This window comes from Spiroplasma endosymbiont of Polydrusus formosus, assembly GCF_964263245.1.
Taxonomy (GTDB): domain Bacteria; phylum Bacillota_I; class Bacilli_A; order Mycoplasmatales; family Mycoplasmataceae; genus Spiroplasma.
The window spans coordinates 346,029-576,714 of record NZ_OZ181656.1 but is presented as its reverse complement, the minus strand read 5'-3'; the positions used below and the strand labels follow the sequence as shown (position 1 = coordinate 576,714).

General features: G+C 25.0%; 246 protein-coding genes, 4 tRNA genes, 11 pseudogenes and 1 riboswitch (2 of these 262 only partly in view). Of the genes and pseudogenes, 161 read left to right on the top strand and 100 right to left on the bottom strand.

Translation table 4 applies throughout. The annotated features are described in order from the left end of the window. The 3 genes and pseudogenes from rplQ to ACE38S_RS03050 form a co-directional block, all read left to right on the top strand. Positions 1–77: the 3' end of a 50S ribosomal protein L17 gene (gene rplQ / locus ACE38S_RS03060; protein WP_374696338.1), read on the top strand. It extends 283 nt beyond the left edge of the window; the window shows 77 of its 360 coding nt (coding positions 284–360); its start codon lies beyond the left edge, outside the window; its stop codon occupies positions 75–77. Between the two features lie 74 nt (positions 78–151). Continuing rightward, positions 152–895 (top strand): type I methionyl aminopeptidase, encoded by a 744-nt coding sequence (map, locus tag ACE38S_RS03055; protein WP_374696337.1) that lies wholly within the window; start codon positions 152–154, stop codon positions 893–895. Positions 896–1,004: 109 nt separating this feature from the next. Beyond that, positions 1,005–1,208, top strand: a pseudogene (locus ACE38S_RS03050) (elongation factor 4); the annotation flags it as partial. Positions 1,209–1,257: 49 nt separating this feature from the next. On the opposite strand, the gene ACE38S_RS03045 reads toward ACE38S_RS03050, so the two are convergent. After that, positions 1,258–1,497 carry a hypothetical protein gene (locus tag ACE38S_RS03045; RefSeq protein ID WP_374696336.1) on the bottom strand — a complete coding sequence of 80 codons (240 nt, stop codon included), beginning with the start codon at positions 1,495–1,497 and terminating at the stop codon, positions 1,258–1,260. A gap of 854 nt (positions 1,498–2,351) precedes the next feature. Here ACE38S_RS03045 and ACE38S_RS03040 point away from each other — a divergent pair. The 5 genes from ACE38S_RS03040 (at position 2,352) to tsaD (ending at position 8,712) form a co-directional block, all read left to right on the top strand. Next, positions 2,352–3,323: a glycosyltransferase family 2 protein gene (locus tag ACE38S_RS03040; protein WP_374696335.1), complete on the top strand. Its 972-nt coding sequence runs from the start codon at positions 2,352–2,354 to the stop codon at positions 3,321–3,323. A 66-nt stretch (positions 3,324–3,389) separates the two neighbouring features. Then, positions 3,390–4,088, top strand: coding sequence for an RDD family protein (locus tag ACE38S_RS03035; protein WP_374696334.1), 699 nt, complete (start codon positions 3,390–3,392; stop codon positions 4,086–4,088). Positions 4,089–4,135: 47 nt separating this feature from the next. After that, positions 4,136–6,325: an ATP-dependent helicase gene (locus ACE38S_RS03030; protein WP_374696333.1), complete on the top strand. Its 2,190-nt coding sequence runs from the start codon at positions 4,136–4,138 to the stop codon at positions 6,323–6,325. Between the two features lie 1,026 nt (positions 6,326–7,351). Beyond that, positions 7,352–7,615, top strand: coding sequence for an HPr family phosphocarrier protein (locus tag ACE38S_RS03025; RefSeq protein ID WP_374696332.1), 264 nt, complete (start codon positions 7,352–7,354; stop codon positions 7,613–7,615). Between the two features lie 137 nt (positions 7,616–7,752). Next, entirely contained in the window at positions 7,753–8,712 is a 960-nt protein-coding gene (tsaD, locus tag ACE38S_RS03020; protein ID WP_374696331.1) for a tRNA (adenosine(37)-N6)-threonylcarbamoyltransferase complex transferase subunit TsaD, read from the top strand. Positions 8,713–9,468: 756 nt separating this feature from the next. On the opposite strand, the gene ACE38S_RS03015 is transcribed toward tsaD, so the two are convergent. Continuing rightward, on the bottom strand, positions 9,469–9,834 hold the full coding sequence (locus tag ACE38S_RS03015; RefSeq protein ID WP_374697119.1) for an IS3 family transposase: 366 nt from the start codon (positions 9,832–9,834) through the stop codon (positions 9,469–9,471). A 126-nt stretch (positions 9,835–9,960) separates the two neighbouring features. Further along, positions 9,961–10,128 (bottom strand): hypothetical protein, encoded by a 168-nt coding sequence (locus ACE38S_RS03010; RefSeq protein WP_374696330.1) that lies wholly within the window; start codon positions 10,126–10,128, stop codon positions 9,961–9,963. Positions 10,129–12,352: 2,224 nt separating this feature from the next. Between ACE38S_RS03010 and ACE38S_RS03005 the strand changes: the two genes are divergently transcribed. The 3 genes from ACE38S_RS03005 to asnS all read left to right on the top strand — a co-directional run bounded on the left by ACE38S_RS03005 (position 12,353) and on the right by asnS (position 15,245). Then, positions 12,353–12,625 (top strand): hypothetical protein, encoded by a 273-nt coding sequence (locus ACE38S_RS03005; protein WP_374696329.1) that lies wholly within the window; start codon positions 12,353–12,355, stop codon positions 12,623–12,625. A gap of 522 nt (positions 12,626–13,147) precedes the next feature. Continuing rightward, on the top strand, positions 13,148–13,858 hold the full coding sequence (deoD, locus tag ACE38S_RS03000) for a purine-nucleoside phosphorylase (RefSeq protein WP_374696328.1): 711 nt from the start codon (positions 13,148–13,150) through the stop codon (positions 13,856–13,858). Between the two features lie 19 nt (positions 13,859–13,877). Beyond that, complete coding sequence (gene asnS / locus ACE38S_RS02995) at positions 13,878–15,245, top strand: asparagine--tRNA ligase (RefSeq protein WP_374696327.1); 1,368 nt, start codon at positions 13,878–13,880, stop codon at positions 15,243–15,245. A 441-nt stretch (positions 15,246–15,686) separates the two neighbouring features. On the opposite strand, the gene ACE38S_RS02990 is transcribed toward asnS, so the two are convergent. The 5 genes from ACE38S_RS02990 to ACE38S_RS02970 all read right to left on the bottom strand — a co-directional run bounded on the left by ACE38S_RS02990 (position 15,687) and on the right by ACE38S_RS02970 (position 17,672). Beyond that, positions 15,687–15,821 (bottom strand): hypothetical protein, encoded by a 135-nt coding sequence (locus tag ACE38S_RS02990; RefSeq protein ID WP_374696326.1) that lies wholly within the window; start codon positions 15,819–15,821, stop codon positions 15,687–15,689. Positions 15,822–16,117: 296 nt separating this feature from the next. Further along, positions 16,118–16,453 carry a hypothetical protein gene (locus tag ACE38S_RS02985; RefSeq protein ID WP_374696325.1) on the bottom strand — a complete coding sequence of 112 codons (336 nt, stop codon included), beginning with the start codon at positions 16,451–16,453 and terminating at the stop codon, positions 16,118–16,120. Then, complete coding sequence (locus ACE38S_RS02980) at positions 16,454–17,122, bottom strand: IS30 family transposase (protein WP_374697118.1); 669 nt, start codon at positions 17,120–17,122, stop codon at positions 16,454–16,456. 12 nt (positions 17,123–17,134) lie between these two features. Then, a complete protein-coding gene (locus ACE38S_RS02975) occupies positions 17,135–17,404 on the bottom strand; it encodes a helix-turn-helix domain-containing protein (protein ID WP_374695867.1) in 270 nt (89 codons plus the stop codon). Between the two features lie 103 nt (positions 17,405–17,507). Next, entirely contained in the window at positions 17,508–17,672 is a 165-nt protein-coding gene (locus ACE38S_RS02970; protein WP_374696324.1) for a hypothetical protein, read from the bottom strand. A gap of 1,015 nt (positions 17,673–18,687) precedes the next feature. Between ACE38S_RS02970 and ACE38S_RS02965 the strand changes: the two genes are divergently transcribed. The 4 genes from ACE38S_RS02965 (at position 18,688) to ACE38S_RS02950 (ending at position 19,249) form a co-directional block, all read left to right on the top strand. Beyond that, positions 18,688–18,763: transfer RNA gene (locus ACE38S_RS02965), tRNA-Asn, on the top strand. Between the two features lie 30 nt (positions 18,764–18,793). Further along, positions 18,794–18,869 (top strand) — tRNA-Glu (locus ACE38S_RS02960). 4 nt (positions 18,870–18,873) lie between these two features. Further along, positions 18,874–18,949, top strand: a tRNA-Val gene (locus tag ACE38S_RS02955). A 215-nt stretch (positions 18,950–19,164) separates the two neighbouring features. Beyond that, positions 19,165–19,249, top strand: a tRNA-Leu gene (locus ACE38S_RS02950). Positions 19,250–20,301: 1,052 nt separating this feature from the next. Here the strand turns inward: ACE38S_RS02950 and ACE38S_RS02945 are convergent. Then, the gene (locus ACE38S_RS02945) at positions 20,302–20,472 is read right to left on the bottom strand and encodes a hypothetical protein (protein ID WP_374696323.1); all 171 of its coding nucleotides are present in this window, start codon (positions 20,470–20,472) and stop codon (positions 20,302–20,304) included. 982 nt (positions 20,473–21,454) lie between these two features. After that, the gene (gene rpsD / locus ACE38S_RS02940) at positions 21,455–22,069 is read right to left on the bottom strand and encodes a 30S ribosomal protein S4 (RefSeq protein ID WP_374696322.1); all 615 of its coding nucleotides are present in this window, start codon (positions 22,067–22,069) and stop codon (positions 21,455–21,457) included. Between the two features lie 308 nt (positions 22,070–22,377). Between rpsD and ACE38S_RS02935 the strand changes: the two genes are divergently transcribed. The 8 genes and pseudogenes from ACE38S_RS02935 to ACE38S_RS02900 all read left to right on the top strand — a co-directional run bounded on the left by ACE38S_RS02935 (position 22,378) and on the right by ACE38S_RS02900 (position 31,268). After that, the gene (locus ACE38S_RS02935) at positions 22,378–24,108 is read left to right on the top strand and encodes a septation ring formation regulator EzrA (protein WP_374696321.1); all 1,731 of its coding nucleotides are present in this window, start codon (positions 22,378–22,380) and stop codon (positions 24,106–24,108) included. Positions 24,109–24,111: 3 nt separating this feature from the next. Then, complete coding sequence (gene thiI, locus ACE38S_RS02930; RefSeq protein WP_374696320.1) at positions 24,112–25,335, top strand: tRNA uracil 4-sulfurtransferase ThiI; 1,224 nt, start codon at positions 24,112–24,114, stop codon at positions 25,333–25,335. A 352-nt stretch (positions 25,336–25,687) separates the two neighbouring features. Beyond that, a complete protein-coding gene (locus tag ACE38S_RS02925) occupies positions 25,688–28,729 on the top strand; it encodes a DNA polymerase III subunit alpha (protein WP_374696319.1) in 3,042 nt (1,013 codons plus the stop codon). An 882-nt stretch (positions 28,730–29,611) separates the two neighbouring features. Next, positions 29,612–29,770, top strand: a complete 159-nt coding sequence (locus ACE38S_RS02920; RefSeq protein ID WP_374696318.1) for a hypothetical protein — start codon at positions 29,612–29,614, stop codon at positions 29,768–29,770. Between the two features lie 186 nt (positions 29,771–29,956). Continuing rightward, positions 29,957–30,046 (top strand): annotated as a pseudogene (locus ACE38S_RS02915) (phosphate acyltransferase); the annotation flags it as partial. 148 nt (positions 30,047–30,194) lie between these two features. After that, entirely contained in the window at positions 30,195–30,362 is a 168-nt protein-coding gene (locus ACE38S_RS02910) for a phosphate acyltransferase (protein WP_374696317.1), read from the top strand. A gap of 410 nt (positions 30,363–30,772) precedes the next feature. Then, entirely contained in the window at positions 30,773–31,000 is a 228-nt protein-coding gene (locus ACE38S_RS02905) for a hypothetical protein (RefSeq protein WP_374696316.1), read from the top strand. 7 nt (positions 31,001–31,007) lie between these two features. Beyond that, positions 31,008–31,268 (top strand): hypothetical protein, encoded by a 261-nt coding sequence (locus ACE38S_RS02900; protein ID WP_374696315.1) that lies wholly within the window; start codon positions 31,008–31,010, stop codon positions 31,266–31,268. Positions 31,269–31,819: 551 nt separating this feature from the next. Here ACE38S_RS02900 and ACE38S_RS02895 read toward each other — a convergent pair. Next, on the bottom strand, positions 31,820–31,954 hold the full coding sequence (locus ACE38S_RS02895) for a hypothetical protein (RefSeq protein ID WP_374696314.1): 135 nt from the start codon (positions 31,952–31,954) through the stop codon (positions 31,820–31,822). A gap of 754 nt (positions 31,955–32,708) precedes the next feature. Here ACE38S_RS02895 and ACE38S_RS02890 point away from each other — a divergent pair. From ACE38S_RS02890 to ACE38S_RS02840, 11 genes are all read left to right on the top strand, one after another. After that, complete coding sequence (locus ACE38S_RS02890) at positions 32,709–33,149, top strand: hypothetical protein (protein ID WP_374696313.1); 441 nt, start codon at positions 32,709–32,711, stop codon at positions 33,147–33,149. 21 nt (positions 33,150–33,170) lie between these two features. Beyond that, positions 33,171–33,308: a hypothetical protein gene (locus ACE38S_RS02885; protein WP_374696312.1), complete on the top strand. Its 138-nt coding sequence runs from the start codon at positions 33,171–33,173 to the stop codon at positions 33,306–33,308. An 83-nt stretch (positions 33,309–33,391) separates the two neighbouring features. Further along, positions 33,392–33,652 (top strand): hypothetical protein, encoded by a 261-nt coding sequence (locus ACE38S_RS02880; protein WP_374696311.1) that lies wholly within the window; start codon positions 33,392–33,394, stop codon positions 33,650–33,652. Positions 33,653–33,732: 80 nt separating this feature from the next. After that, positions 33,733–34,683: an IS30 family transposase gene (locus ACE38S_RS02875; protein WP_374696310.1), complete on the top strand. Its 951-nt coding sequence runs from the start codon at positions 33,733–33,735 to the stop codon at positions 34,681–34,683. Positions 34,684–34,818: 135 nt separating this feature from the next. Next, positions 34,819–34,971, top strand: coding sequence for a hypothetical protein (locus tag ACE38S_RS02870; protein ID WP_374696309.1), 153 nt, complete (start codon positions 34,819–34,821; stop codon positions 34,969–34,971). A 106-nt stretch (positions 34,972–35,077) separates the two neighbouring features. Beyond that, positions 35,078–35,233 carry a hypothetical protein gene (locus tag ACE38S_RS02865; RefSeq protein ID WP_374696280.1) on the top strand — a complete coding sequence of 52 codons (156 nt, stop codon included), beginning with the start codon at positions 35,078–35,080 and terminating at the stop codon, positions 35,231–35,233. Between the two features lie 274 nt (positions 35,234–35,507). Next, positions 35,508–35,639, top strand: coding sequence for a hypothetical protein (locus ACE38S_RS02860; protein ID WP_374696308.1), 132 nt, complete (start codon positions 35,508–35,510; stop codon positions 35,637–35,639). Positions 35,640–35,786: 147 nt separating this feature from the next. Next, positions 35,787–35,912 carry a hypothetical protein gene (locus tag ACE38S_RS02855; protein WP_374696307.1) on the top strand — a complete coding sequence of 42 codons (126 nt, stop codon included), beginning with the start codon at positions 35,787–35,789 and terminating at the stop codon, positions 35,910–35,912. Between the two features lie 118 nt (positions 35,913–36,030). Further along, on the top strand, positions 36,031–36,552 hold the full coding sequence (locus tag ACE38S_RS02850) for a hypothetical protein (protein ID WP_374696306.1): 522 nt from the start codon (positions 36,031–36,033) through the stop codon (positions 36,550–36,552). A 472-nt stretch (positions 36,553–37,024) separates the two neighbouring features. Continuing rightward, positions 37,025–37,264 (top strand): hypothetical protein, encoded by a 240-nt coding sequence (locus tag ACE38S_RS02845; protein WP_374696305.1) that lies wholly within the window; start codon positions 37,025–37,027, stop codon positions 37,262–37,264. 653 nt (positions 37,265–37,917) lie between these two features. After that, positions 37,918–38,079 carry a hypothetical protein gene (locus ACE38S_RS02840; protein WP_374696304.1) on the top strand — a complete coding sequence of 54 codons (162 nt, stop codon included), beginning with the start codon at positions 37,918–37,920 and terminating at the stop codon, positions 38,077–38,079. Positions 38,080–39,157: 1,078 nt separating this feature from the next. On the opposite strand, the gene ACE38S_RS02835 is transcribed toward ACE38S_RS02840, so the two are convergent. Both ACE38S_RS02835 and ACE38S_RS02830 read right to left on the bottom strand, forming a co-directional pair. Then, entirely contained in the window at positions 39,158–39,532 is a 375-nt protein-coding gene (locus tag ACE38S_RS02835) for a hypothetical protein (RefSeq protein ID WP_374696303.1), read from the bottom strand. A gap of 106 nt (positions 39,533–39,638) precedes the next feature. After that, positions 39,639–40,511, bottom strand: coding sequence for a hypothetical protein (locus ACE38S_RS02830; protein ID WP_374696302.1), 873 nt, complete (start codon positions 40,509–40,511; stop codon positions 39,639–39,641). Between ACE38S_RS02830 and ACE38S_RS02825 the strand changes: the two genes are divergently transcribed. The 15 genes from ACE38S_RS02825 to ACE38S_RS02755 all read left to right on the top strand — a co-directional run bounded on the left by ACE38S_RS02825 (position 40,496) and on the right by ACE38S_RS02755 (position 50,013). Continuing rightward, positions 40,496–40,678: a hypothetical protein gene (locus ACE38S_RS02825; protein ID WP_374696301.1), complete on the top strand. Its 183-nt coding sequence runs from the start codon at positions 40,496–40,498 to the stop codon at positions 40,676–40,678. The genes ACE38S_RS02830 and ACE38S_RS02825 overlap by 16 nt on opposite strands. Positions 40,679–41,243: 565 nt before the next feature. Further along, entirely contained in the window at positions 41,244–41,399 is a 156-nt protein-coding gene (locus ACE38S_RS02820) for a hypothetical protein (RefSeq protein WP_374696300.1), read from the top strand. 1,424 nt (positions 41,400–42,823) lie between these two features. Further along, positions 42,824–42,976 carry a hypothetical protein gene (locus ACE38S_RS02815; protein WP_374696299.1) on the top strand — a complete coding sequence of 51 codons (153 nt, stop codon included), beginning with the start codon at positions 42,824–42,826 and terminating at the stop codon, positions 42,974–42,976. Between the two features lie 291 nt (positions 42,977–43,267). Further along, a complete protein-coding gene (locus tag ACE38S_RS02810) occupies positions 43,268–43,426 on the top strand; it encodes a hypothetical protein (protein ID WP_374696298.1) in 159 nt (52 codons plus the stop codon). A gap of 82 nt (positions 43,427–43,508) precedes the next feature. Continuing rightward, a complete protein-coding gene (locus ACE38S_RS02805; protein WP_374696297.1) occupies positions 43,509–43,673 on the top strand; it encodes a hypothetical protein in 165 nt (54 codons plus the stop codon). Positions 43,674–44,271: 598 nt separating this feature from the next. Continuing rightward, positions 44,272–45,582 carry a hypothetical protein gene (locus tag ACE38S_RS02800; protein WP_374696296.1) on the top strand — a complete coding sequence of 437 codons (1,311 nt, stop codon included), beginning with the start codon at positions 44,272–44,274 and terminating at the stop codon, positions 45,580–45,582. Between the two features lie 2 nt (positions 45,583–45,584). After that, positions 45,585–46,109 carry a hypothetical protein gene (locus ACE38S_RS02795; RefSeq protein ID WP_374696295.1) on the top strand — a complete coding sequence of 175 codons (525 nt, stop codon included), beginning with the start codon at positions 45,585–45,587 and terminating at the stop codon, positions 46,107–46,109. 838 nt (positions 46,110–46,947) lie between these two features. After that, entirely contained in the window at positions 46,948–47,088 is a 141-nt protein-coding gene (locus tag ACE38S_RS02790) for a hypothetical protein (protein ID WP_374696294.1), read from the top strand. After that, entirely contained in the window at positions 47,075–47,359 is a 285-nt protein-coding gene (locus ACE38S_RS02785; protein ID WP_374696293.1) for a hypothetical protein, read from the top strand. Before ACE38S_RS02790 ends, ACE38S_RS02785 begins: the two co-directional genes overlap by 14 nt. Then, a complete protein-coding gene (locus ACE38S_RS02780) occupies positions 47,314–47,628 on the top strand; it encodes a hypothetical protein (RefSeq protein ID WP_374696292.1) in 315 nt (104 codons plus the stop codon). Before ACE38S_RS02785 ends, ACE38S_RS02780 begins: the two co-directional genes overlap by 46 nt. 238 nt (positions 47,629–47,866) lie before the next feature. Then, positions 47,867–48,196: a hypothetical protein gene (locus ACE38S_RS02775; protein WP_374696291.1), complete on the top strand. Its 330-nt coding sequence runs from the start codon at positions 47,867–47,869 to the stop codon at positions 48,194–48,196. Further along, positions 48,196–48,594 carry a hypothetical protein gene (locus tag ACE38S_RS02770; RefSeq protein ID WP_374696290.1) on the top strand — a complete coding sequence of 133 codons (399 nt, stop codon included), beginning with the start codon at positions 48,196–48,198 and terminating at the stop codon, positions 48,592–48,594. Before ACE38S_RS02775 ends, ACE38S_RS02770 begins: the two co-directional genes overlap by 1 nt. Before the next feature lie 12 nt (positions 48,595–48,606). Next, positions 48,607–49,062: a hypothetical protein gene (locus ACE38S_RS02765; RefSeq protein ID WP_374696289.1), complete on the top strand. Its 456-nt coding sequence runs from the start codon at positions 48,607–48,609 to the stop codon at positions 49,060–49,062. A gap of 17 nt (positions 49,063–49,079) precedes the next feature. Continuing rightward, entirely contained in the window at positions 49,080–49,484 is a 405-nt protein-coding gene (locus ACE38S_RS02760; RefSeq protein ID WP_374696288.1) for a hypothetical protein, read from the top strand. Then, positions 49,429–50,013, top strand: coding sequence for a hypothetical protein (locus ACE38S_RS02755; protein WP_374696287.1), 585 nt, complete (start codon positions 49,429–49,431; stop codon positions 50,011–50,013). Before ACE38S_RS02760 ends, ACE38S_RS02755 begins: the two co-directional genes overlap by 56 nt. Positions 50,014–50,019: 6 nt before the next feature. On the opposite strand, the gene ACE38S_RS02750 is transcribed toward ACE38S_RS02755, so the two are convergent. After that, the gene (locus ACE38S_RS02750; RefSeq protein ID WP_374696286.1) at positions 50,020–50,142 is read right to left on the bottom strand and encodes a hypothetical protein; all 123 of its coding nucleotides are present in this window, start codon (positions 50,140–50,142) and stop codon (positions 50,020–50,022) included. Between the two features lie 143 nt (positions 50,143–50,285). Here ACE38S_RS02750 and ACE38S_RS02745 point away from each other — a divergent pair, with 143 nt between their 5' ends. From ACE38S_RS02745 to ACE38S_RS02705, 9 genes are all read left to right on the top strand, one after another. Further along, a complete protein-coding gene (locus ACE38S_RS02745) occupies positions 50,286–51,341 on the top strand; it encodes a hypothetical protein (RefSeq protein ID WP_374696285.1) in 1,056 nt (351 codons plus the stop codon). A gap of 568 nt (positions 51,342–51,909) precedes the next feature. Beyond that, positions 51,910–52,053 (top strand): hypothetical protein, encoded by a 144-nt coding sequence (locus ACE38S_RS02740; protein ID WP_374696284.1) that lies wholly within the window; start codon positions 51,910–51,912, stop codon positions 52,051–52,053. Between the two features lie 165 nt (positions 52,054–52,218). Continuing rightward, on the top strand, positions 52,219–52,515 hold the full coding sequence (locus ACE38S_RS02735; protein ID WP_374696283.1) for a hypothetical protein: 297 nt from the start codon (positions 52,219–52,221) through the stop codon (positions 52,513–52,515). A gap of 251 nt (positions 52,516–52,766) precedes the next feature. Next, complete coding sequence (locus tag ACE38S_RS02730) at positions 52,767–53,075, top strand: hypothetical protein (protein ID WP_374696282.1); 309 nt, start codon at positions 52,767–52,769, stop codon at positions 53,073–53,075. A 15-nt stretch (positions 53,076–53,090) separates the two neighbouring features. After that, positions 53,091–53,324, top strand: coding sequence for a hypothetical protein (locus ACE38S_RS02725; protein ID WP_374696281.1), 234 nt, complete (start codon positions 53,091–53,093; stop codon positions 53,322–53,324). Between the two features lie 53 nt (positions 53,325–53,377). Then, positions 53,378–53,533 (top strand): hypothetical protein, encoded by a 156-nt coding sequence (locus tag ACE38S_RS02720; protein WP_374696280.1) that lies wholly within the window; start codon positions 53,378–53,380, stop codon positions 53,531–53,533. A gap of 84 nt (positions 53,534–53,617) precedes the next feature. After that, complete coding sequence (locus ACE38S_RS02715) at positions 53,618–54,697, top strand: hypothetical protein (RefSeq protein ID WP_374696279.1); 1,080 nt, start codon at positions 53,618–53,620, stop codon at positions 54,695–54,697. Then, the gene (locus ACE38S_RS02710; RefSeq protein ID WP_374696278.1) at positions 54,624–54,836 is read left to right on the top strand and encodes a hypothetical protein; all 213 of its coding nucleotides are present in this window, start codon (positions 54,624–54,626) and stop codon (positions 54,834–54,836) included. Before ACE38S_RS02715 ends, ACE38S_RS02710 begins: the two co-directional genes overlap by 74 nt. Before the next feature lie 143 nt (positions 54,837–54,979). Next, complete coding sequence (locus tag ACE38S_RS02705) at positions 54,980–55,576, top strand: hypothetical protein (protein ID WP_374696277.1); 597 nt, start codon at positions 54,980–54,982, stop codon at positions 55,574–55,576. A gap of 431 nt (positions 55,577–56,007) precedes the next feature. On the opposite strand, the gene ACE38S_RS02700 is transcribed toward ACE38S_RS02705, so the two are convergent. From ACE38S_RS02700 to ACE38S_RS02675, 6 genes are all read right to left on the bottom strand, one after another. Then, positions 56,008–56,190 (bottom strand): lipoprotein, encoded by a 183-nt coding sequence (locus ACE38S_RS02700; RefSeq protein ID WP_374696276.1) that lies wholly within the window; start codon positions 56,188–56,190, stop codon positions 56,008–56,010. Between the two features lie 2 nt (positions 56,191–56,192). Next, entirely contained in the window at positions 56,193–56,963 is a 771-nt protein-coding gene (locus tag ACE38S_RS02695) for a hypothetical protein (RefSeq protein WP_374696275.1), read from the bottom strand. A 286-nt stretch (positions 56,964–57,249) separates the two neighbouring features. Next, positions 57,250–57,501, bottom strand: coding sequence for a hypothetical protein (locus ACE38S_RS02690; protein WP_374696274.1), 252 nt, complete (start codon positions 57,499–57,501; stop codon positions 57,250–57,252). 367 nt (positions 57,502–57,868) lie between these two features. After that, positions 57,869–58,657, bottom strand: coding sequence for a hypothetical protein (locus tag ACE38S_RS02685; RefSeq protein ID WP_374696273.1), 789 nt, complete (start codon positions 58,655–58,657; stop codon positions 57,869–57,871). Between the two features lie 24 nt (positions 58,658–58,681). Next, positions 58,682–59,227 carry a hypothetical protein gene (locus ACE38S_RS02680; RefSeq protein ID WP_374696272.1) on the bottom strand — a complete coding sequence of 182 codons (546 nt, stop codon included), beginning with the start codon at positions 59,225–59,227 and terminating at the stop codon, positions 58,682–58,684. 69 nt (positions 59,228–59,296) lie between these two features. Next, positions 59,297–59,548 carry a hypothetical protein gene (locus tag ACE38S_RS02675; protein WP_374696271.1) on the bottom strand — a complete coding sequence of 84 codons (252 nt, stop codon included), beginning with the start codon at positions 59,546–59,548 and terminating at the stop codon, positions 59,297–59,299. Between the two features lie 166 nt (positions 59,549–59,714). On the opposite strand from ACE38S_RS02675, the gene ACE38S_RS02670 reads away from it, so the two are divergent. The 3 genes from ACE38S_RS02670 to ACE38S_RS02660 all read left to right on the top strand — a co-directional run bounded on the left by ACE38S_RS02670 (position 59,715) and on the right by ACE38S_RS02660 (position 62,251). Beyond that, the gene (locus ACE38S_RS02670) at positions 59,715–60,695 is read left to right on the top strand and encodes a hypothetical protein (RefSeq protein ID WP_374696270.1); all 981 of its coding nucleotides are present in this window, start codon (positions 59,715–59,717) and stop codon (positions 60,693–60,695) included. 226 nt (positions 60,696–60,921) lie between these two features. Continuing rightward, positions 60,922–61,047, top strand: coding sequence for a hypothetical protein (locus tag ACE38S_RS02665; protein ID WP_374696269.1), 126 nt, complete (start codon positions 60,922–60,924; stop codon positions 61,045–61,047). A gap of 1,018 nt (positions 61,048–62,065) precedes the next feature. Then, positions 62,066–62,251, top strand: a complete 186-nt coding sequence (locus tag ACE38S_RS02660; RefSeq protein ID WP_374696268.1) for a hypothetical protein — start codon at positions 62,066–62,068, stop codon at positions 62,249–62,251. Positions 62,252–62,938: 687 nt separating this feature from the next. Here ACE38S_RS02660 and ACE38S_RS02655 read toward each other — a convergent pair. From ACE38S_RS02655 to ACE38S_RS02645, 3 genes are all read right to left on the bottom strand, one after another. Then, entirely contained in the window at positions 62,939–63,136 is a 198-nt protein-coding gene (locus ACE38S_RS02655) for a hypothetical protein (RefSeq protein ID WP_374696267.1), read from the bottom strand. Positions 63,137–63,635: 499 nt separating this feature from the next. Next, entirely contained in the window at positions 63,636–63,809 is a 174-nt protein-coding gene (locus tag ACE38S_RS02650; RefSeq protein ID WP_374696266.1) for a hypothetical protein, read from the bottom strand. A gap of 251 nt (positions 63,810–64,060) precedes the next feature. Next, positions 64,061–64,213: a hypothetical protein gene (locus ACE38S_RS02645; protein WP_374696186.1), complete on the bottom strand. Its 153-nt coding sequence runs from the start codon at positions 64,211–64,213 to the stop codon at positions 64,061–64,063. Positions 64,214–64,668: 455 nt separating this feature from the next. Between ACE38S_RS02645 and ACE38S_RS02640 the strand changes: the two genes are divergently transcribed. Then, on the top strand, positions 64,669–64,917 hold the full coding sequence (locus ACE38S_RS02640) for a hypothetical protein (protein ID WP_374696265.1): 249 nt from the start codon (positions 64,669–64,671) through the stop codon (positions 64,915–64,917). An 816-nt stretch (positions 64,918–65,733) separates the two neighbouring features. Here ACE38S_RS02640 and ACE38S_RS02635 read toward each other — a convergent pair. After that, complete coding sequence (locus tag ACE38S_RS02635; RefSeq protein WP_374696264.1) at positions 65,734–65,865, bottom strand: hypothetical protein; 132 nt, start codon at positions 65,863–65,865, stop codon at positions 65,734–65,736. A 155-nt stretch (positions 65,866–66,020) separates the two neighbouring features. Next, positions 66,021–66,431, bottom strand: a complete 411-nt coding sequence (locus ACE38S_RS02630) for a hypothetical protein (RefSeq protein WP_374696263.1) — start codon at positions 66,429–66,431, stop codon at positions 66,021–66,023. Between the two features lie 1,534 nt (positions 66,432–67,965). On the opposite strand from ACE38S_RS02630, the gene ACE38S_RS02625 reads away from it, so the two are divergent. Beyond that, positions 67,966–68,277, top strand: a complete 312-nt coding sequence (locus ACE38S_RS02625; protein ID WP_374696262.1) for a hypothetical protein — start codon at positions 67,966–67,968, stop codon at positions 68,275–68,277. A gap of 494 nt (positions 68,278–68,771) precedes the next feature. Here ACE38S_RS02625 and ACE38S_RS02620 read toward each other — a convergent pair whose 3' ends face one another. The 3 genes from ACE38S_RS02620 to ACE38S_RS02610 all read right to left on the bottom strand — a co-directional run bounded on the left by ACE38S_RS02620 (position 68,772) and on the right by ACE38S_RS02610 (position 71,128). Beyond that, positions 68,772–69,923, bottom strand: coding sequence for a Vmc-like lipoprotein signal peptide domain-containing protein (locus tag ACE38S_RS02620; protein WP_374696261.1), 1,152 nt, complete (start codon positions 69,921–69,923; stop codon positions 68,772–68,774). A 679-nt stretch (positions 69,924–70,602) separates the two neighbouring features. Then, positions 70,603–70,869, bottom strand: coding sequence for a hypothetical protein (locus ACE38S_RS02615; RefSeq protein ID WP_374696260.1), 267 nt, complete (start codon positions 70,867–70,869; stop codon positions 70,603–70,605). Positions 70,870–70,942: 73 nt separating this feature from the next. Beyond that, on the bottom strand, positions 70,943–71,128 hold the full coding sequence (locus ACE38S_RS02610) for a hypothetical protein (RefSeq protein WP_374696259.1): 186 nt from the start codon (positions 71,126–71,128) through the stop codon (positions 70,943–70,945). Between the two features lie 986 nt (positions 71,129–72,114). On the opposite strand from ACE38S_RS02610, the gene ACE38S_RS02605 reads away from it, so the two are divergent. The 5 genes from ACE38S_RS02605 (at position 72,115) to ACE38S_RS02585 (ending at position 79,299) form a co-directional block, all read left to right on the top strand. Beyond that, positions 72,115–72,420: a hypothetical protein gene (locus tag ACE38S_RS02605; protein WP_374696258.1), complete on the top strand. Its 306-nt coding sequence runs from the start codon at positions 72,115–72,117 to the stop codon at positions 72,418–72,420. Between the two features lie 152 nt (positions 72,421–72,572). Beyond that, positions 72,573–73,319 carry a hypothetical protein gene (locus ACE38S_RS02600; protein WP_374696257.1) on the top strand — a complete coding sequence of 249 codons (747 nt, stop codon included), beginning with the start codon at positions 72,573–72,575 and terminating at the stop codon, positions 73,317–73,319. 42 nt (positions 73,320–73,361) lie between these two features. Further along, positions 73,362–77,459, top strand: a complete 4,098-nt coding sequence (locus ACE38S_RS02595; protein WP_374696256.1) for an FtsX-like permease family protein — start codon at positions 73,362–73,364, stop codon at positions 77,457–77,459. 12 nt (positions 77,460–77,471) lie between these two features. Next, complete coding sequence (locus tag ACE38S_RS02590; RefSeq protein ID WP_374696255.1) at positions 77,472–78,431, top strand: hypothetical protein; 960 nt, start codon at positions 77,472–77,474, stop codon at positions 78,429–78,431. A 658-nt stretch (positions 78,432–79,089) separates the two neighbouring features. After that, complete coding sequence (locus tag ACE38S_RS02585) at positions 79,090–79,299, top strand: hypothetical protein (RefSeq protein ID WP_374696254.1); 210 nt, start codon at positions 79,090–79,092, stop codon at positions 79,297–79,299. A gap of 390 nt (positions 79,300–79,689) precedes the next feature. Here ACE38S_RS02585 and ACE38S_RS02580 read toward each other — a convergent pair whose 3' ends face one another. Further along, positions 79,690–79,878, bottom strand: coding sequence for a hypothetical protein (locus ACE38S_RS02580; protein WP_374696253.1), 189 nt, complete (start codon positions 79,876–79,878; stop codon positions 79,690–79,692). Positions 79,879–80,011: 133 nt separating this feature from the next. Here ACE38S_RS02580 and ACE38S_RS02575 point away from each other — a divergent pair, with 133 nt between their 5' ends. The 14 genes from ACE38S_RS02575 (at position 80,012) to ACE38S_RS02510 (ending at position 93,804) form a co-directional block, all read left to right on the top strand. Further along, the gene (locus ACE38S_RS02575; protein WP_374696252.1) at positions 80,012–80,182 is read left to right on the top strand and encodes a hypothetical protein; all 171 of its coding nucleotides are present in this window, start codon (positions 80,012–80,014) and stop codon (positions 80,180–80,182) included. After that, the gene (rpmF, locus tag ACE38S_RS02570) at positions 80,182–80,358 is read left to right on the top strand and encodes a 50S ribosomal protein L32 (protein ID WP_374696251.1); all 177 of its coding nucleotides are present in this window, start codon (positions 80,182–80,184) and stop codon (positions 80,356–80,358) included. Before ACE38S_RS02575 ends, rpmF begins: the two co-directional genes overlap by 1 nt. Positions 80,359–80,532: 174 nt before the next feature. Beyond that, positions 80,533–80,994: a division/cell wall cluster transcriptional repressor MraZ gene (mraZ, locus tag ACE38S_RS02565; RefSeq protein WP_374696250.1), complete on the top strand. Its 462-nt coding sequence runs from the start codon at positions 80,533–80,535 to the stop codon at positions 80,992–80,994. A gap of 3 nt (positions 80,995–80,997) precedes the next feature. Next, entirely contained in the window at positions 80,998–81,939 is a 942-nt protein-coding gene (gene rsmH, locus ACE38S_RS02560) for a 16S rRNA (cytosine(1402)-N(4))-methyltransferase RsmH (RefSeq protein WP_374696249.1), read from the top strand. 36 nt (positions 81,940–81,975) lie between these two features. Further along, complete coding sequence (locus tag ACE38S_RS02555; protein WP_374696248.1) at positions 81,976–83,244, top strand: cell division protein FtsA; 1,269 nt, start codon at positions 81,976–81,978, stop codon at positions 83,242–83,244. Positions 83,245–83,368: 124 nt separating this feature from the next. After that, the gene (gene ftsZ / locus ACE38S_RS02550; RefSeq protein WP_374696247.1) at positions 83,369–84,613 is read left to right on the top strand and encodes a cell division protein FtsZ; all 1,245 of its coding nucleotides are present in this window, start codon (positions 83,369–83,371) and stop codon (positions 84,611–84,613) included. 2 nt (positions 84,614–84,615) lie between these two features. After that, a complete protein-coding gene (locus ACE38S_RS02545) occupies positions 84,616–85,044 on the top strand; it encodes a cell division protein SepF (protein WP_374696246.1) in 429 nt (142 codons plus the stop codon). Positions 85,045–85,523: 479 nt separating this feature from the next. Continuing rightward, entirely contained in the window at positions 85,524–85,796 is a 273-nt protein-coding gene (locus tag ACE38S_RS02540; protein ID WP_374696245.1) for a S4 domain-containing protein, read from the top strand. A gap of 119 nt (positions 85,797–85,915) precedes the next feature. Further along, positions 85,916–86,128 (top strand): hypothetical protein, encoded by a 213-nt coding sequence (locus ACE38S_RS02535; protein ID WP_374696244.1) that lies wholly within the window; start codon positions 85,916–85,918, stop codon positions 86,126–86,128. Between the two features lie 1,541 nt (positions 86,129–87,669). Next, entirely contained in the window at positions 87,670–90,396 is a 2,727-nt protein-coding gene (gene ileS / locus ACE38S_RS02530) for an isoleucine--tRNA ligase (RefSeq protein ID WP_374696243.1), read from the top strand. Positions 90,397–90,429: 33 nt separating this feature from the next. Continuing rightward, a complete protein-coding gene (lspA, locus tag ACE38S_RS02525) occupies positions 90,430–91,008 on the top strand; it encodes a signal peptidase II (RefSeq protein WP_374696242.1) in 579 nt (192 codons plus the stop codon). 1 nt (position 91,009) lies between these two features. After that, positions 91,010–91,930 carry an RluA family pseudouridine synthase gene (locus ACE38S_RS02520; RefSeq protein ID WP_374696241.1) on the top strand — a complete coding sequence of 307 codons (921 nt, stop codon included), beginning with the start codon at positions 91,010–91,012 and terminating at the stop codon, positions 91,928–91,930. 6 nt (positions 91,931–91,936) lie between these two features. Next, positions 91,937–93,316 (top strand): rhomboid family intramembrane serine protease, encoded by a 1,380-nt coding sequence (locus ACE38S_RS02515; RefSeq protein ID WP_374696240.1) that lies wholly within the window; start codon positions 91,937–91,939, stop codon positions 93,314–93,316. Beyond that, complete coding sequence (locus ACE38S_RS02510) at positions 93,304–93,804, top strand: deoxycytidylate deaminase (protein ID WP_374696239.1); 501 nt, start codon at positions 93,304–93,306, stop codon at positions 93,802–93,804. Before ACE38S_RS02515 ends, ACE38S_RS02510 begins: the two co-directional genes overlap by 13 nt. A 33-nt stretch (positions 93,805–93,837) precedes the next feature. Here the strand turns inward: ACE38S_RS02510 and ACE38S_RS02505 are convergent. From ACE38S_RS02505 to ACE38S_RS02495, 3 genes and pseudogenes are all read right to left on the bottom strand, one after another. Beyond that, positions 93,838–94,077: pseudogene (locus ACE38S_RS02505) on the bottom strand (IS30 family transposase); the annotation flags it as partial. A 285-nt stretch (positions 94,078–94,362) separates the two neighbouring features. Continuing rightward, entirely contained in the window at positions 94,363–94,566 is a 204-nt protein-coding gene (locus ACE38S_RS02500) for a hypothetical protein (RefSeq protein WP_374696238.1), read from the bottom strand. A 376-nt stretch (positions 94,567–94,942) separates the two neighbouring features. After that, positions 94,943–95,089 (bottom strand): hypothetical protein, encoded by a 147-nt coding sequence (locus tag ACE38S_RS02495; RefSeq protein ID WP_374696237.1) that lies wholly within the window; start codon positions 95,087–95,089, stop codon positions 94,943–94,945. Between the two features lie 1,070 nt (positions 95,090–96,159). On the opposite strand from ACE38S_RS02495, the gene ACE38S_RS02490 reads away from it, so the two are divergent. The 6 genes and pseudogenes from ACE38S_RS02490 (at position 96,160) to ACE38S_RS02465 (ending at position 100,290) form a co-directional block, all read left to right on the top strand. Then, entirely contained in the window at positions 96,160–96,294 is a 135-nt protein-coding gene (locus ACE38S_RS02490) for a hypothetical protein (RefSeq protein ID WP_374696236.1), read from the top strand. Positions 96,295–98,155: 1,861 nt separating this feature from the next. Next, positions 98,156–98,302, top strand: a complete 147-nt coding sequence (locus tag ACE38S_RS02485) for a DNA cytosine methyltransferase (RefSeq protein ID WP_374696235.1) — start codon at positions 98,156–98,158, stop codon at positions 98,300–98,302. Then, positions 98,296–98,667: pseudogene (locus tag ACE38S_RS02480) on the top strand (DNA cytosine methyltransferase). Before ACE38S_RS02485 ends, ACE38S_RS02480 begins: the two are co-directional and overlap by 7 nt. 506 nt (positions 98,668–99,173) lie before the next feature. Then, positions 99,174–99,320, top strand: a complete 147-nt coding sequence (locus ACE38S_RS02475) for a hypothetical protein (RefSeq protein ID WP_374696234.1) — start codon at positions 99,174–99,176, stop codon at positions 99,318–99,320. A 315-nt stretch (positions 99,321–99,635) separates the two neighbouring features. Further along, entirely contained in the window at positions 99,636–99,860 is a 225-nt protein-coding gene (locus tag ACE38S_RS02470; protein WP_374696233.1) for a hypothetical protein, read from the top strand. 253 nt (positions 99,861–100,113) lie between these two features. Further along, positions 100,114–100,290 carry a hypothetical protein gene (locus ACE38S_RS02465; RefSeq protein ID WP_374696232.1) on the top strand — a complete coding sequence of 59 codons (177 nt, stop codon included), beginning with the start codon at positions 100,114–100,116 and terminating at the stop codon, positions 100,288–100,290. A gap of 1,197 nt (positions 100,291–101,487) precedes the next feature. Here ACE38S_RS02465 and ACE38S_RS02460 read toward each other — a convergent pair. The 4 genes and pseudogenes from ACE38S_RS02460 to ACE38S_RS02445 form a co-directional block, all read right to left on the bottom strand. Beyond that, the gene (locus tag ACE38S_RS02460) at positions 101,488–101,616 is read right to left on the bottom strand and encodes a hypothetical protein (RefSeq protein ID WP_374696231.1); all 129 of its coding nucleotides are present in this window, start codon (positions 101,614–101,616) and stop codon (positions 101,488–101,490) included. Positions 101,617–103,149: 1,533 nt separating this feature from the next. Further along, on the bottom strand, positions 103,150–103,332 hold the full coding sequence (locus ACE38S_RS02455) for a hypothetical protein (protein WP_374696230.1): 183 nt from the start codon (positions 103,330–103,332) through the stop codon (positions 103,150–103,152). Between the two features lie 600 nt (positions 103,333–103,932). After that, positions 103,933–105,267: a DEAD/DEAH box helicase gene (locus tag ACE38S_RS02450; RefSeq protein WP_374696229.1), complete on the bottom strand. Its 1,335-nt coding sequence runs from the start codon at positions 105,265–105,267 to the stop codon at positions 103,933–103,935. Positions 105,268–105,760: 493 nt separating this feature from the next. Next, positions 105,761–106,694, bottom strand: a pseudogene (locus ACE38S_RS02445) (IS30 family transposase). A gap of 118 nt (positions 106,695–106,812) precedes the next feature. Here ACE38S_RS02445 and ACE38S_RS02440 point away from each other — a divergent pair. The 4 genes from ACE38S_RS02440 (at position 106,813) to ACE38S_RS02425 (ending at position 109,466) form a co-directional block, all read left to right on the top strand. Further along, the gene (locus ACE38S_RS02440) at positions 106,813–107,793 is read left to right on the top strand and encodes a hypothetical protein (RefSeq protein WP_374696228.1); all 981 of its coding nucleotides are present in this window, start codon (positions 106,813–106,815) and stop codon (positions 107,791–107,793) included. Between the two features lie 136 nt (positions 107,794–107,929). After that, entirely contained in the window at positions 107,930–108,610 is a 681-nt protein-coding gene (locus tag ACE38S_RS02435; RefSeq protein ID WP_374696227.1) for a hypothetical protein, read from the top strand. Between the two features lie 280 nt (positions 108,611–108,890). Then, entirely contained in the window at positions 108,891–109,052 is a 162-nt protein-coding gene (locus ACE38S_RS02430) for a hypothetical protein (protein WP_374696226.1), read from the top strand. 30 nt (positions 109,053–109,082) lie between these two features. Then, entirely contained in the window at positions 109,083–109,466 is a 384-nt protein-coding gene (locus ACE38S_RS02425) for a hypothetical protein (RefSeq protein ID WP_374696225.1), read from the top strand. Positions 109,467–110,947: 1,481 nt separating this feature from the next. Here the strand turns inward: ACE38S_RS02425 and ACE38S_RS02420 are convergent. Next, positions 110,948–111,238, bottom strand: a pseudogene (locus tag ACE38S_RS02420) (DUF3627 domain-containing protein); the annotation flags it as partial. A gap of 1,326 nt (positions 111,239–112,564) precedes the next feature. Next, complete coding sequence (gene trpS / locus ACE38S_RS02415; RefSeq protein ID WP_374696224.1) at positions 112,565–113,587, bottom strand: tryptophan--tRNA ligase; 1,023 nt, start codon at positions 113,585–113,587, stop codon at positions 112,565–112,567. A 182-nt stretch (positions 113,588–113,769) separates the two neighbouring features. Between trpS and eno the strand changes: the two genes are divergently transcribed. After that, the gene (eno, locus tag ACE38S_RS02410; RefSeq protein ID WP_374696223.1) at positions 113,770–115,146 is read left to right on the top strand and encodes a phosphopyruvate hydratase; all 1,377 of its coding nucleotides are present in this window, start codon (positions 113,770–113,772) and stop codon (positions 115,144–115,146) included. Positions 115,147–115,196: 50 nt separating this feature from the next. Here eno and ACE38S_RS02405 read toward each other — a convergent pair whose 3' ends face one another. Together ACE38S_RS02405 and ACE38S_RS02400 are read right to left on the bottom strand one after the other, a co-directional pair. Next, positions 115,197–115,454, bottom strand: coding sequence for a hypothetical protein (locus ACE38S_RS02405; protein WP_374696222.1), 258 nt, complete (start codon positions 115,452–115,454; stop codon positions 115,197–115,199). 662 nt (positions 115,455–116,116) lie between these two features. Further along, on the bottom strand, positions 116,117–116,239 hold the full coding sequence (locus tag ACE38S_RS02400) for a hypothetical protein (protein ID WP_374697117.1): 123 nt from the start codon (positions 116,237–116,239) through the stop codon (positions 116,117–116,119). A 1,339-nt stretch (positions 116,240–117,578) separates the two neighbouring features. Here ACE38S_RS02400 and ACE38S_RS02395 point away from each other — a divergent pair. Continuing rightward, on the top strand, positions 117,579–118,529 hold the full coding sequence (locus ACE38S_RS02395) for an IS30 family transposase (protein WP_374696221.1): 951 nt from the start codon (positions 117,579–117,581) through the stop codon (positions 118,527–118,529). A 159-nt stretch (positions 118,530–118,688) separates the two neighbouring features. Here ACE38S_RS02395 and ACE38S_RS02390 read toward each other — a convergent pair whose 3' ends face one another. The 6 genes from ACE38S_RS02390 to plsY form a co-directional block, all read right to left on the bottom strand. After that, a complete protein-coding gene (locus ACE38S_RS02390) occupies positions 118,689–119,438 on the bottom strand; it encodes an MIP/aquaporin family protein (RefSeq protein ID WP_374696220.1) in 750 nt (249 codons plus the stop codon). A gap of 761 nt (positions 119,439–120,199) precedes the next feature. Beyond that, the gene (rpsR, locus tag ACE38S_RS02385; protein WP_374696219.1) at positions 120,200–120,424 is read right to left on the bottom strand and encodes a 30S ribosomal protein S18; all 225 of its coding nucleotides are present in this window, start codon (positions 120,422–120,424) and stop codon (positions 120,200–120,202) included. Between the two features lie 18 nt (positions 120,425–120,442). Beyond that, positions 120,443–120,895 (bottom strand): single-stranded DNA-binding protein, encoded by a 453-nt coding sequence (locus ACE38S_RS02380; protein WP_374696218.1) that lies wholly within the window; start codon positions 120,893–120,895, stop codon positions 120,443–120,445. Positions 120,896–120,958: 63 nt separating this feature from the next. Then, positions 120,959–121,360 carry a 30S ribosomal protein S6 gene (gene rpsF / locus ACE38S_RS02375; protein WP_374696217.1) on the bottom strand — a complete coding sequence of 134 codons (402 nt, stop codon included), beginning with the start codon at positions 121,358–121,360 and terminating at the stop codon, positions 120,959–120,961. A gap of 267 nt (positions 121,361–121,627) precedes the next feature. Beyond that, positions 121,628–122,578 carry an IS30 family transposase gene (locus ACE38S_RS02370; protein WP_374696216.1) on the bottom strand — a complete coding sequence of 317 codons (951 nt, stop codon included), beginning with the start codon at positions 122,576–122,578 and terminating at the stop codon, positions 121,628–121,630. 253 nt (positions 122,579–122,831) lie between these two features. Next, positions 122,832–123,620 carry a glycerol-3-phosphate 1-O-acyltransferase PlsY gene (plsY, locus tag ACE38S_RS02365; RefSeq protein WP_374696215.1) on the bottom strand — a complete coding sequence of 263 codons (789 nt, stop codon included), beginning with the start codon at positions 123,618–123,620 and terminating at the stop codon, positions 122,832–122,834. Between the two features lie 137 nt (positions 123,621–123,757). Here plsY and parE point away from each other — a divergent pair, with 137 nt between their 5' ends. The 3 genes from parE (at position 123,758) to parC (ending at position 129,164) form a co-directional block, all read left to right on the top strand. Further along, positions 123,758–125,695 carry a DNA topoisomerase IV subunit B gene (gene parE, locus ACE38S_RS02360; protein WP_374696214.1) on the top strand — a complete coding sequence of 646 codons (1,938 nt, stop codon included), beginning with the start codon at positions 123,758–123,760 and terminating at the stop codon, positions 125,693–125,695. Between the two features lie 514 nt (positions 125,696–126,209). Continuing rightward, complete coding sequence (locus ACE38S_RS02355; protein ID WP_374696213.1) at positions 126,210–126,356, top strand: hypothetical protein; 147 nt, start codon at positions 126,210–126,212, stop codon at positions 126,354–126,356. A 321-nt stretch (positions 126,357–126,677) separates the two neighbouring features. Next, a complete protein-coding gene (gene parC / locus ACE38S_RS02350) occupies positions 126,678–129,164 on the top strand; it encodes a DNA topoisomerase IV subunit A (RefSeq protein ID WP_374696212.1) in 2,487 nt (828 codons plus the stop codon). A gap of 2,118 nt (positions 129,165–131,282) precedes the next feature. Here the strand turns inward: parC and ACE38S_RS02345 are convergent. The 6 genes from ACE38S_RS02345 to def form a co-directional block, all read right to left on the bottom strand. Beyond that, positions 131,283–131,429: a hypothetical protein gene (locus ACE38S_RS02345; protein WP_374696211.1), complete on the bottom strand. Its 147-nt coding sequence runs from the start codon at positions 131,427–131,429 to the stop codon at positions 131,283–131,285. Between the two features lie 36 nt (positions 131,430–131,465). After that, on the bottom strand, positions 131,466–131,657 hold the full coding sequence (locus tag ACE38S_RS02340; RefSeq protein ID WP_374696210.1) for a hypothetical protein: 192 nt from the start codon (positions 131,655–131,657) through the stop codon (positions 131,466–131,468). Positions 131,658–132,231: 574 nt separating this feature from the next. Next, positions 132,232–132,450, bottom strand: coding sequence for a hypothetical protein (locus ACE38S_RS02335; protein WP_374696209.1), 219 nt, complete (start codon positions 132,448–132,450; stop codon positions 132,232–132,234). A 112-nt stretch (positions 132,451–132,562) separates the two neighbouring features. Then, on the bottom strand, positions 132,563–132,925 hold the full coding sequence (locus ACE38S_RS02330) for a hypothetical protein (protein WP_374696208.1): 363 nt from the start codon (positions 132,923–132,925) through the stop codon (positions 132,563–132,565). A gap of 323 nt (positions 132,926–133,248) precedes the next feature. Further along, positions 133,249–134,952, bottom strand: a complete 1,704-nt coding sequence (locus ACE38S_RS02325) for a ribonuclease J (RefSeq protein WP_374697116.1) — start codon at positions 134,950–134,952, stop codon at positions 133,249–133,251. A gap of 240 nt (positions 134,953–135,192) precedes the next feature. Then, complete coding sequence (gene def / locus ACE38S_RS02320; RefSeq protein WP_374696207.1) at positions 135,193–135,774, bottom strand: peptide deformylase; 582 nt, start codon at positions 135,772–135,774, stop codon at positions 135,193–135,195. Between the two features lie 125 nt (positions 135,775–135,899). On the opposite strand from def, the pseudogene rsmD reads away from it, so the two are divergent. From rsmD to ACE38S_RS02255, 13 genes and pseudogenes are all read left to right on the top strand, one after another. Next, positions 135,900–136,466, top strand: a pseudogene (gene rsmD / locus ACE38S_RS02315) (16S rRNA (guanine(966)-N(2))-methyltransferase RsmD); the annotation flags it as partial. Positions 136,467–136,487: 21 nt separating this feature from the next. Further along, positions 136,488–137,045 (top strand): guanylate kinase, encoded by a 558-nt coding sequence (gene gmk, locus ACE38S_RS02310; protein ID WP_374697115.1) that lies wholly within the window; start codon positions 136,488–136,490, stop codon positions 137,043–137,045. Positions 137,046–137,066: 21 nt separating this feature from the next. After that, entirely contained in the window at positions 137,067–137,537 is a 471-nt protein-coding gene (locus ACE38S_RS02305) for a transcription antitermination factor NusB (protein WP_374696206.1), read from the top strand. Between the two features lie 31 nt (positions 137,538–137,568). After that, on the top strand, positions 137,569–137,757 hold the full coding sequence (locus ACE38S_RS02300; RefSeq protein WP_374696205.1) for a hypothetical protein: 189 nt from the start codon (positions 137,569–137,571) through the stop codon (positions 137,755–137,757). 209 nt (positions 137,758–137,966) lie between these two features. Beyond that, positions 137,967–138,140, top strand: a complete 174-nt coding sequence (locus ACE38S_RS02295) for a hypothetical protein (protein ID WP_374696204.1) — start codon at positions 137,967–137,969, stop codon at positions 138,138–138,140. 55 nt (positions 138,141–138,195) lie between these two features. Next, positions 138,196–138,357: a hypothetical protein gene (locus ACE38S_RS02290; protein WP_374696203.1), complete on the top strand. Its 162-nt coding sequence runs from the start codon at positions 138,196–138,198 to the stop codon at positions 138,355–138,357. Between the two features lie 275 nt (positions 138,358–138,632). Then, positions 138,633–138,860, top strand: a complete 228-nt coding sequence (locus ACE38S_RS02285; protein WP_374696202.1) for a hypothetical protein — start codon at positions 138,633–138,635, stop codon at positions 138,858–138,860. Positions 138,861–139,679: 819 nt separating this feature from the next. After that, positions 139,680–141,353: an arginine--tRNA ligase gene (argS, locus tag ACE38S_RS02280; RefSeq protein WP_374696201.1), complete on the top strand. Its 1,674-nt coding sequence runs from the start codon at positions 139,680–139,682 to the stop codon at positions 141,351–141,353. Between the two features lie 47 nt (positions 141,354–141,400). Further along, positions 141,401–142,924: a hypothetical protein gene (locus ACE38S_RS02275; protein WP_374696200.1), complete on the top strand. Its 1,524-nt coding sequence runs from the start codon at positions 141,401–141,403 to the stop codon at positions 142,922–142,924. A gap of 45 nt (positions 142,925–142,969) precedes the next feature. Further along, positions 142,970–144,334, top strand: coding sequence for a BMP family ABC transporter substrate-binding protein (locus tag ACE38S_RS02270; protein ID WP_374696199.1), 1,365 nt, complete (start codon positions 142,970–142,972; stop codon positions 144,332–144,334). A gap of 68 nt (positions 144,335–144,402) precedes the next feature. Then, on the top strand, positions 144,403–144,663 hold the full coding sequence (locus ACE38S_RS02265) for a hypothetical protein (RefSeq protein WP_374696198.1): 261 nt from the start codon (positions 144,403–144,405) through the stop codon (positions 144,661–144,663). Between the two features lie 83 nt (positions 144,664–144,746). Next, positions 144,747–146,438 carry an MSC_0882 family membrane protein gene (locus ACE38S_RS02260; protein ID WP_374696197.1) on the top strand — a complete coding sequence of 564 codons (1,692 nt, stop codon included), beginning with the start codon at positions 144,747–144,749 and terminating at the stop codon, positions 146,436–146,438. A gap of 162 nt (positions 146,439–146,600) precedes the next feature. Then, entirely contained in the window at positions 146,601–146,780 is a 180-nt protein-coding gene (locus ACE38S_RS02255) for a hypothetical protein (RefSeq protein ID WP_374696196.1), read from the top strand. A 367-nt stretch (positions 146,781–147,147) separates the two neighbouring features. Here the strand turns inward: ACE38S_RS02255 and ACE38S_RS02250 are convergent, their stop codons facing one another. Beyond that, positions 147,148–147,294 carry a hypothetical protein gene (locus tag ACE38S_RS02250; protein ID WP_374696195.1) on the bottom strand — a complete coding sequence of 49 codons (147 nt, stop codon included), beginning with the start codon at positions 147,292–147,294 and terminating at the stop codon, positions 147,148–147,150. Between the two features lie 880 nt (positions 147,295–148,174). Here ACE38S_RS02250 and ACE38S_RS02245 point away from each other — a divergent pair. From ACE38S_RS02245 to rpsO, 5 genes and pseudogenes are all read left to right on the top strand, one after another. Beyond that, positions 148,175–149,138, top strand: a pseudogene (locus ACE38S_RS02245) (IS30 family transposase). A 138-nt stretch (positions 149,139–149,276) separates the two neighbouring features. Further along, entirely contained in the window at positions 149,277–149,429 is a 153-nt protein-coding gene (locus tag ACE38S_RS02240) for a hypothetical protein (protein ID WP_374696194.1), read from the top strand. A 1,295-nt stretch (positions 149,430–150,724) separates the two neighbouring features. Beyond that, entirely contained in the window at positions 150,725–151,594 is an 870-nt protein-coding gene (truB, locus tag ACE38S_RS02235; RefSeq protein ID WP_374696193.1) for a tRNA pseudouridine(55) synthase TruB, read from the top strand. 41 nt (positions 151,595–151,635) lie between these two features. Next, positions 151,636–152,523, top strand: coding sequence for a riboflavin kinase (locus tag ACE38S_RS02230; protein ID WP_374696192.1), 888 nt, complete (start codon positions 151,636–151,638; stop codon positions 152,521–152,523). A 97-nt stretch (positions 152,524–152,620) separates the two neighbouring features. Further along, positions 152,621–152,887, top strand: coding sequence for a 30S ribosomal protein S15 (gene rpsO / locus ACE38S_RS02225; protein WP_374696191.1), 267 nt, complete (start codon positions 152,621–152,623; stop codon positions 152,885–152,887). 229 nt (positions 152,888–153,116) lie between these two features. Here the strand turns inward: rpsO and ACE38S_RS02220 are convergent. After that, a pseudogene (locus ACE38S_RS02220) lies at positions 153,117–153,674 on the bottom strand (IS30 family transposase); the annotation flags it as partial. Between the two features lie 822 nt (positions 153,675–154,496). Here ACE38S_RS02220 and ACE38S_RS02215 point away from each other — a divergent pair. Continuing rightward, positions 154,497–155,048 (top strand): hypothetical protein, encoded by a 552-nt coding sequence (locus tag ACE38S_RS02215; RefSeq protein WP_374696190.1) that lies wholly within the window; start codon positions 154,497–154,499, stop codon positions 155,046–155,048. Positions 155,049–155,081: 33 nt separating this feature from the next. Continuing rightward, positions 155,082–155,549, top strand: a complete 468-nt coding sequence (locus tag ACE38S_RS02210) for a hypothetical protein (protein ID WP_374696189.1) — start codon at positions 155,082–155,084, stop codon at positions 155,547–155,549. Positions 155,550–155,978: 429 nt separating this feature from the next. On the opposite strand, the gene ACE38S_RS02205 is transcribed toward ACE38S_RS02210, so the two are convergent. From ACE38S_RS02205 to ACE38S_RS02185, 5 genes are all read right to left on the bottom strand, one after another. Further along, the gene (locus ACE38S_RS02205; RefSeq protein WP_374696188.1) at positions 155,979–156,149 is read right to left on the bottom strand and encodes a hypothetical protein; all 171 of its coding nucleotides are present in this window, start codon (positions 156,147–156,149) and stop codon (positions 155,979–155,981) included. 1,092 nt (positions 156,150–157,241) lie between these two features. Next, positions 157,242–157,424 (bottom strand): hypothetical protein, encoded by a 183-nt coding sequence (locus ACE38S_RS02200; RefSeq protein WP_374696187.1) that lies wholly within the window; start codon positions 157,422–157,424, stop codon positions 157,242–157,244. Positions 157,425–157,819: 395 nt separating this feature from the next. Beyond that, the gene (locus ACE38S_RS02195; protein WP_374696186.1) at positions 157,820–157,972 is read right to left on the bottom strand and encodes a hypothetical protein; all 153 of its coding nucleotides are present in this window, start codon (positions 157,970–157,972) and stop codon (positions 157,820–157,822) included. A 687-nt stretch (positions 157,973–158,659) separates the two neighbouring features. Further along, the gene (locus ACE38S_RS02190) at positions 158,660–158,821 is read right to left on the bottom strand and encodes a hypothetical protein (protein ID WP_374696185.1); all 162 of its coding nucleotides are present in this window, start codon (positions 158,819–158,821) and stop codon (positions 158,660–158,662) included. 117 nt (positions 158,822–158,938) lie between these two features. Further along, positions 158,939–159,079, bottom strand: coding sequence for a hypothetical protein (locus ACE38S_RS02185; protein WP_374696184.1), 141 nt, complete (start codon positions 159,077–159,079; stop codon positions 158,939–158,941). A gap of 1,558 nt (positions 159,080–160,637) precedes the next feature. Between ACE38S_RS02185 and gap the strand changes: the two genes are divergently transcribed. The 5 genes from gap (at position 160,638) to cysS (ending at position 167,270) form a co-directional block, all read left to right on the top strand. After that, the gene (gene gap, locus ACE38S_RS02180; RefSeq protein WP_374696183.1) at positions 160,638–161,636 is read left to right on the top strand and encodes a type I glyceraldehyde-3-phosphate dehydrogenase; all 999 of its coding nucleotides are present in this window, start codon (positions 160,638–160,640) and stop codon (positions 161,634–161,636) included. Positions 161,637–161,960: 324 nt separating this feature from the next. Beyond that, a complete protein-coding gene (locus tag ACE38S_RS02175) occupies positions 161,961–162,149 on the top strand; it encodes a hypothetical protein (protein ID WP_374696182.1) in 189 nt (62 codons plus the stop codon). Positions 162,150–162,436: 287 nt separating this feature from the next. Then, complete coding sequence (gene metG / locus ACE38S_RS02170; RefSeq protein ID WP_374696181.1) at positions 162,437–164,020, top strand: methionine--tRNA ligase; 1,584 nt, start codon at positions 162,437–162,439, stop codon at positions 164,018–164,020. A 20-nt stretch (positions 164,021–164,040) separates the two neighbouring features. Beyond that, complete coding sequence (mnmG, locus tag ACE38S_RS02165) at positions 164,041–165,921, top strand: tRNA uridine-5-carboxymethylaminomethyl(34) synthesis enzyme MnmG (protein ID WP_374697114.1); 1,881 nt, start codon at positions 164,041–164,043, stop codon at positions 165,919–165,921. Between the two features lie 11 nt (positions 165,922–165,932). Continuing rightward, positions 165,933–167,270 carry a cysteine--tRNA ligase gene (gene cysS / locus ACE38S_RS02160; protein ID WP_374696180.1) on the top strand — a complete coding sequence of 446 codons (1,338 nt, stop codon included), beginning with the start codon at positions 165,933–165,935 and terminating at the stop codon, positions 167,268–167,270. Positions 167,271–168,594: 1,324 nt separating this feature from the next. Here the strand turns inward: cysS and ACE38S_RS02155 are convergent. Further along, the gene (locus tag ACE38S_RS02155; RefSeq protein WP_374696179.1) at positions 168,595–168,747 is read right to left on the bottom strand and encodes a hypothetical protein; all 153 of its coding nucleotides are present in this window, start codon (positions 168,745–168,747) and stop codon (positions 168,595–168,597) included. A gap of 644 nt (positions 168,748–169,391) precedes the next feature. On the opposite strand from ACE38S_RS02155, the gene ACE38S_RS02150 reads away from it, so the two are divergent. From ACE38S_RS02150 to ACE38S_RS02125, 6 genes are all read left to right on the top strand, one after another. Continuing rightward, positions 169,392–169,652 carry a hypothetical protein gene (locus ACE38S_RS02150; protein WP_374696178.1) on the top strand — a complete coding sequence of 87 codons (261 nt, stop codon included), beginning with the start codon at positions 169,392–169,394 and terminating at the stop codon, positions 169,650–169,652. 69 nt (positions 169,653–169,721) lie between these two features. After that, positions 169,722–170,249 (top strand): TrmH family RNA methyltransferase, encoded by a 528-nt coding sequence (locus ACE38S_RS02145; RefSeq protein ID WP_374696177.1) that lies wholly within the window; start codon positions 169,722–169,724, stop codon positions 170,247–170,249. Then, positions 170,207–170,455: a TrmH family RNA methyltransferase gene (locus tag ACE38S_RS02140; protein ID WP_374697113.1), complete on the top strand. Its 249-nt coding sequence runs from the start codon at positions 170,207–170,209 to the stop codon at positions 170,453–170,455. The genes ACE38S_RS02145 and ACE38S_RS02140 overlap by 43 nt, the downstream gene beginning before the upstream one ends. A gap of 182 nt (positions 170,456–170,637) precedes the next feature. Then, the gene (locus tag ACE38S_RS02135; protein ID WP_374696176.1) at positions 170,638–170,847 is read left to right on the top strand and encodes a hypothetical protein; all 210 of its coding nucleotides are present in this window, start codon (positions 170,638–170,640) and stop codon (positions 170,845–170,847) included. Beyond that, a complete protein-coding gene (locus tag ACE38S_RS02130) occupies positions 170,829–171,122 on the top strand; it encodes a hypothetical protein (protein ID WP_374696175.1) in 294 nt (97 codons plus the stop codon). The genes ACE38S_RS02135 and ACE38S_RS02130 overlap by 19 nt, the downstream gene beginning before the upstream one ends. Positions 171,123–171,339: 217 nt before the next feature. Continuing rightward, the gene (locus ACE38S_RS02125; protein ID WP_374696174.1) at positions 171,340–171,552 is read left to right on the top strand and encodes a hypothetical protein; all 213 of its coding nucleotides are present in this window, start codon (positions 171,340–171,342) and stop codon (positions 171,550–171,552) included. Between the two features lie 1,277 nt (positions 171,553–172,829). Here the strand turns inward: ACE38S_RS02125 and ACE38S_RS02120 are convergent. The 10 genes from ACE38S_RS02120 to tpiA all read right to left on the bottom strand — a co-directional run bounded on the left by ACE38S_RS02120 (position 172,830) and on the right by tpiA (position 183,879). Further along, positions 172,830–173,729 (bottom strand): ATP-binding protein, encoded by a 900-nt coding sequence (locus ACE38S_RS02120; RefSeq protein WP_374696173.1) that lies wholly within the window; start codon positions 173,727–173,729, stop codon positions 172,830–172,832. A 27-nt stretch (positions 173,730–173,756) separates the two neighbouring features. After that, positions 173,757–175,007, bottom strand: coding sequence for a DnaD domain protein (locus tag ACE38S_RS02115; protein ID WP_374696172.1), 1,251 nt, complete (start codon positions 175,005–175,007; stop codon positions 173,757–173,759). Between the two features lie 161 nt (positions 175,008–175,168). Next, positions 175,169–175,864, bottom strand: a complete 696-nt coding sequence (locus ACE38S_RS02110; RefSeq protein WP_374696171.1) for a folate family ECF transporter S component — start codon at positions 175,862–175,864, stop codon at positions 175,169–175,171. A 3-nt stretch (positions 175,865–175,867) separates the two neighbouring features. Beyond that, complete coding sequence (locus tag ACE38S_RS02105) at positions 175,868–176,992, bottom strand: bifunctional folylpolyglutamate synthase/dihydrofolate synthase (RefSeq protein ID WP_374696170.1); 1,125 nt, start codon at positions 176,990–176,992, stop codon at positions 175,868–175,870. A 9-nt stretch (positions 176,993–177,001) separates the two neighbouring features. After that, a complete protein-coding gene (uvrA, locus tag ACE38S_RS02100) occupies positions 177,002–179,839 on the bottom strand; it encodes an excinuclease ABC subunit UvrA (RefSeq protein WP_374696169.1) in 2,838 nt (945 codons plus the stop codon). A gap of 236 nt (positions 179,840–180,075) precedes the next feature. Beyond that, entirely contained in the window at positions 180,076–180,399 is a 324-nt protein-coding gene (locus ACE38S_RS02095) for a hypothetical protein (protein ID WP_374696168.1), read from the bottom strand. A gap of 1,288 nt (positions 180,400–181,687) precedes the next feature. Continuing rightward, positions 181,688–181,939 (bottom strand): hypothetical protein, encoded by a 252-nt coding sequence (locus tag ACE38S_RS02090; RefSeq protein WP_374696167.1) that lies wholly within the window; start codon positions 181,937–181,939, stop codon positions 181,688–181,690. Between the two features lie 349 nt (positions 181,940–182,288). Next, positions 182,289–182,444, bottom strand: a complete 156-nt coding sequence (locus tag ACE38S_RS02085) for a hypothetical protein (protein WP_374696166.1) — start codon at positions 182,442–182,444, stop codon at positions 182,289–182,291. Continuing rightward, entirely contained in the window at positions 182,374–182,673 is a 300-nt protein-coding gene (locus tag ACE38S_RS02080; protein ID WP_374697112.1) for an ATP-binding cassette domain-containing protein, read from the bottom strand. Before ACE38S_RS02080 ends, ACE38S_RS02085 begins: the two co-directional genes overlap by 71 nt. A 468-nt stretch (positions 182,674–183,141) precedes the next feature. After that, the gene (gene tpiA, locus ACE38S_RS02075) at positions 183,142–183,879 is read right to left on the bottom strand and encodes a triose-phosphate isomerase (protein ID WP_374696165.1); all 738 of its coding nucleotides are present in this window, start codon (positions 183,877–183,879) and stop codon (positions 183,142–183,144) included. Positions 183,880–184,159: 280 nt separating this feature from the next. On the opposite strand from tpiA, the gene ACE38S_RS02070 reads away from it, so the two are divergent. Further along, complete coding sequence (locus tag ACE38S_RS02070) at positions 184,160–184,360, top strand: hypothetical protein (RefSeq protein WP_374696164.1); 201 nt, start codon at positions 184,160–184,162, stop codon at positions 184,358–184,360. A 324-nt stretch (positions 184,361–184,684) separates the two neighbouring features. Here ACE38S_RS02070 and ACE38S_RS02065 read toward each other — a convergent pair whose 3' ends face one another. Next, positions 184,685–184,858, bottom strand: a complete 174-nt coding sequence (locus tag ACE38S_RS02065) for a hypothetical protein (protein WP_374696163.1) — start codon at positions 184,856–184,858, stop codon at positions 184,685–184,687. Between the two features lie 272 nt (positions 184,859–185,130). Between ACE38S_RS02065 and ACE38S_RS02060 the strand changes: the two genes are divergently transcribed. The 4 genes from ACE38S_RS02060 to ACE38S_RS02045 all read left to right on the top strand — a co-directional run bounded on the left by ACE38S_RS02060 (position 185,131) and on the right by ACE38S_RS02045 (position 186,600). Continuing rightward, complete coding sequence (locus ACE38S_RS02060) at positions 185,131–185,403, top strand: hypothetical protein (protein WP_374696162.1); 273 nt, start codon at positions 185,131–185,133, stop codon at positions 185,401–185,403. 143 nt (positions 185,404–185,546) lie between these two features. Continuing rightward, complete coding sequence (locus tag ACE38S_RS02055; protein WP_374696161.1) at positions 185,547–185,762, top strand: transketolase-like TK C-terminal-containing protein; 216 nt, start codon at positions 185,547–185,549, stop codon at positions 185,760–185,762. 185 nt (positions 185,763–185,947) lie between these two features. After that, positions 185,948–186,079, top strand: a complete 132-nt coding sequence (locus tag ACE38S_RS02050) for a hypothetical protein (protein ID WP_374697111.1) — start codon at positions 185,948–185,950, stop codon at positions 186,077–186,079. Between the two features lie 353 nt (positions 186,080–186,432). Further along, positions 186,433–186,600, top strand: coding sequence for a hypothetical protein (locus tag ACE38S_RS02045; RefSeq protein WP_374696160.1), 168 nt, complete (start codon positions 186,433–186,435; stop codon positions 186,598–186,600). Between the two features lie 646 nt (positions 186,601–187,246). Here the strand turns inward: ACE38S_RS02045 and ACE38S_RS02040 are convergent. From ACE38S_RS02040 to pyrH, 14 genes are all read right to left on the bottom strand, one after another. Continuing rightward, entirely contained in the window at positions 187,247–187,405 is a 159-nt protein-coding gene (locus ACE38S_RS02040; RefSeq protein ID WP_374696159.1) for a hypothetical protein, read from the bottom strand. Between the two features lie 874 nt (positions 187,406–188,279). Beyond that, positions 188,280–188,585, bottom strand: coding sequence for an MMB_0454 family protein (locus tag ACE38S_RS02035; RefSeq protein ID WP_374696158.1), 306 nt, complete (start codon positions 188,583–188,585; stop codon positions 188,280–188,282). A gap of 33 nt (positions 188,586–188,618) precedes the next feature. Then, positions 188,619–189,176 carry an elongation factor P gene (gene efp / locus ACE38S_RS02030; RefSeq protein WP_374696157.1) on the bottom strand — a complete coding sequence of 186 codons (558 nt, stop codon included), beginning with the start codon at positions 189,174–189,176 and terminating at the stop codon, positions 188,619–188,621. Positions 189,177–189,441: 265 nt separating this feature from the next. Beyond that, positions 189,442–189,654 carry a hypothetical protein gene (locus tag ACE38S_RS02025; RefSeq protein ID WP_374696156.1) on the bottom strand — a complete coding sequence of 71 codons (213 nt, stop codon included), beginning with the start codon at positions 189,652–189,654 and terminating at the stop codon, positions 189,442–189,444. 251 nt (positions 189,655–189,905) lie between these two features. Then, positions 189,906–190,322 (bottom strand): hypothetical protein, encoded by a 417-nt coding sequence (locus ACE38S_RS02020; protein ID WP_374696155.1) that lies wholly within the window; start codon positions 190,320–190,322, stop codon positions 189,906–189,908. A gap of 641 nt (positions 190,323–190,963) precedes the next feature. Next, positions 190,964–191,161 carry a hypothetical protein gene (locus tag ACE38S_RS02015; protein WP_374696154.1) on the bottom strand — a complete coding sequence of 66 codons (198 nt, stop codon included), beginning with the start codon at positions 191,159–191,161 and terminating at the stop codon, positions 190,964–190,966. Positions 191,162–191,330: 169 nt separating this feature from the next. Next, a complete protein-coding gene (locus ACE38S_RS02010; RefSeq protein WP_374696153.1) occupies positions 191,331–191,519 on the bottom strand; it encodes a hypothetical protein in 189 nt (62 codons plus the stop codon). 516 nt (positions 191,520–192,035) lie between these two features. Further along, positions 192,036–192,182, bottom strand: a complete 147-nt coding sequence (locus tag ACE38S_RS02005) for a hypothetical protein (RefSeq protein ID WP_374696152.1) — start codon at positions 192,180–192,182, stop codon at positions 192,036–192,038. A gap of 306 nt (positions 192,183–192,488) precedes the next feature. Beyond that, positions 192,489–192,656, bottom strand: coding sequence for a hypothetical protein (locus ACE38S_RS02000; protein ID WP_374696151.1), 168 nt, complete (start codon positions 192,654–192,656; stop codon positions 192,489–192,491). A 9-nt stretch (positions 192,657–192,665) separates the two neighbouring features. Then, entirely contained in the window at positions 192,666–192,950 is a 285-nt protein-coding gene (locus ACE38S_RS01995; RefSeq protein WP_374696150.1) for a hypothetical protein, read from the bottom strand. Positions 192,951–194,136: 1,186 nt separating this feature from the next. Continuing rightward, positions 194,137–194,319: a hypothetical protein gene (locus ACE38S_RS01990; RefSeq protein WP_374696149.1), complete on the bottom strand. Its 183-nt coding sequence runs from the start codon at positions 194,317–194,319 to the stop codon at positions 194,137–194,139. Between the two features lie 51 nt (positions 194,320–194,370). Continuing rightward, positions 194,371–194,547 carry a hypothetical protein gene (locus ACE38S_RS01985; RefSeq protein WP_374696148.1) on the bottom strand — a complete coding sequence of 59 codons (177 nt, stop codon included), beginning with the start codon at positions 194,545–194,547 and terminating at the stop codon, positions 194,371–194,373. Between the two features lie 615 nt (positions 194,548–195,162). Further along, entirely contained in the window at positions 195,163–195,711 is a 549-nt protein-coding gene (gene frr / locus ACE38S_RS01980; protein ID WP_374696147.1) for a ribosome recycling factor, read from the bottom strand. Beyond that, positions 195,712–196,437: a UMP kinase gene (pyrH, locus tag ACE38S_RS01975; protein ID WP_374696146.1), complete on the bottom strand. Its 726-nt coding sequence runs from the start codon at positions 196,435–196,437 to the stop codon at positions 195,712–195,714. It lies immediately after the preceding gene. A gap of 2,657 nt (positions 196,438–199,094) precedes the next feature. On the opposite strand from pyrH, the gene ACE38S_RS01970 reads away from it, so the two are divergent. From ACE38S_RS01970 to ACE38S_RS01955, 4 genes are all read left to right on the top strand, one after another. Then, positions 199,095–199,277 carry a hypothetical protein gene (locus ACE38S_RS01970; protein WP_374696145.1) on the top strand — a complete coding sequence of 61 codons (183 nt, stop codon included), beginning with the start codon at positions 199,095–199,097 and terminating at the stop codon, positions 199,275–199,277. Positions 199,278–199,978: 701 nt separating this feature from the next. Next, positions 199,979–200,152, top strand: coding sequence for a hypothetical protein (locus tag ACE38S_RS01965; protein WP_374696144.1), 174 nt, complete (start codon positions 199,979–199,981; stop codon positions 200,150–200,152). Positions 200,153–200,471: 319 nt separating this feature from the next. Next, a complete protein-coding gene (locus ACE38S_RS01960; RefSeq protein WP_374696143.1) occupies positions 200,472–200,798 on the top strand; it encodes a hypothetical protein in 327 nt (108 codons plus the stop codon). A gap of 50 nt (positions 200,799–200,848) precedes the next feature. Continuing rightward, positions 200,849–201,028 (top strand): hypothetical protein, encoded by a 180-nt coding sequence (locus ACE38S_RS01955; RefSeq protein WP_374696142.1) that lies wholly within the window; start codon positions 200,849–200,851, stop codon positions 201,026–201,028. Between the two features lie 410 nt (positions 201,029–201,438). Here ACE38S_RS01955 and ACE38S_RS01950 read toward each other — a convergent pair whose 3' ends face one another. Then, on the bottom strand, positions 201,439–201,810 hold the full coding sequence (locus ACE38S_RS01950; protein ID WP_374696141.1) for a hypothetical protein: 372 nt from the start codon (positions 201,808–201,810) through the stop codon (positions 201,439–201,441). A 204-nt stretch (positions 201,811–202,014) separates the two neighbouring features. Between ACE38S_RS01950 and ACE38S_RS01945 the strand changes: the two genes are divergently transcribed. The 4 genes from ACE38S_RS01945 to ACE38S_RS01930 all read left to right on the top strand — a co-directional run bounded on the left by ACE38S_RS01945 (position 202,015) and on the right by ACE38S_RS01930 (position 203,482). Then, positions 202,015–202,566 carry a hypothetical protein gene (locus tag ACE38S_RS01945; RefSeq protein ID WP_374696140.1) on the top strand — a complete coding sequence of 184 codons (552 nt, stop codon included), beginning with the start codon at positions 202,015–202,017 and terminating at the stop codon, positions 202,564–202,566. After that, complete coding sequence (locus ACE38S_RS01940) at positions 202,554–202,751, top strand: hypothetical protein (RefSeq protein ID WP_374696139.1); 198 nt, start codon at positions 202,554–202,556, stop codon at positions 202,749–202,751. The genes ACE38S_RS01945 and ACE38S_RS01940 overlap by 13 nt, the downstream gene beginning before the upstream one ends. 158 nt (positions 202,752–202,909) lie before the next feature. Then, a complete protein-coding gene (locus ACE38S_RS01935; RefSeq protein ID WP_374696138.1) occupies positions 202,910–203,164 on the top strand; it encodes a hypothetical protein in 255 nt (84 codons plus the stop codon). A 105-nt stretch (positions 203,165–203,269) separates the two neighbouring features. Beyond that, a complete protein-coding gene (locus tag ACE38S_RS01930; RefSeq protein WP_374696137.1) occupies positions 203,270–203,482 on the top strand; it encodes a hypothetical protein in 213 nt (70 codons plus the stop codon). Between the two features lie 8 nt (positions 203,483–203,490). Here ACE38S_RS01930 and ACE38S_RS01925 read toward each other — a convergent pair whose 3' ends face one another. From ACE38S_RS01925 to ACE38S_RS01900, 6 genes are all read right to left on the bottom strand, one after another. Beyond that, a complete protein-coding gene (locus ACE38S_RS01925; protein WP_374696136.1) occupies positions 203,491–204,021 on the bottom strand; it encodes a lipoprotein in 531 nt (176 codons plus the stop codon). A 1,185-nt stretch (positions 204,022–205,206) separates the two neighbouring features. Continuing rightward, on the bottom strand, positions 205,207–205,395 hold the full coding sequence (locus ACE38S_RS01920) for a hypothetical protein (protein WP_374696135.1): 189 nt from the start codon (positions 205,393–205,395) through the stop codon (positions 205,207–205,209). 301 nt (positions 205,396–205,696) lie between these two features. Next, the gene (locus ACE38S_RS01915) at positions 205,697–206,254 is read right to left on the bottom strand and encodes a hypothetical protein (protein WP_374696134.1); all 558 of its coding nucleotides are present in this window, start codon (positions 206,252–206,254) and stop codon (positions 205,697–205,699) included. Positions 206,255–206,738: 484 nt separating this feature from the next. Further along, positions 206,739–207,218, bottom strand: coding sequence for a hypothetical protein (locus tag ACE38S_RS01910; RefSeq protein WP_374696133.1), 480 nt, complete (start codon positions 207,216–207,218; stop codon positions 206,739–206,741). Between the two features lie 151 nt (positions 207,219–207,369). Then, positions 207,370–207,978: a hypothetical protein gene (locus ACE38S_RS01905; RefSeq protein ID WP_374696132.1), complete on the bottom strand. Its 609-nt coding sequence runs from the start codon at positions 207,976–207,978 to the stop codon at positions 207,370–207,372. After that, the gene (locus ACE38S_RS01900) at positions 207,944–208,225 is read right to left on the bottom strand and encodes a hypothetical protein (protein ID WP_374696131.1); all 282 of its coding nucleotides are present in this window, start codon (positions 208,223–208,225) and stop codon (positions 207,944–207,946) included. The genes ACE38S_RS01905 and ACE38S_RS01900 overlap by 35 nt, the downstream gene beginning before the upstream one ends. Positions 208,226–208,469: 244 nt before the next feature. Between ACE38S_RS01900 and ACE38S_RS01895 the strand changes: the two are divergent. Next, positions 208,470–209,341 (top strand): annotated as a pseudogene (locus tag ACE38S_RS01895) (IS30 family transposase). Between the two features lie 463 nt (positions 209,342–209,804). Here ACE38S_RS01895 and ffh read toward each other — a convergent pair. The 8 genes from ffh to ACE38S_RS01855 all read right to left on the bottom strand — a co-directional run bounded on the left by ffh (position 209,805) and on the right by ACE38S_RS01855 (position 216,867). Next, positions 209,805–211,163, bottom strand: a complete 1,359-nt coding sequence (gene ffh, locus ACE38S_RS01890; RefSeq protein ID WP_374696130.1) for a signal recognition particle protein — start codon at positions 211,161–211,163, stop codon at positions 209,805–209,807. An 84-nt stretch (positions 211,164–211,247) separates the two neighbouring features. Beyond that, the gene (gene rny / locus ACE38S_RS01885) at positions 211,248–212,777 is read right to left on the bottom strand and encodes a ribonuclease Y (protein ID WP_374696129.1); all 1,530 of its coding nucleotides are present in this window, start codon (positions 212,775–212,777) and stop codon (positions 211,248–211,250) included. 1,681 nt (positions 212,778–214,458) lie between these two features. After that, entirely contained in the window at positions 214,459–214,605 is a 147-nt protein-coding gene (locus ACE38S_RS01880; protein WP_374696128.1) for a hypothetical protein, read from the bottom strand. Positions 214,606–214,765: 160 nt separating this feature from the next. Continuing rightward, positions 214,766–214,837 carry a hypothetical protein gene (locus tag ACE38S_RS01875; RefSeq protein WP_374697110.1) on the bottom strand — a complete coding sequence of 24 codons (72 nt, stop codon included), beginning with the start codon at positions 214,835–214,837 and terminating at the stop codon, positions 214,766–214,768. Positions 214,838–215,021: 184 nt separating this feature from the next. Continuing rightward, entirely contained in the window at positions 215,022–215,201 is a 180-nt protein-coding gene (locus ACE38S_RS01870) for a hypothetical protein (RefSeq protein ID WP_374696127.1), read from the bottom strand. Between the two features lie 11 nt (positions 215,202–215,212). Continuing rightward, complete coding sequence (locus tag ACE38S_RS01865) at positions 215,213–215,491, bottom strand: hypothetical protein (RefSeq protein ID WP_374696126.1); 279 nt, start codon at positions 215,489–215,491, stop codon at positions 215,213–215,215. Between the two features lie 10 nt (positions 215,492–215,501). Continuing rightward, positions 215,502–216,125 (bottom strand): deoxynucleoside kinase, encoded by a 624-nt coding sequence (locus ACE38S_RS01860; protein WP_374696125.1) that lies wholly within the window; start codon positions 216,123–216,125, stop codon positions 215,502–215,504. A 601-nt stretch (positions 216,126–216,726) separates the two neighbouring features. After that, positions 216,727–216,867, bottom strand: coding sequence for a hypothetical protein (locus ACE38S_RS01855; RefSeq protein ID WP_374696124.1), 141 nt, complete (start codon positions 216,865–216,867; stop codon positions 216,727–216,729). A gap of 431 nt (positions 216,868–217,298) precedes the next feature. Next, positions 217,299–217,473: riboswitch (cobalamin riboswitch) on the bottom strand. A gap of 277 nt (positions 217,474–217,750) precedes the next feature. Here ACE38S_RS01855 and ACE38S_RS01850 point away from each other — a divergent pair. The 19 genes and pseudogenes from ACE38S_RS01850 to ACE38S_RS01760 all read left to right on the top strand — a co-directional run. Beyond that, positions 217,751–217,894, top strand: coding sequence for a hypothetical protein (locus tag ACE38S_RS01850; RefSeq protein ID WP_374696123.1), 144 nt, complete (start codon positions 217,751–217,753; stop codon positions 217,892–217,894). A gap of 480 nt (positions 217,895–218,374) precedes the next feature. Continuing rightward, positions 218,375–218,545, top strand: a complete 171-nt coding sequence (locus ACE38S_RS01845) for a hypothetical protein (RefSeq protein ID WP_374696112.1) — start codon at positions 218,375–218,377, stop codon at positions 218,543–218,545. Beyond that, on the top strand, positions 218,505–218,681 hold the full coding sequence (locus tag ACE38S_RS01840) for a hypothetical protein (protein ID WP_374696122.1): 177 nt from the start codon (positions 218,505–218,507) through the stop codon (positions 218,679–218,681). Before ACE38S_RS01845 ends, ACE38S_RS01840 begins: the two co-directional genes overlap by 41 nt. Continuing rightward, positions 218,675–218,821 carry a hypothetical protein gene (locus ACE38S_RS01835; protein ID WP_374696121.1) on the top strand — a complete coding sequence of 49 codons (147 nt, stop codon included), beginning with the start codon at positions 218,675–218,677 and terminating at the stop codon, positions 218,819–218,821. Before ACE38S_RS01840 ends, ACE38S_RS01835 begins: the two co-directional genes overlap by 7 nt. Before the next feature lie 164 nt (positions 218,822–218,985). Continuing rightward, on the top strand, positions 218,986–219,171 hold the full coding sequence (locus ACE38S_RS01830) for a hypothetical protein (RefSeq protein ID WP_374696120.1): 186 nt from the start codon (positions 218,986–218,988) through the stop codon (positions 219,169–219,171). 676 nt (positions 219,172–219,847) lie between these two features. Continuing rightward, positions 219,848–220,906, top strand: a complete 1,059-nt coding sequence (locus tag ACE38S_RS01825) for a rod shape-determining protein (protein ID WP_374696119.1) — start codon at positions 219,848–219,850, stop codon at positions 220,904–220,906. A 312-nt stretch (positions 220,907–221,218) separates the two neighbouring features. Beyond that, positions 221,219–222,997 (top strand): ABC transporter permease, encoded by a 1,779-nt coding sequence (locus tag ACE38S_RS01820; RefSeq protein ID WP_374696118.1) that lies wholly within the window; start codon positions 221,219–221,221, stop codon positions 222,995–222,997. A gap of 113 nt (positions 222,998–223,110) precedes the next feature. Further along, on the top strand, positions 223,111–224,244 hold the full coding sequence (mnmA, locus tag ACE38S_RS01815) for a tRNA 2-thiouridine(34) synthase MnmA (protein WP_374697109.1): 1,134 nt from the start codon (positions 223,111–223,113) through the stop codon (positions 224,242–224,244). 15 nt (positions 224,245–224,259) lie between these two features. Beyond that, positions 224,260–225,060, top strand: coding sequence for a YrrC family ATP-dependent DNA helicase (locus tag ACE38S_RS01810; RefSeq protein WP_374696117.1), 801 nt, complete (start codon positions 224,260–224,262; stop codon positions 225,058–225,060). Positions 225,061–225,122: 62 nt separating this feature from the next. Further along, positions 225,123–225,722: pseudogene (locus tag ACE38S_RS01805) on the top strand (AAA family ATPase). Further along, a complete protein-coding gene (locus tag ACE38S_RS01800; protein WP_374696116.1) occupies positions 225,674–226,312 on the top strand; it encodes an ATP-binding domain-containing protein in 639 nt (212 codons plus the stop codon). Before ACE38S_RS01805 ends, ACE38S_RS01800 begins: the two are co-directional and overlap by 49 nt. Continuing rightward, positions 226,299–226,433 (top strand): hypothetical protein, encoded by a 135-nt coding sequence (locus ACE38S_RS01795; protein WP_374696115.1) that lies wholly within the window; start codon positions 226,299–226,301, stop codon positions 226,431–226,433. Before ACE38S_RS01800 ends, ACE38S_RS01795 begins: the two co-directional genes overlap by 14 nt. A gap of 364 nt (positions 226,434–226,797) precedes the next feature. Further along, positions 226,798–227,022 (top strand): hypothetical protein, encoded by a 225-nt coding sequence (locus ACE38S_RS01790; protein ID WP_374696114.1) that lies wholly within the window; start codon positions 226,798–226,800, stop codon positions 227,020–227,022. Then, positions 227,009–227,251 (top strand): hypothetical protein, encoded by a 243-nt coding sequence (locus ACE38S_RS01785; RefSeq protein WP_374696113.1) that lies wholly within the window; start codon positions 227,009–227,011, stop codon positions 227,249–227,251. The genes ACE38S_RS01790 and ACE38S_RS01785 overlap by 14 nt, the downstream gene beginning before the upstream one ends. Positions 227,252–227,663: 412 nt before the next feature. Continuing rightward, entirely contained in the window at positions 227,664–227,834 is a 171-nt protein-coding gene (locus ACE38S_RS01780) for a hypothetical protein (RefSeq protein WP_374696112.1), read from the top strand. Further along, positions 227,794–227,970: a hypothetical protein gene (locus tag ACE38S_RS01775; protein WP_374696111.1), complete on the top strand. Its 177-nt coding sequence runs from the start codon at positions 227,794–227,796 to the stop codon at positions 227,968–227,970. Before ACE38S_RS01780 ends, ACE38S_RS01775 begins: the two co-directional genes overlap by 41 nt. Positions 227,971–228,276: 306 nt before the next feature. Next, positions 228,277–228,420 carry a hypothetical protein gene (locus ACE38S_RS01770; RefSeq protein WP_374696110.1) on the top strand — a complete coding sequence of 48 codons (144 nt, stop codon included), beginning with the start codon at positions 228,277–228,279 and terminating at the stop codon, positions 228,418–228,420. A 560-nt stretch (positions 228,421–228,980) separates the two neighbouring features. Beyond that, complete coding sequence (locus ACE38S_RS01765; RefSeq protein WP_374696109.1) at positions 228,981–229,532, top strand: DJ-1 family glyoxalase III; 552 nt, start codon at positions 228,981–228,983, stop codon at positions 229,530–229,532. 195 nt (positions 229,533–229,727) lie between these two features. Continuing rightward, positions 229,728–230,686: the 5' portion of a hypothetical protein gene (locus ACE38S_RS01760; protein ID WP_374696108.1), read on the top strand. Its footprint extends 688 nt past the window's final position; the window shows 959 of its 1,647 coding nt (coding positions 1–959); it begins with the start codon at positions 229,728–229,730; the stop codon falls past the right edge of the window.

The following is a 230,686-nucleotide window of genomic DNA, read 5'->3' as shown; positions in this document are numbered from 1 at the left end:
GTGGCTATACCCGCATTTTAAAACTAGATAATCGCAAAGGAGATAATGCTCCAATGGTGATTATTGAATTAGTTTAACAAAAAACTAACGGTAACAACTGTTAGTTTTTATTTTTTTATTTGATAAAATAAAAATTGAAAGGAAGTTAACGATGATTACAATTAAAACTGATCAGGAAATAAGTTATATGCGTAAAGCATGTGCAACATTGAAACAAATTCATCAGGAATTAAGAGCAATGATTAAACCAGGGATGACAGGGGAAATGTTAACTCAACGCGCGGAAGAAATTATTTTAGAAAATGATTGTCAACCTAATTTTAAGGGGTTGTATGGTTTTCCGGCTGCGATTTGTGTATCTTTAAACGAAGTGTTAGTGCACGGCATCCCGAATAATAAGCCGTTTGTGGCAGGGGATATTGTTTCTGTTGATGCAGGTTGTTCGTATCAAGGGTATCATAGCGATGGTGCTTTTACCGTCATTGTTGGTAAACCGCATAGTGCTGAACATCAGAAGTTATTAACAGTAACTGAAAAAGCCTTGACAAAAGCGATTGAAATTTTAAAACCAGGGGTTCGGATCGGGGATATTGGAGCGACAATTCAAACATATGTTGAAGGAGTTTTTTTTTTCTTACCAACCGAATTTACCGGTCACGGTATTGGTCTAGCCTTACATGAAGAACCAATGATTCCCAATGTGGGAACAGTGGGAATGGGTATGCGTTTACAAGCTGGAATGACAATTTGTATTGAACCAATGGTCCAAATCGGGACAAAAGATATTAAAATGTTAGCTGATAATTGAACCCCAGTTTCAGCGATTGGATTATGTAGTGCGCATTTTGAACACACGATTTTAATTACCCCAACTGGTTCGGAAGTTCTAACTTAAGCGAATTTTAAAACCAAATAATTTATTAATTTTCAATTTATTAAGAAATTATTGTGTATGATAAAACAATAGCGTTTGATATCCAAAATAAAAGGAGACATTATGCGATTTAAACAATGAAATCATTGATGCTTTATCAATTGTTGTTAACTGTGATTTTGCTTACGGGCGCGGAAAAGCACTATGTGTTAAATTAAAATAAATTATTCCACACCAAAATTTTGAAGTTCCAATTAAAGCATCAATTAATCATAATGTGATTGTTTGGGAAAATATTAAAGCAATGCGAAAAAATATTTTAGCAAAATATTATATGGTTGGCAATTTTTTATAAACCTAAATTGTAAATATATTTGGACACGTTATTGAATGTTTTGTATTAAATCCAATGAATTTTTATAATTTAATAATTTTCTTGGTATTAAATTTATTTTCAATGCTATTTTATTTAAATAATCTTGAGAAAATATTAATAAATCTATTCATTTTGGTAAACTTCGTATCAAAATTCCATTATTATTTTTGTTTAATTCTCTTTGGCCAGAACAATTAGCATCAGCAAAATAAACTTTTATTTTATAAATATTTTCAAGTTTTTTCACCTAATAAATTCTTTATCACGATCAAATGTAATTATTTTTATTGTGCCAGATGGTTTTTTTAAAATAAATTTTATTATACTTTCTATGACATCTTTGCTTTTGCTATTATTTAGTTACTAGCTATATTGATTTTTTAGATCATATATTAGTTAAGGTTATAATTGTTGTTTTATGGTTTTTACCAACTATAGTATTTCTTTCCAGATGACCAGAGACATTCATGCTTTAATATTTGAAAATTCAATATTACATTCAATAATTGTTTGACAATTATTAACTTTTCTGTGGTTTTCTGTTTTATTATGTGGTTTATGTTTACCTTTTCTTAATAAATTTTTTAATTAAAATTATAACGAGAAAAGTTAAAAATATTATATATAAGGTATTTGAACAGATAAAATTTTTGTCAATATTTCTTATTATATTTGTAATAATATCTGGTGAAGTAGTGTTAATAATTAACTAAATAATTAATAATTTCGAGGTAAATTTTATTTAATGTTTTTTGTTTGCAACCGGTTTTTTTGTTTTTATTACTATTTTCATAAATTTCAATTGGGTTTTAACCAGCAGCTAACATTTTATAAATTATATGGACAGTTTTTTTACTTTGATTTATTTCAATAAGCTGTTTTTCTAATTTAATAATTAAAATTTTGATATTATTGAATTGAAATTAATTTTTTATTGTGATTTTTTGATACACCGTGTTATTTATCCTTTTTTAAATTTGGATTTTAACACAATATTTTTATTTGTTTAACTGTCCCATTTAATTTTAGAATTCAGGTATTAAAAAAGAATTAAAATGTTATAATGATTATAAGTGCCCAATTAAGAGAAGGGGGATTACTATGTTTTTATCATTTCTGATCATAGCACAAAATAATCAAACAAAATTAATGAAGACTTTAATTTCAATCAATGAACAAACCGGTAATGATTATGAAATTATTATTGTTGAAGATAGTGGTTTTCAACAAAGATCACCACTCTTAGAATTTATTAATGAATTTTTCTATAAATTAGGGAAACAAATCCAAGTAATTACAAATTTGCGCAGTCAAGGTTTTTCATATGGCATTAATACCGCCATTGCTGCTGCCAAAGGGGAATTTTTCATGATTGTTAACGAAGGACAAACAATTAATAAAACAGCGAGTACTATTTTAAAAAAAAAGGTTGCAACATATCAAGTGAAACATAAAAAAATTGATATGGTTGAATTTCGTATTAATTATTCTAATTCAAAAGAAACAAGTGAAATTTTTAATAAATGTGATGTTTTATTATCTCCCAAAACAAACAAGGAAGTGTTAGCGTATACTGATTGTACTATTTTTAACAAGATTTTTCGGCGTAAACTTATTTTACAAAAAAATGTAAATTTACTGGATTATCGCCGTACTGATGCTTACTTTATTTATAAAGCCTTGGTTTATACGAGTGGTTTTTTAGCAATTAAAAATGTTTTGGTTGATTATGATTTATGCGTTGTTACCTATAGTGTTTTTGATTTAATTAAACAATGAATTTATATTTTTAATTTATATCGTGATTTAAACTTATACCGGGAATATAAAGATGAATTAGAATATGCCTTTCTTCGCTTTTGTTTAGTAACATTTTTAGGGATTGTTAGTTTACAAAAAAATAAAAGATTGTCAATTAAAGCTATTAATAGTGCCGAGAATAAGTTAAAGCGTCGTTATAAGAGTTTTTTAAAAAATAAATATATTAAAGATATCAAAGAGCCCCATTTTAAAAAAATTGTTGCGGATATTAAAGGATATATTAAAAATTGAAAATTGGAAAACACAAAATAAATTATGAAAACATTATAAAATAACAAAAATTGTTCATAAGTTGATAAGAAAGGTTTATCTGTGACGATGATAAAAAATAATAAGAAGGAAGACTATCAAATTCATCAATTAGTCCGGCCAATGTTGGTTATTTTTGTTCGTTTTTTAGATATTATTTTAGCGAGTTTAATTCCCTTAACGTTAACTTTGACCATGAAATATTGAGATCAAAAACAAACAATTTGAGCGTCAATAGTAATTATTATTATTACCTTTTTGTTTTTTTTCTTATATTTTGTTATTATTCCTTATTTTTGAGATGGAAAGACAATTGGTAAGTTTTTTTGTCAAATTAAATTAGTTACGAACGCCGCGAAATTAAAATTAGGCGTTATTTTCACCCGTGAATTATTTATTATTTTTTTGCCATGATTTGTTGTTTTACTGACAAATTTAACTTTAAATCTAATTTTTAAAGTTAGTTTAAGCAATCTGTTTGGAACAAGTAATAAAAATTCAATCGCATTAATTATTATTCGTATCGTTACAACCATTTATTTTTTATGATATTTGGGATTAATCTTTGGTTTAGTCTTAAATCCTAATCATCAAATTTTATTTGATCAACATTTTCATTTATTTAATGTGAAGAGAAAACCTGTTGTGAAAAAACACCCCAAAGCCATCAAAGAATTAATTACAAGAAAAACTAAACATGTTCATTTATCAGATAATCAACCAGGGAATATTATGGATGAAATTTTAAAAGAAATTAATGAATTATAAGGTAAAATATAATTGTTTTAGAGATAGGGAAAGAGAAGAGAAATATTATGACAAATGAATTTATTGAAAGTTTAAATTCGAATCAACGCGAAGCTGTTTTAGCAATTAATGGCCCAGTGCGGATTATTGCGGGAGCTGGTAGTGGTAAAACTCTGGTTATTATTAATAAAATTGCATATTTAATCCGCTATTCTAATTTAGAACCAAGACGGATTTGCGCTGTTACATTCACTAACAAAGCAACGAATGAAATGAAAAAAAGAATTGTTGATTTAATTGGCGATAGTGGACAACGTTGTATGATCGCAACTTATCATGCCTTATGTGTGCGGATTTTACGGGAAGATATTATTCATTTAAATTATGATCGCCAGTTTAATATTATTGACATGGCAGATCAAGAAAGTATTTTACGTAATATTTATAAAACATTTAATGTTAAGTATGATGCCCAAGAAGCAAAAAAAGTTAAAAACTTTATTTCTAATTGAAAAAATAATTTTATTAGTCCGCTGAATGTCAAAGTTATAGCTGTTGGTGATGAAAAACGATGAGCGGATGTTTGTCAACTTTATGAAAACCGTTTGCGGGAAATAAATAGTGTTGACTTTAATGATTTAATTTTATTAACGCATAAATTATTTAAAAATAATTTAGAAGTGTTACAAAAATGACAAAAGCGATTTGATTATTTTTTAGTTGATGAGTTTCAAGATACCAATGAATTACAATTTGATATTATTAAATGATTAGTTGGAGATAACCATAATATTACTGTTGTTGGGGATCCAGATCAAACAATTTATTCATGACGTGGAGCAAAAATTGATTTAATTTTAAATTTTGACAAGTATTTTAGTTCTACTCAAACTATTGTGTTAGACCAAAATTATCGTTCAACACAAAATATTCTATCTTTATCTAACAAATTGATTGAACATAGCAAAAAGCGGATTAAAAAGAATTTGTTTACTGTTCAAGCAACCGGGCAATTACCAATTTTATATCACGGGATTAATAGTAGTGATGAAAGTGATTTTATTGCGCGGAAAATTAAGGATTTAATTAAAACGGAAGATCATCATTATAATGATTTCTTAATTTTATATAGGTCTAATTATTTATCACGGGATTTAGAAATTTCTCTGGCGGACTACGGGATTTCATATCTTATTTTTGGATCTTTTAAGTTTTATGAACGAAAAGAAATAAAAGATGCCCTTGCTTTTTTAAAAATAATTATTAATAATGATCCGTTAGCAATCGAACGGGTTTTATCATTGACACCCCAAATTGGCCCAAAAGCAATTGAACAAATTATGCAAATTTTAAAAGAGCAGCAAATAACGTTTACAACCTTATTAACTGAAAAATTTGCTTTGTTATCAGTAATATTACAACATAGTTTAATTAAATTACAAGCAGCGTTTTTAACTGCTCTTGTTAAATTACCAACAGTCAAAACAGTGGAAAGTCTTTTAACCTTGCTCTTAGATAAAACAGGTTATTTAAAACGCTTACGGGATAATTTTGAAGAAGAACGCGAAGAAAATATTTTAGAATTAATTGCTTCAGTTACTAAATTTGATAATCAAAATAATAATTTAAACGGTGTTGAATTATTAAGCGAATTTTTGCATCTGATTTCATTGCAAACAGATAGTGATAGTGATAATTTAACGGATAATACTGTTTCCTTAATGACAATTCATAACGCCAAAGGATTAGAGAAAAAAGTTGTTTTTATTGTTGGATTAAATGAAGGAATTTTTCCAACCACACAAGCCATCAAAGGGGGGTATGAACTGATAGAAGAAGAACGCCGAGCCTTATATGTTGCGATTACAAGAACAAAAGAATTGTTGTTTTTAAGTTATGCTGATGGATATTCATTTGTCACCGGAAATGAAAGGTTTGAATCGCGTTTTATTAAAGAATTAAATGATGATTTTTATGAAAAAGTCAATAGTGAAAGGTTATTAATGAAAGAAAAACCAAGCAATATTTTTCATAACAACCACAATGATAAACAGGCCCGAACAATTTTTAATCTTAACAAAAATGTTGAAATATCTTTTAAACCTAACCCGTGAAAAGTAGATGATATAGTTAGTCATGAATTATTTGGGATTGGGGTTATTGTTAAAATTATTACTCAAAATGTTCAAATTGTTTTTTCAAGTCCGTTTAATGTCAAAATTATTTCAGCGGACAGTCAAGCGATTAAAAAGTTATAATAAATAACAACAGGAAAATTAATGAAAATTAAAAAATATAAATAATTAGAAAATATAGCAGGATGTGGAGTTGGAAAAATTTCACGTTATTTTAGTGGAGACTCAATTAGCACTGAAATGTAGTAAATAATTAAGACCATCTTAAACCAAAATGATTTTCTCTTAAAAAATAATTATTGTCGGGCTAATGTAAATTTATTAATTTTTGATAAAATAACAACATAAAATTTTAATATTATTCAATTTTTAACAAGCCAATTTACTAGTAATAATATTATAATAAAAACTTATTTTGGTTAATGATGATAGAAGCACTATTGGCAACTAAACTACAAATGTTAGCCCAACAATCAACCGCAAAAATAATTATTTTTAATAGTTATGATGAAGATGTTAAAAATTTGTTTGATTAATATGAAGTACAAGATAATATTATGCTTTTTAGCTACCAAAACCAAAAGCTGCCGTACTTATATTTTAATTTTGAAAAAATAATATGTATTAGTTAGTAATGAAAGTGGCCTAACATAGTAAAGATATTTTATATTTATCATTAGGGAATGAATTAAAATAATTATATCGTGGTTATTTTAAATAAAGCAATGTTTTAAATTTAACTTCCAATTATTTTTTTGTCTTAGTGGTGAATAATTTTGAAACTTATCTAACAAAATTAACAAATCTGATTATTGATAATAATCTTAAAACTATCATTTGTGTAAATAAAGATAGTTATTTTATAATTAAAAATTCAAAAAATATGTCAGCGGAAATTATTGATGTTAATTTTAATACAATCAATATTAATAGTTATTTAAATTTATAACTAGCAATTAATGTTAATTTTAAGTGATTTATTAATTAATTAACGCTTTTTAATAGCAGACCCTTTATTTACCCTACAACACAATAAGAGATTATGGTTGAAATTATTATTTAAAAATGTAAAAAATTGTTAAGATATAATATATTTATTTTTATTTTTTTTGATATAATGAATGAGTATATTTTAAAGGAGGAAAAATAATGGCATCATTTAAAGCTGTTATTGCTGATCCAGTTGGAATGCATGCGCGTCCAACAGCATTAATTGTCGGAGAAGCAGGCAAACATCAGTCAGATATTACTATTTCATCAGGAGGAAAGACTGGTAATTTAAAATCAATTATGACTATTATTGCATTAGGAATTCATCAAGGAGCAGAAGTAGAAATCGTTGCAACTGGTGAAGATGAAGACGCGGCAATTGTTGGAATTGAAAAAGCAATGAAGGACAACAATGTTATTTAGGTTATTTTATTAAATATACAAAAATTGAAAAATAATAGATATATCTATTATTTTTCAATTTTTGTATATTTTTGATATTGTTGGTTTCTTGTTATTTTAGGCAAAAATTATTATATAATATTCAAGAGGTGTATGAAATGGTAATTATTGCAATTGAAACAAGTTGTGATGAAACTAGTGTTGCTATTTTTAAAAATGGAAAAATTTTAGCAAATATTATTTCATCGCAAATTAAAGAACACACGAAATATGGGGGTGTTGTCCCTGAGCTTGCTTCGCGATTGCATTTAAAAAATTTTTCATATGTCTTATCGGAAGCTTTGGAAAAAGCTAATATTAAGATAATAGAATTGCAATACATCGCATACACAGCAAAACCAGGTTTAATTGGAGCTTTACATATTGGGAAAATAATAGCTGAAACTTTAGCTAATTATTTAAATATTCCAATTTTACCTTTAAACCATTTATATGGTCACATCTATGCTAGCGCAATCGATAACGATTTCTTATTCCCTCTTTTAGCAGCTCTAGTTAGTGGTGGCCATACACAGTTAATATTAATGAAAAAACATTTGGATTTTGAAATTTTAGGGTCAACATTGGATGATGCAATTGGTGAATGTTATGATAAGGTTGCTCGGATGCTAGATTTAGGATACCCCGGCGGTCCGATTATTGATAAGTTAGCATCAGCAGGTGAGTTAGGACAATATCACTTTCCGCTGCCATTAAATGACAATAGTTATAATTTCTCTTTTAGTGGATTAAAATCAGCAGTCGCTAATTTAATTGTAAAAGAACAACTTAATACTAAAATTAAACTGTCTAATTTTTGTGCAACATTTCAAAAAACGTGTGTTGATATTATTATGCGGAAAACAAAATTAGCAATTAAAAACTTTCAACCCCAAAAGGTTACGTTAGTTGGTGGGGTTTCAGCCAATAGCGCATTACGAACAGCAATTTTAAATTTGGCAACTACAAATTTAAAGGTAATTATTCCAGAATTAGAATATTGTACGGATAATGCTGCGATGATTGCTCGTTTAGCAGCACAAGAAATACTGGAAAATAACATAAAAGAAGGAGATTAGATAAAAATTACATTATTTTTATAAAAATTAGAAACATTCGATTTAAATAATTTTACTAAAAAATTAATATAAGGTCGTATAAATAATTATAGGGTAATTTATAAAATTTAAGAAATTAGAACGCTTTAAGAATTTCACTTATATTTTTGTTTTAAATCAAACTATTTTATTGTCAATATTTATCTCTTATATTTTTCATTTTTAGTATTTTTACACACTAAAAAATATCTTTTATTTAATTTACATTTTTAAAAGTAATAAATTAAAAACTAAATACTTAAAATTTGAACTTTAATAACTTCAACTAAATTATTTTTATTAATTACAATATTTTTCATTTTTTTATTATTTTTCATATTAGTTTCACCATTAGTTTTAATCATTGAAGCAGTTAATAAATTATTAAAAGTTCTTTTATTATATATTTTGCTTCATCTATCTTTAACACATTTTACTTTATGTGAAATATCACCCTCTATATGACAACCAATATTATTATAAATAATTTAATCACGAATACCTTTTTCATTATTTTTAATATATTTAATTGTTTTTAATAAATAGCTTCGTTTGTTTCCGATAATATATCGGTAAGAGATAATTTAATAAATCTAATATTTCATCATATTTGCCATTATAAAAATATTGTTTTGCTACATTATATTTTATTTATTGCATTTTATTTCTCTTTCGATATGATAATAAATGTTCAAATTTTTTAATTAAATGATACTTATCTAATCCTATTTTTTCAAATTAATTATTTTTTTCATTAATTTTTTTAATTTGTTTTTCACCATCACTTAATATTAATATTTTAGTATCTTCATTAATATCATAAGTATCAATTAATTTAGAAATTTTATCAATAAAATTAATAATATTATTTTTGTCATTTTTATTAGCAGTTTTATTTATCATTTCAAAACATCCTTTTTTATTTTTAATTACTGGATTAGCAACCATTTTTATGACACTTTTTATATGGACTGTTGTTTTTCTAAATTCAACAGGTATTAAATAATTTAAACTACCATGAATTCGAATATTGTTATATCAATGCACAAAGTTAAATAATTTGTATTTTAATTGGGTTAAATTTATAAATTTTTGCCTCTTGATAAATTATGTTTTAAAACTTTTGTAAGTTGTTTCAGACATAACATTATCATAAGGACAGCCTTTATTGCTTAATGATCGTTTGATGTTAAAAGTATTTAAGGTATTATCAATGATTTTATTTTTAAATTAATTACCCCAGTTAGTATGAAATAACGTAATTTGTTTTAATGGTCTTGTAATTGAATAAAAGGTTTCTTTCACTAGTTGTATTGTTTTATTTGTTCGAGAACTATAGCCAATTATTTCACGATTAAACAAGTCAATTAATAAACAAAAGATAATGTAATTTAGCACCACCTTGAACATATGTTAAATCACTAACAACAACTTCATTGGGTTGTGTGTTATTATTAATTATTAAATTAACAGTTTAAAACGTTGCTCATTTCGACGTTATTAACCACCAACTTATAATTACAATATTTTAATTTGGTGCATTTAGATACTAACTGATTTTTAATCATAATTTGGTGAATTTTTCTTCGCGATAAGATAATATCTTTCTGATTTAAAAAGCTTTAATTTTACAAGATCCATAAATTTTACGATTAACATTAAATGCGCTGATAACTTTTTGTTCATAATTATTAACATCAACCATAGCCACATTTATTAATTTGATAGTAATATGTTGATTTTACTATCTTTAATTTTGATCTATTTGACCAATTTTTCGCATGGAACATTTTTCTTTATTATTGTTAATAATTTCTATTTTTTTATTAATTATCAGCACTGCTTGCTTTAAAAGGTTGTTTTTCATTTATAATTATATTAATTATTTTCGCAAGGCAATCTCACAAAGTTCATTTTCTTCAACAGTGTGATTATTTTTCGCTTTAAAAAATCCAGAATTATGAAATTTTTCAATTAACTGATATATAGTTGATTTTGACACCTTATATTATTTAAAAATTTCAAGAATTGTTTTGCCATTTTGATAAAGTAAAACAATTTGTTTTTTAAATTCATATATCGATGAATTTCTTCCCTATTTTTATATTCCTACTTTCTTCATAATTATATTTTATTTGAAAGTCCACATAAATATGATCCAACTTATTGGAACCTATTTAATATTTATATTGTTTGTTTATGATAGAGATTGAAATAAATATATTATTAATACTTTTTACTTACTTTTACTTTAATTTATTTATTAACAAATATATTAATTTTGTTATTAACTAATTATTTATGAGAGAGAGTGAGAGAAATATTAATATTTTCTTTTTTATTTTTTTATATCTCTGTATTTTAAATAAATATATTAAATATATAGTAAAAATAAATTTTTGAACATTAAAAATATGCAAAATAATAAAAAAAATGGCACACTTAAAAATACTATTAAGTTTTCAAAGAACAGTTAGTTATTAAACAAAATATTAAATTAACTAAAATAATATAAAAAACTAGTGTGCCATTAAGTTTTTAAAATTGTTTTGAAATAGCGGAAGGATAATACCTTAATTTAATAAATATATTATTAAAATTAACTAAAACAAGGAAGTGAAAATGCTTAGATCTAATTAAAAATATATTGTCTTTTCACTATTTCAAATATTTTTTGTTAAAAACAAAAAATATTACTTTTATGTAAGTGGTGTTGCTTTTTCATTAATTAATTTCTAACTTTTATATTTTTTCCCTAATTTTATTTATACGACCAATTATAAATTATTAAATATATTAAAAAATATGAAAGAAGTAATAATAATTAACATTTAATTTTTAACATAAAAAGTCAATAATGATTATAGTGCAATTTATGGTTTGTTGCAAAAAATGCAAATTAATTGTTATTATAATTTTAGTTTTGATTGCTGTGGATATTGAAATTAAATCATTAGATTTTGAAAATATGGAAAGTATAATGAAAAAACTTATTTTGATATTATTAATCAAAAAGATACGGTGATTGATAACGAAATAATTAATCAAACAATTAAAATTCGATTAAAAAGGTGTGTTCGCATTTTTGTCATTGGGATGGGTTCAATAAATGCTTTATCGCAAACATTAGCGTTATAATTATATCGTTTTTGTTTTAATAATTTTAATCTAAATGAAAATGAAAATAATTTAATTATCGCTTATTCATTATTTGGCGATAATAAAGCGGTTAATAAAACATTGATAATTGTTAAAGAAAAGAGGTAACTATTGCAGTTATTTATTAAAAAGATATGTCAAAATCCGTTCAATTAGAAAATTGGTCACATATTATTTAAACCCAAATCCAACGGACGAATGATCATGAAAAGTATCTTAATAAGTTATTATCTTGAATGTATTTTACCAATGATTTAATTAATAAAATTTGGTCATCATTTATCTTTTGATAAAGATTTTGTAATGGTTCAACAATACAATCGCTGAGATTATTAATAAATGGATAATATTTCAATTTTATCAAAATTATTAATAGTTCAAGGAACTTATAAAAAAATAAATTAAAATTGCTAATTATATTCAGGAAAATGTTTGGATAATTATAAATCTTAAATTTTAAGATTTGTCAAAAGTAACGGGCGTTGGTTATTTACCAATTTATTATTTAATTAAGAAGTTGGACTTCAGTGGTTATTTTAATTTTATTATTGCTATTGTTTCAGAGCAAGATCGTTTAGAAATCAACAATTTGTGTTTAGATGCAACCGAAAATGTATTTTTATATAATCAAGATATGTTACAACGTAATCATCAAAAATTTGATGATGTTAAATTTTTTAAAAACAGTGCAATTTTTAAAAACAGCAAAAGGAATTTATCTGGTTGGTCTTGATAATTCATCTTTAGCAATTAAATAATTAGCTAACAGGTTATTTAATTTTGGCTTTCCTTGTAGTTTGTTAGTTGAAGATTAAAATAACATTGTTACTCGTACTAATTTAATGGGTACAGATTATTTATTAATTTGTATAATTTTAGAAGGTAAAACAATTGCAATGATTTGGTTGCGAAGGAAGCAAAAAGTAATGAGGAAAAATGTTGATGTTACAAACGAATTATAACTATGATTTATCGAAGTATACAGATATTACCTATAATGTTGTCTTGGTAACCATATATATAAAAAAAAAAAAAAACAATATTTTTATTTTGGATATCTTATTTTTCATATATTGAAATGATACTTTAATTAAAGTACTTTTATCAATTGATAAAGACCATAATTATTTAGAAAATAAGGTTAAAATTAATAAAATTTTAAAAAAATATTGTTAAAATTGAAATAACTAATGTTCCTTTTGTTTTTTATAGTACAATATATCTTAAATAAGATAGAAAATATTAAGAGGGAATTAAAATGACACCACATATTAATGCCAAAAAAAAAGATATTGCACCAACAGTTTTAATGCCAGGTGACCCGCTACGAGCAAAATTTATTGCGGAAACATTTTTAGAAAATGTAAAATTAGTAAATAAAATTCGTAATATGTATATGTATACAGGAACTTATAAGAATAAGACAATTACCATTGCTGGTAGTGGGATGGGGTGTCCTAGTATTGGAATTTATTCATATGAGTTATTTAAATTTTATAATGTTGATAATATTATTCGAATTGGTTCAGCTGGGAGTTATGATGTAACATTAAATATTTATGGTATTGTCAATGTGACAGGCGCTTATGGTGAAAATAATTATGCTAAAATTGTAGCTGGTATTGATGATAAAGTGTTAAATTCTTCATTGTATCTTTTTGAAACAATTGAAACAGCAGCAAAAGAACAACAAATTAAAACTTTACAAGGGATTGTTCATTCATCAGATGTTTTTTATCGGAAAGACGAGGATGATTGAAAAAAAATTAAAGATAAATATAATGCTATTTGTGTTGAAATGGAATCGTTTGCTTTATTTGCTAATGCTTTATTTTTAAAGAAACAGGCAGCAACATTATTAACAATTTCTGATTCATTTATTACTGGTAATGCTATAACTGCTGTGGAACGACAAAATAATTTTTTCCAAATGGTTGAGTTAGCATTAGAAAGTGCTTTTAAATTATAAAAGCAAAAGGAGAAAAAATATGACAACAGTTTTACAGTTATATCAAAATCAAGCTAAAGATCAAGATGAAGTTACAATTTTGGGATGAGTTCGCGCTAACCGTAGTAGTGGTAAACTGGGTTTTTTAGTTGTGAACGATGGAACTGTTTTTGACAATGTGCAAATTGTTTATAAAGCGAAACAACTTCTTAATTTTTTAGAAATTAGTAGTTTACGAGTTTCATCCTCCATTAAAGTGGTTGGTAAGTTTTGTTTAACACCATCAGCGAAACAAATCTTTGAGATTAAAGCAACAATGATTGAAATTCTTGATCAAGCAAGTGAAGATTACCCATTGCAAAAAAAAGAACATTCATATGAATATTTGCGCGGAATTGCCCATTTACGCGCAAAGACTAATACTTTTAATGTTATTTTTCGAATTCGTAGCAGTAGTGCTTTTGCCATTCATCAGTTTTTTAATAAAAATAATTTTATTAATGTTCATACACCAATTATTACAGGGGATGATGCTGAAGGAGCTGGTGAATCATTTGTTGTGACAACAAGAACGGATAATAATTATGCCGAAGATTTTTTTGGTAAAAAAGCTAGTTTAACTGTTTCTGGGCAATTGCATGCCGAGGGGTTTGCTCAAGCATTTCGCCAAGTTTATACTTTTGGGCCAACTTTTCGTGCGGAAAATTCGAATACAATAAGACATGCTGCCGAGTTTTGAATGATTGAACCAGAGGTTGCTTTTATTGACCTTGCGGAAAATATGACCTTAATTGAAACAATGATTAAATATATTATTAATTATTTATTTGCTAATAATTGGCGTGAGTTAGAATTTTTAAATAATAATGTTGATGATAAATTATTGGTAAGATTACAAAATGTCATCGATGAGAAATTTGTGCGGTTATCATATACAAAAGCAATTGAAATTTTACAAAAAGCGGTTGCAAAAAGACAACAATTTGAGAATCCTAATATTTTTTGAGGAATGGACTTACAAACTGAACACGAAAGATATTTATGTGAACAAGAAATCAAGAAACCAACCTTTCTATTTGATTACCCAAAAGAAATTAAAGCATTTTATATGAAGGCCCAAGATGATAATAAAACAGTAGCTGCTTGTGATTTATTAGTACCAGGAATTGGTGAATTAGTTGGAGGTAGTGTTCGGGAAAATGATTATAACAAAATTGTTAACCGTTGTCATGAACTAAAAATTCCTGTGGCAGACTTACAATGATATCTTGATTTACGAAAATATGGGTATTATAAAAGTGCTGGTTTTGGCCTAGGATTTGAACGCTTTGTAATGTATATTACCGGGTCAACTAATATTCGGGATGTGATTCCTTTCCCTCGCACACCACACAACTTACTATTTTAATTTGATGCATATAAAAATTTTATTGAATTGTAAATTGTAAATTAAAATACCAAACTTTATTTAATTTAATTGTAATTTATAACACAAAAAACAAGTATTTAATATAATTTTATTTTTAAAATTATTGTATTTTTATCTTAAATTTATTAATTTTGGCACACTAAAAATAGTTTAATAAATTATTTGATTAATTCAATAAAAAATTATTAAATATGTGATGATAAATTTAAAAATAATTGTTGTTAATTTAATCACTGTAAACAAAACCTTGATTTATTATTAATAATATTAATAACTCAATCTATTTTTTGTTTCGTAATATTATTAAAATCCTTGTTCCTTTAGGAAATCAATGTTTAATATTTATATTAATTCTTTAAACTAATGTTTTTTGTGATGCTGAAATACGAACACAAAAACCACTAGTACAGGTAATTTTTTCTATTTCTTTTCAGTTACTAAATTATTTCCGCGGTTTGTTATTATTCATTTCATTTTTCCAATTAAATTATTGTTTATAACAATATCTTTAAATCTTGTTACAATTTCGCTATCACTATGATTTTTTAATTTCACTGCAAAGTAATTATTACTTGACTGTTAAAATAATACCAAAAACAACTATAATGATGGCGCGTTTTCCTACAACTGTAGTATACCATTTTGTTATACACATACACATTTTGAATATTACAAGAAAAAATAATAAAATATATAATATAAAATATAAAAACATCATTAAAAATGATACATATATAAATAAAAATTATAAAATTAACACACTAAAAAATAGTTTAAATAAAACTTTTTAATTTTTAAATAATTTAACTAAATAATTTAAAAATTAAAATGGTGTCTGAAAATTTAAAGATTTATGCACTATTTAAAAAATTAAAAAAATAATAGTAATCATTTATTTTATTTTGTAAGTCAACTGCATCCAATATTTTTTTATCAAATATAAATAACTTAATATAATTTTGATGAAATCTTTCAATTTTACCGTTTGTCCAAGGAGAACGAACGTGTGTTGTTTGATGTAAAATATTTTTATCTGTTAAAAATTGAGTAAAAGTATTTTCTTTAACAATACTTTTTTGATTATTACGATGACTATTAATAAATTCAAAACCATTATCATTTCTAATTAGTGTTATTTTAATGCCAAATATTTTTTTAAAATAGCCTAATTGTAAAGTTAAGTGCAACTAAATTATTTTTCTAACCAAATATTCGATTGGTGAAAGATAATTTAGTATTTTTCTTGGTCTATGGTTTAAAGACAATATAAATTTATGAACTGCATTTTTCGTGGTATTTGAAAAATTAAATTTTTTAGGAAATTTTTCTCTAATTAACCCATTAGTATTTTCATTAGTACCTCTTTGTCAGGGTGAATATGCATTAGCAAAATAAATTTTCACATTTAAATTTTTTTCAAGTTGTTGTCAATTAGCAAATTCTTTACCTCTATCAAATGTTATAGTTTTAACAAGATTATTTGGAAGAATTGATAAATAATGGCTAATGTTTTCGTTAATAACTTTAGTAGTTCTATTTTCAACTAACATTGCTAAAGTAAATCTTGATGTTCTTTCAACTAAAGTTATTAAACATGATTTACTTTTACCTCGCGATGATACTATAGTATCATCCTCTCAATGGCCAACAGTTATGCGATTATTAACATTAACATTTCGTTCTTTAATTGATTTACCATTAAATTTACCGCGATTTTCTTGAGATTTTCGTTTCTTACCTTTTCTTCTTAAATTTTTATTAGTAACCTTTTCAAGTAATCCAGAATAAATTCAATTGTAAATTGTTTTAAAACTAATAATTCATTCTTTATGAAAATTTTTAATTCTTCCATAAATTTGTTCAGGCGATTAACATAATAATAATTTTTGTTGTACATATTTTACTAATTCTCTATTTTTAAACTTATGAAAATAAACATGTGATTGTTTTCTATTTTCTGCTTTATTTTGTGCAATTAATGAAAAATAATGATTATTATCTTTATTTCTATTAACTTCTCGAATAATAGTACTAATACTTCGATTAAGATTTTTAGCTATTTCACTAATTTTTAATTTAAATTTCAATTGATTCTCAATATAAATTCTTTCATCTATGCCAAGATGTTTATATCCCATATAAAAAACTCCTTGCTTTAATTTTTCTAAAATAAACTTAGCATCATGAAATTTTTATATGAAATTTTTTGCAATTTTATTTACTTGCACTTACAAGTATAATTTAGCAATATCTAATTGCTCTTTTAACATAATTAATATCATTCTTGGTGCTTAATTTATAATAAATATAATCCAATTCTTCTTTTATTATTTCTTCAATAAAATCACAAACATAATACTTTTTATCAACCGGAAATTTACTTGGCATAAAATATTTATCATCCATTTGTAATAATCCTAATTCTTTAACTTAATATCTTGGGCGTTGTCTTTTAATTTCTTTAATTTTATTTTTTATTTTTAATCAACGCTCATCTTTTTTAAGCCAACGAAAAATGTTTTTAAATTTTTAGGTTCTTTATTTTTATATTCCTACTTTCTTCATAATTATATTTTATTTGAAAGTCCACATAAATATGTTCTAACTTATTGTAACCTATCCAATTGAAAATTATAAATTAACTCTTGCGGGCGATGGAGCAACATGAACCTCAAAATTTGCTAATTAAATTGGTGTAATTTATATTTTGGATGAATTTCACTCAATAAAATAATTTAAAAAATATTTCCTTATCGAATAAAAAAAATTTATTAAAAATTTAACTGATAATGAAAAATGATAAAAGAAATTTATTGAGATATGAATAAATTATTTAAAAATGGCGACCCCAATGGAGCAATAAAATATTTAAAAAATTAATAAAAATAAAAAACATTAAATAACATTTATTTTTGGAAGATAAAAAATAAGATATAAAAAAATTTATTAATATAATTAATAAAAGAAAAAACGGAATTAAGGTTTATAAATAAAATTGATATATCTGGTCTTGTACTGAACCACAAATTTATCATAATGTCAAATGGTTAAAATGCTACGGCTCTAAATCGTATAGTGAAAAAGTTTTTAAAAATATGATTACAACGAAAATGGCGAAATAAAATGGTATTAATTTAATTTGATTCTATCTTGAAAAGTTAAATAAAAAACCACAAAAAAAACATAGTTATTATTTTAAAAATAATGATAATTACCAATTTTTAATAAATAATACTTTTTCTCAACAAGCACAAGCCTTTGTTTAAAATTTAAATAAAATATCACCCACCGAATAATTTATGCCATCTTTTTAAATTAAATCTTTTTTGTAATATCTTAGAAAAAATAAAAAAAGGATAAAAATATTTGCTTGTTTTTTAATTTTTAGTATATAATTAATAAGGTTAAAAAGAAATACCATGCCTAGTTAGCTCAGTCGGTAGAGCACTCGGCTGTTAACCGATCGGTCGCAGGTTCGAGTCCTGCACTAGGCGCCATTATTTTTTTGACAATTTTTAATATTTAACGGCCTGTTGGTGAAGCGGTTAACACACATGCCTTTCACGCATGCATTCACGGGTTCAAATCCCGTACAGGTCACCATTTTCGGGTGTTAGCTCAGTCGGTAGAGCGTCTGTCTTACAAGCAGGTGGTCAACGGTTCAAGTCCGTTACACCCGACCATTTTTTTATATTAATGAGCTGGTTTAGCTCAATAGGTAGGGCACAGCCGATTTGTAATCAGTAGGTTGTTTTGGGAGTTCGATTCTTCTAGCCAACACTAATTGACTGTTGTATCCCGTTAGCTCAGCAGGGTAGAGCATTTGTTTTTAACCATTGGGTTAAAGCTTCAAATATACTTTACAGGAGATCATTTTTAAAAATAGAGTATATACACCCCGGGTGTGGCGGAACTGGCAGACGCACCAGACTTAGGATCTGGCGGGGTAACTCGTGGGGGTTCAAGTCCCTTTACCCGGACCATAAATAAACAACAAATTAACACTTTCAAAGTGTTTTTGGAAAAAATATTAATATTTTTTTATAAAAAAAATAACTACTTAAAAAGTAGTTATTTTAGGCCTTTTTTGCTTTAAAATCAATTTTTAATCCGTTTTCATCTGGACCATGTTAAATATGGATCTTGGATTGGCAACTCTTTTATGACATTTTTTATATGGTCTGTTTTTTATAAATTCAACAACAGGTATTAAATAATTTAAACTACTGTGAATTCGAATATTGTTATATCAATGCACAAAGTCAAATAATTTGTATTTTAATTGGGTTAAATTTATAAATTTTTGTTACTTGACAAATTATTTTTTAAAACTTTTGTAAATTGTTTCAGCCCCAGCATTATCATAAAGACAGCCTTTATTGCTTAATGATCGTTTGGTGTTAAAAGTACTTAAGATATTATCAATGATTTTATTTTTAAATTCATTACTCCAGTCAGTATGAAATAACGTAATTTGTTTTAATGGTCTTTTGTGTAATTGAATAAAAGGTTTATTGCTCTAATTGTACTATTTTGTTTGTCTCGACACACTATAGCCAATTATTTCACGATTAAACAAGTCAATTAACAAACAAAAATAATGTCATTTAGCACCACATTAAACATATGTTAAATCATTAACAACAACTTCATTGGGTTGTTTATTAATTAAATTCACGGTTTAAAACGTTGCTAATTTCGTTGTTATTAACCACCAACTTATGATTAAAGATTAGTTAGTATCTCTAAATGCACCAAATTAAAATATCGTAATCATAAGTTGGTGAATTTTTCTTCTCGATAAGATAATATCTTTCTGATTTAAAAATCTTTAACTTTACAATCTCTATAAATTTTACGATTAACATTAAATGCGCTGATAACTTTTTGTTCATAATTATTAACATCAACCATAGCCACATTTATTAATTTGATAGTAATATGTTGATTTTACTATCTTTAATTTTGATCTATTTGACCAATTTTTCGCATGGAACATTTTTCTTTATTATTGTTAATAATTTCTATTTTTTTATTAATTATCAGCACTGCTTGCTTTAAAAGGTTGTTTTTCATTTATAATTATATTAATTATTTTCGCAAGGCAATCAAGTTCATTTTCTTCAACAGTGCGATTATTTTTCGCTTTAAAAAATCCAGAATTATTAATTTTTTCAATTAACTGATATATAGTTGATTTTGACACCTTATATTATTTAAAAATTTCAATAATAGTTTTGCCATTTTGATAAAGTAAAACAATTTGTTTTTTAAATTCATCGGTATATGAATTTCTTCCTATTTTTATATTCTTACTTTCTTCATAATTATATTTTATTTGAAAGTCCACATAAATATGATTAAACTTATTGTAACCTATTAATAAAAAATCATTTTGTTAATTAATATTTTGATATTTAGTAAATAATGTATTGTATTTTAGTATTTATTTACTACGCAGTCTGCTTCCTTGGTGGCGAGTGGGGGTGGTAAAGGTTATTTAGACATAGTTTATCCCCCACCAAGGAAGCAAAAAAAGTTTACTGAGGTATAAAAAAGTATTAATTACGCTTCATCAATCCCAGACAACTTTATATAAATAAAATAACCTTTTGGAGTTACAACCATCTTGTTTTTTTAGTGTCCGATGTTGTTTTTTGATTTAACAGCACTATTTTAATGAAAACAAGATAAAAACCCCGCGCTATGACATTTCGCGAGGGATTAATCTTGCTGAAAATTAAAGAAATAAATAGGAGTAAAATCTATTCGCTTTCACAATTTTTTAAAGCTTCGTTTCACAGATGAGTTCTTCATATTTCAGTATCAAAATATTAAATTTTAAGAGTTTCATTATTGATTGAATAATACCTTTATTTGAAAAGAAATTTATAAAAATATCCTTTATTTTGTGTAGGTAAAACAGTAAAAAATCTGTTTTTATAATAAAAGTTCTAAATTTAAAATAATTATCCGATCAATAATGCAAATAAATTTATGTTTTTTAATATAAAAATAAAAAAAAAAAATAACCTAACAATAATTTGTTTTTTGCCGGTTCATCTCACAGGATGCCATTCTTTTTTTAAATCTTTTTGTAAATTAAAAGGTTTTGGTAAAGTAATTAAAAACAACAAAATAATATGTAAAATTTTAAAAAACAAAAAACATCTCATTTGAGATGTTTTTTATACTAACCGGTTGTATCATTCAACAATTAAAGCTTCATTAATATTACTATTTAGTTCTTCACGAAGAGGGAAACGAATATATGTTCCAGTCATTTTAGTTTTATCAAATTTAACAAATTCTAATGTGCTAAATTTACTATCTAAACTTTCTAAAATTTTAACATTTTTTTTTGAACTTTCTTTAACACTAATAACATCACCCGGTTTACAATTGTATGATGGAATATCAACTTTTTTACCATTAACAAGAATATGAGTATGGTTAACTAATTGACGAGCTCCGGCTCTTGTTTGTGATAGATCCATACGGTGAACAATGTTATCTAATCGTGATTCTAACATAATTAAGAAGTTTGTTCCTGTAATTCCTTTCATTTTTTTTGATTTACTGTAAGTATTACGAAATTGACGTTCTGTTAATCCATACATATAACAAACTTTTTGTTTTTCATGTAATTGTAACCTATAGTTTGATAATTTTGTACGACGTTGTACACGTTGACCAGTAGCCGTTGTTCTTTTCTTCCCTTTTGAAAACTCTTTATTGTTTTCTAAGATACTAAAACCGTATCTTCTTGCTTTTTTAAATATACTTCCACGATAACGTGCCATTTTAAAAACCTCCTATATATTATATTATGACATACAAATATGACATACAAAAAGATTCATTGAATTGCTCTAATAAAGGAAGTTTTTTGATTCACCTTAACAGCTAAGGTTACTTTAACATTAAATAGTAATCAATAAAAAACTAATAACATTACTATGCAACTCTGCTGCTTCTCTGTATTGTCTACGAATTATTGTATAATAAAATCTAAGATAATTCAATATTTTTTGGTAATTTTTAATGTAATATCTTTTGCAAGTGCTATAATTCAATTAATATATATTAATGATTAAGGAGGCAAAGTAAAATGGGTATTATTATTAATAATATTATTAATAATAATCCAATTAAATTAATATTATTTATTTTGTTTTTTATTTTCATTTTATTATTAATTATAACGCTAGTGTTGTGAGGACAAAAGCGTCATTTAAAAACAATTGAAATTAAAGTTTTACAAAAGTTTGATATTTTAAAGCGGTTACCGTTAAAACATAAGCTTTTTCGGATTTCAGAAATTGCCCGTTATAATAATTGTTATGCAAATAATCTTATTATATGACGAACAAAGTATGAAATTATTTATGAGAAAAAGTTGATAAGTTGTTTAGAAGTATTTATAAAGTTATATCAAACTAATAAAGCAACAACAAAGAAATTGCCAAAAGTAACAGCACAAAAATTTATTCTGTTATTAAGAGAATTAACGTTATTAGAAGCAGAAGCTCGTTGCTTATTAGATGAAATTAATAGTCAATTACAAATTGAATTATTACAACGAGATTATATTTTAGCGCATAAAAAAATGTTTAATTCATTATTAGAATATGCGGTTAAATTGCAAATGAATGTTTCGCTAGATACAAAAAAGATTAATGATTTTGAACGAAATATTGAAAGAATGTTTGATGAATTTGAGAATCATTTAACGGCAGGAGATTTTGCTAAAACAGAACAAATTTTATCAAATATTATTATTTCATTAACTATTTTTGTTGAGATTTTAGATAACATTCCGCAAATTAAAACATTATTAACAAAAGTGGTTTCGAATAAACTTTCGTTATTAAAAGATAAATATGTTCTTTTTAATAAAGATGAAAGTAATCGAGATTTGTTAAAGTATGATTTTGATGAATTATCACAGAATATCGATGTAACTAAAATTTTAATTTCAAAGTATATTGATAACTTGCAATATAAAAAAGCAACAAAAAAGACCATTGAGATTATTAATAAAATTAGTTATTTTGATCAAGTTATTGAACAACAAAAAGCAATTATTTCGTGTTTTAAAAAATACCACCAAGTTGTAATGGATTATATAAATAAAATTGAACGAAGTTTTAATGCAATTTCGCGTCAAATTGAATCGTTGCGAAGTTCATCAACATTAATGGCACAAGAAGAAAGTATTTATCGTGAAGCAACAGTTAAAACAAAAAACTTAACCCACGATACTAACCGGTTAGTTTTAGAAATTAACCGAAATAAGCATGATTATGTTACATTTAACCAAGAATTAGTTCGCTTATTAGAAAATGCGGTTGTTACACAAGAAGCGTTAGAAAATGTTGTTAAAATTATTGAAAAACGGAATTTTGCTGAAACAGAAATTCGTCGAACAATTCATTTGTTAGAAGTGATTCTATTACAAGCGGAAGTGCGGTTAAATCAATTACAATATAAAAAATTATTAGCAAAATATGAAAAACTAATTTCGGATTATCGGCAATCCCTGGAAAAAATTAAAAGAATATCATTTGATGTTAATAATCACAGTGAAGCGAATGAAGTAATAGGGAAATTAAACCGTTTAAAAACCGAAATTTTAAAATTATTTGAAAAAATCAAAAACAATATTTTATTAGATTTATTATCACAAGAAACATTAGTTTATGCGCAGAAATTTATTTTAATAAATGAAGATGTTGATGATCATTTACGGAATGCGCAAATTGCTTATCATTATGGTGATTATGATGGTTCATTATTTTTATCATTAAAAATTATTAATGGTGAGAAAGCAAAAAAATAGGAAATGGAGTATAAAATAAATTTTGATGTAATATTAATTCGTTACGGAGAGTTAACAACAAAAGGAAAAAATCGGAATGATTTTATTAATGTTTTAGTTAACAATATTAAAACAAAGTTAATTGGGTATGAGAAACAATACCAAATTAAAAAAGAATTTGATCGTTTATTTATTGAGTTATTAGATCCAAATGTTAGTGTGGGGATTGTTGAAATTGTGAAAAATGTTTTTGGTTCATCGTCATTATCATTAGCCAAAAAAGTAAGTTGTGATTTACCAACAATTGCTAATTGTGCGATTGAATTAGTAAAGTATTATCAACCAACTACTTTTAAATTAGAAGTACGTCGAAATGATAAAACTTTCCCTCTTACTTCAACAGAAATTAAACAGCAATTAGCCCCAAAAATTTTGCAACAAACAAACGTTAAAGTTGATGTACATCAGCCAATGTTGCAAATTGATGTTGAAGTTCGATATCAATTTACTTATGTTTTTGTCAACAAAATTAAAACAATTGGGGGTTTACCAGTTGCAATATCTAGTCGTGGAGTTGTAATGTTATCAGGTGGAATTGATTCGCCAGTTGCGGCATTCTTAACGATGAAACGAGGAATGAATGTTGAATATTTACATTTTACAACGCCACCTCATACGAGCGAAGAAGCATTACAAAAAGTTAAAACTATCGTGCAAAAGTTAAACTGTTATGCTGGTCAACAACAACAACGTCTGCATATTGTTAATTTTTCAATGTTGCAACATGAACTAATGCATATTCCTGATGCTAGTTATCGAATTACAATTATGCGACGAATGTTCTATCGTATTGCTAATTTATTAGCAAAGGAATGAAAATGCCAAGCAATTATTACTGGCGAATCATTAGGACAAGTAGCTTCGCAAACAATTGAAAGTATTAATGTTATTAATAATGTTTCTATTTTACCAATTTTACGTCCAGTATTATGTTTTGATAAAAATGAAATTATTGATTTGGCAAAGCAAATTAATACCTACCAAACATCAATTTTACCATTTGAAGACTGCTGTAGTTTATTTGTTCCTAAGAATCCGATTACAAAACCAAAAATAAGTCAAGCAGAATTTCAGGAAAAGAATCTAATGTGAGCAGAAATAATTGATTTTATAATTAAGAAAAATATCAAGACATATTTGATTGATAATGATGATATTTTTGAAAAAAATAATAAGGAAATAAAATAATTAGTTAATGAATGTGAATTACAAAAACTGAACAATCAAAGGCAACATTTATTATAAGAAGCAATTTTAATTTATGAAGAATTTTCAATTAATTATTAGATATGTAAAAGCGGAAGATATTAAAGTTATTAATATGAAAAAGGAACCAAATTTATTTAATAATGTAAATTTATAGATTAAATTTGAAAATGATTATCAATTATAAAAAACTGCATATGATGTTATTTGGTTTTTGGTATTTTATCTCCGTTAATTATTATTATGATTATTGCAATTAAATTATAAAAATTAACCACAATTGTGGTTTTTATTTTATTTTTCGTTAAAATGTAAGGAGAGCGAGGCAACAACGATGACAATTCCCCACTTAAATGTTCGAACAAGTTATAGTTTATTATCATCTTTAATTACATTTGATAAATATTTTAATCATGCTATTACAACAGGTTTAACATCGTTAGCAATTTGTGATAGTAATATGTTTGGTATTTATGAGTTTCATCAACTTTGTCAAAAAAATAAAATTAAACCAATCATTGGCTTAAATGTTACTATTTTATTTAATGATGTTAATTATAACATGAATTTATTCGCGCGTAATCAACGGGGTTATTTTAATTTAGTTGAAATTTCATCCATCACGATGATTAATGCCGAACATAAAAAACTTTTAACATTAGATGAAATTAAAAAATTTTTAACAGCTGATGTTAAGATTATTATTAATTATACAAAGGATAATTATCAACCATCCCTGTATAAAATGCTACAAAGTATTTTTAAACAAGAGACGGATCTATATGTAGGGATTAATAACGATAATTTATCGTTATTAGCTTCTTTTAAAACATTACTAGCAGAAGAACAAATTATTTGAAATAATAAAGTGCAATATTTTACTAGTGAAGATTTTACTGCGTACAAAGTTATTGATACTATTAAAAAACATATTTTATTTAAAGAGAGTAAATTGCAAGATTTATATGGTTGAATGGTGCCGTTAAACCCTTATCACCAATATTTTGATAATATTAATTTTTTTATTGCAACAATTGATGTTTTTCCGTTGAATAAAGGTACTATTTTTGATAATTTATTACATTATCCAACTCAGTATAATCAAACATCACAACAATTTTTGCGAGAAATCTGTGAGACATCCTTTGCACAAAAAAATATTACAAAATTAAAAGCAACATATCTTGAACGATTAAATTATGAATTAACAGTTATTAATAAGATGGGTTTTAATGATTATTTTTTAATTGTCTGAGATTATGTTCGGTATGCTAAAGAACAAAACATTTTTGTTGGTCCGGGGCGAGGAAGTGCCGCAGGTAGTTTAGTTAGTTATTTATTAGATATTACAATAATTGACCCAATTACTTATAATTTACTTTTTGAGCGTTTTTTAAATTCTGAACGAAAAAGTTTACCTGATATTGATATTGATTTTGAAGACGATAAGCGAGAAATGGTGATTGAATATTTATTTGAAAAATATGGTAGTGAACATATTGCTCATATTATAACTTTTCAAACAATTGGGATGAAAAGGGCTATTCGGGATATTTGTCGTATTTTTGATATCGCAATTGAAGAAGCGGACAAAATGAGCAAAGCAGTTCCATTAGAATTTAATTATCATTATGAGCAAGCAATTAGTGCTAATCCTGTTTTTGAAATTTATCAAAAAAAATACCCCCAAGTATTTTTGTATTTAAAAAAAATTATTGGTTTACCACGGCAAACAGGAATCCATGCAGCAGGAATTGTTTTAACCCAACAACGATTACAAACAATTATTCCGGTTAAAGAGGGATATAGTGGCATTTATCAAACCCAATATTCAATGAATTGCTTAGAAGAATTGGGAATTTTAAAAATGGATTTATTAGGATTACGGAATTTAACTATTTTACATGATGTTGTTAATAACATTTATCGAGAAACAAAAGTAAAATTAGATGTTAACACCTTGCTGTTAAATGATCAAAAAACGTATCAATTGTTAGCGCAAGGCGATACAAAAGGAGTTTTTCAGTTAGAATCACCTGGTATGACAAAGGTTTTAGTTGATATGGTCCCGAACCAATTAGAAGATATTGTTGCAACTTCATCATTGTATCGTCCGGGACCGCAAGATAATATTCCTTTGTTTATTAAACGAAAAAAACATTTAGCGAAAGTTACTTATATTGACGAACGTTTAGCGGAAATTTTAGCCCCAACATATGGGATTATTGTTTACCAAGAACAAGTCATGTTAATTGCCCAGAAAGTTGCTAATTTTTCACTAACGAAAGCGGATGTTCTTCGTAGTGCGACAGGGAAAAAAGATGCCACAATTATGAGCCAAATGAAAACAGAATTTATTAAAGGGGCAGTGAAAAATCATTATGTTGAGAAAATCGCTCAAGAGATATGAGAATTAATTTATAAATTTGCGGCGTACGGTTTTAACCGTAGTCATGCGGTTGCTTATTCATTGTTGGGTTATCAAATGGCGTATTTAAAAGCAAACTATCCTTCGCAATTTTTGACCAGTTTGTTAACAAATGTTATTGGTGATGAACATAAGACTAATGATTATATTAATTTAGCAAAGAAAAACCATTTAACAATTATCCCACCAAATATTAATACTCCATACCACAAATATCATACGGTTGATAATCAAATTTGTGTGCCATTATTAATTATTAAACAAATTGGTTTTGTTTTTTTTAATAAGATTGCTCAAGAATATCAGACGAATGGTTTATTTACCGATTTATATGATTTATTTATTCGTTTGTATAAAAAAGGTTTAAATCATAAAACTTATGAAGCATTATGTTTTTCGGGGGCGTTAGATGTTTTTAAATTAAATCGAATTACATTATTTAATAATTATCAACGGATTATTACTTATATTGAACTAATTAAAATTAAAGAAGAAAATGAAAATTTAGTTATTGACTTTTTATTAGCGGAAAAACCAGAATTAGTAATTGAACCAGATGATGAAGTTGTTTGTCTTAAAAAAGAGTATGAATTTTTAAGATTTTATTTATCGAACCATCCTTTGAAATATCTTCGTGAAAAAGAAGGATACAAATATAAAATAACTTTAATTAGTAATTTACGATTAACATTGGTTTCAACAAATGTTTTAGTTTTAGTTAAACGGGTAAAAACAATTATGGATAAAAATAATAATAAAATGGCTTTATTATGTTGTTGCGATGAAAGTAGCGAAATTAGTATTACTGCTTTTGCCGGAATATATAATAATTATGCAAATTTATTAAAAGTTAATAATGTTTTATTATTAAATATTCGTTTAGAGACATATAACAATAAGATTAATGGTATTATTAATCGCATTAAGTTTATTAGTAGGGAGCAATAGTAAAAATTTATTGAATTTATTGCAACAAATTATCAGTATTTCCAAATTATTGAAAAAGTCGGAAATATTATTCGGGTTTAATTATGTGCCGACTTAGCTAACAAGGGTTTTACTCCGTCTTATGCAATTAATTAAATAGTGCACGTAACAAATTAAAGTTCCAATTAGTGTGATTATTCGTAATCGCGATGCTGATTTTTATTATACTACGGATGAATATACGCAAATTTAAAGGATATTGCTTATATTAAAACAACAAAAACAGCGGGGATTGTTATTGATATTTTAACACCAGATCATTAAATTGATTTAATTCTAATGCAAGAATTAATTGCTTTGGATCATCCTTTATAAGTTATTTTCCACCAGTCTTTTGATTTGATTGATGATTATAAAGTTACTGTTGTGTGCAGTAACTAGCTCAGTTAGGAGTTAAAACTGTTTTAATATAATGTGAGGTAAACGACCAATTATGGAAAATTTAGCAACATTAAAAAACTACGAAATTACGGCGCTCAAATTAAAACCTGGAGAGGCCGTTAATTTAAATAATTATCAATAAATTAGTCGTTATTGTTATGCAAATCATATTGGCAGTGTTGTTGTTCATTATGAAGGAACATAAGACGCGTAAATTTATTTAGCGAAATTATAACAATTAGGAATGGTAAAAATTTTTTAATCAGAATAAATTAATTTGATAGTTTTTCTAAAAAATAAAAAAGAGAATATAATTATTTGGTAATGATTACAAGTAAAAAAGTAATAAAAATTAACATATCATAAAACATACTTAAAAAAATAAATACTTTTTCTCAAAAAATAAAAATTATTTTTCCTGAGGAGAATTATGAACGAATTAAAGAAGTTGCTAAACAATTAATGTGAACAAATATTACCCAAATTATTGTTTTTACAACACAGGCCGAAATTATAGCAACAATTTATGAGTTAGAAGCTAAAGTGCTTGTAGCGGAGGAACAAAATGAAATTGAATTAGTAGAATATTTAGCGGAATTACGCAAAAGGAAAATTCTTTAGCGATAATGCTAAACAGTTAGTCTGTGAATGTAATTATTTGACTATTTTATGAGTTAAGAAAGGTCTTTCTAATGGAATTGATGGGGAATTACTTATTAAACCAAATAAACCAAAGATATTATTTGGCCATTTTTACGAATTATTAATGCAAAACCAATTGTAAAATTTATTTCATAATTTTTATTAATGGTTCGCAACAATGAACGTTATGTTTTTATTGATTGTGCCTTAAATATTGATCCAACCGCTGAGGAATTAGTATATATTGCTTATTTAGGATATGAAATTAGTAAAGTTTTTGCTTTCCAAAAGTCAAAGATGGCTTTGTTTTGGTTTTTAATAAAAGTATTTGGACAGTGTGCCGCACATCCGTTGATAAAGTACGTGTCGATTGTTAAATTGTTAAATATAAAAAATTATAAAATTGCTTTTTTATGGTGAATTACAATTTGATGTAGAATGAGATGATGCGAATCACCACAAAAAAGCACCAGCATCACCCCTAAAAACACTAACGGATATTTTTGTTTTTCCAAATTTAGATGTAGGAAACATTGGTTATAAAAGTTCCCAACGATTAGGAGGGTTTTAAGCAATTGGCCCAATTGAAATTGGTTTCGATTGCCCAGTTAATTATTTATCATAGGTAGGAACTATTGGTGATATTTATAATATTGTTTTAGCAATCTCATATTTGTGTATTTATAAATAAGATGGTTAGGAAGAAAAAAATAATAATGATTTTAGTAATAAATAGGGGTAGTAGCTCGATGAAATTTCAATTATATCAAGTTGATTAGAAAAAATTATGTTGTAGTTTGTAAAGGATTAGCGAAAATAATTAATATTGATGGTATTTTTATGATTAAATTTAATGATCGGGAGTTCCAAACTACAAAATCTTTCCAAAACCATATGGCAACACATCAAAGATGTTAATCGTTAAATTAAAAGAACGCCATATTATTCAAGATTTTGTCGATATTCAAAAAGAATTGGTCATTGGATTTTTCATGGTGAGGAAAAGTTTATCAATCAATAATTATTAATGATGAAGTATTTGCTGAAATTAAACGAATTGCAACATTATCGCCATTACAACAATCCCCAGCCATTTTTGCGATTGAAACTTTTCGTAAGATTGTTACTACCCCTAATGTTGTATTGTTTGATACTTCATTTTATACAACAATTCCTGAAGAAAATTATTTATATTATGTTCCACATTAGTGGTACAGTGACTATCAATTTTGTTGTTATGGTTTTCATGGCATTTCATATCGTTCGTTATATTACTAAACGATTAGTGGAAGTTTATCAAAAACCAGCAACTGTTTTGAATGCAATTATTTGTAATTTAGGGAATGGTTCTTCAATTTGTGTGGTTAAAAATGGTCAAAGTTTTAATACTTCAATGGGTTTAACTTTTTTTATAAGGACTAATTATAGGAAGGCGAAGTGATGATATTCATCTCTCGATTCATCAAATTATTGTTAACCAAACTGGAATCACATTAGATGAAACAACTTTGGTAGTTTTGCAAGGATACGGGTTTTAGTTAAAAATAAGATATAATCTTGTTTTTTCTTTTATATATAGAAATTATTAATATTAAAGTTATTGTTTTTAAAAATTTTAAGGAGTTGAAATTATGCAAAAAAAGCGATATTTTATTTTTCGGTCGTTATTGAAAAAGTATGGTAAAGATATTGTTATTAATACTGTCAATAATATTGAAAATGATATTGAAATTAAAAAGTAAAATAATAAATTATTCGCTAATAAATTATTTCGCGTAATTTATTAGCGGATAATTTATTCAATAATGTTTTTTTTAAAAGGAGAAAAACGACAACGAGCAGAGCAAATATGCAAATTTAAATTTTTTAATTTATTGAAAGGAATTATATCACACTAGTATGATTAACATGAATATTTAGTATTTTGATTTTGTTAGGAATTTTTGCATGAATTGGTTTATCAATTTATCAAAAAGTTAGACAAATTCAAGGTAAGAAAAAATAAAAAAATAACTTGAAAAAAAGATATTATAAAATAATTAATTTATTAACTGAAACAGTTACAAAAATCGGATTTGGTGATGGGATGAATTCCATTTGAACCGGTTTAGGTAATGCAATTAGTAAAGTAAAGATGCCATGCCGTATATGGTATTTTACCACAATTAATCACCTTTTTAGGTGATGCTTGAATTATTTTAATTCTATTTGGATTATTTATTATTATTAAGATATTAAACTTTTTCCGTAATATGGTTTTAAAGGATTTTAATAGAATATAACACTATATTCTAAATTATTTTTAAACAAAAAATAAGGCACACAGTTTATTTATTTTTATTAATTTATTTTATATAACTATTATTTTAAAATTTAACACTATTTTTAGTGTGCCAATTTTTGTTATTTTATATTTTTACCATTGTTAATATATTGTTTATTTAATGTTTAATAAATAATATATTAACTGGATAGGTTCCAATAAGTTGGACCATATTTATGTGGACTTTCAAATAAAATATAATTATGAAGAAAGTAGAAATATAAAAATGATAATAAATTAATATACCGATGAATTTTAAAAACAAGTTTGTTTAACTTAGTTTATTTTGCTCCACTTATTTATCAACAAGTAATAAAAGATAGTTTTAAAATATATCGGACAATTGTTAAAGTATTAAAGTTGTAAGAACAATTTAAAAATAACTTTACTAATAAAGATAAAATAGTACAAACACTATAAGATAGCATATTTACTAGTTTATTAGGTAATGTAATACCATTTCAAACATACAAGCAACTAAGAACAAAACAAGATTTAAACAAAACAATTAAAACAAAAACAATATTAAGTAGTAAAAAGTTTATCTTAAATAAGATTAAATCAAAAAGAAAACAACGATAAGGAGATGATTAAATGTTAAATGAATTATGACAAAATGTTACTTTGGAAAATTATAATAATTTTAATCCAATGACAGGTAAAATTACACAAGTTCCAGTTCGTTATAATAAGTTCTTTAAAGGTGATGTAGAATTATGATTTAAAACATTTGCTTTAAGAGCCCAAAACATGATTAATTCCTATTTAAATTATCCATTTTCAAAATTAAAATTTGAAACATTTAAAGACCCATTATTAAAGAAAATTTGTATTAATATGGTTTTTATTACGATTGAACACTGAACATTTAACCGCATTCCAATTGAATTCTTTACTTCAGCAAATATGAGTGTTGGTAATATTAATTATTCTTCACAAAATTACCTGATGGCAACACGACAAGGTTTATTGCCTACCTATGTAAAATCGTTGGATAATCTAACAATTTTAAAGAAAATGTTTCATTCTTTTTAAGAAAAAGGCATTGATTTAACAATGATAGATTTAGAAGTACACTATATTCAGTTAGAAGTTGACCCTTTATTAGAAAAAGAAAAAAACGAAAGAATAGAAACTGATAACAAATTAGATAAAAAATTGATAATTTATCAAACGAAACAGAAGAAAATTTAAATAAAAAACAAGATAAATTAACTCCAAATTCTAATTTATATATTGATTATATAACTTGTCAAAGATATGTTAGTTATAAAGATATGTATGTATATGGTGATGTAAGTTTTCAAAATGACCCAAAACCCGAAGAAATACCAAGATTTACAAAAATAGTAAGAGAAGTACAAAATAATATTCAAGTATCAATTACAAAAATTATTAATGATAAGTCAACAGATGAAGAAGTACCAACTGCAAAAGCAATATATAATGCCACTACATATGATAACAATTCTTTATGGAAAAAAATTGATAATAATACTTCATTAAATATGCTAAATTATACTTGTAAGTGCAAGTAAATAAAATTGCAAAAAATTTCATATAAAAATTTCATGATGCTAAGTTTATTTTAGAAAAATTAAAGCAAGGAGTTTTTTATATGGGATATAAACATCTTGGCATAGATGAAAGAATTTATATTGAGAATCAATTGAAATTTAAATTAAAAATTAGTGAAATAGCTAAAAATCTTAATCGAAGTATTAGTACTATTATTCGAGAAGTTAATAGAAATAAAGATAATAATCATTATTTTTCATTAATTGCACAAAATAAAGCAGAAAATAGAAAACAATCACATGTTTATTTTCATAAGTTTAAAAATAGAGAATTAGTAAAATATGTACAACAAAAATTATTATTAGGTTGATCGCCTGAACAAATTTATGGAAGAATTAAAAATTTTCATAAAGAATGAATTATTAGTTTTAAAACAATTTACAATTGAATTTATTCTGGATTACTTGAAAAGGTTACTAATAAAAATTTAAGAAGAAAAGGTAAGAAACGAAAATCTCAAGAAAATCGCGGTAAATTTAATGGTAAATCAATTAAAGAACGAAATGTTAATGTTAATAATCGCATAACTGTTGGCCATTGAGAGGATGATACTATAGTATCATCGCGAGGTAAAAGTAAATCATGTTTAATAACTTTAGTTGAAAGAACATCAAGATTTACTTTAGCAATGTTAGTTGAAAATAGAACTACTAAAGTTATTAACGAAAACATTAGCCATTATTTATCAATTCTTCCAAATAATCTTGTTAAAACTATAACATTTGATAGAGGTAAAGAATTTGCTAATTGACAACAACTTGAAAAAAATTTAAATGTGAAAATTTATTTTGCTAATGCATATTCACCCTGACAAAGAGGTACTAATGAAAATACTAATGGGTTAATTAGAGAAAAATTTCCTAAAAAATTTAATTTTTCAAATACCACGAAAAATGCAGTTCATAAATTTATATTGTCTTTAAACCATAGACCAAGAAAAATACTAAATTATCTTTCACCAATCGAATATTTGGTTAGAAAAATAATTTAGTTGCACTTAACTTTACAATTAGGCTAATATTAAAATTGATTTTGAAGGTAGTATTTATGAATATCAGGATGAAGGAACGCCCACATAGGAAGGAGATGTTATTATGCCAAAAGTAGAGAAGTTAAAAATGTAATTATGTTTTTGAAAATTTTTGGAGTTTCATCATTGTTTTTTATACCAGGAATTATTATTTGTTTTTTAGGACCAATTAAATTAGGGATTGCTTGACCTACATATGTAATTATTGGTGCAATGATTAGTGGTTTTGGTAATTGTTTCAATAAATAATTGAAACAATTAGTTTTATCAAAACACATAAAAAAAGAATAAAAACAAGATAGCATTGAAGATGTTATTAAAAAAATACAAAATAAGGGGTCTGATATAAACGGGATTGTTACCAGTTAAAAAGAAATTAAAGAAAAGCTATGATATTGATAGTTATTATCTTAATTTAGCATCAACGATTACTAATCGTAAAAATGTTACTGTTCAAAAACATAACGAGATTTTAGAAAAAATAATTTGTGAAGATAATGCTAATTTTTAAATCCGCGTGATTTAAAAATTAGCATTTATAATCTTATTACTAATCAAAAAAAATAGATACTAAATTAATTAATAACTTTTTTTAAAAAAAACAATACTTTACTAATAATAATTGATATAACGAATATAAAATTAATAAGAATGGTAAAAGTGCATATTTTATTTTTGCTAATAATTCAAAACTTAATTTTATTACCATTGATTTTTGCAATAACCAATATGATGAATTAGGTAATTTAGTTTCTTGTACTTTTGATTATGACCCTTATATTAAAATGATCAGAGTATTTTTATTACTGAAAAAATTTAAAATTGATTATATAACTAAACAAGTTAAAGTTATTAGGATATTAAAAATAAAAATGTATAGTATTATTACTGATTTATATATTGATGATGCTAAATAAAATAATTATACATCATTACAAAGAGAATAAATATTACCAATTGATTTTATTACAATTGAAATTATTCCTAATAATCCCAATTTTGAGCCTTCCGCTCGTTATGGCAAGCAATTTGCTAGTATTTTAGATATTATTGCGGAAAAGATAATGTTAGACCCATTATTAAATAGTGGTAAATTTACCATCAACACCAATGGGGTAACTGGAGTTATTGACCAAGAAATTAGTAAAATGTTGGCCTCATTTATTGAAAATGACTTGTTATTAGTTTAAGGTGACCCTGATAGTAATTTTCAACCAGTCGACTATATCGCGGGCATTTTTAAAGATGAACAATTAACTAAAATATATGATTGATTATTAACTAATTACTATAAAATAAATCGCCATCATGTACCATCTATTACAAAGGGAGTACAAAACAAACCCAAGCGGAAGTTGCGCGGGTGTAAATATTCAAACAAACGCCCCTTATGAGCAAATGATATATATTAGAGAAATTAAATTAACTGAATTTATTATTAAATTAATTAAATATGATAATGCAATTTTAAATAGCAGAACATTTAATATTAAAAATATTGATGAGTTAATTATTGATGTTCGCTTACCAGTAAACGCTACCTTAAACAGACAACTAAAAAACAATGAAACTGTTATCCCAACATGCCTAATGAAAAAGAAGAACAAAAATAATGTTAAAACCATCGGAAAAATATTAGCACAATTAGCAGAAAATGATGAATCAATTGATTATTCAATTGATAGTATCCCGTTGGATTTTGCTAATCAATCAAAATATAGCAAGTGTAACCATGATTTAGAACAATTATTTATTGAAAACCGTGTTAGAACCTTGTATATTTATAAAATTAATAATCCTTTGTTAAGACAAAGCAAAAACAAACCTTAAACTACTCTCAAAATAGTGTTAAAATCGGTTTTATTGATAAAGATGAATATATTAAAATAACTGGTTATGAAATTAGTGATTTTAATTTTAAATTACAAATTCAACAAAATACTACAGTTCAAGATAATAACACAAGTTGTATTGTGATTGATGAAAAAGATATTTTAATTAACAATATTTCAAAACAAGACAAAGAATTTCTAGAAAAATTATACTTAAAAATAGTATCTATTAATTAATCAATTAATGAAGATAACAAAAATGAATGTTATATCATTGAAGAATATAAACGCCCTTATTCACCTGATGGAGTAAATTTTATTAAAAGTACTAATTTAGTTAAGGTAATTGACTTTAAATGAAAAAACCAAAATAATATTCATTTAGTTTTACAAAAATAATTGCCCGAAGATACAGTATTTACTGGGATTGAAATTAAATATCATAAATCAATGTTATTTGGTAATATCAAATGTTGAAGGGGGGGGATATCAATGTTATTTATTCTTATCAACAATCTATTATTCAAAATGTTAGTTTGGTGCCTTTACTATCAATGCCAATTGAAACAAAACCGAATTTAAGGGTATTTCAGTATTGGTTAGGATATAGTTTTTTGTCATTTGAAATAGCTAGACATTTTTCTACTCCAAATGATTGTTTAATTTTAGTTAGTGTTGAAGACCGTGATGAAAAACCAAGAAACAAGTAATTAAAAATGGCAATAATTTTAGAAGGTAATATTTTTGCATATTATAAATCCTCATGGTAAATATTCGTATGATGTTAAAATACCTGGTAAAATACCAGAAACACTATATATTTGATTACTTCCACTAATATAACAAAATAATATTCCTAAATATAGTGATTTATTAATTGAAATACAATTCCCATTAGTAAATGGAAAATTAGAAGAATTATTAAGAAATATGTTAACATTTCGTTATAATTATGATAGAAAATTTCGTGGCGCTAAATATGATGAAAAGGAAACCCTTATAAATGAAAGCGCAAAAATAAAGCAATTATTTTAAGGACAAAAACCAGAAGATATCATTGGTGGTTTATTTGAGAACTGAAAATTTAAAAATTTTAATTATTTATCTGATATTGCAGTAAAAAGATTTAAACAAGTTGTATATATGTTGTCAAATTATGTATATATTAATATGGGCAATTAATAAATAATATAATAATGATATTAAATTAGTAACTCTCTATTATTTTGAGTTACTTTCTGAACCAAGAATTAAAGAAGGAAAAGATGATGAAGAAGCGTACTATGAATTTAAAGATTGTATAGTACAATTAAAGTCATCTTATTTTGATTTTTCTAATTTAAAAAATAAAAATTATTATAAAATGGAAACAAGTAGTATAAAAGTAATAAATAATGATATTTCAGAAAATCATATTTATCAATTAGAAGCAAATTATTTTAATTGATTATCTATAACAAATGAATTAGAAACAAACAATATTCCTTCTCTTATTCCTGCTGAAATTAGATTATCCGATGGATAATATGGCAAATACTTAACTAATTTAATTGTTTCTAACAATAAAGTACAAGAAATTTTAATTAAATTTAAATAAAATTGAAATAACAGGGATATAAGGATACGGAAATTATGATATTACAATTTTTACAGAAAAAGAACAGATTAATATTAATAATCTACAATTGTTTAATAAAAACAATGAAAAATTATCAAAATTTTTATATTATTCTTTAAAATTAGAAGTATCATATTTTTTATTTCATTATTTTGAATAATTTTCTATTTCATTAACCTAATTAATTCAGAAACTTTGTAAATTCATTATATTTTTGTAAGTTAAATAAAATAAAGAATAAACAGGACTATATACTTTATAATAACCCCCGAATTAATAGGCTTACTTGTACATCATAAAAATACAGCATATTTTTATTATTTTTAATTATATCATTGGAATTATTTTTATTATTTTCTGTTGTATAGTTAATTATTGCTTGACCTATTTTTTGATTTTTATCACAAAATATACGAATTCTATTTCTATCTAAATATTAATTTTCAAATTTTGCTTTATTATTATCAGCAGTAACAAATACAATAGGCAAAGAAATACATAATCCTAACAATAAAATTGTTATTAGTAATATTGCTATTTTATTTTTTGTTTTAGTTAGGGGAAAACACTTTATTGATAAAATTAAATATCTAATACTATCCTTCCTTTATTCAAATTTATTGTTTAATATTGATAGAATCTGAGTTCGCGGGATTTTTATAAGTTTTGCGAAAAATGCCTTAAAGTTTAAAAAAACTTTTGCGCCGCTTTTCAAAATACTTGGGAAAAATTCTAAGCGTTAAGCGAAGAATTTTATAAATGTTACCAAAATTTGTTTGAAAGAACCTCAAAACTTTTTAACTTGTAAGTCATTTATCACAAAAATTTAATAAAATCAACCGCTCGCCCAAAAACCAGAATAGTTATATTCCCATTTTAAAACGATATGTATAAAACCCCCGTAAAACAAGGCACCATATATATGGGTGTCTATCATGGTACATTTTACTATCGGGGTGTTTGTTTTGCTATCACTAAACCATAATTAACTTATACACTTATCTAAAAATGGGAAGTTATCTAACACGCCATATACTTTTCCTTGCACAAACATTTTTCTTATTCATGTTACACGATTGATTATCCCTGCTTCTTTATTAAGTGATGTTTGGTGTTTTTTGGCTTTAAACATTTTAATTTTATAACCTAAATAAGGGGCAATATCTTCTTGTAATTTTTGCATAAAGTCATGGGCATTGATATCATAATGAAATGTGGCAGCTTCAAAACCATCAAATTTATCAAAGGTATTAATTATTCATTGGCCATAATGTTCAACTATTTCATTTAAATTCATGGTGTTTTTGGGGGTAATAACGTTTTCGACAATTAAATAACTGATCATATTCATTATTTTCATTAATTTTATAACCACTAAATAAAAATACCGTATGATCAACACCAATTGCATAGCTATCAAATTGATAATGCTTTGTATTTGAATTATAAAAATCTTGCAAGTTATATTATTGGATATATTTACGATAATTTCGTAAAACATAAATGCTCGGGTCATTATCGTTATATTCAAAACCGTAATATTCAAGTTTAAATAAATCGGGTCGTTCTTCTTTATTTGCTAAAACAAGTTTTTGAAGAATATCCGGAATTTTGTTTCAAACAGCCCCCATTGTTAAGCGTAAATTAAAAATTTCCAAACCATTAAATGCTTGGTTATTTTCGGAATATACTTGATTGTGTTCTTTTAAAAGCGTTTTTATTCGTTCATTTAACGGTAAATACGGCGTTACAAATTTTTCATAAAAGACATGGTATTTATCAAAATGGTTAAAAGTAAATTGATTAGCATATGTTTTATGAAAATATGTTGTTACTGTTATGTATTGTTTTGCTATGTTGTTTCATTCTTGAAATGTCCAAGATAATTCTTTTACTGCAATATAATTATCTAAATTATATTGTTCGTTGCCATTTTCATCAGTATATTTTTCATAAGACACTTTTAAACTTTTACTCCGAAACATTGAAACTCTTAAATTATTATATCTTTTATCTAGTTCTTTATCCGTTAAGATTTCTTTTTCTTCGGCATGGATCATTTCATCAGTTCAGGCTGAGATAATACCACTGCCTTTCCCAACTTTCCCCATAATTTTATTGCCATTCGCATATCCCGCAAAAGTAATGCGAATACCACTAGGAAAAACAATTTCACCACCCTCTTTAACATTTTTCGGTCAAACAATGCCATTTTCATTGTCCGGTCCGATATCAATCCCATATTTATCATATAAGTAATTACAAACATTAATGGTATCACCAAAGGTGGTGTCTCTTCGTGGTATTGGTGTATCTTCGTAAAATGATCAACGAAGCATCAGTAAAATTACAAGCAAAAAATAACTTTTCTGCCAGATGATTTCATGTTTTATTAGCACCTCTTCCAGTGGAAACAAATTTTAAAAAACAGGGTGAAGTAAAATATCGAGCACAACTATCATCAACGAAATCTTTAAATATTTTTCAATCAAAACCAAAATTATAGTAACTAAAATTTAAATCATATTTTTTATTTAAATGTTTATAACTAGTAATTTGTTTTTGTTATTAATTTTAGCAACGTCTTGCATTTTTAAATATCCTTAATTTTTGATAAAATATAAATAATGTTTTTAAGAAGGGGTTTTATAAACTGGAATTAAAACAAAATTTATTAGGAAATTATAAAAAAAAATAAAATATTAGAAACAAAAATAGAACTTAAGATTTTTTTGTTTGAAAGAGATAATGAGATATTTAAATTATATCAACAAAGTTAATTAAATAGTGCTAAATTTTTTTAAAAATAATATAAAAATAAAAATATAAATTGTTCTTCTAAAGAAGAACAATTAGGTTTAAAAAAATATCAAAGAATGGAACAAAATTTAATAAGTAAAATTACGGTCGCATAAATAAAATAAAGGTTTTTAGACAAATAAAAAATACCTTTAATTTATTGAATTAAATAACATTTAAAAATAAAAACCCTTATTTTATTTATGCGACCAAAGTTACTTCATTTTTTGGTGATTTAAAAATATATAAAGATATTTTACATACTTTAGAAAATGCTAAAACTAACGAAAGAACGTTATCAAATATATTTAATAATGATTGATTTAGAAAAAGTTGATTATATTAGTAATAAAAATAATAATAAAATTAAAATCCCAAATAATGTTTTATATATCCAAATTGATGATGATTTTGAACCTATATGATAAAATAAAAAAGAGTTTAAGAAAATATTTTATTTTCAATTATTCATGTTGATATTGATGAAAAAAATCAATTAAAAAAATAAAAGTAATTAAAAATAAAAAGGGTGTTTTTGAAATTAATAATATTGCAAATATTAATCAAAAAAAATTACAAAGCAAGTATTACTAATTTTATAGATAAAATTTTTAAATTAATGGATACTTATGAAATTAACGAATATACTAAAATTTTAATATTAATTGATGGTGACTGTTGAATTAAAAAAATTATAAAAAAATAAAATAAAAATACAAAAACAATATTTTTTTATATAGTTTGGATAAATTTCATTTAATAAATAGATTTAAACAATTATTTCTTTATCTTAGAAAAAATAAAATTCACATATTAAAATATAATTAAGAAAAAAAATTTTTCTTTGATTGATATCATGAATAATTGTTAAATTTATTAAATTCTCATTTACATTATGTTTTTGGAAATAAAAAGAAATTTTTATTACAAACTATTAAATTAATTGAAAATAATGAAGCGGCTGTTAAAAACCAAGCATTATAATATAATATTGGTTGTCATATGGAAGGAGATACTTCACATTATATTAAGACCATTAAGAGGCGTTGGCAAAAATATACTGTAAAGAAACATTTAAAAAATAATTATATTATTAAATGTTAAGACTTAATGATAGAATTGATGAAAAAAGTTAATAAAACTAATGAAGAAAAAATTGAATTTAATATTTTTAATTTAAATCAATTTCAAAATTTAAATCATTTTCAAAACCAGTATTTATTTCTTTAATCAAAAACTTTAAAAAATTAATTAATGTAATTTTTAAAAGTGTTTTTTAGTTTGTCAAAATTCATAATTTTAGAAAATATTTTTTAACTAAAAATTATATTTATAAAAAATTCAACTTTTTTATAAATTTTGTTATCATTTAATATATAAGCGAAATTTAATTTGTTTCTAATTATTTATTTTTTTTATTAAAACCTCAAAATAATATATACTACCGAAAACCGAAAAATTTACAATAGAACCGCAACCATAATTAAAAAATTTAGCTGATGTTAAAAAATATATTGAAAATATTAAAAATAAAAAAATATTAAAAATATAATTTTACCCATTATAAATAAAACTGCTAAATTAGATAAAAAATTAATATCTTTGATTATTCTAAACAAGAATTACAACAAAGCAAATATTCGCACGTCATAGAATTTGATATTAATAAAAATACAAATATTTTAGATTTAAACAAAATAAAATTAGGCGATAAATTTATTTTATATTTTAATAGCAAAGAATATGAAACAATATTATTTGCAATTCAATATGAAAATAACAAAAATACCATTCATTTAGTATTCGGAAAAGCAAGAATTAATTTTATAACCACTGTATAGGTTCCAAGAAGTTGGACCATATTTATGTGGATTTTCAAATAAAATATAATTATGAAGAAAGTAGGAATATAAAAATAGGAATAAATTCATCGGTATATGAATTTAAAAAACAAATTGTTTTACTTTATCAAAATGGCAAAACCATTCTTGAAATTTTTAAATAATATAAGGTGTCAAAATCAACTATATATCAGTTAATTGAAAAATTTCATAATTCTGGATTTTTTAAAGCAAAAGATAATCACACTGTTGAAAAAAATTAACTGATTGCCTTGCGGAAAGAATTAATCTAATTACGAATGGAAAACAACCCTTTAAAGCAAGTAGTGCTGATAATTGGCAAAAAATAGAAATTATTAACAATAATAAAGAAAAATATTCTGTGCGAAAAATTGGTCAAATAGGATCAAAATTAAAGATAGCAAAATCAACATATTACTATCAAATTAATAAATGTGGCTATGGTTGATGTTAATAATTATGAACAAAAAGTTATCAGAGCATTTAAGCTAATCGCCAAAATTTATGAATCTTGTAAAATTAAAAAAGCTTTAATTTTACAAGATATTATCTTATCGCGAAGAAAAATTCACCAAATTATGATTAAAAATTAGTTAGTATCTAAATGCACCAAATTAAAATATCGTAATCATAAGTTGGTGGTTAATAACAACGAAATTAGCAACGTTTTAAACTGTGAATTTAATAATTAATAATAACCACAAAAACCAATGAAGTTTTGTTGTTAGTGATTTAACATATGTTCAAGGTGGTGCTAAATGACATTATCTTTGTTTGTTAATTAACTTGTTTAATCGTGAAATAATTGGCTATAATATCGAGACAAATAAAATAGTATAACTAGTGCAATAAGCCTTTTATTCAATTATAAGACCATTAAAAAAAATACGTTATTTTATAATAACTGGGGTAATGAATTTAAAAATAAAATCATTGACAATACCTTAAATACTTTTAACATCAAACGATCATTAAACAATAAAAGAAGGCTGTCCTTATGATAATGTTATGTCTGAAACAACTTACAAAAGTTTTAAAAAATAATTTGTCAAGAGGCAAAAATTTATATATTTAACCCAATTAAAATACAAATTATTTGACTTTGTGCATTGATTTAACAATATTCGAATTCACGGTAGTTTAAATTATTTAATACCTCTCTGTTGAATTTATAAAACAACAGTCCATATAAAAGTGTCATAAAAAAAGTTTATCCCCCCCAAAAAAAACTCACTTAATATAATTTATTGCTAATTTGCCCCTTAAAACGTGTAATAAGAGTTATTTAAAAGATAAAATTTTTAAATAATTAATAATTTTGCTTGTATATATATATATATATATATTATAATATGATAAATCTTGATAAATAAATAAATAATTTCAATAAATAATTTCAATAAATAATTTCAAGATTAAATAAAGGAGAAAAACAAGTATGAAAAAATTATTTAGTTTATTAAGTGTATTAACAATTAGTGGAACTGCTGTACCAACAACAATTGCTGCTAGTCCTTATCAAAAAGAAAAGAATAAATTAGAAAATATTGTTGATATTGAAGAATTTAATACAAATAATTTAGAAAAGTTAAATCGAGTTAAAAGAGGAAATAAAAATAATATTTTTGGAATAACAAAAATTATATTTAAAAAAAATTATTACGATATTTTTTCGCACGGTGTTGTATTAGATAATAAATTATATTTTGGTTCTCTTGATGGTAAAGTATACGAATATGAGCCACAAACAAATCAACAAAAAGTTGTTATTACAACAACCGAAGAATTCAATTCCTCTATTTCATTTGATAATAAGTTATATTTTTTTTCTCGTTATGGCAAGATATACGAATATGAGCCATTAAAATTAATTAAATCTGATGTTATTGATTTACAAAACTTATTAAATCAAGGGTTATTTATTTTTTATAAAAAACAAAATTTAAATTCTAAAATTAAAAACATATCAAATATAGATTTGAGTAATTTAAATTTTATAGAAACAAAAGCAATTAAAATATTTTCAAAACCAAATCAAAAAATATTATTGCCTTTTTATAATTATCATGAAGAAAAGCCAAATATTTCAGAAAAAGAAATAATCTATAATTCTCCAGACGATGAAATAAGTGAAGAAATTTCAAAATCAATTGAAATTCAAAAAGGATTAAGTACAACAAGTGGTAAAACAAAATCACAAACAACAACAAATTCTCATAATTTCAATATAGGATTAAGTGTAAGTGGGGAAGCTGAAACAAAAATATTTGGAATTGGCGCAAAAATTACTACAACTATTAATACAGAATATGGTTATTCAAATGAAAATTCTGAATCTATTGAGGTAACTTTAGAAAATAGTTTTAATTCTTCAAATACGAGAAAAGAAGAAAAAAAAGAAGTTAATAAAAAAACAATTAAATCTCAATCAATTATAATTCTCCCTAAGAAAAAACTTATTTATAATAGTAAAATTTATAAATATTCTTGTGAAGATTTTTGAAATTTAACAAAAAAATTTAATGGCTTAATTAGTGCATTAATAATTGATGAAAATAATAATTCTGAGATATTAAATGCTTCAATTAAAGATATTATGCAATCTTTAAAAGAAAACGATATCTTGCCAGAAGAATTTAAAATAAATCAACAAGACAATTCAATTACTTGAACAAGAAAAATGGCAACAAAATATACTTGTGGATTTGAGCAAGATTCTAGTAGTGAAACAAAATTAGTTGATGTATAAAAATGAAAAATATATTAAGTCTTTTAGGAACAATCACTTTAATTGGAACAAGTACAACAAATTTAGTTACTTGTAATGCACCACAATATACAAAAGAAGAATTAAAAAAAATAAAAGATAAAAACAAAATAAATACAACAAACGAAACTATTAAAAACAACCTAGAATGAATAGCACCACAAGAAAAACCATTTAATAAAGTTGATAATAAGTATTACTATATAGTATGAAAAGGTAAAAATTGAAACATTACCAAGTTTAAAAATAATGAAGAAATAATACCTCCAAATTATGAATATATATATAAAATTATAGAGGAAAAAGAAGAATACAAAATTCAATTACGCTATTACTCACATAATGATACTAAAATTGATTTAATTATTTTTAAATCAATTAATGAACCAACTTTAATTTGAGAAATAAATAATAATGATTTTATTAAATCTGTTTATCGTTGAAATGGCGAAGAACAAAATTTACCTGATTTAATTATTGATAAAGATTGTAATATACAAGTTAATTAGTAATTACAAAAAGAGATTTATTATATATTTTGTTTTTATATCGTTTTAATTGTTATTTTAACAGGGTTAGTACTACTATTTCTAATACCTAATACATTTTGAGGTAGTCGGAAAAAGTTTAGGTTTTATAAAAATTATAAATAAAGTAATTAAATACAAATTAAAGTAATCGCTTATCAGAGCGATTTTTTTTATTTGCATTATTCATCAGATAGTACCTTTATTAAAAATGATATTATTAGTTGTTAAACCGAAAAAATATAATAAATCACAGAAAGGAAATTATAAAAATTAACTAATTTGTAGGGTAAAATAGGTTAATTTTTAATTTTAAAGATATTATCTGATGAATAATGCAACTCTTAAACTTAATATTTTGATGATTAAAGATGGATAACTCATCTATGGCACGAAGCCTTAAAGAAAGTGTGAAAGTGATTGGATTTTACTTCTATTTATTTCTTTAATTTTCAGCAAGATTAATCCCTCGCGAAATGTCATAGCGCGGGGTTTTTATCTTGTTTTCATAAAGAGTGCTGCTAAACCGAAAAAACAATATCGGACACTAAAAAACAAGAGTGTTAGAACTCCAAAAAATTATTTTATTTATATAAAGTTGTGTAGGGGTTGATGAAGCGTAATTAATAACTGGGTAAACTGTTTCTTTGTTTATTTCCTTATGGGGGTAAACTCTATCAAAATATCCTACCGCCCCCGCTCACCTTCAAAGTGAAGCGGGCGGCGAAGTAATTAAATACTAAAATAAATTATTTACTAAATATCAAAATATTAACTAATAAAGGAATATTATGTTTTTTTACAGAAAGGAAAATATTTGATGAAAAAATGAAATAAAAAAATTGAAAATAAATTACAAGAATTAATGATGCGAGCTTATCCAGTAACTGCAAATGATATTAATGATGAAATTTGAGCAACAAATAAAAAAATAAGGAGTATATATAATGACAGAATATAAAAGTTTGTATATTAATAAAACTTGAAATGAAATAACAACTTCCTTTGATTGAGTTAATTGTCAACCTGTTAATTGTCGTATTTCACATCATAAAAAGCATTATGATGTGAAATGTTTAGAATGAGCAAAAATATACTTAAATTTATTTAAAAACAAGTGGGATGTTATTGCTTCTTATATGAAACATTACAAAATTAATGATATTTTAGATTTAGCAACAGAAGGTTGAAAAATATTACAAATTGACAAAAAAATAAACCAGATAAATTAAAATATATTATTGCAATTGACCCCGCTGGAATTGGTCAAACTGGTATTATTATTTATAATGTTTTACAAAATAAAATAATTAATAATATTACTTTTAATTCCAAAAATGAAGAAAACACAATAAATAATATGTATTTAATATTAAATCAATTTAAAAATAAAATTTGTTCTTATTTAAATAAAGTTATTGTAATAATTGAAGATTATCAACTTCATAAAGGTTTAAAAATAAAAACCCATTATCTACTCCTAAATTTATTGGTGGTTTAAAAGTTTTATGTAAATATCTATTTAATTTAAAATATGTTTTACAATCGCCAGTTATTAAGAAAAATTATATTTATAAAGGAAATATTAAAATGACAGAGCACGAACACGATGCTTGAAAACATTTACAATATTTTATAACAAAAGGAATATAGATAAAATGACAGAAAAATTTAAAGTAAATGGTTGGGAGATGAAATAATGGAAAAAACAGTTAAAGAAATAATAGAAGATGTTATTGATGCACCAAATAATAATGAATATTATATTTGCTAATATTGATGATTTAGATGATATTAAACGAGCATATGAAAAAGAAATTGCTGAAAAAGATAGAAAAATTGATTTACTTTTAACAGCGAATAAGCAAATTACCTATTCAACTAAAAACAGAGAATATAATAAACCAAAATTATATAAAGAATATTTTGAGGTATTTAAGTCTTGTTATGGTTGTTTCAGTAATAGGTTTGATAGTAAAGGCAAATGTTATATTTATCATGCTAACAAAGTAATTAGATTAAAAGATAATTCAAACTATGACAAATTACCTAGTAAGGATGTGAAATAATGTCCCAAACAAAAAGTAATTTACCAAAAAAATCAATAATTAATAAACCTAAAACAAAAAATAAAAGAATTAATAAATTAGAACTAACTGTTAGATTACATGAAAATCAGATTAAAACCAAAATTAAGGCGCCGGTTGCTGGTGGTGTTGAAGTTGATGCTTGTTCGGCGAAATGTCAGTGAGACGGATTAAATTATTCAACATTATCAATCTATAACCCATCTATTTTAACTAAGTTTTTGAAATTAAAAAAAGATGATGAGATAAAAATTAAAGGCTCAGTATTTAATCAATTAAATTTAAAAACAAAACGCTATTTTTTATCTTTTCGAGTTGATAGTTTTGAAATTATCCAAAAAGCTATTAGAAAAAGAACAAATACAAATATTAAAAAATAAGGAAGTGAAAAAATGATAAAAAATGTAAAATATGTTCTTATAAATGAAAATAATGAACCTATTAAAAATGAAGATGGTAGTTTTGATATTAAAATTGCTGAAATTATTTTAGAAAATACTACCGAAGTTGAAGAATTTAATGCAAGTAATTTAGAAAATAGTAATCAGCAAATCAACGAACTACAAACAAAAAATGCTGAGTTAACTTCACAAATTGAACAACAAAAAATTCAATTAAAACAAATTGAAATTAATAACTTCAATAATTTTTTAACTGATAATGAAGAATTTAAAAATGTCTTATTAAGATCTTATGATATTAATGATGATATTGAAATCATTAAAATACAATTGCGAAGTGTTTATGATGAATTAATTAAAGTCCAAACCGTTAATACTGGTGGCGTACCAAAAGTAGAAAACAAAGAAAACAATATTTTAGATACAGACAATGTATTTAATAAATAGAAAGAAGGAAATAAATTATGGCACAAAACCCACAAAGAATTTTTGGTGATATTGCTAATCAAGCAACAAAACGAGACCGAGAAACATTTGAACAATGATATTTACAAACTTATCAACAAAAATTTAGTTGAGAAGCTTTATTTGCATGAAAAGAAGCCAATAAATTTGGTTTAACATATAAAAGAAAGAAAAATATTCAATATAATGAAGGTCTAGGGGCGGACGGACAAATATTTAATACAGATGATAATTTATTGAAATATTCAACGGTGGAATTTGAAGATGGAATTGTTGAATTAGATACCATTTTAACTTTTGCTCGTAAATTAGACCCCGTAGAAAGTGATTTTAATCCCCTAATCTTTTTTGGGCTGCTGATATTGTGATATTGAGCAAGCAATAGATACTGAAGTTGCCTATAAACGCAATAAAATTTTAGAAATTATTAATAAAGGAACAGTTACAACTATTCAAGGTAAAAAAGCAGATGAGACAAATGCTTTACAAATACATGATGAAATGATGGATAAAATATATGAAAATGGTTTTACTCCATCAGAAGCAGTTGTATTAGGTTCGGCTGATTTTATTCGTGGCATTCGTAATAAATTACAGTTGCAACTTGGCGCAAACGACCAAATAAATAGCGTAATAACAAAAAGTGGGGCAATGAAAACTGTTGAAGGAACAACATATTATATGGTTCCAAAAAAATTACCAATTATCAATAAAGATGGTTCAGAAGGAACAATTAGTTTATTACCAGAAGGTGTTAATGCAATTGCCTTTAAATTTAGTAAAAAATATGATCCGCTTATTTTACGCAAAAAAGACCATACGCCGTTAAGAGTTGGTGCTGCGGCATTAGGGACTGGAATGAATAATACTTTAATTATGGAAAGAGTTTTTATATTTAGGTGGAGCGGTAGTTGAAGCAAAAGGAATTATTAAGCATTCTTATCAAATTACATCAGAAAAACCTAAATTATCCGATAAAATTACTATAAAAGCAGTTGGTAAATTAGCAAATGGCGAAAACTCAACAGTTTTAACTGCTGCTAAGTCAAAAAATTCTAACACCCCCGCAGATTTAAAAATTAATAGTAATGACAAAACTGGTAGTGCCGTTGTTTCAATTCCAACACATGATGGAACAATACCAATAACTTATACAATTTAAAAATTCTTAATAGTACTAAAAATAGTACTATTTGGTATTAAAAATGGCAATTGGAACATCTAAAACAGCTCTTATTTATCCTGTTAAAAAACCTCCAACTAGATTGTCACTTCAACAGCAAGAAAAAAGTTTTGGTTTACAATTATTAGCATTTTTAGGAATACAAGTTTTAGCCCTTGGTTTATCAGTTTTAACGGGCGGAGTTGCTTCGGCTGTTGGTCTTGGCGTTGGCTTATCTAATTTTGCCGCAGCATTTATCTCGTTTGGAGTAGAAACAGCAACCGATTTTGCTGTAAATCAAATATACGATAAATTAACCTCAGAAGTTACAGCAAAAAGTACGGCCTTAAATTTGTTGCCTGCAATTGGTGGGGTTGGAAAATTAACGCGGGCTGCTCGAACAACGAGAATTTTAAAATTAGCAAAAGAAACTAAATTACTTGAAAAATTAGGTGTAATAACTTCTAATAACTTAGAAGATTTTGTAAGACAAGTTACAGGTAAAAAGATTTTATCTGATAAATTAATTTTTGACTTTACAAAGCGGGCTAATAATGAAACTTTATTATATACAATTGGAAAATTAGCCTGCAATGATTTTTATAAAGGTTTTAAAGTTTCTAAAATAAACACAATTAATAATTTATTAAAAATTGAGAAAAATATTCAAAAAATAAGTCCTAAATTAGTTCAAAAAATACCACGCGTAAATGAAAAAAATGCTAATAAATGATTGTCTGAATATGGATTAAATATTGATAAAATAAGCAAAATTAATACTAATGAGTGATATAACATTATGACCAATCTTCATAAAAAAGGTGTTGGTAAAAACCTATTATTAAATGCTAATTTAATGCGTGGTAGCAAAATATATCATAATAAATTATTAAATATCTTGCATCAAACACCAATTAAATTAAATAAAATTTTAAATAATTTAAACCCAAATTTTTATCTTCAAAAAGTAACTAAAAAATTATTAGCCCCAATTGAAAAACAAATAATTGCTATTAAACAAAAAGTAATTAGTAAAATTACCGAACAAACTAAAAAAATATTTTCTAATTTTGAAACAAAAGCCATTCAAAAAAGATAATTATTATACCGTTTCCTTTTTATGGTTCTGATGTTTTTTTAGCTGTTAAAATAGCCCTTTATCTGTTGCAGGGAAGTTTTTTTGTGTGTTTTGCCTTAACAATATATTATAAAAACTTCAAATATGCCCCATTGTTATTATGACAACTTTATAATCAAGGCACAACAGTTTATTTTGGCTTCTGAACCATTCAAATTCTATATGAACAGTGAATGGTTTATTTGATGGGGATTTACAAAAACAAGTTTATTTAACTTAGTTTATTTTGCCTAAATCGCTTATCAACAAGTAGTAAAAGATAGTTTTAAAATATATCGAACAATTGCTAAGGTATTAAAAATGCAAGAACAATTTAAAAATAATTTTAATAAAGATAAATTGTTAAATACGATTGAAGAAAATGCTGTTACTAGTTTGTTGGGTGGGGTTTAGCATTTCAAACATATAAACAATTCAGAACAAAACAAGATTTAAACAAAACAATTAAATCAAAAACATTATTAAGTAGTAAAAAGTTTATCTTAAATAAAATCAAAACAAAAGAAAGAAATGATAAGGAGATGATTAAATGTTAAATGAATTATGAGAAAATGTTACTTTGGAAAATTATAATAATTTTAATTCAATTACAGGAAAAATTACGCAAGTTCCAGTTCGTTATAATAAGTTCTTTAAAAAGTGATGTAAATTATGATTAAAACTTTTGCATTAATGACTCAAAATATGATTAATTCATATTTAAACTATCCATTTTTAAAATTAAAGTTTTAAACATTTAAAGACCCATTATTAAAAAATTTGTATTAATATGATATTTATTACGGTTTAACATTGAACATTTAATCGTATTCCAATTGAATTCTTTACTTCAGCAAATATGAATATTGGTGATGTTAATTATTCTTCACAAAACGACCCTATGGCAACATGACAAGGTCTATTGCCTACTTATGCAAAATCATTGGCTAATTTAACAACTTCAAAGAAAATGTTTCGTACTTTTCAAGAAGAAGGTATTGATTTAACTATGATAGATTTAGAAGCCTATTATACACAATTAGAAGTTGATGCTTTAATAGAAAAAGAAAAAAACGAAAGAATTAAAGAAGATAATAATTTAGAAAACAAAATAAATACAAAACAAAACATTCTTAATAAAGATACAAATTTATAATTAAATAATTTAATTGTAAACAATACTATTGAAAGCAAAAATAAAATTCAATCTTTTAATATTACAACAAATGATTTAGAAATTAAAAATCCTAATGCAGAATTAGCACCAAATTTTACAAAAGCAGTCAGAGCAGTGCAATATAATATTCAAGTACCAATAACAAAAATCATTAATGATAAGTCAACAGATGAAGAAGTACCAACTGCAAAATCAGTATATAATTCTACTACATATGATAACAATTATTTATGGAAAAAATTGATAATAATACTTCATTAAATATATTAAAGTTTTATACAATTTATCTTACTTTTAAAATTACTGATTGGCAAATTTATACTGGACCTAAGTCTTTGTTTGAAATATCTAGTAGTCAAATTACTTTTAAAATTAATAATTTTCAATTTTATAATCCGAATTCTTCAAAATGATTTAATTACTGAGTTTATTTTAGTAATGGTGATAACAAAATATATTTTTGAGATGAAAATAATAATATGTCAGTTGATTTTGAAGATAGTATTTATGAATATCAGGGTGAAGGAACACCTATATAGGAAGGAGATGTTATTATGCCAAAAGTAGAAGTTAAAGATGTAATTATGTTTTTGAAAATCTTTGGAGTTTCATCGTTGTTTTTTATTGCAAGAATTATTATTTGTTTTATAGGAGAAAAAACATTAGGTATTTCTTGACCAGCATATGTTATTGTTTCAGCAATGCTTATCGGGGCTGGAATTATAGTTTTGATTATTGAAAAAATTAGATTTATCAAAACACATAAAAAAAGAATAAAAACAAGATAGCATTGAAGATGTTATTAAAAAAATACAAAATAAGGGGTCTGATATAAACGGGATTGTTACCAGTTAAAAAGAAATTAAAGAAAAGCTATGATATTGATAGTTATTATCTTAATTTAGCATCAACGATTACTAATCGTAAAAATGTTACTGTTCAAAAACATAACGAGATTTTAGAAAAAATAATTTGTGAAGATAATGCTAATTTCTAAATCGCGTGTATTTAAAAAATTAGCATTTATAATCCAATTAATAATCAGTATTTAGACACTAAATTAATTAGTAACTTTTTAAAAATGCAGGACTTTACTAATAATAATTTATATAACGAATATAAAATTAATAAAAATGGTAAAGGTGCGTATTTTATTTTTGCTAATAATTCAAAACTTAATTTTATTACTATTGATTTTTATAATGACCAGTATGATGAATTAGGTAATTTAGTATCGTGTACTTTTGATTATGACCCTTATATTAAAAATGAACAAAGTATTTTTATTACTGAAAAATTAGAAATTGATTATATAACTAAACAAGTAAAAGTTATTATAAAGTTAAAAACACGATTATACAGTACTATTACAGATTTATATATTGATGATGCTAAATGAAATAACTATACAGCATTACAAAGAGAAGAAATATTGCCACTTAATTTTATTCCAATTGAAATTATTCCGAATAATCCTAATTTTGAACCTTCTGCTCGTTATGGTAAACAATTCGCTAGTATTTTAGATATTATTGCGGAAAAGATAATGTTAGACCCATTATTAAATAGTGGTAAATTTACCATTAATACTAATGGCGTGACTGGAGTTATTGACCAAGAAATTAGTAAAATGTTGGCTTCATTTATTGAAAATGACTTGTTATTAGTTGAAGGAGACCCGGATAGTAATTTTCAACCAGTCGACTATATTGTTGGTAATTTTAAAGGTGAACAATTAACTAAAATATATGATTGATTATTAACTAATTATAAAATAAATTGTCATCATGTTCCCGCAATCGCTAAGGGAGCACAACAAACTCAGGCAGAAGTTGCTGGTGTAAATATTCAAACAAATGCATCATACGAACAAATGATATACATCAGAGAAATTAAATTAACTGAATTTATTATTAAGTTAATTAAATATGATAATGCGATTTTAAACAGTAGAACATTCAATATTAAAAATATTAATGAATTAATTGTTGATGTTCGCTTACCAGTAAATGCCACTTTAAACAGACAATTAAAAAACAACGAAACTATTATATCAATATGCCTAATGAAAAAGGAGAACAAGAATAATGTTAAAACCATCAGAAAAAATGTTAGCACAATTAGCAGAAAAAGATGAACCAATTGACCATTCAATTGATAGTATTCCGTTGGATTTTGCTAATCAATCGAAGTATAGCGACCCCGATTTAGAACAATTATTTAGTGAAGACCGCTCTAGAACCTTATATATTTATAAAATTAATAATTCTTTGTTAAGACAAATCAAAAACCAACCTTAAACTACTATCAAAATAGCGTTAAAATAGGTTTTATAGACAAAGATGAATATATTAAAATTATTGGTTATGAAATTAGTGACTTTAATTTTAAGTTACAAATTCAACAAAATACAACAGTCCAAGACAATAGCACAAGTTATGTAATGATTGATGAAAAAGATATTTTAATTAATAATATTTCAAAACAAAACAAAGAATTTTTAGAAACATTAGATTTAAAAATAGTATCTATTAATGAACCAATTACTGAAGACAACAAAAATGAATGCTATATCATTGAAGAATATAAACGCCCTTATTCACCTGATGGTGTTAATATTATTAAATCTACCCATTTAGTTAAAATAACTGATTTTAAGTGAAAAAATCAAAATAGTATTCATTTAGTATTACAAAAATCATTACCCGAAGATACACTATTTACTGGAATTGAAATTAAATATCCTAAATCAATGTTATTTGGAAATATTAAATGCTGAGGCAATGTTAATGGTGTTTATTCTTATCCATCATCAATAGTTGAAAATGCTAGTTTAGTACCCTTGTTATCAATGCCGATTGAAACAAATCCTAATTTAAGAATATTTCAATATTGATTTACTGATATTTTTTTACCCTGATTTATTGCAAAAATATATATTCAACCAGATAATATTTTAAGTTTAATAAAAAATAATGGTTTAGAAAAAGTTTTATTAAATTATTTAACTTACCGTTATAATTATGATAGAAAATTTTAGGGTGCAAAATATGATGAAAAAAACAATCCTACAAATAAAGCGGCTGAATTACGCCAAAAATTTGAAGGACAAAAAACCGAAGAGGTAATTGATGGATTATTTGAAAATTGAAAATTAGACAATCCAAGTGAATTACATAAAACATATGTAAAAAGATTTAAACAAGTGATATACATGTTATCAAATTATAACATATAGTAAATATGCAATTAATAAAGGTTATAATGATGATATTAAATTGTTTTCTCCTTATTATTTTGAATTAATATCTAATCCAAGAGAGGAAAAAACTGGATATTGAGAATTTGAACATTGCAAAGTTAAATTAAATTCATCATATTTTAATTTTAGTGGTGGTTCTAATCCACCAACTCCAATAAATTATTGAGAAGAGATTTATGCAAGTGATAAACCATTTATCATCTTTCTCATTAAATGGATTTTTCTTGTGGTGCTATTCATTCTAAAATACCATCTTTTGTATTTATGTTATGTTTTTCTTTTAAATCTGATAATTCTTTTTCAGTATATTTCAGTGTATTACAAGCAACTAAACTGATAGTGCTTGTTCCAATTAAAGTGATTGTTCCTAAAAGACTTAATATATTTTTCATTTTTATACATCAACTAATTTTGTTTCACTACTAGAATCTTGCTCAAATCCACAAGTATATTTTGTTGCCATTTTTCTTGTTCAAGTAATTGAATTGTCTTGTTGATTTATTTTAAATTCTTCTGGCAAGATATCGTTTTCTTTTAAAGATTGCATAATATCTTTAATTGAAGCATTTAATATCTCAGAATTATTATTTTCATCAATTATTAATGCACTAATTAAGCCATTAAATTTTTTTGTTAAATTTCAAAAATCTTCACAAGAATATTTATAAATTTTACTATTATAAATAAGTTTTTTCTTAGGGAGAATTATAATTGATTGAGATTTAATTGTTTTTTTATTAACTTCTTTTTTTTCTTCTTTTCTCGTATTTGAAGAATTAAAACTATTTTCTAAAGTTACCTCAATAGATTCAGAATTTTCATTTGAATAACCATATTCTGTATTAATAGTTGTAGTAATTTTTGCGCCAATTCCAAATATTTTTGTTTCAGCTTCCCCACTTACACTTAATCCTATATTGAAATTATGAGAATTTGTTGTTGTTTGTGATTTTGTTTTACCACTTGTTGTACTTAATCCTTTTTGAATTTCAATTGATTTTGAAATTTCTTCACTTATTTCATCGTCTGGAGAATTATAGATTATTTCTTTTTCTGAAATATTTGGCTTTTCTTCATGATAATTATAAAAAGGCAATAATATTTTTTTATTTGGTTTTGAAAATATTTTAATTGCTTTTGTTTCTATAAAATTTAAATTACTCAAATCTATATTTGATATGTTTTTAATTTTAGAATTTAAATTTTGTTTTTTATAAAAAATAAATAACCCTTGATTTAATAAGTTTTGTAAATCAATAACATCAGATTTAATTAATTTTAATGGCTCATATTCGTATATCTTGCCATAACGAGAAAAAAATATAACTTATTATCAAATGAAATAGAGGAATTGAATTCTTCGGTTGTTGTAATAACAACTTTTTGTTGATTTGTACCAAAATTATATTCATATACTTTATTGTCACTAGAACCAAAATATAATTTATTATCTAATACAACACCGTGCGAAAAAATATCGTAATAATTTTTTTAAATATAATTTTTGTTATTCCAAAAATATTATTTTTATTTCCTCTTTTAACTCGATTTAACTTTTCTAAATTATTTGTATTAAATTCTTCAATATCAACAATATTTTCTAATTTATTCTTTTCTTTTTGATAAGGACTAGCAGCAATTGTTGTTGGTACAGCAGTTCCACTAATTGTTAATACACTTAATAAACTTAAAAGTTTTTTCATTTTATATAATTTCCTTTCTTTTATCTTGAAACTTTTTATCAAGATCTATTGACATTATATATATATATATATAAGCAATTTTTAAGCATATTTGAGAAAGGAAGTTATTTAAATGATTATTATTTGTGATTATATTGTATTAAATCTGGGCTCGCGGGATTTTCTATAGTTTGTGAAAAATGCCTTAAAGTTTAAAAAACTTTTGCGCCGCTTTTCAAAATCCTTGGGAAAAATTCTAAGCGTTAAGCGAAGAATTTTATTAAAGGTTCCCAAATTTGTTTGAAATAATCTCAAAACTTTTTTAACCTGTGAGTCACTTTATCACAAAAATTTAATAAAATCAACCGCTCGCCCAAAAACAAAATAGTTATAATCCCATTTTAAAACGATATGGATAAGAACCATAAAACAAAGCATCATATGGGTCATGGTACATTTTAATGTCGGGTTTATTTATTTTGGTATCACTAAACCTTAATTCACTAATACACTTATCTAAAAATGGAAAATTATTTAAAATGCCATATATTTTGCCTTGGACAAACATTTTTCTTATTCATGTTACACGATTGATTATACCCGCTTCTTTATTCAACGAAGTTTGATGTTTTTTAGCTTTAAACATTTTAATTTTATAACCCAAATAAGGGTAAATATCTTCTTGCAATTTTTGCATAAAATCGTGGGCATTAATATCATAATGAAATGTAGCATATTCAAAACCATCAAATTTATCAAAAGTATTGATTATTCATTGGCTGTAATATTCGACTATTTCATTTAAATTCATGGCGTTTTTTGGGGTAACAACATTTTCTTCAATTAAATATTTATCATATTCATTATTTTCATTAATTTTATAGCCACTAAATAAAAATACTGTATGGTCTTCACTACCATTAGCATAATCGACACCAATTGAATAACTATCAAATTGATATTGTTTTGTATTGGTATTATAAAAATCTTGCAAGTTATATTCTTGGATATATTTACGATAATTTCGTAAAACATAAATGCTCGGGTCATTATCGTTATATTCAAAACCGTAATATTCAAGTTTAAATAAATCGGGTCGTTCTTCTTTATTTGCTAAAACAAGTTTTTGAAGAATATCCGGAATTTTGTTTCAAACAGCACCCATAGTTAAACGCAAATTAAAAACACCCAAACCTTTAAATTATTGTTTATTTTCTGAATATACTTGATTGTGTTCTTTTAAAATATTTTGCATTCTTTCATTTAAAGGTAAAAATGGCGTTACAAATTTTTCATAAAAGACATGGTATTTATCAAAATGGTTAAAAGTAAATTGATTAGCATATGTTTTATGAAAATATGTTGTTACTGTTATGTATTGTTTTGCTATGTTGTTTCATTCTTGAAATGTCCAAGATAATTCTTTTACTGCAATATAATTATCTAAATTATATTGTTCGTTGCCATTTTCATCAGTATATTTTTCATAAGACACTTTTAAACTTTTACTCCGAAACATTGAAACTCTTAAATTATTATATCTTTTATCTAGTTCTTTATCCGTTAAGATTTCTTTTTCTTCGGCATGGATCATTTCATCAGTTCAGGCTGAGATAATACCACTGCCTTTCCCAACTTTCCCCATAATTTTATTGCCATTCGCATATCCCGCAAAAGTAATGCGAATACCACTAGGAAAAACAATTTCACCACCCTCTTTAACATTTTTAAGGTCAAAACACCACACACACAATACCATTTTTCATTGTCGGGTCCTATATCAATCCCATATTTATCATATAAGTAATTACAAACATTAATGGTATCACCAAAGGTGGTGTCTCTTCGTGGTATTGGTGTATCTTCGTAAAATGATCAACGAAGCATCAGTAAAATTACAAGCAAAAAATAACTTTTCTGCCAGATGATTTCATGTTTTATTAGCACCTCTTCCAGTGGAAACAAATTTTAAAAAACAGGGTGAAGTAAAATATCGTGCATAACTATCGCCAACAAAGTCTTTAAATACCTCTCAATCAAAACCAAAATTATAGTCACTAAAATTCAAATCATATTTTTTATTTAAATGTTCATAACTAGTAATTCGGTTTTTTGGTGTTAATTTTTAGTAAAGTCTTGCATTTTTAATTAGCCTCCTTTTTTTGATAAGATTATATGAAGTATTAAATATCATAATTTAAAAAAATCGTTTAATTACGAAAGGAAATTATAAAATGGAATTAAAACAAAATTTATTAGGAAATTATAAAGAAAATAAAAGAATAGAAACAAAAAATGAAACTAAAAATTTTTTGATTGAAAGAGATAATGAGATATTTAAATTATATCAACAAGGACAAATATTACAAGGATATAAGGTGATATCAAAATTGCCAAAAACAATTAAAACAGAATATGGATATTTTCCTATTAAAAGAAGATTATATGTTAAATATGATGAAGAAAAAAAAGAAAATATAAATCGTTATCCTTTAGATGAAGAATTAGGTTTAAAAAAATACGAAAGAATCGAAATAAATTTAAAAGATAAATATATGTCTTTTATGGGTGATGGAAAAAGATATAAAGATATTTTACATACAACAGATAATGCAAATATTAGCGAAAGAACAATATCTAATATTTTTAAAAATACCTATTTAGAAGAAACCGATTACATTAGTAATAAAAATAACAATAAAATTAAAATTCCAAATAATGTTTTATATATTCAAATTGACGGAGCTTTTGAACCAATTCGAGAAAATAAAAAAAGAGTTAAAAATAAAATATTTCTTGCTACTATGCATGTTGGTGTTGATGAAGAAAAGTCAACAAAAACCAAAATAAAAATGAAAAAGAAAAAAGGCGTTTTCCAAATGATGAATAAAAATCATAAGAATAAAAATAATAAATCTAATATTGATAATTTTATTGATAAAATTTTTAAATTAATTGATACTTATGATATTAATGAAGATACTAAAATATTAATATTAAGTGATGGTGAAAAACAAATTAAAAAAATTTATAGAGCAGTAAAAGCAAAATATAAAAATAACAAGGTATCATATAGTTTAGATAAATTTCATCTTACAAGTATATTTAAAAAAATATATCCCTTTCAAAATAAAAATAGGGAAAATAGAGAAGCACATCATAAAGCTGTTGATTATTTTTTAATGGTAAATATGAAGAATTATTACGGTGTTTAGAAGATAGTAAATTTTTTATAAGCGATTCTAAATTAGATTTTTTGAATAAAGCTATTACATTAATTAAAAATAATAAAGAAGGCATTGAAAACCAAACATTATAATATAATATTGGTTGTCATGTTCATGTTGAGGGTGATGTATCGCATTATATTAAGGCCGTTAAAGGGCGTGGCGCAAAAATATATTGTAAAGAAAAACATTTATAAATATGTTAATTGCTTCAATGTTAAGACTTAATAATCAAATTAATGATGAGAAAGTTGATAAAACTAATAAAAATAATAAAGAAAAAATTGAATTTAATATTTTTAATTTAAATCAATCTCAAAATCAATTTTTATCTTTATAAAAAATAAAAAAACCTTTTAAAATTATTACTAATTTTAAAAGGTTTTTTTATTGTATCAAAATTCATAAATTTATAAATTATTTTTTCAACTAAAAATTATATTTTTAAAAAAAGTTGAATTTTTTATAAATTTTGTTATCATTTAGTCATAAGCGAAACTTAATTTGTTTCTAATTACTTAATTTTATTAAAAACCTAAGAATAATGAGTACTACCCATTTTGATCATAAATACTTATTTAATTTAAATGTTCCAAATTTATAATTATATTTTTTATACCACTTGTATCAATAATTAATTATCACTCAATTTAAATTTCTTTTTTTTCAATTATAAACTTATTCTAAAATAAAATCAACTTTTAAATTATTGAATTTGTTTAACTATTTTTTACCAATATTTTTAATATATACATTACAATAATATTCATTATAGTTATTATTATATGTAACACCATAAATTAATTTTTAATGATTAATAGTTAACAAGTTTATATTTTATTTTTTCAATAAAATTACGATATTTTTGATATTCGTTAAGTTTTATAAATAATAATTTTAAAGACAATTCATTTAATATTTTTTTTATTTGATTCTAAAATAAAGTTATTTTTAACATTTTAAAAAATAAAAACAATGCCAACATTATTAAAAAATGGTTAATATATTACTAGTGTTTTGTAAGTCAATAATTTCCATTATTATTTGTTTTTATTTAAATGTTTATAATTATCATAAAATGATAACTCCTATTTATTTTATTTCCTATTTGTCTAAGTATTTTATTTGTTGCTTCTTAAATATCCATGTTATTTTAAATATTAAAATTATTATTAAATGTATTATTATTATTATTTATATTTTTTTATTAAGAGTTGATTGTTATAATGTTGATTTTTTAATTTCTGGTAACGTTGGGATTTGAACATTTACTAATCCAACTGTTAAATATTTTAGCCTTGTTAATACTTTGTTTATTAGTCATATAATACTATTTAAAATTTTAATTAAAAAATTAAATGGAAGTATTAAAAAAAGTTATAATTGCTTTTCCAACCTTAGCAAAAATAGATGATAATCGATTAAAAAGTGTAAAAATTGGTTTTAAAATTGAAATTAATGCTTTAAATAAATTTTTAAGTAATTTAATAACTGAAATTAATAATTGTTTACAAATATTTCCTAATTATTTTAATAATTATTAAAAATCTTCATTTTAGGCTAATAAAGGTACTAATAAAGCACCAATAATATTTATTTATATTTTTTTTTCCCCTCCAATTTCCCCTATTGAAGATGATAGCCCTTAAAAAGGCTGTTTTTAATAAATTAATGGTGTTTTTTAATAAACCTCCAATATATATTAATTTTCCGAATATTAATACAAGTGGATGCCATAACTGTTAATATACCTAAAATTTTAAATATTAATTCTTTTTGGCTAACACTTAAAGGATTAAAAATATTAGTTTATAAACTAATATTTTTAGCAATAAATCTAAATTTTTGTAAATTATCAGTTGAAATATTAATTTTTTGTGCTTTTTTATTTAATTCTTCACCAAATAAAATCGTATCTTTGTTATATTTTTAAAATAGCTTTAATACCAGTTAATGGTATTTTAATATAAGCACTTAACTTTTTACATATATCTGATAATTTGTTTCCAAATTTAATAAATTTATCGCCATTTATTTTAGATAGTTGTTTGTTAGTTTATTTTAAATCGCCATTAAATTTAATTATATTACGATCAATCCTATCGATGGTTAAATTTGTAAATTCAATTTCCTTGGTAATTTATTAAATTTCTTTTGTAATTGAGATAATTCAATATTTAATTTTTTAATTTGTTTTTTATCTGTTGCATTTTTAAGTGTTATTTCAGTTTTTAATTTAATTTAAATATTATTTTTGAAAATCTAATTTTTAATTTTACATCATTAGTATAATATGACTGTAAATATGTTTCTTTAATTTTATCTTTATCATTATTAGATAATTTTGTTATTTGAAGTAAAAATTTAATATATCCACTAATTTTACCTTTTTCAGTTATATAACTATTATGATAATTTCCGTTTGGCAAACCATTGATATATGTAATAGGTTTAAATATTTTAATTTTATTAGTTATTTTTTTCGTATCTATTGTAAAAATATTTGGGAAATTAACTTTATCAGTTTTTGATAAACTCTATTTTTGTAAAATTATGTTAGATAACAAACCAAAATCAGCATAATAAGAACTACGACTATCAATTAATTTAATATTTCTATTAGGAATAAAATTATCTATATATATATAGTTTTTTATACATTCAATTTGTAAATTATTAAAATTACTTATTTCAATCGTTTTATAAGCATCTTGAATTTACTAACACTTTGAATTGTTGGTTCAATTTGTTTTAAATCAATTTCAGTTTCATAATAACCATTGTATTTGGATTTATCATCAAATAAATTAATATATGTATTATGCTCATTCCCCGCTTGTTTTTTTTTTGCATATTTTGTGATGGTGCTATAATTTTGTTGGTTAATAATGGCTAAATTGTATTAGTACCTCAAATATCTTTTGTATATTATGAATAATTATATGGCACTGGTGGTAATACATATTGTTGGTAATTAAATGTTGGTATTTCATAATCATGTGGTAATAGAAAAATAGTTTTATAATTAGTTGTCATATCACGTAAATAATTATTTAATACACCTTTTGTTTTACCACGAAAACTTCATACTGATAAACGCAAATAATCTTCTTTGTTATTTGTATGATGGTTATCAGCATAAAAGATAATTTCAAAATTACCTTTATATAATGCTTGAATTGAAAAATATCAATTATATAACTACAATTTGTACCATCTGGTGTTTGTAAGAATTCGCATTAATTATCTTTTTCACTATCACTAACTGGTATTTGAGTATCTACTTCTTTTGTACGTTCATTAATTTAATAAACTCGGTTAGTTTTTTTATTTAATTGTTTTAGATTATATGTTTAATAAACTATATTGTTTGTTGTTTTACCATCCTTAGTTAAAACAGTACTTACTAATTTATCAGTTAATAAAGTAGTAAAACCTAAGATAGTAGCATTTGCTCCAAAAATAGCATTAACTTTATTATTACTTTGTTCTATAAATATTTTCAAATGGTAAATAACCTTTATCTTTCACCTTATCATCTCAAAATGCATCATTATAAAAACTATAAACATTAGCACTCATAAAACCCCCCATTTAATCATTAAAAATTAGGTCAAGTTTTTTAATATTGATTAATAAATTAATAACTCAGCCTCACGGAATACCAAACGAAATAAAGTTTAATAATTTACCAACTTAACCCGGTATCGTAAAAGGATTAAATACTAACTTTTTCGTATAGTTTAAAGGTAAAACAGTAACTTAGCGATTAATAAAATTATTAATATTTAAAATATCATCAAAAACATTGTGTATTACATTTTTATTGCCTTTATTATAAGCAGTTATTAAATTATCATCTAATTGACCATATCAATGCATACGGTTTTATCATTTTTCTTTCAATTTAATATCAAAATTATCTTCTAAATTAAATTGTAATTTATAATAATTGGTCATAGTGGGTAAAATATTTAAAATAGTTAAAGTTGATAAAAACAAAGGATTAGGTTCATTTATCGTTTTTCAGAAAGGGACTATACTTAATTTATTTTTAAATTATCGAACTAAAACAGGTCTAATATTATCTTTAATTTGTGTTTTACTTTGTCCAACAACTACTTCATTATTTTTTGGTCAACCTTTAATAACTATTTTATCTTTGGTACAAATTAAATTTAAAATAAAACCACTATCTGATTGATGATAATTTAATCAAATATCAGCACCTTGTTCAATTTCATTTATTTTACTTACACGAGATATGAAGTTAAAAGGGTTGATTAATAAATCAATATTTCCATCACCAGTTTATAATAAACCAAAAATATTTTTACCAATTAAACTTGCTGTTAATTAATTTTTATCTAATTTTTCTTTTATTTTATAAGTTTCATATCATCAATTTAATTTTTCTAAAATGTCTTTACAATGTGATTTAAATAAAATATCTTTACCATTCATTAATCGTATTTGATGGCGAACAATAATATTTGTTAAATTAATTGTTCAATCATAATTATAAAATTTTAAAATACTATTAATATCATTTGAGTTTGGTAAACTAAGGAAAGTATTATTTACGGTTATTTTTCTCCTTTAATTTTAAGATAAGTGCATAATTGATAATATTTACTATTAATAAATTTGGCTTATTTGTTAAAACTTGCACACATACTTTAATTTTTTGATATTTTTTAATATATTCGTTATATAAATTTAATTTACATATTGCGATATTATCTTTTTTTAATTATTGACAAAGTCTTTTTTAACTTGTCCACAAACAAACATATATGGTCTTTTGCATTTATTACACTCTCATCATGTATTTACATGAATATTTTTTTTAATTAAGTTATTTAATCCCTTTGTTGTTATAATTTATAATCTGCTGAACTATTATGTTTAACCATTGATATTAATTCAAAATGTAAAGTATAAAAATCACTATCAAATTTATCACATCATATGAGTATAACATTCGTTCGTCTCTGGCATTTGGTTTATCTTCTCATTTAATTAATTAATATTGTGTTCTACTTACAGGACATTTTTCTCATAATCATTTTAATTGGTTTGTATTTATCAACATTGTAAATGTTTCAATACGATGTCTTATTTTAAATTTCTGTTTTTGTACTGGTTTAAATGTCATATATTGCCCAAAATAGTAATTATATTTTTCTATATTTAAACTTTGTAATGTTGAATAAGCACTATTATCAACATTAATTGATATTCCTTATTGTATTAAATTAAAGTATTGATTTAATTGATTGTTATAAAAAACTATAAAATATCTTTTACTTATTATAATTCAATTTTAAATTGCTGTGTAGCATTTGAATGCGTATATTCTGCTATTTTATATGCTTTTTTATAAAATTTAATTATATAATCAAAAACTAGTAGTAGTAGTAGTATGTACTTTTGATTAGTAGCATTAGTAATATCAACACCACCTAATAATTTCGTTGGTTGAATAATATCGGTTACTTTCATAATATAAATATGTCTTGCAAAGATTGATCAACTAGTGTTTGTCTCTGGCAATCCTCAACTCCATGCTTTTGCTCTTTCAATATCCAATTGTTGCGATCTTAATTGTTCATTAATTTTATTTTGTGGTAATTCATAATTAAGTCTTCAACTAGAATTATTAATAATAATTTTCATATTTCATTTTTTAATATATTTAATTTGTTCATATTTACTATGCATTATTTCTTCATTAAAAGTTAATAATTCATTACAATAGCCAACAATATATCGTTTTAAAATTTCAGGATTACATGTATTAATTGTTATTTTATTTTGATAATCACGAATAGCAAACTATAAATCACTTAAATCTTTTTGTTAAAATTGGTCACATTCTTTTCTTCAATCAATAACTAATTTATATTTATTCAAATCAACAAATGCTTTTAATTTTTATTTTCGACTTGGTGAATGCAAATTTTTACAATATATTTTGCTATCATTTGATAAAGTAAAAGTAAAATTTGATAAATTAATACTATAAGGTATATTATTTTCATCCAACATATTTCATATATTTTGAAATATACTATCTTTTAAAGATCTACTCTAATACACACTAGCAATTATACAAATTGGTTCTTTAATTAATAAATTAATTTTTAATAATTCAACCAAACATTTTAATATTTGATATAGTCTAACCACTACGTTGTGTACCAATTTGATTAATTTAATTAACTAATTCATATTTCTTGGTAAATGCGATATTTATTGCCAATACTACTATTTTGTAATAATCAATAAGGAATTTATAACAAATAAGTAAAATTATTAAGCATTATTATCATTTTCTTTTTTTAATATCTCTAATATTAGTTTGTAAATTAACTATTATTTACTGTTAATTATTTAAGTTTAATTATTTTTCAAATTCTTTTTCTTGCAGTGAATACTTACCATTAAATGCACGCTGTCAATATAATCTAGTACCTTCTGGTGTTTTAAACATTTTTTAAATAAGTTCACTTTCTATTTTATTAACTTGTTTTTCAAGTAAAGGAACTATTTTATCGCTCGCATAAGTATCATATCTTAACTTGCGAAAAAGGTTGAATTTATTGGTTAAATTATTTAAAGTATATAAAAAATATATTATATAAAAGTAATTTATCACGTCAAAACTGCTCTATTTTACGCTCAAATGTTCGTAAACTTGTTGTGTTTTTGGATTAAATTATTTCATTTTTACTCCTTTTTGCATATTAAAGTTACTATTATTTAATAAATATGATTAAATAAAAGAGTAAATAAAAATTATAAAAATGTAACAAAAGAACCAAGTTTGTTTTTTAATTATCTATATTTTACATCAAAATAAAAAAAGTAAATTACTTTACTTTTTTTATTTTAGTATACAAGCATAAAGAGATACAAATTTGATACTTGTTACATTATAATAATATATCTTTAAAGTTATTTGTTAATACCTTTTTAAAAAATTCGTTTATACACGAATTTAAATAAAAGAAATGGAGATATAAATATATGTAAAATTATAAACATTTAATATTTGATGAACAAGATTTTTTTTAATAATTTATTGTTATATGATACTTGTAAAAATAAAAATGGTTCGATTAATTTATCTAGAATAGCACGACAAACAATAAGAGATATTAATACTATTTAAAGATAAATTAAACAATTTAAAAATATACAAGATTTATAAAAGATCATAAACAAAAGCGTAAAAAATGTATTTAAAAAATACTTGAATTTACAAAAAAAAAAAAAACAATTAAATTTTATTAATAGAAGATCTAATGTTTATCGTGATTCTCCATCACAACTTATCCATTGTTATTTTATAAAGTTTGGTATTAAATTTCCTGCTTGTGTTAAAACATTATATAAATGAATCCGCTTAGGAAAAATATGGTTAATAAAAGAAAATTTGCCTCATCGTGGTAAAAAATATAAAACAAAACAAAAACCTGATAATAGTGGAAAATTAATTAATTTTAAATCAATTTGAGATTTTGAAAATAAAAATCTAATGTTGGTTAATTTCAAATGGATATAGTAGTTGGTAAATATCACCAATTTAACAAGAGATACAAATTTGGAGCTTATATCTATGACAATGCCAATCCTTTAAATAAAAATATTATCTGGTAAATAATTTAACAAGATATAAATTTGCCGTTTGTATACAAACGGCATTTTGAATTATTTTTAAATTAACTAATTAAAGTTAACAGTTTTCTTTTTTGTTATGAAAGTTTCATTTGTAAATCTACTCATTACTTTTATAATAATTCTTTTGATGCTTGAATATCTTTTTGTAATAATGTTCAATCATTATTTTAAATTGGTTTTTTTTACTATATTTTATTAAATAAATTATTAAAAAATAACTAAAATTACCCCTAATAAAACATATGAAATTGCTGTTATTGTTTTCCCTCTATATATTTTAATGTTATATTTTATTATGAAATAATTTTATTTATAAACTGTTAAAACAAAAAAAAAAAAAAATAAACTCATTAATCTTATGATTTTATTTTCATTTTATTAAAAAGTAACATTTAATTTGTAATTTGGAACGTATGTCATTTCAGATGCTAAAGCATTAGAGACAGCCAAAATTTTTGAACCTGGTTTAGCACTAACTATTGCTCCTGACCCGTTATTTGTAAAGGTTACTGAAATTTCATCATATCAAATTGCTTTATATTGATCAGCAAATTCTTTTCCTAATAATTTAGTAACAAGTTCATAACGAAGTTCATCTTCATTTTCTTTTGTATAAGTCTTATCTAATTTAACAGTAATTTCTTTCGTTCCTGTTGGATCCGCATTATCCTGATTTAAAAACTTTCGAGGTGTTGTATAAATTTTAAAATTAGCTGATAATGTCGATAAATTGATAATACCTTCAACTTCAGCTTTTATTTGTAATGTTCCTTCTCGTTTTTCATTAATTTCTAACTTAATTCCGTCTTTCAAAATTGCATTAAACATTGCTGTAAACATTGCTAATTTATATAAAACAATAAAACGATTTCGATCCCCAACAAATTCCATAATAGCTGCTATCATTGACGTTTTTTCATCTGTTGGTTTATTTTGATATTTTATTCAAAGTTTCTCAGTAATATAAATATCACCTATATTACTCAAAGGGAACGCCTTTGGAAATGTAACTGGTTCATCAACAATTTCAACTGCTGAGCCAGTAAAGTTACCGTCAATTTTCGGGGTAATTATTCATTGTTGAGTATTATCTTGATCAAATTTTACATCAACATCGTCAAAAGTAAAATTTGTTCCATTTAAATTATTAATAGCCATTAATACTTCTGATGCTTCTAATTTTACCTTAACGTTATTTTTTTGTTCACCATTCTCATATGGTAGTGAAGTAAAAGTAATAATTTTGCTAATATCATTTGTGGATCATTTTAAATTAATTTCTTTTGTTAAAAAAGGGCGGTTTGGTGCATCCGGCATAAAACGAATTATTGCTGTTTTCATACCTGGTGCTAAGTCAACATCCAAGTTATCAACATTATAACCTTGTTTCTTTAAATTTGCTTTAATAGTTGCTATAGTTGGAACCCCAGCACCTTCATCTCCTTTATCGATGTTATGACACGCTGTAATTGTGTTAGTAATCGGGGCTGTTATTGCAAAAGATGTTAAAATCATCATTAATTTTTTCATTATTTTATTCTCCTTTAATTTTATTTTAATAAATTTTTTCTAAATAAGAAGTAGCAAAATTGTTGATCGTTTAATTTTAAAAAGCTTTTTCCTTCTAATATTTTTCATAAATTATTGTGTTGCGGTAGTATTGTTTCCTTTTTAAAAAGTGGATTGGCAACCCCTTTATGACACTTTTTATGGACTGTTGTTTTATAAATTCAATAGGAAGAGTGCATCCATTTTAGTAAATAATAATAAAAAGTATTTACTATTTTTTTAATTATATCTTTTTCTTTACGATTTGAATACCATGTATTTCATTTTATAACATTTTTTATATATTCTTTTTGTTAATTATATATTTTATTATTGATTGTATCTTTCTTAAATAATGAATTAAAACCTTATATAACAATATTATCTGCACATCAGTATTTTTTCCTTATTGAAATTATAATACCATTAGATAAACATTTATCGTGATAAATAGCGGATGTGTATTGATATCCGTGATCTGAGTAAATGAATTAGCAACCCCTTTTAGGACATTCTTATATGGTCTGTTTTTTATAAATTCAACAACAGGTATTAAATAATTTAAACTACTGTGAATTCGAATATTGTTATATCAATGCACAAAGTCAAATAATTTGTATTTTAATTGGGTTAAATTTATAAATTTTTGCCTCTTGACAAATTATTTTTTAAAACTTTTGTAAATTTTTTCAGCCCCAGCATTATCATAAAGATAGCCTTTATTGCTTAATGATTGTTTGATTTTAAAAATATTTAAGGTATTGTCAATGATTTTATTTTTAAATTCATTGCCCCAGTCAGTATGAAATAACGTAATTTGTTTTAATGGTCTTGTAATTGAATAGAAGGTTTCTTGCGCTAATTGTACTATTTTGTTTGTCTCGACACTATAGCTAATTATTTCACAATTAAACAAATCAATTAACAAACAAAGATAATGTCATTTAGTACCACATTAAACATATGTTAAATCATTAACAACAACTTCATTGGGCTGTTTATTAATTAAATTCACGGTTTAAAACGTTGCTAATTTCGTCGTTATTAACCACCAAATTATGATTACGATATTTTAATTTGGTGTATTTAGATACTAACTGATTTTTAATCATAATTTGGTGAATTTTTCTTCGCGATAAGATAATATCTTTATGATTAAAAAGCTTTTTTAATTTTACAAGATCCATAAATTTTACGATTAACATTAAATGCGCTGATAACTTTTTGTTCATAATTATTAACATCAACCATAGCCACATTTATTAATTTGATAGTAATATGTTGATTTTACTATCTTTAATTTTGATCTATTTGACCAATTTTTCGCATGGAACATTTTTCTTTATTATTGTTAATAATTTCTATTTTTTCATCAACCATTAGCACCGTTCTCTTTAAAAAGTTGTTTTTCATTATAATTGGATTAATTATTTTCGCAAGGCAATCTCACAAAGTTCATTTTCTTCAACAGTGTGATTATTTTTTTGCTTTAAAAGATCCAAAATTATGAAATTTTTCAATTCACTGATATATAGTTGATTTTGACACCTTATATTATTTAAAAATTTCAAGAATGGTTTTGCCATTTTGATAAAGTAAAACAATTTGTTTTTTAAATTCATCGGTATATGAATTTATTATCATTTTTATATTCCTACTTTCTTCATAATTATATTTTGTTTGAAAGTTAATATAAATATGATCCAACTTATTGTAACCTATTCAAAAATAATAATCAAATATAACCTGAATATGTAAGAAAAATGAGAAGAAAAATGAAGTATAAACATAATAAATAAATAAAAATATAATTAAATATCTTGATTTAATTAATCGTAAATTAAATGATATAAAAACAAGGTTTTCATTAATGTTACTAATGTAACATTTTTAATTTAAAAAGAAGAAAGATATTATCAATCAACAATTATTGATGAATATACTAAAGAAATAGTTGATGTAAAGTTATCTAAATATAACAACACTAAATTAGTAATGGATAATTTAAATGATGCAATTAATAAAATAAAATTGATAAAAAAAGATTTGAATGGCATAATAATTATGGATATGTTACAATATTAATCAAACTGATTTAGATAAATTACTTGTAAAGGTTAATTAATTTAACCCAAATAATTCAGTAAATTCAATAATTTATTTAATTTTTAAAATGATTTTTAATTTTTTTAAGAATTTTACTGATACAACAATCTCCTTTAAAATAAAGTTTTATCAAATCAATGTTATAGATGTCAAAGTTATTGTTCCTAAATTTAAAATAAAAACAATAATTGATGATAAAAATATTACAATTAAATTATTTCGGAATCAGTATGCTAATGGTGAATATCCAGATTATTATGTAAATTTTACTTACAATAACTTTGGGTATAGTTTTTTTAAATTTGATAAGGAAGAAAATAATAATCCCGATGATGATTATTATCAATTTTTACAAACATTTGAATTAAAGTAAGTTAATTTTTTTATTAAACATTAGAAATTTAAAATTTTTTAGAGTTTTCTTATATAATTAATAGTTATTTTTGGATTACATATTTTATTTTTAACAATTTTACATTTTACATTAATTTAGGAATAATGTTATAATGATATGAGAAAAATATAATGAAAGATACGAGGTTTGTGGTAATGAAAATATCTGTTTTAAAAAAGTATCAAAAATTTATTAATATTTTCTTTATTGTTTTTATTGGTTATATTTTATTTTCATCATTTTTTTCAATTATTAATATTGCTGATAATTATAGTTTTGTAAATATTACATTAAATTTATTTTATTTTGTTTTAACTATTTTTATTTTTCTTTTTTTTATGGGAATTTTAGTTAATTTTAAGCAAATGAAAAAAACAACAACCTCAGCCTGAAAATTAATTTTATTTTTTAATTGAAAAATTATTGTTTTATGACTTTGTAATATTCTCTTAATTTTATATATCTTGTTTTTTAGTCATACTTCAATAATTTCTCAATTGCAAAATATTATTGTATATAAAGCAATGTATTATTTTTTAATTATTTTATGTTATGTTTTTTATGCAATTTTTACAATCGGTTTTATTACCATGTTAATATTATTTAGTTTATATATTGGTTATTTTAAAAAGATTAATGATGTCATTGCTTCTAGTTGTTATATGTTTGGTAAAAATACTTTAACTAATATTTTGTTTTGACAACACCATCAGTTAACAATCTCAATTTTAGCCATAATTTGTCAAAATTTTAAATTAAACCAATTATTTATTGAAATAACTAGTATTATAATTAGTATTATTGATAATTTTCGCAAAACAGAATTGTTAACACAATTTAAGAAACAAATAAACCCACCCAATTTTATTTTTAACTAAATTCAAATAATAATAAAAAAAGAAAAGAAAGAGGGTGGAAAAATGCCGGGGTTTAAGTTATTATTTAAAAACAATTTTAAAAACACGGTTAAAAATAAAATTCAATTTATTAGCTTAGTTATCTTAGTTTTTTTAACTAGTTTTATTTTTACAATTATAGAAGTTTCAAAACAACGAGTAGATAATAACTACAATAGTTTTATTTCTGATCAACAAAGTAATCAACATGATTTTGTTGTTAGTTTTAGTGAAACTACTTATATTAAAAATCAAAATATAAAACCTGACCAGTTTGAAAAAATTACCGATAATGCCTTACGCCAAAATGCAATGTTGAAATTTGTTAAACAAAAATTAAGTAATAAAAAAGAAAGCTTTGATTATAATCGCGTAGAGGCACGAACATTTACCTTAGGAAATAATAAAATTATTAAAGCAGTAACATTAAATTCTTCTCAAGAAATTGATAAGTTTATTGTAGAAAATGGAATGCCGTTGAGTTTTTATATGCAATATTTATCATCAATTAGGCGAGAAACAATGCATTGAATTTATTTAACTCCCGAGTTTGCACTAAAAAATAAGATTAAAATTAATGATATTGTGCGATTACAACCAGATCGACACGGAACTACCATTAAAGTTGTCGATAGTGAATTGGAAAATGTTGATTTAAGTTCATATCAAAAAAAAGATATTAATAAATGATTGCCACATTCCCCTTATACAAAAGAAAATTGATTTCGCGTAGTAGGTTTTGGTCAATCGGCGGATTATGTTACACCAATTATTGATTCATCTCATCCATTTCCAAATATGCGAGACGAAGGGATTGCTTATTTAGATCCACGGTTATTTGGTTTAGTTGAGGAAACAGTGGAAGACACAGATAGTAATCAATATCTGGTAACAAAGTTAGATTTAACAAAACAAGTTTTAATTACGAAAAGTCAATTAGAACGAGAAGTTTATTATGTTGGAAAATTCCAAAAAACAAAAGTTAATCAAACTCGCTGTGTCTATAGTAAAACAATAAATAATTATTTAAATAGTGATCAAGGTAAGGACATTGGTTTACAAGGTTATTATGTGAAAACATTAACAACAGGAGTTCCTATTGTTACTTTTCGAACCGATAATAGTTATGAGTTTGCGAAGCGAATCACATATTTTACTTCAACATTAAATGCTTTTATTAATGCTTCGTATATTTTAATTACCATTTTATTAATTATTTCATTTTTTGTCTTAATTTTAGTTGTTCGTCGGCAAATTGATGCAACAGGACCCCAAAATGGTTTATTACGAGCATTGGGGTATCGTTGTTGTGTTTTAACCCCTAGTTATATTTCCTATCCGTTAATGATTGTTTTGATTGGTGGAATCGTTGGTTATGGAACAGGAATTAGTGGTCAATTTACTGTTAAATATTTATTTGGTTCTTATTTTAATCTACCATATGGTAATTTTGTTTTTGCTCCGTTATCATTAATAACTTGTGTCTTATTTATTTTTGCCTTGTTAACTTGTGTAACAATGATTAGTGGCACAATTATGATGGTTTCACGAACACCATTACAATTAATTATAAAAGAAAAAACAGTGTCAAATGGCTGTTTTAAAAAAGTTGTTTATAAAATGTTTGCAATTCGAAAAACATTTGATGCTCGTTTTCAAGCAGTTCAATTATCTAATTCAATCGGAAAAATGATTGGAGTATCATTAACAATGATTATTAGTACCATAATGATTACGATGTCGACATCAATTCCAATTATTTTACATAATAATATTAGTTATTCATATAAAGGTGATAATTATCAAACATTAATTGAATACAATAGTCAAGTTTATAATTTACCAACAACTTTTTTAAAGACATATGATCCAACGCAAAAACCATGAGATATTAATAATAGTTTGCTATCTAATACAAATATGACTAAAGATAGTGACCAATATTTGTTTGATTTAGTAACAGGGCAAATTAACCCAGAAAATTTTGCCCCAACATATCAAGCAGAAGATATGCGTTCGTTATTATATCGTAATATTTCAAAAGAATTTTTGCAAAGTAATAAATTAACTTCAAGTCAGCCTAGCTTAGCAAAAGCAATTTGTACGACAACATGAAGTGATTATAATGATTTTGTTTTAAATATTTTAACAAAATCAACAATTGAAGAATATTTGCGAACAACAGAAACTGCTCGCGAGCATATTAATGCTTTAGAAAAATATCGTTTATTTTATTGAAAATATCGAGAAACAGTTGGTCTAAATATTAAACGAGAATCGTATTTTGATGCAAAGGGTAATTTAAATTTAGATGATAAAAACGCGCAGTTAAAAGATAATATTTTTACAAAAAGTGATTATCAAAGCTATTTTGGTCAAGGAGGACTATCAATTATATTAGCAAATAATCATTTTCGTCCTGCATTAGAGCAACCATTATCAGAATCTTTTTATGATGTCTTAGATTCATCAACCGGAAACGAGTTTAATGTGCGGTTTAAAAAACCAATGTATGATTTGTACAATTGAATTTACGCTTATTTTGTTGAAAATGTTAATCAATGTTTTATTCAAGGGGTGTATTCACGTTCACCACAAACAGTTCGCATAAAAATGCAAGAAGCCTTTAATCAACAGAACAGTAATTTCAATTTAGGCCTTGGTGTTGTTCCATTTAATCCCTTAACAGATGATCGAGGAACAATGATTCATGCCGAAACAAATGGGATTAAATTTGAAATTTATGGAATTAATAAAACTTTTAAAAATCAAGCATTAATTAATAAAGATCAAAAACGTTTAAGCGAAAAATTATTTGTTCCAAGTGACAATATTATTTTAAATGAAACTTTAGCGAATCGGTTAAATGTTACAGTTGGCGATCAAATTGATCCTAATCTGATTATGAAAGCCTTAGTTGCGGCGGACCAGAAAGTTACCGCAGATCAAATTTTACAAAGTTGAGATGCTAGTGATGTTACTGGCTATGATGTGAAAGCACAAGGCCGTGTTGGGAAATTAATGTTTAATGGTGATAATAAATATAAAAACAAGGTTTTAAAAACTGCAGATAGTGAAAATGTCTTAGAAAGTAACCTTGATGCGCTTTATCCTAATTTTACCAAACCAACAATTTTAAACGATAAAATTGTTAACGGTAATTATCGGGTAAGTAATCAAGAATATAATCAATCATTTACGATTGTTGGAATTACTAATAAATATGGTTCACCACGGGCTTGAATTAATGAAAATCGCGCGCAAGAATTATTAGGATATGATAAAATACGAAACTATTTATTACGATTATTTTTAAATGAATGAACAGATTCTTTTATCAAAAATAATTTATCTGAGGAAAATAAAAAAAGTTTAGCATTATTAGAGGATTTTATTAGAGTTCATCCCGCCAAACCAGATGAAAATGATTTATGAAAAAACTTTGTTGCTTATTGAACAACAAAACAAAGCGCAGTTGATTGAATTGCAGTGTTTGAAAATACATATCCAATTTTTAATTATAAAATTTCTAATAGTGCTAAAATTGATGATATTGAGACCGGATTAGGAACAAGTCAATTATTTGGTGACTACAGTTTTTATGGCTTAAATGGGGGTATTAAAAATGACACTACTTATCCATCATACGCAAATAGTCCTTTTAGTAGCTTAATATCAATTACACAAGCTAAAACAACTTTATATAATATTTCAAAAGCCATTAATGGTATTGTCTTCTTTATTATTGTAATTTCTTTTGTCCTAAGTTTTATGATTATTATTTTAACAAGTAATATTGTTATTGCAGAGAATCAGACAATTATTGCAACAATGAAAGTATTAGGGTATCGTAACAGGTATATTACAAAACTAGTTGTTGGAATGTATATTCCTATTATTGTAATAATGACCATTGTCGGATTTGGTTTTGGATGGTTATCTTTAATTATTTCAAACATGATTTTAATTCGGATTGGCATTGTTTTACCACTATTTATCAATATTATTATTCCAATTATTGCAATTGGTAGTGGTTTATTACTATACTTTATTGCATATTTAATTAGCTGATTTAATATGAACCGGATTAATCCATTAATTGCAATTATGAATGCTGATTAAGGAGAGAATAAAATGAAGAAATTATTAGCATTGATGGGAGTTGGTCTTGTAACATTTGGACCAACAATGGCATTAGTTAGTTGTAATAAAAATGATAATTGAAATAGTATTCCAATTGATTCGCCGATATTACCTGTTGAAGTAATTGGTTTTGCAGGAATTAATTTTAAAACAATTAATCCGCAGAATAATAAACAAACAATCCCAGACATATTAGATCAGTTAACACAATTGTTTATAGGAACACAATGAAAATTTGAACAATTAACAAAAAATTATAAATTTAATAATCAAACAAAACCAGTTGCACAAATTGATTTACATCGTAATGGGCAATATGAATTAAATTTTAATGATGGAACAAATGTCAATACCATTAAAATTAACAAAACAGTAATGACTTCAAATCATCTTACTGATAAAGTAAAAAGTACTAATTTAGGGCAAATTACTGATACTCGTCCCAAAACAATTTTAATTGCCATTATTTTTAACAATATGCAACTTATTTCAGAATTAGATAAGTTTGGTGAGTTTTTTATTGGAGAACAAGTGCCAGAGATTTGAAATAAACAGATTGAAACAGCCGCTAATATTGAAGTTAATGCTGATCAAACAGGGGCAACTTTAAATACAGGCAAAGATAATTGGTTAAAAGATGATAATCCATCAACAGATTATTATGGTTCAGTTAATATTCGTTTTTCAGTTGTAACTCTGCCACCTCCAGCAGCAAAAGAAGATTTGGGAAAAATGAAGTTAAAAACAAGTTTAGGAAAATTACCAAAAGTGACAATTTTACAAGTAATGATGATGTTCATTAGTGTTAACTTTGTTAGTCAGTTAAAGTGGTTAAGTGTTTTGTTAAATGATTTATATTTAGATATTAATATCGATCAAAAAGAGGGAATAATTACAACATATGTCAAATCAGATTATTATACCGGTAAAGTTAACATAACTTTTAGTTAATTTTTAAAATCACTTAAAGAAGACTGTACCTCAAAAAGTAAGTAAAATAAAAAAGATTTTACTAAATTTTTATAAAGGGTGAATTTTTATATGGCAAGAAAATAACAAAAATATAACAAATATACATCAGAATTTAGAACAAAAATCATTGAGGAAATTAAACAAAAAAGTTGTTGAATAGCAGCAAAACAATGTAATCTAAATGCAAATACATTATAATCTTGATGAGCAAATAATAAAAAAAAGAAAATAAACAATCATAAATGATCTAAAATATCTTTTACCAAAAGAGATTTTTAATATTATAAAACAAGGTATGAGTTACTAAAAAAGCTCCATGACTTTTACAATTAAGCAAACCAATAATTGTCTCTTTTATTAAACAAAATTGTCATTAATATTCAATAAAATTATTACTAGAAATAACAAGGTTAAAAAGTAGTTATTAAGATAAATATAAAAATTATGACATTAACAAAAAAAGCAATAAATGATATTGTAAAAGTCTATGAATAAAATTTAAAACAATTTGAATATCGAATAAGTACTAAATATTTTAAGAAAGATTATGATATAAAATATAATTCAAAAAAATTTTTTAAGGATTATGTGTAATAATCAAATACAACCTGAATATGTAAGAAAAATGAGAAGAAAAATGAAGTATAAACAGAATAAAGAAAAAAGTTTATTGCAATATCTTGATTTAATTAATAGTAAATTTAATAGTATTAAAGAAAAATTTAAAGTTTTATTTACTAATGTAATTTATTTAATACTTTGTTGAATTTATAAAACAACAGTTCATATAAAAAGTGTCATAAAAATGATTTCCAATCCAAATTACTTAATTTTATACAAAACCTAATAATAATGAAGATTATAATAATATTTTTAGATTTAATGTAAAACTTAATATGAATTTTAAATCACAAAATCCAATTAATTTTTATAATTTAATGATTTTCTTGGCATTGGATTTATTTTCAATACTATTTTATTTAAGTCATCTTGAGAAAATATTGATAAATATATTCCTTTTGGTAAATTTTTTTCAAAATTTAATTATTATTTTCGTTTAATTCTCTTTAGCCAGGACAACCGTTATCAGCAAAATAAACTTTTATTTTAAAAATATTTTTAAGTTTTTCACTTATTAAATTCTTTACCACGATCAAATGTAATTGTTTTTATTGTACCAGGTGGTTTGTTTAAAATAAATTTTATTATACTTTATATGACATCTTTGCTTTTGCTATTATTTAGTTACTAACGGGATTGATGTTTTAAATCATATATTGGCTAAAGTTATAATTGCTATTTTATGGTTTTCACCAACTATAGTATTTCTTTTTAGATTACCAGAGACATTTATTGCTTTAATATTTGAAAATTCAATATTACTTTGTAAATTATTGGTGAGATTGTGGTGAAGATGCCCATACATTGGAACATTTTTTATTCAGGTTAATTTATAGTGAAATGATAAATATAGTTTTTCAATTTTTTAAAAAAGCGATATTAATTACTTAAATGAGAAAAATTTTGATATAATTAAATGTGCGTGAGATGAAATAATTATGAATATTACTATTAACTTATTGAAAAATATTGATAAAATAATTAGTGGTGATTCAACCTGGCAAGGTTTTTCCGAACAAGAACTTGCAACGTATCAAGCAGCAGATCAAGCTAACTCATTACGAGAACAATTACACGAAAAATTAAAAACAATAGGGGAGGAAAAATAATGGCGGTACCATTTAGAAAAACATCCAAACAGGCAAAAAGAAAACGCCGAACACATTTTAAATTATTTGAAGCAACTTTGATAGCATGTAAAAATTGTGGAGCATCAATTAAACCACATAGAGTTTGTTGTGAGTGTGGATATTATAAGAATAAAGAAGTTGTTAGAGTTAATTAGGAATAATAGTTAATTTTTTTAAAAAAGAACCCTAAAGAGCGTGCTCTTTAGGGTTCTTTTTTAAAAATTTTTACAACAAATATATCATAACAAAATAATTTAATTTTGCCATATCTTTTTTTCATAAAAAATTTTAGGAAAAATGTTGCAATACGGGAAATAGTATAATAAAATATGTATGAAAGTGGGGGAGAATGGGGCAAAATGGCATTATTAGGAACTTACAATCATACATTAGATGATAAAGGACGATTAACAATTCCTTATAAAATGAGAGAACAATTTAAAGATGATAAAGCCTTTATTTCGCTTGGTTTTGATGGTTGTATTGATGTTCGTAATGAAGTCGAATGATTGAAGTGAGTGGAAAAAGTTGCTTCAACCGGACAAGCCACAGCCGAAGGACGGGCTTTGACAAGAAAAATTATGTCAATGTCTGATGAAACTACTTTTGATAATGCTGGACGAATTAAAATTTCGTCTATTTTACAAAATAAAGTAAAAATTAGTAAAGATGTTGTTGTTGTTGGAAACAACGATCATTTAGAATTATGAGATACAAAAGTTTGAGAAGTATATATTGATCAAACACCAGCAATGGAAGAAGCGGCAAAGAAATTTGAGGAAAAAATTTAACAAATGGAATTTAAACATCAAACAGTTTTATTACAAGAAGCAATTGCTGGGTTAAATATTATTAAAAATGGAGTTTATGTTGATTGCACGTTGGGGCGAGCAGGACATAGTATTGAAATTTTAAAGCATCTCTCAAATGGAAAGTTATATTGTTTTGAACAAGATGAAGCAGCAATTATTGATTCGGAACAAATTTTGAATCAAAATAAATATCGTAATTATGAAATTATTAAAAATAATTTTATTAATTTAGCTGATGAATTGCAATTACGACAAATTAAAGCAGTTAATGGTATTTTATATGATCTCGGAGTTTCATCGCCACAGTTAGATGATTATAAACGAGGTTTTAGTTATCGTTATGATGGTCCTTTGGATATGCGGATGAACCAAACAGCAAGTTTAACCGCGAGAATGATTGTTAATACTTATTATCAAGCAGCGTTAGTGAAACTTTTTCAAAATTATGGCGAAGAAACATTCGCTAAAGTGCTTGCTAAGAACATTGTTATTGCGCGGGATGAACAAGAAATTGCGACAACTTTCCAACTTGTTGAGATTATTAAAAATAGCTTACCACAAAAAATTTTAAAAAAAACGAAGCATCCGGCGAAACGAGTTTTTCAAGCCTTACGGATTGAAGTAAATCAAGAATTATTTGTTTTACAAGAGTCATTACGTCAAGCGACAACGTTATTGGCGGTCCACGGACGCTTAGTTGTAATTTCGTTTCATTCATTAGAAGATCGCATTGTTAAAAAATATTTTCAAAGTTTAACACAAGATCCTAATTATGAAACAAATCAGCAATTACCAGTAATATCATATTTTGAAAGTAATTATCGAATTATCACTAAAAAAGCACTCGTTCCCTCGATTGATGAGCAAACTGTTAATCATCGTAGTACTAGTGCTAAGTTACGAATATTAGAACGGGTGAAATAATAATATTAAAATACTTTTTAAAAAGGGGCGAACGAAGTGGAATATAAGTTAAAAGAAGTATATGCCGTGTTAGAAATCAAAAATTATAGTTTTAGTTTTATGGTTGGTGTTTATAGTGAATCACAAATTAAAGTGCTTTATAAAAGACATCTTGAATATCATTTTTGTGACAACGGCGTTATTATTGATGAAAAAAATGTTGCAAAAGAATTAGTTAATTTAATTAAAGATGCAAATCGTCAATTAGGAATTGTAATTGAACGTGTGGCAATTAGTATTCCAGCTAATAATATGACAATTAAAACTTTAGCCAAAATGCTAAATTTAACACATGATCGGCTAATTACCAAAAACGATATTGATTCATTGATTACGTTAGCGAAAGAAGTTCCTTTATTAGACGATGAAACTGCTTTTTTTATTCGACCATATCGTTACATTCTTAATGAACAAAAAGCATTATCAGCGCCACCAATTGGTAAGGCGGCACATAAAGTAAGTATTAAGGCAATAGTTTATGTAACAAAAAAACAAGTTATTCAAAGTATTTTTGCTACCTTTAAATATGCCAAAATTAAAGTTATGGGTATCCTTCCAGAAGGGTTTAGTCTTGCGTGAAATATTGCATCGCCGGTTGATTTACAAAACGGCATTATAATTATTAATTGAAATTATGATAATATTACCTCTTATGTTTTTGTGCGCGAGACATTGTGTGAACAAATTATTATTTCGGGTGGAATTAAAAAAATAATTATGCGTTTATGTAATGTCTTAAGCTTTGATAATAAGCAAGCAATAAAGTATTTATATAAAATTATTAATTTAAATAATAATAGTAAAGATAATTTAATTATTTATAGCAAATATGATCATCAACAACAAACGCAATTAAACTTTACCCATTATGATTTAAAACGAATTATTAATTCTGTTTTAAAAGAAGAAATGGAAATATTAAGTGAAAAGTTAGCCAATATCTTAGGGCACTATGACTATCCAGTGGTTGTTGTTGGTGAAATTTTACGAATTAGTGGTTTTAAAGAGAATCTACTTGCTTTAAATAAAAATAAAAATATTTCAGTTTACATCGCATCAACGTTAGGGGCTAAAGAAACATGATGCACTGGTTTGTTAGGGAATATTTATTATCAACATTTAGCAAATAAGGTCAGTGCCACAAATATTCAATCCGTTGATCATTGTTATATTAGTTATCTAAATAATAATGTGGATAAAAAAAACCAACGAATTAACCATTATCATTATTATGATGGACAACAAACAACCATGAATGGAAGATAATCCAACACCAAGGGCAATGATCATCAATAATCAACATTTAAAAGGTTTATAACAATATCAACAAAATTACTGACAAAATGTGAAAAAAATAGTATAATGTGTAAAAAATGGAGGAATTAAGGTTATGAACAATTTTGATAATTACGAACAAGTCGCGTCAATAAAAGTTATGGGTATTGGTGGAGCCGGGAATAATGCCGTTAATCGCATGATTGAAGCTGGCGTACAAGGTGTTGAATTTATTGTTGCCAATACTGACGCTCAAATTATTAGTGTTTCAAAATCAAAAAATAAAATTTTATTAGGAAAAGAAACATCAAAAGGACTGGGCGCTGGCGCTAATCCGGATGTTGGTCGTCAAGCAGCGATTGAATCAGCGGAAGAAATTAAGGAAGCTTTAAAAGGAGCAGATATGGTTTTTGTTGCCGCTGGAATGGGTGGCGGAACTGGAACTGGGGCCGCTCCTATTATTTCTAAACTTGCTCTTGAACAAGGTGCTTTAACTGTTGGTATTATTACAACACCATTTTCCTTTGAAGGTCGTGTGCGTAACAGTTATGCCATCCAAGGAACTGAAGAACTACGTAAACATGTTGATTCATTAATTATTATTTCAAACGATCGTTTATTAGAAGTAATTGGCGGTGTTCCATTAAAGGATTCTTTTAAAGAAGCAGATAATATTTTACGTCAAGGGGTCCAAACAATTACTGATTTAATTGCTGTTCCTTCTTTAATTAATTTAGATTTTGCTGATATTAAAACTGTTATGAAAAATAAAGGTAACGCTTTATTTGGGATTGGGATTGGTTCAGGGAAAGATAAAGCAATTGAAGCAGCTAATAAAGCAATAATTTCACCATTGTTAGAAGCATCAATCCGTGGTGCTCGTGATGCGATTATTAATGTTACCGGTGGAAATACTTTAACTTTAAACGATGCCAATGATGCGGTTGATATTGTTAAACAAGCGATTGGCGGCGAGGTTAATATTATTTTTGGAACAGCCGTTAACGAACATTTAGATGATGAAATGATTGTAACAGTTATTGCCACCGGCTTTGATGAGGAACAAAATTTTAGTTCTTCTGATAATATTTATCGTGCTGCCCCGGAAGAATACGAAGGTCTCGCGGCGAAACCAACACGCGAACGTGAACCAGGTGTAATTGATGATAATGATCAAGATATGGCGCGTAAGCGGCCAAGTTATTTTACTAATTTATCAGAAAATGAAAATGCTGAACGCGAAACGGCAAATGCCAACCGTCGTCGCATTAACGCGTGAAGAGAACGTGTTAATAATAGTCAAGTAATTGAACATGAAGAAGATGATGATTTACCACCGTTTGTTCGTCGTGGCTGATAATAATGAGTATTTTTAAGAAAAAACAACGAAATATTTACGATTCTCAGCCACGAATTGATTTTAATAATAGTCCAACTGAGCCAATTGTTCATGGTGATCATAATAATCCTAAGCCCCAACCTATTCCTATCATCACCGCCTTGTTGCAAAAGGCGAATTTTGATCGTGAAGCAATTAACGAGCAACAAACTGATGCTATTGCAAATAGCGTTATTACAACTGGTTTTGTTGCGGATAGTTATCGTGATGCTCCAAAAATGGCTGATTTATTATTGGCAAATGGACAATTAATTGTTCATTTAGAGAAACTGCCAAAAGCAGAACGAATCCGATTATTATATTTCATTAGTGGCGTGATGTATGCATTTGATGGTTATGTTCAAAAAATTGAATATCACACGTACCACTTTATTGTGCGAAAAAATGATTAAGAAGGTGCATTTATTACAAATATTATCAACAAGATTATTAGTTAATTAATAAAACCAAAGGATGGTGTGAGCAAGTGGAGCGGGGGTCGTTTTGTAAACACTGATTTTTTTGATTTACGTCAAATTGCTATTTTAGAAGCGATTTTATAATAAGAAAAGATTACTGATTATCAAATTCATCAGTATTTTGTCAATGATTTTCGGGCAATTGTTAGTTTTAATGAGCATTAATGATAATACTATTATGTTACATGCGAACCAACCAAAATAAGACTTATTACAACATAACAAAATTCTTGGTTTTATTTTAAAATCAAATGCAATTAGAAATGCGTATAATTAACGATTTATATTTAACAGCTAAGAACATATATTTAAGTGTCCTTAAGAAAAAAGGGTAGCACCAGTTTTTACAACAGGGCCAGTAATTGTCTAAAATAATATTTTAACATGAACAATAACATCATCACCAGTTGTGATTGAATACCAATTTACTGGTTTTTACTAAAATAGTTAAAAGTTTACGGTTAGATACCTTTGTTAGTATGATTTGTAATATTTCACGCCAACAAGTACAAACATATGTTGATCAAAATAATGTGTATGTTAATTTTTCTGTGGTAAATAATAAAACTTTTCAAGTTGCTTGTGATATGATAATATCAATCATACGGTATGGTTGTTTTAGAATTAATGCAATTTTACCATCAAAAAGTCAATATTATCGAATTACGATTGCAAAATTTGTATAAAAGTATGGGAAAATATGGTAGAACAAAAGAAAGATTCACGAACAGTTATTTATGGGCAAAATGAAATTATTGAAAAATTAACATATGATAATCAACAATTAATGCTTCGTTTACAATAATTGCAACATTTAGAACATGTTTCGTGTTATAATATTGAGAAATCACAAGAAGCCTTTGAAGTTGTCAGTCATAACGCGGTGCGCATTATTATGAAAGCCGTTGATTTTTCCTATGCTTTTAAAGAAGAGATTGTCGCTTTACTAAACGACATTGATTATAATCGTCATAATCCAAGCTGTTTTAAAATTCATTGATGATTTTTTATAACGTAACAAACAAATTTATGCTTTTTCTATTAATGATGGTGAGATAATTACTAAATTGATTAAGAAAGAAATTATTAACAAAATTAAATAAATAATATATTATTTATTATAATAAAACAAACCACAATTATTTAATGCAACTATTCCAGCAAGATTATATTGATGTGAAATAATCATAGCCAGAAAATAATTATTTCGTGTTTTTACAATTAGAAATTAACAAAAAAGTAAATATTATTGCAATATTTATAAAATAAGATGTTACCGAAAATCAAGAAGAGTGCACCCCAAAAAAATAAGTAAAATAATAAAAAAAGATTTTGCTAAATTTTTATAGGGGGCATTTTATATGGCAAGAAAAGGACAAAAATATAACAAATATACATCATAATTTATAACAAAAATCATTGAGGAAATTAAACAAAAAAATCGTTGAATATCAGCAAAACAATATAATCTAAATGCAAATACAGCAAGATCTTAATGAGTAAATCATAAAAAAAGGAAAATTAAACAACCCTAAAAGATATAAAATTTCTTTTGGCAAAAGAGTTTTTTAATTTTATAAAACATAGTATTAATTATTAAAAAGCTCCATGACTTTTACAATTAAGCAAACCAATAATTGTCTCTTTTATTAAACAAAATTGTCATTAATATTCAATAAAATTATTACTAGAAATAACAAGGTTAAAAAGTAGTTATTAAGATAAATATAAAAATTATGACATTAGCAAAAAAAGCAATAAATGATATTGTAAAAGTCTATGAATAAAATTTAAAACAATTTGGATATTGTTGGATAACTAAATATTTAAAAGAAGATTATGGAATTATTTATAATGCTAAAAAAGTATTACGAATAATAAATGAAAATAATATTAAAGCTGAATATGTAAAACGAATGCGTAGAAAAATATTGATAAAACAAACCAAGAATAAAAATATAATTAAATATCTTGATTTAATTAATCGTAAATTAAATGATATAAAAACAAGGTTTTCATTAATGTTACTAATGTAACATATTTAAATTTTAAAAAGAGAAAGATATTATCAATCAACAATTATTGATGAATATACTAAAGAAATAGTTGATGTAAAGTGATCTAAATATAATGACAATAATTTAGTAATGGATAATTTAAATGATGCAATTAAAAAATAAAATTAATAAAAAAAAAGATCTGAATGGCATAATAATTCACCTTAGATCACGGATATCAATACACATCCGCTATTTATCACGATAAATGTTTATCTAATGGTATTATAATTTCAACAAGGAAAAATTACCACTGTGCAGATAATATTGTTATATAAAGTTTTCATTCATTATTTAAGAAAGATACAATCAATAATAAAATATATAATTAACATGAAGAATATATAAAAGATGTTATAAAATGAAATACATGGTATTAAAATCGTAAATAAAAAGATATTATTAAAATAATAAATACTTTTTATTTTTATTTACTAAAATGGGTGCATTATTAAGCGCTCTTATAGTCTTACTTTTTTATGACAGAAAGGAAAAAACGCTGATGAATTATAAAGATACCTTATTAATTCCCAATACCTTATTTGAAATGAAAGCTAACTTAACGGAGAAAGAACCAAAAATCCAATTAGAATGACTACGAACAAATATTGTTGCTGGTCGTTATCAACATAATGTGACCCAACCACCTTTTATTTTACATGATGGACCTCCTTATGCAAATGGCGATTTGCATGTTGGCCATGCTTTAAATAAAATTTTAAAGGATTTTATTGTTCGCTATTATAATCAAAAAGGATACTATAGCCCTTTAATTTGTGGGTGAGATACCCATGGTTTACCAATTGAAACTGCTGTTGTTAAAAGTGGGGTCAATCGTAAAATAACTCCGCCCGTTCGCTTTCGCCAAATTTGTCGAAAATATGCTCTTGACCAAATTGATAACCAAATTAAGCAATTTAGTCAGTTAGGGTTATTTAGTGATTTTCAGCAGAAATATGTTACGTTAGATTTATCCTATGAACTAGAACAATTCCGGTTATTTCAAACAATGGTCAAAAAAAAATTAGTTTATCGGCAATTAAAACCAATTTATTGATCACCATCAAGTGAGTCGGCCTTAGCGGAAGCCGAAATTGAATATGACGAATTAACTTCCCCATCAATTTTTATTACCTTTCTAGTAATGACAGGTAATAAAATAATTAAACCCGGCACAAAATTTATTATTTGAACAACAACCCCATGAACAATTCCGATGAATCAAATGTTAGCGGTGGGGAAAGAAATTGTTTATGTTGAAGTTGTAGTTAATAGTGAAAAGTATTTATTTGCCAAAGCATTATTAGAGCAGTTACAATCTCTTTTTAACTGAGAAAAAGTTAAAATTATTCAAGAAGTTGCTGGGGCTAACTTAGTGGGAATTATTACAAAACACCCTTTATATGATCGTTATAGCCCTGTTGTTCTTGGTTATCATGTTACAATTGAAGCTGGAACAGGAGTTGTTCATATGGCTTCTGGTTTTGGTGAAGATGATTATTTGATTGCTAAAGCAAATAATGTCCCAATTTTTGCTCCCCTAGACGATTCCGGTAAATATACCATCGAAGTCGGAGACGACACTTTAACCGGAGTGTATTATGAAGATGCCAATAAAATGATTGGACAATGTTTAGAACAAAGGGGCACATTATTAAAATTAAAATTTATTAAGCACCGTTCACCAATTGATTGACGAACAAAGAAACCAGTTATTTATCGAGCAACAGCGCAATGATTTGTTTCAATTGAAAAAATAAAACCAGCCTTATTAGCGGAAATTAAACAAGTACAATGAAATACAGAATGAGCAGAGAAGCGAATGGCAATAATGATTGAAAACCGGCAAGATTGATGTATTTCGCGGCAAAGATTATGGGGTGTTCCAATTATTGCTTTTTATGATGAAAATAATCAACCGCAATTTAGCTCCGAATTAATTGAATATGTCATTAATTTATTTGCTAAAGCAAAAACAACCGATATTTGATTTGAATGAACAGCTGATCAATTATTACCACCATCGTACCAAAAGCGTAATTGACGCAAAGAACAAGATATTATGGACGTTTGATTTGATAGTGGGGTTAGTAATTTAGCGGTCACAAAATCTTACCAGTTGCCGCATCCTGTTAGTGTTTGTTTAGAGGGAATTGATCAATTCCGTGGTTGATTTAATTCTTCATTAATTACTTCGGTTGTTGCCACAGGACATGCGCCATATCAAATAGTTTTAGCGCATGGTTTTGCTAACGATGAAAAAGGTCGTAAAATGAGTAAATCATTAGGAAATGTAATTTCGCCTTTAGCGATTATTGACCAGTATGGTGCTGATATTTTACGAATGTGAGTTGCATCGGTTGATTATCGCGATGATGTTAAAATTGGTCCGGATATTTTAAAACAAATTGTCGAAGTTTATCGTAAAATTCGTAATACTTTACGGTTTTTATTAGCGAATTTAACTGATTTTAATCCAGCAACCGATTGTCAATCACAATTAACGGGAGTTGATTATTATATGTTACATTTAGCCCATGAATTTCAACAAAAAGTTAATAAAAGTTATGAGGAATTTAATTTTAATAATGTTTATATGTTAATTAATAATTTTGTGATTACAACTTTATCAAAATTTTATTTAGATTTTACCAAAGATATTTTATATATTGAACAAATGGCTGCTCCTCGTCGGCGTGTTGTGCAAACAATCCTATATTATTTATATCGTATTTTAGTTGATGCTTTAAAACCAATTATTCCGCATACGGTAGAAGAGAGTCACTGGTTTATTAAATATCCTCACCAACAAAGTTCGGTGCATTGCGAAGATAATTTTGTTTTACCAACCATAATTAATCAAGCATTAATAACAAAATGAGAACAAGTATTAAAATTACGTGATGATGTTAATAAAGAATTAGAACGCCGTCGTGAACAAAAAGAAATTAAGAAATCCTTAGAATGCCAAGTTACGATCGCTTTAAAAGAACCATATGCTGAATTAGCAACAATTAAGGATTTATATCAAATTTTTATTGTTAGTGAGATTATTTTTACAACTGATCATCATCATTTAACCGAATATGAAACAAGTTATTTAAAAGTGCAAGAAAAAGCCGGAGCAAAATGCAAACGTTGTTGAATGATTTATAACCATTTAAACGCTCAAAATAATGAAATCTGTGATCGTTGTTTTAATGTTTTATCAACAAAAAATGTGCGATAATATATATAAAAGAAACAAAGGAGTTAAAAACAAATGAAAGAACGAACAAAACAATTATGATATGATGTTCGAGATCATTTTAAAAATCGGAATTATATTTGAAAATACAAACTGCAAGTTTGTTTGTCGCTTTTTATTGGTTTATTAATTTTAGATATTATTACTAAACAATTAGTTTTTCATTTATTATCGCATAGTTCTGATGCGCCAGAAGTTAAATTTTTAGATGGATTTATTAACTTTAAATTTATGGTTAATACAGGGATTTCTTTTGGGATAAATGCGAATAATCTTATGGTTGTAATTATTGGTGCTGTCTTTATTACCTTGATCGCGTTTGGAATTTTTCTGTATGTTAATAGTAAACCGGCGGTTATTGGTTTAATTATGATTACAATTGGCGGCTTTGGCAATTTAATTGACCGAATGTGAAATCAAGGGGGCGTTGTTGACTTTCTGGCATGAATTTGATTCCCACCGTATAGTGTTTTTAATTTAGCTGATACTTGTGTAATAGCAGGGGTTATTGTCCTAATTATTGCCATTATAATTGAAATTATTCAATTTTATCTTGAACGCCATCGTAGTAATCACGAGGAAAATGTTGAGTAAAATGGCTAAAATTACTTTTACTGCTTCGACAACAAATCGTATTGATAAAATTTTAACTGATTATTTTAAGACGCAACAAACTCCTTTTTCTCGTACAAAAGTGCAAAAATTAATCATAGCCGGACAAGCGCAAGTTAATAACCAAGTGGTGCGAGCAAATTCGCTTGGTAAAATTGGTGATCAAATTATTATTGAATTACCTGAATCAAAGGCCAGCGCCTTAACTCCGATGGCAATGCTGTTAACAATTTTATATGAGGATGAGTATTTAATGGTGATTGATAAACCAAACAACTTGGTTGTTCACCCCGCGCCAGGGCATCAAGATGACACCCTAGTGAATGCGTTATTAGCACATGGTGTTGATTGATCAACAGCTAGCGGTGAACAACGTCCGGGTATTGTCCATCGAATTGATCGGCAAACAACAGGAGTCTTAATTATTGTTAAAAATGATTTTGTTCATCAGCAGTTGCAAGAACAAATTCAGACAAAACAGTTACAACGCCGGTATTTAGCGCTTGTTTATGGTAAAATTACTGAAAAACAGGCTAAAATATATGCTCCGATTGGTCGCGATCCAAATAACCGCAAAAAAATGACCATAACCGCAAAAAATTCTAAAAAAGCAGTGACTAATATTCTTGTAATTGAACGATTTAATGACTATACTTATATAGAGTGTGAATTAGAAACAGGACGAACGCATCAAATTCGCGTCCATCTAAAATACATTAATCATCCAATTGTAGGTGATCCGTTATATGGGACAAGTGCTGGTAAAAAAGAAAGTTTTGGCCAATATCTGCATGCTTATCAATTAACATTTGTTCATCCAGTTACGAAAAAATTTATGACAATAACAGCAAAATTACCACAAGAGTTTGAACGAAGATTAGCAATACTACGCACGAAAGGATAGAAAACAATGATTTTTGATAAAGATAAGTTATCCCTAATTGATTATTTTTTAAAACAAGAAAAATACAGTGTTTATAAAAGTAAGTCACGAAATAATAATAATGCTTATTTATATAAAGTTGATAGTAAAGAATTTCAGATTATTAAAATTATTGATAATTTTAGTGGTGAATTTAATGATTTCATCATTAATGATGAAATTGTGCAAATGTTAAAGACTTTTTTAAATAAAAAATTTCAACGCGCAAAACTTACTATTTTATCAATTGTTTTAATTGAAAATCGTTCGCAAATTTACAAAGATGATGGTGGCGATGTAACCTTATTTGTTAATCAAAATAATTATCTTGATAGGTTAAAAAATTATTATCCTAACATTACCATGTTAGAAAAAAATAGTGAAACTAAATCTTCAACGGCAAGGATGACAAAAGAAGAAATTTTAGATGGTATTAAAGAACCAAATAGTAAATTAACGAAAAATTTAAAGCAATTAAGTGATAAGTTAAGTGTCAACAATCTTGGCGTGACGTGAATTTTAATCGCCTTATTATTAGTTATTCCAATTGTTGGTATCTTTTTTGGATCTCAGATTTTTAATACGCAAGGACTAAGTGAAAAAGCAACAAAACTGGTTTATGGGGGAATTACCCGGGATTTATTAATTTGAAATAACCAATGATGACGATTATGAACATATGTCTTATTTTCAAGTAATTCATTATTAGTAGTTTTAAATTTATTTATGATTTTTACCGTTGCTCGTTATGCGGAAGCTTTGTTGGGGCGTTGACGATTATCGGCAATTTTATTGTTAGGGGTCCCATTGGTGGGTTTATTTTTAGGTGCCGTGTTACCGAATTGAATTTTTGGTGGTTCAACAATTTTATTAGCAATTCTATGGGGAAGTTTGTTTAGTTATAATTATGGGAAAGAAGATTTATTGGCTTTAATTGCCAATCAAAGAATTTTAATTATTATGTTATGGCTTTTAATAATGCCAATCTTTTTGGGTTATTCATATTATTTAATTAATTTTATTAGCTTTTTTGTTGGGAGTGCGATTGGTTATGGCTTAGAATTTAACCGTTCACATCGTGTGAATTGAACAATGTTATATCCGATCTTTATTATTGTCACAATAATAACAGTTAGTGTTGTCACCTTATTGTGAATGCGTTATGTGCCGCCATATAATGGGGCAGTAATTGAAGTCTTAGTAAGCTATTGACGTGTGGGCTTAATTAGTCAGAGTGCCATTGAAGACATGTTAAATAGTTATTATCTTTATCCAAAAACAGGTTGACCAATTTTTTTATTAAATAGTCAAACTAGTTTTGATAATATTTTTGTATTGGGCGGATTAGGTAATTTATGACAGCGTTAACAATCAAAAAAAGGGATGATTATTTATCGTGGGATGATTTTTTCTTAAGTGTTGCTCATGTTTGTGCAATGCGCAGTAAAGATCCCCATACGCAAGTTGGGAGTTGTGTTGTTAACCAAATTAATCAAATTATAGCTACAGGCTATAATGGTTTACCGCGTGGTTTGAATGATGATGATTTTTCATGAGCACACGAAGGTGCGTATTTAGAAACAAAATATCCGTATGTTGCCCACGCAGAGTTAAATGCCATTTTAAGTGCGCGAACAAACTTAGAGAATTTTCGAATTTATACAACTTTGTTTCCTTGTACTGAATGTACCAAAATTATTATTCAAGCGGGGATTAAAGAAGTTATTTATGATAATGACAAATATGAGGATAGTGAGGCTAATCAAGTAGCTAAACGAATGTTTGATCAAGCGCAAGTTATTTATCGTTGTTTACCTGTTGTTAATGTTATTGTCGAACTACAACCAAAAAAATAATTAATTGGCGTTGTGTAGATACAAACAGAAAATTTATTTAATATTTTGCAAAAACATTGTTTTTGCACTTATTCAAGTAAAACACGGTTGAAGTTTATCATTTATAACATTAACTAATCAATCTATTATTTTTTGACTAACATTATTAAAATCAGTTCCCTTTGGGAGACAATATCTAAATTCGTTGTTCATATGTTCAATTAATGTTTTTTGTTTTGTTTTACTGGGGTCACAAAAATAAACTTGTGTTTCAGCAAATATTTTCATTTTTTTTATTTACTAAATTATTTGCCTTGATATGTAATAATTCATTTCATTTTCCTGGTATTATTAATTATTCTTAGGTTTTGTATAAAATTAAGTAATTATAAACAAATTAGGATTCTTGGATTAGCAACCTTTTTAGACAATTTTTATATGGACTGTTGTTTTCTAAATTAAACAGGGTGTTAAATAATTTAAACTACCATGAATTCGAATATTGTTATATCAATGCATAAAGTTAAATAATTTGTATTTTAATTGGGTTAAATTTATAAATTTTTGCCTCTTGACAAATTATTTTTTAAAACTTTTGTAAATTTTTTCAGCCCCAGCATTATCATAAGGATAGCGCCCTCCTTTATTGCTTAATGATTGTTTGGTGTTAAAAATATTTAAGGTATTATCAATGATTTTATTTTTAAATTCATTACTCCAGTTATTATGAAATAACGTAATTTGTTTTAATGGTCTTGTAATTGAATAAAAGGTTTCTTGCACTAGTTATACTATTTTATTTGTCTCGATATTATAGCCAATTATTTCACGATTAAACAAGTTAATTAACAAACAAAGATAATGTCATTTAGCACCACATTAAACATATGTTAAATCACTAACAACAACTTCATTGGGTTGTTTATTATTAAATTCACGGTTTAAAAACGTTGCTAATTTCGTTGTTATTAACCACCAACTTATGATTATAATATTTTAATTTGGTGCATTTAGATACTAACTAATTTTTAATCATAATTTGGTGAATTTTTCTTCGCGATAAGATAATATCTTTTTAATTTAAAAAGCTTTAATTTTATAAGACCCATAAATTTTGGCGATTAGCTTAAATGCTCTGATAACTTTTTGTTCATAATTATTAACATCAACCATAGCCACATTTATTAATTTGATAGTAATATGTTGATTTTGCTATCTTTAATTTTGATCCTATTTGACCAATTTTTCGCATGGAATATTTTTCTTTATTATTGTTAATAATTTCTATTTTTTTATTAATTATCATTAACCTTGTTTATTTTCAGAAAATAACAGCAAAAACTAACCGAATAAAAATATCATACCTGGAATATCGTTTAACCAACAAGTAAGTGAGGATAAATAATATAGAGGGGGCCGGGTCGTAACTGCTATGACCAATAAAAGCAATATTTCAGGCAATATAAAATAGTTATCGTGGTTTTTTTGGGGGATAAATATTTAATCCACAATGGTTAAAGGGTGAGTGTTCAACAATAAAAAAATTTAGAAATCTTACTCTTTATAAGAAGGTTTTGAAAGTGTATTTTAAAGAACTCTGTTGAAAATAGTTAAAAATTAAATTATAAAATAAAACAATTTTGATTAATAAATGTCAGTGTTATATTAATGAATACTTTACAAAATTAATCAAAAACAGAAAGGGTGGTTGATATTATAAAAAATATGTTTGTAATTGTTTAGCGATTTTAGAATTTATTAATAAACAAAAAATAAATGCTAACTTTTGATTTTTAACTTTGCAATGCCAAAATAATCATCAAATTCTTAAAAAATTAGTTTTTTAAAAAAATAAATGAAAAATTATTAATATCAAAAATTAGGAAAAATAGATATATATTATATATAGATTTAAGAAATTTCACAAAGTGATCAAGCTGGAACACTAAAAAATAAACGAAGAGGGAGGAATATATGATAAGATTAATCAATTATAATTAAATTAGTACTGCACAAGGCATAATAGTAGTTTCAAGTGATTAATCAAATCAATGCCTAAGGGAAACTATACCTAAAAAAGAGGATGGACAATAAAGTTATTTAACAAATAACTAGTGAAAAATAAAAGAAAATAAAGATAGTAAGTAGTTATCATTAAACTTTCTTTCTATAACAAAAAATTAAATGAAGAAAGGAATATTATATGAAAAATTATTTTTGTTGAACATGTAAACAAAAATAATTATATTATTTATTCTTTACTACTAATTATATAAAAATTAGAAAAAACTTTTTAACAAACAAAATTGGTAAAGAAATTTGTTATGATTGTATTTTAAAAATAAGTTAAATATAACATATTAAGAAAAGATAATTATGGAAATAGAAATTATTGATTATGAAGCGATAAGAAAGATTGAAAATAAAATTAAAAATGTGATTAGAGATTTAATTAACGAAATTAAAAAAACAATAGATAACAATTTAAGCAATTTAGAACAAATTATGTAAGCTTTAATTGATAAAGTTAACAATATTGAAAATATCTTATTAAATAAAATACGATAAAATAAAATGTAGGTAATTAATTATTATAAAAATAATTTATTTAAATCAAAATTTAATTTTACAAGAAATAAATAATAATAATCCATATTTTAATAAAAAATCAAAAATATTATGTTGTTTGAGATAAAAATTATTTAAGTTTATCAAGTTATCAAAATTATTTTAGTTTAAAAATTGATGAAAATAAAAGTTACGTAATTCATAGTAGCGAAAATAAAAATGGTAATATTGTGGGAAAAAATTTAATTTTATTTTTTGAAAAATTAAAGCAATAAAAGAAAAAGCAGTTTAATTTACAAAACAAAAATGATGTTAATAATGATTTACTAAATGAATATAATAATAAATTTGAAAATAATATAATAAAACGAAAATTTTCCATAAAAAAAAAGAAAAAAATTATTAGAAGATTTAAAAAATATTTATAATCCCAATTATTGAGATAATGGTATTTATTTATGGCATTATAAAAATAAAAAATTACTTAGTTTATTACTAACATTTTCCTTTTCATTAGGAAGTAAAATTCTATTAATTGGTTGTGTAAATAGCGGTAATAATAAAATACGATTAACACCAACAAAATCCAAATAACTAAAAATAAAATAAATTTTTTATAGTAAAAAATTAAAACAAGAAATTACAGCAGAAATTAAAAAATATAATTAAGTAATTAAAGAAACCAAAAACAGTAAAAATGATTATTAAAATGAAGAATATTATTAAACATAATTAAAATAAACATAAGCAGAAAAATTTATTAAAATATTTTAACTAAATAATTGTGAATATTAAATTTTACTATGTAAAAAAGAAAATAAGTTTACATAATAACAAAAAGCTCAAGCAATTTTATTTTTATATAAAGAGTGATTTTTGTAATTTATATCATAATTTTTACATTCGTTTATAATCTTATTTTTCAATTAAACACACATATTTAGATGTTTAATGGTTATTATCTGACCTTTAAGCAAGATTCATATTTTATCAATAATTAATAAACCAAATCTACTTTTTATTATAAATTAACTGTCAACTGAAAATCAAGAAATCGTAAGTGGAATAATATATTCAGACAAATTTTTAAAATTAAGTAAAGTAAGGAATTTTAAAGCAATAATTAAACTAATTATTCCAATTAAACCAAATGATAACAAAAAAATTAATAAAAAAAAAGATACAAATTAAAGCAACACATAAAACATAATTTCATATTTTATTTTTAATTTTTTACCACCATATCAATTTTTTAAAATAAAAAACTAATTAAATTATATATAAATTTTTAAAGAAAGGAATGATTTAATGTGAAAAAATTTTTAAAATAAATTAATTTATTAAAATTATTTATTAGTTTTTCCTATCAATTATAATGTGTGTTTTAATTACTACATTTTTAATTTTATGTAGGGAATGAATAAATGATAGTTTTGGTTTTTTGTATATGTCATGGTTTGTATTTTTAACATTGTCATTGGTGGCGGAGTTATATTATGTATTTGTTTTGAAATTTTATAATTAATTGAAAATAAAAAACAAAACAAAAACAATATAAATAATAAAAATATATCAAAAGATAAAATTAAAAATAACATAAATAATTAAAATAACATAAAACAAGATAAATAATATTTTGTTTTTTAGAAAGAGGTGCAGAAAGGATTAATTGCCCATTTTATAAATATTATGGATATATTTATATTGAAAACAATATTCAGATATTATTTTTTTGTTCTTATAAGGTATCACAATCCATAAATAATTTTAGATAAAAGAAAAATTATAAGAACGATGGTTTATTATGGTTAAAGTAATTGAATTATTTGCCGGGATTGGAAGTCAAAGAAAATCATTAGAAAATATTGGAATTAATCATAAAATAGTTGTTTTTTGTGATAATGACAAATACGCAGAAAAATCATATCGAGCAATTTTTAACGATTATTAAACACCAAATTTAGGAGATATTACTTAAATTATAAAATTTACCCGCATGCTGATTTAATAACTTGATCATTTCCGTTCCAAGACATATCAAATGCCAATAATAATGGCGAAGGATTAAATGGTAAGCGAAGTGGTTTAGTATACAAAGTTTTTGATTTAATAAAAGCAATGGCAACAAAACCAAAATATCTTTTAATGGAAAATGTACCAAATTTATTAAGCAAAAAGTTTTTTGTCGGATTTTAAAATCTACAAAATCAACTTAATAAATTAGGATATCATAATCAATATTTTACAATGAATGCCAAGGATTATGGAATTCCCCAAAATAGAAAACGATTATTTATGATTTCAACATTAAAGTAAGATTTTAAATTTCAATATCCCAACATTGTAATTTTTAATTTGTGGTAAAAGATATTTTAGAAAACAATGTAAATGAAAAATATTTCATTAGACAATAATCAATGAAAAAGCAGTTGAAAACAATAAACTTAAAATAATTGAAAAATGTTCTTATACAATTCTAATAAAGTAGATGCGATGAGGAAACGTAGGAATTATTGCAATTCTCAATGATAATATTGGGTGTTAAAATGTTATCTCAAATATATTGCCAATTAATAATTATGGTAACTTTATTATTTTACTACAAGTAAAAGATGATTTGCTAATTAACGGTTTGTATAATCGGTTTTGAAAAACATAAAATAATTATATGAGAACAATCTCAGCAAGTAATATCTATAAAATTAGAGTTGATAAACATAAATTACAACAACAAGATAGTAGTAAGTAAAATACTATTTTTTTAATTGATGAAAAATAATATCTTTTGCGAGTTTTAACCCCCACGCGAATGTTGATTATTAATGTGATTTAGGAATAAAGATTTTAATAAAGCACGAAAAGTTGTTTCTGAAACCCAACTTTATAAACAAGCTGGCAATAATAGTATTGTTGTTGATGTGTTAGAAAAAATTTTTATAGCAATGTTTCAAATAAAAAGGAAAAATTAAAGATGTAAAATAAAAGAAAAGTTTGATGAAAATGGATTTTATATCATTTGACAATTATCATCGAAATTTTGGTGATAGTAATTCCCTTTTTTTAATTGCATAAAGGATTGATTGTGATCTGATATTAGGTTATTTATTATTGTATTTATTTTTCCTACCTTTCGAAAGGAAAGAAAAAAATGGCTAAGAAAAACAATATTAAAAATTACTTTAATAATCAACAACAATACTATCAAAAAAAGAAAAATATTTTTTATAAAAAAAGAAATAAATTTAACAAAAGCAAATTTTTAAACAACAAATGATTACGAAAATATGAAAGCAAAAACAGTAAATTTAAGTGTAGTAATTGATGTTGCCATAATGTTAACTAATATTGTTTCGGGAGTTATTTTAATATTGCAAGTTATATTTGCAGGTTGAAAATTAATTATTATTTTAATTTTAATAATTCGGAATTACGATAATCCCGAAGATAGAGTAAATGATCTAGGTGCTTTTAAATGACCAATTATCGGAGAATTATTTGTTCGTTGGTAGTAATTGTCATAATTAAGTTTATCTGCAAGTTTATAAAGGATATAATCCCCGTCGATATTTGCGGATAGTTTATATAAAAATGAAAGGAAATTGATAAAAAATGATAGTTAATGTATTTTATAAACTAATATGATTAATTTTTATACAAGGGCCACAAGTGACATTTCAATTAATCGTATCATTTAACACGGTACTAAATTATTTAACATAAAGGGACATTAAAGATATGTAACCAAAATTAAATATATCTAAGATGACAATCACAAACTTTAATAAAGAGGTTGATTATGCTAAATTATTTCAAGAGCATTTAAAAAAAACAAAGACAGAAAAAATCAATGCTAAAACACCATATTTGTATGCTGGAGTTGATGATTCTTTTAGTAATTTAACAAAATATAAAAAAATAGAAAAAACATGTTTAGAGTAGCATATTTTCACACTGGATATAATGAAATAAAAAGTACTAAAAATAAAAATGTTTTAAGAGATAAAAATATTTTTATCATAATGAAATCAGTGAAAAACAAATATTATTGTATTAAAAAATATAAAAATAATTTTTACATTTTTTATATCAAAATTATAATATTGAAAATTGTAAACTAACTCTTGCAGGTGACGGAGTAACATGAATTAAAAAGTTCGCTAATGAAATTGGTGCAATTTATATTTTAGATTAATTTCATTTAATGAAAAAATTGAAAAAATATTTCCTTATCGAATAAAAAATTTATTAAAAATTTAACTGATAATGAAAAAATGATAAAAGAAATTTATTGAGATATGAATAAATTATTTAAAAATGGTGACCCAAATGGAGCAATAAAATATTTAAAATATTTATAAAAATCAAAAACATTAAATAACATTTATTTTTTAAAGATAAAAAATAAGATATAAAAAAATTTATTAATTATATTAATAAAAGAAAAAACGGAATTAAGGTTTATAAAGAAAATTGATATATGGGGTCTTGTATTAAATTACAAATTTCTCATAATGTCAGACGGTTAAAAGGCTATGGATTTAAATTATATATTGAAAAAGTTTTTAAAAATATGATTACAACGAAATGGTGAAAGAGAATAGCGTGGATTTAATTGGATTATTATTTTTTGTTTGCAATTTTGTAATTTTATGCTATGATTAAAATTGTTAAAAAAGATAAATTTGTCTTTCTCTTGGTTATTTTTATTTTAATAGATAAATATTTATTTAAATAATACATCACCAACTGAATAATTTATGCCATAAATTATTCCCCATTTTTATATTCCTACTTTCTTAATAATTATATTTTATTTGAAAATCCACATAAATATGGTTCAACTTATTGGAACATATTCAAATTGTAGCTTTTTTAAGTAATGAATGAAAACTTTCTATAACAATATTATCTGCATAGTGGTATTTTTCCCTTATTGAAATTATAATACCGTTAGATAAACATTTATTGTGATAAATAGCGGATGTGTATTGATATCCGTGATCTGAGGTGAATTATTGTGCCATTCAGATCTTTTTTTATTAATTTTATTTTATTAATTTCATCATTTAAATTATCTATTACTAATTTATTGTCATTATATTTAGATCACTTTACATCAACTATTTATTTAGTATATTAATCAATAATTGTTGATTGATAATATCTTTCTCATTTTCAAATTAAATATGTTACATCAGTATATAGTACTAAAAACCTTGTTTTTATATCATTGAATTTACAATTAATTAAATCAAGATATTGCAATAAAATTTTTTATTTATTTATTATGTTTATACTTCATTTTCTTCTCATTTTTCTTACATATTCAGGTTATATTTGATTATTAATCATAATCCTTAAAAATTTTTTTTGAATTATATTTTATATCATAATCTTTCTTAAAATATTTAGTACTTATTCGATATCCAAATTGTTTTAAATTTTATTCATAGACTTTTACAATAGCATTTATTGCTTTTTTTGCTAATGTCATAATTTTTATATTTATCTCAATAACTACGTTTTAACTTTGTTACTTCTAATAATAATTTTATTGAGTATTCACAACAATTTTGTTTAATAAAAGAGACGATTATTAGTTTGTTTAATTGTAAAAGTCATGGAGCTTTTTTAGTAACTCATACCTTGTTTTATAAAATTAAAAAACTCTTTTGGTAAAAGATATTTTAGATCATTTATGGTTGTTTATTTTCTTTTTTTTATTATTTGCTCATCAAGATTATAATGTATTTGCATTTAGATTATATTGTTTTGCTACTATTAAACAACTTTTTTGTTTAATTTCCTCAATGATTTTTGTTATAAATTATGATGTGTATTTATTATATTTTTGTCCTTTTCTTGCTATATAAAAATGCCCCTTATAAAAATTTTGCTAAATTTTTTATTTTACTTATTTTTTTGGGGTGCAGTCTTATAATATTTTTTTATCTTTTTTCCTATTTATTAAGGAAAAGGGTTATTATATTACAAATATTATTAACAATATTATTTATCAATTTCGGTTTCATCAGCATCTTTAACTTGTACTTATGTTTTATTTAATTAATATTGTTGTTCATTTAATAAAATATTATTAACATCATTAAGTAATTATTTATACCTGTTTCCTTGTTCTTTATTAAGATATTCAATATTTCCTGAATTGTAAATATATTTGGGACACTTTATTAAATATTTTGTATTAAATCCAATTAATTTTTATAATTTAATGATTTTCTTAGCATTAAATTTATTTTCAATACTATTTTATTTAAGTCATCTTGAGAAAATATTGATAAATATATTCCTTTTGGTAAACTTTGTCTCAAAATTTCATTATTATTTTCCTTTAATCCTCTTTGGCCAAGACAACCATTATCAGTAAAATAAATTTTTATTTTATAAATATTTTCAAATTTTTTTCACTTGTTAAATTATTCCCCATGATCAAATGTAATTGTTTTTATTGTGCTAGGTTATTTTTTTAAAATAAATTTTATTATAATTTCTATGACATCTTTTTTTATAAAATTGTAAAAATTTTTATACTGTTAATTTCGTTGGATCATAACCCTCACAAACTCACTCCAAAACTGAATATTTTTTATCAAACACCGTTTTTAATGAAAGCAAATAATATAAATTAGAGGAAGCCCAAAGAAAATTAGTAAACAAAATATCCTTATCTCGTAATGCCCTTTCAATAACTGATAAAATTGTTTGTTGTGAATGTACGATATTAAAACTAATATTTAGTGGGGTAATAATTTGATATTTTTTTCACTAAAAATATTATTAATAAAGATAATAACATATCCTAGCAATTTCTCTTGGATATTTATTTATGGAATCAAAATCATTACTAATAACCAACAAACCCTCAACTTGTTCAAATGTTTGTGAGTGTTTAAATCTAATTTCATAATTAATATTAATTTCCAAGATTGTTCAAATTACTGCTTGTGGAGCATCATACACTAATTTTGCTATTTTATCACAAAATTAATTTTTTTAAGGTAAACTGATCACCGTTATCTCTTAACAGCAAGTGCATTTAATCACGATAATAATTGAAATATTGATTTTGTAAATATTAATTTAAATTATCAAACTATATTTTAAAACCACTAATCAACTAATTTTAAAAAATATAGTTCTTAATTTTCTCTTAACTTAATTTTAATTAATCTTTATTTTACCTTTGCAACTAATTATTTTAATGATGCTTATTGCTCAGGAAAATCATTAATATCAATCGTCGTTTTTCGTTGTCACCACGTTTTTAAATCTTCATTTATTTTATATTTAATATGATTAAAAATTGTAATATCTTAATTTGGATTACCCCCATCGTCATCACTAATAATATGTTTGATTTGTAACGAACAAATAGCAAGTTCAAAACAACTCCTCAAACCCAACATAAAAACACTAAAAAAGTTAGTAATTTTTTCATTAAATTGTCATCTTCTTTTTGTAATGTAAGCATAATTATAATAAAAAAAGCACCATGATGCTCATGGTGCTTTTAATAACTCAATTACTTACAAAGACATTTTATGGGAATTATTATTTGTTTTAAATTTGGTTAAATGTAAAATTATTTCTCCCAAATTTTTTCTTTTTTTCTTTTCAAGTTTTATTATCTTGCGAATTGAAACCTATCTTAATATTGAATTGCTTATTTTTATTGCTACGTTGTGAATTATCATATTTAAAATTACTATTATTTTGTTTAAAATTAGTTTGTTTATGATTAGCACCATTTTTTTTTGTTCCTTGTGGTTTTGGTTTTAAACCATATTCTGAAATATCTAATAATTCAATTCTTTTTTTCTGATATTCACCCAAGTGATGAATTTCTTTCAATTCATTATAATTTGAAACAATTGAGATTGCTACTCCAGTTGCGCCAGCTCGTGCTGTTCGACCAATGCGGTGAATATAACTTTCTCGTTCAGTTGGAATATCATAATTAATAATATAATCGATATTATTAATATCAATTCCTCGCGCAGCAACATCAGTTGCAACCATTACCGTTGCTTTACCATCGCGGAATAAACGCATTGCCTGTGTCCGTTCATAACGACTTTTATCACCATTAATAACACAACAATTAATACCATTGCTTACTAACATACCCGCAATTTTATTAGTAAAAGCTTTTGTATTAGAAAAAATAATACTGCGTTTTGGTTGTAAATATTGATATAAAGCAATTAAAACATCTTCCTTATGATAATTAATTGCATTAACATATTGTTGTGTTATATTATTTTGTTCAATGCTATTTTTTGTAACAACAATTTCAACTGGATTATTTTGATAAGTATTGGCAATTTCTAATACTTGTTTTGACATTGTTGCAGAAAACAATAATGTTTGATATTTTTCTGGGGCATTTTCAAAAACTTTATCAAGATCATTTTTAAAACCCATTTTTAACATTTCATCAGCTTCATCAAGGACAATTGTTTTAATTTTATCTAATCGTAATGTCTTACGATTAATATGATCAGCAATTCGCCCTGGTGTCCCAACAATAATATTGCTTTTTCGTAAAGCATAAATTTGGCGTTGCATATGCGAACCACCACAAATTAATGTTGCATTTACTCCTTCTAAATAAGTTGCAAATTTACGTACTTGACCAATAATTTGGTTTGCTAGTTCATGTGTTGGACATAAGATAATTGTTTGTGACCGTTTTAATTTTGTATCTAAGTTTTGCAAGATTGGTAAAATAAATGCTACAGTTTTACCGGTTCCGGTATGACTTTTACCAATAATATCTTGATTATTTAAGGCAACTGGAATCGCTTTTTCTTGGATTTCAGTTAGATTATTATAACCCATTTTAGCAATCATTCGCTGTAATGATGGGTATAAATTTAATTTATTAAAATTCATTTAGTCTCCTTTTATTTTCATATCATAGTTTAGTTGTTTTTTTTAACATTACAGCTGTTGAATTTACATATTTATGTTATTTTAGATAACAGAATAAATTAAAGTTTAACAACCTAATTATTATATCTCAAAATGACAAAAAAATAAAGTATTTTTTATAATAATTTATTAAATGTATATGGTATCTTATTAAATTTTATATAAAATGGCATCGGTGTGTATATAAAATACTATGAAGCTCCAAAAAACAACCATAATAATAGTTTTTTGGCGTCATATAAGATTAACCGGAAAAAAATAATTTTTGTGAGATTTTTTATGCGCTGTGTAGATACAAACGGCAAATTTATATATTGTTTAGTTAATAATTAAATATTTTTAATAAATTGCAAACATTTTTTCAAAAAAGAAAAAAATAAATTTTTGTAATTTCATCTTATTTTAAATATATTTAAGCACGCTAAAAATAATTTATTAGTTAAAATTAATAAATTTATTTAATATTTTGTAAAAACATTGCTTTTGCACTTATTCAAGTAAAACACGACCCAAGTTTATCATTTATAACATTAACTATTCAATCTATCATTTTTTGAATAACATTATTAAAATCAGTTTCCTAGGAAGTCAATATTTAAATTCGTTGTTCATATGTTCAATTAATGGTTTTGTTGTGATTTACCAGGATCACAAAAATAAACTTGTGTTTCAGCAAATATTTCCATTTCTCTTTATTTACTAAATTATTTGCCTTGATCTGTTATTATTAATTTTATTTTCCAAATTAAATTAATATTTATAACAATATCTTTAAATTTTATTACAATTTCGTTATCACTATGATTTTTTAATTTCACTGCAAATTAATTATTACTTGACTGTTCAATTAATACAAAACAAATATATTGATGGCGTTTTCCTACAATGGTGTTCATTTAAAATTAACCAATACTAGAAACTTTATTTAAATATCTTATATTGATATAAATCTTTCATCTAATTTACCACGATTATCAAATTTTCTTTTTGTTTTATATTTTTTACCACGATGAGGCAAATTTTCTTTATTAATTATAATTTTCCTAAGATAATTAATTTATATAAAATTTTAACACAAGCAGAAAATTTAACATCAAATTATATAAAATAACAATAAATAAATTGTTATGGTGTATCGTGGTTATTTATTAAATCTTGTTTTAATAAAATCTAGCTGCTCTTTTGTAAATTTAGGTATTTTTTAATAGATTTTTTCCGCTTTTGTTTATAATCTTTGTGAACATCTAATGGCTTATAATCTTCTATTTTTTTAAATTGCTTAATTTTTCTCTCTTTTAACAGTATTAATCTCGCGGGTCCATTTGTCTTGCTATTTCAGACAAATTAATCGTACCATTTTTCTTTTTACAAGCATCAGATAACAATAAATCCTTAAAAAATCTTCATTCATCAAATTTTACATGTGTATAATTTTTTCATTTTTATACAAATTATCTTCATTTTTTCTTATAATGTATTATATGTAAAATAAAGAGGTTAATTAATATGCAAGACGTCGCTAAAATTAACACCAAAAAACGAAGCACAGACTACGAACATTTAAACAAAAAATATGATTGCAATTTTAGTGACTATAATTTTGGTTTTGATTGAGAGGTATTTAAAGATTTTGTGGGTGATAGTTATGCTCGATATTTTACTTCACCCTGTTTTTTTAAATTTGTTTCAGCTGGACGCGGGACTAATAAAACGTGAAATCATCTAGCGGAAAAATTATTTTTTGCTTGTAATTTTACCGATGCTTCGTCGGTTATTTTACGAAGATATGCCAATACTCACGAAGACACTACCTTTGGTGATACCATTAATGTTTGTAATTACTTATATGATAAATATGGGATTGATATCGGACCGGACAATGAAAATGGCATTGTTTGACCGAAAAATGTTAAAGAGGGTGGTGAAATTGTTTTTCCTAGTGGTATTCGCATTACTTTTGCGGGATATGCGAATGGCAATAAAATTATGGGGAAAGTTGGTAAAGGCAGTGGTATTATCTCAGCTTGAACTGATGAAATGATCCATGCCGAAGAAAAAGAAATCTTAACGGATAAAGAACTAGATAAAAGATATAATAATTTAAGAGTTTCAATGTTTCGTTCAAAAAGTTTAAAAGTGTCTTATGAAAAATATACTGATGAAAATGGCAACGAACAATATAATTTAGATAATCCTATTCCTATCAAAGAATTATCTTGGACATTTCAAGAATGAAATAACACAGCAAAACAATATAAAATCGTAACAACATATTTTCATAAAACATATGCTAACCAATTTACTTTTAATCCTTTTGATAAATACCATGTCTTTTATGAAAAATTTGTAACACCATATTTACCGTTAAATGAAAGAATTAAAAATATTTTAAAAGAACATAAGAAAGTATATTGCGAAAATAAACAAGCATTTAATGGTTTGGGAATTTTTAATTTGCGTTTAACAATGGGGGGCTGTTTGAAATAAAATTCCGGATATTCTCCAAAAACTTGTTTTAGCAAATAAAGAAGAACGTCCCGATTTATTCGAACTTGAATATTACGGTTTTGAATACAACGATAATGACCCGAGCATTTATGTTTTACGAAATTATCGTAAATATATGCAAGAATATAACTTACAAGATTTTTATAATTCAAATACAAAGCAGTATCAATTTGATAGCTATGCAATTGGTGTTGATTATGCTAATGGTAGTGAAGACCATACGGTTTTTTTATTTAGTGGTTATAAAATTAATGAAAATAATGAATATGATAAATATTTAATTGAAGAAAATGTTGTTACCCCAAAAAACGCCATGAATTTAAATGAAATAGTTGAACATTACGGACAATGAATAATCAATACTTTTGATAAATTTGATGGCTTTGAAGCTGCCACATTTCATTATGATATTAATGCCCACGATTTTATGCAAAAATTGCAAGAAGATATTTACCCTTATTTGGGTTATAAAATTAAAATGTTTAAAGCTAAAAAACATCAAACTTCGTTGAATAAAGAAGCGGGTATAATCAATCGTGGAACATGAATAAGAAAAATGTTTGTCCAAGGCAAAATATATGGCATTTTAAATAATTTTCCATTTTTAGATAAGTGTATTAGTGAATTAAGGTTTAGCGATAGCAAAACAAACACACCTGATAGTAAAATGTACCATGATAGACACCCATATATGGTGCCTTGTTTTACGGGGGGTTTTATACATATCTTTTTAAAATGGGATTATAACTATTTTGTTTTTGGGCGAGCGGTTTATTTTATTAAATTTTTGTGATAAAACGATTTACAAGTTAAAAAAGTTTTGAGATTCTTTCAAACAAATTTTGGTAACCTTTATAAAATTCTTCGCTTAACGCTTAGAATTTTTCCCAAGTATTTTAAAAAGCGGCGCAAAAGTTTTTTTAAACTTTAAGAAATTTTTCGTAAAACTTATGAAAATTCTGCGAGCCCAGATTGGTATAATATAATCCTAATAATAATCATTAATAGATAAACTATTTTATTAAAATAAATACATATTTATAATATGTGAATACGTGCTTGCATATATATATGCAATGTTAATAGATCTTGATAAAAAGTTTCAAGATAAAGAAAGGAAATTATACAAAATTAAAAAACTTTTAAGTTTATTAATTGTATTAACAATTAGTGGGACAGCTGTACCAATAATAATTGATGCTAATACTATGCCAATCCCAACAGTTCGCAAAGATTAATTTTCTAAATTTATAACTGATATTAGAATTTTGGAAAAAGATAATTATAATCCAACTGTAAAAATTGGAATTGCTTTAATTGGAACTCAAAATGGTCTTTATTTTAAATATACTAATGATGTTAACCAAGGAAAAATCTACTCAGTTGGTGGTATTAATGAACAAGTAAATAATATTAGCGTTAATAATTATGGTGGAGAATATTTATTAACAATTTCTGGTAAATTATATTATTGTGATTTTGCTCCACAAGATTGATTTGATAATCATATTAATGTGGATAATAAATTTAAAATTAAAAATTTTATAATTTATAAATTTAACAATATATTTGTTTTAACAAAAAAAACAATGTATATTACAAAAAACCGAACAATAGTAAGCTTAATATTTTTGTTAAAAATGAGTAAATAAATCATATTTTATATATTAAAGAAGAAGGAATTATTTTTTTAATAAATAATTTAAATATAATAATTAATAATAATTAAATTGATGATTTAACAAAAAAATAGTAATTGTGAAACACAATACCCACGTATAAGAAAACCAAGAAGTAATAATGAAGATTATAATAATATTTTTAGATCTAATGTAAAACTTAATATGAATTTTAAATCACAAAATCCAATTAATTTTAGGAACAATATAGAGCAAATAAGACTACACCAATTTTAGTAAATAATAATAAAAAGTATTTACTATTTTTTTAGTATATCTTTTTCTTTATGGTTTGAATACCATGTATTTCATTTTATAACATCTTTTATATATTATTCGGTGTGAATTATATATTTTCTTATTGATTGTAGCTTTCTTAAGTAATGAATGAAAACTTTTTATAACAATATTATCTGCATAGTGGTAATTTTTCCTTATTGAAATTATAATACCGTTAGATAAACATTTATTTGTGATAAATAGCGAATTTATATTGATATCCGTGATCTGAGGTGAATTATTATGCCATTCAGATCTTTTTTTTATTAATTTTATTTTTTAATTGCATAATTTAAATTATCCATTACTAATTTATTGCCATTATATTTAGATCACTTTACATCAACTATTTCTTTAGTATATTCATCAATAATTGTTGATTGATAATATCTTTCTCCTTTTTAAATTAAATATGTTACATCAGTATATAGTACTAAAAACCTTGTTTTTATATCATTGAATTTACAATTAATTAAATCAAGATATTGTAATAAAATTTTTTATTTATTTATTATGTTTATACTTCATTTTTCTTCTCATTTTTCTTACATATTCAGATTGTATTTGATTATTACACATAATACTTAAAAAATTTTTTTGAATTATATTTTATATCATAATCTTCATTTATATATTTAGTACTTATTCGATATCCAAATTGTTTTAAATTTTATTCATAGACTTTTACAATAGCATTTATTGCTTTTTTTGCTAATGTCATAATTTTTATATTTATCTCAATAACTACGTTTTAACTTTGTTACTTCTAATAATAATTTTATTGAGTATTCACAACAATTTTGTTTAATAAAAGAGACGATTATTAGTTTGTTTAATTGTAAAAGTCATGGAGCTTTTTTAGTAACTCATACCTTGTTTTATAATATTAAAAATCTCTTTTGGTAAAAGATATTTTAGATCATTTATGGTTGTTTATTTTCTTTTTTTTATTATTTGCTCATCAAGATTATAATGTATTTGCATTTAGATTATATTGTTTTGCTACTATTAAACAACTTTTTTGTTTAATTTCCTCAATGATTTTTGTTATAAATTATGATGTGTATTTATTATATTTTTGTCCTTTTCTTGCTATATAAAAATGCACCTCCTATAAAAATTTAGCAAAATCTTTTTTATTGCTAAATTATACTTGTAAGTGCAAGTATAATTTAGCGATTATATAAATTTATTAATTCTGTTCCAGTTAAATATTTTCAATAGTATTGTTTTAAATTTTCATCATATTTCACAATACAGTAATAATTGTCGTAAATTAAACTGATTGTTATTTGTTCACAATGTTTTTGACTATGATAAATAAATTTATTACTTAACCAAAAACCAATATAGGCAATTATGATAAATAAATTTATAAAACAAGTTTTATATGTTTCAAAAAGGATAAGTTCCTTAAAAATAAAATAATTTGCTATATTATGATTTTTCTTATAAAAATTACTTAATTTTATCAACTTCTTTCTTTAATTTGTGTTTTAGTATAGAAATATGTTAACAATAAAGCATAATTACACCAATAAAAAGACAATTTTAAAAAATAAAAATTACATAAAACAAAATAATAGACACGATTTATATTTATAAAGATTGAATTTTAAAATTAATACTAGTTATCATATAAACAAAAGGGACCAACAAAACTAAAATTAAAATAATTAATAAAGGAAACACAAAAAATTTAAACAATTTATTTTTATATTTATTTCATTTCTTTTTTCCATAACTAACTCCTAACTAAATTTGTTTAATCAACAATGTTATATTTAATGTTTATATATTGCTTATTTATTGATAAAAACACTGATTATTAACAATGTTATACGTAATGCTAATATATTGTTTATTTAATGTTTAATAAATAATGTTATTAACATTGTTAAATATATAAAATAGTAAAAATTGTCACAATGAAAAATACTATTAAGTTTAAAGTAATAATTATATAAAATAAATTAATAAAATATAAATAAACTAATGCACATTAGTTTTTATTAAAATACTTTGAGTATTAGTGCAATATACTCTATTAAAATCCTTTAACCATATGACGGAAAAAGTTTAATATCTTAATAATAATAAATAATCCAAATAGAATTAAAATAATTCAAGCATCGCCTAAAAAGGCCATTAATTGCGGTAAAATACCATATACGGTATTTTTACTTTACTAATTGCATTACTTAAACCAGTTCAAATGTAATTCATCCCATCACCAAATCCGATTTTTGTAACTGTTTCAGTTAATAAATTAATTATTTTATAATATCCTTTTTTTCAAGTTATTTTTTTATTTTTTCTTACCTTGAATTTGTCTAACTTTTTGATAAATTGATAAACCAATTCACGCAAAATACCTAACAAAATCAAAACACTAAATATCCATGTTAATCATACTAGCATAATATATCTCCTTTCAATAAATTAAAAAATTGAAATTTTCAAACCAGCTCCGCTTGTTGTCGCTTCGCTCCACTTAAAAACATTATTGAATAAATTATCCGCTAATAAATTACGCGGGATAATTTATTCTTTTTACTTTTTAATTTCAATATCATTTTCAATCTTATTGACAGTATTAATAACAATATCTTTACCACACTTTTTCACTAACGACCGCAAAATTAAATATCGATTTGTTTGCATAAATTCCAACCCATTATTTAAAATATTAATAAAATTTATTTTGTAAAAATGTAAATACCAAAAATACAAAATGTTTGTGGTTTCTACACCTTTTAATAATAGGGAACTAGAAAAAGTAATGCAAGACATTACTTTTTCTTATAATTTAAACCAATGATATTTTTAACTTTTGTTATTTTTTTATTCGCAATTGCTTGTGCTTTTGTTGCCCCCGCTTCAATTAATTCATCAATTGTTTGATATTGCATTAATTTTTGATACTTTATTTGAAGTGGTTCTAAAGTGTCAATAATTGCTATTGCGACCTGCTCTTTTAATTGACCATAATCTTGTTGAACAAATTCTTTAACAGCGGTTTCAATTGAAACTTTTTTTAAAACAGCATATATTGTTAACAGGTTACTTACCCCCGGTTTTTTCTCTGGGTTATAAGTAATTTTGCTTTCTGAATCAGTTACTGCACTGCGAATTTTTTTTCGAATTACATCACAGGGATCTAATAAACTAATAAATGATTTAATATCTTTGGAAGATTTACTCATTTTTTTGGTCGGATTTTGTAAATCCATAATTTTACCACCAATTGGTGGAATAAAATCAGTTGGAATTTTAAAAAGATCTTGTTGGTAACGATTATTCATTCGTTTGGCAATATTTCGGGTTAATTCAATATGTTGTTTTTGATCTTTGCCAACCGGAACTAAGTCAGCATCATATAATAAAATATCGGCCGCCATTAAAGCTGGGTAAGTTAGTAAACCGGTTGGAATAAATTCTGTGCAATTTTCTGCTTTTATTTTGGTTGATTTGTCTTTAAATTGGGTCATTCGGGATAATTCTCCAACAGTTGCATTACATAATAAAATATGGGATAATAAAGTTACTTCTAAAATATCTGATTGTATAAAAATAATTGCTTTTTTAGGGTCCAGACCACATGCATAATATAATGCAATCATATTTTTAATATTATTTCGTAATTCTTCTTTGCTAATTGGAATTGTAATAGCATGTAAGTTTGCTACAAAAATAATCAAATTATTATCTTCTTGTAATTCAATAAAATTTTTTATTGCCCCAATATAATTCCCTAATGTTAATTGTCCGGTAGCGGTAATGCCTGAAACAATTGTTGGTTTTTTTTGTTCCATATGTTTTCCTTTTATGAATAAATTTAATAATATATTTAATAATATCATAACAAATATTTTGGTTATTATAAAAGAAAAGCAATAAAAGGGCATTTTTTATTGGATTTTCAGCAGATTTTGTTTACTATTTTCTGAACAAATAATATAATGATAATATACGCTTAGAAGGAGAATATAAAATTATGTCGAGAATAGAGAAAATTAATGCTCGTGAAGTAATTGATTCACGAGGAAATCCAACTGTTCAAGTTGAAGCTTGAACAGAATTTGGCGGATATGGTTCAGCGATGGTTCCATCAGGAGCTTCAAAAGGGAGTCGTGAAGCATTAGAATTAAGAGATGGTGATAAAGGCCGTTATCAAGGCAAAGGTGTTTTAAAAGCAGTTGGGAATGTTAATATAAAAATTGCTGAATTACTAGTTGGGATGGAAGTAACAAATCAAGTTGCAATTGACCATGCCATGATTTCTTTAGATGGAACTGAATTTAAGAAAAATTTAGGAGCTAACGCAATGTTAGGAGTATCAATGGCTGTTGCCAAAGCTGCTGCTTGCGAATTAAAAATGCCATTATATCGATACTTAGGTGGTACTAATGGAAAAAAACTACCAGTTCCAATGTTAAATATTATTAATGGAGGAGAACATGCCGATAGTGCAATTGATTTCCAAGAATTTATGATTATGCCTGTTGGAGCTGAAACATTTAAAGAAGCTTTAAGATGATCATCAGAAATTTTCCATACTTTAAAGAAAATCTTACATGATAAAGGAGATATTACTGCCGTTGGTGATGAAGGTGGATTTGCTCCGCATTTTAATTGAGCATATAAAAACCAAACTTTATTATCATTCCAAGCAAAAACTCCAGCCGAAGTTGCATTAAACTTAATTGTTGAAGCAATTAAAACAGCGGGATATAAAGCAGGAGAAGATGGAGTTATGATCGCAATGGATTGTGCTTCATCAGAATTATATTTTGAAGATAAAAAATATCACTTTAAGAAAATTGAAAAAGTTACGGGTAAATACTATGCAATGACAACAGAAGAATTAATTAAATATTTAGACAAATTAGTTGATAAATATCCAATTATTTCAATTGAAGATGGTTTAGCAGAAAGTGATTGAGCTGGTTTTGAATTACAAGTTAAAACAATGGGTCATAAAATTCAAATTGTTGGTGATGACTTATTTGTAACAAATCCAAAAATTACAGCAGAAGGAATTGCTCATAATGCAGCTAATTCAGTTTTAATTAAATTAAACCAAATTGGAACAGTTACCGAAACAATTGATACAATTCAATTAGCACAAAAAGCTGGTTGAACAGCTGTTGTTTCACACCGTTCAGGAGAAACAGAAGACTCAACAATCTCTGACTTATCTGTTGCTTTAAATACTGGTCAAATTAAAACGGGAAGTATATCAAGAAGTGATCGTATTGCCAAATATAATCGTTTATTATCAATTGAAGATGAGTTAGGAACAGCGGCTGGATATGATGGAATTAAAACATTCTATAATTTAAAAAAACATGTTTCAAATTTAAAAAAATAACCTTACGGTTATTTTTTTATTCAATCTTTTTTAATCAATTTAGAGTTCACTTAACAGCAATTTTTTAACTTTTTAATAATTTTGAAACAATTGCTTGTTCTAATTTTGCGTGGTATTGTTTGCCAACAGTGGAAATTTTTTTTAATTTTAGCTGGTGATGTTCAAAAACCAACGGTTAACCTAACTAAAAAAGCAGCGCACATTGCTGTTGTTTCAATGTTTTTTTGTGGACGAATTACCTCAACTTGGGCAATATCGATTTTAAATTGTATTAAGTATCAATTACTACTAGCCCCACCATATCACAACTTTAATCCGTTTAATTGGTTGTTGTAAATCTTCGTCCATCGCTGTAATAACGTTATAAGATTAATAAGTAAGAAATTTTAAGATCGGCCCCTAACTAAGTGTTATCATTTTGTTACTCGTTCTAAACCAAAAATTGCTCTCCTCCCTTGGGGGTTAGTAAAAAATAATATAATAATATCTCAGTAGTAGTGCGGTAAAACCCCTTTATTTAACTCGTAAAGTAAGGAAAAACATAAACACTTTGTTGATAGTATTGAACAAGGGGGTTAGTATATAAATCGGTTTCACTATCATGATAAACAATTTTAATTTGATTACGCAGCCATTGAATGGCGGATCCAGCAACAAATACCGAACCTTTTAAAGCATAAATATTTTTTTTGATAATCTAAACACAATGGTTGTTAATAAACCATTTTTTTGTTGCTGATTTTTCACCAGTATTAATTAAAATAAAACATCCAGTTCCATAAATATTTTTTACTTCTCCAGGTTATAAACATAATTTTCCAAATAAAGCTGCTTGTTTATAACCAATGGCACTGGCAATTATAATTTGAATATCAGTTTCCCTACTTAGTAAATCAAAAAAGAGTATGACCATAGATTTATGATGAATATTTTACCAACCGTAAAATACTTTTATGGATATCTAATGGGGTTAATTATTCATCATTTCATTGTTTTTAGTATGAATGTTGAATAACATTGTTCTAATGGCATTAGTTGCATCGGTGACATGAATTTTACCACCGGCCAAACAGTAAATTAACCATGTGTCAATTATCCCAAATAATAAGTTATCTTTTTTGACTGGTTGGTTGGCTTATTTAACATTATCTAAAATTAATTTTATTTTTATTGCCTAAAAACATGGATTAATTACTAACCCAGTTTTGGTTTGAATTAGTTCATTTTTTACTTTAATAATTAATTAATCATAATAGGTTGCTGTTTGGCAAGATTATAGAACAATTGCATTATAAATTGGTAACCATGATCGTTTGTTGCACATAACGACTGCCTTTCGCTGATTGGTAATATTGTGTCCCCAGATCCCAGCAATTTAATTTGGTCTTATTTTATCTTTATTTAATGATTGAACAAGGATTGTCTGTTGAGAGTTTAAAATTTTAACAGCATCATGTTCAATTCAGCTAACTTTGGGAAAAAATTAACTAAATTATAATGCATCACTGGCAATAATTTTTCCTTGTTGATTAATAACAATAGTACGACAACTTGTTGCTCCTTTATTAAGGCTAATAATATATTTTGACATTATATTAGTTTGCCCCCTTTTTAAATTGTTGGAATAATTTCTAATTTAATTGGATCAAAGTGCGTGGTTTATATTTAATTGATAATCAGCATCAGTTAGTAAATGCCAAACAATATAAAAAATATATTTGGCAATGGCTGGAGCATTACTTAAACCGGGTGATTTTGTACCAGTAACATTAATAAATTTTGGATTATTATGTGCTGCTTTTAAATAAAAATATTTTGAAAGTGGTTCAATTAAATATGACCAGCAAATATTTTACAAGTTTTTTTTAATTTTAAAAGGTTAGGAATAATTTTTGATTACAATTTGACCATTTTTTTATATATGACGGCGTTACTATAACCTTGTTTTTGCTTTTGACACATTATATTCTGCTGTTGCCCCGACTAAAAGATGACCATCTAACATCAAGGCAACAATAATCCCTTGCCATGAATGGTTGGTGCCATAAAAATAATATTATTAACTAAATTTCCTTAATTTTTTCTAACAATCGATATTCACCATGTCTTGTTTTACTAATTCAAAATCCGGATAGCCAGCTTGAGCAGCTAAAATATCACAGTATTGCCCAGCATCATTAATTAAATATTTTGCAAAATAAGTTATTGTTTGATTATGATGATAAGTTGTAATTTCAAAGCAATTTTGGTCACGGTGATATTTAATATTTGTAACAATATGTTACAATACTAATTATTGTTGATTATTGATATTATTTATAATAGCTAAATTATACTTGTAAGTGCAAGTAAATAAAATTGCAAAAAATTTCATATAAAAATTTCATGATGCTAAGTTTATTTTAGAAAAATTAAAGCAAGGAGTTTTTTATATGGGATATAAACATCTTGGCATAGATGAAAGAATTTATATTGAGAATCAATTGAAATTTAAATTAAAAATTAGTGAAATAGCTAAAAATCTTAATCGAAGTATTAGTACTATTATTCGAGAAGTTAATAGAAATAAAGATAATAATCATTATTTTTCATTAATTGCACAAAATAAAGCAGAAAATAGAAAACAATCACATGTTTATTTTCATAAGTTTAAAAATAGAGAATTAGTAAAATATGTACAACAAAAATTATTATTAGGTTGATCGCCTGAACAAATTTATGGAAGAATTAAAAATTTTCATAAAGAATGAATTATTAGTTTTAAAACAATTTACAATTGAATTTATTCTGGATTACTTGAAAAGGTTACTAATAAAAATTTAAGAAGAAAAGGTAAGAAACGAAAATCTCAAGAAAATCGCGGTAAATTTAATGGTAAATCAATTAAAGAACGAAATGTTAATGTTAATAATCGCATAACTGTTGGCCATTGAGAGGATGATACTATAGTATCATCGCGAGGTAAAAGTAAATCATGTTTAATAACTTTAGTTGAAAGAACATCAAGATTTACTTTAGCAATGTTAGTTGAAAATAGAACTACTAAAGTTATTAACGAAAACATTAGCCATTATTTATCAATTCTTCCAAATAATCTTGTTAAAACTATAACATTTGATAGAGGTAAAGAATTTGCTAATTGACAACAACTTGAAAAAAATTTAAATGTGAAAATTTATTTTGCTAATGCATATTCACCCTGACAAAGAGGTGCTAATGAAAATACTAATGGGTTAATTAGAGAAAAATTTCCTAAAAAATTTAATTTTTCAAATACCACGAAAAATGCAGTTCATAAATTTATATTATCTTTAAACCATAGACCAAGAAAAATACTAAATTATCTTTCACCAATCGAATATTTGGTTAGAAAAATAATTTAGTTGCACTTAACTTTACAATTAGGCATGGTAATAATTTTTAATTGATAGCGACTTATTTAGCGACTAATTGCAGCACCAATAATACCACCACAAATGATGCGCAAACAGAATAAGTTGGTTTATTTTTCATAATAAAAGGTATCTTTTCTGTTGATGGTATTAAAATAATAAAAATATACCACCAATTGCTAAACCTGCTATGATTGGTGCTGCAACTGGAATTCAGCTATAGTTTCAATCTGATGACCCTTTTTTTTTAAGTGGTAAAACAAAATGAACAACTCGTGGAATTAGATCTCGCACTGGATTAATTGCACAACCAGTTGTTCCCCCTAATGATATTCCGATTCCAAAAACTGTTAATCCAACAAAAAGTGGTGTTAACGCGCCTAAATTGCCGCTATTATATTTTCCGATTGCTAAAATTGCTGCAATCAAAACAAAAGTACCAATAAATTCGGAAAAAAAGTTAAAAAATGAATTGTGGTAGGTTGGTCTTGTGGCATGAATGGCAAGAATAAAGTCTGGATTATCAGCAACAGTATCTTTAATGTGTTTTCAATAGAAAATATCCACAATAATTTGGCCAATAATAGCACCAACAATTTGTCCTAATAATAAGGCTGGTAGTAAAAATCAACCATTGTTAACAAAAAAAGTCTGTTGGACAACCATTGCAATTGTAACGGCTGGGTTTAAATGGGCAACACCACGCAAGGCACTACTAACCATTGCCCCAATAAAAACAGCAAAACCTCAACCAGCCGTAATTGCAAAAAATCCTTGTCCATTTCCTTTTGTATTTTTTAACAAGATGTTAGCAACAACACTGTTTCCAAGAATAATTAATAACATTGTGCCAAAAAATTCTAAACTAAAATGTTGAAAAAATAATTGAGCATTTGTCATAATTAACCTACTTTCTACAATAATTTAATAAAAAGTTTAAATGAAAGTTTGCTAAAAATTTTTAGCAAATTACTAGAAAGAAATTAATTTTTGGTAATATTTGGTAAAGCAAGTATTAATTTCTTCAATAATTACAGTATATTTTTTTCATACATCATAATTTTCTAAGTTATATAAAATTGTTTCTAGAATATGAATTAAATCAATTTTAACACAGTTTTTATTTTTATTAGTATTTTTTGTGACGACTAAAAGATAACCTTAACGCGTAATAGCAAAAAAATATGTTACAAATTTTAATTGATTTAATTTTAAGAGCGTTCTAATATTTTCTAAATAATTAATAATGCTGTGATAAATTTCAGTTTTCATTTTTATTTTCTTATATAAGTTTAATATACAATCATTTTAATCAAATTTTTTTTAAAAAAGTTTTCGAAAATAAATAAATTTTTATATTCCTACTTTCCTCATAATTATATTTTATTTGAAATTCCACATAAATATGGGTCCAACTTATTGTAATTTATCTATCAAATTAAAAAGGCACAAAACAAATTATAATACATTTAATTATTTAAAACCCTTCTTTTTTCACGTGACTTCTTTGTTATCTTTTCCTTTGATTATGTTCAAAAAACATTAATAAATCTTGGTTTTTGTTTTATAATATGTCATCCCTTAATTTTTTATTTTCTGTTATACACAATTATTAATTTTATACCAAAAAAGAAAAAATACTTACTTTTGTAAGTATTTTTTTAATCAATAACAAATGGTAATAATGCCATTTGACGAGCTCTTTTAATTGCTGTTGCTAACATTCTTTGATTTTTAGCTGTTGTTCCTGTAAGTCGTTTTGGTGAAATTTGACTATTACCAGAAATGAATTTTTTTAATAACTCAGTATCTTTATAGTCAATATATGTTATTTTGTTTTTAGTAAAATAACATTGTTTTTTAAAACGTTTAAATTTTGGATTCATTCTTGCTTTCCTTTCCTTTTAATCTCATAAAATTGCATCATCACCATCAAAACTAATACTATTATTATTACTATCATCTTGTGGTTGCACTTGTTCATCAAAAGTTGTGTTATTAAAATCATTAGTATTTGGCATTGGCGCTCCCTCGCTGGCAGTACCAACCGTATTTACTTTTGAATCTAAGAATGAAACAATATTAGCGATTACTTGCATAATTGTTACCGTTTGGCCACCAGTATTATCCGTTCTAGTTTGCAAACGTCCATCCAAAGCGATTAATGATCCTTTTTTTAAATAACGAGCCATATTTTCAGCTGTTTTATTCCAAACAAAGCATGGAATAAATGAGGTTTGATTGTTAAAACTATTATTTACTGCTAATGTAAAAGCAACAAATGGTTTATTATTAACAGAATTTTTTAATTCTAAATCACGTGTTAGTCTTCCTACTAATGAAACTCGATTCAACATAACTTTTGTTCACCCCCTTTATTATTTTGTTTCAGTTGGTTTATCTGCTTTTGGTTTTTCACCTTATGAATGTTGTTCATGACGTTTGTAATTTGTTCTTTTATTTCCTGGTTTACTATCACGGTCTGGTTTATCATTTTTAACTTCTGTTTTTGCATAAACAGTTGATTGAATATAACCTTTTTCTTTTTCGGTATTAATTACTAAGATTCGTAAAACATTTTGTTCAATATGACTAATTCGAACAAATTCATCAACGCTATCTGATGTTGTATTAACAATTAATACTCCATAATATCCTTTTTTTTTCTTTTTAATAGGATATGATAAGTCCTTAATTCCTCATTTACCGTGTTCTTCAATTTTTCCTCCGTTAACTTCTAAAATTTGATGTAATTTATTTTCTAATTCATCTAAATTAGTTGCTTCAGGATTTAATATATACATAACTTCATATTTACGCACTTTATTTTTCCTTCTTTTGGTATGGGTCCTATGTGGACAAGTAGCTAATAATTATTCATTCAAGCATTATTAACTCGTCATTAATTATACCGTATATTAACAATAATTGTAATAATTATTTCACTAATTTTAATAAAATTGGCGCTGTGTAGATACAAAAGGCAAATTTACATATTGTTTAGATTAATAATAAAATATTTTTAATAAATTGCAAACATTTTTTTAAAAAAATGTTTTTTTGTTGCCTAATTGTAAAGTTAAGTGCAACTAAATTATTTTTCTAACCAAATATTCGATTGGTGAAAGATAATTTAGTATTTTTCTTGGTCTATGGTTTAAAGACAATATAAATTTATGAACTGCATTTTTCGTGGTATTTGAAAAATTAAATTTTTTAGGAAATTTTTCTCTAATTAACTCATTAGTATTTTCATTAGTACCTCTTTGTCAGGGTGAATATGCATTAGCAAAATAAATTTTCACATTTAAATTTTTTTCAAGTTGTTGTCAATTAGCAAATTCTTTACCTCTATCAAATGTTATAGTTTTAACAAGATTATTTGGAAGAATTGATAAATAATGGCTAATGTTTTCGTTAATAACTTTAGTAGTTCTATTTTCAACTAACATTGCTAAAGTAAATCTTGATGTTCTTTCAACTAAAGTTATTAAACATGATTTACTTTTACCTCGCGATGATACTATAGTATCATCCTCTCAATGGCCAACAGTTATGCGATTATTAACATTAACATTTCGTTCTTTAATTGATTTACCATTAAATTTACCGCGATTTTCTTGAGATTTTCGTTTCTTACCTTTTCTTCTTAAATTTTTATTAGTAACCTTTTCAAGTAATCCAGAATAAATTCAATTGTAAATTGTTTTAAAACTAATAATTCATTCTTTATGAAAATTTTTAATTCTTCCATAAATTTGTTCAGGCGATCAACCTAATAATAATTTTTGTTGTACATATTTTACTAATTCTCTATTTTTAAACTTATGAAAATAAACATGTGATTGTTTTCTATTTTCTGCTTTATTTTGTGCAATTAATGAAAAATAATGATTATTATCTTTATTTCTATTAACTTCTTGAATAATAGTACTAATACTTCGATTAAGATTTTTAGCTATTTCACTAATTTTTAATTTAAATTTCAATTGATTCTCAATATAAATTCTTTCATCTATGCCAAGATGTTTATATCCCATATAAAAAACTCCTTGCTTTAATTTTTCTAAAATAAACTTAGCATCATGAAATTTTTATATGAAATTTTTTGCAATTTTATTTACTTGCACTTACAAGTATAATTTAGCAATATTATTAATTTTACTTATAATCGTTTTTCCTATACTTTCTTTTTAAGACCTCAAAATAATGAAAAAACATTGATGATGGTACATATTAATTTTTACAAATAATATAATTTAAAGTTACTTAAATAAAAAATAAGCAATTTAATTATTGCTTATTTTTATTATTTGTTGAAATATTTCCAGTTGCTAAATCAGATTTGGCCTTAAAATCATAAGGTTTTTCGGTTTTTTTAAATAAACTAGTAATATTTTTATGATGTTTTATAATTAGAAATCACGCACTTAAAGTAACAATAATATTAATTAAAGCTAAACTATCATAGTAATTATCGTAATTAACATAATGCAAGTAATTAACTCAAACAATATGATAATCTTGTAGTAATTCACCATTGAAATTAATGACATCAATACCACTTAATTGAGGAATTCAACATAATGCTCCTGTTAACAACGCTGCTAAAATCGAAGAAACAGAGACTCGTTTTCAAATAAAAATTGTACTTCATCAAACAACTGTTGCAATTAAAAAGTAATATGGATTAGTAATCCATAAGAACCCTAAAAAAGAAGAAACTATTTTACCACCTTTAAATTTAAAATAAATTGGATAAGAATGACCAATTAAAACAAAAAAAGTTGGAATATAATAACTAGTTGAACCAAAATTAACACCATTAATATTAACACAACTAATACTGAATGCAATAAACATTGTAATTGTAACTTTAAACATATCTAAAAACATAATTGCAAAACCTCACTTTTTTCCTAAGATACGACTAGTATTTGTAGCACCAGCATTTTTCGAATGATAATCACGCACATCAATCTTATAAATAGTTTTACTAATAAAAATTGATCAACTAAAAGAACCAATTAAGTACCCGATTATTGCAGCAACAGCTGTTCCTAAATATCCATACAATATCATTGTTCTACCTCTCTTTTGTTATTATATAGTAATTAGTATATAGTAATTATAAATAATTTAGTAAATAATTGTAAATAAAACCGTTATAATATAAGATATTAATAGTGAAATTATAGGTAAAGGGGATTATAGATAATATGGTTATTGAAGATAAAACATTAAAGTATGATGAATCATCAATTCAAATTTTAGAAGGATTAGACGCTGTTAGAAAACGACCGGGGATGTATATTGGGTCAACTGATGTTCGTGGTTTACATCATTTGGTTTGAGAAATTATTGATAATTCAATTGATGAAGCATTGGCAGGCTATTGCGATGAAATTAATATTACAATTTATAAAAATAATGCCATTACCGTTGCTGATAATGGCCGTGGTGTTCCAACCGGAATTCATACTTCAGGAAAATCAACACCAGAAGTAATTTTTTCTGTTTTACATGCGGGGGGAAAATTTGGTGGTGATGGTTATAAAACATCAGGAGGATTACACGGGGTTGGTTCCTCGGTTGTTAATGCTTTATCATCAGTATTTGATGTGATAATTTATCGTGATCAAAAGGTTTGAAATATTAAATTTGCTAACGGGGGACAAGTAAAAAAACCATTAACTAAAATTGGAACAACAACTAAAATTGGAACAACAATTACTTTTTTACCTGACCATAAGATTTTTAAAGTAGTTGATTTTTCCTTTTCAACAATTGCTGAACGAATTCTTGAATCAGCCTTTTTAAATAGCGGTGTAAAACTTACGTTACATGATCAACGAACTGATAAAAAAGTATCATATTTATTTAATAATGGTTTAGAAGAATTTATTACATATATGAATGAAGGGAAAAAAAGTATTACCTCAATTGTGATGCTAAAAGGGATAGAAAAACAAATTGAAGTTGAAATCGCTTTGCAATATTCAACCGAATTTAATGAAAATTTACTTAGTTTTGCTAATAATGTTAAAACAAGCGAAGGTGGAAGCCATGTTGCTGGATTTCGAACAGGATTAACAAAAGTTATTAATGATTATGCCCGAAAAGAAGGATTATTAAAAGAAAAAGACAAGAACCTTGATTCAGTTAATACTCGCGAGGGATTAACAGCAATTATTTCCGTAAAAATTCCTGAAAATTTAATTCAATATGAAGGACAAACAAAAGGAAAATTAGGAACTTATGAAGCTCGTACAGCGGTTGAAAACATTGTTGCGAAACAATTTGGCTTTTGATTAACCGAAAATAAAACAAACGCTTATACTATTATTGAAAAAGCATTATTAGCTCGTAATGTTCGGGAAGAAGCCCGTAAAGCGCGGGAAGCGGCGCGGAATAATAAAAAACGAGGAAGTAGTGACCGTTTATTAACAGGGAAATTAACCCCCGCTCAAAGTCGCAATAAATTTGATAATGAGATTTTTCTTGTTGAAGGAGATTCAGCTGGTGGTAGTGCAAAGTTAGGGCGTGATCGTCGTTTTCAAGCAATCTTACCATTACGAGGAAAAGTAATTAATGCTGAAAAGGCAAAACTTCAGGATTTAATGAATAATGAAGAGATTAATATTATGATTAATGCTATTGGCGCTGGTGTTGGAAATGGGTTTGATATTAACGATGCAAATTATGGAAAAGTAATTATAATGACTGATGCTGATACTGATGGCGCACATATTCAAACGTTATTATTAACATTTTTTTACCGTTACATGCGGCCATTAATTGAAAATCATCGGGTGTTTATCGCCTTACCCCCTTTATTTAAAATTACTAGTACCAAAAATAAACATATTGAATATGCGTGAGATGAAAATGAATTAAAAAATAAATTAAGTCAATTTAATGGTAAATGTGAATTACAGCGCTATAAAGGGTTAGGAGAGATGAATGCCGAACAATTATGGGAAACCACGATGGATCCGCAAACTCGTCAGTTAATTTTGGTAACAATTGATGATGCTGTTATGGCTGAAAAACGGATTGTAACATTAATGGGAGATGATGCTAAAAAACGCAAAGATTGAATTGATGAAAATGTTAAATTCACTTTAGAAGACGATTTTCAAGCAATCATTAATTAACAAGGATTAGGATATTGCAACAATCAATTAAAAAAGTAATTGATAACCTAAATCAAATAAATATATTCTTTAGTCAATACCAAAATTTTTAGTTATGATGACTTATTAAAATAAAATAAACAAGTACGATTTTAACATTAGAAATATCAACAACTAGTGGTAGTGAAAATAGTGATAAAATATATCATTGTATAGCAATGATTGATTTGCTAATAATGTAATAATGGATGAAATATCGTTAAAATGATGTTAGGTTACTTAGGTTACGAAAGTTTATTATTATCGGAACAACAAACTGTTCAAAAAGAAGTTTTTTGAAAAAAAAAATAATACAACAGCCAGAACCACTTTATAAATTATAAAGTAGTAGTAAAGTATTATTATACGTTATATACGTTATACGTATTAATCAAAAGAGGCCTTTATTTTTTTAATGATAATGCTAATGCGCTTGAGTTAAATTACTATAATTATATTATTTTAATAATTTTGATTGCTTACCAAAAAAATTAATATGAGTGTAGACTTTGCAAAACTTGGATTAATTAATGTTCCGAATTTAGAGACAAAAATTAAACAACAATTAAATGCTTTAAATCAAACAATTTATAAATTATCCTTAATTGAATGAACATTATTTTATCAATATGAAGTTGATTAATTATCACAAAAAGTAATATATATAATTAAATTAGGAACAATAATTTATTATAAATAATAATTTGCAATAATAACAGATATTTTATTCCAACTTTTACGGTTAATTATGGTATGTAACACATTTAACAGTCAAATGTTATAATATTATCGAATATTGTTATTATTAACAACTCATGATCAACAACTTTTTGATTATGATAAAGAACATGATTATTGAATATTAACAAAATTAGGGCAAAAGTTATTTTGTCAAATTGATTATAAAAAATTCTATAATTAAGATAGAAATGATGAAAGTTCATTTATAGATAGGGATTTAAAAATGAGTAATAATGAAAAAGAAAATGAATTAATTTATACTTTAAATGATATTATGTCAGAACGATTTGGTCGTTATGCAAAATATATTATTCAAGATCGTGCCTTACCCGATGTTCGTGATGGATTAAAACCCGTTCAACGTAGAATTTTATTTGCGATGAATGAGTTACGGTTAACTTTTAATACTAGTTATAAGAAATCAGCGCGGATTGTTGGAGAAGTAATCGGGAAATATCATCCCCATGGTGATACTTCTATTTATGACGCAATGGTCAGATTATCGCAAGATTGAAAAGTTCGTTATCCTTTAATTGATATGCATGGAAACAATGGTTCAATTGATGGTGATCCAGCGGCAGCGATGCGTTATACTGAAACTCGTTTAAGTGAAATTTCATCATTTTTATTACAAGATCTTGATAAAAAAACAGTCGCTTTTGCTCCTAATTTTGATGATTCAGAACAAGAACCGGTTGTTTTACCAGCCTTATTTCCAAATTTATTAGTTAATGGTTCAACCGGAATTGCAGCTGGATATGCCACGAATATTCCTCCCCATAATTTACATGAAATTATTAATGCAACAATTCATTTTATTCAAAAACCAGACAGCACCGTTAAAGAATTGGTAAAATACGTTAAGGGTCCTGATTTTCCAACAGGGGGAATTATCCAAGGGAAAAGTGGGATTTTAGAAGCGTATGAAACAGGAAAAGGAAAAATTATTGTTCGTAGTAAGATTTCTTATGAGAATAACGCCTTAGTTATTACCGAAATCCCTTATGAAGTTGTTAAACAAGACTTAGTTAAAAAAATTGATGATATTAAATATAATGAACCGGGCTTAAATATTAAAGAAGTCCGCGATGAAACAGACCGAGAAGGGTTACGGATTGTCATTGAATTAGGGAAACAAGCAAATGTTGAAACTGTTCGGAAATTTTTATTAAAAAATACTAATTTGCAAATTTTTTATAATTTCAATATGGTTGCAATTGCCAAAAAACAGCCACATCAACTAGGTTTACAAGCAATTTTATCATACTATGTTGAACATCAACAAGAAGTTTTTATTAATCATTCACGTTTTGAATTAGCTAGTGCCCAAAAACGTTCTGAAATTGTAGCGGGATTAATTAAAACAATTAGTATTTTAGACGAAGTTATTGCTGTTATTCGCCATTCTAAAGATCGTAGTGATGCAATCCATAATTTAGTGAAAAAGTTTTATTTTACGCAAATTCAAGCAGAAGCGATTGTACAATTACGTTTATATCGTTTAACTTCAACTGATATTTTGCAATTAAAAGCTGAACAAAAAGAATTAATTACCACAATTACGGAATTAAAAGAAATTTTAAGAGATATCAACAAATTAAATCATGTTATTATTAATCAATTAGAATTAATTAAGAAAAAGTTTGTTTCTCGTCGTCGGGGTGTTATTGAAAATGAAATTGAAACAATTGAAATTCAAAAGACAGAAACAATTATTGAAAAAGATTTGAGTATTTGAATTTCTCGAGACGGGTATTTAAAAGCGTTAGAAAATAATCAATTAGTCCGCTTAACATCCGAAGAATTTAAACGAAAACCAAAGGATTTATGAATTGCCGATTTACAAGCAAGTACTTCTGATAAAATTTTATTAATTACTTCAAAAGGAAATTATGTTATTATTCCAGTCTATAAAATAAAAACCGTTCGTTTACGCGATATTGGTGAACATGTTAATACAATTTCCAAATTACCAGGAGAAGAAAAAATTATTAGTGCTTTTTTACTAAATGATTTTAATAAAAAAGAACAATATATTATGTTAGCAACTAAAAAAGGAATGATTAAAAAGACGGCAGTTAAGGATTTTGAAGCGTCGCGAATTAGTAAGGCAATTAAAGCAATAAATTTAAAAAATGATGATGAAGTTGTTGCCAGTCAGCTAGTTGGCCATTATCCTTATGTTGTCATAATAACAGCGAATGGTTTTATTGTTAAGTATCGGATAAAACAAATTCCAATTTTAGGATTACGCACAGCGGGGGTTAAATCAATCAATTTACGAGACGACGTTGTTATTAGTGCTGGTTATTGTGAAGAAGATGATTTATTTTTCATTACGAACTTTAATACCGGAAAAAAGATATCTTTAACCGAAATTCCAACATCGATTCGACCAGTTCGAGGGACTCGCTTGTATAAATTAAATAAAGATATGAACGAATTTGTACGCTGAGCTTTTTTAACAAAAAGGAAAGATACTTTACATATGTTAAATCAAAGTGATAAAATTGAGTTATTTAATACTGATAAAATAGTTGTTCACAGATTAATTATGGCTAATCATGTGTTAGGATTTGAAAACATTGTTGATATTGTGATTCCCCGATATTATGATTTAAAAGTAATTCCTTCTAAAAAAAGTTTGGAAAACAGTAATATTACTGGTAAGAAACACGTTAATTATCATGGACATGGGAATAACCAATAGTGTTAAACGCATAATTTAAGCAACAAGTACGCATAATAATTCTCTAGTTAATAAAACTTGTTTCAGATGAAAAAATATATGAACAAGGAACAAATCCATCAGATAGTAATAGTGATGAATAAAGTGATCTCACTGTAAAATTAGTTCTAATGATTCCAATGAATGAAAATTTATCAAGCGGAATAAGTTATTGTAACAGCAGAATTGATTTTAAAAACTTGAAAAGAATATTAAGAAGCAAAGCGCTTAAATAAAAACTGTGGTTAAACCACGATAAGAAAAAATTGGTAAAAAAATCAAAATATTAAAGTAATGAAAAAGAATGCGAGCGCGTAAAATATTTGTTTTTTGGGAATTTCCCAAAAAACAATAAAAAGACAGAAATAAAATTCTGTCTTTTTTAATTATGTTAAAATTATTGTTAACTTTGTTTAGTTTAATAAAATAACAACAGAATAAAACACAAAACTTTCCTACTTGTAATGTTGCAAAACCAAGTAACAAGTGAGGATAAATAATATAGAGGGGCCGTACTGCTATGACCAATAAGAGCAATTCTTTTAGACAATATAAAAGAGTTATCGTGGTTTTTTTTTGGATAAATATTTAATCCGCAATGGTTAAATAGTGAGTGTTCAACAATAAAAAAATTTTAGAAATATTCCTATTTATAAGGAGGTTTTACGAGTATTTTAAAAATTGTTTCCAATCCATTCCTTATTTAATTCAATAGAACTTTTTTCTTATTTAAAATAAAAATGTTGATTATTTTTATTGATAAATCTTTGCAGGTAAAAATTATCTAATTTAATTATTAATTTTACTATATTGTTAATTTTATTTTTTAAAGTTAAGATTAAAAATTTTTATTTTATTTTCATAAAATTGAGATAATTTTAAAATATCATTTAATCTCTTAATAATTTTAAGATTATCTTTACGTTTTTTTATTTTTTATAGTGTTTAAAATTTGTCTGTAGTCATAATACCTTCATTATTTATCATTATTAAAGGATTAATTTTATTATTTTTCATAAGTTCCTGTAAAATTTATTTAATTTTTTAAAATAATTTTCATCTAAAGTAATTTATTTTTCAATAAATTCGGAGGATAAAATTTCAATAATATCTGAATATTTTTGATTATGTGCTAATTTTAATGCTGTATTACCCTTATTATCTGTCACATTGTCATTACATCGTCATACGCCCTATATTCTAACAACAATTTTACAATTTCTTTATAACAATATTTTGCTGATCAAAGCAAAGAAGTATCACCAAGAATCTTGTCTTTTATATTAATATTAATGTTGGTTTGTTTTAACGATTATTTAACAATATCTATATCATTATTTATAGTTGCAATAAACAAGAGTGTTCAATTACAAAAATCTTCTTCCTTAATATGTGGCCCTTTTTTATAATAATGATTTAATTTTAGCCAAGTTTTTAATTTTTACTGTTAAATGTAAATCACTGAAAGCTTGTCTTTTTTGGCGATTTAATTTTTTTAAAATGTTTTTAATTTTTATTTTTATTGTTATTATTTTTATTGGCAACTAATGGCCCTGTTGTATTTTTGATTATCATAAAATTGTTCCTAATAACCCTAAAAGTTTTTTCATATTATTTATTTAACTTTCTTATATTGAAACTTTTTATCAAGATCTATTGATATATTTCTATTGATATTATATATATAAGTAAGTATTTTTAAATATATTATTTTTAGAAACGAGATTATTTAATATAATTCTAATAATAATTAGATTAAATAATCCGGCTCGTGGTGATTTTCATAAGTTTTGCAAAAAATTACTTAAAGTTTAAAAAACTTTTGCGCCGCTTTTCAAAATCCTTGGGAAAAATTCTAAGCGTTAAGCGAAGAATTTTATAAAGGTTTCCCAAATTTGTTTGAAAGAACCTCAAAATTTTTTTAACTTGTAAGTCATTTTATCACAAAAATTTAATAAAATCAACCGCTCGCCCAAAAACAAAACAGTTATAATCCCATTTTAAAATGATATGGATAAGAACCATAAAACAACGCATCATATGGATCGTGATACATTTTATTACTATCGGGGTGTTTGTTTTGCTATCACTAAACCCTAATTAACTTATACACTTATCTAAAAATGGGAAGTTATCTAACACGCCATATACTTTTCCTTGCACAAACATTTTTCTTATTCATGTTACCCGATTGATTATCCCAGCTTCTTTATTAAGTGATGTTTGGTGTTTTTTGGCTTTAAACATTTTAATTTTATAACCTAAATAAGGGGCAATATCTTCTTATAATTTTTGCATAAAGTCGTGGGCATTGATATCATAATGAAATGTGGCAGCTTCAAAACCATCAAATTTATCAAAGGTATTAATTATTCATTGGCCGTAATATTCGACTATTTCATTTAAATTCATGGTGTTTTTGGGGGTAATAACGTTTTCGACAATTAAATAACTGATCATATTCATTATTTTCATTAATTTTATAACCACTAAATAAAAATACCGTATGATCAACACCAATTGCATAGCTATCAAATTGATAATGCTTTGTATTTGAATTATAAAAATCTTGCAAGTTATATTATTGGATATATTTACGATAATTTCGTAAAACATAAATGCTGGGGTCATTATCGTTATATTCAAAACCGTAATATTCAAGTTAAAATAAATCAGGAAGTTATTCTTTATTTGCTAAAACAAGTTTTTGAAGAATATCCGGAATTTTATTTCAAACAACCCCATTGTTAATGTGTAAATTAAAGATTCCTAAACCATTAAATGCTTGGTTGTTTTATGAATATACTTGGTTGTGTTCTTTTAAAAGCGTTTTTATTCGTTCATTTAATGGTAAATAGGGCGTGACAAATTTTTCATAAAAGACATGGTATTTATCAAAAGGATTAAAAGTAAATTGGTTGGCATATGTTTTATGAAAATATGTTGTTATGGTTTTATATTGTTTTTATGTGTTATCTCATTCTTGAAATGTCCAAGATAATCCTTTAACTGAGATAGGATTATCTAAATTATATTGTTCGTTGCCATTTTAATCAGTATATTTTTCATAAGACACTTTTAAACTTTTTGAACGAAACATTGAAACTCTTAAATTATTATATTTTTTATCGAATTCTTTATCAGTTAAGATTTCTTTTTCTTCGGCATGGATTATTTCATAAGTTCAATCTGAGATAATACCGCTGCCTTTACCGAATTTTTCAATAATTTGGCAATACTGATAATTTGTTACATACAATAAATTCAATAAATTTTTTACTATTGCTCCCTACCAATAAACTTAATGCGATTAATAATACCATTAATCTTATTGTTATATGTCTCTAAACGAATATTTAATAATAAAACATTATTAACTTTTAATAAATTTGTATAATCCTTATATATTCCGACAAAAGTAATGCGAATACCACTAGGAAAAACAATTTCACCACCCTCTTTAACATTTTTCGGTCAAACAATGCCATTTTTTCATTGTCCGGTCCGATATCAATCCCATATTTATCATATAAGTAATTACAAACATTAATGGTATCACCAAAGGTAGTGTCTTCGTGAGTATTGGCATATCTTCGTAAAATAACCGACGAAGTATCGGTAAAATTACAAGCAAAAAATAATTTTTCCGCTAGATGATTCCACGTTTTATTAGTCCCGCGTCCAACTGAAACAAATTTAAAAAAACAGGGTGAAGTAAAATATCGAGCATAACTATCACCCACAAAATCTTTAAATACCTCTCAATCAAAACCAAAATTATAGTCACTAAAATTTAATTCATATTTTTTATTTAAATGTTGGTAAATAATAATTCGTTTTTTTGTTGTTAATATTGCTAAATTGACTCATAATAATTTTAATTTTACATTACTTATAAATTATAAGATAATTTAATGCAATTAAAAATGAAAGGAATCTATAAATATGAAATTAAAAATATTTCTTCATTTTACTTTTAAAGAAAGAGCAATGAATAGTGCACCAATTTTAGTAAGTATTAAAAAAGTACTTACTAAAATTGGTGCACTATTCATAAGTATTCTTTTTATTTTTTATTTAAAATTACTGGAATGATTAATGGATTACGACGTTTATAACGATAGATAAACGGCGATAATGATTGTTTAATAGCATTTTTAAGAGTTCCAAAAGTTGGTTTCTGTGTTTTTAAAACTTCATTAACTGCCTCAGTTGCCAAACGAATTGATTCATTAATAATATTCCCAGATTCTTTTACATAAAAACTTCCTCTTGAAATAATTCGTGGGGGAGTTAATAATTTGTTATTTTGCGAATCAATTGAAATAACAACAGCAATTAAGCCATCTTTTGATAAAATCTCACGATCACGAACAACAGCAGTTGTTTGACCTGATAAATCTTTTCCATCAACATAAATCGCTTCAGCTTCAATTCGTTTGCCAATTACCCCAGTTTCATTTAATAATTCAATCTGATCACCATTAGCACAAATAAAGACATTATCTTTTGAAACATTAACACTCATTGCTGTTTCACCATGTTGACGCAACATACGATAATCACCATGCATTGGCATAAAGTATTTTGGTTTTAAAAGGGTAAATAATAATTTTTGTTCTTCTTGTGAAGCATGACCAGAAGTATGAATTTGATTTAAAGGACTATTTTCTTGGACAATAGCACCAGCACGAACTAGTTTATTAATAACCCATTCAACGTCAGCTTGATTGCCTGGAATTGGTGATGATGAAAAAATAACCGTATCACCAGGAATAATTGAAATATGTTGGTGTTGATTATTTGCAATTCGTGATAATGCCGCCATTAGTTCACCTTGGCTCCCGGTACAAATAATTAATATTTCGTTATCCTTATAGTTTTTAGCATCATTAGCTTTTATAAATGCTTTATCAGAAATTTTTAAATGTCCCATTTGACGAATAATTCTAATAATACGGTCTAAACTACGACCAAAAACTAGAATTTTTCGCTTATATTTATTAGCAATTTCAACAATATGTTGAATACGGTGAACATTTGAAGCAAAGGTTGAAATTAAAATTCTTCCTTTCGCTTTACCAAATAATTCCCCAATGTTTTTAATAATTTTTGTTTCAGTTTGAGTATATCCTTCAACTTCAGCATTTGTACTGTCAGCCATCAATAACATTACGCCTTCTTGTCCCATATTTGCCATTCGTTCAATATCAGCACGATGTCCTAGGGGTGTTCAGTCAAATTTATAATCCCCAGTTGAAACAACTTTTCCATTTGGAGTCATTACTGAAATTCCAAATGCATCAGGAATACTATGATTAACAGCAAAAAAGTTAATTTTAAAGTTTTTTGTTTTAATAACGCTCATATTATCAACTTCTTTGATAATTGTGGTTTGTTCTAATTTCGCTTCTTTTAAGCGATCACGAATTAAAGCAGCAGCTAATCGGGGTGCATAAATAATTGGAACAGTTACTTCTTCTTTTAATAAATAAGGAATTCCACCAATATGGTCTTCATGCCCATGGGTAATAAATAACGCTTTTATTTTTCGTTGATTTTCTTTTAAATAATTATAATTTGGAATAACAGCATCAACACCAAGCATTGTTGAACTAGGAAACTTAACACCAGCATCAATCATAATTAATTCTTCATCATGTTCAATGCAATATGTATTTTTTCCAACTTCTTCCAATCCTCCAAGAGCAAAAACTTTTGTTGGTATTTTATTTTTCATAATATTTTGCGTTTGTTGTTTTGTTATCATATCAGTCTGTTTTATCGCTGTTGTTTTATTTTTACTTATTTCTTTATTTTCTTCATTCATTGAAATTATCACCTCATAATTCTAAAAATTAACGCATAGTTTTTTCTTTATTAAATTTATTATTATTACAAAGAAAAAATTAATTTACTATTATCTAAGAAATTGTAACATAAAGTTTAATAATATTACAAAAAAAATAAAAAAATACTTTTTCTAAAAAAAAATTAAATAATCTTAAATTTATAAAATAATTCAGTCACTTTTCTTGATTCAAGGCATTTTTTTATTAATTAAATCATAATATAGTTTACCTTCTAAATGCGCTTGTTCATGTTGAAAAACAATCGCTTCATAACTACGTACAGTAATTGTTACTTGCTGTTGTTTTAAATAATCATAACCTTCAACAATAATTCTAAAACTACGAGGAACTAATCCTTCCTTATCACCATTGACACTTAAACACCCTTCGCCTTCTTTAATACAAGCTAGTTGATTACTTTTTCCAATAATTTTAGGATTAATCATAGCATGTTCAGTTATTTTTTTGGTTTCAGTTTCTTCATCTGTATCTTCAATGCGAATATAATACATTTTAATATTATGTCCAATTTGTGGTGCTGCTAAACCAACAGCCGGTCTAATGGCATGGCCATTATTTTTTTGTGGATCTTGGGAATATTTAACAAAGTCAATTAACTTTTTCATCACAAGTTCATTATCAGATGCTAATGGAAAAGCGACTTCCTTTGATGATTGCCTAATTGACGATGTGTTATCAAATACTAATCAGTCTTTAGTTGGTATTTCATTTTGCAACAATAAAAATCACCTCTTTAAAAATTATAACATATTAAGCAATTATTAAATTAAGCAATTATTATTAAGCAATTTTTTAAAAAAATTATAAAGTTTTAGTATAATAAAAAAGAAAGAAAAAGGACAAGAAAATGCGTGTAATTATTGGAAAATATAAGGGTTATCAAATTAAAACATCGGAGGAAATGAATACACGACCAACGGCAGCGCGTGTTAAAGAAGATATGTTTAATATTTTAGATAATTATTTTGTTTATGAAAATAAGATTGGGTTAGATATTTTTGCAGGTAGTGGACAATTAGGAATCGAAGGATTATCACGGGGATTACAACTGTGTTATTTTAATGATTTTAATCAAGGTGCCTATAAAATTATTGAAACTAATTTAAATAAATTAAAAGTTGACAATGCAAAACTACTGAGTTATGATTATCAAGTTTTACTAAATTGAATTATTCAAAATAAAATACTAATTGATATTTTATTTTTAGACCCACCCTTTAAGCAAATTCAATATTATTATGATATTATTACTGTAATATTGAATAACAATATTATCAATAACTATGGAATAATAGTTTGTGAATCAAATCAAGCGTTATCATTTGATCAATTTAATTTAGTTATGTTACGTTGCAAAACATATCGTAAAAAGTATTTGTATATTTTAAGGTTAGAAAAAGGAGAAAGTTAATGTGCAAAAAAAAAAGGTTTTTTAATTATTTTTTCTGGACCATCAGGAGTCGGGAAAGGAACAATATGCCAAGAACTTTTTAAATATAAAGAATTAAATTTGGCTTATTCAGTTTCAATGACAACAAGAGAAAAAAGACAAGGTGAAGTTAATGGGGTAAATTATTTTTTTGTTGACCTACCAACATTTGAAGCAGTAATTAAAAATGATGAATTATTAGAATATGCTGATTTTGTTGGGAATTATTATGGAACGCCAAAATCATATTGTTTTGATAAAATTAATGTTGGAAAAAATGTTTTATTAGAAATTGAAGTACAAGGAGCAACGCAAGTATTAGAAAAAATCACAGATGCCGTTTCAATTTTTTTAATTCCACCGAGTTTAGAAGAATTAGAAAACCGTATACGTGGTCGAAAAAGTGAGTCAGAGGAAATTCTACAAGAACGTTTAGAAAAAGCAGCGGACGAACTTCCTTTACAAAATAATTACAATTATGTTGTTGTAAATAACACAGTTGAACAAGCAGTTACAGAAATTAAAGCAATTTTAAGACAAGAAATTGCTAAACGTTCATAATTTTGAATAAAGGAATAAGAAATGCAAGCAAGAGAATTAGCCTGGAATATTTTATGAAAAATCTTTACAAAAAATAAGTTTAGTAATCAATTATTATCAAACATAATTGAACAAAATGATAACTTTAGTGACCAAGATAAAACTTTAATTTATCGAATTGTGTATGGAGCATTAAAAAATAAATTATATTTAAAATATATTGCTAATCAATTTATTAATGTTAATAAAACAAATCAAAAATTACAAGTTTTGTTATGAATGAGTATTTATCAATTTCAGTTTTTAGATCGAATTCCTAATTACGCAATTGTTAATGAAGCGGTTAATATTGGTAAAATGGTTAATTTAAAATATGCTGGTTTTATTAATGCTATTTTAAAGAAAATTTTTGAAAGTGAAGATATTGTTTTTAAAATTAACGTTTCTGATGAAATGAAAAAATTAAATATTAAATATAGTTTCCCATCAGCATTATATTTAATTATTCGGTAATGAATATAACTAATATATTGCGCAACAATTAATGATTGATAGTTTGACAATTCCAAAAATTTCATTTTGCATTAATACGCTAAAAATTAGTCGGGATGAATTGCTAACAAAATATCCAAATTATAAATTAACAAAAAGTTTGATATCACGGTTGGTGTTATTGTTTGATAAACCATTTGTTAATTCAGAAATGTTTCAAAAAGGTTTAATTTTTGTCTAAGATGAAATGAGTATGCGAATCTCGCATAAGTAAGTGTTAGATCCGTACGAGGTTGATTGTGTGTTAGATATTTGTTTGGTGCAGTGTGCGCCTGGTGGTAAAAAACAACACATTTAAGTCAATTAATGAGCAATAAAAGGTTTTTTTGTTAATGCATATGATATTAGTAAGAAAAGAAAATTAATTTAATTAAAATTAATGCCCAGCGATTGGGGATTACTAATATTTATCTTCATTTATTAGATGCCAGAGAAATTAATACCGAAATTCAATATGATAAAATTCTGTGTGATGCTCCATGTAGTGGGTTGGGAGTAATTAAGCGTAAGCCGGAAATTAAATATCATACTTTTATTAACCAAAAATTATCCAATTTAATTTAAATTTAAAAACAATTATTAGAAAAAGCTTATGAATTATTAAAACCAAAAGGGAATCTTGGTTTATTCAACTTGTACTTTTGGTGGGTATGAGAATACGGTTCAGATCCGTAATTTTTTAGCAAATTATGGTGATTTAGAAATTGTTACCAACGAACAAATTTTTGGTTATGAAAATAACACTGATGGATTCTATTGTTGTGAAATTAGAAAAAGATAAGTAATTAAGATAAGTATGGATAGATTACAATAAGTTGAACCATATTTATGTTAATTTTCAAATAAAATATAATTATGAGAAGAAAGTAGGAATATAAAAATAGGGAAGAAATTCATCGATATATGAATTTAAAAAACAAATTGTTTTACTTTATCAAAATGGCAAAACAATTCTTGAAATTTTTAAATAATATAAGGTGTCAAAATCAACTATATATTAGTTAATTGAAAAATTTCATAATTCTGGATTTTTTAAAGCGAAAAATAATCGCACTGTTGAAGAAAATGAACTTTGATTGCCTTGCAAAAATAATTAATCTAATTACAAATGAAAAACAACCTTTTAAAGCAAGCGTCGCTGATAATTGGCAAAAAATAGAAATTATTAACAATAATAAAGAAAAATATTCCATGCGAAAAATTGGTCAAATAGGATCAAAATTAAAGATAGCAAAATCAACATATTACTATCAAATTAATAAATGTGGCTATAGTTGATGTTAATAATTATGAACAAAAAGTTATCAGCGCATTTAATGCTAATCGCCAAAATTTATGGATCTTGTAAAATTAAAGCTTTTTAAATCAGAAAGATATTATCTTATCGCGAAGAAAAATTCACCAAATTATGATTAAAAATCAGTTAGTATCTAAATACACCAAATTAAAATATCGTAATCATAATTTGGTGGTTAATAACGACGAAATTAGCAACGTTTTAAACCGTGAATTTAATTAATAAACAACCCAATGAAGTTGTTGTTAATGATTTAACATATGTTTAATGTGGTGCTAAATGACATTATCTTTGTTTGTTAATTAACTTGTTTAATCGTGAAATAATTGGCTATAGTGTCGAGACAAATAAAATAGTACAACTAGTGCAATAAACCTTTTATTCAATTACAAGACCATTAAAACAAATTACGTTATTTCATAATAACAGGAGTAATGAATTTAAAAATAAAATCATTGATAATATCTTAAGTACTTTTAACATCAAACAATCATTAAACAATAAAGAAGAGGGGTTATCCTTATGATAATGCTGGGGCTGAAAAAATTTACAAAAGTTTTAAAAAATAATTTGTCAAGAGGCAAAAATTTATAAATTTAACCCAATTAAAATACAAATTATTTGACTTTGTGCATTGATATAACAATATTCGAATTCACAGTAGTTTAAATTATTTAATACTTTGTTGAATTTAGAAAAAACAACAGTCCATATAAAAAGTGTCCTAAAAAGGGTTGCCAATCCAGTAATTATAAAAAATATGTAAAATATATATATAAATAAAAAAGAAGAAAGAAAGCATAATTATGAATACGAATATTAAATTAATTGAAAATCTTTTACAAGAATATCTAAAGGCCAGTAATTTAACAATCCCAGTGATGATTGAAAAGCCCCATCAAGAAGGATTTGGTCATTTATCATCCAATTTAGCCTTGTTATTAGCAAAATATTTAAAAAAGACTCCTAATAAAATTGCTGCAGGAATTATTGCTTTTATTGAAAAAGATAATAAATCATATTTTAAAAAAATTGAGATTGCTGGGGCCGGATTTATTAATTTTACCTTAGCTGACGAACAGTTACATCGAGTTATTAATGATGTTTTAAAACTGCAAGAAACATATGGGCATTCTGTTCCGAAAAAGGTTACTTATAATTTAGAAATCGTTTCAGCGAACCCAACTGGTTTCTTACATATTGGTCATGCTCGAAATGGGGCAATTGGGGATAGTGTTGCGCGTATTTTACGAGCAGCTGGTTATCATGTTCAAACTGAATATTATGTTAATGATGCTGGCAATCAAATCAATACTTTAGTTGTGACCATTTTTGTTAATTATTTAAATTTATTAGTAAAGAAAATTGAATTTCCTCCTGAAGTATATCGCGGTGAAATGTATAATGATGTTGCCAAATATTTTGTTGACCATTATCAAGATAAATTTGTTAATTTAACTTTTGATAAAGATTATAAAATTATTGATCCCGAAGTCCACCAAATATTTCGTCAAAAATCAATTGATTTATTTTTAGATATAATTAAAAACCAATTAAAACTATTTCGCGTTGATATTGAATATTATTCTTCAGAAGCGGCAATGTATGAAGGTGGTAAAATTGATGCAACGTTATTGCAGTATGATAAATTAGGAAAAACTTATGAACGAGATGGCGCATTATGACTAAAAACAACTGATTTTGGTGATGATAAAGATCGGGTTTTAGTTAAATCGAATGGTGATTTAACTTATATTACTCCAGATTTAGCAGCGCACAATGAACGTTTAATGCGCAGCAAAGCGGATAAATTAGTTAACTTTTGGGGTGGTGATCATCACGGTTATATTGCCCGTATGTTAGCTGGTTTACAGTTGTTAGGGTATCAAAAAGATGTTTTAGATATTGATATGATTCAAATGGTGCGGATAATTAAAGATGGAGCTGAATATAAAATGAGTAAACGGAAAGAAACAGTCGTTTGGTTAATTGATTTAATTGAAGAAATTGGTGTTGATCCAATTCGTTATATGTTAGCTTCAAAAAGTGCGCAAAGTCATATGGACTTAAATATTGAAATTTTAAAAGAGCATTCTTCGAAAAATCCGGTTTATTATGCACAATATGCCACCGCTCGTTGTAGTAGCGTTTTACAACAAGCGAAAAAAAACAAGATTAGTGTTAGTGGTGTGACGAGTTTTGAATTATTAACTTCGCAAAAAGAATTATATCTTTTAAATGAGATTGACTTATTTAATCGTTGCATTGAAGGAGCCGCAAAATTGCGTCAACCACATCTTATCTGTGATTATGTCCAAAGTATTGCACGTCAATTCCATTCATATTATAATGAATCAAAAATTATTAATTTAGATAACTTAGAATTAACAAAACAACGATTAGTATTTATCAAAGTAATTTATCAAGTTTTATCAAATGCCTTTAATTTATTAGGGATTAATGTTATTGAACAGATGTAATTATTTAAGTCATGTTATAATCTATAAGACAGAAAGATGGTGCCGAGGTGTTACAAGATAATTGAGATGTTTTTTTATTTAATACATTAATATTATTATTGTTATTTGTTCTTTACGTTTTAATTTTAATAAAAAACATTAAAATTAAACACACTAGTCAGAAAGCATTCTTTATTCAAACCTTTTTATATTGATTTGCATTATCATCCATTATTGGTGATAATTTTGAGTTTCGTGATTTATTCTTCTCGGCATCAATTAATAATATGGAAAGCATCGCTATTATTGCGGCAACTTCTCTTTCTTTGTATGCTTTTTTAGCAATGATTCCTTATGTCTTTATACATAAGGTTTTTTCATGAATCGGTTGGCGTTTTTTTCAATATACAATGTTTGGTGCCTCAATGATCGGTATTTTTATTTTAATTATTTATCCATCGTTACCAACGATAATTATTGCATCTATTTTCCTTGGGTTTGGAATTGTTGTCAAATCTAGTTATTTTTTATCGTATAATGAGGTTTATGGTCTTAAGTTTTTTTCATTTAAAACAATTAGTTTAATAGCGCCGTTAATGACTTTCGCTCTTGTTTTTGGCAGTGAATTTAATAATATTGTTATTACCACCACAACTAATTTATCTTATCATTTACAAATTGCAATTATTGGAATAGGGGCCATTGTAGCTTTGGTTGTGGCAACTACTTTATATGTGATGTTTTCCTATAAAGAGTTTATTTCAACACCATTTACCATTGAACAACAAAAAATGTTTGAAACTTTTAAATGAAAAAAAGTATTAATTATTTTCTTTATGGCAATTTTAATTATTTTTTTAAAAGAAGTGTCACAGTCAAATATTTATATTTGACTGTTAGGCCAACGAACATGGGAAAAATATCATAATACTTTAAAAGTTAACCAATTTGTTCGGTTAAATGAACAATTATTATTAATCCCGCAGTTTTTTGGTGCTTACTTAGCTTGTCATTTACTTTATAATAAAATTGGTGTTAAATATTGTTTTGGGTCAGGTTTATTGTTATGATTTATTTTTTTCAGTATCACGGCCTTTAACCATTCCCCGGAAGTTTACTTATCATTACAAGTTATTAATGGTTTAGCTTTTGCAATGTGTTTTAATATTTTATTTGCTATGACTTGTGAATGAAAGTATCGTTCGCCAACGAATAAACCAGTTGTTGCACAATTCCAATTAATATGGTTTGGCTTTGAATTTATCATCAAGTTTGTGGATGATGTGATGCGGAATAAAAAGGTAGGAATCTTTAAAAAATACATTTATGGCAAACAATATCTTCCGCAGGATAATTTTGCTGTTCAAATTGATAATATTACGACAATTATTTCAACAATTTGTGCCACAGTTGTTTTAGTTTTATTGTTAATATTTTATTACACTTCCGATTTAATTTTGGCCGAATATCGTAATCATTTACGATTATTAATTCCCAAGGTTAATTTATTACTACGAGAAAGTTTTATTGGTTGTGTTAAATCAAATATGACTTCTGAAACAAATAAACGGAAAAGGGTTAAGACAAAATAAAATTTTTTGTAATTAAAGAACTTTATTTTTTTAAAGGAGATTAAAATGAAAAAAATAATTAAAATTTTAATGATGGTACAAACACTAACAACATCGATGAGTTTTACCGTGTCTTGTGCGAAAAAATATCAGTATCTGTGTGATGTGTGAGTAATTAGTAGTGGTGGTCCTATTAATGATAAATCTTTTATTCAGTCAGCATGAGAAGGAGCAAGTAAATTTATTGTTTCACAAGCAGCAAGTACCCATGCTTTAGCTAATTGACAAGATAGTCCTTTGCGGGCCAGTTATTATGAACCAAGTGGGATTACCCCCAGTGAATTTCAAACGGCATATAAAGTGGCAACTATTGCTGGGGTAAAGACGCTAATTTTACCCGGATTTAGTCATGGTCTTGCGATTGGTTGAGCGGCCGCTTTAACGAATAACGTCATTTTTATTGATGGTAGTGGGCAAAATGTGCACGCTAAGATGGACATTAATGAACCAATAGTTGATAATATTATTGGAATTTTATTTCAAAAAGAAATTGCTGGGTTTTTAGCTGGTCTTGTGACGGCAATTTGACTTAATTTACACCAATCAGAATTTAAGCAAGAATTAAATATTGCAACTTACGGTGGGATGGATAATCCAATTGGAGTTTCAAATTATTTATGAGGATTTTTACTGTCGGCTGATATTTTTAATGAAATTATTAAGCCAAATGCTTCATATCCTAATTTACAACAATTAATGCCGGATATTTTAGCAGTAATTAATAAGATTGATCCAATCATTAAGTATTTATTACCAATTAATAAAGTTCAAGATGTTTTAAATGCTAATGAATCATGATTCTCACAGTCTTTTAACCAAGGGGGAGGAAAAATAATTTCTGATTATTTAATTAGTAAGAAGGCAAGTATTATTTTTCCAGTTGCCGGACCACAAACACAAGATACAATTGATCATATTAAATATAATCAAGTTAAAACCAAAGTTGTTGGTGTCGATACTACCCAATCGCAAATATATGGTGATGAACATATTATTACTAGTGGTTTACTAAATATTGTCCAAGCAACGGAGGATGCTTTAGCTAATATTTATTCATCAAAATGTAATTATAATATTGTAACTAAACAATGAGATGACAGTAAAACTACTCAAGAATGTTGAATTAATTCTGATCAATCTTCTAAAACAAACCCTAATTGATTAGGAGTCGAGAAAACAAAATGAATTGATGATAGCATTATTAATTATCTTAATAATAATGTAAAAATTGCTAAATTAATCACCGCAATTGGGACAATTTATGAACAAATCAAACAAGCTAATTTTGCTGATACGTTAAGATTAACTTATCAAACGCAAAACCAACTAAAAAAGGACTTATTAGTAAAGTTAGAAAATGGTTTAAAATAGAAATAATTTATTTTTTAACAAAATTTTAAAAAGTATAGTATAATTCTTATAGATAGTGTGGCGTTTATATGAAGGGCTTCTTGACGACGATTATAAAAATCTTAGATTTGGAAATATCAGTAATCGGATTAATTGTTTTTTTTATAGGATTTGCGGCGTTATTATTATTTGTTTATTTTATTATTACTTTTTCTTTATTTCGAAGTAAAAAAAGTAATAATAATTGAACTAATATTATAAAATTAAAACAAGAAACTAATTTTAAAGAAAACATTGAGTATTTTGAACAAGAAATTATGCTAGCCAAAAAAATGGATGAGAAAAACTAGCGCTCTCTTTTTTTATACAATGTTATTAACATTTAGGACAGGTGAAATAAAGAATGGGTTTTTTTAATACAATTAAGTCTTTTATGGTAAAAGATAAACAACATAAGCAACCACCAATACAATCAGAGCAACGTTTTGGTGATAATTTTAATGTTGAATTAAATAAACATAATAATTATGGATTTACAGAAAACCGCCCACATCCGCATAATATGTTACCAAATATGATACCAAATCAATATTTTCGTCCAAATGAAGTATATAAACAAAACCAATTAAATAATATGGAAATGTTATATCAAAATAATAATACAATTCATCCGTGCCGGATGAATTTAAGTAATAAATATAATTATTATGCTAATAATAATGAGCGACAATATCCACCAGAAGATCGGGATATTATGCATACAACCCCTCATCAAATGCGATGATCAGAGTATGTTGAACCATATTATAATCATGATGCTACGCAAAATCATTCACAACCAATGCTAATGCAGCAACAGATTTTGCCACGGCGAATTCAACAATATCAATCAAGTGCTAATTATTATCAACATTGGGCTGGGCCACAAAAACCAGGGCGTTATGATAATCCGGAATTTGTTGGATATCAAAATGACTATGATGAATGGTATAGAAATGATGATAATTACTCACATCAATATCGTCATCCTTATCAAGCTTGTATTACACAATCATATAATCAAACTCCTGTGAATTACCAATTTAATCGTTCGGAAGTGGGGTATGATCCGAAAAGAGATTATTGTGAAGCAAATGCCGGCCAATATTTTGATGATAATCAAATGACGGGTAATAGGATGTTAACGCCACATTCATTTTATCAAAAGAATAATTTTACTCCCTCAACACAATTCGAAGTACCAGCGTTAATAAATAGCATTGAAAATAAACGTTATGCTTATCAACCACAATTATTTAAGAAACAACGCCGCCACCGTCGTTTTAGTAAAGATTATGCTAATCGATTAATTCCGTTGGAAATTGCGCGGGAAATTCGTTCGGAAAAAGTGCGTACTTTAATTATGATTATTGTTGGTTTATTTGGCACAATGACAACAAGTTTATTTATTGCTTTATATTTTATTTCGCATCAGCAAGAGTTAGAAACAATTATAGGAATTAAAACCGGATATATTCCCCATCCTTTTTTAACAATTACTTTTTTATTAATATCTTTAGGTTTATTGTTTGCTGGTATTTTTGATTTATCACGCGTTAGGATTGAAACAAATAATTATCTTTCAAATTTAATGCATGGTAACCACACGATTCCTCACTTATTAATTGATAATTATAAAAAAATGACCGTTCGTAGCGTTGTTTTAAATTGATTGGTTTTTCCAACTTATTTATTTGGCGGTATTATTTTGGGAATTTTATATGGTTTTCAACAACATTCCGGGAAAGAATTCCGTTTTGGTTTCTGGAGTTGAGGTATTGTTGATGATTTAACAGCCGCCATCACCATTACCATTATTATTTTGATTGTAACGTTAGGGGTTCATATTACGAATATTGTTTTAACAAAAAAAAGAAAGGCAAATATTATTGGCTATTATGGTTATGAAATTGTTAGACCCAAAGAATTAGCAGCGTTAAAGAAAAAAACAAACCGGATTTGTTTATTTGTCTTTATTATTATCTTAATTATTTTAACTCTAGTAATTTCAACCCCATGATTAATTTCTCGTCGTTATAAACGAAGTGGGCAACCTTTCTTTGACCGTTGATTTAATCGTAATTAAAGAATTGTTGTTTAAAATGGTGCAGTCTTAAAAATTATTTTTTTATTTATTATTAGGATTAAGGATTAGAAAGTTAGAGTATATTTCAACACTAGCAAACTAAAGTTGCAATATTTTTTGATATTAATTTTTAGTTTTTCTAAGATATGATGGGACTATATTATGATTATTTTAAACAATAAAAGTGAAATTAAAATAAAAAAATTTTTAATTTTATTAAGTGTATTAGCAATTAGTACTTGATCAGTAACAACCTTAATTGTAACATTTACTAGTGTTAGTAAAGTTCTCTTACGTCGTTCAAGAAAAAAAGTTGATGGGATTATATGAGGAAAAAAATAAACTGTCAGGAAAATAAATAAGTATTTGATATGATGACAAGTTTAAATATGTTACAGAAAAGTATCGAAGGGAAATTGGTTTAGATCTTTAAAAATAGTTGTATAAATTATCTTGGGGTCTTAAATTAATATCTTAGAAATTGTGTAATAATATACCACTTACTTATTTAAGTTATATTAATTTTTAATTTTATTGTCAATATATTTTTCTATTTTTTTAAATTTTTCAACAACAAAAATGCATTTTTATTAAAATTATTAAATTTATTATATAAAACTAATAAAAATATAATCTTTGTTGCAAATTATTATTTACAAAATTATTAACTGAATGGCTTTCTGTAAGAAATAATAACATCTCATTTATTTTAAAATAAATTTAAATACATTTTTGCTCATTCTACACATTGCAAATCATAATGATTTTTATGATGGTAAATACGACAATTAACATGTTGACAATTAACTAAATTAAATGATGTTGTTATTTTATTTCAATTTTTATTAATATACAAACTTTTATATTATGTCATTATATTTCCTCCTATTTTTAATTAGCTGGCATTCACTCCCAAATTAAAGTACCAAAACGAATAATTAGTTATATAAAAGTATTTATATATTTATTTACTATACGCCATCAGCTTTACTGGAGGTGAGCGGTGGCGGTATATTATTTAATAATCGACAGTTGTTTTTATAAGGTAAAGTCAGAGAATTATCCCTCTTCTTCCACACCATTTCAGGTCAAAACGTTCAGTTTTTAAAATAAATTAACTTGCACCTTGAAGAGCCTAATGCTAGCTTTGTGATTTTTAAAACCGCTACCACTTTTAAAAAGTAATATCTATAACCAAATTTATTTATAAAGTTATCATCTCAATATTTATTGTGGTTTGATGTTGATCTTGCACTTATCACCACTATCGCTTAGTTCTAATAAACTAGCGTCGATTTACATATATTTTTTCCCCCCTCATATACTAATTTCAGTACTCGCCTCGGTTGGCTGTGGTAATGAGTTTAAACTCATGCTATGATAAAATCACTTAATTATTTAAAATAACCGTTCCACACTGCATTAAGTTGTTTTTTAAAATCAAAATTTTAAAAAACCAGTTTCTCAATCAAAGATAATTTTTGAATTTTCTAGTTTCTGATAAAATAGCTTTTGTTTTTTATCTTTTGTCTGATTTAATAAATCTTTATGTTTTTAACAAGTTCATAAAACTTTATTTGATAAAAATTCTTCAATAATGAATGATATTGCTTTACGACAATTATTAACATTACAAATTTGTTGTTGATTATTAATTTCCATTACTTATACTTACTCCTTTTTTGATGTTAAGTTTTTTTATTTAACAAGAGTTATTTTTTGCTGGTTCATCGTACATGATGCCTGATTTATTGTTATCTGATGCTTTTAAAAAGAAAAATGGTGCGATTAATTTATCAGAAATAGCTAGACAAATTGGTTGTGGAATTAACACTGTTAAAAGAGAAATTAAGCGATTTAAAAATATACAAGATTATAAACCATCAGATGCTCACAAAAATTATAAACAAAAGCGTAAAAAAATGTATTAAAAAAATACCTTAATTTACAAAAAAGCAGTTAGATTTTATTAAAACAAGATTTAATAAATACCACGATACATTCGAACAATTGATTTATCATTATTTTATAGAATTTGGTGTTAAATTTCCTGCTTTGTGTTAAAACGTTATATAAATGAATCCGATTAGGAAAAATATGGTTAATAAAAGAAAATTTGCCTCATCGTGGTAAAAAATATAAAACAAAACAAAAACCTGATAATAGTGGAAAATTAATTAATTTTAAATCAATTTGAGATTTTGAAAATAAAAATCTAATGTTGGTTTATTTGAAATGGATACTGTAGTTGATAAAGATCATCAATTTAGTAATTTAATTTTAGTTGAACAATTGAACACAATCAAGTAAAAATACTTTGTAATGAAATTTAAAAATCATACTGCTAATGAAGTTGTAGAAAAGTTTAAAGATATTGTTATAAGTAATAATTTAATTTGGAAAATTAAAGGAATAATAACCGATAGGGCAAATAATTTAGTAAATGAAGATAATTAGAAATATTTGTTGAAACACAAGTTTATTTTTGTGATTTACCAGGATCACAAAAACCACAACAAAAATCATTAATTGAACATATAAACAGCGAATTTAGATATTGACTCCCCAAAAAAGGGAACTGATTTTAATAATGTTAGTCAAAAAATGATAGATTGAATAGGTAATGTTATAAATGATAAACTTAGATTGTGTTTGAATTGAATAAGTGCAAAAGCAATATTTTTACAAAATATTAAGTAAATTTTTATTATTTAAAATTAATAAATTTATTTTTAGTGTGATTAAATGTATTTAAAATTAAATAAAATAACAATATATAAATTTGTCGTTTGTATATAAACAACGCCAAAAATTTAAAAGCGGATAGGTTACAACGAGTTGGACCGTATTTATGTGGACTTTCAAATAAAATATAATTATGAAGAAAGTAAGAATATAAAAATAGGAAGAAATTCATATACCGATGAATTTAAAAAACAAATTGTTTTACTTTATCAAAATGGCAAAACAATTCTTGAAATTTTTAAATAATATAAGGTGTCAAAATCAACTATATATTAGTTAATTGAAAAATTTCATAATTCTGGATTTTTTAAAGCAAAAGATAATCGCACTGTTGAAGAAAATTAACTGATTGCCTTGTGAAAATAATTAATATAATTATAAATGAAAAACAACCTTTTAAAGCAAGCAGTGCTGATAATTAATAAAAAATGCAATTATCGCAACAATGATAATTGTTTTTTAATTGTTTTTAACATAAAATTACTTATAAATAACATTTAATAATATCTGAATTGTAAAATTAAATATGACAGTTAAACAAATAAAAATATTGTGTTAAAATCCAAATTTAAAAAAAGATAAATAACACAATGTATCAAAAAATCACAACAAAAAAATTAATTTCAATTCAATAATATCAAAATTTTAATTATTAAATTAGAAAAACAGCTTATAAAATAAATCAAAGTAAAAAAACTGTCCATAGAATTTATAAAATGTTGATTGTTGTTTGAGACCCAATTTAAATTTATTAAAATAGTAATAAAGACAAAAAAAGCTGGTTGCAAATAAAAAACATTAAATAAAATTTACTATGAAATTATTAATTATTTAGTTAATTATGAACACTATTCACCAGATATTATTACAAATATAATAAGAAATATTGACAAAAATTTTATCTGTTCAAAGACTTTATTTATGTTTACCTTTTCTCGTTATAATTTTAATAAAAAAATTTATTAAGAAAAGGTAAACATAAACCACATAATAAAACAGAAAACCACAGAAAAGTTAATAATTGTTAGACAATTATTGAACGTAATATTGAATTTTCAAATATTAAAGCATGAATGTCTCTGGTCATCTAGAGGGAGATACTATAGTTGGTAAAAACCATAAAACAGCAATTATAACTTTAGCCAATATATGATTTGAAACATCAATCCCGTTAGTAACTAGTATCCCAAATATATTTTACAATTAAGGTAAAAATAAAAAAAATAATTGAAGAAAAATGAACAACCTATAATAAACTTCAATTAATTTTTAAAAACGTATGAAAAACAAACTTTAAGATTATTTTTGATTTAAATATTATCACAAAATACAAATTTTAACACAAAAGGAAAGGCTATAATAATTTAAGAAAGATATAAATGTAACAATATTTATTTTTCATACATGAATATCATAAACTATATTTTTGTAATAATCAATTATTTTTTCAAAAAATGCTAAAATATAAAAGTTATTTTTAATCAATGTTAGTAATGTAGTAAAAAATGATACAATAATTAAGGAAGTGGGCGGTTTCAATTATGCAGGATGGAATTTTTTTAATTAATAAACCAACAGGAAAAACGAGTCATCAAGTTATTCAAGAAATTAAACAAAAATTACAAATTAATAAAATTGGCCATGCCGGAACATTAGATCCATTAGCAACTGGCCTTTTAGTGGTTTTAGTGAATAATGCAACGAAAATGAGCGAATATTTGTTAACAGTTGATAAAGCTTATGATGTAGAAATGAAACTATTTATTGAAACAGATACTGGTGATATTACTGGTAATATTATCAATAAAACAACGCCATTTAAAATTCAAAAAAAAATATTAAAAAAAGTTTTTAATGAATTTAATGATTTCATGTATGAACAATATCCACCAAAATATTCAGCAATTAAAATTAATGGGAAGAAACTTTATGAATATGCTCGCAAAAATAAAGAAGTTGAAATTAAACCACGAACTGTCACAATTAAAGAAATTAAACTAAAAAAATATGATGCGCACAATCATACCATTAAACTCAGTGTATTGTGTACAAAAGGAACATATATTAGAAGTTTAGTTAATGATATTGCGGTAAAATTAAATATAATTGGGACCGTTCAAAACTTATGTCGTACGCAATCATGGAATTTTTTGTTATCAAAAGCAATTACTATTGAGGAAGTAAATTTTAATTCGTTAATATCAATGTATGATGCTTTATTTACGAATAATCAGCAATTGATGTTTCATCATAATGATGAAGAAATTCGACAAGGAAAGCCAATTGTTATTATTAACAATGCCGATCCAATTATTTTTATTATTGATAAAAATAAAAATGTTATAGCAATTTATAAACATATTGGGAAACATGTTTATGCTTGCCAGCGGGGATTATGATCAAATGTTTAGTCTTATAAACAAGAAGAAAATGAGAAAGGCGAACATTATTAATGAAAACTTTACTATGAAATAAGTCAGCTTATCAGGAACCAAAAATTGCTTGTTTAGGTTTGTTTGATGGTTTTCATCAATGCCATTTAAAATTAATTAATCGTTTAATGGAAATTAAAAACCAAGAACAGCTTGCAGCCTTATTTTTTACAATGTCCCAAAGTGTTACTGATTTTTTACATAAAACAGATACGAAAATAATCGATAATGTTTCAAAACAACAAATTGTCGCCAAATTAGGTTTTGACTATTATTTGGAAGCAACACTAACAACTGAATTTATGAATTTATCACCAAAACAATTTTTAACAATTTTAAAAAAACATTATAATGTCATAAAAGTTGTTATTGGTTCTGATTTTCGCTTTGGAAAAAATAGAGAAGGTGATTTTAATGATATTATTACTTTTTTTGGCAAAGAAAATGTTTATTTAATTCCACGAAAAGATAATTTATTTTCTTCAACAACAATTCGAAATTTATTATTGCATTATGATTTATCATCAGCAAACAAATTATTATATGAAGATTATCATTTACGTGGCGAAGTAAAACCGGGCAAAAAGTTAGGCAGAAAAATTAACTTTCCAACCGCTAATATTTATTTACCCCAAAAAGTAATTTTACCTTATGGTGTTTATGTAACAGAAACACTAACTCAAGGAAAACTTTATCCATCAATGACGTCTTATAGATTATTTGAGGGAAAAGAAGTTGTTGAAATATATTTACTTAATGTTAATATCGACTTATATGAGCAAGAAATTATCGTTTATTTTAAAAAATATTTGAGACAAAATGTTAAAATTAATAATTTAGAAGAATTAGTGGATCTTTTAGAACAAGATTTAGCTAATACCATTGCTTTTTTTACTAATAAAGCATAATATTAATAAGGTTGTTATTTTGTTGATTTAAGATAACCTTTTTTTAAACTTTTTGATTTAACATAATTAAGCCACTAAATGAAGGGAGAAAATTACAATGGTTTCAAAAGAAAAAAAAACAGAATTAGTGTTAAAATTTGGTAAAAACGTAAAAGATACTGGTGCAACAAAAGTTAAAATTGCAATTTTAACAGAAGATATTAGTAATTTAACAGCACACTTGAAAGTCCATCAAAAAGATATTGTTTCAAGAAGAAGTTTATTACAAAAAGTAGCGCAAAGAAAACATTTACTTGTTTACTTAACTAAAACTGACTTTAATGAATATAAAATTATCATTAAAGAATTAGGAATTAGAAAATAAATTTTAAGAATTTTAAACTTTATTTTTGTAAGTTATTAAGACAAGTGTAATAAAATTAGCATCGTGTAAATACAAGCTCCAAATTTGTATCTATTGTTAAATTGATAACAATATTATTTAAAATAAATTACAATCATTTTTTTAAAAAATATTTTATTGTTATTTTATTTAATTTTAAATACATTTAATCACACTAAAAATAAATTTATTAATTTTAAATAATAAAAATTTACTTAATATTTTGTAAAAATATTGCTTTTGCACTTATTCAATTCAAACACAATCTAAGTTTATCATTTATAACATTACCTATTCAATCTATCATTTTTTGACTAACATTATTAAAATCAGTTCCCTTTTTTGGGGAGTCAATATCTAAATTCGCTGTTTATATGTTCAATTAATGATTTTTGTTGTGGTTTTTGTGATTTACCAGGATCACAAAAATAAACTTGTGTTTCAACAAATATTTCTAATTATCTTCATTTACTAAATTATTTGCCCTATCAGTTATTATTCCTTTAATTTTCCAAATTAAATTATTACTTATAACAATATCTTTAAACTTTTCTACAACTTCATTAGCAGTATGATTTTTAAATTTCATTACAAAGTATTTTTACTTGATTGTGTTCAATTGTTCAACTAAAATTAAATTACTAAATTGATGATCTTTATCAACTACAGTATCCATTTCAAATAAACCAACATTAGAAATTTTATTTTCAATATCTTAAATTGATTTAAAATTAATTAATTTTCCACTATTATCAGATTTCCTTTTCTTTTATATTTTTAATCATAATTTGGTGAATTTTTCTTCGCGATAAGATAATATCTTTCTGATTTAAAAAGCTTTAATTTTACAAGATCCATAAATTTTACGATTGGCATTAAATGCGCTGATAACTTTTTGTTCATAATTATTAACATCAACAATAGCCACATTTATTAATTTGATAGTAATATGTTGATTTTGCTATCTTTAATTTTGATCCTATTTGACCAATTTTTCGCATGGAATATTTTTCTTTATTATTGTTAATAATTTCTATTTTTTATCAACCATCAGCACCGCTTGCTTTAAAAGGTTGTTTTTCATTTATAATTATATTAATTATTTTCGCAAGGCAATCAGTTAATTTTCTTCAACAGTGCGATTATCTTTTGCTTTAAAAAATCCAGAATTATGAAATTTTTCAATTAACTGATATATAGTTGATTTTAACACCTTATATTATTTAAAAATTTCAAGAATTGTTTTGCCATTTTGATAAAGTAAAACAATTTTTTTAAATTCATATATCGATGAATTTCTTCCCTATTTTTATATTCCTACTTTCTTAATAATTATATTTTATTTGAAAATCCACATAAATATGGGTCCAACTTATTATAACATATCCAACTTTTTATATACACAAAATTATTTTTATATACTAAACTTAACATATTTAATTGATAATTTACCCTTAAAACGCGTAATAAGAATTATTTTTAAAGATAAAATTTTAAAATAATTAATAATTTTATATATTATATATATAATATATAGGTAAATCTTGATAAATAAAAAATTTCAAGATTAAAAAAAGGAGAAAAACAAGCAATGAAAAAATTACTTAGTTTATTAAGTGTATTAACAATTAGTGGAACTGCTGTACCAACAACAATTGCTGCTGGTAATTATGATAAACAAGAAACAAATTTAAAAACTTTAAATAGAGTCAAGAGAAACTGTAATGGGGATTATAATTCTGTTGAAGAGGGCGGAATTTTTATTAAAAATTATTATGTTTCATTTGTTCCGAAAACTTTTAAAAATATAATTTCTAATTATAATAAAAACTCAAATAATTATCAAAATTTTAATAAAGATGTACAAAATATATTTTTTACTGACCCACTATTAGATTTTTATCAAATAGATAATAACACCAGTAGTTATACATATAATGAAATAGAATATTTTGTAAAAATATACGCCAAAATAATTGCTAAGGCTGTTTGAAATGATTGAAATAAAATAATTTCTGTTTGAAATAATGGGGATAAAAAACACCGCATTAGAACGGTTGTAGATTGTGGTTCTTATAATGTAAGTTATTTAATTACTTCGGAAAATATGATAAATAACGAAAGAGTTTTTTGTTTTGACTAATAATTTAATTAAATTAACAAAGGTAATTAAAAAATGAAAAAAATATTAAGTATTTTATGAACAATTACTTTAATTGGAACAAATACAACAAGTTTAGTCACTTGTAATACACCACAAGAATATACAAAAGAGCAATTATATGTATTAAAAGAAGAAAACCAAATAAATACAACAAATAAAGAAATTAAAAATAACTTAGAATGAATAGCACCACAAGAAAAACCATTTTTTAATCCTAATAATAAATGATATTTTATAACTTTTTATTCAGATGGTTGAAAAATTCAAAAAGTATCAAACAATGAAGAAGGTAGAAAAATATATTTATTTAACGATAAAATAGGAATTAAGTATACTATGATGAATTGGCCAAATCCTACTCGCGAAGAAAGTGATAATGGTAATTATTTTAAATTTGTTTATCGTTGAAATGGTAAAGAACAATATTTACCTAACTTAATTATTGATAAAGATGGTGATGTAAAAGTTAATGGTGAATAAAAAAAAGAGACATTAGGAATGTACCCATTTTAGTAAGTACTAATAAAAAGTATTTACTATTTTTTTAATTATATCTTTTTCTTTACGATTTTAATACCATGTATTTCATTTCATAACATCTTTTATATATTATTCGTGTTAATTATATATTTTCTTATTGATTGTAGCTTTCTTAAATAATGAATGAAAACTTTCTATAACAATATTATCTGCATAGTGGTATTTTTTCCTTATTGAAATTATAATACCGTTAGATAAATATTTATCGTGATAAATAACGGAATTTATATTGATATCCGTGATCTGAGGTGAATTATTATTCCATTCAGATCTTTTTTTATCAATTTTATTTTATTAATTGCATCATTTAAATTATCCATTACTAATTTAGTGTCATTATATTTAGATCACTTTACATCAACTATTTCTTTAGTATATTCATCAATAATTGTTGATTGATAATATCTTTCTCCTTTTTCAAATTAAATATGTTACATCAGTACATAGTACTAAAAACATTGTTTTTATATCATTGAATTTACAATTAATTAAATCAAGATATTGCGATAAACTTTTTTCTTTATTCTGTTCATACTTCATTTTTCTTATCATTTTTACTACATATTCAGGTTATATTTGATTATTAATCATAATCCTTAAAAATTTTTTTGAATTATATTTTATATAATAATCTTTCTTAAAATATTTAGTACTTATTCGATATCCAAATTGTTTTAAATTTTCTTCATAGACTTTTACAATATCATTTATTGTTTTTTATCTTTTTTCTACTTTCATAATTTTTATATTTATCTCAATAACTACGTTTTAACCCTGTTATTTCTAGTAATAATTTTATTGAATATTTAACGACAATTTTGTTTAATAAAAGAGAACGATTATTAGTTTGTTTAATTGTAAAAGTCATGGAGCTTTTTTAGTAACTCATACCTTGTTTTATAATATTATAAATCTATTTTGGTAAAAGATATTTTAGATCATTTAGGAATATCTAATTTCCTTTTTTTATGATTTACTCATTAAGATCTTACTGTATTTTCATTTAGATTACATTGTTTCGCTGTTATTCAACAACTTTTTTGTTTAATTTCCTCAATGATTTTTGTTCTAAATTATGATGTATATTTGTTATATTTTTGTTATTTTCTTGCCATATAAAATGCTACCCTATAAAAATTTAGCAAAATCTTTTTATTTTACTTATTTTTTGGGGTGCAGTATAATTATTTATTTAAAAGTGAATAACAATTTAGATAGTAATATTTTTGAAAATATAATTTTTAATTTCATATCATTAGTATAATATGCTTGCAAATATGTTTCTTTAATTTCAGAATTATCTATTCTGTATAATAAAAATATTTGTAATAAAAATTTTATTATATCATCATTTTTTTAATCATATGCATTATAGTTTTTTGTAATAATCTATTAGTATAACCAATATCAAATGTTTAATTTCATTAGTTATATTATCAGTATATAAAATTATTGTATTATCAAAATTAATTTTATCAGTTTGCGAATAGCCCTTCTATTGCAAAGTTATATTTGTTAATGAAAATAAATTATTATTACATTTTTTACTTCCGCCTATTATATTAATATTTCTATTAGGAATAAAATTTTTCGATATCAGGTAACCCACATTCAACCTTTAAATTAATACTATTACTTATTTAGATTTTTTATAAGAACTAATAAATTAACTGGGTCTTCTAATGTGTGTATACATTGTATTGGTTTTGTAATTTTAGTTTTTAATGGTTGTTGTACTACACCAGCATGAATAATATCTTTTGTATAAGGCTTATAGTTATATAAGCGGGCGGCTGGTGGGGGCACAATATACATACATATTTATGGTAATTAAATGTTGGTATTTCATAATCATGTGGTAATAGAAAACTAGTTTTATAATTAGTTGTCATATCGCGTAATTAATTATTTAATATACTTTTTATTTTATCTCTAAAACTTTATATTAATAATCTTTAATAATCTTCTTCATTATTAGTATACGAGTTATAAGCATAAAAGATAATTTCAAAATTACCTTTATATAATGCTTGTATTGAAAACATATCAATTATATAACTACAATTTGTTCCATCGGGTGTTTGTAAAAATTCACAATCATTATCTTCTTCACTATCACTAACTGGTATTTGATCATCTACCGCTATTGTACGTTCATTAATTTAATAAACTCGGTTAGTTTTTTTATTTAATTGTTTTAGATTATATGTTTAATAAACTATATTGTTTGTTGTTTTACCATCCTTAGTTAAAACAGTACTTACTAATTTATCAGTTAATAAAGTAGTAAAACCTAAGATAGTAGCATTTGCTCCAAAAATAGCATTAACTTTATTATTACTTTGTTCTATAAATATTTTCAAATGGTAAATAACCTTTATCTTTCACCTTATCATCTCAAAATGCATCATTATAAAAACTATAAACATTAGCACTCATAAAACCCCCCATTTAATCATTGAAAATTAGGTCAAGTTTTTTAATCTTGATTAATAAATTAATAACTCATCCTCATGGAATATCAAATTTAATAAAGTTTAAGAATTTACCAACTCCACCGGTTATTGTAAAAGGATTAAATACTAATTTTTGCGTATAGTTTAAAGATAATACAGTTATTTAACGGTTAATAAAATTATTCATATTTAAAATATCCTAAACATTACATGCACCCATTTTATTATATTCAATTTGAACTTGGTCAACTGTATTATCAAATTCATCTTTTCTTCTAAAATACAATGATGCTTGATTACTAACAATATTGTCAACTATACACGTTTATTTTTATTTTGTTTGGTGGTGTTATTTTTCAATCTTTTGATCAATAAAATTTAGAATCCTTATCTTCTGTATGAATAGTTGTGCCAACAGTGGGATTTGTTGCTGTTGAATTTGTTTTATCAGTTATAACAATAATTTAACTATTTTTTTGATTTAAAAAATCATATTTATTATCCATATCTGTTTTTCAATCTTTATAACCAGTTATCATAATTGGTTGAATCCCTTGGATGTTATATAAACTTACTTTGGTGAAGCATAAGTATTTACTTTGTCGGGTGGACAAAAGGATACATGTTATACATTAATAAATCACGATAATTCATTACTTTTGGATTAAATTGACCTTTAATAATTGGTCGATCAATAACTGGCATATTAAAAAAGATCGGATTACCCATAAAATTTAACCGTCATTGATCTAACACCAGGGTCTTTTAATAAAACCTCATCTAATTAAACAATGCCTTTATTTATTTTTTCATTATAAGTTATTTTAGGAAAACAATAACCTTCCCCGGGGCGCCTGATGTTTTAATAAATTATTACACAGATAAAACACTATTACTAATTTTGTTATTAATACTTGAAAAAGTAATTTCTTGTCATAAAAAACCACCATCATATGGTGAATAATAAATTAATAACGTTTGATGGATATAATCATTGTCTATCTTGGGGTGCATAATTAATATCACCACCACCAATATTTAAACCACAGTCATTAAATACAAGTATAAAAATTATAATAATCATTAATATTTAATTTACTTGCATCTTCATCTAAACTTAATAAAGTGTGTTGTCTTTCGGTTGATCGCTTTGTAAATACTTGTTCAAATTTAGCTTATCCAAATTGAATTGAATTTCTATCATCAACCATATAATCATCTCAATATTTACCCAGTTATTAATTACGCTTAATCCATCCCTAGACAACTTTATATAAAGAAAATAACCTTTTGAAAGTTTCAACCCTCTTGTTTTTTTAGTGTCCGATGTTGTTTTTTTGATTTAATAGCACTATTTTAATGAAAACAAGATAAAAAAACCCCGCACTATGACATTTCGCGAGGGATTAATCTTGCTGAGAATTAAAGAAATAAATAGGAGTAAAATCCATTCGCTTTCACAATTTTTTAATTCTTCGCTCCACAATAAATTATTCATTTTTCAGAATCAAAATATTAAGTTTTAATAGTTGCATTATTGATCTGATAATACTTTTATTAAAAGTATTTATAAAAATATCGTTTATTTTGTGAAATAAAAACAGAATAATATCTTTTTTATGATAAAAGTTCTAAATTTAAAGATACTATCCGATTAATAATAAAAATAAAAATCGCTTATTGAAACGATTACTTAATTTACATTTAATTACTTTATTTATAATTTTTATAAAAAATAAACTTTTTCTTACTACCAGAAAAATTAACAGCGGAAAACTTTTTAAAATTTTATAAAAGCAAATATTTAATTAGTGAAGGTAATTATTATGATTCAGGAAGAAATTTCTTTTCTTATTCTTGAACATTTTATAATTGAAAATTTGGCACTTAAAACTAAAAACCTATAATTAAAAACGCCAATTAAAATTATGATATTAAAAAATAAAATTGATCAATATTTAGCAGAATTTGCTAAAATAATAATGACTTTTTGACATTATTATAAATTAGAAATTTATAGACATAACTATAAATTGGTTTTTAATATGGAGCAAGCATATTTTGATATGTTAGGTAAAACAAACAGTGATTTATTATTAAATAAATAGTATGATATGTCTATGATTTTTAGATATATTATTGATTTGTCTATAAATACACTAAATTTAAATAAAAAACTTTTAATAAAAGCACCCCATAATATGAAATATGATGTCAAATAAGAATAATTTATTTAAAACTTCAAAAGTTATTACAATACAGTTATTTTATAAAAAGTATGATATCAATAAAATAAATTTCGGTTATAATAGTTTAACATATAGTTTTTTATCAATTATACTATTCCCCAAAAAACATTGATAAAAATAAATATTTATTTTTACAAATAATATAATTTAAAGTAATCTAAATATATTTATTTTTACAAATTAAAATACTATAAAACCATTGTATTATCTAGATATTTGTTAATTTTCTTGCAAATTAAGGCTAGAGGTTGTAAACTTATAGTAAGTATGCAGTATTTTATTGCAGACTAAGTTATTAAATGTATGTAGAGGAGAAAAAGTAGATGACAAAAATTGCAATTAACGGATTTGGACGTATTGGTCGTTTAGCTTTTAGAAGATTATTTGATGAAAAAAATGTTGAAATTGTTGCAATTAATGATTTAACAGAGGCAAAAACTTTGGCAACATTATTGGAACTTGATTCAGCCCAAGGAAGATGAAAACGTGATAAAATTTCTTCAGAAGAAGGAGTTATTATCGTTGGTGAAAAAAAAATAAATGTTTTTTCTAAAAGAGATCCAGCTGAATTACCATGAGGTAAATTAGGAATTGATGTTGTTGTTGAATCAACAGGTTTATTTCTTGATCGTGCCAGGGCATCAAAACACCTTACAGCAGGAGCAAAAAAAGTTTTAATTTCCGCTCCAGCAAAAGGAACAGATGTTAAAACAGTTGTTTATAATGTAAACCATAAAGAAATTACAAAAGATGATACCGTTATTTCGGGAGCAAGTTGTACAACAAACTGTTTAGCACCAATTGCGAAAGTATTAGACGAAAAGTTTGGAATTGAAAAAGGATATATGACAACTGTGCATGCGGTAACAAATGATCAAAGATTATTAGACTTAGCGCATGATGATTTAAGAAGAGCGCGTGCTGCCTTTTCTAATATTGTTCCAACTAAAACAGGAGCAGCATCAGCAGTAGCATTAGTGTTACCACAATTGGAGGGTAGATTTGACGGAATGGCATTACGTGTGCCGACTATTACTGGTTCAATTGTTGACTTAGCAGTTGAATTAAAAAAAACAACAACAGTTGAAGAAATTAATAACGCAATGAAAGCAGCAGAATCAGAAACTTTTGGTTATAATACACAACCAATCGTTTCATCAGATATTATTGGTGAAACACGTGGATCAATTTTTGATGCAACATTAACAAAAATTATTGAACGTGATGGAAAACAATTAGTTAAAGTATATGCATGATATGATAATGAAATGTCATATGTATCACAAATGGTACGAATATTGTTATACTTTGCAACAGTTTAATCAAAACAAAAACACTAAAAAATTTTAGTGTTTTTGTTTTTTCAGAAAAAAATATTTATTATTGTTATTATATTGATATATAAGACCAAAATATTATAAAAATAATTTTAAAAACTATCATTACTATTATTTAGTTTATTTACTATTGATAATGGACGCAATTGAAACAATTAATGAGAATATATAAAATGAAGAATCTTATTTTAGAAAAACCTTTTAGTAATATTAATGATCAATTACACCTATTTTTGAATACCGAAAAAATTAATGATTCAACAAATCCAATTCAATTACTATATGATAATGTTATTTTAATTCGCAATAATGGTTGCGTGATTACTTATAAAAATATCACATATCGGTTTGGAATTAGTTTTAGCTGATACCTATAAAAACCTATCATTACGAATTTACACATTGTTACAAAATGCTAAAATATTAGATTTTAGTTATTTTAAAGAAAAATTAGATATTAAAGAATATCGTGATGATTTATATACTGATTTTGTTTAAATTTTAGAAACAAAATATGGTAATAAGTTGACGGAAATTGATTTTATTTATATTGATTATCAAATGATCGTGATGTTACATGAATCTTTGCGCAACATATCTTCATGAAAATTAAGTGAAACAACAGCTTATCGTGCGAATAATTTTTAAATAAATAGTTATCTCCATAACTATTTATTTTTGAATAAATTGGAAAATTTATTAATCCGATGAAAGACCCTTATTTTATTATTAAAAATGCTATATAATTTATATTGTAAAATAAATAATACAAATGAGAGGATATTATGAGTCAAAACAAGAAATTATTTTATGTTACAACCCCAATTTATTACTCAAGTGCCCAGTTGCATATTGGTCATGCTTATACAACTAGTTTAGCTGATATTATTAATAGTTATAAAAAGATGGATGGTTATGAAACTTTCTTTTTAACTGGTAGTGATGAACATGGGGAAAAAATTGAGAAGAAGGCGAAAGAAGTCGGAATTACACCATATCAATTTACAACAATGATTGTTGATAAATTTAAATTGTTGTGAAATAAATTAGGGATTGAATATTCGAAATTTATTCGAACTACGGATAAAAACCACGAACTTAGTGTGCAAAAGATTTTTAGTAAATTATATAATAATGGAGATATTTACTTAGGAACATATGAAGGATTGTATTGTGTTAGTTGTGAAGAGTTTTTAATTGAAGCACAAATAAACAAAGAAACGAACCAATGTTTGGTTTGCGGTAATAAACCACAAAAGGTGAAAGAAGAAATTTATTTCTTTAAAGTCTCAAAATATAGTCAATTTTTAATTAACTACTATAATAATCATTTGGGTTTTATTGAACCAGAAGCGAGGAAAAATGAAATGTTAAATAATTTTATTTTAACCGGTTTAACAGATTTATCGGTAACGAGAACAACTTTTTCATGAGGAATTAAAACATTAGAAAATGATAAACATATTATTTATGTTTGAATTGATGCTCTATCAAATTATTTAACAGCATTAGGGTATTTGTCAGAAGATAATACTTTGTTTAATAAGTTTTGAAATAATCCAAATGTTGAAATTTTACAGTTATTAGGAAGGGAAATTGCTCGTTTTCATACTATTTATTGACCAAGTATGCTAGAAAGTTTGGGATTACGACAACCAAATAAGCTTTTATCACATGGTTGAATTTTATTTAAGGATACTAAAATGAGTAAATCAATCGGGAATGTTGTTGATCCCTTATATTTAATTGATAAATATGGCCGTGATACCTTACGTTTTTACTTAGGATATGAAATTCCAACGGAAAATGATGGGAAATTTTCTTATGAAATGTTTTTAGAATCATATAATACTCATTTAGTTAATAATATTGGGAATTTAGTATCACGAGTAAGTAGTATGATTAGTAAATATTTTGATGGTAAGTTAGTTAAACAAAAAACATTAGCCAATGATTTAATTAAAAGTTGTACATTAACAGTTCAAAATTATCAACAAGCAATGAATGCTTATCAGATATCAAAAGCATTAAGTATTGTTTTAAAATTATGTAATAAGGCTAATAAATATATTGAAGAAAATAAACCATGAGAATTAGAAAAAAACCAAAAAATTAATAAGTTACATGAAACTTTAGCAAGTTTAGCTTATACTATTATTGTTAGTGCTTTTTTATTACAACCAGTCTTAATTGATAATGCTCAAAAAATTGCTGATTATTTTAATGTTAATTTAGCAAATTTAACATTTGTCACAATTTTAGAGCAAGAAATCATATACAATAAAAAGATAGAGAAAAAAGAAAATTTATTTGGTCGTGTAAATATTGAACAAGAATTAAAAAAAATTGAAACAGAATTAAATAAATAAAATTTATAAAAGGAGGAAGTTTAATGAAAAAATACGATGTAATTGTCATTGGTGCTGGTCACGCAGGTGTTGAAGCAAGTTTGGCAGCCGCGAGAATGCATAATAAAACATTATTAATTACTTTATATAAAGATAAAATTGCATTAATGCCATGTAATCCCTCAATTGGGGGACCAGCGAAAGGTGTTGTGGTACGAGAAATTGATGCAATTGGTGGGGAAATGGCAAAAGCCGCTGATGCAACAGCACTCCAAATGAAATTATTAAATTCTTCGCGGGGACCAGCAGTATGAGCATTACGAGCTCAATCAGATAAAATTAAATATTCAAAATATATGCAAACAGTAATTGAAAAACAAGATAATTTAGATTTATATGAAGGAGCAGCACAAGAGTTATTGGTTGATGATAGCAATAATTGTTATGGTGTAATTTTAAAAGATCAAACGCAATTTTTAGCAAAAAAAGTTGTTTTAACAACAGGAACATATATGCAATCATTGGTGTTACAAGGAATGACAAAAAAAGCGGAAGGACCAGATGGTGATGTTACAACAGCTGGTTTATCAACTCAGTTAAAAAATTTAGGGTTTGAATTATTTCGTTTAAAAACAGGAACCCCAGCACGAGTTCTTAATACTTCAATTGACTATACAAAAGTACAAGAAGAACCCGGAAGTGATTTACCGCTAGCCTTTTCTTATTCAACAAAAATCTTTACGCCATTGCAAGAACAAGAATTATGTTGATTAATTCATTCAACGCCACAGACACATAGTATTGTACAAGAAAATCTTACATCATCTGCAATGTATTCTGGTAATGTGCAAGGAACAGGGCCACGTTATTGTCCAAGTTTTGAAGATAAAATTGTTCGTTTTGCTGATAAACCTCGCCATCAAATTTTTTTAGAACCAGAATCAAAAAGTTTAAACACAATTTATGTTCAAGGCTTTTCAACTTCAATGCCAATTGATGTTCAAGAAAAAATGCTGCGTTCATTACCCGGATTTGAAAATGTTGAGGTTTTAAAATGAGCTTATGCAATTGAATATGATGCCATTGTGCCAACCCAATTAAAACATACCTTAGAAACAAAAAAAATTAATAATTTATATACCGCGGGACAAATTAATGGGACTAGTGGTTATGAGGAAGCGGCTTGCCAAGGTCTAATGGCGGGAATTAATGCTGTTTTAAGTATTGACAACAAAGAACCATTTATTTTACGCCGTGATCAAGCATATATCGGAGTTTTAATTGATGACTTAATTACAAAAGGAACACAAGAACCATATCGTTTGTTAACTTCTCGTGCAGAATACCGCTTATTGTTACGAAATGATAATGCTGAAGAACGTTTAAAAAAATATGCAAATCAATTTGGTTTAATTGATCAAAAAAGTTGAGAAGAATATCAAGTTAGTTTGCAAAAATATAATGATGTCATTCGATTATTAAAAGAAACTTTTTTTACAGCGAAGTCACCCTTAATTCAGAAATTAAATGAATTAGGTGTTGCAAATATTACTGAACGAATTTCTGCTTATAATTTATTAAAACGACCAAATATTGAATTAAAGTATTTAGAGGAGGAGTTACCGCTGTTAAATAATTTAAAATCATTTTTAAAACAAAATTTATTAATTAATATTCGCTTTAAAGGGTATATTAAAAAAGAACAAGAAATCGCTTTAAAAACAATTAAATTGGAAAAAAAATTAATTCCATTTAATTTAAATTATGATTTAGTCGACAACTTAGCTCTTGAAGCCCGCGAAAAATTTAAAAAAATTCGACCAATTTCAATTGGTCAAGCAAATCGGATTTCAGGGATTAATCCAGCTGATATTCAAATGATGTTATTTCATTTAAAAAAGATGGAATTTGATGCAAGTTAGGGGGGTGAATGATGAGATTATATAATACTTTGATACGTAATTTTACTGATTATGGTCAAACAAATAAAGTTAATATTTATGGTTGTGGGCCAACAGTTTATAATTATATTCATATTGGGAATGCTCGCGCAATTATTACTGTTGATTTGTTAGTTAGTTTTTTACAATTCCAACAAATTGATGTTAATTATATTCAAAATTATACCGATATTGATGACAAAATTATCAAAAAAGCAACAGCAAAGAAAAAAACAGAACAACAAATTGCTGAATTTTATATTAAGGCTTTTGAAGAAGATGTTTTTAACTTAAATGTTATAACACCAACAAAACGCGTACGGGTAACAGAACATATTAAAGATATTATTACTTTTGTCCAGAAATTATTTAAAATTGATGCTGCCTATGAATTTAATGGTAGTGTCTATTTTAATATTGCCAATTATCAAACAGAATATGGAAAATTAGCAAATAAAAAAACAGCCGAATTAGTTGTTAATGCCCGGGTTAATCATGATGCTAATAAGCATAGTCAATATGATTTTGCGTTATGAAAACAAACAACAGAAGGTATTTCGTTTCCCTTTTATGACCAAAAAGGTAAATTATATCAAGGCCGCCCTGGCTGACATACCGAATGTGTTGTTTTGATTGATAAATTTTTTCACAAAGAAACAATTGATATTCATGCCGGTGGAATTGATTTAGTTTTTCCTCATCATGAAAATGAACGAATTCAATTTCTAGCTAAAAATAAAGCCGAGATTGCAAAAATTTGAATGCATAATGGGCATTTAAATGTTGCGGATGAAAAAATGAGTAAATCATTAAACAATACTATTTTAGTTCGTGATTTTATTAAATTATATGGGGCAAATACATTGCGTTATTTGTTATATACAACGAATTATACACGGCCATTAAATGTCACAGAAAGTTTAATTAGTAGTGCCCAAGATGAAACAGGCAAGATTTTTAAAGTATTAAAAGCGATTAATTTATATTTGGCTGAATATGATTTAAATTATAATTTAACAAAACATGGCGAAAATATTAAAAAAGTTCTGGTAGAATTAGGAAACAATTTAAATAGTTCTAATGTTTTGACAATTATTAGTAAAATAATCAAAATTATTAATGGCCAGTTACGCAATAAAAAACTTGATTTACAACTTGCTAGTGATTTTTATAATATTATTTTTAATATTGTTAATTTTAATTTTAATTTACCGGTGATTAGTGGCGAAATTCGCCGATTCTTATTAGAATGAATTAAATCAAAAAATAATAAAGATTTTGTTAAAGCCGATGAACTACGTAAAGTTTTCTTAGAAAAAGATATTTTATAAAACAATGAAACAAAAAGAAATTAATATTATTGGTGCTGGGTTAGAGCGGGATCTGAAATACCCCTATCAGTTAGCAAATAGGGTTTAAAAGTAAAATTATATGAGTAAAAAACATTATTTTAAAAATCCCTTATAAAAATTAGATATCTTTGCTGAATTAGTTTGTTTTAATTTTTTTCGTATTGTTCCTAAAGAAAATGCGATTGGAATTTTAAAATAGTAATTGAAATTATTAAATTCGCTAATTTTTAAAACATCTTATGAAGTGCAAGTTCCTTTTGGTTACGACCTTAGTGTTGATTGAGCCTTGTTTTCATAAAAAATTACAACAACCTTAATTAAATCCTCATCCTAATATTAATATTATTTATGATGAATCTATTAAAATAGATCTAAAACAAATTATTATTATTATTGCTGTTGGACCATTAGCTACGGAAAATTTTGCTCTTTAATTAAAAAAATAATTGATGACAAAGCATTTTATATTATTATGATGGTTTAGCCCAATTGTAACTAAAGCAGGAATTTATTTACAAAGTGTATTATGGCGCCTGCCATCCTGATTTAAAGGGTTATATTATTTTTGTCCCTTAACAGAAGGTGACTTTGATCAATTAGTAACAGCTTTAGTTACTGTTAAAAGAGTACGTACCTATTTTAGATTTTTAAAAACATTTTAAAGAGTGTGTCGTCCAATCGAAATTATGACCCAAATATCGCGCAAGATTCTTTAAAATTGGTCAATGATTAGTAATAATTTATTTAACAAGGGTGGATAACAACCATTTGCGGCAATTCAATTGTGACAATATGATGTTATTGATAGTTTATATATAACCTAAATTGTAAATATATTTGGACACGTTATTGAATATTTTGTATTAAATCCAATTAATTTTTATAATTTAATGATTTTCTTGGCATTGAATTTATTTTCAATGCTATTTTATTTAAGTCATCTTGAAAAAAATATTGATAAATCTATTTATTTTGGTAAACTTTGTCTCAAAATTTAATTATTATTTTCGTTTAATTCTATTTGGCCAGGACAACTAGCATCAGCAAAATAAACTTTTATTTTACAAATATTTTCAAATTTTTTACTTGTTAAATTATTTACCAAGATCAAATTTAATTGTTTTTATTGTGCCAGGTTGTTTGTTTAAAATAAATTTTATTATACTTTCTATGACATCTTTGCTTTTGATATTATTTAGTTACTAGCGAGATTGATTTTTAGATCATATACCGGCTAAAGTTATAATTGCTGTTTTATGGTTTTCACCAACTATAGTATTTCTTTCCAGATAACCAAATACATTTATGCTTTAATATTTGGAAATTCAATATTACGTTCAATAATTGTCGAACAATTATTAACTTTTCCACGGTTTTCTGTTTTATTATGTGGTTTATTTTTATCTTTTCGTAATAAATTTTCTTTATTAAAATTATAACGAGAAAAGTTAAACATAAATAAAGTCTTTGAACAGATAAAATCTTTGTCAATATTTCTTATTATATTTGTAATAATATCTGGTGAAGTAGTGTTAATAATTAACTAAATAATTAATAATTTAAAGGTAAATTTTATTTAATGTTTTTTTGTGACCAGCTTTTTTTGTCTTTATTACTATTTTTATAAATTTCAATTTGGTTTAAACCGGAGCCAACATTTTATAAATTATATGGACAGTTTTTTACTTTGATTTATTTCATAAGATGTTTTTTTAATTTAATAATTAAAATTTTGATATTGTTGAATTGAAATTAATTTTTTTGTTGTGATTTTTTGATACATTGTGTTATTTATCCTTTTTTAAATTTGGATTTTAACACAATATTTTTATTTGTTTAAATATCCCATTTAATTTTATAATTCAGGTAATATAGTGGTATTACAAACAAATTTAATATGACCATAGCACAAAGCCAAATTATTAAACAATTTATTCCGTGGTTAACATTAGCAGTAGTAGATATTGTATATTATGGTGTTTTACATAAAAATAATCACATTAATTCATCTAAAATTTTAAATAAATATTTATAATTTAAACAAAATAATAATATTTTTTTGCTGATCAAATTATTGGGGTCGAAGGTTATTTTGAATCCGTGCCTGCCTGATTATTATGTGCTTTAAATATTTATCAATATGTAATGTATTTACCATTAATTAAATTACCATCGAAAACTGTTTTATGATCATTATTTAATTATGTAACAAATCAAAAACAACGCAATTTAAAATGAATGAAAAAAAATATTGGTTTAATGCCAATTTTACCAATAAAATTTACAACTAAAACTGAGAAAAATTTAGCAATTTATCATCGAGTAATAGAAAAACTAAAAGAAACTATTAAAAAACATTAAATTAAATTATAATACTTATAACATAATTTATTAATATTAATTATGGATAATAAAAAAAAGGAATAAAATATGGAAAAATATATATACATTTATGGGGTTAATCCTGTTGAGGAATCGTTATTAAATCCGACAATGAAACTTAATAAACTATATTTATTGTCAACCGGTAAGCATAATGATTATTATTTTAAATTAGCCCTAGAGCGCCACCTTGAGGTAGTTTTTTGTTCAACAGATAAAATGACAACTCTGGTTGAAACAAACAAACACCAAAATTTAGTATTAGAAATTTGCAAACCAGAAAATTATTATTTGACAACACTGATTGAAAAATCATTACAAAGCAAACATCCTTTTTTATTAGTACTTGATCAAATTTCTGATCCGCATAATTTTGGAGCAATTTTACGAACTTGTGATTTGTTTAATGTTGATGGTATTATTATTTTAGATAAACGACAAGTTGATATTAATAACACGATTGCAAAAACTTCTGCCGGAGCTTTTAATTATGTTACGGTTTGTCGGGTAAATAATTTAACTAATGCGATTGAATCTTTAAAAAAAAAGGTTTTTGAATTTATGCTACAAGTTTAACAACAAAAACCCAAAAAGTAGGGGAATTAAAATATGACACACCAGTTTGTTTAATTGTCGGAAATGAAGGAACTGGTATTAGTTCAAAATTATTAAAGCATTCTGATTTTAATGTTTATATTCCGACGACAGGTCACCTTGATTCTTTAAATGTATCGGTTGCAACAGCTATTTTAATTTATCAAATTAAAATGTTACAACAATAAATATTAATTTAGAAAGGATTTGACTATTGCAATTATGAATGAATATTAATTACTCTATTTATTTAAAAATGTCGTAATAACAAAGAATTATTTAATTTCCTAAATTGTAAAATTAAATGGGACAGTTAAACAAACAAAAATATTGTGTTAAAATCCAAATTTAAAAAAGGATAAATAACACAATGTATCAAAAAATCACAATAGAAAAATTAATTTCAATTCAACAATATCAAAATTTTAATTATTCAATCAGAAAAACAGTTTATGAAATAAATCAAAGTAAAATAACTGTCCATAAAATTTATAAAATGTTGATTATTGATTTAAACTCAATTGAAATTTATGAAAATAGTAATAAAGACAAAAAAGCCGGTTGCAAACAAAAACATTAAATAAAATTTACCTCGAAATTATTAATTATTTAGTTAATTATGAACAATATTCACTAGATACTATTACAAATATAAAGAAATATTGACAAAAATTTTATCTGTTCAAATACCTTATATATAATATGTTTACCTTTTCTCGTTATAATTTTAATAAAGAAAATTTATTACGAAAAGATAAAAATAAACCACATAATAAAACAGAAAACCGTGGAAAAGTTAATAATTGTTCGACAATTATTGAACGTAATATTGAATTTCCAAATATTAAAGCATAAATGTATTTGGTTATCTGGAAAGAAATACTATAGTTGGTGAAAACCATAAAACAGCAATTATAACTTTAGCCGGTATATGATCTAAAAATCAATCTCGCTAGTAACTAAATAATAGCAAAAGCAAAGATGTCATAGAAAGTATAATAAAATTTATTTTAAACAAACCATCTGGCACAATAAAAACAATTACATTTGATTGTGATAAGGAATTTATTAGGTGAAAAAACTTGAAAATATTTATAAAATAAAAGTTTATTTTGCTGATGCTAGTTGTCCTGGCCAAATAGAATTAAACGAAAATAATAATGAAATTTTGAAACAAAGTTTACCAAAAGGAATAGATTTATCAATATTTTCTCAATATGACTTAAATAAAATATCATTGAAAATAAATTTAATACCAAGAAAATTATTAAATTATAAAAATTAATTGGATTTAATACAAAATATTCAATAACGTGTCCAAATATATTTACAATTCAGATTTTTATAAATTATATGCCCATTTTTTCTATAAAAAGTTAAGCGGCGAATTTTTTATAAATTTTGTTATCATTTATTTGTTTATAATCGAATACTAATTTGTTTATAATTACTTAATTTTATACAAAACCTAATAATAGTGAATACTACCATTTTTCTAAATAACAGCCCTCAACCACCCCACCCCAAAACTGATTTTTGTTCTTGCTAATTTAATAGTATGACATAAATGTACGGTTAAAACAATCATAACAAGTATAAATATTACCATTAAACAAAATATCATGATTAACTATTTTTTTGTAATAATTGGTAGCGTTGTATTTTAAAAATCACTGTTATTTATAGTTAATTGTAACAATAATTTGATAATTTTTTTATTAAAAACCTTATTAATAAAACTAATAAAATAATTGATAAGGTTTATTTGAATATTATTTATATCATTTAAATTATTGCTAATAATTACGTTACCAATATTTTTTCTTGTACCACCAATTGTTTAAATATAATTTCATAATTAATCATAATTTGTAATGTAACTCCAAGTGGCGCTTGTGGTGTATCGTATAGTAACCTAACTATTTTATCAAAAATAATTTTTTAAGGTAAAATTAATATCATTATCTGTTAACAATAAAAGCATGGTATTGATATAATAATTTGAATATTGATTTTGTAACTATTGGTTAAAATTATCAAACTATAATTTAAAATCACTAATCAACTTTTTTAAAAAAAGAAAGTCTCTAATTTTCTCGCCAGTCAATTTTACATCATCTTCGGAATTTACCTTTGCAAATAATTATTTTAATGATGCTTATTGATCAGGAAAATCATTAATATCAATCGTAGTTTTATGTTATCATCACTATGTTAAAGTTTTATTTACTTTTTCTTTAATTTGATTAAAAACTTAAATATCTTGATTTGGATTTTCATCATCGTCATCATTAATAATATGTTTTACTTGTGATGTACAACTATCAAGTTCAAAACCACTCCCCAATCCAAAAGAAAAACACTAAAAAGCGTTAGTAATTTTTTTATTAAATTATCACCTTCTTTTTGCGATTTAGGCATAATTATAATGAAAAAAATAATAACGGTGCTTTTAGCAACTTAATTATTACAAAAACATTTTGTATAAAATTATTTGTTATAACAAATTTTTGATAAAAGTCTAAAATAAACTGCGATTAAACTTATTTAAACTACTAATTTTTAAACACAATCATTATCACTTCTACGGCTATGACCTAACAATTCTAACTCTGTTGCCAACCCCCGGATGCGATCAACAATTCGTAAGGCTTTTACCTTATTAATTTCCTTATCACTAATTTCATTTTTAACATTTGCATAAATTGTTGTCAAAGCTGTCGTGGTGAAATTTGATGAAAAAAAGGTTGGTAATTGTCGAATAATGCGGTCATTTAAAATTCGAAATAATAAATCATCTCGCACTCATGAGGAAACTGATTCCCCCCCAATGTCATCTAAAAATAAAACATCTGCCTTTAATAATTTTTCAACCAATGATGATTCGCTATTAAAAATACTAAATGACTCTTTTACACGGTTAATTAAATTAATTATGGAAATAAAAGCAACTTTACGATTATTATTTGCTAAAACATTAGCTAACCTAATTAATAAATAAGTTTTGCCAACCCCCGTATGGCCATGAATATACAAGCACTTTTTTCGCTGTCCTTTGACAAATTTAATCATTTCGTCAATAATAAAATGCATATTATTAAAATTCTTATCTTTTTTAATATCATCATTTAATCGTAATTTTAATAGTTCATCACTAAAGTCATAATAAAGATAATTACTTTTAATCTTATTTTTTTCTTTAATAGTGATGGTGTGTTCGCATTCAATTCGTGTTAAAAATAAATTATTATTTTCTTTTTTAAAATAATATTTGTATCCTTTAAATTGTTGTTGGCATAATAATAAATGCGAATTTTTTTCACATTTATGATAGTTAACTATATATTCCTGAAAGATTACACTAAACTGCTGATAATTATTAACATCAAAGGCAATTTGTTGTAAATTAAACATTAATTCTGCATTATTTTGAATTTGTTTTAACAAACTTAGTTTTGCCATAGCCTCCCTCTCTCTTTTGTTTTTATATTATAATTTTTTTAAATCATCTAATAATTGCGTTAGGTTAACTTTCTTAACTTCTTGTTCCTGACGTTTTTGTTCATAAATTTTATTATATTCCAATTCCGCCAAATTTTGTTTATCAACTTTTTCTTTTCATTGATATGTTTTTGTCTTGATAACACCCTTGGTAATTTTACTTTTTTGTGTTTTTACATAAGCCCCACGCAAATGTTCCATTGCTTTATCAACAGTATTAATTTGTAATTGATGCAAAGTATTAGCTATTTTTTCGCAATACTTTCTTTCAATTCGATGAAAATTTTTAAATCAAACATATTCAATTAAACAATTAACAACCCCATGAGTTAACGAATAATCAATAATTAAATCGCGAATTAATTCAATTTCAATTGGCGTTGGTCTACTATTTTCTCGTAATAATGTTAAATATTCAATTGGATCAATAGAAATCATTTCATTAATTTTTGCTTCTAACATACTGCTTGGTTTAATCACATTTTCCTCATTAATAATTAAGTTTAATTTCTCCCTATTAAGTTGCTTTTTCAAAACTGTTTTTTGATGAAAATCAAATAATAAATTTTGAAATGTTTCATAATTAAAAATGCGATTATTAGCTGTTAACTCAATACTTTTGTAAATAAAAATAGCAAGATTATTTGTCAAAACATTATAATAATTTGCTAATTTAATAATTTTTTCTCTATATGGTAAGTATAATTTATGATTAGCATTTTTCGATGCTAAATATTTATCAATGTAAACAAAATCAAATATCATTGTTTTATTCGCTAATTGTTCAGATAAACCATTGCTAATTTTATTTTCTGGTTGATCATTTTTAATAAATTTTGTTTTAATAATTGCAAAAGATTTTTTCCCAATAATATCTAATAAATAATTTTGTAAAATTTGATTTTCAAAAAAAGCAATCGCAGAAATTGGTAATTGCGGTTTTAAAATAAATTGTTTTCCTTTTTTGTGCTTTGCAATTTTTAATAAGCCAATATTTTCTAATTTACTTTTTGCTGTTAAAAATTCATCATATGATATTTGTAATAATAATGTTAAGAGATTTTCTAAATTATATTTCGTATTTAATTCTAAGATAAAATCTTGTGCTGTCAAAGCAATATATAACATATGTGCCTTATCACCAATAATTGGGCGATATAAATATAAAAGTAACATACGTTCATCGTTTGACAATCGATACTCTTGTTTAATTAAATAAGTTTCCTCCTTTTTCATCATTTTTCGTCCTTTTCTTAATCATTAATAATATTACAACTAACAAGGAATAAGTAAATATATTTTATTAAAATAATATTATTAATTAACTTATCCACATTATTTTTTTAATAAAACAGTTATTATTATTAATTTTTTAAAACTTTTACACATATAAACAAATTTTAATTACCATATGATTTTTGTTTTTTAAACTTAATTGGGGTTAATATTAAGTATCCTTTTTTTATACATCATAATGTAATATTATGACGACCAGTAATTAATTTGTATAAAATAGTAAAACTAGAAATTATTATTTGTAAATAAATTACCATTTGAATTGGAAATTTAATTGCTTTGGCGATAAAAGTTGTTCTTAAAATAACTTGGTTTCAACCAATTGAATATAATCATAACACATTCAGACCAAATGAAATTATAACAAAGGTAATTATATATAAAATAATTGTTTTCATAATTCATAATTTTTTACTTTTGAAAAGAAACACCATACTTCCCATAAAACCATAAAAAGAAAGATTAAAAACAAAACCACTATGATACATTCCAGAAATATTAACTAAAGCTTCTAAAGTATCAGTAGCAACCCCACTTAAAACCCCAAAAAAAGGTCCAAATAACATTCCGGTTACAAAAATTAAGAAGTTACCTAAGGATAACTTAATCCCCCCAAAAACAATCGGAATTGTATAACTAATTAAATTATTTAAAATAACTGATAAAGCAATTAATAAACTAGCAATAGTAATTGTTAAAATATTAATTTTTTTTAAATTTTTATAATCTAATAAAAACCCAATTCCAAATAAAATTGCAGTTCCTATTCAAGCTCCAATATTTGTTAATAAATGTAACATCTCTTACATCCTTTCTAAATAAAACTGATAAACTAATGGAATAAAATACAGCGACCCACAAACTAAAATATTCTTTGTTTTATTTTGTAATAATAATTTTTTCCAATTTTTAACATTATTCCCCGTCTTAATATTATTAATCTTTCATGTCATTGGATGATGAAATTCAGTAATATATAAATTATTCCCAAAATGTTCTTTTAATAATGTTGAATTCTGTATATAATCTTTTTTTTGGGATGAAGCATATAACACTAGCACTTCATTTCTGTTCAAATTATGTAACATTTCAAAAGTATGAATACAAGCCTGAATTCCTTCAGGATTATGGGCTCCATCAATAATGAAATATGGATTTTTACTTAATTGTGTAAAGCGTCCTAAAACAGGGTTTACTTTAAAAAACTCATAATTAATTTTCAAATTAAAGACCTTTAAAAATTTAATTACCAGACCAACATTAAACTCTTGATAATAGTTAATTGCTTGCGGGTAAACTTCGCTTGTAATAATTCTATCCGAATCAAGATATTTTACAATTAATGGAAAATCCTTTTTACAACTTGCACTAATAAAAAGGTTGCAATTATTTTTCACAATCCCAACTTTATTTTGAATAATAATTTCTAAATTATTACCCAATATTTCGGTATGATCATAACCAATTGAGGTTAATAAAACAGCCAGCTGGTTGTTAAAAACATTAGTTGCATCTAAGGTTCCGCCAATTCCCGCTTCAATAACAGCAATCTCAATTTTTTGCTCTAAAAAATACTTAATGCAAATTAAAACCCAAATTTCAAAAAAGGTTAATTGATATTTTTTAATTTCGGGTTTAATTTCTTTGATAATTCGTTTTAAATCATTATCACTAATAACCTTGTTATTAATTTTAATACGATCACTATGACTTAAAAAAGCAGGGGAAGTAAAAAGACCAACACGGTGATAATTTAACATTAATTGCCGATGTAAGTAATTTGAAACCGATCCTTTTCCGTTTGTACCAACAACATTAATAACTTTAATGTTGTTCTGGTTATTAGCATATTTTTCTGTTAATAATATTGATAAATTATATTTTTTTTGAAATAACGTTGCTTTAAAAAGTTTCTTTTTAACATCCATTACATAACCTTATTTTAATAATGGTTTTAAATATTGGGCCGTATAACTGATATCACTTTTTAAAACAATTTGTTCTGGTGTCCCGGTTGCAACAACATTCCCACCGCCAATACCACCTTCTGGTCCTAAATCAATAATATAATCCGCCATCTTAATAACATCTAAGTTATGTTCAATTGTAATAACTGTATCGCCATTATCAACAATTTTATTTAAAACAATCAATAGTCTTTTAACATCATCAATATGCAACCCTGTTGTTGGCTCATCCAATAAAAACAACGTTTTTCCTGTTGTTCGTTTAAGTAAGAAAGTTGATAATTTAACCCGTTGTGCTTCTCCGCCAGATAGCTCGGTTGCTGATTGTCCCAATTTAATATAACCCAAACCAACTTCTTGCATTGTTACTAACTTCTGATTAATTTTTTGTTGCGCAACAAAAAATTCACAAGCCTGATCAACAGTCATTTCTAACACACCGTAAATATTTTTCTCTTTAAATTTAACTAATAATGTTTCATCATTATAGCGTTTTCCTTCACAAACTTCACAAGTAACATAAACTGTTGGTAAAAAGTGCATTAAAATTTTAATAATTCCATCACCCCGACAGTTCTCACAACGCCCCCCGGGAACATTAAAAGAAAAGCGTCCTTTTAAATAACCCCGTGCTTTGGCTTCGTTAGTATTAGCAAATAAATCTCGAATATCATCAAACACCGAAGTATAAGTGGCCGGATTACTGCGTGGTGTTTTTCCAATTGGATCTTGGGAAATATTAATTACTTTATCAATATTATCAATTCCAACAATTTTATCATGTGCACCCGGACGTTCGGTTGCTAAACCTAAATTTTTCTTAACACCCTTTCATAATATTTCATTCATTAAAGTTGACTTGCCACCTCCAGAAACTCCTGTTAAACAAACAAATTTATTTAAAGGAATTGTGACATTAATATTTTTTAAATTATTTTCCCGTGCCCCTTTAATTTCTAAGATTGGACCATTACCACCGCGACGTTTATTTGGAACAGCAATTGTTAGTTCTTTTGTTAAATATTTCCCTGTAATTGAATTAGGATTTTGTTTAATATCTTCAATATTCCCAGCAGCAACAACTTCACCACCATTAATTCCTGCTCGTGGGCCAATATCAATCACATAGTCACTAGCCCGAATTGTATCTTCATCATGTTCAACAACAATTAATGTGTTCCCTAAATCACGCAAACTTTTTAAGGTTTCAATTAGTTTGTCATTATCACGTTGATGTAAACCAATTGATGGTTCATCCAATACATACAGAACGCCAGTTAACTGACTTCCAATTTGGGTTGCTAATCTAATTCGTTGCGCTTCTCCTCCAGATAATGTTGACGAATTTCGTGACAATGTTAAATAACCCAAACCAACCCGGCTTAAAAAATCTAAACGATTAACTAATTCATTAATAATTAAGCGGGCAATTTCTTGTTGGGAATCGGTTAAACTTAAATTTAACACTTCTTTTAATTCGTATTCAACTGACAAATCAGTAAATTCCGAAATACTAATATTATTAATCTTAACTGACAATGGTATTTCATTTAACCGTTTCCCTAAACAAGTTGCACATTTTTTATCAGTCATAAATTGCTTATAATATTCTCGCGCTGATTCACTTGTTGTTTCCATATAACGACGTTCAATTAACTGTCCAATTCCTTCAATATAATCATAACCCCGCATAATATTACCACTAGCTGTTTTTAAACTATATTCAATTGGTTCATCACTACCCCTAATTAAATATTCTAATTGTTCCTTTATTAAATCACTAACCGGCTCTTCTAACATAATATGATAATGATTAGCTAAAACTTTAAATTTTTGTCATTCAATATTTGTGGTATTAACAATATTTTTTAAATAAATAATGGCTCCTTGTAAAATTGACAATGATCGATTAGGAATTAATAAATCCTCATCAACTTCTAATTTTACACCTAATCCCTTACATTCATTACAAGCCCCCTCGGGTGAGTTAAACGAAAATAAACGTGGTTCTAATTCCGGAATTACAAAACCACAAATACTACATGAATAATTAGTTGAAAAAAGCATTTCTTTCTTTTGGTCAACAAAATAAATTTTGATTAAATCATTGCTATATTTTAAAGCGACTTCAATCGAATCGTTAATTCGACTTAATAAATCTTCAGTATCTTTATAAATCAAACGGTCAATAATAATATCAATATTTTGGCGTTTATTCTTATCTAACTCAATTTCCTCGTCTAAAGTTCTTATCTCATCATTAACTTTTACCCGAATAAAACTTTCTTGTTTTAAGCGAGCAAATAAATCTTTAAAGCTTCCTTTTTTATCACGCACAATGGGGGATAAAATCATAAACTTTTCCCCTTTGTTTAAAAGTTGTTTTAAATTATTTATTATTTCTTTAATTGTTACTGACTTAATAACCCCATGACCGTTAATACAATACGGCGTCCCAACACGAGCATATAATAATCTTAAGTAATCATAAATTTCAGTAACTGTTCCAACGGTACTACGGGGATTATGACTAGTTGTTTTTTGATCAATCGAAATAGCCGGGGATAGCCCTTCAATTGCATCAACATTTGGTTTTTCATTACCCCCCAAAAATTGACGAGCATAACTTGATAAACTTTCAATATAACGACGACGACCTTCCGCATAAATCGTACTAAAAGCTAATGATGATTTCCCACTTCCTGATAAACCAGTAAAAACAACTAACTTATTTTTTGGAATTTCAACATCAATATTTTTTAAATTATTTTCCCTTGCACCTTTAACAATTATTCAATCTTTTCCCATTCATTCACCCTCTTAATTATTTCTTTAGTAAATTAACATTATAAAATAATATTATCTTTAAAAAAGAAAAATATACATCAAAACTATGCAAATTTATGCCTTATTATTATCTTTTAATTTGTTATTTCAAATTAAATTACTTACTAACAATAATTTATTAGTTTATTGCCATAAGCATTAACAATAAGTAACTTTAATTTTAAAAAAATCTAACAGTAAATGTCAGATTAGTTAAATTAGCTAAGTTTTGTTACAAATTGACTTACTTTGCTTTCAACAAAATAAACATATTCCTTGATTAATTCTTTTTGTTCTTCTAAAAATAATAAAATTTTCATGATATTTTCTTTTAATTCTGAAATTTTTTCATTATTATTATAATTTTCAATAAAATAAATTTCAACTAATTGCTCAGCAATTTCCTCATCCGCAACTGATTGTTCATAATAATTGTTGTAATTAGCTTCATTGATGATTTCGCCAATAAAATCACGAAAAAGTTTATCATCATTAATTTTAGTTTTTATTTCTAATAATAATTCTTTTAATTCTGGTTTCATAACTTCCTCCCTTGTATCATCTACTTATATTGTACTATATAAATTAATTATTTGTTTGTTTAAATAATTTGTTATATTATTTCAAATATTATTCGCGGCGGGCATTAACAACAGCTAATTGTTAATTAATTAAGGCATTTTTCGTGAAAAATTGTTTTTATTCAATTTCAAATGGTTTCAAAATTATAATTACAAATAGTTGTAATCTTAACCCCAATTATTGATTATCTAATAATTTAATGGCATTAGTTAACGTTTTTCCATAATTAAATATTGCTAAATAATCACTTATGGCTCAATTAATTTGGTCAGTACTTTTTAAAAACACACGTTGCAAGTGCGCATATTCATCATCAAAATAATTTTGTTGAACATAAAATTAAACTTTTTTCTCAAAAATATTAATATTTTTTGCTTTTTTTCGACGAAAAATATTGCGATCATTGCTAGTTGTATATCTTTTGGCAACTAAATTTTATAAATCAGTTGTTATTGTTAAATCAATATTTTTTTCAACTTTTACTGTTACAATAAATAAAACTAGTGAGACATAACCAATAAAAATTTAATTATTTTTATCATTAAAATAATAATATTTTAAAATATCTAAACAAGTCATAATATCATTATGTAATGATTATACCTAATAACAATGATATAGCTTAGTTAATTTTCATCAACTAAAACTTTTAATATTACTTATCCACTCTACCCTTATTTAATGCTTATACTATAATTTTACCATATATGACAAAATTGCAAATTGTAAATTAATATTATGTTATTGTAAAAACATGATTTTTTATAATCGTGATAATTGTTTAAAGATGCTTCTCGTTGCATTACCGCATAACGCGTCGGGGATATTATTTGTTATAAATAATTTTAACTGATCGTCGTTTTTGCTAAAACGGTATATTTAGCCCAACTTCTGATATTATGTTATTTTTCCTGTTATTTTAAATCAACTGTATATTATTCATATAATGTATGATCAGCACAGTATATATACATAAAAATATTTTTTTGCACCAGGAACCACTAAATCATTGTTTTAAAAATAAACGCTTTATCAGCTTAATTCACATTGAATTTATAATTATAAAAAAAAATATCCGTTGTAATTAAAACGGGCGCCCTCAAACGCTTTAATTGCCTATAACAACGCTTATTTTTCGATAAAACATCACAATATATGGTTTGTTGATTAATCTAAAATTAATAAACTACACGATTATAATGATAAGGCAGATAACCGAACTTTGTTTTGTTCATCTCTCGACAATTTTTACATCTTGTTTTTCATTAAAGTACTTTTAACATCAAAGTTTATCAAAATACTTCAAATGCGGCTATATTCTAAATCTGGATATAAATGTTTTAAATATTCAATTGGGGTAACATACATTAAATATTCAATTTGATGGAAATACTCAATAACAACTTCGTTACCAATTTTTAAAGTTACACCCAAACTAGGAATATTACCTGCTAAAGTATTTAAAAATGTTGTTTTTATAATTCCATTATATCCTCGCACAATATATTTTTCGCCATCACGAATATCAAAAGTTAAAGGCTTAATTAAAGAAAACTGACAACCAATTGCTAATTGCTAAGAACTAACAATAGTTGTTGATGCCGGTATCTTATATTTAAAAACAAATTTTTGTTTTGTTAATTCATGATGTTTGTCCATAACATCCATTTTATCAATTTGTTTTTGATGTGATTGGGAACTTTTTGCTATTAAAGAACGAGCTTTATTTTTTGCTACATAAGTTTCTAATTTTTAAATTAAGCGCCCTTGGTATTTTTGGGCCTTACCATATTGATCGTTTTTTAATTCACTAAATTCTAAATATTGTTGATAATTACCAACATAGCGATTAATGCTTTAAAATTTTAATAGCATAAATTATTCGTGTTACTTTGTTAATAAAATCAACATCATGCGAAACAACTAAAAAAGCTTTATAATAGTTTTGTAAAAATTTTGCTAATCATTCAACTTGTTCTAAATCATAAAAAGTTAGTTGGTTCATCTAATAACAAAAAATCATTATCAGATAATAATAACTTTGATAAAATAATTTTTCCTCGTTGCCCACCAGATAATTCGGACAATTTTACATTTAACTTTTCTGGATCAATTTCTAAACCATCAATTAAACTGTTAATTTCCTTATCAATTGTTTCAAATCCATTATGATCTAAGTGTTCATATAATTTAAATGATTTAACAAGTTCATTTTCATCATAAGTAAAACTAATCTTTTCATAAATCGCATGAATTTTTTCTTCAATATCAAATAAATGTTGATATGTTAATTTTAAAAATTAGTCAACTGTTAATGATTAATCCAACTCTTGATGTTGAATGTTGATTTAGATAACCATTCTTTACTTGTGGGTGCAATTCAACACCCGCTTGATCAGGAGTAATTTTACCATAAATAAATGACAACACTTAGTAAAATTGTCTTACCTATTCCATTGGCCCGATTAACATTAAGTGTTCACCCTTATTAATTTTAATTGATTAATTTTTATATAAAATCTTTCCATCGTTAGCGTGACTTAAATTTTAAATATTAATTAAACTCATTTAAACCTAAGCCTTTTATTCCAAAATGGAATTATATCTTATTTTCAAAAAAATAAAAAATGTTTCTATAACAAAAATTAACTTCTACAAAAAATAAAAAATTATGCCATTTTATGAATTATTTTCATTATTAATTATTTCACTAACAATAAAAAAGCTTTTGGTTCTAAACTAGCCCCACCAACTAAGGCTCCATCAATATCTGGTTGTGCTAATAATTTTTTAATATTTTCTGGTTTAACACTACCACCATATTGAATTCGCACAACATTTGCTACCGCCTCATCATAAAGATTTTCAATTTTTGCCCGAATAATTGCACAAACATTTTGAGCAATTTCTGCTATCATTGTCTTCCCTGTTCCAATAGCTCAAATTGGTTCATAAGCAATCACAATTGTTTTAACATCTTCCAAATTAATTCCCTGTAAGGCTTTTTCAATTTGGCTCTCAACAACTTGTTGGGTTTGATTTTTTTCATATTGTTCTATGGTTTCACCACAACAAATGATTGGAATCATTCCTTTAGCTAAGATTTTTTTTGATTTTAAGTTTACTGTTTCATTAGTTTCATTAAACATTTGACGACGTTCTGAATGGCCAACAATCACATGGGTCAGTTTTAAGTCTTTCAACATATTAACTGAAATTTCACCGGTAAAAGCTCCCAAATCTTCATAATGACAGTTTTGAGCAGCAATAATTAAATTATGAGAATGTTGTTTCGCTAATGCTAAATTAACAAACGGAACAGCAACACCTGCATCAATTTTTAAATCAGCACAAGCATGATCCACTTTTTTGAAGAAATCAATTGTTTCACTTGTTGTTTTATACATTTTTCAATTTCCAATAATAATTGGTTTTCGCATTATCTCCCCTCATTTCTATATAACGTTTTAATTATATACTTAAATTTTACTGATTTTCTAGTAAAATATTAACTTTTTGGTTGATTGTATGTATTATTTAATGGTTATAATTAATCTCTTAGAGAAATTATATAATAATATACCACCTACTTATTTAAAGTATATTACTTTTAATTTTATTATAAATATATTTTTCTATTTTTTTTTAAATTTTTCCACAACAAAAATACATTTTTATTAAAATTATTTAATTTCTTATATAAAAACTTGTAAATTGTAAATGCCAAATCATAAAAAATTAACTAAATTAATAGTTAACTTTTTTAAGTTAATTATAGGAGGTTGAAATTATGCAAAAAAGCAATATTTTATTTTTCGGTCGTTATTGAAAAAGTATGGTAAAGATATTGTTATTAATACTGTCAATAATATTGAAAATGATATTGAAATTAAAAAGGAAATAATAAATTATCCCGTGTAATTTATTAGCGGATAATTTATTCAATAATGTTTTTTTAAAAGGAGAAAAACGACAACGAGCAGAGCAAATTTGCAAATTTAAATTTTTTAATTTATTGAAAGTATATTTTGGATTATTAGTCCTTTTTAGGACACTTTTTATATGGACTGTTGTTTTTTCTAAATTCAACAGGTATTAAATAATTTAAACTTACCGTTAATTCGAATATTGTTATATCAATGCACAAAGTCAAATAATTTGTATTTTAATTGGGTTAAATTTATAAATTTTTGCCTCTTGACAAATTATTTTTTAAAACTTTTGTAAATTGTTTCAGCCCCAGCATTATCATAAGGATAGCCCCTCTTCTTTATTGCTTAATGATCGTTTGATGTTAAAAGTATTTAAGATATTATCAATAATTTTATTTTTAAATTCATTACTCCAGTCAGTATGAAATAACGTAATTTGTTTTAATGGTCTTGTAATTGAATAAAAGGCGTATTTAAACATTATCAACAAAAATGTCCAAATAATAATATGGTTTAGTGGTAGTGGCGGATTTAGGAACAGTGACAAAAATTATTGATTATAATTGACTGCGAACAATTAAAACGCCCGAAAATAATAATGTTCATTTTTGGGTACGATAATTTGCAGCCGTAACAATTTAAGTATGGAAGTTGAATTACATCACAGATTAAAAGGATTTAGTTCAACATTATTAATTTTTGCAAATTATATGAAACAGTATATTCGGCTGGATTGTATTCAAAACTTATCTGTTATTTTTGGTTTTTAACATTAATAAATTAGGGGTTGATTTTGATGGAAAATCACACCAACCAGTTGAACAATTAGCAATGTTACTAAATTGTCCAAATTTGAATGTTTTTCGTCCTTATGATATTTCTTATGATATTAAGGAAGCAATTGGTGTGTTTGAAAGACGGTGTCGAAGCAAAAACAACGTTATCAGTATTAGTATTATCGCACCAAGATACGGATATATATATATATATATATATATATATATATATATCAATAGGGCAAAAACATGTTAATAACAAACACCTAAAGGTGGTTGTGTTATTGCTGCAGAAGATGAGAAAAAACCACTAGACAATATTATTATTGTAACAGGTACTTAGGTTGCTCCAGCAATTGTTGCAGCTAACAAAATTAATAAAAATATTCGGTTGTATCAATGCCTTGTGTTGAATTATTTGAACAACAACCAAAGGCTTATCAAGAAAAGATTATTCCAAAAGAAGTGACAAAAGTAATTGCACTGGAATTTTCAAATGACTATGTTTGATACAAATTTGTTGGGAAAACTGGTTTATTGTTAGGGTTTGATAACTATAATTTATCAGAAAATGCTGATGCGATCATCAATTATAAATACTTATATCAAACTTAGATTATTAATAGAATTACAGCATATTTGGCAGAATCATGATTACATTATAAAAAGTATTAGCTTATAAAACTTTTTATATAATTCGAAATCATAATTATGATGTTGCGCAACAAATTTGTGAACAGTTAATTAACCTACAAGTAAAATGTTTATAATTAACTTTTACGATTTATAATGTTGAATAATTAATTAAATTTTGTAGATATCGATATAAATATCCAACAACATTAGTTGGGGCGGGAACCATTTTAACATTATACCAAGCAATCCAAGCTACGGAAGCCGGAGCGCAATTTTTAGTCGGGCCAGAGTTTTAATCAAGCAATTAGTAATTGTTGTCATCAAAATAATTTTATTGTATATTACAGGAGCGATGACGTTACAATAAGTTAACAATATTGTTAATAAAAAATGGGAAATTATTAAAATTTTCCAGCGACAGCTTTTAAATTAAATTTTATTAAAACAATTAAAACATTTTTTCCACAAAAATTTATATGGCGTCGAAAGGAATTAATTTAACAAATTACGAAGAGGCAAAACAAGATTATGATATGATTTAATCGCCGTTGGGGGTTTTTATTACCAGAGGTGTTAACAGTAAAGGTCTTGACTTGAAAAAACTTAAAACATTTGAAACAGTAGTTAATCAATAAAGGAGAAAAATAATATGAAAGATAATAAAAAAGTAATTTATAATGCAGGTAGTATGTTTACTGAAGCCCAATGAAATACAAGAAAAAGAGAAGGCGATTTATTACGCAAAATGTTTCCAGATTTTGTGATTGGTAATCCTGTTGATTTTGAAACAAATCAAACAGTTCGTCCAAACAAATAAAGCAATTTTTGAATTAAATTATGCGAGATTAATGACCGCTGATTATGTTGTTTTTGAATTAGATGAATGAGATTCAGAAAAACATATGAAATTTGATTTAATGGTTTAGCAATCCTTGCATAAGGTGTCTTGTTCGAGTAACCAGCAAAAAACAATTCTTGTGATATTGTTTTTTTATTTTTATATTAAAAAACATAAATTTATTTGCATTATTGATCGGATATTATCTTTAAATTTAAAAACTTTTATCATAAAAACAGATTTTTTACTGTTTTACCTACACAAAATAAACGATATTTTTTATAAATAATTTTAATAAAAGTATTATCTAGTGAATAATTCAACAATATATAAATTTGCCGTTTGTATCTACACAGCGCCAATTATAAAATAATTTAATAAATTATTTTTAGTGTGTTAAATTTCATAAATTTAAGACAAAATTAATAAATTTTTTAAAAATAAATTATATTAAACATTTATTTTATTGGTATTATAATGAAATCGAATAAGGTGCTACATTAATAATATAATTTACAATTCAGAAAATATATTTGGGACACTTTATTGAATATTTTATATTAAATCCAATGAATTTTTATAATTTAATGATTTTCTTGGTATTAAATTTATTTTCAATGTTATTTTATTTAAATAATCTTGAAGAAAATATTGATAAATCTATTCCTTTTGGTAAACTTCGTATCAAAATTCCATTATTATTTTCGTTTAATCCTCTTTGACCAAGACAACCATTATCAGCAAAATAAACTTTTATTTTATAAATATTTTCAAGTTTTTTCACTTGCTAAATTATTTACAACAATCAAATGTAATTGTTTTTATTGTGCTAGGTGGTTTTTGTTTAAAATAAATTTTATTATACTTTCTATGACATCTTTGCTTTTGCTATTATTTAGTTACTAGCGAGATTTATTTTTAGATCATATACCGGCTAAAGTTATAATTGCTATTTTATGGTTTTTACCAACTATAGTATATCCCTCTAGATGACTAGAGGGATATATTGCTTTAATATTTGGAAATTCAATATTACGTTCAACAATTGTTCGACAATTATTAACTTTTCTATGGTTTTCTGTTTTATTATGTGGTTTATTTTTATCTTTTCGTAATAAATTTTATTTATTAAAATTATAACGATAAAAGTTAAACATAAATAAAGTCTTTGAACAGATAAAATCTTTGTCAATATTTCTTATTATATTTGTAATAATATCTGGTGAAGTAGTGTTAATAATTAACTAAATAATTAATAATTTAAAGGTAAATTTTATTTAATGTTTTTTTGCGACCATCTTTTTTGTTTTTATTACTATTTTAATAAATTTCAATTTGGTTTAAACCAGAGCCAACATTTTATAAATTATATGGACAGTTTTTTACTTTGATTTATTTCATAAGCTGTTTTTCTAATTTAATAATTAAAATTTTGATATTATTGAATTGAAATTAATTTTTTATTGTGATTTTTTGATACACTGTGTTATTTATCCTTTTTTAAATTTGGATTTTAACACAATATTTTTATTTGTTTAACTGTTTCATTTAATTTTACAATTCATGATTTTATAAATAAAGTTATAATAAAATAAAAATTTGCTAATTTCATAATTAAGAAGGTTAAATTTTTTATTATATTTTTAATGCAAATACAACTAACGATGATAAATAATACTAATATTTTTTGGTTTAATTTGTAAAGAATAACTTAATTCTTTCATAATTGCTTCATTAATTTCAGCGGTTAAATCATTTAAATCTTCTTTTTTGATTACTTTACCACTAATATAAATATGTAATAATGCATTATCAAACATTCGACATTCAACTTTATCAACAAAATATTGGTGTGTCATATCGTGGGTTGCATATAAAATAATTTTTTTAATTGTTAATAAACTGACAATGATTGTCCCTCGATTATTATTATCAACTGTTAATTCATTAAAATTATTATTCATTTTTAGTCACTATCCTTTGTTTGTTGATGAAGATTAAGCACGGCTTAAATATTTACCATCACTAGTTGAAACAGTAATTACTTCCCTTTTTTTAATAAACAATGGTACTTGTAATTCTAAGCCAGTTTCTAACACTGCTTTTTTCATGGCTCCTGAGTTTGTATCACCTTTAACTGCTACTTCGGTTTCGGTAATTACTAAATCCACCTTATCTGGTAAAATAATTTCTAAAACTTCACCCTCATATTTTGTAACAGAAGCAATTATCCCTTCTTTTAAAAAGTTCTTTTTTCAAACTAGCTTAATTGACGGAACTTCTAATTGGTCATAAGTCTGGGTATCCATAAAGATAATATTGATCCCATCATCATATAAATATTGCATATCAACTTTATCAATAATTGCTTTCTCAACTTTATCACCACCAGTGAGAGTAATATTTATTGTCGTATTACTACGCAAATTTCTAACTTTTGTTTTAACATGAGCTTGGCCACGACCTGATTTTGAATGTTGTGCTTCAATTACAACATAAATGTTGCCCTCATATTGAAACGTTAATCCGGGACGGAAATCGTTTACACTAATCATCTTTTATTCCTTTTCTATCTTTATTGTTTTAATTATATATTAATTTTAACCAGAAAATTATTAAAATTAAGAAAAATGGGCAAATTATTTTTAACTAAAATTTTTCTCAAACTGAAATAAAAAATAATTTAAAACGGAATAATATTTCCCCTGCGGCAGCGTTATGGTATTATTAAAGTTTTAATAAAAATATTTGCTGTTTTACTAATCGCAAAGTGGTGCGATAATAAATAAAATATTGAATTTAACATAGTGAAGTAAGCCATTATTTCATCAATGGGTAAAGTTTTACCATTTGTTCCACATAATTAAATTTAATTGTATCTAATGATAATGGGGCTGTTTTATATAACGTTGTTGTAATAATCTTCATTTTATTAACAAAATGAAGATTATTACAATTATCAATAATTTTTACTAATAATAAAGGCGTTTTTCACCACCATCAGCTACGAGTTGCCACGTTAAGTCTGTTCAACTAATAAGTATTAAATCTTGATTATAATAAATAAATTTTAATTCCCACTATCAACTTCGCCTCGATATTTGTTTGTTTCTAAAGGCCCCGTAAATGGTGTTTTGAAACATTGTTTCTGTTACGGTTTTTGCTGGGGCGTTTCGGTTTCGAAAAACGGAACTAAAAATAATTAACTTTTAAATAACGCTAAAGAAATTTTCATGCGATCATGAGTTTTTTAGCTAATATAACTCACAGCATTAATTGGAAGACTAACAACCATTAAAGCTGTCAGAAATGTTAACCAACTTTTTCATCTTAATAACTCCCTTAAATGCGGCATAATCTATTTGAATGATTGCTAATTGTTTTGCATAATTGCTTTCAATAATTTGTCTTTCTTGGGCTGTTAGTAAATAATGATTTAAAATTATTCCTCAGTGTTTATATTTTGAACTACCATAATTAATAGTAACTTTTGTAGAATAAGTAACATAGGAAATCCGAATTTGATACGATCCATTAGGAACATAAATGGAATAATCATAAAAATTATTATAAATTGCATTAAACCTAGCGGTTGCAAAACTTTTGTAACGGTCAGCTAACCGTATTGGTTCAGTAATATGACAACTTATTATCAATAACTTTGTTTTATAATCTTTAAAAACATTATAAAACACTTCCATTGCCGTTGTATTTTTTTAATAAATTCCAATAAGGATTATTAAATTTGTCTTTAATTGTGGCATAATCGGGAGCAACATTATTTGTTAATTTTAAATCGCTAAAAATATGAGAAGTTCTAAAGTAATATTGCTAAAACACCACCTAATGAAAAAGTATGAAAATAAGTATATTGGTTGTCATAATCTGGTGATCACCCCCGTTAACATATCTCAATCAGCTTTTTTCGACTAGTTTCATATTCGGGGTTCAATCTGCTGTAACATTGGCAATAATTTTAATAACATTATTTTTATAATTAAAGTAATGAATCATTTTTAAAACAAAATTTATTAATTAATTATAAGTTAATGTTCCATCCCCCCATTCATTAAAAAGCGTAATTAAACTTGTGATGAACCAATATTTGTTTGTAATCAATTTTGAATATCATTTAAAATATTATCATTATTTTTAATAAATCTTTACTTTGATATAATACATCATCACCAAATTTTAATAATTGACTAGCTGTCATTACATCACCACCTAAAAATAAATTTGTAGTAAGAAAAAAGTTTGGTTTTTTGTATAAAATTTTTTATTAGTATGATGTATCTAAAACATTGATAAATCAAGATTTTATAAAATTTATTTAATTATTTTATTTATATTTTTTATAAAACCTAAACTTTTTTCTTACTACAAATTTATTTTCATACGCTTCTTCAACATATGTATCATAGTTAATACTTACATTATAAACAAAATAACGATCTATATAAACATTCCGCAAAAACTTCGACTTTGGTGAATCATCTAAGGCTTCAGAATAATATTTAACAAATTTACTACGATCCAAATGCGTTGATAAATATTTTCGAACTTTATCATATTGTAATGCTTTACTAGCATTTAATGCTTGTTGGGAATGACTTTGATTTGAATTTAAGATATAACCATTTGCATAATTATAAATTATCGTATAAGTTATCGTATCAATGTTAATAATATTTGATTCGTCACTAAAATTAGGTTAGCCGGGTTTGATTCAATATATTTGTTCCAACCATTGCTATCGGTTTGTTCAACAAGAAAATCATTAACACTCCCTGATTAAAATAACACCCATTTAAAAAAACATAATTATTTGCTAAATAAGTATAATTTAATTTATCAATATATGTTAATTTAGCATGACGATAAGCCGGGTTTTTCACAAAATAATATTTGTAAAGTAGAACTATATTTTTTAACTAAATAATCCCTGAATATCAAATATTTTTATAATTTGTCCCATAATTATAACCTTGCAATAAATGCTTTTTTGGTAAAGGAGTGAAAGCTAAATAAGTCATTAAGGTATCAAAATATTTGGTTGATTTTGTTAATTTAATTGTAGTTTAATCATCATCCACATTAATTATCATTCCTAATTTAACTAAAATTGGATCATTATAATAATTTGGTTGTTCTTTTCCCCATTGGAAATAATCTCATATTTCTTGGGCCCTGATAATAAACAAACGCCATATTCATGCTGTTTCGGATAAATTTTTTGGAAAAATAACAAAATTTTACCGTATTAAATCGTATCACTTGCTTTAATTTTGTGTTGAAAATTACCTTGATAATCAAATTATTTTATTTGTAATGACAATTTTATATTTTATAAATTGGATTTGCAATCCTTTTTAGGACACTTTATTTAATATTTTGTATTAAATCCAATGAATTTATTTATTATTATATTTCTCTAATTCCATATCCATAATTAAATTATCAATATATTCATATGTACTTTCTTTTGAATAACATTTTTCTAATGCTATATTAAATAAGTCTTCTTCGCTATAAACATAACCACTTTCATCTTTTTTCATATATTGTTAATAATTTATCATCCTATAATCTGTTTCTTCATATTCTAAATAGTTAATTATTAAACATTTAACCTCATCAATTTCATATCATTTTAAATTTAAGTTAAAATTTGTTGGCAATGAAATATTACCACACGTTGTTCTTAATTACCAAATTTAAGATATAAATTTAATTATCAACTAATATCATAATAACTATCAATTTGTGCATAAATAATATCTTTATTTGTAATTTTTAATGCTTTATTGTTAATTCATTTTTAATTTAAGTAATCACTAATACAATATGACATTTTCTTATTCCTCCTAATTATTTTTATTGTTTAATGCTCAATGTTCATCAGTAATATCTTCTTGTGATACTTGATAACTTTTAAGCATTGATTCATTCAATTTATTTTTTTTATTGCATTCTTTATTAAAACAATAACCTCAATATCTTTGTTTAATACAAATTTTATTTAACTTTTTCATATAAACCTTCTAAATTATTTGGTTTATTTTTTTCTTAATTTCTAATATTTTTCATCCATTTGCAGCCAAATCTAAAATATCATTAATTTTGTAATGTTTAATATTATAATTAATAACATCTAAATTGTTTTTAAATAAATTTAAGTATATTTTTGATAAATATAAACATTGCAAATCATAATGATTTTTATGATGTGAAATACGACAATTAAAATGTTGACCATTAACTCAATCAAATGATATTGTTATTTCATTTCAAGTTTTATTAATATACAAACTTTTATATTCTGTCATTATATTTCCTCCTATTTTTAATTTGATGATACTCACCTTAAAGTGAAAGTATAAAAGTGATAATTAGTTATATAAATATTTATCTATTTATTTACTACGCCATCCGCTTCATCGAGAGTGAGCGGTGGCGGTATATTATTCAATAGTCGAAAGTTGTTTTTTATTGATTACGCCAGAAAATTCTCTATCTTCATCCGCGCTATTTCAGACCATTATATCTTTAAGTTTTTAAAATAAATTAACTTGCACCTTGAAGAGCCTAATGCTAGCTTTGTGATTTTTAAAACCGCTACCACTTTTAAGAAGTAATATCTATTGCCAAATTTATTTATAAAGTTATCATCTCAATATTTATTGTGGTTTGATATTGACCTTGCACTTATTACAATTATCGCTTAGTTCTAATAAACTAGCATCGATTTACATATTTCCTCATACACTATTTCAGTACTTGCCTCGACTGGCTGTTGGAATAAGATTAAACTCATGTTATGATAAAAATCACTTAATTATTTAAAATAACTGTTACACACTGCATTAAGTTGTTTTATAAAATCAAAGTTTTAAAAAACCAGTTTCTCAATCAAAGATAATTTTTGAATTTTTTAAGCATTTATAAAATCTCTTTTGTTTTTTATCTTTTGTCCGATTTAATAAATCTTTGGATTGGCAACATTTTTAGGACACTTTTTATATGGACTGTTGTTTTTTCTAAATTCAACAGGTATTAAATAATTTAAACTACCGTGAATTCGAATATTGTTACATCAATGCACAAAGTAAAATAATTTGTATTTTAATTGGGTTAAATTTATAAATTTTTGCCTCTTGACAAATTATTTTTTAAAACTTTTGTAAATTGTTTCAGCCCCAGCATTATCATAAGGATAGCTTTTATTGCTTAATGATTGTTTGGTGTTAAAAGTACTTAAGATATTATCAATGATTTTATTTTTAAATTCATTACTCCAGTCAGTATGAAATAACGTAATTTGTTTTAATGGTCTTGTAATTGAATAAAAGGTTTATTGCGCTAATTGTACTATTTTGTTTGTATCGACACACTATAGCCAATTATTTCACGATTAAACAAGTCAATCAACAAACAAAGGATAATGTCAAATGTCATTTAGCACCACCTTGAACATATGTTAAATCACTAACAACAACTTAATTTGGTTGTTTATTAATTAAATTCACGGTTTAAAACATTGCTAATTTCGTTGTTATTAACCATCAACTTATGATTACAATATTTTAATTTGGTGTATTTAGATACTAACTGATTTTTAATCATAATTTGGCGAATTTTTTCACGATAAGATAATATCTTTTTTAATTTAAAAAGCTTTAATTTTACAAGATCCATAAATTTTGGCGATTAGCATTAAATGCGCTGATAACTTTTTGTTCATAATTATTAACATCAACCATAGCCGTATTTATTAATTTGGTAGTAATATGTTAATTTTACTATCTTTAATTTTGATCCTATTTGACCAATTTTTCGCACAGAATATTTTTCTTTATTATTGTTAATAATTTCTATTTTTTTATTAATTATCAACACTGCTTGCCTTAAAAGGTTGTTTTCCATTCATAATTAGATTAATTATTTTTGCAAGTCAATCAGTTAATTTTTTTCAATAGTGCGATTTTTTGCTTTAAAAGATCCAAAATTATGAAATTTTTCAATTAACTGATATATGGTTGATTTTGACACCTTATATTATTTAAAAATTTCAAGAATGGTTTTACCATTTTGATAAAGTAAAACAATTTGTTTTTTAAATTAATCGGTATATTAATTTATTACCATTTTTATATTCCTACTTTCTTCTCATAATTATATTTTATTTGAAAATTCACATAAATATGATCCAACTTATTGTAACCTATCCAGTTTTTGTTTATCACAAATTCATAAAACTTTATTTGATAAAAATTCTTGGGTAATTAATTATATTGATTGATAATAATTATTAATATAACAGATTATTTATTGCTTATTAATTTTCATTACTCATCCCTTTCTTTGATATTGAGTTTTTTTATTATTCTTATTCAATTTAAAAGTTTTTCCAAAAACCCAATCTTTTTTATACGACCATCTTTTTGGAAAATTACCACCAACCGAATATTTTGCGTGATCCCATTATGTACTTCTTTATAATTTTTTAATTATACCGATCAATATAAAAAAATGAAAGTTCTATACTTCCATTAGTTCTTTTTCCTTTAAAGTTGCTTTTTCATTAATCTTTTTAATAAACTGATCAGTTAATTTTTGAACTTCCCCTTCATAATATTTTTTATCATCTTCGTTTAAATCACTATCTTTTTTAATATGTTCATTACTATCACGACGTTCATTACGAACAGCAATTTTAAATTGCTCACTTTCCTTTCGCATTTCTTTAACCAATATTTTTCGGCGTTCTTCTGTTAATGGGGGGATATTTAACCGAATTAAATCTGCTTCCGAATTTGGTGTTAACCCTAAATCAGCTTTATTAATTGCTGTAACAATTAAACTAATAATTGAACGGTCATATGGTTTAATTACTAATTGGCGTGCCTCTGTAACCATAATATTAGCTAATTGTTGAATTGGGGTTAATGTTCCATGGTAATCAATCATAATATGTGATAACATATTTGGATTAGCCCGACCAGCGCGAATTTTGACTAATTCATTTTCAAAAGAAACAATCACTTTTTTCATCTTTTCTTTGGTTTGATTAATAACTTCTTGCGACATCTATTTTTTTCCTCCTGTGACAATTGTTGAGCGAGCGTTACCATGCGCTGCCTTATAAATATTATCTGGTTCATTAATATCAAAAACAACAATTTTAACATTATCTTCCATCGCTAAACTAGAGGCAGTTAAATCCATCACTTTTAATTGTTTTTTTTGTAATTCATTTAAACTAATATTATCAAAACGAATAGCATCGGCATTGTGGCGGGGATCTTTATCATAAATACCATCAACCCCATTTTTAGCCATTAACATCACATCTGCATCAATTTCAATTGTTCTAATTGTTGCTGCTGTATCAGTGGTAAATTTTGGTTGTCCAGTTCCTCCGGCCATAATAACAATTGTCCCTTTTTCTAAGGCAGCTTTTGCTTTTTTAAATAAATATGGTGAAGCAACTTCCGAAACCTGAATTTTTGAAGTTACGACAACATTTTCGCTACCTTCATTTTTTAAAACTGCTTCTAATGCCAACGCATTCATAACAGTTGCCAACATTCCCATATAATCTGCACTAATTGAATTCATATTAATTGTATCAGCGCAGTTACCACGTCAAATGTTACCACCCCCAACAACAATCGCAATTTGTAAGCCTTCTTTTTGCAATTTAACAATTTGTTTGGAAATATCATGAATTTTCTTTGAATCATATAAATCATCAGTATTCCCTAAAGCTTCACCAGATAATTTTAATAAAACACACTTATATTGTAACGCCATTATAAATTTTCCTCTCTTTGTCCTATTTTATTCTAATATATTATAATTTGTTTTAACAAATAATCAAAATAAAATCATAAATTAATCAATAAATTCGCTTTATTTATAATGTTAAATTTTGGTTAATGATAATTAATTTTAATTTAAACTTGGTAAATACGATGTTAAAAATTATTGTCAAAATTATCATGCTTTTGTTTTTAAAATACCCCTAGCTAAAAGTCAGTAAATAAATCATTCTACAAAAAATCATAATTATCTTCAAACGAAAACTTGCTAAGATGAAATAATTGAAAAATCTTCTATTTATCTAATTATTGAAAATTACTAATTTTATTGATTAAAAATGTTTTTAATTTGTCAATCATTTTAATCTTGTAATTATGTTCATATTTAAAACGAAAAAGATATCATAACTCGTGACAAAGCTTATAAAAAATACTATGATATAGAAATATCGCCATCTTCTCAATCTTGTTTTCATACATCTTCATTATCACAAGTAACAACATCGGTAGTAATTTCAATTCGCTGATCAATTGAATCAGTATAGGCCTTTGCTGCTAGATAATAATTAACATCTTTAATAATGATGCGACTTAAAACTTTATTAATTTATTTCTCAGTTTACCGAAAATCACAAACATTATAAAATAATGTAATAATTTTCTTTAATTTATCACAATAATTAAGGCAATAACGACTAATAAATTGTTATCAAAAATTACAAACTGGTTCATCTAAAACCAACAATAATTCCTCGTATGAAATAAATACTTTTCGATCATAAAACAGAAAATTAGTATGCCTATCTAAATTTAAAAAAGCGTTTGTTAGATTTTGCTCAAGGTTCGTTGAGACATTATCGTTAATTATCAACCCTTTATAACCGCGACTTTGTAATCAGGTTTAATTTGGAATATATTTTTGTTTTAAATCAGTTGGATTAGAATTTTTTTATAAATGGTGTAATAAATTTCAACTAATCATCGATAAAACTACAGATCATTTGGCCAGATGACGGCCATTGAATAATTAATATTATCTTTAATTTTAATTTTATTAGTATTTAAATTTAGAAACAGTTGTTTTAATTTAGCTTTAATATGAAGTTTATTCAGAACATGCAAGCCATTTGTTTTAATTGTTCGTAAATTATAATTAGTAATAACCGTTGCTAATTTAATTGGTCTTAGATTAAAATAATCAATTTATAAAATAGGCGGTCCTGTACGATGGAACCAAAAAACAATTTTTGTGAGATTATTTTTTTTATTTTTATATTAAAAAACATAAATTTAGTTGCATTATTGATCGGATAATACCTTTATTTGAAGGGATTTATAAAAATATCCTTTATTTTGTGTAGGTAAAACAGTAAAAAATCTGTTTTTATGATAAAAATTTTTAATTTAAAGATACTGCCCGATCAATAATGCAACTCTTAAACTTAATATTTTGATGCTGAAAGATGGATAATTTATTTATGACACGAAGCTTTAAATAAAATGTGAAAGCGAATGGATTTACTCCTATTTATTTCTTTAATTTTCAGCAAGATTAATCCCTCGCGAAATATCATAGCACGGGGTTTTTATCTTGTTTTCATTAAAAGAGTGCTGTTAAATCAAAAAAACAACATCGGACACTAAAAAACAAGAGGTTTGGAACTCCAAAAAATTATTTTCTTTATATAAAGTTTTATAGGGATGGATGAAGTACAGTTAATAACTGGGTAAATTTTTTTACTTTCGTGGGGGATAATAAACTATGTCTAAATAATCTTATAGCCGCCCCCCCGCTTAACTATGGTGGTTAGCAGGTGGCTAAATGAATAAATGCTAAAATAAAATACATTATTTACTAAATATCAAAATATTAACCAACAAAGAAATTTTTTATTTATTTTAAAAAAATAAATAAAAAGAAAGAAAAAAATATTATAAAAAAATATAAAAGTTTGTATATTAATAAAACTTGAAATGAAATAACAGCATAATTTAATTGAGTTAATTGTCAACATGTTAATTGTCTCGTATTTTCCATCATAAAAATAATTATGATTTACAATGTTTAGAATAAACAAAAATGTATTTAAATTTATTTGAAGATAAATGATAAATATTATTAATTAATATATACAACATTATAAAATTAATGATATTTTAGATTTAGCAACAGAAGGTTGAAAAATATTACAAATTAATAAAAAAATAAAACAAATAAATTAAAATATATTATTGCAATTGATCCTGCCGGAATTGGAAAAACTGGTATTATTATTTATAAATTTTTGCAAAAATTTATAAATAATAATACCAGTTTTTCTTCTAAAAATGAAGAATAAGCAATAAATAATATTTATTTAATATTCAATAACTTTCAAAAACAAACTTGTTCTTATTTAAATAAAGTTCTTGTAATAATTGAAGATTATCAACTTCACAAAGGTTTAAAAATAACAAACCCATTATCTACTCCTAAATTTATTGGTGGTTTAAAAGTTTTATGTAAATATCTATTTAATTTAAATTATTTTTTACAATCACCAGTTGTTAAGAAAAATTATGTTTATAAAGGAAATATTAAAATGACAGAGCACGAACACGATGCTTGGAAACATTTACAATATTTTTTATCAAAAGGAGTTGATAAAAATGGCACAAACAAAAAGTAATTTACCTAAAAAATCAATAACTAATAAACCTAAAATGAAAAATAAAAGAGTTAATAAATTAGAATTAACTGTTAGATTACATGAAAATCCTATTAAAACTAAAATTAAGGCATTGGTTGCTGGTGGTGTTGAAGTTGATGATTGTTCAGCAAAATGTCAGTAAAATGGATTAAATTATTCAACATTATCAATATATAATCCACCATTTGTATTTGATTTTTTAAAATTTAAAAAAGATGATGAGGTAAAAATTAAAGGCTCAGTATTTAATTAGTTAAATTTAAAAACTAAACGATATTTTTTATCTTTTCGAGTCGATAGTTTTGAAATTATAAAAAAGGCGATTAGAAAGAACAAATACAAATATTAAAAAATAGGAGGAAAAATAATGGGTATTAAAAAGTGTAAAATATGTTCTTATAAATGAAAATAATGAACCTCTTAAAAATGAATATAATAGTTTGGATATTAAAACTGCTGAAATTATTTTAGAAAACACTGTTGAAGTTGAAGAATTTAATGTAAGTAATTTAGAAAATAGTAATCAACAAATCAAATAACTAAAGACAAAAACAATTAATTAATTTCACAATTAGAACAACAAACGCTGCGATTAAAACAAATTGAAGTAATTGACTTTATTAATTATTTAACTGATAATGAAGAATTTAAAAATGTTTTATTAAAATCTTATGACATTACTGATGATATTGAAGTTATTAAAACACAATTGCAAAGTGTTTATGATTAACTAATTAAAGTTCAAACCGTTAATACTGGTGGCGTACCAAAAACAGAAAACAAAGGAAACAATATTTTAGATACAGACAATGTATTTAATAAATAAGAAAGAAGTAAATAATTATGGCACAACACCCACAAAGAATATTTGGTGATATTGCTAATAAAGCAACACAAAAAGAGTGTGAATCATTTAATCAATGATATTTACAAACTTATCAACAAAAATTTAGTTGAGAAGCTTTATTTGCATGAAAAGAAGCCAATAAATTTGGGTTTAACATACAAGAAAAATAAAAATATTAAATATAATGAAGGTTTAGGAGCAAACAGACAAATATTTAATACCGATGATAATTTATTGAAATATTAAAAAGTTGAATTTTAAGATGGAATTGTTGAATTAAATACCATTTTAACTTTTGCTCGTAAATTATATCCTGTAAAAAGTAATTTTAATCCTAATCTTTGAGAGGATGATATTGAGCAAGCAACGGATACCAAAGTTGCCTATAAACGTAACAAAATTTTAAATATTATTAGCAAAGGAACAGTTACAACTATTCAAGGTAAAAAAGCAGATGATACAAATGCTTTACAAATACATGATGAAATTATGGATAAAATATATGAAAATGGTTTTACTCCATCAGAAGCAGTTGTATTAGGTTCGGCTGATTTTATTCGTGGAATTCGTAATAAATTACAGTTACAACTTGGAGCAAACGACCAAATAAATAGCGTAATTGAAACAAGTGGAGCAATGAAAACTGTTGAAGGAACAACATATTATATGGTTCCAAAAAAATTACCAATTATCAATAAAGATGGTTTCGAAGGAACCATCAGCTTATTGCCTGACGGTGTTAATACAATTGCCTTTAAATTTAGCAAAAAATATGACCCGCTTATATTATACGCAAAAAATACCACACTCCGTTAAGGGTTGGGGGGGGCGGCGTTAGGTACTGGGATGGGTAATATATTTTAATTATGGAAAGAGTTTTATATTTAGGTGGAGCAGTAGTTGAACCTAAGGGAATTATTAAACATGTTGTTGCAAAAATTGATATTAGTAAAATTAATAAAATAGATAAACCAACAATTTATATTACAAACCCAACACAAGCAACACCAGAACAATTAAAAACACAATTTAAAGATGTTATTTAAAAGCAGTTAAAGCAGTAAATAATTATTTAACTAAAAATGATTTTGATTACTCTATTAAAATCAAAAGTAAAGACTGACCAATAAAAATATTACAAATGATAAAACTGTTGCATTTCAAATTGAAGATAGAAATAACGCTACTGGTCAAACAAATCCGATTGATATTAAAATAAAAAATTCTTAATAGTACTAAAAAATATTACTTTTTCGTTTGATAAATATGCCAATTGGAACATCTAAAACAGCCTATATTTATGCTGTTAAAAACAATACCAACAATATTATCTACTAAACAATAAGAAAAAATTTTTGGTTTACAATTATTAGAATTTTTAGTAATACAAGTTTTAGCCATTGGTTTATCGGTTTTAACTAGTGGTGTTGTATCTACTGTTGGATTAGCTGCAGGATTATCTAATTTTGCCGCAGCCTTTATCTCATTTGGAGTAGAAATAACAAATGATTTCGCGGTAAATTAAATTATTTATATATAGACAGTTTAACTTCCGAAGTAACAGCAAAAAAAGCACGGCCTTAAATTTATTACCAGCAATTGGTGGGGTTGGAAAATTAACGCGTGCTGCTCGAACAACGAGAATTTTAAAATTAGCCAAAGAAACCAAACTACTTGAAAAATTAGGGGTCATAACTTCTAATAACTTAGAAGATGTCGTCGGACAAGTTAGTGGTAAAAAGATTTTATCTGATAAATTAATTTTTGACTTTACAAAGCGGGCTAATAATGAAACTTTATTATATACAATTGGAAAATTAGCCCGCAATGATTTTTATAAAGGTTTTAAAGTTTCTAAAATAAACACAATTAATAATTTATTAAAAATTGAAAAAAACATTCAAAAAATAAGTCCGACGTTAGTTCAAAAAATACCCAACATAAATGAAAAAATGCTAATAAATGACTATATAAATATGGATTAAATCTTGATAAAATAAGTAAAATTAGTACTAATGAGTGATATAACATTATGGCTAATATTCATAAAAAGGGTATTGGTAAAAACCTATTATTAAATATTAATTTAATGCGTTATAGTAAAAAAATATATCATAATAAATTATTAAATATCTTGCATCAAACACCAATTAAATTAAATAATGTTTTTAATCATTTAAACCCAAATTTTTATATTAAAAAAGTAACTAAAAAATTATTAGCTCCAATTGAAAAACAAATAATTGCTATTAAACAAAAAGTAATTAGTAAAATTACCGAACAAACTAAAAAATATTGTCTAAATTTGAAACTAAGGCTATTAAAAAACGGGGGCCAATTATTACCTTTTTGCTTATGGTTCTGATGTTTTTTAGCAGTTAAAATAGTCCTTTTATCTATTGCCGAACGAAGTTGCGCTTTAACAATATATTATAAAAATAATAAATATGATTCAATTGTTGTTATGACGACTTTAATAAAAGCAGAACAATTGATTTTAACAAAAAAAAACCATTTGTATATTATATGTATAGTTAGTGATTTATTGGTTGGGGATTTTAAAAAACAAGTTTGTTTAATTTAGTTTCTTTTACCTCTGTTGCTTATCAACAAGTAGTAAAAGATAGATATAAAATATATCGAACAATCGCTAAGGTATTAAAATTCCAAGAACAAATTAAAAATAACTTTAATAAAGATAAATTGTTAAATAATACATTAGAAGATAGTGTAATTAATAATTTATTGGGTAATGGAATAGCATTTTAAACATATAAACAACTAAGAACAAATCAAGATTTAAGCAAAACAATTAAAACAAAAACATTACTAAATAGTAAAAAGTTTATCTTAAATAAAATCAAAACAAAAAGAAAACAATGATAGGGGGTGATTAAGTGTTAAATTAATTATGACAAAATGTTACTTTGGAAAATTATAATAATTTTAATCCAATAACAGGAAAAATTATCCAAGTTCCAGTTCGTTATAATAAGTTCTTTAAAAAGTGATGTAAATTATGATTTAAAACTTTTGCATTAATGACTCAAAATATGATTAATTCATATTTAAACTATCCATTTTTAAAATTAAAGTTTAAAACATTTAAATGCCCATTATTAAAGAAAATTTGTATTAATATGGTATTTATTCCTGTTGAAATTAAATTATCTGATGGATAATATGGCAAATATTTAACTAATTTAATTTTTTCTAATGACAAAATAGAAAACTATTTAAATTATTTTTCACAATGATATAGGTTGTTTTATTATAAGGTATTTTGAATGGATATAATTAAAAATTTAGTTGAAGATAATATTAAAATAACTTATTATAAGAAAATTTTTACTTTAAATCAAATTGAAATATCCGGAATATGAGGTTATGGTAACTATGATATTACAATTTTTACAGAAAAAGAACAAATTATTATTAATAAATTACAATTATTTAATAAAAACAATGAGAAATTATCATTAATTATACTAGAAACATAAAAACTCATTTAATTAATTAAATGAGTTTTTATGTTTATTTCTTTAACTTTTATTTCACCTGTTTTATAGTCAACAATTAAATTAGGAATATTTATATTTTTATTTCAAAAATAAACAGATTTAAAATAAGTTCTATCATCTTGTGACCAAGATGATACAGGTCTTACAGCTCGCGTTTTAACACGAAATAAATTATCTCCCACTCGTGTTAATGCTAATTCATAATCTTCTTGTGTATCTAAAACTTTTCTTCTTTCTGAAAAACTAATATTTTGAAATAATTTTATAATCCAATTATCATTAATTGTACCACGTCATACAACAAAATAATAATTATTATCTGCTGTACTAAAGTGTTTTTCTTGTGGAGCTATTCATTCTAAAATACCATCTTTTGTACTTATTTTGTTTTTTTCTTTTAGTTCTTTTAATTCTTTAGGTGAATATTCTTGTTTTTGTGGTGTATTACAAGCAACTAAATTTGTTGTACTTGTTCCAATTAGAGCAATTATCCCTAAAAGACTTAATATTTTTTTCATATTTTTATCTCCTTTTTATAAAACAAAATATAAATAATACTTTTATATTATTTCTATGAATTTAATATTTATATATTAGAAATTTTTGAAATTAATTTTGGTTATGCTTTTTGTGTTAAAGTCATTTTGACTTTTTAATTAAAAGTTATACTGTTATCTTCATTAATATTAATTTCATCTGGTAATAAACTATATTTTTGTAATATTTTAATTGCTTCTTTAATTGATAAAGTAATTATTTGTTCTTAATTATTATAATCAATTATTTTATAAATAATATTTCCGTTAATTTTTTGTTTTAAGTTTAATATAGTTTCAAAATTAATTTATCGAACAGAATATTTAATTTATAATTTAGTTTTATGGTCAATTTATACTTCGCAATCATCTTCATTAAATGATTGTAAAATCATTTTTTGTTTTTGCTTATTTGTATTTTATAAATCAAAATTATTTGATAAAGTATTTATAATTTAATAATTTTTATTATTTATATTTATAAAGTCACTTAATTTAATTTCATCATCAAAATTTATATTTCAACTATTTAATTTATTTTCTTGATTTATTTTTATTAATCCTATTATAATTTGAAATTCAAGTTTTGATTTCTTACTATAATCACATTTATGTACTTTACGTTTTTGTGTTTCTTTTGAAGAAATATTAGTAAATATTTTGTTAAAACACGAATATTTCAAATCAATGCTATTTAGTAAATTTGAATCTATCGTAACTTCGGCATTTAAAAAACTTAAATTATTACTATTAATTTCTTTAATTTCTTTAATTTTATCAATAGAATAAAATTTTTTATCTATAAAGTCAAAATAGACTGCTTTTTTAATAAATCATTTAAATAAATATTATTAATTTCATCTTTATTTTTAATTTTATAATTAACAGTAATTTGACCACGATATTTTCCTTTTGTTGCTACAATCGTTGCTGATCTTGGTATTTGATTGATGATTTCTATTTTATTTAAATTTAAAAAATAATTATTTTTACGATTTAAATAATTTAAATTATTTAAAATTGTTTCATCATTATTATCTTTTATTTCTTTTAAATTTAATTTTTTAATATTATAATTTATTAATAATTTATTTTGTAAAAATCAAAAATCACTAATTGTAATACAGTAAATATTACCATTTTTATCAATTACACTTGAAATAATATTTATAATATGTATGCTATTATTTTTTCATTATTAAAAATAATATTATTAATTTTTGTAGTAATCATTTTATTATTTTTTAAAGTATAATCACCATTATTAGCTGTATGAAAATAAACATTATCATTTTCATCAATTTTAATTAACGATACAAAATAAAATCCGTTATCACAATTTATTTTGGTTGGCATAATTTTATAATGTTTTAAAAAATAAACATCATTTTTTAATTACCAAAATAAATATTATTATTACTATCGACATTCATTGAAAGAACCTGATCATCAATTATATTTATTTTGGTTGCTGTAATTTCATTTGTTTTTAATAAATAGGCCCCATATTAATTGTTTCAAAATAAACATTATTATTTTTATTAATAAATATAGAAGTTGCAATACCGCTTATTCCTTTTGTTTCTTGAAAAATATTATTCTCGGTAGAAATAAATAGGCTCTACTATATGATAATAAAAAAATATTATTTTTATAATTAATTGCAATTGAAAAAACTATCTGATATTGTTTTTAATTTTGATATTATTGGTTTTTTTTGCTTTAAAACATATAAATTATTTTTATTATGAAAATAAATATTATTTTTATTATTTATTTTGATTTTATTAATATAATTTGGTCAACTTACTTTTATTCTGTTTATTTTTTTTGCTGTTTTTTCCCCAGATTTTAAAACATAAATATTATTATTAGTTGTAAAATATAGAGTATTTTTATTATCAATTTTTAACATAATAATATCATTAGAGATTTCAGTAATTTTAATCGGTGTTTTTTTTATTTTTTTTAATAAAAACAATTCATTTTTAATTAAAAAATAAATATTATCTTGATTATCAATAACAAAAACATTGTTTTTTTCAATTATTTTTTCAATATATTTATTATTAAATTCTAAATAATCATTTAATGATAATTCTTGTTTAGTATTTTCTAATTTTTCTTCTTTTTCATAATTACTTGTAGCAATAACATTTGGCATACTAATTACGGTAATGGTTAATATACTTAATAAAATTAACAATTTTTTCATTTTGTATAATTTCCTTTCTATTATTTTGAAATTTTTTATCAAAATCTATTGATATTATATATATATAAGCACTTTAAATATATTTTAGAAATAATGTAAATAATGATTATTATTGTAATTATATTACATTGGTCTGGGCTCGCGGAATTTTCATAAGTTTTGCGAAAAATACCTTAAAGTTTAAAAAAACTTTTGCGCCGCTTTTCAAAATCCTTGGGAAAAATTCTAAGCGTTAAGCGAATAATTTTATAAAGGTTACCCAAATTTGTTTGAAAGAACCTCAAAACTTTTTTAACTCATAAATCATTTTATCACAAAAATTTAACAAAATCAACTGCTCGCTCAAAAACAAAATAGTTATAATCACATTTTAAAACGATATGGATAAGAACCATAAAACAAAGCATCATACGGAGTCATGGTATATTTTACTATCAGGTGTTTGTTTTGCTATCGCTAAACCTTAATTCACTAATGCACTTATCTAAAAAAATGGGAAGTTATCTAACATGCCATAGATTTTGCTTTGCACAAACATTTTTCTTATTCATGTTACACGATTGATTATCCCTGCTTCTTTATTAAGTGATGTTTGCTGCTTTTTGGCTTTAAACATTTTAATTTTATAACCTAAATAAGGGGCAATATCTTCTTGTAATTTTTGCATAAAATCATGGGCATTGATATCATAATGAAATGTGGCAGCTTCAAAACCATCAAATTTATCAAAAGTATTGATTATTCATTGGCTGTAATATTCGACTATTTCATTTAAATTAATGGCGTTTTTGGGGGTAATAACGTTTTCGACAATTAAATACTGATCATATTCATTATTTTCATTAATTTTATAGCTACTAAATAAAAATACCGTATGATCAACACCACCATTAGCATAATCAACACAAATTGCATAGCTATCAAATTGATAATGCTTTGTATTTGAATTATAAAAATCTTGCAAGTTATATTATTGGATATATTTACGATAATTTCGTAAAACATAAATGCTCGGGTCATTATCGTTGTATTCAAAACCGTAATATTCAAGTTCGAATAAATCGGGACGTTCTTCTTTATTTGCTAAAACAAGTTTTTGGAGAATATCCGGAATTTTATTTCAAACAGCCCCCCATTGTTAAACGCAAATTAAAAATTCCCAAACCATTAAATGCTTGTTTATTTTCGCAATATACTTTCTTATGTTCTTTTAAAATATTTTTAATTCTTTCATTTAACGGTAAATATGGTGTTACAAATTTTTCATAAAAGACATGGTATTTATCAAAAGGATTAAAAGTAAATTGGTTAGCATATGTTTTATGAAAATATGTTGTTACGATTTTATATTGTTTTGCTGTGTTATTTCATTCTTGAAATGTCCAAGATAATTCTTTGATAGGAATAGGATTATCTAAATTATATTGTTCGTTGCCATTTTCATCAGTATATTTTTCATAAGACACTTTTAAACTTTTTGAACGAAACATTGAAACTCTTAAATTATTATATCTTTTATCTAGTTCTTTATCCGTTAAGATTTCTTTTTCTTCGGCATGGATCATTTCATCAGTTCAAGCTGAGATAATACCACTGCCTTTACCAACTTTCCCCATAATTTTATTGCCATTCGCATATCCCGCAAAAGTAATGCGAATACCACTAGGAAAAACAATTTCACCACCCTCTTTAACATTTTTCGGTCAAACAATGCCATTTTTCATTGTCCGGTCCGATATCAATCCCATATTTATCATATAAGTAATTACAAACATTAATGGTATCACCAAAGGTGGTGTCTTCGTGAGTATTGGCATATCTTCGTAAAATAACCGACGAAGCATCGGTAAAATTACAAGCAAAAAATAATTTTTCCGCTAGATGATTCCACGTTTTATTAGTCCCGCGTCCAGCTGAAACAAATTTAAAAAAACAGGGTGAAGTAAAATATCGAGCATAACTATCACTCAAAAAATCTTTAAATACCTCTCAATCAAAACCAAAATTATAGTCACTAAAATTGCAATTATATTTTTTATTTAAATGTTAATAATTATTAACTCGTTTTTTATTGTTAACTTTACTAAATTATTGCATATTTATTAATCTTTTTATTGTATATATAATACATTATAAGAAAAAATGAAGATAATTTGTATAAAAATGAAAAAATTATACACATGTAAAATTTGATGAACGAAGATTTTTTAAGGATTTATTGTTATCTGATGCTTGTAAAAAGAAAAATGGTTCGATTAATTTATCTAGAATAGCACGACAAACAATAAGAGATATTAATACTATTAAAAGATAAATTAAACAATTTAAAAATATACAAGATTTATAAAAGATCATAAACAAAAGCGTAAAAAATGTATTAAAAAATGCCTAAATTTACAGAAGAACAAAAAGAATGATTAAATGTAAGATTTAATAAATACCACGATACACTCGAACAATTGATTTATCGTTATTTTATAAAATTTTGTGTCAAATTTCTTGCTTTGTGTTAAAACATTATATAAATGAATCCGCTTAGGAAAATTATAATTAATAAAACAAAATTTGCCTCATCGTGGTAAAAAATATAAAACAAAACAAAAACCTGATAATAGTGGAAAATTAATTAATTTTAAATCAATATGAGATACTGAAAATAAAGTCTATAGTGTTGGTTGATTTGAAATTGATACTGTTGTGGAAAAACCATCAATATAGTTGTTTGATATTATTTGAACAGTCAAGTAATAATTACTTTGTAGTTAAATTAAAAATCATAGTGATAGTGAAATTGTAACAAAATTTAAAGATATTGTTATAAATAATAATTTAATAGGTAAAATGAAAGGAATAATAAAAGATAAAGGGAAAGAATTTAGTAAATGAAGAGAAATGGAAATATTTACTGAAACACAAGTTTATTTTTGTGACCCCAGTAAACCATAAAAAAAACCATTAATTGAACATATGAACAGCGAATTTAGATATTCACTTCCTAAGGGAACTGATTTTAATAATGTTAGTCAAAAAATGATAGATTGAATAGTTGGTGTTATAAACGATAAATTTCGATCGTGTTTGAATTAAATAAGTGCAAAAACAATTTTTTTACAAAATATTAAATAATTTATTAATTTTAATTAATAAATTATTTTTAGTGTGCTTAAATGTACTTAAAATAAGATAAAATTACAAAAATTTATTTTTTTTGAAAAAATGGTTGCAATTTATTAAAAATATTTTATTATTAATTAAACAAGATATAAATTTGGCCGTTTGTATCTACACAGCGCCAATATAGAATAAAACTAACAAAAACTGTTACTATTAAAACTAATGTTTAATTAATCGTTTATCATTTTTTACTATTTTCTTTTATATGTTTTTTCTTTTCTAAAATATTTTAATAATTTATATATTCATACTTAATAATTTATATTATTAATTGATACGAGAATGATTTTATCATTCCTAAATGTTTTTCATACGACTGCTCTAATTTTTGGTACCAAAATAAAAACTGTTTTTGAAACAGTTTTTATCGTATTAGTTAATTAAAGTCCATTCCGTTTAAACCACCCATCCCAGGAATATTTGGCATTCGCCCAGATTTAATTTGACGAGCGATTTCATCAACTTGTTTTTTTGTTTTTTCAAATTGATTAATCAATTCGTTATATTCTTTCTCAATTCGTCCTGATCCTTTTACAATGCGGTTTTTACGAGATAAATGTTTTAAAAGGCGGGGTTCGCGACGTTCTTTCACGGTCATTGAAGATAGTAATACTTCAGTTACTTTTAATTTGCGTTCAGCATCAGCAATCTTTTCATCACTTAACTTTGACATTCCGGGTAGTAATTTCATAATCCTCCCCATTTTTCCTATTTTTGAAATTTGTCGCATTTGGTTTAACAAGTCTTGCATATCAAACTGCCCCAGCATCATACGATTCATTGTTTTTTTTATATCGCGTTCATCAAAAACATCTTTTGCTTTTTCAACTAAGGTTTGAACATCACCCATCCCAAGAACCCGATCTGCCATTCGATCAGGATAAAAGATTTGTAAACTGCTCATTCCCTCACCAGTTCCAATAAAAGTAATTGGTAATTTCGTTAAATGTGTAATTGATAAGGCCGCCCCTCCTCGAGTATCACCATCTAACTTCGTTACAACTACGCCGGTTAATTTTAATAACTGGTTAAATTCAGTCGCAACATTAATAATATCTTGTCCGGTCATTCCATCAACAACTAATAATATTTCATTGGGAATAATATTATTTTTAATTTCTTTTAATTCTTGCATTAATTCAGCATCAATATGCAAGCGCCCAGCAGTATCAATTAAAATAACATCGTTTTTGTTTGCTTTCCCATACGCAATTGCTTCTTGTGACGTAGCAATAGGACTTTGAGTTCCTTGTTCAAAAACTTCAATATTTAAATTTTTTCCAATAGTTTTTAACTGGTCAATCGCCGCTGGCCGGTAAATATCACAAGCAACTAATAACGATTTTTTATGATATTTCTTTTCCACTAACTTCGCAATTTTTCCAGTCGTTGTTGTTTTTCCACTTCCTTGTAATCCAACCACCATTACAATTGTTGGTTTTGAAACAAAAGATAATTCTTTCGCGGTTTTCCCAAAAATATTAACTAATTCTTCATGCACAATTTTAACTATCATCTGTGATGCATTTAATCCGTCTAAAATATATTCCCCGCTAGTTTTAGCTTCAACGGCTTTAATAAAATCTTTCACAACTTCATGATTAACATCAGCTTCTAACAACGCTAATCGAATTTCACGCATTGTTTCAGTAATAGCATGGGTTGTTAAAGCTGATTTTTTCATATTTTTTTCGATTGATTTTTTCAATCGATTTGCTAAAAAATCTCCAATCATATCTTTTTCTCCTTTATTTTTATAACAAAATCATTCATATTAATTATAATAAAACTAACATAAAAAGAACAAAAATTTTATTCTTTAAATCACCATTACTGTTACGCGCAATTCACGAATAACAGTAATCACAATATCTCCCGGGATTACTTTTGCTTTCTTAACTTTTTCCTTAATATCAAGCGCAATTTTATGGGTACGATCATCATCACTAATAACTGGATTAACAATAATCCGAATTTGACGTCCAGCTTGTAAAACATAAACAGATTGAACTCCCGATACTGTTTGACAAATTTTTTCCAACTCATTCATCCGCACAATATAATTTTCAATAGTATTATTACGGCTACCTGGTCGCGCAGCAGATAATGTATCAGCGGCGGAAATTAGAACCGAATATGGATTAGTTATGGGTTCTTCACCGTGATGGGAAGCAATCGCATTAATAACGATTGAATGTTCATTACATTTTGTCGCAATTTTAACTCCTAATGTCACATGACTTCCTTCCGTTTCAAAATCAACGGCTTTCCCAATATCATGTAATAATCCCGCACGCATTGCCAAGGCAGGATCTAACCCTAGTTCACTCGCCATTATTGCGGCTAATTTTGCTACTTCAACAGAATGTAATAAAACATTTTGACCATAACTAGTTCGATATTTTAAAATTCCAAGGTGTTGAATTAATTCAATATCTAAATTATCAATTGCCAATTCAGCAACAACTTCTTTCCCCGCTTCAAGAATTGTCATTTCAATTTCTTCTTGCTCTAATTTAATTGTTTCTTCAATGCGATTTGGTTGAATACGACCATCAAGCAATAATTTTTCTAAAGTTTTTTTCGCAATTTCCCGACGAATAGGATTAAAAGATGAAATCTGCACAACATTTGGCGTGTCATCAATAATTAAATCAACCCCCGCTGCAATTTCAAATGTTCGAATATTACGACCATCTTTCCCGATGATTCGTCCTTTCATATTATCATCTTCTAAATAAATTGAAGTTGTTGTTTTTTCTGCCACAATTTTCGCCGCATAATGTTCAATTGCAGTTGTAATAATATTAAGTGCTGTCTCTTTGGCATTAATTTTCGCAGTATTTTCAGCATTTCGTAATAATTCACCAATTTCCTTTTGATAACGATCACTTATTTCTTTAAAAAGAACATTTTTTGCTTCTTCAAGTGAATATCCAGCAATCTTCCCAAGTTGATTAATATTGCGTTCTACAATTTCTTGATAATAGTTAATCTTTCTTTTCAATTCTTCTTTATCGTGAAATACTTCTTGCTCTTTAATATTTAATACTTCTTCTCTCTCAACAATTAAACGTTCTCTATTTATTAATAATTTTTCGGTATCCAAAAATTCTTCACGTCTGCGAGTTAATTCATCTTTCATTTCTTGTCTAATTTGTGCTGCTTCAACCCGTCCATCAGCTTTAACAACATTAATATTTTTTTTTGCTTTTTCTTCTTCTTGTTTAATTTTTAATTTTGTTTTTTTGTTTAATTTAAACCTAAAATATTTTTCAACTAAACACCCAAGAAAGTAGGAACATATTGCTGTAACAATAATAATCACTACTAATAAGTGTGTTTGCATAATTATTTCTCCTTTACTTAAAAGAATAAGTAAGAAGTATTAATTTTAAATATATAAGTGAAATACTAGCAACAAAATCATTGCCACGTGTTATTATACTCTTTTTTATAAAAAATTTCGTAAAATAATACTGTTTTATAAGATAATTTACAATTTCTTTATTTATAAAATCATGAATTGTAAAATTAAATGAAACAGTTAAACAAATAAAAATATTGTGTTAAAATCCAAATTTAAAAAAGGATAAATAACACAGTGTATCAAAAAATCACAATAAAAAATTAATTTCAATTCAATAATATCAAAATTTTAATTATTAAATTAGAAAAACAGCTTATGAAATAAATCAAAGTAAAAAAACTGTCCATATAATTTATAAAATGTTGGCTCTGGTTTAAACCAAATTGAAATTTATGAAAATAGTAATAAAAACAAAAAAAGCTGGTCGCAAAACAAAAACATTAAATAAAATTTACCTTTAAATTATTAATTATTTAGTTAATTATTAACACTACTTCACCAGATATTATTACAAATATAAAGAAATATTGACAAAGATTTTATCTGTTCAAATACCTTATATATAATATTTTTACCTTTTCTCTTTATAATTTTAATAAAGAAAATTTATTACGAAAAGGTAAAAATAAACCACATAATAAAACAGAAAACCACAGAAAAGTCAATAATTGTCGAACAATTATTGAACATAATATTGAATTTTCAAATATTAAACTATGAATGTCTTTGGTCATCTAGAGGGATATACTATAGTTGGTAAAAACCATAAAATAGCAATTATAACTTTAGCCGGTATATGATCTAAAAATAAATCTCGCTAGTAACTAAATAATAGCAAAAGCAAAGATGTCATAGAAAGTATAATAAAATTTATTTTAAACAAACCATCTGGCACAATAAAAACAATTATATTTGATCGTGGTAAAGAATTTATTAGGTGAAAAAATTTGAAAATATTTATAAAATAAAAGTTTATTTTGCTGATACTGGTTGTCTTGGTCAAAAAGGATTAAACGAAAATAATAATGGAATTTTGATACGAAGTTTACCAAAATAAATAGATTTATCAAATATTTTCTCAATATGATTTAAATAAAATAATATTGAAAATAAATTCAATGCCAAGAAAATCATTAAATTATAAAAATTAATTGAATTTAATACAAAATATTTAATAAATCTTTGGATTAGCAACCTTTTTAGACACTTTTTATATGGACTATTGTTTTCTAAATTCAACAGAGATATTAAATAATTTAAACTACCGTTAATTTGAATATTGTTATATCAATGCACAAAGTTAAATAATTTGTATTTTAATTGAGTTAAATTTATAAATTTTTGCCTCTTGACAAATTATTTTTTAAAACTTTTGTAAATTGTTTCAGCCCCAGCATTATCATAAGGATAGCCCCTCTTCTTTATTGCTTAATGATCGTTTGGTGTTAAAAGTACTTAAGATATTATCAATGATTTTATTTTTAAATTCATTACTCCAGTCAGTATGAAATAACGTAATTTGTTTTAATGGTCTTTTGTGTAATTGAATAAAAGGCTTATTGCACTAGTTGTACTATTTTGTTTGTTAATTGATTTGTTTAATTGTGAAATAATTGGCTATAGTTCTCGAACAAATAAAATAGTACAACTAGTGCAATAATTATTTTATAATAATTCACGTTATTGCTTTTTTATCTTTGTCCGTTGTTAATAATCCTTCAAACGCTTTTAATTCAACTGTTGGTATGGCAAATAATGCTGCGTGTTTTTGAAAAGCTGATTTGTAATCCGCAATTTTTTCTTTCATTATTTATATTTTGTTGTTTCATATTTTACAAATGTCTATTGTCGATGTTTTTAACATCATTATCAACATAAAATTGCGGATGGTTAAAATCATAAAATACTTTAACTTGGTCCATTTCTTCTGGTATAAATGATGAAGAATTCATTGGTGATCCTTGTTTTTAATGACCATAATCAATAATTGTTTTACATTCAATTAAAGTTAGTTTATAAGATTTTTGGGCTTGGCCAATTGCTTTTTGAATTGTTGTTAAATCTTCGTCGGCATTTTCAATCCGAATATAATTTTAGTTTTGCGCTTCAAAAAGTCTTGATAATCAATTTTTAAAAAGTAATCACACCTTATATATAATTGATAATCATTTGAATCATATAACATAATTAATTTATTTAATTTTCATACCCCAGCTAACTGGATTACTTCAATTGCTTCACCTTCTTGTAATTACCATTACCACACAATACATACGTATAATTATCAATAATTTTATAATCTGGTTTATTTAATTTAGCAGCTAAATGTTGTTCTGCTAAAACCATTTCAACACCATAACAACAAACTCCTTGTTCTAATGGTTCAGAAGAGAGAATTATCAAAACTAATGGTGTTACCCCATTATTCAGGGTGTTCTGAGGTTTTTTGAATTAATATGACGATAATTTTTCAAATTTTCAATTGTTAAATTATAACCAGCTAAATGTAAAATTGCATATTGTAGTGTTGAAGCATATCATGTTGATAACATAAAACGATCACAATTAATTCAATCAAAAACGGTCGAATTTGCAATTAAATTATTTAAATAAATTTCTTGCATCAGTGATGCTACACTTAAGACAATCTCAGGGTGACCAATTTTATTATAAATAATTGGATCTAACCCCAATAATTATTTTTTAAATTAAATAGGGAATTTTATTATTAAGTGTTAATAAATTTTGCATAATGACATTTATCTTTTCATAAAAATCATCATTATCAGCATCAACAACAATAAATTTATAGTCCTTTTTTAACTCATAATATAAAACTTCATATTGTTCATTTAACTTTTCTCAATAGTGATATGGAGTTTCTAATTCTAATTGACGCCCACGTTTATTAATTCGTTCAACAGCTTTCGTTGTTGAAACTTTTAAATAAATAATGACATCAAACCCTAATTTTTTTTTCAAAATTGGGACGATAACATTTTGAAAGAAACGATTATAAACTTTAAAATCAGTTTCATTCATAATGTTTAATAAATGTGAAACGCGAACAAAAACCGGGTCCTCTAAAATTGTACGATCAAAAATAGTATTGTCGTAATTATCAATATTAAAATACTGTTCAATTCTTGTTGTTAACATATAAATTTGCATTTTAAAAGCAAATCTTGCCATGTCTTGATAAAAGTCATTAAAATATGGATTTTCTTCTAATGGTTCTTTAAATAAATCATAGTTTAATTTTTTACATAATTCATCACTAACTTTTGTTTTACCGGCTCCAACGGTTCCGAAGACTGCAATTTTCATTTTATTGCCCCTTTCATTTTGTGTAACCCATTAATTTTAACAAAAGTATATAACAATAATTAAACCATTGTCATAAAATTATTTTGGTATTACAATACTCTGTCACACCTTCTTTGGTCACAAGATGATCAAAAACTGTTAATAAAGTTGCTACTTGTTTTTTGTTACAATCGCATTAGCAAATAAAGCATAAGATTCTATTTCAACAACATCTAAATTATGTTCAGTAATAAATATTAAGGAGTTTATCATAACGATAAAAAACATCAGCAGCATGAGCAGCTAGTATGCATTTTAATTCCTTTAGCTTGCGCTACTGTCTACTGCCTTCAAATCTTAGTAAATAATTTTTCACTCGCTGCAATTAAATTGCTATCAATATTAGCCGCAATTTTAGCATAATTATTCTTTCAAAGGCCGCTTTAACATTAAAAATATCATAAAATTTAATATTTGGATTATAACTTTTGGCTGAACCAATGCGAATAATATAATCAACATCATAAAATTTAAATAACTAATATGAATAAATTCCAACATTTGGACACCCCATTCCACTTTCGACAATTAATTGTTACTTCAACGTCTTGATACTTGATATTTAATATTTGTCAGTATACATTAGTATATTATGAACTTCATTTACTAATTTCAAATCAATTAAATATTTTTCCGCAATTGTTTTTGTTCGTAATGGGGGTTGGGATAAAGCCCGGCATTTAAACAACTTTTGTAATCTCATCTTTATGGCATTAATATGGCGGTGTCATTCTTTGTTCATTTCTTTTCAACTCAATTTAATTAACAATAAATTCATATCAATCCTATTCTTATTTAAAATTTTCAAAATTTAATGACATTTAAACAATACGAAAAAGAATATTGTTGTATATTCACATAAATGATGTTTAATTTCTATTATTATTTTTAATTAATAATTTTAAAAAACAAAATATTCAAATGTTATTAGCATTTTAAATTACATTTTATTTTACTTAATTATTAATTAATTCTTATTATTTTATTGTCTTTTAAATAATTACTTTAAATATGATTACTTATTTAAATTAACAACTAAAAAACGCTTTTTGACGTCTTTCAAATTATTATTTAATAGTTTTCACTAATAAATAATTAATTATCCAATCCAGAGATAATAACTATAAGTTCAGCATCTTATCAATGTTTTTAGATCGGTCTATTGGCTTTGTTTCACACTTTACTCGCTAATTATTATCAAGAAATTATTTCTCAATGGAACTATCTTAGTTTTCATCCACTTTACAGTTGTTGGGACAGCCTAGGATTCGCACCCAATTACCGTAACATCCAAAATTGCTTTTTAAAGTTGTTATATTAATAATATAAAGTTTAGTTTTAAAATGCAAGTTAAAATTAACAAATTATTTGTGGAAATCATATACATTTAAAACCATTTATGTCGTTAAAATAATTATATCACTTTTTTGTTAATTTTCCAAATAAATTAAATCTAAAAAATAACAAAGTATACTCAAACGCATTAATAATATCCAATTTATTTCAACCAGGACGTTCATCTCTAATATTATTTTTTCATAATTAAGACATTTATATAATTTATCGTATAAATAACCATATTTTTTGTGACTATATTTTTACCGTTAATATTGTTAGTAACAGTTAAATTTTTTGAAAAATATATTATTCCTGATGGTAGCAAACGTTTTATCGTAAAATGTTGATCAACTACTTTCCATACTTTTTGTCGGCAACCAGGATTTGACTAATACTATTTTTCAAGTTCTTTTTCTTTTCAGCTATGATTAGTTAACTAACTTTTCTTTAATAATGTCCCATACCGTTCGTGCATCGTGTCCAATTATATATTTTAAATCTTCTTTTAATTGAAAATTATAAATACCAAATCATAAAAAGTTAACTATTAATTTAGTTTAATTTAGTTAACTTTTTTAAGTTAATTATAGGATATTGGAATTTATGCAAACAAAGCAATATTTAATTTTGCGGTTGTTAGTGAAAAAGTATGGTAAAGATGCTGTTATTAATACTGTTAATAACAGCACAATATTCTGTATAGGTTCCGATAAGTTGGACCATATTTATGTGGACTTTCAAATAAAATATAATTATGAAGAAAGTAAAAATATAAAAATAGGAAGAAATTTATATACCGATGAATTTAAAAAACAAATTGTTTTACTTTATCAAAATAGCAAAACATTCTTGAAATTTTTAAATAATATAAGGTGTCAAAATCAACTATATATCAGTTAATTGAAAAATTTCATAATTCTGGATTTTTTAAAGCGAAAAATAATCGCACTGTTGAAGAAAATGAACTTGATTGCCTTGCGAAAATAATTAATCTAATTACAAATGAAAAACAACCCTTTAAAGCAAGTAGTGCTGATAATTAATAAAAAAATAGAAATTATTAACAATAATAAAGAAAAATATTCTGTGCGAAAAATTGGTCAAATAGGATCAAAATTAAAGATAGCAAAATCAATATATTACTATCAAATTAATAAATGTGGCTATGGTTGATGTTAATAATTATGAACAAAAAGTTATCAGCGCATTTAATGCTAATCGTAAAAATTTATGAATCTTGTAAAATTAAAGCTTTTTTAATTTTAAAAAATATTATCTTATCGCGAAGAAAAATTCACCAAATTATGATTAAAGATTAGTTAGTATCTAAATACACCAAATTAAAATATCGTAATCATAATTTGGTGGTTAATAACGACGAAATTAGCAACGTTTTAAACTGTGAATTTAATAATTAATAATAAAAAACACAACCCAATGAAGTTGTTGTTAGTGATTTAACATATGTTCAAGGTGGTGTTAAATGACATTTGACATTATCCTTTGTTTGTTGATTGACTTGTTTAATCGTGAAATAATTGGCTATAGTTTCGAGACAAACAAAACAGTACAACTAGTGCAAAGAAACCTTTTATTCAATTATAAGATCATTAAAACAAATTACGTTATTTCATACTGACTGGGGGCAATGAATTTAAAAATAAAATAATTGATAATACCTTAAATATTTTTAACATCAAACAATCATTAAGTAATAAAGGCTATCATTATGATAATGTTATGGGTGAAACAACTTACAAAAATTTTAAAACATAATTTATCAAGAGGCAAAAATTTATAAATTTAACTCAATTAAAATACAAATTATTTAACTTTGTGCATTGATATAACAATATTTGAATTAATGGTAGTTTAAATTATTTAATACCTGTTTAATTTAGAAAACAACAGTCCATATAAAAAGTGTCCTAAAAAAGGTTTCCAATCCAATATTTGCATTTAGATTATATTGTTTTGCTGCTATTCAACAACTTTTTTGTTTAATTTCATTAATTATTTTTTTCTAAATTATGATGTATATTTGTTATATTTTTGTTATTTTATTGTCATATAAATGCCCCTCATATAAAAATTTAGCAAAATCTTTTTTTATTTTACTTACTTTTTGGGGCGCACTCTTAAATATATTTTTTTATTTTTATGTCATATAAAAAAAACAGAAATTAACATTTTTAATTGCAAATTACCTTAGATTTTATATAATATAATTATTTGGTATTGAATGTTTTATAGCAAGTAAAGGGTTTAATATTTAAGAAAATTATTATATTATTATTGCTATGTTTTTTTAACAAAGCAATAAAACGAAAGAAGGCATTTTAAAGATGGCAATATCAGACGTATTGAAAAATACATTTAACATTTCGCCAAAATCACCTCGTAAATTTATTGCGATCGACTTAGGCACCACTAATTCAATTGCTTATGTTGAGGGGAGAGGCATTATTTTTAATGAAGCATCAGTAATGGCATTTGAAATTAGAACTAATAAACTAATAGCATTGGGGGGCGATGCTAAAAAGTTAATTGGAAAAACTCACGATAAAATTGAAATTTATTCACCATTACGAAATGGTGCAGTTACAGATTTAACTATTGCAGAAGAATTTATTAAACAAATAGGAAAAAAAGCAAAGATAACTGGTTTGTGAAAAAATGCTATTGTTTTAATTGCGTGTCCCAAAAATGTTACAGACTTAGAAAAACAAGCAATGATTAAAATGTGCAAAAATATTGGTGCTGACTTTGTAAAAATTGAAGAAGATTCATTAATGGCAGCCTTGGGAGCGGGCGAAAATATTTTTGCACCAAAAGGAACTTTCATTTTAGATATTGGTGGCGGAAAAACAAGTTGTGCCATTATATCCGCTGGTGGAGTTGTTGAAAGTAAATCAATTAAAACAGCCGGAAATTATATTGATGAAGAAATCTTAAAATATATTCGTGCAAAACATACCATATCAATTGGTGTCGTAACAGCTGAACAAATTAAAAAACAAATTGGTTCATTATACAAAACAAAAGAAAATAAAAAAATGATTATTTTTGGCCGTGATGTTGTAACAGGAATGCCAAAAGAAACCGAAATTTTAGACTCAGAAATCAGAAAATTATTAATAGGTATTTTTTCATTAATTACGCAATTAATAACAGAAGTTTTAGAAAAAACTCCTGCTGAATTAACTAGGGATGCTGTCGCTAACGGTATTTTAGTTACTGGCGGATGTTCCCAAATTGCTGGAATGAAAGAATTCTTATCCGAGTATTTCCAAATTCCTGTTCGAATGGCTAAAAATACTGACACATCTATTATTGACGGATGTATCGCCTATGAGAAAAAAATTAGAACTGAATTAATTGAAGAAAATAAAAAAAATAGATAAGGATTTTAAATCATTATCTATTTTTTACAATTTACATTTTTTGTTAACTAATCATACAGGATGCTTTTTGTAATAAAATAAGTTAATTAAAAGTCATTTATTTTAAAAAATAACTAATATTTTTTAAAATAATTTACGATTTTAATTATAACATATTAAGTTTTGGTTGGCAAAACTTTAATTTAATAATTGTATTATTGGTCATATTTGGTCATATTATTGTTAGAAAAGGAGGAAATATTCCTTTTTTTAAAGAGTTTTAGGATATAATTAACATATATTTTTGAATTTGGTTGAACTGGGGTACTTATAATGCGAAGTGATAATATTAAAATTTTAAAAATTAAACCAATTAAAAGAAGTATTATTAAAGACCAAAATAATGGTCAGCAAGATCTTTTTTTAAGCAATAAAGCAACTTTTTTGCAAAATGAAAATAGTCATTTTTTTAAAAATAATTATGATTCATCATTTACTTTGTCTCAAAATCAAACTTCTGACCAAAATAATGATTTAAATGCTGTAATACAAATGAAACAAGCTCATAATATAACTTTAAATTTAAATAATCCTGATGCTTTAAATATTTTACATAATCAAACGGAGAAATTAAAACAGGAAAAGATAAATTTTCATCAGCGCTTAAATAAGATTAAATCAACTTTTGATGAAAAATCTCCTTTGTATAATAAAGAATATTTGCATGAACCCCTAGTAATAACAAAAAAGATTAATTTAATAAATTTTAATAATAAGAATAATAATGTTGTTTGGAATGATCATACGGAAAAGAAAATTGAACGAGTAGTTTTAGAAGAACAAGATCGTGATTTTGCTCAGAAAATAATGCAAAAGGATCAGCAAAAAAATAGTCGGTCATTAGCTAATCCTATTGATAATAATCAAACAAGAGAATCAAAGCCTCTTTTTGCAAAACATTTGTCTAATTTTTCTTCATCAAGAGTAACACCAAAAAAAGATGTTTTTTTTACCCAGAGTTATAATAAGCCCCCTTTACCAAAAGAAGAAGATAAAACATCATCTAAATTATTAAAAGGGGCAGGTGAATCAAACCAAGATAATAGTTTTGTTATTAAAAGGAAAGAAATTCTAGAAGTAAAGCAAGACATTAATTTAGTTATGCCTTCAGAACAAAATAGGCAATCGTATAACGAGACCGAGACAACGGAATGAGATATCACAAATCGTCCTAATTTAGGTGTAGAGCAGACAACTAATAAATATTATTATCAAGAAGAAAAGAAACCCCAACAAGCAAAAACTTTCCAAATGTTACAAGAAAAGGAAAATTATCAAAAAGAAATTCCGCGGGCAGTAGAACTTGAAGAAATAGATGGAACTTATAAGATTGATAATTTTTACGCGAAGTTATTTAATTATAATATTAATGAACATGCATTAAACCAAAAAGGAAAAATTAAAACTAATAAAATTAGGGAAAAAAAGACAAAACAGCTTAATAATAGCGAGGAAAAGTTAGCAAAGAAACAAACAAAATTTTCTGTGCAAGCAATAACAATGTTTAATGATAATTATCAAGTTCGACAATTATCAAATGGTCGCCGGCGAATTACTAAAATTAATAAAAATAACATTATTAAGTGACGATATACAATTGTTTTAGCAGCCCGTTTGATGGCGATTGTTGGCTTAATTACGTTATATAGTACTTTTTTATTATTTAATAATTGAGTTAATAATTCAGCATTAGATTTATATAATTTTATTGAAATTAATTTTTGGAAACTTGATTTTATTGCTGTTAATCACCATTATTTTTTTATAAATCGAATTTTTATGTTAACTTTAATTAGTATTTATGCGGTGATTGTTATTTTGCCATTTTGTTTAGTATCGAATTTTAAGATACAACTTTATTGTTTTTTACCATTAAGTTTAATATTTTTGTGTGGGGTTATTGGTATTGCTTTATATGGGTATTTTTTTATGAATATTAACTTTAGTTTAATTAACAATATTCTGCAAATTATTATTAGTTACAGTTTTTTACTGTTAGCAAATCTTTTAATGGTGATCGGAATTTTTAGAATTAAAAAGCAAAGTTTTTAAGAGATAATCCTGGTAATTTAAAAGAAGAGGAAAATACCTTCTTATTTATATTTTTAACTTTCAATGTTAATGTTAAATATTATTAATTATTATTAAAAAGGAAGTGATGAACAATAAAAAAAGTTGTGGTTGGTTTGTCTGGTGGTGTTGATTCATCAGTTAGTTTATATTTATTACAACAAGCGGGTTATAATGTCGAAGGTCTTTTTATGCGAAATTGAGACAGTCAATTAAATAATGATATTTTAGGCAATAAAGCAATTAATAATACAATTTGTCCGCAAGAACTTGATTATAATGACGCTGTTCAAGTTAGCAAAACATTACAAGTACCCTTGCATCGGGTTGATTTTATTAAAGAATATTGGGAGTATGTTTTTAAACATTTTATTAGTGAATATGAAAAAGGACGAACTCCTAATCCTGATATTTTGTGCAATAAATATATTAAATTTGATTATTTTTTAAAGTATGCCATTAATAATTATGATGCTGATTTTATTGCTATGGGGCATTATGCCAAAGTTTTTTATAATGAGACATTAAAAGAATATCAATTATTACGGGGAGTTGATAATGATAAAGATCAAACTTATTTTTTAAGTCAGTTGAATCAACAACAATTATCAAAAACCTTTTTTCCATTGGAAAATTTAACAAAAAAAGAAGTGCGGGCAATTGCCACGGCGCAAAATTTAAGTACGGCTAACAAAAAAGATTCAACTGGGATTTGTTTTATTGGGGAACGTTATTTTAAAAAATTTTTGCAAAATTATATTCCAAATCAAATTGGAAATATTGTTGATATTGAGACAGATGAAGTTATTGGAGAACATAATGGGGTTATGTATTATACAATCGGACAACGACGCGGTTTAAATTTAGGTGGAATGAGTGGACCGTATTTTGTTGCCAAGAAAAATGTTACGAATAATATTTTATATGTTGCAAAAAGTAGTGAGGAAAAATGATTATATTCAACTAGTTGCACCATTAATGATATTAATTGAATTAATGATTTGCCAGCAAAAGAATTTGATTGTACAGCTAAATTTCGTTATCGTCAAAAAGATATTCCAGTTAAAGTAACAGTTTTAAATGATAATAAATGTCTTGTTCAATTTGCAACAAAAGTAAAAGCAATTACACCAGGGCAAGCAGCTGTTTTTTATCAAGACAAAGTGTGTCTTGGTGGGGGTGTTATTAATGATTTTTATTTAGATAATGAAAAATTATGTTATTTATAAAGAAGATCTACTAGCGTGGCGGAAAAAATACAGGGTTATTTAAAATTAATTGTTTTTGAATCAAAGAATGGTTATCGGATTTGTAAATTTCAATTAGAAAATAATAAAACCCATTTTATTTTTATTAAAGGATTTTTATCAGCTTTACAACCAGACCAATTATATGAATTAATGGGAGACTTTATTTATAATGAACGTTATGGCGAAAATTTTGAAGTAACAGAAATTAATAAGATTTCGCCCTATAGTAATGATAAGGTATTAAAATATTTAACTAGTAGTTTATTTCCAACTATTGGACCTAAAATAGCACAAATAATTATTGATTATTATCAAACCGATGTTATTGCCCAAATTAAAGAAAATTTAACAACATTAAATCAAATTCCAGGCATTAGTTCTAAACAAGCTAATATTATTGCCAAAGTATTTAAATCAATGAGCCGTGATTATGAATTAAATCATCAATTTAATCAAAAAGGATTATCGTTACAAGTTTTATCCTTATTAAAAACAAAATATAATGTTGATCAAATTTATGCTATTTTAACAAAAGATACTTTTTCATTATTGTTAAAAGATAATATTTCTTTTAAAATAATTGATAAGATTTATTTAGCATTTAAACAAGACCTCGTGAGCAATATTAGGATTGGTTATTATGCTTGATATTTAGCAAAAGAATTTTGCAACAATAGTGGGTATACTTATTTGACTTTAGATGAATTAACAGCCCTTTTATGAAAACGTTTTCCAACTTTCACAAAGAACATTTATTGGCTGGTTTGAAATATAGTAAGGAAATTAATTTGTTAATTTTTAAAAATGACAAAATTTATGTTACTTAAGTATATCATAGTGAAATTAACATTGCCGCAATGTTAGCGGGTTTAAATACAACCAATCAATATGATGACAAAAAACTAACAACTGAGTTAGCGATGTTAACAAGTAATAAGAAAATTACTTATAATATGCAACAAACAAAAGCTATTAAGGACGCTGTTTATGCTAATTTTTTAGTTATTATTGATGGACCAGGAACAGGTAAAACAACCGTTGTTGATGGGATTGTTGGCTTATTTTAAAAAGTTTATCACCAATCAGAAATTGTGTTAGCAGCTCCCACTGGTAAGGCAGCAAAACGATTACGTGAAAAAACTGGCCAACTAGCATTAACTAACAATTCATAAATTATTAAAATATGATGCTTTTAAAAATCAGTTTTTTATAATAAAAATAATCCTTTGGAAAATGATATTCTAATCCTAGATGAAGTTAGTATGGTTGATAGTTTATTATTAGCTCAAATTGCCAAAGCTAGTGTGAATTTACGAAAATTAATTCTAATTGGTGATCCTAATCAGTTACGTCCGTTGCTTGTGGGAATTTACTCAATGATATTATTCAAAGTAATGCTTTTAATGTGGTGAAATTTAATGAGGTTTATCGCCAGGAAGCGGGAAATGATATTTTAGAATTAAGCTATGCAATTGAGAAAGATAATTTTGAATATAACTTATTTGATAAAAAAGATGTAAAATTTGTTGCAGAAACTGACCCGCAAGAATTATTAAAAACTGTTGGTGATTTATACCAAAAGCTTATTGGTAAGCAACAAGAATATTATAATGCGGTTCAAGTTGTTTCCCGATGTATAATGGGACCAGTTGATATTAATACTTTAAATACTTACTTACAAGATCGTCTTAATCGTTCATATGGTCAGAAAGAAATTAAGATTGGTTATTGCCTTTTTCGTGTAAACGAAAAAGTTATGCAACTTAAAAATCGCCCGGAATTGGAAATTTATAATGGTGATGTCGGTGTTATTATTGATATTAGGAAAGATAAAAATTTAAATGATGTTATTATCTTAGTAAAATATGATCATGTTGTTGAATATAATAAAGAGTTGTATTATGATATTATTTTAGCTTATGCTTATAGTGTTCATAAATTACAAGGAAGTGAATATAATAATATTATTTTTGTTATCACAAGAAGTTTTTGAATAATGTTGAAGCGAAATTTAATTTATACAGCAATTACTCGTGCTAAAATGTAATTTACATTTAATTGGCGAACCAACCGTTTTTTTACAAGTTGTTAATAATTTACCACAAAAACGTCGAACAACCTTGCAAACAGCGATTAAAACTTTTATTATGAGCAATAAAAGCGAGTAAACAATCGGTTACTTAGGGCAATAAATTTTGAAAATTATTCTCCCTAAGATAAAATAGTTTACTTTTTTAGTCAAAACAGTTTTTTTGTTATAATGGTGGTGCTTAAAATTAAAATTTTCTTAATTTATTTTAAGCAAACATAGAAACATATATTTTATAGTTTTCATTAATTTATATTTAAAATGTGTAATTTAAATCCTCCTTTTTAATTGCGCATTTTATTTTTTATTTTACCAAGGTCATTTTAAAAACATTAATTTAAAAATTATATAATATCTTCGGACTAACGATAAAAAGTAATTTATTAATGGATTTTTAATTTGAAAGGAAAGAAATTATAAAATTTAAAAGAGTAATAACATTATTGACAATTACTATTTTTATTGGAATTAATATTTTTAATATATTAGCAAATAATCGATATGAGAAACAAGATCAAAAAATTATTCAATTTAATAAGATAAAAAATCAAAAAACTTCGGATTATAATTGAGGTTTTATTAAGGAAGCTAGTATAGAAATAATTTTAAAAACATTAAGAAAAAAATACCACATGATAAATTTTGATGAATTTAATGTCAGTATTTAAATGTCAGTATTTTAATGTCAGTATTTCAGATAATTATTATTGCGATGATTTCAGTGATGAATTATGCGTAAATCTGAAGATTAAAAAAGATTCATTAAATTATCTCGAATGATTAAATAAAAAAATAATATTTAAAATAATAACACAACAAAACCATGAATTTGAAAAGCGAAATACTACGCCATCAATATTAAACTTACTTACAACGATTGATATTGGAACAATGTAGTTTTATAGTAGGGATAATACGGTAGGGATTAATATTATCAAACGTTTATGTAACTTAAATAACCCGATTTTATCACGGTCAGATTTTTTGGCAAACTTTTAATTTAATTGAATTTCAATAACTAGGGCAACGGGTCGTTTATACCAGAATCTTAGGTTAGATGAAGGAATCATCAATGATATAATTCCTGATACTTTGATTTTTACTATTAATTTCACTTTTTTTCGTACTTTAAGTAAATATGTCCCGATAAGTTGGACCATATTTATGTGGACTTTCAAATAAAATATAATTATGAAGAAAATAGGAATATAAAAATAGGAAGAAATTCATCGGTATATGAATTTAAAAAACAAATTGTTTTACTTTATCAAAATAGCAAAACATTTTTGAAATTTTTAAATAATATAAGGTGTCAAAATCAACTATATATCAGTTAATTGAAAAATTTCATAATTCTGGATTTTTTAAAGCGAAAAATAATCGCACTGTTGAAGAAAATGAACTTGATTGCCTTGCGAAAATAATTAATCTAATTACAAATGAAAAACAACCCTTTAAAGCAAGTAGTGCTGATAATTAATAAAAAAATAGAAATTATTAACAATAATAAAGAAAAATATTCTGTGCGAAAAATTGGTCAAATAGGATCAAAATTAAAGATAGTAAAATTAACATATTACTACCAAATTAATAAATACGGCTATGGTTGATGTTAATAATTATGAACAAAAAGTTATCAGCGCATTTAAGCTAATCGCCAAAATTTATGGGTCTTATAAAATTAAAGCTTTTTAAATTAAAAAGATATTATCTTATCGCGAAGAAAAATTCACCAAATTATGATTAAAAATTAGTTAGTATCTAAATGCACCAAATTAAAATATTATAATCATAAGTTGGTGGTTAATAACAACGAAATTAGCAACGTTTTAAACCGTGAATTTAATAATAAACAACCCAATGAAGTTGTTGTTAATGATTTAACATATGTTCAAGTTGGCGCTAAATAAAATTATCTTTGTTTGTTAATTAACTTGTTTAATCGTGAAATAATTGGCTATAGTGTCGAGACAAATAAAACAATACAACTAGTGCAAGAAACCTTTTATTCAATTATAAGACCATTAAAACAAATTACGTTATTTCATACTAACTGGGGTAATTAATTTAAAAATAAAATCATTGACAATACCTTAAATACTTTTAACACCAAACAATCATTAAGCAATAAAGGAGGGCGCTATCCTTATGATAATGCTGGGGCTGAAACAATTTACAAAAGTTTTAAAAAATAATTTGTCAAGAGGCAAAAATTTATAAATTTAACCCAATTAAAATACAAATTATTTAACTTTGTGCATTGATGTAACAATATTCGAATTCACGGTAGTTTAAATTATTTAATACCCTGTTGAATTTATAAAAAACAACAGGCCATATAAAAAGTGTCCTAAAAAGGGTTGTCAATCAAAATATCATTCGTTTGAATTAAAATAGTGATTTTTTTCACTAAAAGTTTTAATAACATGAATATTAATGCCTTGTGGTATGCTATTAACAATTAAAGTTTTGTGATTTTTTAATAAATAATACTTTTTATTTCGTTTATGTTTTGTTTGATAAAATTTATAAATTAACTTTGATAAAAATCCCACTCGTAACATCTTTTCTCTTAACAATTATATAAAATTATATTATAATTATCAAGAGAAAAGAGGTGTTATTTATGAAATTTGCATTGTTTTTAGCAACAGGTTTTGAAGAAGGTGAGGCAATTATTACCACAGATATTTTACGTCGTGGAAGAATCAATTTGGAATTAATTAGTATTACCAAAACGTTAGAAGTTGTATCTTCCCATCATGTTACAATTAAAGCTGATAAATTAATTGAAGATGTTAAATATGAAAATTATGATGGGTTTATTTTACCAGGTGGTCGCATTGGAGTTAATAATTTAGCCAAAAACGAGATGTTAAAAGATTGATTATTGAAAGCCAATAATGATAAAAAAACAATTGCTGCTGTTTGTGCAGCACCCCAAATTTTAGGACATTTAGGAATTTTATATGACAAAGAAGCAACAAGTTATCCTGGGTGTACGGAAGGAATGGAAAAAGCAATTTATAATGATGAAGTGGCTGCTGTTACTGATGGACATGTTATTACAGGGGCGTCAGTTGGTTCAACAATGAATTTTGCTTTAGCAATTGCTGACCGTGTTTTAGGAGCTGAAAAAGTGATGAAATTACAAAATGAATTAGTAATTCGTGACTAATTCCGTTATGCAAATCCTTTACATATTAACTAAAAATTAACTAAAAAAAGAGTAAAATTAATGTAACATCAAAATGAGTAAGTTAATTTCATATTAATTATTTAACAACTCTTAGGGTGTTTTGATAAATTTTTCTTAATCCTTTGTTCAAATAAAAAAGGAGTTTTAAATTTTAGTCAAGGTAGATATGTTAATTTGCTATATTCAAATAACAAAGGTGGTATTTGAATAAATATTAAATTTATGTTCTATTTATTTAGAACTAAATTAAAATTAGGAGGAAAGAAAACGAAAAAGTTATTAGCTTTTTTATGATCTTTTTCAATAATTGGGGTCAGCGTTATATCTGCGACAGCATGTGCTACTAAACAAAGAGATTCATCGCTTGAAACTATTAAAAAAGAATTAGAACAATATGTTAAAGTACCATTTTTGGCTTCATCATCAATTATAACAAACGAACAATTAGCTGAAGAGTTAGGAAATCGCCTTACTTTAGCAAATTATAAATTAGTGATTAAAAATGATGAAACATTTGTTAAACCAAAAATTGCTGGCGGTAATGAACAATATAATACATTAGCTATTTCAAAACAACAAGAATCCAAAGGTGATTTGAAAATTGTTAATGGGACTGCTATCGTCAGTGTTTTAAGAAAAGATAAAGAAGAATTAAATATAAAAATTAAATGAGTTGTCAATGAATTATTACATTTAAAAAATGCTGTTAACAAGATTAATAGCACAAGTGATATAAAACCAAAAATTGATTTACCATTTCCACAGATTAAAGCAGGAATAAATCTAACTTTTGCTGACTTATATAATTTTATCAGTATCCTGCCGTTACCAACAGAAGAAATTATGAAAATTGATTTAACAAAAATTATGGAATCTGATTTTATTTCAAAATTTGATAATGTATTAGAAATTATTGATAATAGTGCCAAAAATATCGGGGTCAATATTAACAGTTATCTTAATAAAGATATTTCTTTTGATGAAACAATTAAAGGTAAAGGAACAGTTAGAGATCTGTTACATAATGCTGCGCCGGATTTAATTGCGTTATTACAATGATTTGTTAAAGATGGAAAAACAAAAATTAAAAAAACAAACAATACAATTTTACCATTAGTTCAGTATTTATTATC